The organism is Kutzneria sp. NPDC051319 (assembly GCF_040682195.1).
In the GTDB taxonomy this organism is placed as follows: Bacteria; Actinomycetota; Actinomycetes; order Mycobacteriales; family Pseudonocardiaceae; genus Kutzneria.
Genome location: NZ_JBFBAM010000008.1, coordinates 1 through 228,821 on the forward strand (window position 1 = coordinate 1; position 228,821 = coordinate 228,821).

209 protein-coding genes and 2 pseudogenes (1 of these 211 running past the window's edge) are annotated in these 228,821 nt (G+C 70.5%); 120 read left to right on the top strand and 91 right to left on the bottom strand.

Annotated elements, in window-relative coordinates; all coding sequences use genetic code 11:
• Positions 1-175 precede the first annotated feature (175 nt).
• From AB0M73_RS09755 to AB0M73_RS09790, 8 genes are all read right to left on the bottom strand, one after another.
• Entirely contained in the window at positions 176-592 is a 417-nt protein-coding gene (locus tag AB0M73_RS09755) for a hypothetical protein (RefSeq protein ID WP_363889171.1), read from the bottom strand.
• Between the two features lie 150 nt (positions 593-742).
• A complete protein-coding gene (gene menC / locus AB0M73_RS09760; RefSeq protein ID WP_363889173.1) occupies positions 743-1,855 on the bottom strand; it encodes an o-succinylbenzoate synthase in 1,113 nt (370 codons plus the stop codon).
• Positions 1,852-2,706 (bottom strand): GNAT family N-acetyltransferase, encoded by an 855-nt coding sequence (locus AB0M73_RS09765; protein ID WP_363889175.1) that lies wholly within the window; start codon positions 2,704-2,706, stop codon positions 1,852-1,854. The genes menC and AB0M73_RS09765 overlap by 4 nt, the downstream gene beginning before the upstream one ends.
• Positions 2,707-3,164: 458 nt before the next feature.
• Positions 3,165-3,365 (bottom strand): ferredoxin, encoded by a 201-nt coding sequence (locus AB0M73_RS09770; protein ID WP_363889734.1) that lies wholly within the window; start codon positions 3,363-3,365, stop codon positions 3,165-3,167.
• A 13-nt stretch (positions 3,366-3,378) separates the two neighbouring features.
• Complete coding sequence (locus AB0M73_RS09775) at positions 3,379-4,617, bottom strand: cytochrome P450 (RefSeq protein ID WP_363889177.1); 1,239 nt, start codon at positions 4,615-4,617, stop codon at positions 3,379-3,381.
• A gap of 192 nt (positions 4,618-4,809) precedes the next feature.
• Positions 4,810-5,190 (bottom strand): cold shock domain-containing protein, encoded by a 381-nt coding sequence (locus AB0M73_RS09780; RefSeq protein WP_363889179.1) that lies wholly within the window; start codon positions 5,188-5,190, stop codon positions 4,810-4,812.
• 40 nt (positions 5,191-5,230) lie between these two features.
• Complete coding sequence (locus tag AB0M73_RS09785) at positions 5,231-7,669, bottom strand: glycoside hydrolase family 3 C-terminal domain-containing protein (protein ID WP_363889182.1); 2,439 nt, start codon at positions 7,667-7,669, stop codon at positions 5,231-5,233.
• Complete coding sequence (locus tag AB0M73_RS09790) at positions 7,638-9,656, bottom strand: hypothetical protein (protein WP_363889184.1); 2,019 nt, start codon at positions 9,654-9,656, stop codon at positions 7,638-7,640. Before AB0M73_RS09790 ends, AB0M73_RS09785 begins: the two co-directional genes overlap by 32 nt.
• A 270-nt stretch (positions 9,657-9,926) precedes the next feature.
• On the opposite strand from AB0M73_RS09790, the gene AB0M73_RS09795 reads away from it, so the two are divergent.
• The 5 genes from AB0M73_RS09795 to AB0M73_RS09815 all read left to right on the top strand — a co-directional run bounded on the left by AB0M73_RS09795 (position 9,927) and on the right by AB0M73_RS09815 (position 20,257).
• Positions 9,927-10,109, top strand: a complete 183-nt coding sequence (locus AB0M73_RS09795; protein ID WP_363889186.1) for a DUF6229 family protein — start codon at positions 9,927-9,929, stop codon at positions 10,107-10,109.
• Between the two features lie 7 nt (positions 10,110-10,116).
• The gene (locus AB0M73_RS09800) at positions 10,117-12,756 is read left to right on the top strand and encodes a type 2 lanthipeptide synthetase LanM family protein (RefSeq protein ID WP_363889188.1); all 2,640 of its coding nucleotides are present in this window, start codon (positions 10,117-10,119) and stop codon (positions 12,754-12,756) included.
• Positions 12,749-14,602 (top strand): ABC transporter ATP-binding protein, encoded by a 1,854-nt coding sequence (locus AB0M73_RS09805; protein WP_363889190.1) that lies wholly within the window; start codon positions 12,749-12,751, stop codon positions 14,600-14,602. The genes AB0M73_RS09800 and AB0M73_RS09805 overlap by 8 nt, the downstream gene beginning before the upstream one ends.
• Before the next feature lie 547 nt (positions 14,603-15,149).
• Positions 15,150-18,950 carry a Pls/PosA family non-ribosomal peptide synthetase gene (locus AB0M73_RS09810; RefSeq protein ID WP_363889193.1) on the top strand — a complete coding sequence of 1,267 codons (3,801 nt, stop codon included), beginning with the start codon at positions 15,150-15,152 and terminating at the stop codon, positions 18,948-18,950.
• Positions 18,947-20,257, top strand: a complete 1,311-nt coding sequence (locus AB0M73_RS09815; RefSeq protein WP_363889196.1) for a M1 family metallopeptidase — start codon at positions 18,947-18,949, stop codon at positions 20,255-20,257. The genes AB0M73_RS09810 and AB0M73_RS09815 overlap by 4 nt, the downstream gene beginning before the upstream one ends.
• Before the next feature lie 130 nt (positions 20,258-20,387).
• Here AB0M73_RS09815 and AB0M73_RS09820 read toward each other — a convergent pair whose 3' ends face one another.
• On the bottom strand, positions 20,388-21,677 hold the full coding sequence (locus tag AB0M73_RS09820; protein WP_363889198.1) for an AMP-binding protein: 1,290 nt from the start codon (positions 21,675-21,677) through the stop codon (positions 20,388-20,390).
• Positions 21,678-21,793: 116 nt separating this feature from the next.
• Between AB0M73_RS09820 and AB0M73_RS09825 the strand changes: the two genes are divergently transcribed.
• The 4 genes from AB0M73_RS09825 (at position 21,794) to AB0M73_RS09840 (ending at position 25,449) form a co-directional block, all read left to right on the top strand.
• The gene (locus AB0M73_RS09825) at positions 21,794-22,282 is read left to right on the top strand and encodes a GNAT family N-acetyltransferase (RefSeq protein WP_363889201.1); all 489 of its coding nucleotides are present in this window, start codon (positions 21,794-21,796) and stop codon (positions 22,280-22,282) included.
• A 92-nt stretch (positions 22,283-22,374) separates the two neighbouring features.
• Positions 22,375-22,887 (top strand): molybdenum cofactor biosysynthesis protein, encoded by a 513-nt coding sequence (locus AB0M73_RS09830; RefSeq protein WP_198047652.1) that lies wholly within the window; start codon positions 22,375-22,377, stop codon positions 22,885-22,887.
• On the top strand, positions 22,884-23,951 hold the full coding sequence (locus AB0M73_RS09835) for an NADH:flavin oxidoreductase/NADH oxidase (RefSeq protein ID WP_363889204.1): 1,068 nt from the start codon (positions 22,884-22,886) through the stop codon (positions 23,949-23,951). The genes AB0M73_RS09830 and AB0M73_RS09835 overlap by 4 nt, the downstream gene beginning before the upstream one ends.
• Before the next feature lie 40 nt (positions 23,952-23,991).
• Entirely contained in the window at positions 23,992-25,449 is a 1,458-nt protein-coding gene (locus AB0M73_RS09840; protein ID WP_363889207.1) for a serine/threonine-protein kinase, read from the top strand.
• On the opposite strand, the gene AB0M73_RS09845 is transcribed toward AB0M73_RS09840, so the two are convergent.
• Positions 25,446-26,915, bottom strand: coding sequence for a helix-turn-helix domain-containing protein (locus AB0M73_RS09845; RefSeq protein ID WP_363889209.1), 1,470 nt, complete (start codon positions 26,913-26,915; stop codon positions 25,446-25,448). The two genes, AB0M73_RS09840 and AB0M73_RS09845, sit on opposite strands and share 4 nt — an antisense overlap.
• A gap of 108 nt (positions 26,916-27,023) precedes the next feature.
• On the opposite strand from AB0M73_RS09845, the gene AB0M73_RS09850 reads away from it, so the two are divergent.
• From AB0M73_RS09850 to AB0M73_RS09880, 7 genes are all read left to right on the top strand, one after another.
• Positions 27,024-27,881, top strand: a complete 858-nt coding sequence (locus AB0M73_RS09850) for an FAD binding domain-containing protein (RefSeq protein WP_363889212.1) — start codon at positions 27,024-27,026, stop codon at positions 27,879-27,881.
• Complete coding sequence (locus AB0M73_RS09855; protein ID WP_363889215.1) at positions 27,872-28,330, top strand: (2Fe-2S)-binding protein; 459 nt, start codon at positions 27,872-27,874, stop codon at positions 28,328-28,330. Before AB0M73_RS09850 ends, AB0M73_RS09855 begins: the two co-directional genes overlap by 10 nt.
• Entirely contained in the window at positions 28,327-29,673 is a 1,347-nt protein-coding gene (locus AB0M73_RS09860) for an 8-oxoguanine deaminase (protein ID WP_363889217.1), read from the top strand. The genes AB0M73_RS09855 and AB0M73_RS09860 overlap by 4 nt, the downstream gene beginning before the upstream one ends.
• Entirely contained in the window at positions 29,670-31,925 is a 2,256-nt protein-coding gene (gene pucD / locus AB0M73_RS09865) for a xanthine dehydrogenase subunit D (RefSeq protein WP_363889219.1), read from the top strand. The genes AB0M73_RS09860 and pucD overlap by 4 nt, the downstream gene beginning before the upstream one ends.
• The gene (locus AB0M73_RS09870) at positions 31,922-32,404 is read left to right on the top strand and encodes a nucleoside deaminase (RefSeq protein ID WP_363889222.1); all 483 of its coding nucleotides are present in this window, start codon (positions 31,922-31,924) and stop codon (positions 32,402-32,404) included. The genes pucD and AB0M73_RS09870 overlap by 4 nt, the downstream gene beginning before the upstream one ends.
• Before the next feature lie 111 nt (positions 32,405-32,515).
• A complete protein-coding gene (locus AB0M73_RS09875; protein WP_363889225.1) occupies positions 32,516-33,940 on the top strand; it encodes an NCS2 family permease in 1,425 nt (474 codons plus the stop codon).
• The gene (locus AB0M73_RS09880) at positions 33,937-35,031 is read left to right on the top strand and encodes an XdhC/CoxI family protein (protein WP_363889228.1); all 1,095 of its coding nucleotides are present in this window, start codon (positions 33,937-33,939) and stop codon (positions 35,029-35,031) included. The genes AB0M73_RS09875 and AB0M73_RS09880 overlap by 4 nt, the downstream gene beginning before the upstream one ends.
• Here the strand turns inward: AB0M73_RS09880 and AB0M73_RS09885 are convergent.
• Positions 35,006-36,112 carry a substrate-binding domain-containing protein gene (locus AB0M73_RS09885; protein WP_363889231.1) on the bottom strand — a complete coding sequence of 369 codons (1,107 nt, stop codon included), beginning with the start codon at positions 36,110-36,112 and terminating at the stop codon, positions 35,006-35,008. The genes AB0M73_RS09880 and AB0M73_RS09885 overlap by 26 nt on opposite strands.
• A gap of 62 nt (positions 36,113-36,174) precedes the next feature.
• Positions 36,175-37,530 (bottom strand): MFS transporter, encoded by a 1,356-nt coding sequence (locus tag AB0M73_RS09890; RefSeq protein ID WP_363889234.1) that lies wholly within the window; start codon positions 37,528-37,530, stop codon positions 36,175-36,177.
• A gap of 80 nt (positions 37,531-37,610) precedes the next feature.
• Between AB0M73_RS09890 and AB0M73_RS09895 the strand changes: the two genes are divergently transcribed.
• The 8 genes from AB0M73_RS09895 (at position 37,611) to AB0M73_RS09930 (ending at position 45,126) form a co-directional block, all read left to right on the top strand.
• The gene (locus tag AB0M73_RS09895; protein WP_363889236.1) at positions 37,611-38,084 is read left to right on the top strand and encodes a MarR family transcriptional regulator; all 474 of its coding nucleotides are present in this window, start codon (positions 37,611-37,613) and stop codon (positions 38,082-38,084) included.
• A gap of 68 nt (positions 38,085-38,152) precedes the next feature.
• Positions 38,153-39,436 carry a cyclopropane-fatty-acyl-phospholipid synthase family protein gene (locus AB0M73_RS09900; RefSeq protein ID WP_363889238.1) on the top strand — a complete coding sequence of 428 codons (1,284 nt, stop codon included), beginning with the start codon at positions 38,153-38,155 and terminating at the stop codon, positions 39,434-39,436.
• 56 nt (positions 39,437-39,492) lie between these two features.
• Positions 39,493-40,212, top strand: a complete 720-nt coding sequence (locus AB0M73_RS09905) for a DUF1295 domain-containing protein (RefSeq protein WP_363889735.1) — start codon at positions 39,493-39,495, stop codon at positions 40,210-40,212.
• Positions 40,209-40,658: a peroxiredoxin gene (locus AB0M73_RS09910; RefSeq protein ID WP_363889240.1), complete on the top strand. Its 450-nt coding sequence runs from the start codon at positions 40,209-40,211 to the stop codon at positions 40,656-40,658. Before AB0M73_RS09905 ends, AB0M73_RS09910 begins: the two co-directional genes overlap by 4 nt.
• A gap of 116 nt (positions 40,659-40,774) precedes the next feature.
• Positions 40,775-41,200 carry a hypothetical protein gene (locus tag AB0M73_RS09915; protein ID WP_363889249.1) on the top strand — a complete coding sequence of 142 codons (426 nt, stop codon included), beginning with the start codon at positions 40,775-40,777 and terminating at the stop codon, positions 41,198-41,200.
• A gap of 6 nt (positions 41,201-41,206) precedes the next feature.
• A complete protein-coding gene (locus AB0M73_RS09920; RefSeq protein ID WP_363889252.1) occupies positions 41,207-43,300 on the top strand; it encodes a (Fe-S)-binding protein in 2,094 nt (697 codons plus the stop codon).
• Positions 43,301-43,428: 128 nt separating this feature from the next.
• Positions 43,429-44,190, top strand: coding sequence for an NPP1 family protein (locus AB0M73_RS09925; RefSeq protein ID WP_363889255.1), 762 nt, complete (start codon positions 43,429-43,431; stop codon positions 44,188-44,190).
• A 354-nt stretch (positions 44,191-44,544) separates the two neighbouring features.
• Positions 44,545-45,126, top strand: a complete 582-nt coding sequence (locus AB0M73_RS09930) for a DUF1062 domain-containing protein (RefSeq protein ID WP_363889258.1) — start codon at positions 44,545-44,547, stop codon at positions 45,124-45,126.
• Positions 45,127-45,371: 245 nt separating this feature from the next.
• Here the strand turns inward: AB0M73_RS09930 and purN are convergent, their stop codons facing one another.
• The 4 genes from purN to AB0M73_RS09950 all read right to left on the bottom strand — a co-directional run bounded on the left by purN (position 45,372) and on the right by AB0M73_RS09950 (position 48,336).
• Entirely contained in the window at positions 45,372-45,959 is a 588-nt protein-coding gene (purN, locus tag AB0M73_RS09935) for a phosphoribosylglycinamide formyltransferase (protein WP_363889261.1), read from the bottom strand.
• A gap of 10 nt (positions 45,960-45,969) precedes the next feature.
• Positions 45,970-46,497, bottom strand: coding sequence for a D-alanyl-D-alanine carboxypeptidase family protein (locus AB0M73_RS09940; RefSeq protein ID WP_363889265.1), 528 nt, complete (start codon positions 46,495-46,497; stop codon positions 45,970-45,972).
• A 101-nt stretch (positions 46,498-46,598) separates the two neighbouring features.
• Positions 46,599-47,414 carry an RNA polymerase sigma factor gene (locus tag AB0M73_RS09945; protein WP_363889268.1) on the bottom strand — a complete coding sequence of 272 codons (816 nt, stop codon included), beginning with the start codon at positions 47,412-47,414 and terminating at the stop codon, positions 46,599-46,601.
• A gap of 73 nt (positions 47,415-47,487) precedes the next feature.
• Positions 47,488-48,336 (bottom strand): haloalkane dehalogenase, encoded by an 849-nt coding sequence (locus tag AB0M73_RS09950; protein ID WP_363889271.1) that lies wholly within the window; start codon positions 48,334-48,336, stop codon positions 47,488-47,490.
• A 110-nt stretch (positions 48,337-48,446) separates the two neighbouring features.
• Between AB0M73_RS09950 and AB0M73_RS09955 the strand changes: the two genes are divergently transcribed.
• Genes AB0M73_RS09955 through AB0M73_RS09975 form a run of 5 tightly spaced genes read left to right on the top strand, consistent with a single transcriptional unit; the run spans position 48,447 to position 52,067 of the window.
• Positions 48,447-49,040, top strand: a complete 594-nt coding sequence (locus AB0M73_RS09955) for a TetR/AcrR family transcriptional regulator (RefSeq protein ID WP_363889274.1) — start codon at positions 48,447-48,449, stop codon at positions 49,038-49,040.
• Between the two features lie 15 nt (positions 49,041-49,055).
• A complete protein-coding gene (locus tag AB0M73_RS09960; protein WP_363889277.1) occupies positions 49,056-49,802 on the top strand; it encodes an SDR family oxidoreductase in 747 nt (248 codons plus the stop codon).
• Complete coding sequence (locus AB0M73_RS09965) at positions 49,802-50,674, top strand: ABC transporter substrate-binding protein (RefSeq protein WP_363889280.1); 873 nt, start codon at positions 49,802-49,804, stop codon at positions 50,672-50,674. Before AB0M73_RS09960 ends, AB0M73_RS09965 begins: the two co-directional genes overlap by 1 nt.
• Positions 50,671-51,399, top strand: coding sequence for an NAD(P)H-binding protein (locus AB0M73_RS09970; protein ID WP_363889282.1), 729 nt, complete (start codon positions 50,671-50,673; stop codon positions 51,397-51,399). Before AB0M73_RS09965 ends, AB0M73_RS09970 begins: the two co-directional genes overlap by 4 nt.
• A gap of 2 nt (positions 51,400-51,401) precedes the next feature.
• Positions 51,402-52,067: a nitroreductase family protein gene (locus AB0M73_RS09975; protein WP_363889284.1), complete on the top strand. Its 666-nt coding sequence runs from the start codon at positions 51,402-51,404 to the stop codon at positions 52,065-52,067.
• Position 52,068: 1 nt separating this feature from the next.
• Here the strand turns inward: AB0M73_RS09975 and AB0M73_RS09980 are convergent, their stop codons facing one another.
• Positions 52,069-53,016, bottom strand: coding sequence for a helix-turn-helix domain-containing protein (locus AB0M73_RS09980; RefSeq protein WP_363889286.1), 948 nt, complete (start codon positions 53,014-53,016; stop codon positions 52,069-52,071).
• Positions 53,017-53,102: 86 nt separating this feature from the next.
• Between AB0M73_RS09980 and AB0M73_RS09985 the strand changes: the two genes are divergently transcribed.
• Positions 53,103-53,276: a hypothetical protein gene (locus AB0M73_RS09985; RefSeq protein WP_157495377.1), complete on the top strand. Its 174-nt coding sequence runs from the start codon at positions 53,103-53,105 to the stop codon at positions 53,274-53,276.
• On the opposite strand, the gene AB0M73_RS09990 is transcribed toward AB0M73_RS09985, so the two are convergent.
• Positions 53,236-54,291, bottom strand: coding sequence for an LLM class flavin-dependent oxidoreductase (locus tag AB0M73_RS09990; protein ID WP_363889289.1), 1,056 nt, complete (start codon positions 54,289-54,291; stop codon positions 53,236-53,238). The two genes, AB0M73_RS09985 and AB0M73_RS09990, sit on opposite strands and share 41 nt — an antisense overlap.
• Positions 54,292-54,450: 159 nt before the next feature.
• Between AB0M73_RS09990 and AB0M73_RS09995 the strand changes: the two genes are divergently transcribed.
• The 3 genes from AB0M73_RS09995 to AB0M73_RS10005 all read left to right on the top strand — a co-directional run bounded on the left by AB0M73_RS09995 (position 54,451) and on the right by AB0M73_RS10005 (position 59,663).
• Positions 54,451-55,566, top strand: a complete 1,116-nt coding sequence (locus tag AB0M73_RS09995) for a discoidin domain-containing protein (protein WP_363889292.1) — start codon at positions 54,451-54,453, stop codon at positions 55,564-55,566.
• Positions 55,567-55,663: 97 nt separating this feature from the next.
• On the top strand, positions 55,664-58,456 hold the full coding sequence (locus tag AB0M73_RS10000) for an AAA family ATPase (RefSeq protein WP_363889296.1): 2,793 nt from the start codon (positions 55,664-55,666) through the stop codon (positions 58,454-58,456).
• 76 nt (positions 58,457-58,532) lie between these two features.
• Positions 58,533-59,663, top strand: a complete 1,131-nt coding sequence (locus AB0M73_RS10005; protein WP_363889299.1) for a helix-turn-helix domain-containing protein — start codon at positions 58,533-58,535, stop codon at positions 59,661-59,663.
• On the opposite strand, the gene AB0M73_RS10010 is transcribed toward AB0M73_RS10005, so the two are convergent.
• From AB0M73_RS10010 to AB0M73_RS10035, 6 genes are all read right to left on the bottom strand, one after another.
• Positions 59,625-60,923 (bottom strand): MFS transporter, encoded by a 1,299-nt coding sequence (locus tag AB0M73_RS10010; RefSeq protein ID WP_363889301.1) that lies wholly within the window; start codon positions 60,921-60,923, stop codon positions 59,625-59,627. The two genes, AB0M73_RS10005 and AB0M73_RS10010, sit on opposite strands and share 39 nt — an antisense overlap.
• 125 nt (positions 60,924-61,048) lie before the next feature.
• On the bottom strand, positions 61,049-61,459 hold the full coding sequence (locus tag AB0M73_RS10015; protein ID WP_052396410.1) for a cupin domain-containing protein: 411 nt from the start codon (positions 61,457-61,459) through the stop codon (positions 61,049-61,051).
• 35 nt (positions 61,460-61,494) lie between these two features.
• A complete protein-coding gene (locus AB0M73_RS10020) occupies positions 61,495-63,198 on the bottom strand; it encodes an AMP-binding protein (protein ID WP_363889304.1) in 1,704 nt (567 codons plus the stop codon).
• Between the two features lie 13 nt (positions 63,199-63,211).
• Entirely contained in the window at positions 63,212-65,134 is a 1,923-nt protein-coding gene (locus AB0M73_RS10025) for an FAD/NAD(P)-binding protein (protein ID WP_363889307.1), read from the bottom strand.
• 351 nt (positions 65,135-65,485) lie between these two features.
• Positions 65,486-66,379 carry a LysR family transcriptional regulator gene (locus AB0M73_RS10030; RefSeq protein ID WP_363889310.1) on the bottom strand — a complete coding sequence of 298 codons (894 nt, stop codon included), beginning with the start codon at positions 66,377-66,379 and terminating at the stop codon, positions 65,486-65,488.
• A gap of 140 nt (positions 66,380-66,519) precedes the next feature.
• Positions 66,520-67,095, bottom strand: coding sequence for an ABATE domain-containing protein (locus AB0M73_RS10035; protein WP_363889312.1), 576 nt, complete (start codon positions 67,093-67,095; stop codon positions 66,520-66,522).
• Between the two features lie 212 nt (positions 67,096-67,307).
• Between AB0M73_RS10035 and AB0M73_RS10040 the strand changes: the two genes are divergently transcribed.
• The 3 genes from AB0M73_RS10040 to AB0M73_RS10050 all read left to right on the top strand — a co-directional run bounded on the left by AB0M73_RS10040 (position 67,308) and on the right by AB0M73_RS10050 (position 74,854).
• Positions 67,308-68,645, top strand: coding sequence for a glycosyl hydrolase family 79 C-terminal domain-containing protein (locus tag AB0M73_RS10040; RefSeq protein WP_363889315.1), 1,338 nt, complete (start codon positions 67,308-67,310; stop codon positions 68,643-68,645).
• Positions 68,646-69,015: 370 nt separating this feature from the next.
• The gene (locus tag AB0M73_RS10045) at positions 69,016-74,454 is read left to right on the top strand and encodes a carboxyl transferase domain-containing protein (protein ID WP_363889318.1); all 5,439 of its coding nucleotides are present in this window, start codon (positions 69,016-69,018) and stop codon (positions 74,452-74,454) included.
• Between the two features lie 133 nt (positions 74,455-74,587).
• Positions 74,588-74,854 (top strand): DUF6247 family protein, encoded by a 267-nt coding sequence (locus AB0M73_RS10050; RefSeq protein ID WP_363889321.1) that lies wholly within the window; start codon positions 74,588-74,590, stop codon positions 74,852-74,854.
• A 50-nt stretch (positions 74,855-74,904) separates the two neighbouring features.
• Here the strand turns inward: AB0M73_RS10050 and AB0M73_RS10055 are convergent, their stop codons facing one another.
• A complete protein-coding gene (locus AB0M73_RS10055; RefSeq protein WP_363889324.1) occupies positions 74,905-76,137 on the bottom strand; it encodes an ROK family transcriptional regulator in 1,233 nt (410 codons plus the stop codon).
• 89 nt (positions 76,138-76,226) lie between these two features.
• Here AB0M73_RS10055 and AB0M73_RS10060 point away from each other — a divergent pair, with 89 nt between their 5' ends.
• Positions 76,227-77,435, top strand: a complete 1,209-nt coding sequence (locus tag AB0M73_RS10060; protein ID WP_363889327.1) for an MFS transporter — start codon at positions 76,227-76,229, stop codon at positions 77,433-77,435.
• A 59-nt stretch (positions 77,436-77,494) separates the two neighbouring features.
• Here the strand turns inward: AB0M73_RS10060 and AB0M73_RS10065 are convergent, their stop codons facing one another.
• Entirely contained in the window at positions 77,495-78,331 is an 837-nt protein-coding gene (locus AB0M73_RS10065) for an SDR family oxidoreductase (RefSeq protein WP_363889330.1), read from the bottom strand.
• Between the two features lie 37 nt (positions 78,332-78,368).
• Between AB0M73_RS10065 and AB0M73_RS10070 the strand changes: the two genes are divergently transcribed.
• The 5 genes from AB0M73_RS10070 to AB0M73_RS10090 all read left to right on the top strand — a co-directional run bounded on the left by AB0M73_RS10070 (position 78,369) and on the right by AB0M73_RS10090 (position 81,670).
• The gene (locus tag AB0M73_RS10070) at positions 78,369-78,806 is read left to right on the top strand and encodes a MarR family transcriptional regulator (RefSeq protein WP_363889333.1); all 438 of its coding nucleotides are present in this window, start codon (positions 78,369-78,371) and stop codon (positions 78,804-78,806) included.
• A 120-nt stretch (positions 78,807-78,926) separates the two neighbouring features.
• Entirely contained in the window at positions 78,927-79,373 is a 447-nt protein-coding gene (locus AB0M73_RS10075; RefSeq protein ID WP_363889336.1) for a VOC family protein, read from the top strand.
• Positions 79,374-79,375: 2 nt separating this feature from the next.
• Positions 79,376-79,528, top strand: a complete 153-nt coding sequence (locus tag AB0M73_RS10080) for a hypothetical protein (protein WP_363889339.1) — start codon at positions 79,376-79,378, stop codon at positions 79,526-79,528.
• On the top strand, positions 79,525-80,877 hold the full coding sequence (locus AB0M73_RS10085) for an NAD(P)/FAD-dependent oxidoreductase (protein WP_363889342.1): 1,353 nt from the start codon (positions 79,525-79,527) through the stop codon (positions 80,875-80,877). Before AB0M73_RS10080 ends, AB0M73_RS10085 begins: the two co-directional genes overlap by 4 nt.
• Positions 80,878-80,920: 43 nt before the next feature.
• Positions 80,921-81,670: an SGNH/GDSL hydrolase family protein gene (locus tag AB0M73_RS10090; protein WP_363889345.1), complete on the top strand. Its 750-nt coding sequence runs from the start codon at positions 80,921-80,923 to the stop codon at positions 81,668-81,670.
• Positions 81,671-81,824: 154 nt separating this feature from the next.
• Here the strand turns inward: AB0M73_RS10090 and AB0M73_RS10095 are convergent, their stop codons facing one another.
• The gene (locus tag AB0M73_RS10095; protein WP_363889348.1) at positions 81,825-82,457 is read right to left on the bottom strand and encodes a DUF4360 domain-containing protein; all 633 of its coding nucleotides are present in this window, start codon (positions 82,455-82,457) and stop codon (positions 81,825-81,827) included.
• A gap of 409 nt (positions 82,458-82,866) precedes the next feature.
• Here AB0M73_RS10095 and AB0M73_RS10100 point away from each other — a divergent pair, with 409 nt between their 5' ends.
• The 3 genes from AB0M73_RS10100 to AB0M73_RS10110 all read left to right on the top strand — a co-directional run bounded on the left by AB0M73_RS10100 (position 82,867) and on the right by AB0M73_RS10110 (position 87,015).
• A complete protein-coding gene (locus tag AB0M73_RS10100) occupies positions 82,867-83,298 on the top strand; it encodes a transcriptional repressor (protein WP_363889351.1) in 432 nt (143 codons plus the stop codon).
• A gap of 30 nt (positions 83,299-83,328) precedes the next feature.
• Positions 83,329-85,533, top strand: a complete 2,205-nt coding sequence (gene katG / locus AB0M73_RS10105; protein ID WP_363889354.1) for a catalase/peroxidase HPI — start codon at positions 83,329-83,331, stop codon at positions 85,531-85,533.
• 81 nt (positions 85,534-85,614) lie between these two features.
• The gene (locus AB0M73_RS10110; RefSeq protein ID WP_363889357.1) at positions 85,615-87,015 is read left to right on the top strand and encodes an amidase; all 1,401 of its coding nucleotides are present in this window, start codon (positions 85,615-85,617) and stop codon (positions 87,013-87,015) included.
• A gap of 635 nt (positions 87,016-87,650) precedes the next feature.
• On the opposite strand, the gene AB0M73_RS10115 is transcribed toward AB0M73_RS10110, so the two are convergent.
• On the bottom strand, positions 87,651-88,439 hold the full coding sequence (locus tag AB0M73_RS10115) for a class I SAM-dependent methyltransferase (protein ID WP_363889359.1): 789 nt from the start codon (positions 88,437-88,439) through the stop codon (positions 87,651-87,653).
• Positions 88,440-88,771: 332 nt separating this feature from the next.
• Between AB0M73_RS10115 and AB0M73_RS10120 the strand changes: the two genes are divergently transcribed.
• Positions 88,772-89,761, top strand: coding sequence for a LacI family DNA-binding transcriptional regulator (locus AB0M73_RS10120; RefSeq protein WP_363889736.1), 990 nt, complete (start codon positions 88,772-88,774; stop codon positions 89,759-89,761).
• A 75-nt stretch (positions 89,762-89,836) separates the two neighbouring features.
• Positions 89,837-91,423 (top strand): Na+/H+ antiporter, encoded by a 1,587-nt coding sequence (locus tag AB0M73_RS10125; RefSeq protein ID WP_363889363.1) that lies wholly within the window; start codon positions 89,837-89,839, stop codon positions 91,421-91,423.
• A 97-nt stretch (positions 91,424-91,520) separates the two neighbouring features.
• Here AB0M73_RS10125 and AB0M73_RS10130 read toward each other — a convergent pair whose 3' ends face one another.
• Positions 91,521-91,727, bottom strand: coding sequence for a hypothetical protein (locus AB0M73_RS10130; protein WP_363889364.1), 207 nt, complete (start codon positions 91,725-91,727; stop codon positions 91,521-91,523).
• A 1,041-nt stretch (positions 91,728-92,768) separates the two neighbouring features.
• Between AB0M73_RS10130 and AB0M73_RS10135 the strand changes: the two genes are divergently transcribed.
• The gene (locus AB0M73_RS10135) at positions 92,769-93,842 is read left to right on the top strand and encodes a helix-turn-helix domain-containing protein (protein ID WP_363889367.1); all 1,074 of its coding nucleotides are present in this window, start codon (positions 92,769-92,771) and stop codon (positions 93,840-93,842) included.
• A gap of 72 nt (positions 93,843-93,914) precedes the next feature.
• Here the strand turns inward: AB0M73_RS10135 and AB0M73_RS10140 are convergent, their stop codons facing one another.
• Positions 93,915-94,721, bottom strand: coding sequence for an SAM-dependent methyltransferase (locus tag AB0M73_RS10140; RefSeq protein ID WP_363889369.1), 807 nt, complete (start codon positions 94,719-94,721; stop codon positions 93,915-93,917).
• A gap of 110 nt (positions 94,722-94,831) precedes the next feature.
• Here AB0M73_RS10140 and AB0M73_RS10145 point away from each other — a divergent pair, with 110 nt between their 5' ends.
• The 4 genes from AB0M73_RS10145 to AB0M73_RS10160 all read left to right on the top strand — a co-directional run bounded on the left by AB0M73_RS10145 (position 94,832) and on the right by AB0M73_RS10160 (position 99,491).
• Entirely contained in the window at positions 94,832-95,701 is an 870-nt protein-coding gene (locus AB0M73_RS10145) for a LysR family transcriptional regulator (RefSeq protein ID WP_363889371.1), read from the top strand.
• Positions 95,702-95,771: 70 nt separating this feature from the next.
• A complete protein-coding gene (locus AB0M73_RS10150) occupies positions 95,772-96,827 on the top strand; it encodes a tartrate dehydrogenase (RefSeq protein WP_363889373.1) in 1,056 nt (351 codons plus the stop codon).
• The gene (locus AB0M73_RS10155; RefSeq protein ID WP_363889375.1) at positions 96,824-97,708 is read left to right on the top strand and encodes an alpha/beta hydrolase; all 885 of its coding nucleotides are present in this window, start codon (positions 96,824-96,826) and stop codon (positions 97,706-97,708) included. The genes AB0M73_RS10150 and AB0M73_RS10155 overlap by 4 nt, the downstream gene beginning before the upstream one ends.
• Positions 97,709-98,354: 646 nt before the next feature.
• Complete coding sequence (locus AB0M73_RS10160; protein WP_363889376.1) at positions 98,355-99,491, top strand: GDSL-type esterase/lipase family protein; 1,137 nt, start codon at positions 98,355-98,357, stop codon at positions 99,489-99,491.
• Here AB0M73_RS10160 and AB0M73_RS10165 read toward each other — a convergent pair.
• Entirely contained in the window at positions 99,479-100,204 is a 726-nt protein-coding gene (locus AB0M73_RS10165; RefSeq protein WP_363889378.1) for a dienelactone hydrolase family protein, read from the bottom strand. The genes AB0M73_RS10160 and AB0M73_RS10165 overlap by 13 nt on opposite strands.
• 68 nt (positions 100,205-100,272) lie before the next feature.
• On the opposite strand from AB0M73_RS10165, the gene AB0M73_RS10170 reads away from it, so the two are divergent.
• A complete protein-coding gene (locus AB0M73_RS10170; protein WP_363889379.1) occupies positions 100,273-101,130 on the top strand; it encodes a helix-turn-helix transcriptional regulator in 858 nt (285 codons plus the stop codon).
• Positions 101,131-101,134: 4 nt separating this feature from the next.
• Positions 101,135-102,151, top strand: a complete 1,017-nt coding sequence (locus tag AB0M73_RS10175) for a division plane positioning ATPase MipZ (RefSeq protein WP_363889382.1) — start codon at positions 101,135-101,137, stop codon at positions 102,149-102,151.
• Here AB0M73_RS10175 and AB0M73_RS10180 read toward each other — a convergent pair.
• A complete protein-coding gene (locus tag AB0M73_RS10180) occupies positions 102,148-102,672 on the bottom strand; it encodes a prepilin peptidase (RefSeq protein ID WP_363889384.1) in 525 nt (174 codons plus the stop codon). The two genes, AB0M73_RS10175 and AB0M73_RS10180, sit on opposite strands and share 4 nt — an antisense overlap.
• A gap of 123 nt (positions 102,673-102,795) precedes the next feature.
• Here AB0M73_RS10180 and AB0M73_RS10185 point away from each other — a divergent pair, with 123 nt between their 5' ends.
• From AB0M73_RS10185 to AB0M73_RS10205, 5 genes are all read left to right on the top strand, one after another.
• Positions 102,796-103,431, top strand: coding sequence for a response regulator transcription factor (locus AB0M73_RS10185; protein ID WP_363889385.1), 636 nt, complete (start codon positions 102,796-102,798; stop codon positions 103,429-103,431).
• 285 nt (positions 103,432-103,716) lie between these two features.
• Positions 103,717-104,220 (top strand): hypothetical protein, encoded by a 504-nt coding sequence (locus tag AB0M73_RS10190; RefSeq protein ID WP_363889388.1) that lies wholly within the window; start codon positions 103,717-103,719, stop codon positions 104,218-104,220.
• 7 nt (positions 104,221-104,227) lie between these two features.
• Positions 104,228-104,773: a hypothetical protein gene (locus tag AB0M73_RS10195; protein ID WP_363889391.1), complete on the top strand. Its 546-nt coding sequence runs from the start codon at positions 104,228-104,230 to the stop codon at positions 104,771-104,773.
• Positions 104,770-105,849, top strand: a complete 1,080-nt coding sequence (locus tag AB0M73_RS10200) for an MAB_1171c family putative transporter (RefSeq protein WP_363889393.1) — start codon at positions 104,770-104,772, stop codon at positions 105,847-105,849. The genes AB0M73_RS10195 and AB0M73_RS10200 overlap by 4 nt, the downstream gene beginning before the upstream one ends.
• Positions 105,846-107,018, top strand: a complete 1,173-nt coding sequence (locus AB0M73_RS10205; RefSeq protein WP_363889395.1) for an FAD-dependent monooxygenase — start codon at positions 105,846-105,848, stop codon at positions 107,016-107,018. The genes AB0M73_RS10200 and AB0M73_RS10205 overlap by 4 nt, the downstream gene beginning before the upstream one ends.
• On the opposite strand, the gene AB0M73_RS10210 is transcribed toward AB0M73_RS10205, so the two are convergent.
• On the bottom strand, positions 107,008-107,814 hold the full coding sequence (locus tag AB0M73_RS10210) for an oxygenase MpaB family protein (RefSeq protein ID WP_363889399.1): 807 nt from the start codon (positions 107,812-107,814) through the stop codon (positions 107,008-107,010). The genes AB0M73_RS10205 and AB0M73_RS10210 overlap by 11 nt on opposite strands.
• Positions 107,815-108,127: 313 nt before the next feature.
• On the opposite strand from AB0M73_RS10210, the gene AB0M73_RS10215 reads away from it, so the two are divergent.
• Complete coding sequence (locus AB0M73_RS10215) at positions 108,128-109,300, top strand: LLM class flavin-dependent oxidoreductase (RefSeq protein WP_363889401.1); 1,173 nt, start codon at positions 108,128-108,130, stop codon at positions 109,298-109,300.
• Positions 109,301-109,336: 36 nt separating this feature from the next.
• Positions 109,337-110,152, top strand: a complete 816-nt coding sequence (locus AB0M73_RS10220; RefSeq protein WP_363889404.1) for an SAM-dependent methyltransferase — start codon at positions 109,337-109,339, stop codon at positions 110,150-110,152.
• Here the strand turns inward: AB0M73_RS10220 and AB0M73_RS10225 are convergent.
• Positions 110,125-111,156, bottom strand: coding sequence for an FAD-dependent monooxygenase (locus AB0M73_RS10225; protein WP_363889406.1), 1,032 nt, complete (start codon positions 111,154-111,156; stop codon positions 110,125-110,127). The two genes, AB0M73_RS10220 and AB0M73_RS10225, sit on opposite strands and share 28 nt — an antisense overlap.
• An 85-nt stretch (positions 111,157-111,241) precedes the next feature.
• Here AB0M73_RS10225 and AB0M73_RS10230 point away from each other — a divergent pair, with 85 nt between their 5' ends.
• On the top strand, positions 111,242-111,727 hold the full coding sequence (locus AB0M73_RS10230) for a helix-turn-helix domain-containing protein (RefSeq protein ID WP_363889408.1): 486 nt from the start codon (positions 111,242-111,244) through the stop codon (positions 111,725-111,727).
• On the opposite strand, the gene AB0M73_RS10235 is transcribed toward AB0M73_RS10230, so the two are convergent.
• The gene (locus AB0M73_RS10235; protein WP_363889410.1) at positions 111,717-112,550 is read right to left on the bottom strand and encodes an alpha/beta hydrolase; all 834 of its coding nucleotides are present in this window, start codon (positions 112,548-112,550) and stop codon (positions 111,717-111,719) included. The genes AB0M73_RS10230 and AB0M73_RS10235 overlap by 11 nt on opposite strands.
• Between AB0M73_RS10235 and AB0M73_RS10240 the strand changes: the two genes are divergently transcribed.
• On the top strand, positions 112,551-114,404 hold the full coding sequence (locus tag AB0M73_RS10240; RefSeq protein WP_363889411.1) for a BTAD domain-containing putative transcriptional regulator: 1,854 nt from the start codon (positions 112,551-112,553) through the stop codon (positions 114,402-114,404). It abuts the gene before it with no gap.
• A gap of 430 nt (positions 114,405-114,834) precedes the next feature.
• Here the strand turns inward: AB0M73_RS10240 and AB0M73_RS10245 are convergent, their stop codons facing one another.
• Entirely contained in the window at positions 114,835-115,182 is a 348-nt protein-coding gene (locus AB0M73_RS10245) for a hypothetical protein (RefSeq protein ID WP_363889414.1), read from the bottom strand.
• Between the two features lie 79 nt (positions 115,183-115,261).
• Here AB0M73_RS10245 and AB0M73_RS10250 point away from each other — a divergent pair, with 79 nt between their 5' ends.
• Positions 115,262-115,927, top strand: coding sequence for a helix-turn-helix domain-containing protein (locus AB0M73_RS10250; RefSeq protein ID WP_363889416.1), 666 nt, complete (start codon positions 115,262-115,264; stop codon positions 115,925-115,927).
• Here AB0M73_RS10250 and AB0M73_RS10255 read toward each other — a convergent pair.
• Positions 115,875-116,204, bottom strand: a complete 330-nt coding sequence (locus AB0M73_RS10255; RefSeq protein WP_363889418.1) for a GNAT family N-acetyltransferase — start codon at positions 116,202-116,204, stop codon at positions 115,875-115,877. The genes AB0M73_RS10250 and AB0M73_RS10255 overlap by 53 nt on opposite strands.
• An 89-nt stretch (positions 116,205-116,293) precedes the next feature.
• Between AB0M73_RS10255 and AB0M73_RS10260 the strand changes: the two genes are divergently transcribed.
• From AB0M73_RS10260 to AB0M73_RS10270, 3 genes and pseudogenes are all read left to right on the top strand, one after another.
• Positions 116,294-116,524 (top strand): hypothetical protein, encoded by a 231-nt coding sequence (locus AB0M73_RS10260; protein WP_363889420.1) that lies wholly within the window; start codon positions 116,294-116,296, stop codon positions 116,522-116,524.
• A 7-nt stretch (positions 116,525-116,531) separates the two neighbouring features.
• Positions 116,532-117,599 (top strand): Gfo/Idh/MocA family oxidoreductase, encoded by a 1,068-nt coding sequence (locus AB0M73_RS10265; RefSeq protein ID WP_363889423.1) that lies wholly within the window; start codon positions 116,532-116,534, stop codon positions 117,597-117,599.
• Between the two features lie 50 nt (positions 117,600-117,649).
• Positions 117,650-117,810 (top strand): annotated as a pseudogene (locus AB0M73_RS10270) (hypothetical protein); the annotation flags it as partial.
• On the opposite strand, the gene AB0M73_RS10275 reads toward AB0M73_RS10270, so the two are convergent.
• Entirely contained in the window at positions 117,799-118,992 is a 1,194-nt protein-coding gene (locus tag AB0M73_RS10275; RefSeq protein WP_363889424.1) for an alpha/beta hydrolase, read from the bottom strand. The pseudogene AB0M73_RS10270 and the gene AB0M73_RS10275 overlap by 12 nt on opposite strands.
• A gap of 98 nt (positions 118,993-119,090) precedes the next feature.
• Between AB0M73_RS10275 and AB0M73_RS10280 the strand changes: the two genes are divergently transcribed.
• Positions 119,091-119,663 carry a TetR/AcrR family transcriptional regulator gene (locus tag AB0M73_RS10280; RefSeq protein ID WP_363889426.1) on the top strand — a complete coding sequence of 191 codons (573 nt, stop codon included), beginning with the start codon at positions 119,091-119,093 and terminating at the stop codon, positions 119,661-119,663.
• Between the two features lie 285 nt (positions 119,664-119,948).
• Entirely contained in the window at positions 119,949-121,595 is a 1,647-nt protein-coding gene (locus tag AB0M73_RS10285) for a substrate-binding domain-containing protein (RefSeq protein ID WP_363889429.1), read from the top strand.
• Here AB0M73_RS10285 and ligD read toward each other — a convergent pair.
• The 3 genes from ligD to AB0M73_RS10300 are packed head-to-tail and all read right to left on the bottom strand — an operon-like array spanning position 121,581 to position 124,576.
• Positions 121,581-122,528 (bottom strand): non-homologous end-joining DNA ligase, encoded by a 948-nt coding sequence (gene ligD, locus AB0M73_RS10290; protein ID WP_363889432.1) that lies wholly within the window; start codon positions 122,526-122,528, stop codon positions 121,581-121,583. The genes AB0M73_RS10285 and ligD overlap by 15 nt on opposite strands.
• A 4-nt stretch (positions 122,529-122,532) precedes the next feature.
• Positions 122,533-123,909 (bottom strand): ATP-binding protein, encoded by a 1,377-nt coding sequence (locus AB0M73_RS10295; RefSeq protein ID WP_363889435.1) that lies wholly within the window; start codon positions 123,907-123,909, stop codon positions 122,533-122,535.
• On the bottom strand, positions 123,902-124,576 hold the full coding sequence (locus tag AB0M73_RS10300; protein ID WP_363889438.1) for a response regulator transcription factor: 675 nt from the start codon (positions 124,574-124,576) through the stop codon (positions 123,902-123,904). Before AB0M73_RS10300 ends, AB0M73_RS10295 begins: the two co-directional genes overlap by 8 nt.
• Before the next feature lie 123 nt (positions 124,577-124,699).
• On the opposite strand from AB0M73_RS10300, the gene AB0M73_RS10305 reads away from it, so the two are divergent.
• Positions 124,700-125,431 (top strand): ABC transporter ATP-binding protein, encoded by a 732-nt coding sequence (locus AB0M73_RS10305; protein WP_363889441.1) that lies wholly within the window; start codon positions 124,700-124,702, stop codon positions 125,429-125,431.
• On the top strand, positions 125,431-127,881 hold the full coding sequence (locus AB0M73_RS10310; protein WP_363889737.1) for an FtsX-like permease family protein: 2,451 nt from the start codon (positions 125,431-125,433) through the stop codon (positions 127,879-127,881). The genes AB0M73_RS10305 and AB0M73_RS10310 overlap by 1 nt, the downstream gene beginning before the upstream one ends.
• 206 nt (positions 127,882-128,087) lie before the next feature.
• Here AB0M73_RS10310 and AB0M73_RS10315 read toward each other — a convergent pair.
• Positions 128,088-128,967: pseudogene (locus tag AB0M73_RS10315) on the bottom strand (IS5 family transposase).
• A 510-nt stretch (positions 128,968-129,477) separates the two neighbouring features.
• A complete protein-coding gene (locus AB0M73_RS10320; RefSeq protein WP_363889444.1) occupies positions 129,478-130,311 on the bottom strand; it encodes an LLM class F420-dependent oxidoreductase in 834 nt (277 codons plus the stop codon).
• A 203-nt stretch (positions 130,312-130,514) separates the two neighbouring features.
• Between AB0M73_RS10320 and AB0M73_RS10325 the strand changes: the two genes are divergently transcribed.
• Both AB0M73_RS10325 and AB0M73_RS10330 read left to right on the top strand, forming a co-directional pair.
• Positions 130,515-131,330 carry a hypothetical protein gene (locus AB0M73_RS10325; protein ID WP_363889447.1) on the top strand — a complete coding sequence of 272 codons (816 nt, stop codon included), beginning with the start codon at positions 130,515-130,517 and terminating at the stop codon, positions 131,328-131,330.
• 71 nt (positions 131,331-131,401) lie between these two features.
• Entirely contained in the window at positions 131,402-132,343 is a 942-nt protein-coding gene (locus tag AB0M73_RS10330) for a methionyl-tRNA formyltransferase (protein WP_363889449.1), read from the top strand.
• On the opposite strand, the gene AB0M73_RS10335 is transcribed toward AB0M73_RS10330, so the two are convergent.
• Both AB0M73_RS10335 and AB0M73_RS10340 read right to left on the bottom strand, forming a co-directional pair.
• Positions 132,333-133,619: a M14 family zinc carboxypeptidase gene (locus AB0M73_RS10335; RefSeq protein ID WP_363889451.1), complete on the bottom strand. Its 1,287-nt coding sequence runs from the start codon at positions 133,617-133,619 to the stop codon at positions 132,333-132,335. The genes AB0M73_RS10330 and AB0M73_RS10335 overlap by 11 nt on opposite strands.
• A gap of 23 nt (positions 133,620-133,642) precedes the next feature.
• Complete coding sequence (locus AB0M73_RS10340) at positions 133,643-134,002, bottom strand: YciI family protein (protein ID WP_363889452.1); 360 nt, start codon at positions 134,000-134,002, stop codon at positions 133,643-133,645.
• Between the two features lie 267 nt (positions 134,003-134,269).
• On the opposite strand from AB0M73_RS10340, the gene AB0M73_RS10345 reads away from it, so the two are divergent.
• The gene (locus AB0M73_RS10345; RefSeq protein ID WP_363889455.1) at positions 134,270-134,683 is read left to right on the top strand and encodes a DUF6069 family protein; all 414 of its coding nucleotides are present in this window, start codon (positions 134,270-134,272) and stop codon (positions 134,681-134,683) included.
• Between the two features lie 43 nt (positions 134,684-134,726).
• On the opposite strand, the gene AB0M73_RS10350 is transcribed toward AB0M73_RS10345, so the two are convergent.
• Together AB0M73_RS10350 and AB0M73_RS10355 are read right to left on the bottom strand one after the other, a co-directional pair.
• The gene (locus AB0M73_RS10350) at positions 134,727-135,620 is read right to left on the bottom strand and encodes a helix-turn-helix transcriptional regulator (RefSeq protein ID WP_363889458.1); all 894 of its coding nucleotides are present in this window, start codon (positions 135,618-135,620) and stop codon (positions 134,727-134,729) included.
• Positions 135,621-135,799: 179 nt separating this feature from the next.
• Positions 135,800-136,690 (bottom strand): LysR family transcriptional regulator, encoded by an 891-nt coding sequence (locus tag AB0M73_RS10355; RefSeq protein ID WP_363889460.1) that lies wholly within the window; start codon positions 136,688-136,690, stop codon positions 135,800-135,802.
• A 69-nt stretch (positions 136,691-136,759) separates the two neighbouring features.
• On the opposite strand from AB0M73_RS10355, the gene AB0M73_RS10360 reads away from it, so the two are divergent.
• The 6 genes from AB0M73_RS10360 (at position 136,760) to AB0M73_RS10385 (ending at position 143,084) form a co-directional block, all read left to right on the top strand.
• A complete protein-coding gene (locus AB0M73_RS10360; RefSeq protein ID WP_363889463.1) occupies positions 136,760-138,046 on the top strand; it encodes an acyclic terpene utilization AtuA family protein in 1,287 nt (428 codons plus the stop codon).
• Position 138,047: 1 nt separating this feature from the next.
• A complete protein-coding gene (locus AB0M73_RS10365; RefSeq protein WP_363889465.1) occupies positions 138,048-139,829 on the top strand; it encodes a CocE/NonD family hydrolase in 1,782 nt (593 codons plus the stop codon).
• A 118-nt stretch (positions 139,830-139,947) separates the two neighbouring features.
• Positions 139,948-140,262, top strand: a complete 315-nt coding sequence (locus AB0M73_RS10370; protein ID WP_363889467.1) for a hypothetical protein — start codon at positions 139,948-139,950, stop codon at positions 140,260-140,262.
• 106 nt (positions 140,263-140,368) lie between these two features.
• Complete coding sequence (locus tag AB0M73_RS10375) at positions 140,369-141,214, top strand: NAD(P)-dependent oxidoreductase (protein WP_363889470.1); 846 nt, start codon at positions 140,369-140,371, stop codon at positions 141,212-141,214.
• A 682-nt stretch (positions 141,215-141,896) separates the two neighbouring features.
• Positions 141,897-142,286 carry a GNAT family N-acetyltransferase gene (locus AB0M73_RS10380; RefSeq protein WP_363889472.1) on the top strand — a complete coding sequence of 130 codons (390 nt, stop codon included), beginning with the start codon at positions 141,897-141,899 and terminating at the stop codon, positions 142,284-142,286.
• 108 nt (positions 142,287-142,394) lie between these two features.
• Positions 142,395-143,084, top strand: a complete 690-nt coding sequence (locus tag AB0M73_RS10385) for an SDR family oxidoreductase (RefSeq protein ID WP_363889474.1) — start codon at positions 142,395-142,397, stop codon at positions 143,082-143,084.
• Here AB0M73_RS10385 and AB0M73_RS10390 read toward each other — a convergent pair.
• The 4 genes from AB0M73_RS10390 to AB0M73_RS10405 are packed head-to-tail and all read right to left on the bottom strand — an operon-like array spanning position 143,073 to position 145,548.
• Entirely contained in the window at positions 143,073-144,188 is a 1,116-nt protein-coding gene (locus AB0M73_RS10390) for an NAD(P)/FAD-dependent oxidoreductase (RefSeq protein WP_363889476.1), read from the bottom strand. The genes AB0M73_RS10385 and AB0M73_RS10390 overlap by 12 nt on opposite strands.
• The gene (locus tag AB0M73_RS10395; protein ID WP_363889479.1) at positions 144,185-144,871 is read right to left on the bottom strand and encodes a TetR/AcrR family transcriptional regulator; all 687 of its coding nucleotides are present in this window, start codon (positions 144,869-144,871) and stop codon (positions 144,185-144,187) included. Before AB0M73_RS10395 ends, AB0M73_RS10390 begins: the two co-directional genes overlap by 4 nt.
• A gap of 41 nt (positions 144,872-144,912) precedes the next feature.
• Positions 144,913-145,407: an alpha/beta hydrolase gene (locus tag AB0M73_RS10400; RefSeq protein WP_363889481.1), complete on the bottom strand. Its 495-nt coding sequence runs from the start codon at positions 145,405-145,407 to the stop codon at positions 144,913-144,915.
• A 9-nt stretch (positions 145,408-145,416) separates the two neighbouring features.
• Entirely contained in the window at positions 145,417-145,548 is a 132-nt protein-coding gene (locus tag AB0M73_RS10405; RefSeq protein WP_363889483.1) for a hypothetical protein, read from the bottom strand.
• 196 nt (positions 145,549-145,744) lie between these two features.
• Here AB0M73_RS10405 and msrA point away from each other — a divergent pair, with 196 nt between their 5' ends.
• The 10 genes from msrA (at position 145,745) to AB0M73_RS10455 (ending at position 155,249) form a co-directional block, all read left to right on the top strand.
• Entirely contained in the window at positions 145,745-146,266 is a 522-nt protein-coding gene (gene msrA, locus AB0M73_RS10410) for a peptide-methionine (S)-S-oxide reductase MsrA (protein ID WP_043727039.1), read from the top strand.
• Between the two features lie 413 nt (positions 146,267-146,679).
• Entirely contained in the window at positions 146,680-147,396 is a 717-nt protein-coding gene (locus AB0M73_RS10415; RefSeq protein ID WP_363889485.1) for a tRNA-dependent cyclodipeptide synthase, read from the top strand.
• Positions 147,341-148,546, top strand: coding sequence for a cytochrome P450 (locus tag AB0M73_RS10420; protein ID WP_363889488.1), 1,206 nt, complete (start codon positions 147,341-147,343; stop codon positions 148,544-148,546). Before AB0M73_RS10415 ends, AB0M73_RS10420 begins: the two co-directional genes overlap by 56 nt.
• A gap of 8 nt (positions 148,547-148,554) precedes the next feature.
• Positions 148,555-149,286 carry a class I SAM-dependent methyltransferase gene (locus tag AB0M73_RS10425; protein ID WP_363889490.1) on the top strand — a complete coding sequence of 244 codons (732 nt, stop codon included), beginning with the start codon at positions 148,555-148,557 and terminating at the stop codon, positions 149,284-149,286.
• A gap of 66 nt (positions 149,287-149,352) precedes the next feature.
• Positions 149,353-150,171, top strand: a complete 819-nt coding sequence (locus tag AB0M73_RS10430; RefSeq protein ID WP_363889492.1) for an SAM-dependent methyltransferase — start codon at positions 149,353-149,355, stop codon at positions 150,169-150,171.
• Between the two features lie 13 nt (positions 150,172-150,184).
• The gene (locus AB0M73_RS10435; protein ID WP_363889495.1) at positions 150,185-151,003 is read left to right on the top strand and encodes a helix-turn-helix transcriptional regulator; all 819 of its coding nucleotides are present in this window, start codon (positions 150,185-150,187) and stop codon (positions 151,001-151,003) included.
• 62 nt (positions 151,004-151,065) lie between these two features.
• Positions 151,066-151,374 carry a hypothetical protein gene (locus AB0M73_RS10440; RefSeq protein WP_363889497.1) on the top strand — a complete coding sequence of 103 codons (309 nt, stop codon included), beginning with the start codon at positions 151,066-151,068 and terminating at the stop codon, positions 151,372-151,374.
• A 65-nt stretch (positions 151,375-151,439) separates the two neighbouring features.
• Positions 151,440-153,455: an acetate--CoA ligase family protein gene (locus tag AB0M73_RS10445; RefSeq protein ID WP_363889499.1), complete on the top strand. Its 2,016-nt coding sequence runs from the start codon at positions 151,440-151,442 to the stop codon at positions 153,453-153,455.
• On the top strand, positions 153,452-154,606 hold the full coding sequence (locus AB0M73_RS10450; protein ID WP_363889500.1) for an acyl-CoA dehydrogenase family protein: 1,155 nt from the start codon (positions 153,452-153,454) through the stop codon (positions 154,604-154,606). The genes AB0M73_RS10445 and AB0M73_RS10450 overlap by 4 nt, the downstream gene beginning before the upstream one ends.
• Positions 154,607-154,658: 52 nt before the next feature.
• Complete coding sequence (locus AB0M73_RS10455) at positions 154,659-155,249, top strand: TetR/AcrR family transcriptional regulator (RefSeq protein WP_363889502.1); 591 nt, start codon at positions 154,659-154,661, stop codon at positions 155,247-155,249.
• On the opposite strand, the gene AB0M73_RS10460 is transcribed toward AB0M73_RS10455, so the two are convergent.
• Positions 155,246-155,974: a helix-turn-helix domain-containing protein gene (locus AB0M73_RS10460; protein ID WP_363889505.1), complete on the bottom strand. Its 729-nt coding sequence runs from the start codon at positions 155,972-155,974 to the stop codon at positions 155,246-155,248. The two genes, AB0M73_RS10455 and AB0M73_RS10460, sit on opposite strands and share 4 nt — an antisense overlap.
• A gap of 64 nt (positions 155,975-156,038) precedes the next feature.
• Between AB0M73_RS10460 and AB0M73_RS10465 the strand changes: the two genes are divergently transcribed.
• Positions 156,039-156,608, top strand: a complete 570-nt coding sequence (locus tag AB0M73_RS10465) for a TIGR03086 family metal-binding protein (protein WP_363889507.1) — start codon at positions 156,039-156,041, stop codon at positions 156,606-156,608.
• Here AB0M73_RS10465 and AB0M73_RS10470 read toward each other — a convergent pair.
• Positions 156,601-157,155 (bottom strand): TetR family transcriptional regulator, encoded by a 555-nt coding sequence (locus AB0M73_RS10470; RefSeq protein WP_363889509.1) that lies wholly within the window; start codon positions 157,153-157,155, stop codon positions 156,601-156,603. The genes AB0M73_RS10465 and AB0M73_RS10470 overlap by 8 nt on opposite strands.
• An 80-nt stretch (positions 157,156-157,235) precedes the next feature.
• Here AB0M73_RS10470 and AB0M73_RS10475 point away from each other — a divergent pair, with 80 nt between their 5' ends.
• The 3 genes from AB0M73_RS10475 to AB0M73_RS10485 all read left to right on the top strand — a co-directional run bounded on the left by AB0M73_RS10475 (position 157,236) and on the right by AB0M73_RS10485 (position 160,772).
• Positions 157,236-158,144: an alpha/beta hydrolase gene (locus AB0M73_RS10475; RefSeq protein WP_363889512.1), complete on the top strand. Its 909-nt coding sequence runs from the start codon at positions 157,236-157,238 to the stop codon at positions 158,142-158,144.
• An 81-nt stretch (positions 158,145-158,225) separates the two neighbouring features.
• Complete coding sequence (locus AB0M73_RS10480) at positions 158,226-159,221, top strand: lysylphosphatidylglycerol synthase transmembrane domain-containing protein (protein WP_363889515.1); 996 nt, start codon at positions 158,226-158,228, stop codon at positions 159,219-159,221.
• Positions 159,222-159,281: 60 nt separating this feature from the next.
• Positions 159,282-160,772, top strand: a complete 1,491-nt coding sequence (locus AB0M73_RS10485) for a tachylectin-related carbohydrate-binding protein (protein ID WP_363889517.1) — start codon at positions 159,282-159,284, stop codon at positions 160,770-160,772.
• Positions 160,773-160,808: 36 nt separating this feature from the next.
• Here the strand turns inward: AB0M73_RS10485 and AB0M73_RS10490 are convergent, their stop codons facing one another.
• Positions 160,809-161,528 carry an enoyl-CoA hydratase-related protein gene (locus tag AB0M73_RS10490; RefSeq protein ID WP_363889520.1) on the bottom strand — a complete coding sequence of 240 codons (720 nt, stop codon included), beginning with the start codon at positions 161,526-161,528 and terminating at the stop codon, positions 160,809-160,811.
• A gap of 324 nt (positions 161,529-161,852) precedes the next feature.
• Here AB0M73_RS10490 and AB0M73_RS10495 point away from each other — a divergent pair, with 324 nt between their 5' ends.
• Positions 161,853-162,953 carry a DUF222 domain-containing protein gene (locus tag AB0M73_RS10495; RefSeq protein WP_363889523.1) on the top strand — a complete coding sequence of 367 codons (1,101 nt, stop codon included), beginning with the start codon at positions 161,853-161,855 and terminating at the stop codon, positions 162,951-162,953.
• Between the two features lie 545 nt (positions 162,954-163,498).
• On the top strand, positions 163,499-164,281 hold the full coding sequence (locus AB0M73_RS10500) for an alpha/beta hydrolase (RefSeq protein ID WP_363889525.1): 783 nt from the start codon (positions 163,499-163,501) through the stop codon (positions 164,279-164,281).
• On the opposite strand, the gene AB0M73_RS10505 is transcribed toward AB0M73_RS10500, so the two are convergent.
• Complete coding sequence (locus tag AB0M73_RS10505; RefSeq protein WP_363889526.1) at positions 164,272-165,282, bottom strand: cation diffusion facilitator family transporter; 1,011 nt, start codon at positions 165,280-165,282, stop codon at positions 164,272-164,274. The two genes, AB0M73_RS10500 and AB0M73_RS10505, sit on opposite strands and share 10 nt — an antisense overlap.
• Before the next feature lie 55 nt (positions 165,283-165,337).
• Between AB0M73_RS10505 and AB0M73_RS10510 the strand changes: the two genes are divergently transcribed.
• The gene (locus tag AB0M73_RS10510) at positions 165,338-165,679 is read left to right on the top strand and encodes a metalloregulator ArsR/SmtB family transcription factor (RefSeq protein WP_363889738.1); all 342 of its coding nucleotides are present in this window, start codon (positions 165,338-165,340) and stop codon (positions 165,677-165,679) included.
• On the opposite strand, the gene AB0M73_RS10515 is transcribed toward AB0M73_RS10510, so the two are convergent.
• Positions 165,676-167,580, bottom strand: a complete 1,905-nt coding sequence (locus tag AB0M73_RS10515) for a KUP/HAK/KT family potassium transporter (protein ID WP_363889529.1) — start codon at positions 167,578-167,580, stop codon at positions 165,676-165,678. The two genes, AB0M73_RS10510 and AB0M73_RS10515, sit on opposite strands and share 4 nt — an antisense overlap.
• Before the next feature lie 116 nt (positions 167,581-167,696).
• Between AB0M73_RS10515 and AB0M73_RS10520 the strand changes: the two genes are divergently transcribed.
• On the top strand, positions 167,697-168,290 hold the full coding sequence (locus tag AB0M73_RS10520; RefSeq protein ID WP_363889531.1) for a methyltransferase domain-containing protein: 594 nt from the start codon (positions 167,697-167,699) through the stop codon (positions 168,288-168,290).
• Here AB0M73_RS10520 and AB0M73_RS10525 read toward each other — a convergent pair.
• A complete protein-coding gene (locus AB0M73_RS10525; RefSeq protein ID WP_363889533.1) occupies positions 168,280-169,332 on the bottom strand; it encodes a zinc-binding alcohol dehydrogenase family protein in 1,053 nt (350 codons plus the stop codon). The genes AB0M73_RS10520 and AB0M73_RS10525 overlap by 11 nt on opposite strands.
• 102 nt (positions 169,333-169,434) lie before the next feature.
• Between AB0M73_RS10525 and AB0M73_RS10530 the strand changes: the two genes are divergently transcribed.
• Positions 169,435-170,205 carry a helix-turn-helix transcriptional regulator gene (locus AB0M73_RS10530; protein WP_363889536.1) on the top strand — a complete coding sequence of 257 codons (771 nt, stop codon included), beginning with the start codon at positions 169,435-169,437 and terminating at the stop codon, positions 170,203-170,205.
• 25 nt (positions 170,206-170,230) lie between these two features.
• On the opposite strand, the gene AB0M73_RS10535 is transcribed toward AB0M73_RS10530, so the two are convergent.
• From AB0M73_RS10535 to AB0M73_RS10580, 10 genes are all read right to left on the bottom strand, one after another.
• On the bottom strand, positions 170,231-171,940 hold the full coding sequence (locus AB0M73_RS10535; RefSeq protein WP_363889537.1) for a hypothetical protein: 1,710 nt from the start codon (positions 171,938-171,940) through the stop codon (positions 170,231-170,233).
• A 19-nt stretch (positions 171,941-171,959) separates the two neighbouring features.
• The gene (locus AB0M73_RS10540; protein WP_363889539.1) at positions 171,960-173,882 is read right to left on the bottom strand and encodes a TIM-barrel domain-containing protein; all 1,923 of its coding nucleotides are present in this window, start codon (positions 173,880-173,882) and stop codon (positions 171,960-171,962) included.
• A 10-nt stretch (positions 173,883-173,892) separates the two neighbouring features.
• Positions 173,893-174,690, bottom strand: a complete 798-nt coding sequence (locus AB0M73_RS10545; RefSeq protein WP_363889541.1) for a carbohydrate ABC transporter permease — start codon at positions 174,688-174,690, stop codon at positions 173,893-173,895.
• Entirely contained in the window at positions 174,687-175,577 is an 891-nt protein-coding gene (locus AB0M73_RS10550; RefSeq protein ID WP_363889542.1) for a sugar ABC transporter permease, read from the bottom strand. The genes AB0M73_RS10545 and AB0M73_RS10550 overlap by 4 nt, the downstream gene beginning before the upstream one ends.
• Positions 175,574-176,347 (bottom strand): extracellular solute-binding protein, encoded by a 774-nt coding sequence (locus tag AB0M73_RS10555; protein WP_363889741.1) that lies wholly within the window; start codon positions 176,345-176,347, stop codon positions 175,574-175,576. Before AB0M73_RS10555 ends, AB0M73_RS10550 begins: the two co-directional genes overlap by 4 nt.
• The gene (locus AB0M73_RS10560) at positions 176,260-176,751 is read right to left on the bottom strand and encodes an extracellular solute-binding protein (RefSeq protein ID WP_363889545.1); all 492 of its coding nucleotides are present in this window, start codon (positions 176,749-176,751) and stop codon (positions 176,260-176,262) included. The genes AB0M73_RS10555 and AB0M73_RS10560 overlap by 88 nt, the downstream gene beginning before the upstream one ends.
• A gap of 104 nt (positions 176,752-176,855) precedes the next feature.
• Complete coding sequence (locus AB0M73_RS10565) at positions 176,856-177,851, bottom strand: LacI family DNA-binding transcriptional regulator (RefSeq protein WP_363889546.1); 996 nt, start codon at positions 177,849-177,851, stop codon at positions 176,856-176,858.
• Positions 177,852-177,946: 95 nt separating this feature from the next.
• Positions 177,947-178,951, bottom strand: a complete 1,005-nt coding sequence (locus AB0M73_RS10570) for a LacI family DNA-binding transcriptional regulator (RefSeq protein ID WP_363889549.1) — start codon at positions 178,949-178,951, stop codon at positions 177,947-177,949.
• Between the two features lie 10 nt (positions 178,952-178,961).
• Entirely contained in the window at positions 178,962-179,717 is a 756-nt protein-coding gene (locus AB0M73_RS10575) for an alpha/beta fold hydrolase (protein ID WP_363889551.1), read from the bottom strand.
• 71 nt (positions 179,718-179,788) lie between these two features.
• Positions 179,789-180,553 carry an SDR family NAD(P)-dependent oxidoreductase gene (locus AB0M73_RS10580; RefSeq protein ID WP_363889553.1) on the bottom strand — a complete coding sequence of 255 codons (765 nt, stop codon included), beginning with the start codon at positions 180,551-180,553 and terminating at the stop codon, positions 179,789-179,791.
• Between the two features lie 101 nt (positions 180,554-180,654).
• On the opposite strand from AB0M73_RS10580, the gene AB0M73_RS10585 reads away from it, so the two are divergent.
• Positions 180,655-181,500, top strand: a complete 846-nt coding sequence (locus AB0M73_RS10585; protein WP_363889556.1) for a helix-turn-helix transcriptional regulator — start codon at positions 180,655-180,657, stop codon at positions 181,498-181,500.
• On the opposite strand, the gene AB0M73_RS10590 is transcribed toward AB0M73_RS10585, so the two are convergent.
• The 3 genes from AB0M73_RS10590 to AB0M73_RS10600 are packed head-to-tail and all read right to left on the bottom strand — an operon-like array spanning position 181,490 to position 184,086.
• Entirely contained in the window at positions 181,490-182,164 is a 675-nt protein-coding gene (locus AB0M73_RS10590) for an endonuclease/exonuclease/phosphatase family protein (RefSeq protein ID WP_363889559.1), read from the bottom strand. The genes AB0M73_RS10585 and AB0M73_RS10590 overlap by 11 nt on opposite strands.
• 57 nt (positions 182,165-182,221) lie before the next feature.
• On the bottom strand, positions 182,222-182,830 hold the full coding sequence (locus AB0M73_RS10595) for a hypothetical protein (RefSeq protein ID WP_363889561.1): 609 nt from the start codon (positions 182,828-182,830) through the stop codon (positions 182,222-182,224).
• Positions 182,827-184,086 carry an FAD-binding protein gene (locus AB0M73_RS10600; RefSeq protein WP_363889563.1) on the bottom strand — a complete coding sequence of 420 codons (1,260 nt, stop codon included), beginning with the start codon at positions 184,084-184,086 and terminating at the stop codon, positions 182,827-182,829. Before AB0M73_RS10600 ends, AB0M73_RS10595 begins: the two co-directional genes overlap by 4 nt.
• Positions 184,087-184,196: 110 nt before the next feature.
• Between AB0M73_RS10600 and AB0M73_RS10605 the strand changes: the two genes are divergently transcribed.
• The 3 genes from AB0M73_RS10605 to AB0M73_RS10615 all read left to right on the top strand — a co-directional run bounded on the left by AB0M73_RS10605 (position 184,197) and on the right by AB0M73_RS10615 (position 187,873).
• Entirely contained in the window at positions 184,197-184,835 is a 639-nt protein-coding gene (locus tag AB0M73_RS10605) for a helix-turn-helix domain-containing protein (RefSeq protein WP_363889566.1), read from the top strand.
• A gap of 55 nt (positions 184,836-184,890) precedes the next feature.
• Entirely contained in the window at positions 184,891-186,453 is a 1,563-nt protein-coding gene (locus AB0M73_RS10610; protein ID WP_363889569.1) for an NAD(P)/FAD-dependent oxidoreductase, read from the top strand.
• Between the two features lie 169 nt (positions 186,454-186,622).
• Complete coding sequence (locus tag AB0M73_RS10615) at positions 186,623-187,873, top strand: ferredoxin reductase family protein (protein WP_363889743.1); 1,251 nt, start codon at positions 186,623-186,625, stop codon at positions 187,871-187,873.
• Here AB0M73_RS10615 and AB0M73_RS10620 read toward each other — a convergent pair.
• Both AB0M73_RS10620 and AB0M73_RS10625 read right to left on the bottom strand, forming a co-directional pair.
• Complete coding sequence (locus AB0M73_RS10620; RefSeq protein WP_363889571.1) at positions 187,870-188,460, bottom strand: DJ-1/PfpI family protein; 591 nt, start codon at positions 188,458-188,460, stop codon at positions 187,870-187,872. The two genes, AB0M73_RS10615 and AB0M73_RS10620, sit on opposite strands and share 4 nt — an antisense overlap.
• Positions 188,461-188,551: 91 nt before the next feature.
• Positions 188,552-190,192, bottom strand: coding sequence for a glutamate--tRNA ligase family protein (locus AB0M73_RS10625; protein ID WP_363889573.1), 1,641 nt, complete (start codon positions 190,190-190,192; stop codon positions 188,552-188,554).
• An 88-nt stretch (positions 190,193-190,280) separates the two neighbouring features.
• Between AB0M73_RS10625 and AB0M73_RS10630 the strand changes: the two genes are divergently transcribed.
• The gene (locus AB0M73_RS10630) at positions 190,281-190,700 is read left to right on the top strand and encodes a protein-tyrosine phosphatase family protein (protein ID WP_363889576.1); all 420 of its coding nucleotides are present in this window, start codon (positions 190,281-190,283) and stop codon (positions 190,698-190,700) included.
• 4 nt (positions 190,701-190,704) lie between these two features.
• On the opposite strand, the gene AB0M73_RS10635 is transcribed toward AB0M73_RS10630, so the two are convergent.
• The 3 genes from AB0M73_RS10635 to AB0M73_RS10645 form a co-directional block, all read right to left on the bottom strand.
• Positions 190,705-191,817, bottom strand: a complete 1,113-nt coding sequence (locus tag AB0M73_RS10635; protein ID WP_363889578.1) for a histidine kinase — start codon at positions 191,815-191,817, stop codon at positions 190,705-190,707.
• A gap of 16 nt (positions 191,818-191,833) precedes the next feature.
• A complete protein-coding gene (locus tag AB0M73_RS10640; protein WP_363889581.1) occupies positions 191,834-192,370 on the bottom strand; it encodes a DUF1453 domain-containing protein in 537 nt (178 codons plus the stop codon).
• 85 nt (positions 192,371-192,455) lie between these two features.
• Positions 192,456-193,136: a response regulator transcription factor gene (locus AB0M73_RS10645; protein ID WP_363889584.1), complete on the bottom strand. Its 681-nt coding sequence runs from the start codon at positions 193,134-193,136 to the stop codon at positions 192,456-192,458.
• Between AB0M73_RS10645 and AB0M73_RS10650 the strand changes: the two genes are divergently transcribed.
• The 8 genes from AB0M73_RS10650 (at position 193,129) to AB0M73_RS10685 (ending at position 199,449) form a co-directional block, all read left to right on the top strand.
• Positions 193,129-194,076 (top strand): LysR substrate-binding domain-containing protein, encoded by a 948-nt coding sequence (locus tag AB0M73_RS10650; RefSeq protein WP_363889587.1) that lies wholly within the window; start codon positions 193,129-193,131, stop codon positions 194,074-194,076. The genes AB0M73_RS10645 and AB0M73_RS10650 overlap by 8 nt on opposite strands.
• Before the next feature lie 84 nt (positions 194,077-194,160).
• Positions 194,161-195,603 carry a 2-hydroxymuconic semialdehyde dehydrogenase gene (locus AB0M73_RS10655; RefSeq protein ID WP_363889589.1) on the top strand — a complete coding sequence of 481 codons (1,443 nt, stop codon included), beginning with the start codon at positions 194,161-194,163 and terminating at the stop codon, positions 195,601-195,603.
• An 8-nt stretch (positions 195,604-195,611) separates the two neighbouring features.
• The gene (locus tag AB0M73_RS10660) at positions 195,612-196,025 is read left to right on the top strand and encodes a RidA family protein (RefSeq protein WP_363889592.1); all 414 of its coding nucleotides are present in this window, start codon (positions 195,612-195,614) and stop codon (positions 196,023-196,025) included.
• Positions 196,026-196,028: 3 nt separating this feature from the next.
• Positions 196,029-196,559: a 3-hydroxyanthranilate 3,4-dioxygenase gene (locus AB0M73_RS10665; RefSeq protein WP_043726994.1), complete on the top strand. Its 531-nt coding sequence runs from the start codon at positions 196,029-196,031 to the stop codon at positions 196,557-196,559.
• Positions 196,556-197,554 carry an amidohydrolase family protein gene (locus tag AB0M73_RS10670; RefSeq protein ID WP_363889595.1) on the top strand — a complete coding sequence of 333 codons (999 nt, stop codon included), beginning with the start codon at positions 196,556-196,558 and terminating at the stop codon, positions 197,552-197,554. Before AB0M73_RS10665 ends, AB0M73_RS10670 begins: the two co-directional genes overlap by 4 nt.
• Entirely contained in the window at positions 197,551-198,327 is a 777-nt protein-coding gene (locus AB0M73_RS10675; RefSeq protein ID WP_363889598.1) for a tryptophan 2,3-dioxygenase family protein, read from the top strand. The genes AB0M73_RS10670 and AB0M73_RS10675 overlap by 4 nt, the downstream gene beginning before the upstream one ends.
• Positions 198,328-198,335: 8 nt before the next feature.
• The gene (locus AB0M73_RS10680; protein ID WP_363889600.1) at positions 198,336-198,905 is read left to right on the top strand and encodes an NADPH-dependent FMN reductase; all 570 of its coding nucleotides are present in this window, start codon (positions 198,336-198,338) and stop codon (positions 198,903-198,905) included.
• Positions 198,906-199,008: 103 nt separating this feature from the next.
• Positions 199,009-199,449, top strand: a complete 441-nt coding sequence (locus AB0M73_RS10685) for an uL11 family ribosomal protein (RefSeq protein WP_363889602.1) — start codon at positions 199,009-199,011, stop codon at positions 199,447-199,449.
• A 20-nt stretch (positions 199,450-199,469) separates the two neighbouring features.
• Here AB0M73_RS10685 and AB0M73_RS10690 read toward each other — a convergent pair whose 3' ends face one another.
• From AB0M73_RS10690 to AB0M73_RS10705, 4 genes are all read right to left on the bottom strand, one after another.
• Positions 199,470-201,782, bottom strand: a complete 2,313-nt coding sequence (locus AB0M73_RS10690; protein ID WP_363889604.1) for a molybdopterin-dependent oxidoreductase — start codon at positions 201,780-201,782, stop codon at positions 199,470-199,472.
• Positions 201,783-201,814: 32 nt separating this feature from the next.
• Positions 201,815-202,033 carry a hypothetical protein gene (locus AB0M73_RS10695; RefSeq protein WP_363889606.1) on the bottom strand — a complete coding sequence of 73 codons (219 nt, stop codon included), beginning with the start codon at positions 202,031-202,033 and terminating at the stop codon, positions 201,815-201,817.
• Between the two features lie 42 nt (positions 202,034-202,075).
• On the bottom strand, positions 202,076-202,213 hold the full coding sequence (locus AB0M73_RS10700) for a hypothetical protein (protein ID WP_363889608.1): 138 nt from the start codon (positions 202,211-202,213) through the stop codon (positions 202,076-202,078).
• Between the two features lie 447 nt (positions 202,214-202,660).
• Entirely contained in the window at positions 202,661-203,209 is a 549-nt protein-coding gene (locus AB0M73_RS10705; RefSeq protein WP_052396855.1) for a TetR/AcrR family transcriptional regulator, read from the bottom strand.
• 122 nt (positions 203,210-203,331) lie between these two features.
• Here AB0M73_RS10705 and AB0M73_RS10710 point away from each other — a divergent pair, with 122 nt between their 5' ends.
• Both AB0M73_RS10710 and AB0M73_RS10715 read left to right on the top strand, forming a co-directional pair.
• Entirely contained in the window at positions 203,332-204,015 is a 684-nt protein-coding gene (locus tag AB0M73_RS10710; protein WP_363889612.1) for an alpha/beta hydrolase, read from the top strand.
• Between the two features lie 230 nt (positions 204,016-204,245).
• Complete coding sequence (locus tag AB0M73_RS10715; RefSeq protein ID WP_363889614.1) at positions 204,246-206,525, top strand: M4 family metallopeptidase; 2,280 nt, start codon at positions 204,246-204,248, stop codon at positions 206,523-206,525.
• 51 nt (positions 206,526-206,576) lie between these two features.
• Here the strand turns inward: AB0M73_RS10715 and AB0M73_RS10720 are convergent, their stop codons facing one another.
• Genes AB0M73_RS10720 through AB0M73_RS10740 form a run of 5 tightly spaced genes read right to left on the bottom strand, consistent with a single transcriptional unit; the run spans position 206,577 to position 213,051 of the window.
• On the bottom strand, positions 206,577-206,753 hold the full coding sequence (locus tag AB0M73_RS10720) for a hypothetical protein (protein ID WP_363889616.1): 177 nt from the start codon (positions 206,751-206,753) through the stop codon (positions 206,577-206,579).
• A gap of 29 nt (positions 206,754-206,782) precedes the next feature.
• Complete coding sequence (locus AB0M73_RS10725; RefSeq protein ID WP_363889618.1) at positions 206,783-209,992, bottom strand: serine hydrolase; 3,210 nt, start codon at positions 209,990-209,992, stop codon at positions 206,783-206,785.
• Positions 209,993-210,028: 36 nt separating this feature from the next.
• Positions 210,029-211,111, bottom strand: a complete 1,083-nt coding sequence (locus AB0M73_RS10730; protein ID WP_363889621.1) for a M20 family metallopeptidase — start codon at positions 211,109-211,111, stop codon at positions 210,029-210,031.
• Positions 211,108-212,583 carry an amidohydrolase family protein gene (locus tag AB0M73_RS10735; protein ID WP_363889623.1) on the bottom strand — a complete coding sequence of 492 codons (1,476 nt, stop codon included), beginning with the start codon at positions 212,581-212,583 and terminating at the stop codon, positions 211,108-211,110. Before AB0M73_RS10735 ends, AB0M73_RS10730 begins: the two co-directional genes overlap by 4 nt.
• 18 nt (positions 212,584-212,601) lie before the next feature.
• A complete protein-coding gene (locus AB0M73_RS10740; protein WP_363889626.1) occupies positions 212,602-213,051 on the bottom strand; it encodes a MarR family transcriptional regulator in 450 nt (149 codons plus the stop codon).
• Positions 213,052-213,138: 87 nt separating this feature from the next.
• Between AB0M73_RS10740 and AB0M73_RS10745 the strand changes: the two genes are divergently transcribed.
• The 3 genes from AB0M73_RS10745 (at position 213,139) to AB0M73_RS10755 (ending at position 218,098) form a co-directional block, all read left to right on the top strand.
• The gene (locus AB0M73_RS10745) at positions 213,139-214,071 is read left to right on the top strand and encodes an NAD(P)-dependent oxidoreductase (protein ID WP_363889629.1); all 933 of its coding nucleotides are present in this window, start codon (positions 213,139-213,141) and stop codon (positions 214,069-214,071) included.
• A gap of 65 nt (positions 214,072-214,136) precedes the next feature.
• Entirely contained in the window at positions 214,137-215,204 is a 1,068-nt protein-coding gene (locus AB0M73_RS10750) for a hypothetical protein (RefSeq protein ID WP_363889632.1), read from the top strand.
• 77 nt (positions 215,205-215,281) lie between these two features.
• A complete protein-coding gene (locus tag AB0M73_RS10755) occupies positions 215,282-218,098 on the top strand; it encodes an NACHT and WD repeat domain-containing protein (RefSeq protein ID WP_363889635.1) in 2,817 nt (938 codons plus the stop codon).
• Between the two features lies 1 nt (position 218,099).
• Here AB0M73_RS10755 and AB0M73_RS10760 read toward each other — a convergent pair whose 3' ends face one another.
• Together AB0M73_RS10760 and AB0M73_RS10765 are read right to left on the bottom strand one after the other, a co-directional pair.
• Positions 218,100-218,999, bottom strand: a complete 900-nt coding sequence (locus tag AB0M73_RS10760) for a hypothetical protein (protein ID WP_363889637.1) — start codon at positions 218,997-218,999, stop codon at positions 218,100-218,102.
• Between the two features lie 51 nt (positions 219,000-219,050).
• Complete coding sequence (locus tag AB0M73_RS10765; RefSeq protein WP_363889639.1) at positions 219,051-219,914, bottom strand: hypothetical protein; 864 nt, start codon at positions 219,912-219,914, stop codon at positions 219,051-219,053.
• Between the two features lie 126 nt (positions 219,915-220,040).
• On the opposite strand from AB0M73_RS10765, the gene AB0M73_RS10770 reads away from it, so the two are divergent.
• Entirely contained in the window at positions 220,041-220,496 is a 456-nt protein-coding gene (locus AB0M73_RS10770; protein ID WP_363889641.1) for a DUF5709 domain-containing protein, read from the top strand.
• A 126-nt stretch (positions 220,497-220,622) separates the two neighbouring features.
• On the opposite strand, the gene AB0M73_RS10775 is transcribed toward AB0M73_RS10770, so the two are convergent.
• The 5 genes from AB0M73_RS10775 to AB0M73_RS10795 all read right to left on the bottom strand — a co-directional run bounded on the left by AB0M73_RS10775 (position 220,623) and on the right by AB0M73_RS10795 (position 225,161).
• Positions 220,623-221,582 (bottom strand): LLM class F420-dependent oxidoreductase, encoded by a 960-nt coding sequence (locus AB0M73_RS10775; RefSeq protein WP_363889745.1) that lies wholly within the window; start codon positions 221,580-221,582, stop codon positions 220,623-220,625.
• A gap of 125 nt (positions 221,583-221,707) precedes the next feature.
• Positions 221,708-222,481, bottom strand: coding sequence for an ABC transporter ATP-binding protein (locus AB0M73_RS10780; protein WP_363889643.1), 774 nt, complete (start codon positions 222,479-222,481; stop codon positions 221,708-221,710).
• The gene (locus tag AB0M73_RS10785; protein WP_363889645.1) at positions 222,465-223,286 is read right to left on the bottom strand and encodes an ABC transporter permease; all 822 of its coding nucleotides are present in this window, start codon (positions 223,284-223,286) and stop codon (positions 222,465-222,467) included. Before AB0M73_RS10785 ends, AB0M73_RS10780 begins: the two co-directional genes overlap by 17 nt.
• A complete protein-coding gene (locus tag AB0M73_RS10790) occupies positions 223,283-224,068 on the bottom strand; it encodes an ABC transporter permease subunit (RefSeq protein WP_363889648.1) in 786 nt (261 codons plus the stop codon). The genes AB0M73_RS10785 and AB0M73_RS10790 overlap by 4 nt, the downstream gene beginning before the upstream one ends.
• Positions 224,069-224,117: 49 nt before the next feature.
• Positions 224,118-225,161 (bottom strand): ABC transporter substrate-binding protein, encoded by a 1,044-nt coding sequence (locus AB0M73_RS10795; protein WP_084580769.1) that lies wholly within the window; start codon positions 225,159-225,161, stop codon positions 224,118-224,120.
• A 628-nt stretch (positions 225,162-225,789) separates the two neighbouring features.
• On the opposite strand from AB0M73_RS10795, the gene AB0M73_RS10800 reads away from it, so the two are divergent.
• Together AB0M73_RS10800 and AB0M73_RS10805 are read left to right on the top strand one after the other, a co-directional pair.
• On the top strand, positions 225,790-228,393 hold the full coding sequence (locus AB0M73_RS10800; RefSeq protein ID WP_363889652.1) for an ATP-binding protein: 2,604 nt from the start codon (positions 225,790-225,792) through the stop codon (positions 228,391-228,393).
• A 13-nt stretch (positions 228,394-228,406) separates the two neighbouring features.
• Positions 228,407-228,821 carry the 5' portion of a roadblock/LC7 domain-containing protein gene (locus AB0M73_RS10805; protein WP_363889655.1) on the top strand. The gene runs 5 nt beyond the window's last position, so 415 of the gene's 420 nt are visible here — the first part of the coding sequence; the start codon lies at positions 228,407-228,409; its stop codon lies off the right edge, out of view.

The following is a 228,821-nucleotide window of genomic DNA, read 5'->3' on the forward strand; positions in this document are numbered from 1 at the left end:
GGCGAGGCCGCGGGGCGTGTGCCCCGCGGCCTCGTGTCGTGCCACTGCTCGTCAACAATTGTTCACACCGAGCGCCCGGACAATGTAAATCGCCTGAACCAACTCGGGCGTCGAAAAAAGGGAAGAATGTCGGTGACCGGGCGGGCGCGGCGGCGGAGCGCCCGACCCGGTCATCTCACGCCACGGTGACGTTCGTCAGTGACAGTTCGGTCTGCTGACCGTTCCCGTTGAGCCAGACGATGTCGAAAATCCAGATGTTGCCCGGCCTGCTCGGCGTCACATTGGGCACCGTGAAGTCGACGGCTCCGGATTTCGGATCCACGCTCGTCTTGATGAGCGTGTTGGGCGCGTGGCCCATCCCCGTGGAGTGCGCGAGCCACAGTTGGACGGCGGTCACCTGTGGCGCGTACGCGGTGTTGAAGTGCCAGGTCGCGTGGACCTGCTGGCCCGGAACGAAGGTCGTGGCGGACAGGGTGGTGTCCGTGACGACGTCCGACAGCGACGGCGGGTTGGCCTGCGCTGCCCCGGCGGAGAGGGCGATGGCGACGGCGGCGGAAGCGGCGAGCACGCCGATCCGGCGAAGGTACTGCATTTTCTTGCCCCCAGAGACAAGGCGACGGTACCTCATTATCTGAGCAGATTCGATTCAGTGGCGCAAGGCGGAGAGACCCAGCACACACCGAGGTATACATTGATGAATCCGCCGGGTCACCGGAGGTCTAGAACAATTAAAACGATTCCTTCACCCGTTTGCCGGCAACCAACGGGTGTCGGTCGTCAGTTCGTGCAGAATCTCGGGTACGGGGGTGACGCCGATTCCCGGCCCGGTCGGCACGCGGACGTGCCCGTTCTCGAGTGTGAACGGCTCGGTGACGTCCCGGTGGTAGTAGCGGTCGGACGCCGAGGTGTCACCGGGCAGGGTGAACCCGGGCAGCGAGGCCAGCGCCAGGTTGGCCGCCCGCCCGATCCCGGTCTCCAGCATCCCGCCGCACCACACGGGCACGCCGTGGGCCTGACAGACGTCGTGCACGCGGCGGGACTCCAGATAGCCGCCGACCCGTCCCGGTTTGATGTTCACGATGGCGCATGCGCCGAGGCTGATGGCGTCGGCCGCGACCTTGGCCGAGGTGATGGACTCGTCCAGGCAGATGGGCGTGCGCACCAGCCGGGCCAGCTGGGCGTGCCCGAGCAGGTCGTCCTCGGGCAGCGGCTGCTCGATCAGCAGGAGGTCGAACGGGTCGAGCTTGGCCAGCTGCCGCGCGTCGCCGACGGTGTAGGCGGTGTTGGCGTCGACCTGGAGCGGCACCTCGTCGCCGAAGCGTTCCCGGACCGCGCGCACCGGCTCCACGTCCCAGCCGGGCTCGATCTTCAGCTTGATCCGCACGTAGCCCTGGTCGAGATAGCCGGCCACGGCGTCGAGCAGCTGCGGGATGGTGTCCATGATGCCGACCGAAACACCGGAGGCCACGCGGTCGACCGCGCCGCCGAGATAGCGGGCCAGCGACAGGTCAAGGGCGCGCAGCTCGGCGTCGAGGAAGGCCGTCTCCAGCGCGGCCTTGGCCATCTGGTGGCCGTGAAATCGTTGCATGGCACGGGAAACGGCGTGAACGTCCGGATCGGACAGTGCGGTGATCTCCGGGAACAGCACGTGCTCGATCACGTGTGCGGCGGCGTCCACGTATTCCGGCGAGTACACCGGCGCGGCCATGGCCACGCACTCCGACCAGCCCTCGCCCTGGTCGGTGACCAGCCGCAGCAGCAACAGGTCCCGGGTGCTCTCGCTGCCGAACGACGTCCGGAACGCGCCCACCAGCGGCAGCGTCGCCCAGCGCAGCTCAAGGCCCTCGATCTTCACGCGTCCTCCCCGCGGTCGAGCAGATATCCACCCTCACGGCTGAATCCGGTGATCACGGCACCGTCGGCCAGCAGACCGCCGAGCACGTCGCGCACCGCGAGGCGCCAGCGCAGCGCGGCCTCGGGCTGCGCCTTGCGCACGGCGTAGATGTCGGCCGGGATGCGGACTTCCACATGGCGGCCCTTGATCTCGCCCGGGACCGGCCGTTGCTCGCCGTCAATGTCCAACGCCACCAACGCATCCGCCGCCCGCTCGACCGGATGCCCGGCCAGTGCCCGTGTGACGACCGGGTCCGCGAGATCCCACTCCAGCAGGATGCGGTCGCTCTCGTCGCCGGCGTTGAGCTCATCGGGCATGTCGCCGTAGAAGGACTCCAGGTACACATGGCAGCGCGCGCCCAGCTTGGCCAGGTTGAAGTGCGCGTTGCGGGACACCAGCGGGTCGAAGGTCCAGCCGATCATGCGCAGCCCGTTGTCCAGCGCCCACACGCGCTGGTGCGTCTTCAGCGCGAACCCGACGCCGCGGACCTGCCCGTCCGGCAGCACGCCGGTGATGTGCGAGTGCAGGCTTCGGGTGTCCGGCGGGCCGAAGAACCCCATTGTCGCGCCGACCATCGTGTCGCCGCGGTACGCCGCCGCCACATAGCTGCCGAGGTGCGAGACGACTCGCAACAGTTCCAGCGTGGTCGGCGGGTTCGTCGGGTCCGGCCGCCACACCCGGTCGAGCAGCACACGAACCTGGTCCAGCTCCGGCAGTTCGTGCACCAGCCGCACCGTCACCCCGGCCTGCTCCGCCGCCGAGTCCGCCCGCGCCCGCGCCGCCTCGTGAACTTCCGTCCCCGCCTCGATCATCCGTCATGCCTAGCACACAAATCCCGGCCCCAGCAGGGGCTTGGCCCGTACCCATCGGGCCTGATCAGCGCAACCGGCGGCGGCGTCCGACGCGCCCGGGGGCGATGTCCGCTCCACCCGAAGCGGCCGGGATGGGAGACTGGAGGCATGGACAGACTGGTCCTGGAGGCCGCCTGGTGAGTGTATTAGGCATTCCCGATCCGGATGGCACCGTCGCCCCGTGCCCGGGCTGTGGCCACGCGACCGTGGTCGCGACCACCAGCACCGGCGCGGAGCGACTGCACTGCGGGACGTACGAGCCCGTGTGCCGCCCCACCCGGCCCACCACCAGGGTGGCCCGCATGTTCGGTCGTTTGACCAAGCTCGTCGGAGGTGACCCGCGTCACTAGTCGGTCGGAACCTCGGCCGATGGACAACCAGGGCGCCACCCGCGACCGCGGGTGGCGCCCTGTCCTGTCTCAGCCGCGCTCGGTCAGCCTGATGACCGCGTTGGGACACATGGTGGCCGCCTCACGCACGGCGACGGCCTGCTCCTCGGCCGGGTCGGCGTCCAGCAGCACCACCAGGCCGGTGTCCTCGTCCTGGTCGAACACCGCGGGTGCGGCCAGTGCGCACACACCCGAGGCGATGCAGAGGTCGGTGTCGGTCTCGATGTGGATCACGAGATGTCTCCTACTGCGCCTGCGCCGGCAGCACTTCGTCGAACAACACGGGCAGATGGGCGGGACCGGGCACGATGTTGTCCTCGCGCAGCGGCACCTCGGACACCGGCACCGCGCAGCGCAGCGACGGCACCCGCCGCAGCACCGTCTCCAGCGCCACCCGCAGTTCGAGCCGAGCCAGCTGCTGGCCGACGCAGGCGTGCGGGCCACGGCCGAAGTTGAGGTGCGAGTTGGGCGTGCGGGCCAGGTCGAGCTTCTCGGGGTCCGGGAAGACCTCCGCGTCGTGCGACCCGGCGCCGATGCCGGCCAGCACGTAGTCGCCCGCCTTGATCTGGACGCCGGCGATCTCGGTGTCGACGATGGCCTGGCGCAGGATGCCGACGTTGCCCGGCAGGTAGCGGACGAACTCGTCGACGGCGGTCGGCGCCAGCGACGGGTCCTCGACCAGCCGGGCCATCTCGTCCGGGAACTCGAACAGGGTCAGCATGATGAAGGTGAGCATGCCGGCCGTGACGTCGAAGCCGGCGGAGATCAGGGCGAACCCGATCGACTCCAGCTCGTCGTCGGTGAACGGCTTCTCGCCGGCCTCGCTGCGGGTGATGATGTGGCTGAGCGCGTCGTCGCCGGGGTTCTCGCGGCGGTCGACCAGCAGCTTGCGCACGTACGCCTTGAGCTTGTCGAACGCGGCGGTCGCCGTCTCCACGTCGATGTTGATGTCCAGGGCCGCGGACGCCGAGTCGTGGAACAGCTGGCGGTCCTCGTAGGGCACGTCCATCAGGTCCGCGATGACCGCGGTCGTCACCGGCTTGGAGAACAGCTCGTGCAGGTCGACGGGCTGCTCGGCGCCGGCGATGGCGTCCAGCCGCTCGTCGACGATGCGCTGCACCTCGGGCCGCAGTTTGTCGATCCGCTTGGCCGCGCCGAGTTCGATGCCGAAGGCACGCCGGAACCGCAGGTGCTCCGCGCCGTCCATGCGGTTGAAGTCGCCGGGCTCCATCGGCTGCGGCGGCCACATCCGGGGCAGCATGTGGTTGATCGAGCCGGCGCCCGAGCTGAACCGGGTGGCGTCGCTGAGCACGTCACGGACGTCGTCGTACCGGTTGACCATCCAGGCGTCGATGCCGGCGGGCGTGCGCACCCGCGCCACGGGCCCGTTCAGGTCGGTCTCCTCGTGCCCGGCCGCGGCGGCGAACGGGCACCCCCTCGTGCGGTCGACGGCACGCGCGGACAAATCGGTGCTGACTGACAAGGCCCACTCCCCTTGTGTGCGCATTCCCCAGTGGGCGTGACAGCGTTGTCACGCAACACTGCGAAGTTATCGGTGTTAACCCGATACCGGCAAGGGGAGTCCGGATTTTCCTGCCCCCATGATCCAGAAATGGCCGAGGGTCAGGACGAGCTGGTCGGGAAAACGGGCGGCCGTGGCCGCCGCCCGCTTCCGCTAGAGCGAGACGCCGCGGGACCGGGCCACATCGGCGACCGTCTGGCGGATCCGCACGATCTGCGCCCCGGTCAGGTCCGGCACCTCGACCAGCAACGCCTCCGTCAGCTCCGCGCCGAACGCCGACACGGAGCCACCACCTCCACCGCTGTAGCCCGAGCCCCGGCCGCCGCCGCGGCCGCCCGTGCGCCGCACGTCGACGGCCTTCAGGCCCCGGTCGCCCTCCTCGATCTCGAATTCGACCGTGGTGCCCGGCTTGAACACCGACTTGTCCTCGCTGAGGTCGTTCGCGTGCACAAAAACGTCCTCGCTACCGGAATCCGGCGCGATGAACCCGAAGCCCCGCACGTCGTCGAACCGCAGCACGCGCCCTGTGGCCACACCCACCAACTCTCACCTCGCACAACCACACAACCCACTGTCAACCGGCTACTGTACCGGCGCTCAGGTCAACGGTGAGTCGCCGGTCGGCCACCGAGCGTCCAACCTCCAGCCGGTGCCCGCCGACGGCGTCGCGCCAGCCGCCGTCCCGCCACACCTGCCGCGACCGGCGCGGGACCGTGATCACCGCGGTGGCCGTGCGGCCGGGCTCGGCGGTGACGGAGGCGAAACCGGCCAGCCAGCGGCGCGGCCGCTCGGAATCGGGTTCGGTCGGCGCCAGATAGGCCTGCACAACCTCGCGACCGGGCCGATTGCCGGCATTGCGGACAACGACCGTCGCCGTGCCGAGAATGTCGGGGTCCTCATCGGACGGTGCGAATTCCACCGATTCGTACGCCCAATCCGTGTAGCCGATTCCGTGGCCGAACCAGTAGGCCGGCTCGGTGTCGCCGCGCTGCCAGGCCCGGTAGCCGATGAACACGCCCTCCTCGTAGCGGAGCGTGCCGTCGGTCGGCGTCACGTTCAGCACCGGGGAATCCTCGGTGCGCTTCGGCCACGTCGTCGGCAGCCGGCCGCCGGGTTCGGTGGCGCCGTTGAGGACGTCGGCCAGCGCCGCACCGGCGGCCTGGCCCGGGAACCACGTGAGCAGCACCGCCGCCACGTCGTCGGCCCAGGGCATCTCCACCGGCGAACCGGCGTTCACCACCACGATCGTGCGGGGATTGGCCTCGGCGACCCGCCGTACCAACTCATCCTGTGGGCCCGGCAGCGCCAGCGTCGTGCGGTCGAAACCCTCGCTCTCGCTCTGGTCCGTCGTGCCGACCACGACCACCGCCACATCGGCGTGCTTCGCGACGGCGACCGCCTTCTCGATGCGCCGTTCCGGATCGGACTCGGGGCCGCTGTGGCCGACGGTCAGCGCGATCCACACGTACTTGTTGATGCCGCGCTCCAGGCCCAGCGGCGTGAGGCGGAAGCTCACCTCGACCGGTTGCCCCGCCGGCAGATCGACGTCGAAACGCTCTTCCCGCGGGTTCAGGATCGCCGTGAACGGGTCGTCGCCGCTCGGCATGGTCGACTGCTCGAACAGCACCGTGCCGCCGATCTCCAGCCGGGCCTGGCCGAGGCCGATGAAGCTGAAGGTCTGCCGGCCCGTCTCGAACGGCGTGAACGTGCCGGCGATCTCCACCGACCGCACGCGCTTCGGGTCCACGCCGGCCGGCGCCTCGCCGATCCACCGGATTTGGCCGTTCTCCAGCGGCCCCGTGGCGACTTCGCCGCCGTCCGCGTCCAGGGCCCGCCAGCGGAGGTCTGCGTTGTCCCCCAACGGAGGCAGCTGTGTGCGGGGGTCAGCGCCGAGCTCGTACGTCACGTCCGGGAAGGCCTGTCGGAGGCCGTCCAACGGCGAGATCACCTCTTCCGGGAACACCACCGCGCTGCCGCCACCGAGGATCCTCGCGTCGTTCGCCGCGCCGCCGAGCACCGCAAGCATTCCCGCCTTCGTTGCGTCCAGCGGTAGTAGATCCGCCTTGTTGTGCAGCAACACGAACGACCGCGCCGCCACCTCCCGCGCCAGCGCGCCGCCGTCGATCGGCTCCGGGACCGTCGTCACCGCCGGCTCCACGCCGTCCAGGATTCCCACCCTCGCCGCCAGCAGCAGCACCCGGCGGACCATCGCGTCCAGGACGTCCTCCGGCACCCGGCCGTCTCGGACCGCCGCCGCCAGGTCCGGCCCGAACGGCGTGATCGGGCCCGGCATCGCCACGTCCAGCCCGCCCTTCGCGGCCCGCTCCGTGTGTCTGGTCGCCGTCCAGTCCGAGACGATGAAGCCGTCGAACCCCCACTCCTCGCGCAGGATTCCGTTCTGCAGCGGGCCGTGCTCGGTCATCGTCGCCCCGTTGACCGAGTTGTAGGCCGCCATCACTCCCCACGGCTTCGCCTGCTTCACGATGATCTCGAACGGCGCGAGGTACAGCTCCCGCAACGTCCGCTCATCGGCTTGCACGTCCACCGTGTAACGCTGCGTCTCCGAGTCGTTGGCCACGAAGTGCTTCACCGTCGTCGCCACACCCCCGTCCTGGACGCCGCTCACGTACCCGGCCCCCACCAGCCCGGTCAGCAGCGGATCCTCCGAGTAGCACTCGAAATGCCGCCCACCAAGCGGCGTCCGGTGCAGGTTCACCGTCGGCGCCAGCAGCACGTGGACGCCCTTGCGCCTCGCCTCCTGCGCCAGCAGCCGCCCCACGGCGCGCGCCAGCTCCGGATCCCAGCACGCCGCCAGCGCCGTCGGGCTCGGCAGCGCCACCGACGGGTCGTCCGGCGTCTGCCTCGTCCCCCGCACGCCGATCGGCCCGTCCGACATCACCAGCGACGCCAGCCCGATCCGCGCCGCCGCCGGCAGCGACCACCGGTCCTGCCCCGCCACCAGCCCGGCCTTCGTGTCCAGATCAAGCCGCTTGACCAACTCGTCGAGATCCATGCCCCCACCCTGCCAGAACCGCCAACCAGGACCGCCCTTCCAATAACCCGAAGAGCCGGAACAGCCGGCGAATCCGACGTCGGTGCCGCGGATGGTGCTCGGTGAGCCGCCGGATCGCCAGCCGCCTGCTGCCCCCGTCCAGCACGAGATCGAACAGTTCGATCAGCCGCTCCCTCGCCTTGGGGTCGTAGTGGGCGGACAATGCCAACTCCAGCATCGACTGCAGCGCCCTCGCCCCGAACACCTCGTCGCGAAGCACATGCCAGAACAGCGCCGCCAGCAACCGCTGAACTGTCAGGCGATCCCGCCCGACCGCCGGCGGGAACCAGAAGTCGGGATCGGGGTCGATGCCGGCCAGCGCCCAGCCGACGGAAAGCGCGATCGTCCGCAGCCCCTCGGTCCGATCCGCCACATACACCCAGCGGCACATCGCCTGGAGCACGGTGATCTGATTGTCCGGCCGTCGGAACAGCTCTCGCACAGCCCACACGACCCAGTTCTGCTGCTGCGGACTCTCGGCGCGGCCGAGCCGTTCCAGCTGCTTCAGGGCCTCCCCCGGTTCCCTCGTGCCGTACGGTAGGCCGTACACCATCGCGGCGGTCGTCTTCCGCCACACGCCGGACCGCTGCTCGATCCACAGGTTCAACGTCTCGGCGACGAGTTCACGACGGTCATGCTCGAGCGCCAGCTGCGATAGCGTCGCCGCGGCGAACATACGCTTGTACGACCGAGGGGCGCCGGCGAAATCGCGCACGAAATGCAGCGGATCGCTCGCCGGTACGCCCAGCACGACCGTGCAGAGCGCCGTCACGCCTTTTCCGAACGACGTCCGCGCGAGCCAGTCGGCCAGGATCGGTTGCAATGCCGGGTACTGCGCCCAAGCATGACAAAGCAGGGCCGGTGCCCAGTCCTTGCGGGCGAATCGCACCGTCTCCTCAGTCAGCCCCGCGTAAAGCCGATGTTCCCGCCGCTCGACCTTCGCACCGACCGTGGCCAGCAACTCGTCGCGGGAGAACTGGAACACCCGCCGCGGCCTAGGCTTCTTGTCCTCCGGCAGCTCGGCAACCCGAATCGCCTGCTCGAGTTCTTCGGCCTCCTCGAACACCTGGTTCGACGTCAGATGCTCCAACACCGCGACTGCCACCATCACCACGTACTCGGTCAGCCGTCGACCGGTGTCGAACCACCTGCGCACCGCGCCGGCGAGCTCCTCATCGAACTGTTGAACCGCTTCTTCCGCCTCCACGTCGCCGGCGACGATCCGCCCTGCCAGTTCCGCCGCCCGTGCGGCCTTGCGCGGCGAGGCACCGAGCTGCAGCGACCGCCCGAAAGTCTCGGTGAGCACCCATAGCTGCTTGTCCTCATCCATGCTGTGTGTGGCGCGCACACACGCTTCCGCAACAGCCATCGAGTTCGGCGCCACCAGCGGCACGAGTTCGGCCCGCAACGCGTCTGGCATCTCGTCCTGGTGATGAACCAACACGACCAGGTACCCACCCGCGTCCCGCACGGCGTTGCGGACGGCCTCGAACTGGAATTCGTCGAGAGGCTCCCGCACCTGCCACACGTAGCCGAAGCCGGCCTTGAGGTGCCGGGCGCGTTCGCGGTTCAGGTGGCGGGGCGGATTCACGCCCTTGATGTCGGTCCTGCTGTGCTGACGCAGCAAGTGGATCGCAGCGATGTACCAACCGTTCCCGTTACCGCCGAGCAGCACCACGCGGTCCCGCGCCAGCCGTTGTCTCGCTTCCTCGAAGCGCCCGCCACGAGGCACGAAGAACTCGCCGGCAGCGGCCAGTTCGCGCGGGGTGGGCCCACCCGACACCAGGTCCTCGACCGGGCCGGCCACCGCGTGCAGGTGCACACCGCCCTCGATCTTGCTGGCCTGCACGCTGTTCTGGACGTCCGAGGCCTGATTGCTGGTCGTCGTCTCGGGGACCGCATTGGTCGGGATGAACTTCGCATCAAGCGGATCCGACTGTTCGTCCATATGCGCTCCCTTGCGGTTCGAACGATGGCGGTGAGTCTGCGGTCACGGCGGGTATCGGTCTCCCCGAAAATCGGGACTGCCCGGCACCGGATCGGCGCGAAAGGCAGCTGGGCCTGCCCACCCACTCCTTGTGGGTGTGGGCGGTTCCCGGGTCCGCCTCCGACCCTTCACCCCGAAGGCAGCGTGCCCCTCGCTCGCCCGGCTCTGTCACCAGCGAAAAGGTCGGGCCTACGTTGGATTCGTTCCGTACCCGACCGAAAGGGGAACCCGATGTCGCCAACAGACCTCGTGGCACAGTGGCGTGCGGACATCCAGGCGCCGGACAACCCGGCGGGCCCGCTCTACACCGGCGGCGAGCACACCGAGTCGGAACTGGCCAACCGCATCCCGCCGGACACCCTGCACGGCTGTGGGACGGCCTGCACCGGGTCGCGCACCCGGCTCTGCTGCTGAGCCCGCGATGACCGAGGCCGGCGATTTCGACGATTGTCTTGGCTGCCTGGTCGGGCCGGCACTGGACAACCTGGAAACCGGGCTGCGCGGTGTCGCCGGCCTCACCCCCGCCGAGGCAGGGGCGCTGCACGAGGGCGCGGCCGCGGCGCTGCTGGAAACGGTGCGGCGCAAGGTGACCCGCACGCTCGTGCTGGAGCTGAACGCCGCGCGGGTGACAGGCCGGTTGACGGGTGCGGACCCGGCACAGCGGTGGGCGGAGTTCCTTGCGCTGGCGGCACGGCGTGAGTTCTGGCACTCGTTGACCGAGCACTATCCGACGTTGCTGGCGCGGGTGGACGTGATCGTGGCCAACCGCTGCGCGGCGGCGCTGGAGCTCGCCACCCGGTTCGCGGCCGACCGCGACCCGGCGCTAGGTGAGCTGCTGACGGTGACCTTCGGGGCCGGCGACAGCCACCGTCACGGCCGCACGGTGGCGATCCTGCGCTGCACCAACGGAAACACCGTGTACAAGCCGCGTTCGGTGGCGGTCGATCGGGCCTTGTCGACGCTGCTGGCCGCGCTCAACGTCAAGATCAGGGTGCCCGACGTGCTGGTGCGGGACGGCTACGGGTGGGCTGAATTCGTGACCCATCGATACTGCGCGGACGACGAACTCGCGCGGTTCTATCGCGGCATCGGGCACTGGCTGGCGATCTCCCGTCTGGTCGGCGGCAGCGATCTGCACGCGGAGAACCTGATCGCCTGCGGTCCGGTCCCGGTCGTCGTGGACTGCGAGACGCTGTTCACCCCGCTGGAACCGATCGAGCCCTCGCTGGGCGGCATCGCCGTGGACCGGGCGCGGGCGCTGGTCAGCGGTTCGGTGCTGCGGACCGGTCTGCTGCCGGGGCGGGGCACAGCGCTGGGCTGGCGCGGCATCGACACGTCGGCCGTCGGCTCGCTGCCGGACCAGCAGCCACAGACGGAGCTGCCGGTGGTCCTCGGCCTCGGCACGGACACCGCACGCGTGGGCCTGGCGCCGGCGGAAATCCCGTCCGCCGCCAACCATCCCAGCCCGGAGCCGGCGCTGTCGAAGCACTGGCCGCAGGTGCTGGCCGGCTTCGACGAGCTGACCAGGCAACTGATCGCCCTGGACCGTGAGGGGCGGCTGGGGCCGCTGCTGGAGCCGTTCCACGCCTGCGAGGTGCGAATCGTCAAGCGCGCCACCGAGCAGTACGCGGAGGTCGGCCGCATGCTGTGGCATCCGGTCTCGTTGCACGACCAGCCGGCGGCGGTCGAGCGCGCCGCGAAGGTGCTGACGTCGACGGAGATCGAGGACCTGCTGGCCGGCGACATCCCTTTCTACACGGCCGTTCCCGAGGTCGCCGAGGCCCTGGACCGCTTCCGGCGCGGCGACGTCGAGGTGGAACGTGAGGTGATCAAGGCGGCCCTGGTCAGCGCCTACCTCAACGACGGCTGGCTGCCGGACGACAAGCCGATGCGGCCGACGGTCATCCGCACCGACGACCTGGATCGCCGCCGTCGCCGGCTCGCCGCGGAGCTGACGCAGCGGCTTGTACGAGCGGCGATCCGAGGCGAAGACGGTTCGGCGACGTGGATCGCGCCGGTGCTGGACGACACCGGCTGGACGGTGCGGCCGCTCAGCCCGGACGTGTACGGCGGCGCGGCCGGCGTCGCGATGGTGCTGGCCGGCTACCAGCACGAGGTGCGCGCCGATCGAGCCGATCCCGTGGCGGGCGTCGACTCGCTGCTGGAGGACACCGTGCGGTCGATCGACGGCGTAGCCGGGGAGATGGCGCAGTGGCGTCGAGACCACCCCGACCACCGGCCGCCGCAGGCCGGCGCCTATCTGGGCGTCGGCGGGCAGATCTGGTTCCACCGCCGCTGCGACGGCCTGGCCGCGGCAGTGGCGGCCGACCAGCAGTACGACGTGCTGATGGGCATGGCCGGCGCGGTCGTGCCGCTGCTCGACATCGGCGCGGTCGACAAGGCCAGGGACATCGGCGGCCGGCTGGTCGAGGCGGCACAGATCGTCGAAGGCCGGGCGCACTGGGCCTCGATCCGCTGGCCGGCCGGGCTCGGTGGCTTCGCCCACGGGTCGACGGGCATCGGCTGGGCGCTGGCCCGGTTGGCCCTGGCCACCGGCGACGACCGCTACGCGGCCGTCGCGGGGGCCGCCGAACGGTACGAGGAGGCCAACTACAAGATCGACCGCAACGGCTGGCTTGACAACCGCGAAGAAGACCGAATCGGCACCGCCTGGTGCCATGGAGCTGCGGGAATAGGGGTCGCGGCGGCCGACCTCTGGCGGCGCGCCGGGCACCCCCGACACCTCGACGTGCTGCGTCGGAGCGCCCGGTCGGTCTGGCCCGCTAGCTTCGGCTGGAACCACACGTTGTGTCACGGCGACCTGGGATGTTGGGAGGTGGTGCAGGAGGCGATTTCCGCCGGCGTCGGGCCGGCCGGGTTGGACAGACGCGAGTTGGACGCCCACGTGATCGGTGGGCTGGAGGAGTTCGGCGCGGTTTCCGGGTTGGCCCGGGACGCCTTCTCCCCCGGCCTGCTCCCGGGCCTGGGCGGAGTGGCGTACCAGCTGCTGCGGATGCATCCCGGCTGTGACCTGCCGACGGTGTTGCTGCCCCATGCTTGAGCAGGAGCTGGAGTCCCCGTACTGGCGGCTGGACGACGCCCGGGACGCCGAGCTGGGACTCTGGCGGCTGGTGCGGAGGCTGCCCGGGACCGTTCGGCCCGTGCTGGGCATCATCCGGGCCGCCGCGCCCGGGGCGGCGCTGACCGTGCTCGTGCTGCAACTGGCGTCCGGCGTGGCCGCGGCCACCGGGCTGCTGGAAACCAGCGCGACGCTCCAGCAACTGCTCAGCGGTGGGGTGGCCGCGGCGGTGGGCCCGGTGCTGCTGCTGGCGTCCGTCTACGCGCTCAAGGGCGCGCTGGACGCCGGCGTGGCCCTGGCCCACGCGCGGGTCGGCCCGGCAGTGCATCGGGTGGCCGAGTTAAGGCTGCTCGCCGCCGCGCTGGACGTGGAGCTGGTCGCCTTCGACGACGACCGGTTCTACGACCGGATGCACCGCGCCCGGGACCAGGGGCTGGACCATCTGGATCGGGCCGGCGACAACCTGGTCGAGCTGGTGGGCGCCGGTGTCGGCGTGGCGGCGGCCGCGGTCAGCCTGGCCGTCATGCATCCGGTGCTGCTGCCGGTCCTGATGCTGGGACTGCTGCCGCAGGCGTGGGCCGTGCTGCGGTCGGCGCGGTTGGGTTACCTGGGTTCCGCACGGACGGTGAGCCTGCTGCGTCGGCTGTGGATGGTCAACGGTCTCGCGACCGAGCGGGAGTCCGCCGCGGAGTTGCGGGCCTGCCAGGCCGCGCCGTTCGTGCTCGGCGAGTACCGCACGCTCGCCGAGGCGTACCGCGATCAGCGAACGCGGGTCGCCGTGGCACAGGCACGAATCGGCGCGGTCGGCCGGGCCCTGGCCGCGGTCGGAACGGCCGGCACGTACGCGGTGCTGTTGCTCATGCTGCACGCGGGCTGGTTGCCGCTGGCCGTGGCCGGTGCGGCGGTCGTCGCCATCCGGTCGGCGACCGCCGCGCTGACCCGGCTGGTGCTGGCCGCCAATCTAGTGTTCGAGCAGTCCCTGTACATCGCGGACTACCTCGCGTTCGTCGCCGACGCGGACGGTAGGCAGCGGCCGGCGGGCGAGCTGGAGGCGCCCGCCGCGCCCGCCGCGATCACCTTGCGCGGGGTGGGTTTCGCCTACCCCGGCGGGGAGCCGTGCCTGCACGGGGTCGACATGGTGATCCGGCACGGCCGCACGGTCGCCCTGGTGGGCGAGAACGGGTCCGGCAAGACCACGCTGGCCAAGGTGATCGCCGGCCTGTACCGGCCGGCTGCCGGCACGATCGAGTGGGACGGTGTGGATGTCGCCCACATCTCCCCCGATTCGCTGGCCGACCGGGTGGTGCTGGTGCCACAGGACGCCGTGCGGTGGCCGCACACGGCCCACACCAACGTCCGCATCGGCCGGCACGACCGGCCCGATCCCGGCGACCGCTCCCTGCGGTCCGCCGCCGCCCTCGCGCGCGCCGACGAGGTCGTCGACGACCTGCCACAGGGCTGGAACACCGTGCTGTCCAAGCACTTCCGGGGCGGCCGCGAGCTGTCGGGCGGCCAGTGGCAGCGCTTGGCCATCGCCCGCGGCATCTTCCGCGACGCACCCGTCCTGATCTGCGACGAGCCCACCGCCCCGCTCGACGCCAAGGCCGAGTTCGCCGTCTACGAGTCCCTGCGCGAGCTGGCCGGCGGCCGCACCGTGGTGCTGATCACCCACCGCCTGGCCAGCGTCCGCCACGCCGACTGGATTTACGTCCTGCACAAGGGAACGGTGGTGGAGCAGGGCACCCATGCCGTCCTGCTCAAGGCCGCCGGCCGCTACGCGGAGCTGTATTCCTTGCAGGCCCGCGCCTATGCCGGTGACGGTCAGTAGGAGCATGCCGATTGCACCGCTCGGCGGCACGCGGCGGTTCGCGGAGCGGGTGGCATGTCGTCGCTCAGCCGCCAGCAAGGGTGAACGGGTCATCCGGTGTCTGCCTTCTCCCTGAGCGCCGCGGATCCGCGCCTCGACACGCCGGGCGCGGCCCGGGCGACAACTACCAGTTCTTGGCGCCGACTACCGGCCTCTTTCCTTGCCAGCGCGGGGAAATCGGCACTTGCGGGGCCACCGGGCGGCCACGGCGACCCAATCCGGCTCAGGCCGGGCGGCAGCGGCCGCACTTGCTTTGCCACAAGGGAAAAGTGACGGAGCGTGGGAGGTATTCCCCGCCCGTCAACGGATCGTGTGACGACCCCGACAGCGACATGCGGCTGAACAGCGGGTAAAGTACGTCGTCGGCCCGCGACGGTGAAGGTGATCGCTGACAGTCCAGTGTGGACTCCAGCGCCCGTGCGCCGGGCTACCCGGCTCGGAGAGGCGTGCATTGACAGCGGTTGCATGGACTGCGGTTCAGGATCTGAGCGTTTCGGCCCGGAACGCGGTGTTCACCACACGCGGTGCGGCGAAGGCGCGCACGCTGCTGGACGTTCTGGCGGAGACGACGCTGCGGCACCCGGCCGCGGCGGCGGTGGACGACGGCGAGACGACGCTGAGCTACCGCGCGCTGGCGACCGAGGTCGACCGGCTGCGCGAGGTGCTCGCGGGGCACGGCATCGGCGTGGGCGACCGGGTGGGTGTGCGGGCGCCGTCGGGCACGGTGGACCTGTACGTGGCCATCCTGGCGGTGCTGGCGGCCGGCGCGGCGTACGTGCCGGTGGACTTCGAGGACCCGCAGGAGCGCGCCGACCTGGTCTTCGGCGAGGCCGACGTGTGCGCGGTCATCGGCGCGGAGCGCCAGATCACCGTCACGGGGACGCCGCTGGGCGTGCTGGGCACGCCGGGGCTGGACGACGACGCGTGGATCATCTTCACCTCGGGCTCGACGGGCAAGCCGAAGGGCGTCGCGGTCTCGCACCGCGCGGCGGCGGCGTTCGTGGACGCGGAGGCCGAGCTGTTCCTGGTCGACGAGCCGATCGCCCCGGGTGACCGTGTGCTGGCCGGCCTGTCGGTGGCCTTCGACGCCTCCTGTGAGGAGATGTGGCTGGCCTGGCGCTTCGGCGCGTGCCTGGTGCCCGCCCCGCGGGCGCTGGTCCGCACGGGCATCGACCTGGGCCCCTGGCTGGTGGAGCGGGAGATCACCGTGGTCTCCACGGTGCCGACCCTGGCCGCGCTGTGGCCGGCGGAGGCCCTGGACGAGGTGCGCCTGCTCATCTTCGGCGGCGAGGCGTGCCCGCCGGAGCTGGCGGAGCGGGTGGCGGTCGAGGGCCGCGAGGTGTGGAACACCTACGGCCCGACCGAGGCCACGGTCGTGGCGTGCGCCGCGCAGCTGACGGGCGAGGGCCCGGTGCGCATCGGGCTGCCGCTGGACGGCTGGGAGCTGGCGGTCGTGGACCAGCGGGGCGACCTGGTGCCGATGGGCGAGCAGGGCGAGCTGGTCATCGGCGGCGTGGGCCTGGCCCGCTACCTGGACCGCGCCAAGGACGCCGAGAAGTACGCGCCGCTGCCGTCGATGGGCTGGGACCGCGCCTACCGCAGCGGCGACCTGGTCCGTGCGGAGCCAGAGGGCCTGCTGTTCGTCGGACGGGCGGACGAGCAGGTCAAGCTGGGCGGCCGCCGGATCGAGCTGGGCGAGGTCGACGCGGCCCTGCAGGCGCTGCCCGGTGTCGCCGGCGCGGCGGCCGCGGTCCGCAACGGCACGCTGCTCGTGGGCTACGTGGTGCCGACCGCCGACTTCGACCGGGACACGGCCCTTGACCGGCTGCGCTCGGCGCTGCCGGCGGCCCTGGTGCCGCTGCTGGCCGAGGTGGAGACGCTGCCGACCCGCACGTCGGGCAAGGTGGACCGCAACGCCCTGCCGTGGCCGCTTCCCCACAAGGCCGGCAGCCCGAACACCGACGGCAGCCAGCTGGCCGGCACCGAGGCCTGGCTGGCCGAGCAGTGGGCCGTGGTGCTGGGCTTGGCCCCGGCGCGGAACGACGCCGACTTCTTCGCCAGTGGCGGCAGCAGCCTGGCCGCGGCCCGGCTGGTCGGCCTGATCCGGGCCAAGTACCCGAGCGGCTCGGTCAGCGACATCTACCAGTTTCCGACGCTGCGGGCGATGGCCGCGCGCCTGGACGAGTTCGACGCGAAGTCCCTCAAGGCCCGCACGGTCGCCCCGACCCCGCGCAAGGCCCAGGTCAAGCAGCTGCTGGCCATGGTCCCGCTGACCACGCTGGTCGGCCTGCGCTGGACGGTCGCGGCGGCGGCCGGCAGCACCCTGCTCAACCTCATGGGCGCGGCCTGGGCCCCGACGCTGCCGTGGTGGGCCATCGCGCTGGCCTGGCTGGTGCTGTTCCACCCGGCCGGCCGGGTCGCGGTGGCGGCCGGCGGTGCGCGGCTGCTGCTGCGCAAGGTGAAGCCGGGCCGCTATCCCCGGGGCGGAAAGACGCACCTGCGCCTGTGGGCGGCCGAGCAGCTGGCCGGCGCGGTGGGCGCCACCAACCTGACCGGCGCCTGGCTGACCCGCTACGCCCGCGCCCTCGGCGTGAAGATCGCCGACGGCGTGGACCTGCACTCGCTGCCGCCGATCACCGGCCTGCTCAAGCTGGGCAAGGGCTGCGCGATCGAGCCCGAGGTCGACCTGTCCGGCCACTGGCTGGACGGCGACGTCCTGCACATCGGCAAGATCCGCATCGGCGCCGGCGCGTCGATCGGCGCCCGCAGCACCCTGTTCCCGGGGGCCCGCATCGGCAAGCGCGCGGAGATCGCCCCCGGTTCCGGCGTCACCGGCTCGGTCCCGGCCGGCCAGCGCTGGTCGGGCGTGCCGGCCGTGCGTGACGGCAAGGCCGAGCACCGCTGGCCGAACAGCCGCCCGCCGCGCCGTCGCGTGTGGGGCTTCGCCTACAGCGCCGTCACTCTCGCGCTGGGTCTGCTGCCCGTCGCCGCGGCCCTGCCCGGTCTGGCGATCATCGCGCTGTTCCTGCACGACGCGCCCACGCTGGGCTCGGCGCTGGTGGCCGTGCCGGCCGCGACCGTGGCCTCGCTGGTCACGTACGCGCTGCTGGTGCTGGTCGGCGTCCGCCTGTGCTCGATCGGCCTGCGCGCCGGCTACCACCCGGTGTTCGGGCGGGTCGCCTGGCAGGCGTGGACCACCGAGCGGCTGATGAACATGGCCCGCACCACGCTGTTCCCCTTGTACGCCAGTCTGTTCACGCCGGTGTGGCTGCGGGCGCTGGGCATGAAGGTGGGCCGCCGGGTCGAGGCGTCCACGGTGCTGGCGCTGCCGTCCATGACCACGGTCGGCGACGGCGCGTTCCTGGCCGACGACACCATGGTCGGCAGCTACGAGCTGGGCGGCGGCTGGCTGCGCATCGCCAACGCCCGCATCGGCAAGCGAGCCTTCCTGGGCAACTCGGGCATGACCGCGCCGGGCCGGGCGGTGCCGAAGCGTGGCCTGGTCGGCGTGCTCTCGTCCACGCCGAAGGGCGCCAAGGCCGGCAGCTCGTACCTGGGCATGCCGCCGATCAAGCTGCCGCGGGCCGTCGAGGACGGCGACCAGAGCCGCACCTTCGACCCGCCGACCAAGCTGGTCGTGGCCCGTGGCCTGGTGGAGATCTGCCGCGTGATCCCGGTGATGGCCGCCGTGGCCCTGGCCGTGCTGGCCCTGTTCGCCATCGCCGGCGTCGCCAGCGTCGCCGGGTTCGGGGTCGCCGCGCTGCTGAGCGGCCTGGTTCTGGCCGCCTGCGGCGTGGTCGCCGCGAGTGTCGCCGCCGCCGCGAAGTGGCTGCTGGTGGGCCGGTTCAAGGCGGTGGAGCACCCGCTGTGGAGCTCCTTCGTCTGGCGCAACGAGCTCGCCGACACGTTCGTCGAGGTGCTGGCCGTGCCGTGGCTGGCCGGCTCGGTGTCCGGCACGCCGGTGATGAACCTCTGGCTGCGCGCGCTCGGGGCCCGGATCGGCCGCGGCGCCTGGGTCGAGACATACTGGTTGCCGGAGGCCGACCTGGTGAGCGTCGGCGTGGGTGCGACCGTGAACCGGGGGTGCGTGGTGCAGACCCACCTGTTCCATGATCGAATCATGCGCATGGACGAGGTGACGTTGGCCGAGGGCTCGACCCTCGGTCCGCACGGAATCGTGCTGCCGGGCGCCACCATCGGCGCCGGCGCCACTGTCGGCCCGGCCTCGCTGGTGATGGCGGGCGAGAGCGTGCCGGCCAACTCGCGCTGGCTGGGCAACCCGATCTCCGCGTGGAGCAAGCGCGGGTGAGGGGCACGATCGGCGCGGACCGCTCCGCCGACTCGTACCTGCCCCAGCACGGCAACGGGGGTTACCGGGTCACGCACTACGACCTGGAGCTGGACTACAAGCCGGGACCTGGCCGCCTCGCCGGCCGGGCCCGGCTGTCCGGCCAGGCCCGTGCCGACCTGGCCGGGTTCAGCCTCGACCTGCACGGCCTGCGGGTGGAGCGGGTGCTGGTCAACGGCAAGTCCGCCAGGTACAGCCATCGCGGCGACAAGCTGCGGATCACGCCGGCCCGGCCACTCATGGTCGGGGCGGCGTTCTCCGTCGAGGTGCGCTACGTCGGCACGCCGAGGCCGGTGCGCAGCCTGCACTGGGGCGAGATCGGCTGGGAGCAGCTGGAGGACGGCGCGCTGGTGGCCAGCCAACCGATCGGGGCCCCGTCCTGGTTCCCGTGCAACGACCAGCCCGGCGAGAAGGCCACCTACCGGATCGCCGTGACGACCCCGTCGCCCTACACCGTGGTGGCCAACGGCTCGCTGGTGTCGCGGCGGGTCGGCGGCAGCAGCACGACCTGGGAGTTCGAGCAGCTCGCGCCGATGGCGACCTATCTGGCCACCGTGCAGATCGGGCTCTACACCGAGGTCGAGGTGTCGGCCGGCCAACGGGCCGCCGTGCCGCCGCGGCTTGTCGGCGTGTTCGGCCACGACTTCGGCCGGCAGCCGCAGATCATGGCCGCCTTCGTGAACCTGTTCGGCGCGTATCCGTTCACCGAGTACCACGTCGTGGTGGCCGACGAGGCCCTGGACGTGCCGGTCGAGGCCCAGGGCCTGTCGATCTTCGGGGCCAACCACGTCGACGGGCACCGCGGCTCCGAGCACCTGGTCGCCCACGAGCTGGCCCACCAGTGGTTCGGCAACAGCCTGACCATCGCCGACTGGCGGCACATCTGGCTCAACGAGGGCTTCGCCACCTACAGCGAGTGGCTGTGGTCGGAGGCTTCGGGCGGCCTGTCCGCGGCCGTGCTGGCCGCGCGCTCGCACGCCGAGATCGCCCGCCAGCGCCAGGACATCCGCATCGGGGACCCGGGCGTGCGGCGCATGTTCGACGACCGGGTGTACCAGCGCGGGGCGCTGACCCTGCACGCGCTGCGGGTGCGGATCGGCGACGACGCGTTCTTCGCCGTGTTACGGGAGTGGGCCGAGAAGCACCGGCACTCGACCGTGACCACGGACAAGTTCATCGCCGTGGCCCAGGAGCACTCGGTCAAGCCGCTGGACCGCTTCTTCCGGTCCTGGCTGCAGGACACCGCCCTGCCACGCGGGTTCGACTAGCGGAGGAACCGGGGCGAGCCTGGGCCCGCCCCGGTCTCGCCTCAGCTGGCCTCCCCCTGCGCGTCGGCCGAGTCGATCTCGTCGATCATCTTGCTCCAGTCCTCGATGGACATCCGTCCCCTCCTTTCTGTCACGGGTTCTCCAGCAGGCTCACGAAGTTCAGGTGCTTGCCGGCACGGGACTCCGTGAACTCCCCGGCCCCGGCGCGGCGAAGCCGCACCGGCAGCCGGTGGTGCAGGGCGGCATTGGCGGCCTCGGTGGCCCGCCGCAGGTCTTCGTCGGTGCAGCTCGCCGCCGGGTCGACCAGCACGGTCAGCTCGGTGGTGTCGGCCTGCACGACCTGCAGCCGCTCCACCGGGAATCGTTCGATCAGCTTGACCAGCCGCAGCACGTCGGTCCGGGTGCCGTCGGGCAACGTGATGGCGCCGTGCTGGCGGCCGGCGATGAGCCGCAGCAACTTCTGCTCCCGCCCGCACAGACACCGTTCATCGGACAGGGCGCCGACGTCGCCGGTGCGGTAGCGGACGAACGGCATCACGGTGTTGAACAGGTTGGTGACGACGATGTCGCCCTCTACGCCGTCGGGCAGCGGAGCGCCGTCGGCGTCGACGATCTCCACCCACACCCGCTCTCCTTCGATGTGGTACGAACCGAATTCCGGGCACTGGGCGGCGATGGTGCTGGCCTCGTTGGTCCCGTAGCAGTCGCGCACCGGGGCCTGGAAGTGCTCCTCGATCGCCGCGCGGCCGGCGTCCGTGAGCTGTTCTCCGAACGTCTGCACGATCCGCGGCCGCAGGCCGGGAACCATGTCGCGCAGCGCCAACGCTCGCGACGGATGCGTGAACACGACATCGGGCGCGAACTCATGGCAGCGGCGGGCGATCGCGGCCTCGTCGCGCACGAACCCGAATTCGGCGAAGCGTAGGAAACCGGCCGACGGCACGGTGTACTCGAACCACTCGTCGGCCTCGGACTTGAAGGGGCGCAGCACCTTCCGGTCCAGCGGCAACCCGTAGTCGAAGGCCCGCCGCAGGGCAAGGGCATTCACGTGGACGAAGTGCTCGGAGTTGTGCACGATCTTCAGCGGCACGCCGGTCGTGCCGGAGGTGACCACCGAGGCGCAGTCGGCCGGGTCGATGTCCTCGGCGAAGTGCCCGCGGTAGTCGCCGCGAATCTGCTGTTTGGTCACGGTCGGCAGTCGCGCCAGCGTCTCGAACGGATCCTCGGCCAACTCCAGGCCATGGGCCCGCAGCGCCGGAACCGTCAGCAGCACGCGGCCCAGCAACGCCGACAACCGCTCACATTGCCACTCGCGCAGCGACCCGTTCCGCTCGCGGTAGTCCAGAAATGCCTGGTAGGTGCGCCCGAACAGCCGGCCCTGCCGCACGGCGTCGGCCGCCACACCCTCACGTCGCCCCATGCAACGGCCCCCTCCGTCGCTTCCGACCCTAATCGATCAGCGAGCATCCCCCGGGAAGAGTCACGCCCACGAAATTCCCGTTGCCAGCGCGGCAGATCACCGACACCCTGGGCCGCATGTCGACCATCCATGTGCCACTCGGCGTTCGCGACCTCACGCCGGCCGACGTGCCGACCTGCACGTGGTCGGGCAGTCGCCGGCACGTGGAGAAGCTGCACCTCCAGCTGGCCCGGGCCCGCGACGGCGTCGTCGACTACCTCGCGGTCTGCCCGCCGTCGGACATCCCGGTGGCCATCGGCGGCGTGGACTATGAAGCCCGGCCTGGTGCGGGCGTGATCTGGCAGCTCGCGGTGATGCCGGCGCTACAGTCCTGCGGGATCGGCTCGGTGCTCATTCGCGCCGCCGAGGACCGCATCCGCCGGCGCGACCTGTCGACGGCGGAGCTGAGCGTGGAGGAGGACAACCCGCGAGCCCGTGCGCTGTACGAACGACTCGGTTACCACGCCTACGGCTCCGGGAAGGACGGCTGGGACACCGAAGGCCCGGATGGCACGACCGTCTGGCACGAAACCATGTGCACGTTGATGCGTAGGGAGTTGCGCTAGCGTCGCGCCGATGGCGTGGCGCTCGACACACCGCGCCGACCGCTCCCGCTCCAGCCCGTTCCGCGCGCGGCTTTTCCCCTAGAATTGCGGGCGTGAGCCGGCACGAGGTGGAGATCATCGCTCTGCACGTCTCGCCCACGCACGCCCTCGAAGGCCGCCCGCAGGATGGGCCGAGGCCGGATCCCGTTGCGGTGCAGCGTGATCACGTGGAGGTGCGAGCGGGCCTCGGGCTCGTCGGCGACCGGTACTTCAACCACAAGGCCCATCGCAACGCGGCCGTGACGATCTTCGCGGCGGAGTCGTTGGAGGCGCTGCACCTCGACCCCGCACCGGACCCGCATGCGGTACGCCGCAACATCGTGCTGCGTGGCTTTCCCGTGGACTCGCTGGTGAGACAGCAGTTCACCCTGGACGGAATCCGCTTCCAGGGCCATCGGGCGGCCAATCCGTGCGCGTGGATGGACGTTGTGGTCGCGCCTGGCGCGTTTCGCGGCCTGCGCGGGCACGGCGGTGTCCGTTGTGTGCCGTTGGACGACGGCATTCTCCGGCTCGGCCCGGCGGTGTTGGAGACATCGCCGGCGGACCAGGTGTTGGCCGAGGCATGAGCACGCTCCTCTCGCCGTACACGGTGCGCGGCATGACCGCCCGCAACCGCATCTGGGTGTCGCCGATGTGCCAGTACTCCGCCACCGACGGCGTGCCCAACGACTGGCATTTCGTGCATCTCGGCCAGTTCGCGGCCGGCGGCGCGGGCCTGGTGATGACGGAGGCGGCCGCGGTGTCGCCGGAGGGCCGGATCAGCCCGCGCGACGCCGGCATCTGGAACGACGAGCAGGTGCGGGCGTGGCGGCGGATCGTCGACTTCATCCACGGCCAGGGCGCCCGGGCCGCCATGCAGCTGGGCCACGCCGGCCGCAAGGCCTCCACGCAGCCGCCGTGGGAGGGCCGGGCCACGGTGCCGGCGTCCGAGGGCGGCTGGCAGTCCGTGGCCCCGAGCGCGGTGGCGTTCGGCGACTACGCCATGCCCCGTGAACTCACCGAAACGGAAATCCGGGGGGTGGTGGCCGATTTCGCCGCCGCGGCCCGACGGGCGCTCGACGCGGGCGTGGACGCCATCGAGACCCACGCCGCCCACGGCTACCTGATCCACGAGTTCTACTCGCCGCTGTCCAATCTCCGCGCCGACGGCTACGGCGGCGATTTCGACGGCCGCGTCCGGCTCATGCTGGAGGTGGCCACGGCCGTGCGGGCCGAGATCGGCGACGAGGTGCCGCTGTTCACCCGCCTGTCGGCCACCGACTGGGCCGACGGCGGCTGGACCGGCGACGACACCGTGCGCCTGTCCCGGCTGCTGGCCGACCAGGGCGTGGACCTCATCGACGTCTCCTCGGCCGGCCTCACCACCGCGCAGCGCATCCCGCTCGGGCCCGGCTACCAGGTGCCGTTCGCGCAGCGGATCCGGACCGAGGCCAAGGTGCCGACCGGCGCCGTCGGGCTGATCACCGAGCCCCGGCAGGCCGAGCAGATCGTGGCCACCGGCGCCGCCGATGTCGTCTTCCTGGCCCGGGCCCTGCTGCGCGATCCGCACTGGCCGCTCAACGCCGCCCGCGTGCTCGGCGGCGACATCCAGTGGCCGATCCAGTACGTCCGGGCGCGGCTGGAAGGATAGACCCGCAGGACGACGTCTGATGAATAGTGGAGGAATGGCCGTGGCCACCGAGGGTGACCTCATCGCCGAGCGCTACAAGCTGGTCAGGAAGGTCGGCAGTGGCGCGATGGGCACCGTCTGGCAGGCCCGTGACCAGCTGCTGCGCCGGGACGTCGCGGTCAAGGAGCTGCTGGTCCGCACCGGCATGACCGAGCTGCAGACCGACGAGGCCCGCAACCGGGCCATGCGCGAGGCACGGCTGGCGGCCCGGCTGCACCACCCCAACGTCATCTCCATCTACGACGTCGTGGAGTACGAGGGCCGGCCGTGCCTGATCATGGAGTACCTGCCGTCGCAGAGCCTGGCCGACCTCATCGCCCAGCACGGCGTGCTGCCGGTCGGCATCGTCGCCCGCATCGGCACCCAGATCGCCTCCGCGCTGGCCGCCGCCCACACCGCCGGCATCGTGCACCGTGACGTCAAGCCGGCCAACGTGCTGCTCAACGGCGACAACGTGGCCAAGCTGACCGACTTCGGCATCTCACGGGCCGACGGCGACGCCACCGTCACCGCCGCCGGCCTGCTGGCCGGCACCCCCGCCTACCTGCCGCCCGAGGTGGCGCAGGGTGAGGACTCCGTTTTCGCCAGCGACGTCTACTCCCTCGGCGCCATGCTCTACGCCGCCGTCGAGGGCCATCCGCCCTTCGGCACCGACGGCAACGCGGTGGCCCTGCTGCACCGCATCGCCACCGAGGAGGTGCCGCCGCCCGAGCACGCCGTGCCGCTGACCGCGACGCTCGTGTGGATGCTGCGCCGGGATCCCAAGCACCGTCCCGAGGCCAAGGAGGTCCAGGACGCCCTCGGCGCCCTGGCCGAGGCCATGCCGGCGGAGATGCCCGCCCCCGCGCCGCTGCCGGCAGAAGAGCCCCCGCCCGTCGCCGCCGTCGCCGAAGGACGGGACCGGCGCAAGGTCGTGGCCATCGTGCTGATGGTCGGCGCGCTCGTCGTGGCCATCGCGGTCGTCGTCTACGCCCTCAACCAGCCGCAGCCCTCGGTCACCGCCGGCGGTCCGTCCAGCACCGGCAAGTCCACCACCGCCGCCAGCACCACGAGCACCACCGCGACGACGGCCGCCAGCACCACCACCGGCGTGCCGACCACGACCACCGTCACCACCACGACGACCACCGCCGCGCCGCCGCCGGTCGACGCCGCCACCCAGCTGGCCAACGCGATCTCCGACTACTACAACCTGGTGCCGAACGATCTCAATGACGCCTGGAACCGCATGACCGACGACTACCGGCAGAACAAGGCCGGTGGCAAGGCGGGTTACCAGAGCTTCTGGGGCGGCGTCGCGAGCGTCGAGGCCACCGGCGTGACGGCGACGCCGCCGGGCACCGTGGTCGCGACCATCACCTACCACAAGAAGGACGGCAGCACGCAGGTCGAGCGGACCACGTTCGGCATGGTCCAGCAGGACGGCATCTGGAAGATCGCGTCCTCGTCGGTCGGCTAGCGGGACAGCTCCAGGGCCAGGAAGAGGTCGACGCGGTCGGCGAAGCGGGAGAGGTCGCGGCCGGTGAGGTCCTCGACGCGGCCGATGCGGTAGCGCAGGGTGTTGACGTGCAGGTGGAGGCGGGCGGCGGCCTGGGACCAGGAGCCGGAGCAGTCGAGGAACACGCGCAGGGATTCCAGGAGCTCGGAGTGGTGCTCCTGGTCGTAGGCGCGGACGGGGCCGAGTAGGCGGCGGCAGAAGGACTGGCGGAGCTCGTCGGGCAGGGCGCCGAACAGGAGCTGGTGGGAGGCGAGCTCGGAGCCGGCGACCACGGCGGCGTGAGAACCGTTGTGGACGGCCACTCCGCGGGCGTAGCGGGCCTCGTCGACGGAGGCCCGGAGGCGGGATGCGGGACCGGGGCTGCTGATGCCCAAGGCCAGCCGGCACGAGCCGAGACCGGGTTCGAGGGCACGGACACCGGAGCGCAGGGAGTCGAGCAAGTCGTTGCCGGCCAAGGTGATCGCTACGGCCTCACCGTCCACATCGGTCACGAGGCCCTCGACGAGGGAGTCGAGGACGTCGAGGGCGAGACCGGCCTCGCCGGTGATGGTCATGGACACGACGCACAGGCTGTCCTCGGGGCCGAAGCCGGCGGCGGTGAGGCGGGCGCTGATGTCGGCGGCGGGGGTGGACTCGTCGGCCAGCAGCGAGAGCAATTGGGTGGCGGAGCGGCGCTCGCCGACGCGGCCGGCGGCCAGGGCAGAGCGTTCCAGGCCGATGAGGGTGGCCAGTTCGACCGCGATCTCGTGCCGGTCGGAAGTTCGGTCGGCGACGACGAGGGCCCAGCAGGCCAGACGATGCCCGGTGCCGATGGGCAGCACGCTGTAAGAGCCGACCTGGCGTTTGCCGGTGACAAAGCCGGCGGCTACCGCCGAGCTGTCGGGGAGGTCGGTTACGCCGGCCACCACGCGACCGGTCGGGGTGATGACCCAGCACGGCGCGCCCAGCTCGACGGACCCGGCGGCGACGAGGCCGTCCAGACCGGCGCCGGAGCCCAGCACGGCGACGAGACGGCGGTGGTGCTCCAGCACGGCGCTGGACCGGCGGACGTGCTCGGCGGCCAGTGCGGAGACGACCCGCTGGGTGATGGACGTGAAGGAGACGTCGAGGGGCACGGTGAACAGGCGGACCGAGTGCCGACGGCAGGCGTCGGCGACGACGTCGAAGGTGACGGGCCCGATCTCGGCGGTGCCGACGCCCAGCGCGACCACGCCCATCTCGGCGATGGCGGACACGAAGGCCTCGGCGTCGCCGGGATCGTGGTACCAGAGCATGCCGGTCAGCACGACCTCGCCGCCGCCGAGATAGCGGCGCGGGTCGCGCAGGTCGGTGACGTAGATCCAGCGGAACTCCGGATCGGGCTCGATCGCCCCGACCAGCAGCCGGAGCCCGAGCCCGGAATCGGCCAACAGCTCACCCAGGCGCACGTCAGGCAGGGTACTTGGAGGATCCTCCAAAAGACCCGCCCGATCGGGTCGGCGTTTCGTGGTGTTCGCCGCTAGCACCGCCCGCGGCCGGACTGTGTACTACGTCACGTGGAATTCCTACGACCGACCTCACTGGCCGAGGCCCTCGACGCCAAGTCGGCTCAGCCGGACGCGGTGCCGATCGCGGGCGGCACCGACGTGATGGTGGAGCTGAACTTCGACCACCGCAGGCCGGCCGCGCTGCTCGACCTGACCCGGGTCGGCGAGCTGGCCGAGTGGACGGTCACGCCGAGCGGCACCCGCCTGGGCGCGGGAGTGCCGTACGCGCGGATCATCGCCGAGTTGGGCGACCGCCTGCCGGGGCTGGCCATGGCGTCCCGCACGGTGGGCTCGCCGCAGATCCGCAACCGCGGCACGGTCGGCGGCAACCTCGGCGCCTCCTCCCCCGCCGGCGACACGCATCCGGTGCTGCTGGCCACCGACGCGACCGTGGAGGTCGCCTCCGTGCGCGGCACGAGGGAGATTTCGATCGGGGAGTTCTACCGAGGCGTGAAGCGCAATGCGCTGGAGCCGGATGAGCTGATCACCGCGATCCACCTGCCGGCGGGCACCGGGCCGCAGCAGTTCAGCAAGGTCGGCACGCGCAACGCGATGGTGATCGCGGTCTGCTCCTTCGGCTTGGCCTTGCATCCCGAGGGCAACCGCGTCGGCGCGGGCATCGGGTCGGCGGGGCCGACGCCGATCCGGGCGGTCGAGGCCGAGCGGTTCGCCGCCGAGGAGCTTTCGTGGGAATCGCCGAAGCCGCTGACCGACTCCGTGGCACGGCGCTTCGGCGAGCTCGTCGCCGCCGCGGCCACGCCGATCGACGACGTGCGCGGCACCGCCGCCTACCGCCGGCACGCGCTGTCCGTGCTGGCCCGCCGCACGCTCACCTGGGCATGGAAGGACTACGCGCGATGCGCCTGAACGTCACGGTCAACGGGGAGGCCAGGCAGGCCGACGACGTGTGGGAGGGCGAGAGCCTGCTCTACGTGCTGCGCGAGCGCCTGGGCCTGCCGGGCTCGAAGAACGCCTGCGAGCAGGGCGAATGCGGTTCCTGCACGGTGTACATGGACGGCACGCCGGTGTGCTCGTGCCTGGTTGCGGCCGGGCAGGCGGAGGGCCGCGAGGTCGCCACGGTCGAGGGCCTGGCCGACGGGGACACCCTGGACCGGGTGCAGCAGTCCTTTGTGGACGCCGGTGCGGTGCAGTGTGGTTTCTGCACGCCGGGTCTGGTCGTCGCTGCCCACGATCTGCTCAATCGCGTGCCGCAGCCGTCGGATCCGGAGATCCGGGAGGCATTGGCCGGCAACCTGTGCCGCTGCACCGGGTACGAGAAGATCCTCGACGCGGTGCGGCTGGCGGCGACCCGATGAGCGTCGTAGTCGTCGACAACGCGGCGATCGCGACCGTCGACGCCGACAACACCGAGCACGCCAGCGGCCACATCGTCATCCGTGACGGCCTGATCGAGCGGGTCGGCCCCGGCCAGGCCCAGCGGCCGGCCGAGGATCACGACTACATCGACGCTCAAGGCCGCCTGGTCACGCCGGGCCTGGTCAACACCCACCACCACCTGTACCAGTGGGCCACCCGCGGCTACGCCAAGGACGCCGAGCTGTTCGAGTGGCTGACCACGCTGTACCCGGTGTGGGGCCGCCTGACCGAGGAGGTCACGCGGGCGGCCGGCGCGGCCGGCATGGCCAAGCTCGCCCTGACCGGCTGCACGACCATCGCCGACCACCACTACGTCTTCCCCGACAACGGCGGCGACCAGATCGGCGCGCTGGTCGGTGAGGCGCGACGGCTCGGCGTCCGCCTGCACGCGGTGCGCGGTTCCATGGACCGAGGGCAGTCGCAGGGCGGCCTGCCGCCGGACAACATCGTCGAGGATCTCGAAGCGGCGCTGCTGGGCACGGAAAAGGCCATCAACGACTACCACGACCCGGACCCGCTCGGCCTGATCCGAATCGCCGTCGGCCCCTGCTCCCCCTTCTCCGTGAGCCGCGAGCTCATGGAGCAGGCGGCGGAACTGGCCCGGCGGCACGGAGTTCGGTTGCACACGCACCTGGCCGAGACCGTCGACGAGGAAGAGCAGTGCCTCGCCGAGAACGGCTGCACACCGGCCCAGTACGCCGAACAACTGGGTTGGCTGGGCGACGACGTGTGGCTGGCCCACACCATCCACCTGTCCGACGAGGCGATCAAGCGTTTCGGGCAGACCGGCACCGGCTGCGCGCACTGCCCCAGTTCCAACGGCCGCATCGCCGCCGGCATGGCCCCCGTGCGGCAACTGCTGGACGCCGGGGCGCCGGTCGGGCTGGGCGTCGACGGGGCCGCGTCCAACGAGTCCGGCGGGCTCGGCGAAGAGCTCCGGCAGGCGCTGCTGGTGGCCCGGTTCCGGGGCGGCGCAACGGCTTTGACCATCCGTGAGGCGCTGTGGATGGGCACCATGGGCGGCGCCCGCTGCCTGGGCCGCGACCACGAGATCGGCTCCATCGAGCCGGGCAAGGTCGCCGACCTGGCCGTGTGGCGGATGGACGACCTGGAGCACGCCGGCATCACCGACCCGGTGGCCGCGCTGGTGCTGGGCTCCGCCCCTGCTGTGGACCGGCTGCTGGTCGGCGGCCGCAGCGTCATCGCCGGCGGCGAGCTGCGCACCGCCGACCTCGAATCCATCACCCGTGATCTCGCGAATGCCGCGGAGGTGCTGCGATGACCTCCCCCACCAGGGAATCCACCAAGGGAGGCGTGGGCGAGAGCCCGCTGCGCCCGGACGGTGCACTGAAGGTGCGCGGCGAGTTCGCGTACTCGTCCGACCTGTGGCACGAGGACATGCTGTGGGGCGCGACCCTGCGCAGCCCGCATCCGCACGCCCGGATCCGATCCATCGACATCGCCGAGGCGTTGAAGGTGCCCGGCGTGTACGCGGTGCTCACCCACGACGACGTCCCCGGCACGAATCTGTACGGCCTTGAGCATCCCGACCAGCCGGTGCTGGCCGTGGATGTCGTGCGCTACCACGGGGAATCGGTCGCGCTGGTCGCCGCCGACCACCCGGAGACGGCCCGGCGGGCGATCAAGAAGATCAAGGTCGAGTACGACGTGCTGGCGCCGATCGTGGACGCCGAGGAGGCGGTCAAGCCGGAGGCGCCGCTGCTGCACCACGGCGGCAACACCGTGCGCAAGGTGCACATCGAGCGTGGCGACCAGCGGGCGACGGCCGATGTCGTGGTCACCGGTGTGTACGAGGTGGGCATGCAGGACCAGGCCTTCCTCGGCCCCGAGTCCGGCCTGGCCATTCCGGCCGAGGACGGCGGCGTGGACCTTTTCGTGGCCACGCAATGGCTTCACGTCGACCAGAAGCAGATCTGCTTCGCGCTGGACCTGCCGACGGACAAGGTGCGGCTGACGCTGGCCGGTGTCGGCGGCGCGTTCGGCGGCCGCGAGGACCTGTCCATCCAGGTGCACGCATGCCTGCTGGCCCTGCACACGGGCAAGCCGGTGAAGATGGTCTACAACCGCGAGGAGTCCTTCTACGGCCACGTGCACCGGCACCCGGCCAAGCTGTACTACGAGCACGGGGCCGACCGTGACGGAAAGCTTTCCTATGTCCGGTGCCGCATCTACCTCGACGGCGGCGCCTACGCGTCCAGCACGCCGGCCGTGGTGGCCAACGCCGCCACGCTCGGTATCGGACCGTACAATGTGGATAACGTCACCATCGACTGCTGGGGCGCCTACACCAACAACCCGCCCTGTGGCGCCATGCGCGGATTCGGCGCTGTGCAGGCCGGTTTCGCCTATGAGTCGCAAATGGACAAACTCGCCGAGGCGCTGGGCATGGACCCCGTCGACGTGCGGGTGCGCAACGCCATGAGCGAGGGCAGCGTCATGCCGACCGGCCAGGTCGTCGATTCCGCCGCTCCGGTCGAGGAACTGCTCAGGCTCATCAAGCAACGCCCGCTGCCGGCAGTCCACGATGGACCGTTGGACCTGACGGCGATGCCCGGCGGCGTCTCCAACACCACCCACGGCGAGGGCGTGGTCCGCGGCGTCGGCTACGCCGTCGGCATCAAGAACATCTGCTTCTCCGAGGGCTACGACGACTACTCCACGGCCCGCCTGCGGGTGCAGGTGATCAACGGCGAGCCGGCGGCCGTGATCCACACCGCTGCGGCCGAGGTCGGCCAGGGCCTGGTCACCATCCAGCAGCAGATCGTCCGCACCGAGCTCGGCATCGACCAGGTCACCGTGCACCCGGCCGACACCACCGTGGGCAACGGCGGCTCCACCTCGGCCTCCCGCCAGACCTACGTCACCGGCGGCGCGGTCAAGGCGGTCTGCGAGGCGGTGCGGGAGAAGCTGCTCAAGCTGGCCGTGTCCCGCTTCGGAGAACCCCGCTCGGAGCTCACCGCCCAGGATATCGTCGCCGTGCTCGGGGATGACGTGATCGAGGAGACGGTGGAGTGGCGGCACCGGCCGACCACCGCGCTGGATCCCGACACGGGCCAAGGCTTCGCGCACGTGCAGTACGGCTTCGCCGCGCACCGGGCGGTCGTCGACGTGGACGTCGACCTCGGCCTGGTCAAGGTGGTGGAGCTGGCCTGCGCGCAGGACGTGGGCAAGGCGATGAACCCGCAGGCCGTCCTGGGCCAGATCCACGGCGGCAGCACGCAGGGCCTCGGCCTGGCCGTGATGGAGGAAATCCAGGTCTCGAACGGGAAAGTCCGCAATCCCTCGTTCACCGACTACCTGATCCCGACCGTGCTCGACACCCCGCCGATGCCGGTGGACGTGCTCGAACTGGCCGACCCGCACGCCCCGTACGGCCTGCGCGGGGTGGGCGAGCCGCCCACGATCTCGTCGACGCCGGCCGTGGTCGCGGCCATCCGCGCCGCCACCGGCCTGGCGCTCAACCGAGTTCCGGTGCGGCCGGAACACCTGACGACACGGGAGATTCCGCGATGACCACCGCAGCGACCACCGACCAGGCGTGGCTCGACGAGGCCGTTCGGCTGGCTTCCGCCAACGTCGCCACCGGCGGCGGCCCGTTCGGCGCTGTCATCGTGCGCGGTGACGAACTGATCTCCACCGGCGTGAACCGGGTCGTGCCCACGCTCGATCCGACCGCCCACGCCGAGGTGGTGGCGATTCGCGAGGCCTGCCAACGGGTCGGCGACTTCCGGCTCACCGGCTGCGTGCTGTTCTCCTCGTGCGAGCCGTGCCCGCTGTGCCTGGCCGCTTCCCTGTGGGCCCGCGTGGACCGGGTGGTCTTCGCCGCCGACCGCAACGACGCCGCCGACGCCGGCTTCAACGACCGCGACTTCTACGACCTGTTCGAACAGCCCAAGCAGACGTGGCCGATCCCCGTGCTGCACGTCAGGACCGCGGACCACAACACCCCGTTCTCCGCGTGGCTTTCCCGCACCGACCGCGTCGAGTACTGATCCTCGTCACGCGCGTGCTGACCGGAGCACCATCGCTCAAACGTTCGCGGAGTCAGGCCGTCTCCCCCATGGCGGCCTGGTTCCGCGCGCCCACCGGCATGGGAGTAGTTCATGACCCAGTTGCGCGACCGCCGCCCCACGACTGCCCTGATCGAACGACGTTTCCGGCTCAAGGAACGCGGCACGACGCTGGCCCGCGAGGTTCGCGGCGGCGTCACCACGTTCGTCGCGATGGCCTACATCGTGTTGCTCAATCCCTTGATATTGGGCGCTTCCGCCGACATCACCGGCGCGCGCCTGACCATCACCGAGGTCACCACCGCCACCGCCCTCGCCGCCGGCGTCATGACCGTCCTCATGGGACTGGTCGGCAACGCTCCCCTGGCCCTGGCCGCCGGTCTCGGCGTGAACGGCATCGTGGCCTTCCAGCTCGCCCCGACCATGACCTGGGCCCAGGCCTTCGGACTTGTCGTGCTGGAAGGGGTCTGCATCGTCGTGCTGGCCGCATCGGGCATCCGGCAGCGCATCATGGACGCCATTCCGGCCGCGCTGAAGACCGCCATCTCGGTCGGCATCGGCCTCTACATCGCCCTGGTGGGCCTGGTGTCGGCCGGATTCGTCACCAGGACACCGGATTCCGCCCACTCCACCGTGCCGGTGCGGATGGGCGAGGGCGGGCACCTGGTCGGCTGGCCGATGGTGGTGTTCGCGATCGGCCTGCTGCTGATGATCGTGCTCATGGCCCGGGCCGTGCCCGGGGCGGTGCTGATCAGCATCGTCGTCGCCACGGTCATCGCCGTGATCGCCAACGCGCTGTGGCCCGGCGCGGACTGGGGCCTGGTCACCCCGAAGCTGCCCTCGAACCTGGTCGCCGCGCCCGACTTCGCCCTGTTCGGCCACGTCGACCTGTTCGGCGGCTTCGCCTCGGCCGGCGCCATCACCGCGACGGTGTTCCTGTTCACCCTGGTGCTGTCCGGGTTCTTCGACGCGATGGGCACGATCACCAGCGTCTGCCACGAGGCCGGCATGACCACCGAGGACGGCAAGGTCGCCGGCATGGGCAGGATCCTGCTGGTGGACGGCATCGGCGCGATCGTCGGCGGTGGCACCGGTTCCGCGCCCAACACCGTGTTCCTGGAGTCGGCGGCCGGCGTCGGTGAGGGCGCCCGCACGGGCCTGGCCAGCGTGGTCACCGGGGCCCTGCTGGGCGCCACGATGCTCGTCACGCCGATCGCCGGCATCGTGCCGGCCCAGGCCGCCGCCCCGGCGCTGGTGGTCATCGGCGGCATCATGATGGCCCAGTGCCGGCGTATCCCGTTCCAGGACAGCGATTTCACCATCCCGGTGTTCCTGACCATGGCCATCGTGCCGTTCACGTACTCGATCACCAACGGCGTCGGCGCCGGCGTCGTGAGCTACGTGGTGGTCAAGCTGGGCAAGGGCCAGTGGCGCGAGGTGCACTGGCTGGTGGGGGTCATCGCGGCGATTTTTGTCGCCTACTTCGGCATTGCCGGAATCGAGGCGGTGGCGGGATGAGGGAACTCGCCGGGGCGCTGTCCGGACGGGACTTCGCCGTCGCCAGCGTGATCGACGTCAGCGGGAGCGCGCCGCGCGGGCTCGGCTCGGCGCTCGCGGTCACCGCGGACGGCGAGGCGTTCGGCAGCGTCTCCGGCGGGTGCGTCGAAGGGGCTGTGTACGAACTGGCTCAGGAAGCTTTGGAGACAGGATTGCCGCAGCGGCACCGTTTCGGTTACTCCGACGACGACGCCTTCGCGGTCGGCCTCACGTGCGGCGGCTCGCTGGAGGTGTTCGTCCAGCCCTCCACCCCGGCCATCACCGCCGCACTGGCCGCAGATCCGGAGCCGGTGGTGCTGGCCCGGGTGGTCGGCGGCCCGGAGTCGTTGCGGGGCAAAGGCATGGCCGTGTTCGCCGATCGTGTTGTCGGCGACGAGATCGTGAACCCCGACCTGGTGCGGCACGCCACCGCGACCGGCCGGCAGTGGTTCGACGGCCTGGAGCTGTTCGTGGAATCCTGGTCGCCGCCGCCCCGCCTGCTCGTCTTCGGGGCCATCGACTACGCCGCGGCCCTGGTGCGCATGGGCAAGTTCCTCGGCTATCACGTGACGGTCTGCGACGCGCGGCCCGTGTTCGCCACCACGGCCCGTTTCCCGGACGCCGACCAGGTCGTCGTCGACTGGCCGCACCGGTACCTGGCCCACACCCGCACCGACGCCCGCACGGCGGTCTGCGTGCTCACCCACGACGAGAAGTTCGACATCCCGCTGCTGGCCGACGCCCTGAGGCGACCGCTGGCCTTCGTCGGCGCCCTCGGCTCCCGCCGCACCAACGCACAACGCCTCTCGCGCCTACGTGAGGTCGGGCTGACCGACCGCGAGCTGGCCTCGCTTCGCGCCCCGATCGGGCTCGACCTGGGGGCCGGCACGCCCGAGGAGACCGCGGTGTCCATCGCCGCCGAGATCGTCGCGCTCGGCCGGGGCGGCAGCGGATTGGCGCTCACAGGAGGTTCCGGACCCATTCACGCGAGCGGCCCGCCCGGCTCCCGAGGCCGGACGGGCCACCTGACTGGTCCTGAAGGTGTCGCTACTGGACGGGAATGCCCGCGCTAGTGCAGAAGCCGACCATGTCGCCCGCGCACAGCTCCTTGGTCTTCACCACGCCCTTGGCGACGAGGCCCTGCACGTCCTGCTTGCTGATGGACTGTGGTCCGAGCAGCACGGACTTCACGTCGCGGTTGCCCTTCGGGTCCTTGGTGTTGCCCGTGGCCAGGTCGTCGGCGTCGCCCTGCCGGCCGGTGGCGAGCGCGATGGCCAGCCGCGAGGCGGCCTCCGCCTCGATGTCGATCGGCTTGTAGACGGTCATGCACTGGGTGCCGCGCAGCACGGCCTGCAGGCCGCCGAGCGTGGCGTCCTGGCCGGTGACCGGCACGTTGCTGAGGTTGCGCTGCTTGAGCACCGCTTCGATGCTCGCCGCCATGCCGTCGTTGGCCGCCAGCACGCCGTCGACGTGCCCGCCGTTGGCGTCCAACAGGGAGGTGAACGTGGTGGCGGCGATGTCCGGCGACCACTTGTCGATCGCCTTGCTGCCGACCAGGTGCAGGTTGCCGGAGTCGTAGCGCTGCTTGAGCACCTGCTCGTGGCCGTCGTGGAACTGGGTGGCGTTGTTGTCGGTGGACGCGCCCTCGATCTCGATGACCGACGCGTTCTGCTTGGTGCCGAGGCACTGGACCAGGCCTTCGGCCTGGAGCAGGCCGACCGCCAGGTTGTTGAAGGAGACGTAGTACTCGGCCGTGCCGCCGAGGCTGATCCGGTCGTAGTCGATGACCGGAATTCCGGCCGCCTTCGCCTTCTTCTCCACGGCCGCGCCGCCGTCGGTGGACAGCGGCGTGATCATCAGGACGTTCACCTTCTCCGCGATCATCTTGTCCGCCAGCGAGGCGAAGCGCTTCTCGTCGCCCTGCGCGTTCTGGATGTCCGGCTGGATGCCGGCGAAGCTGAGCTGGGACGTCAGCAGTGGCTTGTCCGAGTCCTCCCAACGGGCTGACGTGGTCGTGTCCGGGAGGATCACGCCCACCTTGGGCTTGGGGGTGTTTGTCGCGGGTCCGGTGGCAGCGCTGTTGGAACCGGTGCTGCCGCAGGCGGAGGCGACAAGCACGAGTGCACAACCGGCTACGGCGACGACGGTGCGCATCCGTTATGCCTCCACTACGTTTGGCTGAGATGCGGTAGTTCACTCCCTCAGCCTTACGCCCGTCAAGCTGGGTGTCGCCGGGAAACAAGCACCAGACACAGTGCGGCGACAACTAACACGATCATGGCTGCCCGCGGGCCGGTGCCGTGCAGCGCCAGCGTCACCGAGGCGACACCGAGAGTGGTCCCCAGGCCGCGAGCCATGTTCACCAGCCCGCCGCCGACGCCCGAGCAGGCGGCCGGGATCGCCGCCATCACCGCGGCGTTGTTCGCGGGGGTGAACAGGCCGAGGCCGATCCCCAGCGCGGCCAAGGAGATCGCCAGCACCGGATCCGTCAAAGGCAGCAGACACAACGGGATCAGCGCGGCGACGCAGACCAGGCCCCCGACCAGGGCCCTGGTCCGATCCGGCCAGCGGCTGCCGCCGAACGTCGCAGCCAGTGCGAACCCGACGGGCAGGCTGGTCAGCACGAGACCGGCCCGGACCACGGAACCGCCGAGTGCCGGCACGACCACAAGCGGCCCGAACAGGACCAGATATCCGAGCATCGCCGCCACCAGACCACTGGCGATCACGCCGTCCCGCAACAAATTCAGATCGACCAACGGGTCGGCCGCGAGCCGCTGCCGGACCACGAAGCCGACACCGGCCACAACCCCGGCCACGAAAAGGGTTACTACGGCCCAGACCGGGGCGTCCAAACCGGACAGAGCGGAGAGTCCGAGCAGCAGCGCGGTCGAGCAGCTGCCCAAAAGGGCGACTCCGAGCCAGTCGACCGAGCGCATCGCGGTCCGCTGTCTCGTGCGCGGCAACAAATAGCGGCCGGCGGCGATCGCCAGCAGTCCGATGGGGACGTTCACCCAGAACACCCACCGCCAGCCGACGCCGTCGACCAGCACGCCGCCCAGCGTCGGCCCCAGCGCCAGCCCGACCGCCTGGGCCGCGGCCTGCACGCCGAGCGCCGCGCGCATCGACCGCCGGGGCGAACTCGTCGTCACGAGGGCGACGCTGTTGGCCTGGAGCATGGCCGCGCCGACGGCCTGGACCACCCGCAGGCCGACCAGCAGCGGCAGCGAGTCCGCGAACCCGCACGCCGCCGACGCGACCGTGAAGACGGCGAAGCCGTAGAGGTAGAGCAGCTTGCGGCCGGCGGCGTCGGCCAGCCGCCCGACCGGCAGCAACAGCGCCACCAGCGTCAGCAGGTAGCTCAGCGACACCCACTGCACACCGGCCAGCGAGGCGCCGAATTCCCTGCTCAGGGCCGGGAAGGTGAGCGTGACGATGCTGGCGTCGAGCTGGCCCATGAAAGCGCCGAGGCAGACAGCGGCGACGGCCAGCCAGTGCGCGTGCGGCCAGCGGGCCACGGCGCGCGGGCGGGCCGGTTCGACGCCGAGGCGGCGGAGCAGCTCGGTGTCCATACGTCAATTTTATCTCGGTGACCGACATATTTTTGGGACGGAGAGCTATGGTCCGCGTCACCGCTCGATACGCTTGGCGGATGTCGCAGGTCACGCCCGAGCACGAGGCCCCTTCGAGCACGAACGACGCTCGCACCCTGACCGAGGTGGTCACGAGACTGCGCCGCGCCCTGCGCACCAGCATCCGGACCGAGTACCCGTGGGAAGCGCTGCCGATGGCGCAGGTCGAGCTGCTGATGGTGCTGGCCGACCACGCCCCGGCCAAGATCGGCCAGCTGGCCTCGCTCCAGCGGCTGGCCCCCAACACCGTCAGCGGCCTGGTCCAGCAGCTGGTCGAGGGCGGCATGGCCGTCCGCGACAGCGACCCGACCGACCGCCGGGTGGCCCGGGTGTCGCTCACCGACGCCGGCCGCAAGCAGCTGGCCGAGTGGCAGCAGGCTCACGAGCGGCGCATCTCGGCCGCGCTGGACCAGCTCCCGCCGCAGGCCCGGGCGGCCGTCGCCGACGCGCTGCCGGCGCTGAACCTGCTGGTCGACCATCTCGTCACGCCCTGACCCGAACCGGCGACCGGGGCCGGCGCGAACGCATGGGCGTGACGGTAGTCGTGCAGAAGGGGTCCCCAGTGACAGTCGCCCTGACCCTCGCCGGGCTGGTGCGCCGGTTCCTCGGCGTTGAGCTGCCGGTGCGGCTGCGGGCATGGGACGGCAGCGTGGCCGGCCCCGCCGACGCCCCGACGGTGGTCATCCGCTCCCGGACGGCGCTGCGGCGGCTGCTCTGGGATCCCAACGAGCTGGGCCTGGCCCGGGCCTACGTGTCCGGCGAGATCGACGTCGAGGGCGACCTGAGGGAAGGCCTGTCCCGGTTCTGGGGTCTGGCCCGCCGCGAGGGCGTGGGCAAGGTGAAACTTTCACCAGGCGACCGGCTGACCGCCGTGGGCCAGGCGCTGCGGCTGGGCGTGATCGGCATGCGGCCGGCGCCGCCGCCGGAGGAGGCACGGCTGTCCGGGGCCGAGCACACCAAGACCCGGGACCGGGCCGCCATCGCCCACCACTACGACCTGTCCAACGAGTTCTACCGGACGCTGCTCGACCCGAACATGGCCTATTCCTGCGGCTACTGGACGTCCGACGCAGCGGACTACACCGTCGAGGACGCGCAGCGGGACAAGCTGGACCTCATCTGCCGGAAGCTGGGCCTCAAGCCGGGCATGCGGCTGCTGGACGTCGGGTGCGGCTGGGGCTCGCTGATCCTGCACGCCGCCACGCACTACGGCGTGCACGCCACCGGGGTGACGCTGGCGGCGCAGCAGCGCCAGTTCATCGAGGCCCGGATCGCCGAGCGGGGGCTGGAGGGCCGGGTCGAGGTGCGGCTCCAGGACTACCGGGACATTCCCGACGGCGATTTCGACGCCATCGGGACCATCGAGATGGGCGAGCACGTCGGCCTCGGCAACTACCCGACGTACGCGGCGCAGCTGTTCCGCCTGCTCAGGCCCGAGGGGCGGTTGCTGCTCCAGCAGATGTCACGGGTGGCGAGCGCGCCCAAGGCGCCCGGCGGCGGCTCCTTCATCGAGCGCTACGTGGCCCCCGACATGCACATGCGGCCGGTCGGCGAGACCATCGCCATGCTGGAGCGGGCCGGCCTCGAGGTGCGGGACGTCGAGGCGATGCGTGAGCACTACGTCTGGACCGTGGACGCCTGGGCGCGGACCCTGGAGGAACGGGCCGCCGAGCTGACCGCGTTGGTCGGCGAGGGACAACTGCGGGTGTGGCGCCTGTACCTCGCCGGTGGCGCGCTGGCGTTCCAGGAGAACCGGATGGGCGTGGACCAGATCCTCGCCGTCCGGCCCACGACGTCCGGCGGGAGCGGCATGCCGAGGACCCGCCTTGGGGAGGTTGTCGCGTGAACCTGGCCGGACTGCTGGCCAATCTGGGCATCACCGCCGGCGCCGTGCTGGTGGTGATGCTGATCGCCCTCGGTGTGGCCGTCGCCCGCGGCCGGCACGACGGTGTGGACACGGTGTGGGGCCTGGGCTTCGCGGTGATCGCCGTGGTCGGGCTGATCGTCTCCGGCTCGGGCTGGCTGGTGACCGCCCTGACCGTCATCTGGGGTCTGCGGCTGGCCACCTACATCCAGCTCCGCAACGGCCGTCGTCCCGAGGATCCGCGGTACGTGGCGCTGATGAAGCGGGCCACCGGCAATCCGCACTGGTACGCGTTCCGCAAGATCTACCTGGTCCAGGGCGTGATCATGTGGTTCGTGTCGTGGCCGGTGCAGGCCGCCCAGCACGAGAGCTCGCTGGGCCTGCTGACCTGGATCGGGGCGGCGGTGTGGCTGGTCGGCATCGGGTTCGAGTCGGTCGGCGACTGGCAGCTGTCCCGGTTCAAGGCCGACCCGGCGCACCAGGGCGTGATCATGGACCGCGGCCTGTGGCGCTACACCCGCCACCCCAACTACTTCGGCGACGCGACCGTCTGGTGGGGCCTCTACCTGATGGCCTGCCAGCACTGGATCGGCGCGCTGACCGTGCTGTCACCGCTGGTCATGACCTTCTTCCTGACCAAGGGCACCGGCAAGGCGCTGACCGAGCGGGCCATGGGTTCCCGGCCCGGCTACGCCGAGTACGTTCGCCGCACCAGCGGTTTCTTCCCGCTGCCGCCGAAACCGGAGGGATCCCGATGAACAACGGCGACCTGGTCGCGGACTTCGAGCTGCTCGACGACCACGGTGAGCCCCGGCGACTGTCCGAGTTCCTGGCCAAGGGCCCGGTCGTGCTGTTCTTCTACCCGGCGGCGATGACCGGCGGCTGCACGGCCGAGAACTGCCACTTCCGCGACCTGGGCGCGGAGTTCGAGGCGGCCGGGGCGCAGCGGCTGGGCATCTCCCCCGACGCCGTCGGCAAGCAGCGGGAGTTCTCGGCCATGAACTCGTTCGACTATCCGCTGCTGTCCGACCCGGACGGCGTGGTGGCCACCCAGTTCGGGGTGCGGCGCAAGTTCGGGCCGGTGCTGACCCGCCGCCAGACCTTCGTCATCGGGTCCGACAGCCGGGTGATCGCGTCCATCAAGAGCGAACTGCGCATGGCCGTGCACGCGGACAAGGCGCTGGAGGCGCTGCGAGCGGTCTGAGCAGCGGTTTTACTCCTTTCGATGTAGTCGGGGCGGCCATTCGGCCGCCCCGATCTCGATCATCCGCATACGGATGGGAGTAGCGCGCCTCCCAACTCACCAGTAACCTCCGGTCTGTGGCCTTGATCACAACGGCGTCCTCGGTCAAGCGGGGCTTTCGGCACCCGTGCGTCTACTGTGGACTGCCCGTGCTCGTCGACCATGTCGGCGAGTTCCATCCGGGCCACGTCGTCGTCGACTATCTCGACAACAGCCCGTCCGGCCGCGGTTTGCCCGACTTGGTGCTGTTGCACCGTTTCTGCAACGAGCACCTCCTGCCCAACTGCGGCGTCTCCTTACGCCGGGCGCACCTGGGCTGGGCCACCGAGCAGTTCGAGGTCGACACCGGCTCGTCACTGCGGCACTACGACCAGCTCGGACTGCACAGCGCCCCCTGGCGCGGCTTCGAGCTGTACCAGCGGCACTGGCGGGTCCGGAAGATGCGCTACGCGTGCAAGGCATGCCGGTACTATGCCGGCTGGTTTCGACCGGAGTGGAGCTGAGCCCCGTTGATCGTTCGTCTCATCCTCGGCCTGCTGATCACCGTCGTCGGCCTGGCGCTCGCCGGCCGTCGGGTGCTCTGGCTGGCCGCCCTGATCCGGTCCGGGCAGCCCGCGTCGGGCCGCACCGACCGGCTCGGCGCGCGGGCCGCCGCCCAGCTGCGTGAGGTGTTCGGCCAGCGCAAGCTGCTGAAGTGGTCGGTGCCCGGTATGGCCCACTTCTTCACCTTCTGGGGCTTCGTCATCCTGCTGTTCACCATCGTCGAGGCGTGGGGCGCCCTGTTCGACGAGGACTTCGCGTTCCCGTGGATCGGCCGGCAGCCCTGGCTCGGCTTCCTGGAGGACTTCTTCACCGTCGCCGTGCTGGCGGCGCTGGCCACCTTCGCGGTGATCCGCGTGCGCAACGCGCCGGAACGCAAGGAGCGCGCCTCCCGGTTCTACGGCTCGCACACCGGGCCGGCCTGGCTGGTGCTGGCCATGATCGCCGGCGTGATGGTGACGCTGCTGCTGTACCGGGCCGGGCAGTACAACACCGGGCACTTCCCGTTCGGCGACAGCGGCTGGCCGTTCGCCACCTGGCTCGTCGCGCATGCGCTGGCCCCGCTGGGAACGACCGTGAACGCCGTGATCGAGACGGTGTTCCTGCTCGGCAACATCGCCGTGATCATGGGCTTCCTCGTGCTGGTGGTGCATTCCAAGCACCTGCACATCTTCCTGGCCCCGCTCAACGTGTCGGCCAAGCGCCTGCCCGACGCCCTCGGCCCGCTGCTGCCCGTGGAGTCGGGCGGCAAGCCCGTCGACTTCACCGATCCCGGCGACGACGACATCTTCGGCCGCGGCAAGATCGAGGACTTCACGTGGAAGGGCATGCTCGACTTCGCCACGTGCACCGAGTGCGGCCGCTGCCAGTCCCAGTGCCCGGCCTGGAACACCGGGAAACCGTTGTCCCCCAAGATGGTCATCATGGACCTGCGGGACCACCTGTTCGACCGCGCGCCGTACGTCATGGGGCAGAAGGAAGGCGAGCCCGTTCCGCTGGTCGCCACGGGCGGCATCATCGACCCGGACGTGCTGTGGTCGTGCACCACCTGCGGCGCCTGCGTCGAGCAGTGCCCGGTAGACATCGAGCACGTGGACCACATCGTCGACATGCGCCGCTACCAGGTGATGATCGAGTCGGAGTTCCCGACCGAGCTGGGCGCGCTGTTCCGCGGCCTGGAGAACAAGGGAAATCCCTGGGGGCAGAACAACAACGCCCGTCTGGACTGGGCCAAGGACCTCGACTTCGAGGTGCCGGTGATCACCGGCGAGCTGCCCGACGACGCCGAGTACCTGTTCTGGGTCGGCTGCGCGGGCGCGTTCGACGACAAGGCCCGGGCCACCGTGCAGGCCACCGCCGAGCTGCTGCACATCGCCGGCGTGAACTACGGCGTGCTGGGCAACCGCGAGCGCTGCACCGGCGACCCGGCCCGCCGCTCCGGCAACGAGTTCCTGTTCCAGATGCTGGCCCAGGAGACCGCCGGCCTGCTCAACGAAACCTTCGGCGAGCGTGAACCCGGCCGTCGCAAGATCGTCACCACCTGTCCACACTGCATGAACACACTCGGCCGCGAATACCCTCAGCTGGAGGGCAACTACGAGGTCGTGCACCACACCCAGCTGCTGAACCGGTTGGTGCGCGAGAAAAAGCTCACGCCCATCCAGCCGGCCGGCGGTGCGGCGCAGCAGATCACCTATCACGACCCGTGTTATCTGGGACGGCACAACAAGGTCTACGAGCCGCCGCGTGAGCTCGCGGCCGCGGCCGGCACCTCGCTCACCGAGATGCCCCGCCATGCCGACCGCGCCTTGTGTTGCGGCGCCGGCGGTGCGCGGATGTGGATGGAAGAGCGGATCGGCAAGCGCATCAACCTGGAGCGGGTCGACGAGGCCCTGGCCACCGGGGCCGAGACCATCGCGACGGCATGCCCGTTCTGTCGCGTGATGGTCAGCGACGGCCTCGTGCAGCGCCAGAGCGAGGATATCGGGACGAGTGTGTCCGTTCGGGACGTGTCCCAGCTGCTGTTGGAGGCCGTGCATCGGTCACGGGACGCCATCGGCTGACGGCTGACCGGGGTGTCGGCGGCGTGAACTCCCTTGGAACACAAGGGAGTCACCGAATTGTGCCTTGATCGGCCGGGCCGATCTGGGCATAGTTCTTTTACGCCGCCAAGAAACACCTAGGAGTGGATGTGCGCAAACTGTCCGCGCTCGCGGCTGCCTTGGGCGTCGCGGTGCTGACCTTGTCCCTGCCAAGCCCTGCCGGTGCCGCCATCCTCCACGCGTTGCCGCAGAACGCCGACGGGTGGGAGCAGTCCTTCTCGCCCGCCTACGACTACGACGGCGACGGCTGCTACGCCACCGCCGCCATCGGGTCCGACGGCACCCTCAACCCCGGGCTCAAGCTCGGCGGCGACGTCAACGGGCACTGCCACGACCCGGCCCAGCTGCAGAACTCGAACACGTACTCGCGCGAGAAGTGCAACGGCGACTACTGCGCGGTCATGTACGCGAGCTACTTCGAGAAGGACCAGGCCACCCTCGGTCCGCTGGCCATCGGCCACACCCATGACTGGGAGCACGTGGTCGTGTGGATCAACGTGGCGGCCAACCGGGTCGACTACGTGTCCACCTCGCAGCACAGCGGCTGGAAGTGGTACTCCGCCTCGGACGCCCGCTTCGACGGCACGCACGTGAAGGTCGTATACCACAAGGACGGCGCCAGCACGCACTTCATCCGGCTGGCTAACTCCAATGACGACCCGCCGGAGAACTACACCCACGGCTGGTTCTACCCCCCGCTCGTCGGCTGGAACGGCTACCCGGACGGCCTGCGCGACAAGCTGATGTCGGCCAACTTCGGCGACGCCACCATCAAGATCAACGACGGCAACTTCAACTACGGGCTGGAGCACTCGATGCCTCCCGGCATCAACTTCAACCCCAACGCCTGACCGCTTTCCCTCGACGGCCCGCCTCCGCTTCGGAGGCGGGCCGTTCGTTCACCCGCGAGTCCCGCTCTCGGGCAACCATGACACCGGTCGGCGTTAAATCGGTTGTCCGCAGGTCTGCGGTTCGATGACCATGGCCGACATGTTCGTGTGATCAGTGGCTGTATCCCCGTTGAAGTCCGCCCTGTGCGGGCTTTCCCTCACGCGGCGTCGCATCCGACGTCGTGCCCGGCCGGTGTGGCCGCCTCACTGCGCGGCGCCGGCCGTCTGCCACTGATCCCCTCAGGGGCGCGTTCGGCGTGCCCCCGTGCTTTTTTGGAGTTCGGCCACCTCATGAGTCACTTTCGCGATACCCCCGTGCCTTCTGACGTCGACCGCAAGGCCCTGTGGGTCGTCCGGGAGCTCGGCCTGCCCGCCATCGTGAGGGGCTGCCCGTCGTGCCGCACCCAGCGGCACCACCCCACCGGCAAGGTCCGGGTCAACGCCAGCGGCAAGCTCCTCGACGTCTGGCTGCTCATCGGCTGCGACCACTGCGGCCGCACCTCCAAGGTCCCCGTGCACGAGCGCATCCACGTCTCCGCCTTGAACCACGACCGCCTCGTCCGGTTCGAGAACAACGATCCCGCCATCGTGCGCGAGCTGGCCATGGACGTCTCCCTCGCCCGCCGCACTCCCTACCTGCTCGACTGGGCCGGCACCTGGGCGCTCGACACCGACCTGCCCTTCTACGACCTGGAAAGCCCCGACGCCACTCCCCTGGAGGTCGTCGTCCGCCTCGAACTGCCGGCCCCCATCCGCGTCGTGAAGCTCCTCATGGCCGGCTTCCACCTCAGCCGCTCCGCCGTCCGCCGCCTCGTCCTCGCCGACCGCATCCAGCTGCCGGTGTCCCCGGACGCCCGCATCCACACCGACTTCACCTTCCTCGTCCACCCCCTCTGACAACGCGAGTCCCGCCCTCGGGCGCACGAGGTCGGGACTCGCGGGGCCCCCACCCACCCCCGCGAGTCCCGCCCTCGGGCAACTATGTGTCGAGTTCTTTCCGCTACAGGAAGATCCCGCGAACGACACAGGACCGGGAAGTCAGGCGTGGGGTGGGCAAAGAGTGCCTACCGACGCCCGCGAAAGGGCGGGCGGGAGGCGGTTCTGAGGTCTTGTTCACCAAGCATCCGGCTCACATGGGCCACTCACGCCTGAGTCGCGAACCGCTGCACAACCTCCGGCAGCAACTGGTGCTCGGCGACCAACACCCGCGCCGCCAATGTCTCGGCGGTATCCGAGGGCAGCACAGGGACTTCCCGCTGGGCGATGACTTCCCCGGCGTCGTAGTCGGCGGTGACGTAATGCACCGACGGACCGCTGACGGTGTCGCCGGAGGCGAGGACGGCTTGGTGGACGGCGAGGCCGTACATGCCGGGACCACCGTGCCGAGGGAGCAGGGACGGGTGGATGTTGATGATCCGCCCGGCGTAGCGAGCCAAGGTGAGGGGTCCGAGCTTCTTCATGTAGCCGGCGGTGACAACCAGATCCGCACCGCAGGCCACCAGCGAATCCACCAGGGCCGCATCAAGCGCAGCCGCCGCCGGATGGGTACGACCTGAGAGGTGGAGGGCCGGGATGTTCTGCTCGCGGGCGTACGCGAGACCACCGGAGAGACTGTTGTTGCTGACGGCCAAACACACGGCGAACCGGGCCCCCACAACCGAAGAAGCCCAGTGGAGGGCCCGGAAGTTGGAGCCGCCATGGGAGACCAACACCGCAACCTGCATAGCCATGCCGGGAAAACTACAGCCGGTGGGCCGGAGTGCGGGGGTCGGGGCGCAGGGCCGGGCGGGAGTCGGTGCCGATGAACTGGGGCCAGTGTTCGAAGTGCCACCACTCGTTGGCGTAGGTGCGGTAGAGGCCGTAGCGGTGCCCATGGGCTTCGAGCCAACGGGCGCCTTCGCGGGGGCGGACGTCCAACGCCCGGCCCTGGACGTGGAGGGACTCGGTGGGAGGCAGAACCCATTGGCGGGCGGCGGATTCGCTGCCGTGCTGGGCGACGGCCTCGTCGAACAGGAGTTGCTGCTCGGCCACGGAGCGGGCGCCGGAGGTGAGGCCGATGGTGAGCCCGTGGTTCCACAGGGCGTCGGCGCGGGCGGCGGCGAAGGCCACCCGGGCGCCGACGTCGAGGCCGGACAGGTCCTCGCGGGGGAAGCGAAGGCCCAGGGCCCATTCGCTGGCCCGCTCCTCCGGACGCCAGCGCCCGGCGAGCCGGTCGAGTGGGCGCCGCATGCCCGCGAGGCCGAGTGTGGCCAGTCGGTAGACGTCCATGGTTCCCTCCTCCGGGTATACACCCGAAGAATAGGAACGCGGGACCTGCGCTGACGTCATACCGGCAGCTGATCCGGAATCATCCCTGGGTAGCGCAACCCCTAGTCGAGCAGCGGGAAGGAGCCGGAGCGCAGCAGGCCGACGATGGCGTCGGTGCGGTCACGCGGCGCCGCGTAGTCGGGGTGGGCCCGCAGCACGGCGGCGGCGTCGTGCAGCCGGTGCAGCTGCGCGGCGGCCTCGCGGACACCACGGCCGTTGACGGCATGGCCGACCAGAAGCGGCGCTGTGGGATCGATGCGTCCGACGGAGACGGCCTGCTCAACCCGGCGGGCGCAGCGGCAGAACCCGGCGGCGGTCACGACCCCGCAGGTCGAGCCCATGAACGCCCGCAGCCGCTCCCGGGCCCGCTCCAGCCGCTTCCGATACGCGGCAGCCGAGATGTCCAGCACCCAGGCCGCCTCGGTGGAGGTGAGCTCGAAGACGTCGCCGAGCACGTAGGCGACCCGCTCGGACCGCTCCAGGCATTGCAACACGGCCTGGGTGCACGACAGCCGCACCTCGTGCCCCAGCAGCTCGGCGTCGGGACCGCCGTAGTCCTCGGCCGCCAGGCCCTCGGCCAGGTTGGCGCCGAACTCGTCCAGGCTGAGCTCCCGCGCCTCCTGCGGCGTCTTGCGGCGCAGGTTGAGCAGGTAGTTCACGCCGATCCGGTACGCCCAGGTCAGCAGCTTGGCCTCGCCCCGGAACGACGACAGCCGGGTGATCACCTGGATGAGGATCTCCTGGGTGGCGTCCTCGGCGTCGTCGGGCCGCCACACCATGCGCAGCGCCAACCGGTACAGGGGATCGCGCAGCTCCCGCACGATCTCCCCCAACGCGTCCTGATCCCCGTCGACGGCACGGGCGACGACGTCACTCACTGCGGCACCTCGCTAGCCCTCGGTGTCCGCATTCACGGACGCACTGCGTTGAATGATTCGCTCGTAAGCTCGCTCATGCCCACAGCCAAGTGGCGATCGCCCGGCCGATGGTCTCGGGCTGGTCCTCGGGCGCGTGGTGGCCGGCCGGTCCGAGCGACACCACCGTCGTCGCGGCGAAGGTCTCCTTGGCCCAGGTCGCCGTCTCCGCCGAGCCCATGCCGATCCCGTCCTCGACCGTCATCACGAGCTTCGACACCTCCGGGGTCTCGGCCATCCACCGCCCGTAGGCGACGACGCGATCATGCACGTCGGCCGGCTCGCCGTCGAACGGGATCTCCCGGGGCCAGGCCAGCAGCGGCCGCCGGGACCGCTCGTCCGGGTAGGGCCGCCGGTATTCGTCGTGGTCGGCCGCAGCGAGCCCCGACGCCACCCCGAACGGCAGGTTGAACTCGATGAACTGGTTGTCCCGCAACACCATCTGCTCCCCCTCGGCCGACCGCATGCGCCGGAACAGGTCCTGCCCCAGCGGCGGCATCTCGGCCCAGCTCAGCGGCCGCAGGAACGTCTCCACCAGCGCCAGGCCCCGCACCCGGTCCGGGTGCCGGCGGGCCCAGTCCATGCCCAGCGCCCCGCCCCAGTCCTGGCCGACGATCACCATGTCGTCCAGACCCAGCGCGTCGAACCACGCGTCCAGGTAGCGCACGTGGTCCACGAACCGGTAGCCGATGTCCGGCTTGCCCGAGTCGCCCATGCCGATCAGGTCCGGCGCCAGGCACCGGGCCCGGTCGGACAGCACCGGAATGACGTTGCGCCAGAGATACGACGACGTCGGGTTCCCGTGCAGGAGCACGATCGTCGTGTCCCCCGCGCCGGCCTCCCGGTACGCCATGAACGAGTCCTCGACCTCGATGGTCTTCATCACGCTGTCCTCCCTGGTCGAACTGCCTTCACCTGGTTGGACACGTCGCCCGACCGGGTTGTGACATCGGGGCCGCCTTGACACCGTGACTCCTGCGGAGCAGGCTGGAAACTATGGAAACCGAAATAGTTTCCGACGTTTCCGAGCGGACCGAGGCGATCCTCGCGGCGGCGCGGCGGATGTTCCTGGGGCCCGGCCGGGTGAGCATGGACGACCTGGCCCGCGACCTGGGGATGAGCAAGAAGACGATCTACCGGCACTTCCCGGACAAGCAGGGCCTGATGACGGCCGTGCTGGACCGGCAGTTCGGCGTGATCGAGCGGCTCATCGCCGACGCGGCCCGCGAGGCGGAAGGCCGGCCGTTCGGGGAGCGGTTGCGGACGTTCCTGGTCGCCGCGTGCGACGGACTGTCCGACATCGGGGCGGCCCAGCTGGCCACCGGCCGCGGGGACGCGGTGCTGCGCCGGCACGTGGAGCACCGCATCGACGCCGTGGTCTACCAACCGCTGGAGGAACTGTTCCGAGAGGGACAACGGCAGGGAGTGCTGACGGCCCCGCCGGAGCTGCTGGGTGAGATCACCCGCGGCGCGGTGGAGCGGCTGCTGAACTCGCGGCTGCCGAGCCAACTCAACCGCACGGCCGCCGATCTGTTCCGCACGACGGTGGACACCGTGCTGTACGGGGCGATCCGGGAGGACCACCCGTAGTCGAGGGAGAACAGGATGACTGGGGAGAAAGTCGCGTTGATCACCGGTGCCAGCAGCGGCATCGGGGCGGCCACCGCCCGGCTGCTGGCCGAGCGCGGAATGCGGGTGGTGGTCAACTACCTGCACAGCAAGGACGCCGCCGAAGAAGTGGTGGCGGACATAGAAAAGGCCGGCGGCCAGGCGATGGCCGTGCAGGCCGATGTGCGTGAGGCCGACGCGGTCCGGGCGATGATCGACAGCGTCGACGCGGCCTGGGGCGGCGTGGATGTGCTGGTGCACAACGCGCTCACGCCGTACGCGATCAAGCCGTTCCGGGACATGACCTGGACGGAGCTGGGTGGCAAGCTGGACGACGAGCTCAAGGCGGCCTTCGTGGTCACCAAGGCGGTCCTGCCGCACATGACCGGTCACGGCGGCCGGATCATCTATCTGGGCACCGGCCTGAGCCGACGCCCCCGCGAGGGCATGATCGCGCTCGGCACGGCCAAGGCGGCGCTGACGCAGTTCGCCCGATACCTGGCCCAGGAGCTCGGTCCGCAGGGCATCACGGTCAACGTCGTCGAGCCCGGCCCGGTGGCGGAGACCAGGATCTCCAGCGTCATCGACGAGGAGCAGAACCACCGGCTGGTGGCGGCCACTCCCCTCGGCCGCCTGGCCCGGCCGGCCGACGTGGCCCGCGCCGTCGCCTTCTACGCCGGCGAGGACAGCGCCTTCATGACCGGCACCACGGCCGCGGTCAACGGCGGAACGGCGATGTACTGATGGACACCGTCGATCTCGCCTACGTCGGCCGGGGCATGCACGAGGAACTGGTCGCCCACATCGCGGACCAGGAAGGCTTCTACGAGGCGGAAGACGTGCGCGTCGCGCTGCACGACGGCGTCGCCTGGAGCGAGGACCGCCTGCGCCGTGGCGCCACCATCGGCCTCGGCCGGGCGCTGCTTTCGCGCCTGACCAACGGAATCCCGTGGGTGGCGCTCACCGTCAACACCCACAGCCCGCTGTTCTGGTTCCTGGCCCGCCCCGGCCTGGAGACGCTGAAAGACCTGGCCGGCCGACGACTTGCCGTGCACGCGCCGCACACCGCCCCCGGCGTGTTCGCCCGGATCGTGCTGCGCCAGGCCGGCCTCGACCCCGACCGTGACGTCGACTCCGTCGTCCGCGCGCCCGGCGACTACGGCCTCGACCTCCGTCATCTCGCCGACGGCACGATCGACGCCGCCTACGTCGGCAGCACCATGAACCCCGAAGCCGTTGCCGCCGAACATGGTTGGCGAGTGCTGGCCTGGGTCGGCGACTACTTCCGGATCCCCACCGTCGGCGTCGCCGTCGACCCGACCCACCTCAGCCCCGACGACCCTGGCGTGCAGGCCGTCGTCCGCGCCCAGCGCCGGGCCCTCCACGTGCTGCACAACGACCCCGACACCACGGTCAAGCACCTGGAGACGTTCCTCGGCCGGCACACGCGCGAGGAGATCCGGGCCTACTACGACAAGTTCGTGGCCCCGCACTACACCACCGACGGCCAGGTCGACGAAGTTGTCGCCGCGCGGGCGATTAATGTCGTGGCGGCCGAGCTCGGCGTCCCAGACACGTTGTCAGCAGCCGACTTCTACCGGAAGGACCTCCCGTGAAGATCGCAGTCATCGGCACCGGACTCATCGGCAACCAGGTGGTCGCGGACCTCGTCACCGCCGGTCACGAGGCGACCGGTCACTCCCGCTCCACCGGCGTCGACCTTCTCACCGGCCAAGGACTGGACGACGCCGTGCGCGACGCCGACGTCGTGGTGGACGTGACCAACTCGCCGACCTTCGACGACGCCTCCCTCGACTTCTTCCGCACGTCGGTGACGAACCTGTTGGCAGCGGCGGAGAAGGCCGGCGTCGGGCACATCGTCACGCTGTCCATCGTCGGCGTCGACCGGGTGCCGGAGATGGCCTACTACCGGGCCAAGACCCTCCAGGAGGACTTGGTCAAGGCCGGCTCGATCCCGTACTCGATCGTGCGGGCCACGCAGTTCATGGAGTTCGTCGAACCGACGATGTCGTGGACCACCGACGGCGATGTGGTGCGGCTGCCGGCGACCCCCATCCAGCCCATCACCTCGGCCGAGGTCGCCGCCGCGGTGGCCGACGCCGCCGCGAACGCGCCTCTCAACGGCACGCGCAACATCGCCGGCCCCGACGTCTTCACGCTCGACGAGCTCGGCCGCATCACGGTGGAGGGCACCGACCGCCAGGTCGTCACCGACGACACGGCCGGCCTGTTCGCCGTCATCAACGGCGACGCGCTGCTCGCCCCGGCCGACGCCCAACTGACCAGCACCCACTACCGCGACTGGGTGCGGTCGAAGTGACCATGGACGTCTACGAAGCGGTCAAAACCCGCCACGCGGTAAGGAAGTTCGTCGACCAGCCCATAGAGCCGGAGGCGCTCAGGCGGGTGCTGTCCGCCGCGGTCTGGGCGCCGTCCGGCTCGAACCTCCAGCCGTGGCACGCGTTCGTCGTCACCGGAGCACCGTTGGCGGAGCTGAAGAAGCGCATCGCGGAACGCATCGCCGCGGGTGAGGCGTGGGACGAGCCGCAGTACACGATGTACCCGGACGGCCTGAAGTCCCCGTACCAGGAACGTCGCGCCGATTTCGGCCGGCAGCGCTACGGCTCGCTCGGCATCTCCCGCGCCGACGTCGAGGCCTGGCAACGGGCCGCGACCGACAACTGGGCCGCATTCGGCGCCCCGGCAGCGCTGTTCTGCTATATCGACCGTGAGATGGGGCGGCCGCAGTGGTCGGACGCCGGCATGTTCCTCCAGACGGTCATGCTCCTGCTCCGCGCCGAGGGCCTGCACAGCTGCGCGCAGATGGCGTGGGCCAAGTTCCACCGGTCCGTCGCGGAGGTCGTGTCGCCGCCGGACGACCTGATTCTGTTCTGCGGCATGTCGATCGGCTACGAGGACACCACCGTGGACCTCGGCCGGGTCGGCCGGGCGCCGCTCAACGAAACAGTGACGTTCGTCGACGGCTAGCTCATGCGGAGAAGGACCGGCGGTAGTCGGTGGGGGTGACGCCGATGACGCGCTGGAAGTGGTGGCGCAGCAGGGCGGGCGTGCCGAAGCCGGCCATCCGGGAGATCTCCTCGACGCCGTAGGAGCTCTGCTCCAGCAGCGAACGGGCGTGCAGCACGCGCTGGGTGGTCAGCCAGCGGTGCGGGGTGGTGCCGGTCTCGGCGACGAAGCGGCGGGCGAAGGTGCGCTCGGACATGGCGGCACGGGAGGCGAGCTCGGCGACCGAGTGCTCCTCGGTCAGGGTTTCCAGCATCCACAGCAGGACGGGCTGAAGGCTGTCGGCGGTGCACTCGGGCACCGGCATCTCGACGAACTGCCGCTGGCCGCCCTCCCGCTGCGGGGCGACGACCATGCGCCGCGCGATCAGGGCGGCGACGCGGGAGCCGAGTTCGCGGCGGACGATGTGGAGGCAGGCGTCGATGCCGGCGGCGGTGCCGGCGCTGGTGACGAGATTGCCGTCGTCGACGTAGAGCACGTCGGCGTCGACGCGGGCCTTGGCGAACCGGCGCCGGAACTCGTCGGCGTAGCGCCAGTGCACGGTGCAGGCGCGCTCGTCCAGCAACCCGGCGGCGCCGAGCACGAAGCCGCCGCTGCACACGGACAGCACGGTCGCTCCCCTGGCCACCGCTTCACGCAGCGCGTCCAGCACGGCCGGCGGGTAGTCGACCCGAACCGTGCACGCCGGCACGGCGACCAGGTCGGCGGACACCAGGTCGGCCAGCGGGCGGTCCGGCGTCAGCTGGATGCCGACGCTGGTCCGCACGGGCTCGCCGGGCCGCTCGGCGCACACCCGGAAGTCGAAGGGCGGCACACCGTCGTCGGTCCGGTCGATGCCGAACACCTCACACACCACGCCGAACTCGAACGGGGCGACCCCGTCCACGACCAGCGCGGCAACCGATCTCAGCACGCCACCAGCGTACATGGCAGGATTTTGCGCACCAGCGTCTCTCCTGCCACTGTTGGCAGGATTTACCCCAGAGCACACTTGGTGCCATGACGACGAACCACTTCACCCAGCGCCTGCGCAACGCCTTCCGCCGCGGCCCCGCGATGCCGCACCCCCGCCTCTACGGCAGCAGCGACATCGAGGACCGCGACCTCGTCCGGGTCCTGGCGGAGCTGCGGGTCACTCCCCAGCGGCCAGCAACTCGCGAACGAGAGGGATGACCTTCGTGCCGTAGAGCTCCAGGTTCCGCCGGGCGTCCTCGTGCGGGATGGTCCCGTTCGAGTACTTCAGGTCGAACCGCTGCACGCCCAGCGTCTTCACGGTCCGGGCGATCTTGCGGGCCACCGTCTCCGGCGAGCCGATGTACTGCGAGCCGTTGGCGATCTCGCCGTCGTACTGGGCCCGGGTCATGGGCGGCCAGCCGCGCTCGCGCCCGATCCGGTCGTGCATCTTCCTGGTGTGCGGCCACACGAGGTCGGCCGCCTCCTGGTCGCTGTCGGCGACGAAGCCGGGCGAGTGCACGGCCACCGGCAGCCGGTCCAGGCCGACCTGGTCCAGCGCCCGGTAGTACAGGTCCACGTACGGCTCGAATCGCGCCGGGTCGCCGCCGATGATGGCCAGCGTCAGCGGCATGCCGTAGCTGGCCGCGCGCACCACCGACTCCGGGCTGCCGCCCACGCCCACCCACGTCTTGATACGGCCGCCCTCCGTCTTGGGGAAGACGTTGGCGTTGGTCAGGGGCGGCCGGACCGTGCCCTCCCAGGTGACGGGCTGCTCGGTCAGCAGGTGGGCCATCAGGTCGATCTTCTCGCTGAACAGCACCTCGTAGTCGCCGAGGTCGAAGCCGAACAGCGGGAACGACTCGGTGAACGAGCCGCGGCCGAGGGTGATCTCGGCCCGCCCGTTGGACACCGCGTCGAGCGTGGCGAAGCGCTCGAACACGCGGACCGGGTCGTCTGAGCTCAGCACAGTCACCGCGGTGCCGAGCTTGATGCGTGAGGTGCGGCCGGCGATCGCGGCCAGCACCACCTCGGGCGCGGAGACGGCGAAGTCGTCCCGGTGGTGCTCGCCGACGCCGAAGTAGTCGATGCCGACCTGGTCGGCCAGCACCGCCTCGTCGACGACGTCGCGCAGCACCTGTGCGTACGACTTGCGGTTGCCCTCGGCGTCCACGGTGACGTCGCCGAAGGTGTCGACCCCGAACTCCACGGGCCCGAACTCCACTGGTGCGGTCATGCCCTTCCCTTCTCCCGAACTCTCGTCCATCAAGCAGTTGAACGTTGAACCATCATCATCGCATTCCCGTCTTTTTCACTCGTTACTGAAGTCACAGTGCTTCAGAACATAGATCAAAGCGCCTCCGACCAGCGGCGCACGCCCCTACGATCGCCAACCATGCACATCACGCGGCCGGCCGCGCTGCTCGTGGTCGCGGCTCTGGCCGCCGGCTGCGCCCAGAGCAAGGTGCCGACCGACGCCAAGGTGACGCTGACCGGCAAGGTCGCCCGCCAGGACGGCTCGCCGGCCGGCAACCTGCGGCTGGCCCTGACCCGCATCCCGGACGTCGGCGAGCTGGCCTTCCAGGGCATCCCGGTCGCCGCCACACTGGGCACCGCGTGCCTGGCCGACGACCCGCCGCCGCTGTGCAAGCTGTTGCAGCGCACGGAGACCGACGCCGGCGGCACGTACACCGTCCACATGAGCGGGTCGGACGTGCGGGGAACCTTCAACACCGCGACCAACTTCGACCTGACGGCCCAGCTCCCCCGCACCGGCTCCGATGTGGACGGTCCGAGCGTGCGGGCCTCCTTCGAGATCCAGCGGCCGGATCTGACCGTGTCGCCGCTGCGGTTCTGGGAGCCCGATCACGTCACGGCCAGGGGCGACGCGAAAAACGTCGTGCTCGACTGGACGCCTTTCAAGAATATGAACGAATACACCGCGCATTTCGCGGTCAACGGCCAGGAAATCTGGTCGGGCCCGGCCGAACCGGCGGTCACAATGGACGCTCGCGACTTCGAGGACGCGAACGGCGTGCTGCACATCTCGGCCGCCGCGAGCGCGCCCGGCCCGGACACCACCTTCCAACTCCGGTACACGAGCCAGGGCATCGGTTTCCGCGGCACCGCCGGCGCGCCGGAATCCCGCGGCAAGCCCTGTGTGGCCGAAGGACGGCCGGCCCCGTGCGCCCTCACCGACGGCTCCTTCGACCATCCGCTGGCCGACCCGTCCTGTGCCGGCGCACAGTGCGCCGCCAACGGCTGGGTGTACGTCGACCTGGGCAAACCCGAGCCGGTCGGCACGGTCTTCGTCCGCGCGAATCCGGCTGGGGCGCTCACGGTGGACACCAGCGACGACGCCGTGAGCTGGACGACCAGGGCCGCCGCCGAAGGCTCGGACCGCTTCGTGAAAATCGGCTTGCCGTCAACGGTCACGGCCCGCTATGTGCGGGTGCGGGCCGCGGCGGGGTCCCGGCTGACCGGCCTGACCCAAGTGTCGGTCTGGCCCTGACTTCGTTCGGCCGCCGATCCATCCCACCATTTGTTCTCGACTACTTCCGTCGACCCCGGGTGCGTATTGTTTGCCGAACTGCACTGAGGGGACATGAGTGACTGCGACCAGCCGCCCGATCGTCGGACGGGAACGCGAACTGACGCTGCTCAACGCGCCGGGTCCGGCCCGCCTGATCGAGATCGTCGGCGATCCGGGCATCGGCAAGACCAGCCTGCTCGGCGAGTTCGCCCGCGCCCGTGGCGGCGCGTTCGCCGGCCGGGCCACCGAGTTCGAGCAGCACGTGCCGTTCGCGATGTTCCTGGACGCGCTGGCCGACCGGGTCGCCCGCCTCGACGACGAGGAGCGCAAGCTGATCGGTGAGCCGGCGGTGGAGCTGCTCGCCTCGGTCTTCCACGGCGCCGACCCCAGCCAGGCCGATCTGCACGGCGTCGGCCGGCACCGGCTCTACCGGGCCGTTCGCACGCTGCTGGAGGTCGTCACGCCCGAGACGGGTGGCCTCCTGCTGCTCGACGACGTGCACTGGGCCGACGAGGGATCCGTTGGCCTGCTTGAGTTCCTGGTCCGTCACCCACCGGCCGGCCGGTTCCAGCTCGGCGTCAGCTACCGGCCGCGGCAGGCCTCGGAGCGGCTGTTCGCCGCGCTGTCGCACGCCGCCGGCGCGGAGCGGCTGCGCCTGGAGCTGAAACCGTTGACGCTGCAACAAGTCTGCCAGCTGCTGCCGGGTGTGGACGCGGCGCGGGCCCGGCAGCTGCACGACTCCAGCGGCGGCAACCCGTTCTATCTGGACGCGCTGACCCGTGTCGCGGCCGACGGCGATCCGGAGGTGGTGCTGTCGGCCGAATTCGCCGCGCTGACACCGAGAATGCTGCTGGTGGCCCAGTCGGCGGCGCTGGCTGGCGACCCGTTCGACCCGGAGTTGGTGGCCGAGGTCGCGGAGCTGCCCGAGGCCGACACCCTGGCCGATCTGGACGAGCTGGTGGCCCGGGACCTGATCCGCGCCGAGAACAGCGCCCGCCGATTCCGCTACCGGCATCCGCTGGTGCGCAGCGCCGCGTACCGGACGGGCCGCGCGGCCTGGCGGCTGGACGCGCACGCGCGGGCCGCCGCGGGGCTGGAACGCCGTGGCGCGCCGGCAACTTCACGTGCCCACCACGTCGAGCGGGCCGCCCGAGCCGGTGACGACAAGGCCATCGCCGTGCTGGTGGAGGCGGCCGAGTCCGTGCTGGCCAGCATTCCCGCGCTGGCCGTCGACTGGCTGCGCACGGCCATCGACCTGCTCCCCCGCACGCCCGATCACCGGACCCGGCTGTGCGGCCTGATGTTGTTACGGGCCAGGGCATTGCTCGTGATCGGGCGGCTGCAGGAATGCCGTGGCATTCTTCAGGAGGTCCTGAATCTGCTGCCCGAGGAGCCGTGCGACCAGCGCAGCGCCGCGGTCTCCATGTGCGCCACGGTCGAGCGCCTCCTCGGCCGTTACGACGAGGCGCAGGCGTTGCTGGTCGGTGAGCTCACCCGGCGGCCGGACCGGCACGACCGGCCGGCGCTGGGCATGCGCATCGACATCGCCGCCGGCCTGTTGCAGTGCGCGAAGTTCGAGGACGCCCGCGCCTGGGTCATGCAGGCCATGGATTCGCCGGCCCGGCACCAGATGCGGCCGCTGACCATGACCATCGGCCTGAGCATCCTGGCCACCGCCGACGCCTACACCGGCCGCTTCGAGTCGGCGGTCGGTCACGTGCGCCGGGCCGCCGCGATGCTGGACGGCCTGTCCGACGGCGAACTGTCCGAACGCCTCTACCTGACACTGGAGCTGGCCTGGGCCGAGCTGGTGCTGGAGCGCTACTACGACGCGCAGCGCCACGTCCGCCGCTGCGCCGCGCTGGCCGAGCGCACTGGCCACAGCCACCTCCAGCCGGACATCCAGCTGACGTTCACCCACGTCTACGCCTGGCTCGGGGATCTGACGCAGGCCGCCGAGCACGCCGAGGCGACGCTGGAGACCGCGCTGCTGACCGGGCGGACCGAGCTGCTGGAGTTCATCCACGTCCGGCAGTCGGAGATCGCGCTCTGGCGGGGCGATCTCAAGTCCGCCCTCCAGTACGCGGAACAGGCCGTGGACAAGACGCAGCCCGGCGCCTACTGGTGGTCCGGCGAGGGCACGGCCGCGCTGGCGGCGGCCCGGCTGGCCAACGGCGATCCGCAGGGCTGCCTCCAGGAGTTGCTGCGCGGCGGCGATCCGACGGAGGTCGGCTACGCCCCCTCCCTGCGACGGCTGTGGTTCGACGAGCTCGTCCGCGCCGAGATCGCGCTCGGCCACATCGAGTCGGCGCTGGACTGGGCGCGCAAGGCCGAGGAGTCGGTGGCCGGCGGCGACCTGCCGGGCCGCACCGGCCAGGCCATGCTGGCCTCGGCCCGCGCCCACATCGCCGCCAAGGACCCGACGACCGGGGCCGAACGCGCCGCGAAAGCCGCCGACAATTTTGCGCAGGTGCACCTTCCTGTCTTCGAAGGGCAGGCCCGGCACCTGCTGGGCGCCGCGCTGGCCGACCTCGGCAAGCGCGAGGAGGCGCAGCAGCAGCTCGGCCGGGCCAAGGAGCTGTTCGCCAACTGCGGGGCCGCCGGCATGCACGCCGCCGTCGTGCAGCAGCAGCGGCTGCTCGGGGCCAGGTCAACTCGGGTCCGCAAGGACGGCGGGCCGCTGACCCAGCGCGAGCTGGAGATCGCCGAGCTGGTCGCGCACGGCTACACCAACCGGCAGATCGCCACCCAGCTGTTCATGAGCCCCAAGACCGTCGAGGCCCACCTGTCCCGCATCTTCACCAAGCTGGGTGTGGCCTCGCGCACAGCGGTTGCCAGCCATCTCGCGCGTCACGCCAGGGAAATGTAGGGAGTCTCCCGATGCTCCGGTGATCCCCTCGATGGCAGCGTTGACGCGGGGGGAACCACTGGGGGACCACGAGGGGATGAACACCAGGGTGGACAACACCTACAAGCCCGCGGCCGCGTTCGGCCGCATCCTGCGCGCCTACCGGCGTGAAGGCGGCTTCACGCAGCAGCAGCTGGCCGATCGCGCCACGCTGAGCGTGCGGGCGGTTCGGGATCTGGAGCTGGGCAACGCCAGACAGCCGCGCGTCGTCACGGTCCGGCTACTCGCCGACAGCCTCGCGCTCAAGGGCCACCGGCGATCGACGTTCGAGGCGGCCGCCGGCCGTGCCGTCGAACACCTTGTGCCCGAACAGCGCCCGCCCGCGCCGCTGCACGGACTGGTCGGCCGCCGCACAGAGGTGCGCGCGCTGGCCTCGCTGCTGGTCGCCGGCGACCAGCGGCTGGTCACCGTCACCGGCGTCGGGGGCGTGGGCAAGTCCCGCCTAGCCGCCGAGGTCGCCACCACGCTGCACGCGGAGCACGGCTGGCCGGTCCTGTGGCCCGACCGCCCGGACAGCGAGCTGGCCGTGGTGGCCGCCGCCCAGCCGACCCTGCTGGTGCTGGACGGCGAGTGGCGGGATCGGCCGGTCATGCACCTGTTGCATCGGTTTCCGGCGCTGCGGGTGCTGGTCACGTCCCGGGCCCCGACCGGCGTCGACGGCGAGCGGGTCTTCCCGCTCGGGCCGTTGGCCGTGCCGGGGCCCGGTGACGTCGATGTCGAACGGGTGGAGTCGGTGCGGCTGCTGCTCCAGCACATCCGGCTGCTGCAACCGGCCTTCCGGGCGACGCCGGCGGTGACCGAGGTGTGCCGGCTGCTGGACGGCCTGCCGGGGGCGTTGGAGCAGGCGGCCCGCCGGTTCCTGCTGTTGCCGCCGGGACGGCTGATCGTGCTGCTGGCCCGGGATCCGCAGATCCTGGCGCCGATCCGGGAGAGCATCGACCGCCTCCGGCCGTCCGAGCGCTTCCTGCTGGGGCGGCTGGCCGACCGGGACGTCAGCTGGCCGGTGGACGAGTCCGGCCCGATCACCGCCGAGCTCGTGCACACCCTGCTCTCGCACGGCCTGCTGCACCTGGACGGGCACGGGGGCGAGCCGCGCTTCCGCGTGCTCACCCCCGTCCGCCTGGTGTTGTCAGGCAACCGGGTTCTCGCGCGGGATCATCAGGGCTGACACCACCGCGGGCACCGCGCCGACCAGCACCATGACCACCGGCCATGTGGTGAACGAGAGCAGGCCGGAGATCAGCAGCGGCGTCACGAACGCGCCGCCGAAGACCATGGTGTTCTCCAGGCCGAGCGCGGTGCCCGAGCGTTCCGCGCCGGCCATGGTGGCGATCTCGGCGTAGTGCACGCCGTGCCAGCCGCAGGCCAGGACGCCGGCCACCACCACCATGCCGGCGATCACCCAGACCGGGGCCGAGGCGTAGAAGGCGATGCCGACGAAGGCGGCCGCGATCAGCCAGCTGTAGGTCTTGACGATCGAGCGGCGGTAGCGGCCGCCGTGCTTGTCGGTCCAGCGGCCGCCCCACACCCGGGACACGCCGCCGCCGACCTGCACCAGCACCAGCAGCACGGCGATGGCGCCGATGGACAGGTGCTCCTCGGACAGCAGGAACACCGAGCCGAAGGTCAGCACCGTGAACTGGGGCAGGTCGAGCAGGAACGCGGTGATGGCGAAGCGCCAGATGTCCCAGCGGCGCAGCGGGCTCTCGATCGCGGTGGCGGCGACGCCGCCCGCGGCCTTGGTCTTGGCCAGCGGCGGCTCGTCCAGCCACAGGATCACCGCGACGGTGGCCAGCAGCGCGAACACGGTGAGGAAGCCGAACACCAGCCGGAACCCGCCGGCCAGGGCCAGCGGCGGCAGGATGGCCGCGCCGATCGCGCCGCCGGCCGGCACCGCGGCCACCCGCAGGCTGATGGCGAATCCCCGCTTGCTGACCGGGAACCAGCCCATCACCGCGCGGCCGGACGCGCCGTTGACCGAGCCGCCCATCGCGCCGGACAGGAACAGCACGATGGCCAGCGCCACGTAGGAGGGAGTCGCGTCGGCCGTCGGCACCAGGAAGGCCGTGACCAGGCCCAGCGTGACCGTGGTGCCGGTCAGGCCGGTGATCAGGACCTTCCGCTCGCCGATGCGGTCGGACAGGATGCCCCAGAACACGTCGGTGATGAAGATGCCGCAGGTGATCGCGGCCAGCACCACGCCGAGCTGGCCGACGGACAGGTGGTAGGCCGCCTGGAGGATGGAGCCGGAGGTCGGCACGCCCTGGAAGGCGGCGCTGAACGCGGCCTGGGCGATGATGCCGATACCCAGCACGCCCCACTTGTAGCGGGCGGTGTGCACCTTCCCGGACCGCCCGGTGCGCGACGAGACGGGTTCGACCTGGGGGGCAGGCGCGGCTGTCAGCACGTCCTGCGTCTGCTCGAGCATGGCTGTTTCTCCTGGTCGTACGGGCCGTGGAGGCCGCGCCCGGGTCTGTAATGGGTTTAAGCCATTACAGACTGACAGGCGCGGCCTCCCTGGGCAAGTCCGTGTTTGCTGCCGCGCGGAGCTGGTCAGGCGTTGGTCAGTTCGGCCGCGTCGGCCTGCTCGACGACGATGGGCGTGGTGCCCTTCTCGCGGATGACGATCACGACGCAGCCGTCCGGGCTGGACACCTGGTGCACGCTCTCCGGCAACTCGACGATCAGCGTGCCGGGCGGGTAGACGTCCCCGTTGTCGTTGTGCAGCTCGCCCTCCAGCACGATCAGCAGCTCGAAGCCGTTGTGCTCGTGCAGGTCGCCGTGGGCGCCGGGGCCGAAGCGGGCCACGTAGGCCTCGGCGCCGTCGGGGCCGGTCTGCTCGCCGGTGTACAGCCACTCCACGTCGACCGAGGCGCGACCCGGCTGCACGTAGGGGATCCAGGTGAACTGGCCGTTGGTCAGTCCGGCGCCGAGAATGTCCTTGTAGATCTTCACGTCGCGCATGACGGTAACTCTCTCCTTGGTGTGGAAGGGAACTCTCAGGACATGCCGGGAGCGGCGGGCGCCGACTCCGCGGTCTGGAAGACGTCCTCGAACAGGTGCTCGTGCTCGTTGCGGCCGATCCGCCGCTGCTCGGCCGTGCGCAGCTCGACGCGGCGGATCTTGCCGGAGGTGGTCTTGGGCAGCGGCCCGAACTCCAGCCGGCGGATCCACTGGTGCGGCGCGAGGTTCTCCCGGATGTGGGTCAGGATCGACCGCGCCGCAACGGCATCCGGCTCGACACCGGCCGTGAGCGTGACGAAGGCCTTGGGCACCACCAGACCCACCGGGTCGGGCGTCGGCACGACCGCCGCCTCCACCACGGCCTCGTGCTCCAGCAGCACGCTCTCCAGCTCGAACGGGGAGATGCGGTGGTCGTACGATTTGAACACGTCGTCGGCCCGCCCGACATACGTGATGTAGCCGTCGCCATCACGGATTCCGATGTCGCCCGTGTGGTAGTAGCCGCCGGCGAAGGTGGCCGCGTTGCGCTCCGGGTTGCCGAGGTAGCCGGGCATCACGCCGACCGGCCGGTCGGCCAGGTCGATGCAGATCTCGCCCTCGTCGGCCCGCTCCCCCGTCTTCGGGTCGATCAGCACGATGTCGTAGCCGGGCAACGGTTTGCCCATGGAGCCGGGCTTGAGCGGCAGCGAGCGGGTGTTGCCGATCTGCGCGGTGGTCTCGGTCTGCCCGAAGCCGTCCCGCACGGTCACGTGCCAGGTCTCCCGGACGTAGTCGATCACCTCGGGATTGAGCGGCTCGCCGACGCTGCCGGCCTCGCGCAGCCGCACCGGCCACTGCCTCAGGTCCTGCTGGATCAGCATCCGCCACACCGTCGGGGGCGCGCAGAACGACGTGACCTCGTGCTCCACCAAGGCATCCAGCAGATGCGTCTTGGAGCCGGCCGGCGCGTTCACGGTCAGCAGCGTCGCGCCGGCGTTGAACGGCACGAAGAAGCTGCTCCACGCGTGCTTGGCCCAGCCCGGCGCGGAGACGTTGAGGTGCACGTCCCCGGGCTGCAACCCGTTCCAGTACATGCCGGACAGGTGGCCGACCGGGTAGCTGGCGTGGGTGTGCTGGGCGATCTTCGGCTTGGACGTGGTGCCGGACGTGAAGTACATGAACAGCAGGTCGTCGGCGTTGGTCGGGCCGTCGGGGACGAACTCGGCCGGCTGCTCGTCAGCGTCCTCATAGGACAGCCAGCCCTCGGCCCGGCCGACGCAGAAGCGGGTCAGTTCCGCTGGGGCGTCGGCAAAGGCCTGCACGTTGGTGGTGAGGATGTGATCGACGCCACCGCGGTCGAGCCGGTCGGCCAGGTCCGCGCCGGTGACGGTGGTGTAGGTCGGCAGCACGACGGCACCGAGCTTGATGCCGGCCAGCACCGACTCCCACACCTCGACCCGGTTGTCCAGCATCAGCAACAGGTGGTCGCCGCGCCGAACCCCGTTGGCGCGTAACCAGTTCGCCACCTGGCTGGAGCGCCGGGACAGCTCCTCGTAGGTCACCGCCACGGTTGTGTCGCCGTCGACGACGCGTAAGGCGTCGGACCTGTTGCCTCTGGCCATTTCGTCGAACCAGTCCAGCGCCCAGTTGAACTGCTCGAACCGCGGCCAGCGGAACTCGGCGCAGGCCCGGTCGTGATCGTCACGGAGGTCGAGCAGGAGGTCCCGCGCCGCCTTGAACCGCTCGTAGTTCGTTGTCACGTCAAGCTCCCGGTCAGATGGTGGAGTAGGCGGGGACCCGCAGCGCGGCCAGCACGTCGGCGGCGATGGCGTCGGCGTCGGTGTGGAAGCCGGTCAGCGGGCCGGGGCGGCCGTTGCCGATCTGGGTGAACCAGCGGTGGTTCTCGGTCGGGATGCCCAGCGCGTAGAGGTCCGGGTCCGGCTGGCCGTCGCCGTCGATCACGTGGAACGGGGCCCGGCTGACGGCGAGGCCGCCGCTGGCGAACCACTCGCCGGTCACCGGGTCGGCGTTGACGTGCTCGGAGATCAGCCCGTCGGCCAGCAGCCGGCCGGTCAGCGGCGAGGCGTCGGCGTGCAGGTCCGGCCGCGGGATCCGGGCGTCGATCAGCGTCGGAACGGTCCGGCCCGAGCCGCGGACGTGCGGCGAGGACAGTGAGAAGCCCTGCTCCTCGCAGCTGACCTGCAACGCCGGACCGACCACCACCAGCACGCCGGCCTCGATCAGGGCGCACGTCTGCTCGACCCGGAACGCGGGCGGCCCGGCCGACAGCATGGTGTTGACGGGGTTGAACGCGCCCAGGAAGTCGTCCCGGTGCGACTCGCCGCGCAGGCCGCCGAACTCGACCGCCGCCCGCACCGAGCCGCGCAGGTCCCGCAGGATGTCCAGGGCGGACTTGAGCGGCCCGTCGAGGTTGCCCTGCAAGGCCTCGGCGACGTCCAGCCGCAGCACGTCCAGCACCACCCGGTGGAAGTCGGCCGGGCTGTCGAACTCCACGCCGGCGAACGGCCGGGCCATCCGGTCCATGTCGATGCGCTTGGCGTCGGAGATGCCGAACTCGGCCAGCATTCTGTCGACCAGCGCCGGGTCGTCGGCCACGGCGAGGTGTCGCTCGGCGAACTGGTCGGCCACCGCCTGGTCCTGGCGGCGACGCACCAGGGTCCGGTAGTACGTGTGCTCGACTTCCTTCTGCAACAAGGGAAGCACGTCACGACGAAAGTCCAGCTGCGCCGTGCCGTGCTCGGCCTGCGCCCGTCGCCGCGCGGCCTGCAATGCCGCGTCGGTGGCGAAGCGGGCCTTGTAGCGGTAGGTCGGCGCCTTCTGGTTGCGGCCGCGAGCCAGCATCGGCAGGCCGCTGCGGGAGCCGGCGATGATGCGCGGCTCCTTGCCGCTGGGCCGGTAGCGCAGCACGCCGTTGTCGTCGGTGGTGAACACGCCGCCGCGGCCGGCGGTCAGCGCCGCCACCACGTCGAAGAAGGTCAGGCCCAGGCCGATGATGCCGACCTCGCTGCCCGGCGCGATGGCGTCCAGCGGCATCTCCGCCGCCGAGTCGCCCATCACGTACCGGAGCGCGGGGTTGGCGTCGGCGTGCGCGAGGAACTGCCGGTTGGTGTCGTCCGGGACGTTGCGCGGGTGCCCGGTCGTGAGGATCACCTTGTCCACGGCCAGTTCGAAGCGCCCGTTGTACGCGGTGAGCACCGTCTGGCCGTCCACTCTCTCGACGCGGTCCATCCGCGCCGACACCGGTAGCACGTGCACGTTGGCCGGCGCGTTGGCCACGACAGCGCGGTAGGCGGCGGTCAGGTACTCGCCGTAGACCGGGCGCGGCGCGTAGTCGCTCTGTCCCAGCGCCGACCAGCGCGGATCCGGGTGCGCGGCCAGCCACTCGTACAGCGACGGCCCCGCCCCGGCGCGGTGCGGACCGCCGTCCGGGCCGCCGGAGTAGATGCTGACCTCACCGGCCGCCGTGTTCATGGCGAACCAGTGCGGCTGGCTGGTGCGCCAGATGCGGCCCGCGCCCTGCTCGCCCGGCTCGAACGTCCAGATCCGGACCGTGGCGTCGACGGGCGTCTCGGTCAGCCGGGCCAGCAGCCGTTCGAGCACGGAAAGGCCGCGGGGACCCATCCCGACGATCGCCACGTCCATGTCGACGTGGCCGTCCGACGTGTATTCAGACACACTAATGCCCTTCTCCCCAAGTAGGACGTGATTCGGGCGCGTTTCAGCCGGCATTGTGCACGCGGTATGTGAATACCGTTGCCGCGCCATTGACGCCCGGCCCCTCACAGTACGACCGTGATCGGCCGCCACCAACGGACGAAGCCCTTTTCCGTAGGTTGACGACACGATCAGCCATCGCCATATGCGCGTTCCGGTCAGTCGTGACCGTTACCGGCGACGGATTGCATCGGTGTCGGACAAACTCGTTTCCGTTGTGTTCTCGACACCGACACTAGCGATTCGCCAGCGCCGGGAGAAGTGGTCGGAGCGGGCGTTCGTCGATAACGCCATCAGCGGCCGCTATGAGGCCTAGCTCACAAGGCGGAGGTCTTCCCGGGAGGTGCGGGACATCAGCGTGACCAGTGCGTCCAGTTCGCGGCTTCCTTCGTGTTTGCCGGTCCAGACGGCATACAGGCGCGCCGGCACGGCCGCCCGCCACGGGAGGATCACGGCCTCGCCGGCGGCGACCAGGTCGGCGACGGCGATCCTGGGCAGCAGGGCGGCACCGAGGCCCGCCGCGACCGCCTTCTTCACGCCTTCGACCGTGCCGAACTGGAGGGCCGCCTCGGCCGCGCCGCCGATCTCCGCAGCCAGGATCCGGGCGTACAGGCAGTCCGGCTGGGCGATGACGAACCGGCATCCGGCCAGGTCGGCGGCGGTGATCAGGGTGTGCCGGCCCAGGGGGTGGTCCGGGGCCGCGACCAGCACGACCTCGTCGTCACCGAGGTCCTTGCGGTGGAAGTCGCCGGCCGGCTCGTCCACCGCCGAGAGCAGGCAGACGTCGACCTCGTCGCGCTCCAGCGCACTCAGGGCCCGGCCGTCGCGGAAGATCCGCAGCGACAGCCGGACGTCCGGGTACCGGTGATGAAACGCCTCCACCAGGGCGGGGAGTCGATAGGTGGTGACCGACTCGCCGGCGCCAACAATGAGGGTGCCCCCGAGCGCCCCATTGTTGTGCAATGCGCCGCGGGCCTCGTCGGCCAATGTCAGCAAACGCTGCGCGTACGGCAGGAATCGCTCACCGAACGCCGTGAGCCGCACGCCGTCGCGTCTGCGCTCGAACAGCGCCACTCTGAGCGCCGATTCCAGGCTTTTCACCTGCGACGTCACCGCCGACTGCGAATAGCCCAACTCCGCCGCCGCCCTGGTGATACTCCGGGTGCGGCACACGGTCGTGAACGTGTTCAGTTGTCTGTGGTCCACAGATTTCCCCCAGCGAAATCCGGCAGGTTCCGACCCCGTCAGCCTAGGACAGGGTCGAGCCGGTCACGGGGGCAGATGACCGGCACTTTCCGCCGGCGGAAGTTCCTCCCTTGGTCGATACGAGTGTCGATTCCGCCGCTTCAGGCCGACACGTGCCGATCCCGGTGCGCCGCGACGCGGGCCCGGTTGCCGCACTTGTCGGACGAGCACCACCGGCGCCGGCCGCCTCGCGACGTGTCCAGAAAGACCGTGCCGCAATGGTTCCCGTCGCACTGGTGCAGCCGGGCGGCCTCCGGCGCGGCCAGCAGGTCGATGGCGTCGCGGGCCACCACGGTCAGCACCTGCCGGGGCGTCGGCAGCGCGGTGTTCGACACCAGGCCCTGCTCCCCCACCCGCAACTGCGGCACCGGCGCCGGCCCACGGGCCCAGGCGTTCACCAGCGCCACATCCGCGTTCCGCTGCTCGACATCGGCCACGTCCCCGGTCGCTGCGGAGGTCACCAGCCGGTAGATCGCCTCGCGCACGTCCAGGTAGTGCTCGACATCCCCGTCCGCCGGGCGCTCCCCCGTCTCGGCCCCGATCGCCGCCAGCCACTCGGCCACGCGTGCGCCGTCCAACAGGTCGTCGTTGGGCGCCCCGCTCAGCCGGCCGTGCACCGTCGCCACCAGTTCCAGGCACAGCCTTCCGGTCGCCAACCGCCGCCGCGACTCCGCCATTCCCGCCTCCCAGTAATGCCCTAATGCCATTAGAGCACACGACCCGCCCGCCCGCGCCACCCCGGGCCGGCCGACCCACGCTCACCGACGCCGACTGATCGGATCTCTCGATGCCCGAAGGCCCGTTACAAAGCTTTACGGCCCCGATACATCGGATCTATAGTCGCCGACGGCATCCGTGCCGCCCGGTTGCCCCGACCAAGGGAGACCCGATGGCACTCGCCCACATCCTGGCGGCCACGCTCGCCTCGCTCACGGTTCTGGTGGCCAGCCCGGCGCCGCCGACGCCGGTGACGGTGGAGATCGCGAAGACGTCCAGCGGCAGCGTCGAGCGAGGCTTCGCCGGCTTCAGCTACGAGAAGGACCGCGTCGGCGCGGGCCTGTTCGACGCCAAGGACGCCGACCTGGTGAAGCTGTTCCGCCGGCTGGGGCCGAGCGTGCTGCGGCTGGGCGGGAACCTGGGCGACCAGGTGAACTGGAACCCCGCAGGCGCCGGCGGCTCGGACAAGGAGGTGGCGCCGGCGGACGTCGCCAGGCTGGCCGGGTTCGTCAAGGCCACCGGCTGGCAGGTGATCTACGGGATCAACCTGAAGACCAACACGCCGGCCAACGCCGCCGACGAGGCCGAGTTCGCGGCGCATGCCTTGGGCGCCAACGTGATCGCGTTCGAGATCGGCAACGAGCCGAACGTCTACACGACCGAGGCGGCCTACGAGGCGTCGTTCGAGGCCTACACGGCGGCGATCCAGGCCAAGGTCCCCAACGCGGTGTTCGACGGCCCGGGTCAGGCCGACTCGACGGCGTGGGCGAGCACCTTTGCCGCGCATGAGAAGGACAAGGGCCTGCGGCTGCTGTCCACGCACCTCTACATCGGCAACAACACCACGGCCTCCATCCCGGCGCTGCTGGCGTCCAACACGAGCGGCCGACTGCCCAACAACGAGGCGGCGATGCAGAACGTGGCCGTCGCCAACGGCCTGCCGGGGTGGCGCATCACCGAGTCCAACTCGTACTTCCACGGCGGCGCGAAGGGAGTCAGCGACGTGCAGGCGGCGGCGCTGTGGTCGCTGGACTACATGCACGGCATCGCCGCCAACCACGGCGACGGCGTGAACTTCCACGGCGGCACCTCCTCGCAGTTCCCGCTGACGTACTCGCCGATCGTGTTCGACGGCCTGACCCCGACCGGCGTGCAGGGCGTCTACTACGGACAGCTGCTGTGGAAGTTGGCCGGCACCGGCAGCCTGCACGCGGCGACCGTCACCGGCGCGCCGAACGTGACGGCCTGGGGCATCGGCCGCAACGTCGTCGTCAACAACACGGGCACCACGGCCATCCACGTGACGGTCAAGCTGTCCACGACCGCCCACAAAGCGGCGGAGTACCTGCTCACGGCCCCGAGCCTCGACTCGGCGGCCATCTCCCTGGCCGGCGCGACCGTGGGCAAGGGCGGTCAGTTCGCGCCGAGGCCCAAGCACGTGACCGTGCGCGGTGGGACGGTCACGGTCGACCTCCCGGCCGGCAGCGCCGCGCTGGTGGCCACAAGCTGACATCAGGCGGGGGCTGGTTTTTCGCCAGCCCCCAGTCATATTTGTGCGAACTGCGAGTTCCCCTAAAGGCTCGTGGGGGAGACTGCACGCCGGGCGCGCGAGCGCCCGGCAGTGCCAACGACCACCGGCCGAAGAGGACGCCATGCGCGCGAGGAACCGCGACAACCCCGGTTGTCCAGCGCGACACGCCGCCGTGGCCGGGCGGCCGGCCGGCGCCCCTGTGACTGGCGTCATCTTTTGTGGGGTCTCTACAACTTCCGGTGCCGTGCACCGTCACTTGCAGCATTTCGCCACTGGCGGATACACGAGAGTGTTCAGGGTGGGAGTGGGGTCCGTCGGCCCCGCACGTGTCTAGTAGGAGGCTCGGTCGGTGTTCAGTCGTGTCGCCATCGTCAACCGCGGAGAGGCCGCGATGCGGCTGATCCACGCCGTCCGGGATCTCTCCGCGGAGACCGGGACGCGCATCGAGACCGTCGCGTTCTACACCGACGCCGACCGCAACGCCACGTTCGTGCGCGAGGCCGACCTCGGCTACGACCTGGGCCCGGCCTCGGCCCGCCCGTACCTCGACTACGCCAAGCTGGAGCAGGCGCTGGTCGAGAGCGGCGCGGACGCGGCGTGGGTGGGCTGGGGCTTCGTCGCCGAGGACCCGAACTTCGCCGAGGTGTGCGAGAAGGTCGGGGTCACCTTCGTCGGCCCGAGCCCGGACGCGATGCGCCAGCTCGGCGACAAGATCGGCGCCAAGCTCATGGCCGAGGAGGTCGGCGTCCCGGTCGCGCCGTGGAGCCGCGGCGAGGTCGCCACCCTGGAGGGCGCGCTGAGCGCCGCCGAGAACATCGGCTACCCGCTGATGCTCAAGGCCACCGCCGGCGGCGGCGGGCGCGGCATCCGCAAGGTCGCCTCGGCCGACGAGCTGGCCGACGCCTACGAGCGCACCAGCCAGGAGGCGCTGCGCGCCTTCGGCTCCGGCGTCGTGTTCCTGGAGCGCCTGGTCACCGGCGCGCGCCACGTCGAAGTCCAGGTCATCTCCGACGGCGAGACGGCGTGGGCGCTGGGCGTTCGCGACTGCTCGGTGCAGCGACGCAACCAGAAGATCATCGAGGAGTCGGCCTCGCCGGTCCTCGCCCCGGAGCAGACCGCCGAGGTGAAGCGCTCGGCCGAGCGGCTGGCCGTGAAGGTCGGCTACCGCGGCGCGTGCACCGTGGAGTTCCTGTACCACCCGGGCGAGAAGCTGTTCGCCTTCCTGGAGGTCAACACCCGCCTCCAGGTCGAGCACCCGATCACCGAGATCACCACCGGCACCGACCTGGTGCGCCTGCAGCTGCACGTGGCGGCCGGCGGCAAGCTGACCGGCCCGCAGCCGGCCGAGCTGGGTCACGCCGTGGAGGCCCGGCTCAACGCCGAGGACCCCGACCGCGACTTCGCGCCGTCCCCGGGCCGCATCGCCCGGCTGGACCTGCCGGCCGGCCCGGGCATCCGGGTCGACACCGGCGTCAGCGAGGGCGACACCATCCCGGCCGACTTCGACTCGATGATCGCCAAGATCATCGCCTACGGCCGCGACCGCGACGAGGCGCTGGGCCGGCTGCGCCGGGCCATGTCCGAGACCCGGGTCATCATCGAGGGCGGCGCCACCAACAAGAGCTTCGTGCTGGACCTGCTCGACCAGCCCGAGGTCATCGACGCCAGCGCCGACACCGGCTGGATCGACCGCGTCCGCGCCGAGGGCCGCCTGGTCTCGCACCGCCACTCCTCCGTCGCTCTGGCCGCCGCCGCCATCGAGGCGTACGAGGAAGAGGAGCGGGTCGAGCGCCAGCGCCTGCTGTCCACCGCGTTCGGCGGCCGTCCCCAGGTGCAGCACGAGAGCGGCCGCCCACTGGACCTCAAGCTGCGTGGTGTCGGCTACCGCGTGCGCGTGGCCCGCGTCGGCGCGACCCGGTTCCGCGTGGCCATCGAGGCCGGCGAGGACGTCCGCACCGCCGACGTCGTGCTGGACCGCTTCGACCACCACAGCGGCCAGATCCGGGTCAACGGCTCCCGCCACTCCCTGCTGACCGGCACCCACGGCCCGATCCACATGGTCGAGGTCGACGGCGTGGCCCACCGCGTCAGCCGCGACGAGGGCGGCGTGGTCCGCTCCCCCGCGCCGGCGCTGGTCGTCTCCACCCCGGTCGAGGTCGGCGACGAGGTCGAGGCCGGCGCGCCGATCATCGTGCTGGAGAGCATGAAGATGGAGACGGTGCTGCGGGCGCCGTTCAAGGCCCGCCTCAAGGAGCGCCCGGTGTCGGTGGGCAGCCAGGTGCCGACCGGCGCCCCGCTGCTGCGGCTGGAGCCCATCGCCGACGACGAAGCCGAGCAGGCCACCGAGGTCCAGGCGGTCGAGCTGGACCTGCCCGCGGCCGCCATGACCGTGCCGGCGCTGGACCGCCTCGCCCGTGGCCAGGAGGACCTCCGCAACCTGCTGCTGGGCTTCGACGTCGACCCGCTCGACGAGCGCCGCGTGCTGGCCGACTACATGGCCGCGCGCACCGAGGCCACCGAAGACGGCCACCGCCCGCTGGCCGACGAGCTGGCGCTGCTGGACGTCTTCGCCGACCTGGCCGAGCTGACCCGCAACCGCCCCACCGGCGAAGCTGACGGTCACTCCTACAGCGCCCGCGAGTACTTCCACACCTATCTCCAGAGCCTGGACGTGGAGCGCGCTGGCCTGCCGGAAGCGTTCCAGGCCAAGCTGTCCAAGGTGCTGGCCCACTACGGCGTCACCGAGCTGGACCGCACGCCGGAGCTGGAGACGGCGGTCTTCCGCATCTTCCTGGCCCAGCAGCGCGCCTCCTCCGACGCAGGCGTCGTCACGACGCTGCTGCGCTCGTGGCTGCGGGAGCTGCCGCCGGACGAGGCGCTGCGTGAGCCCACCGGCCTGGCCCTGGAGCGGCTCGTCGCCGCCACCCAGGTCCGCTTCCCGGCGGTCTCCGACCTGGCCCGCGGCGTCGTGTTCGCGTGGTTCGGCCAGCCGCTGCTGCGCCGCAACCGGGCCCGCGTGTACGCCGCCGTGCGCAACCACCTGCGGCACCTCGACGCCCACCCGGACTCGCCGGACCGCGCCGAGCGCGTGGCCGAGATGGTCGCCAGCACCGAGCCGCTGGTCCGGCTGCTCGGGCAGCGCCTGATCCGCGCCGATCTCGACAACGCCACCATGCTCGAAGTGCTGATCCGCCGCTACTACGGCAACAAGGGCACCACCGACGTGCGCCGCAGCGAGGTCGCCGGCTGCACGTTCGTGGTCGCTTCCCGTGCCGGGGCGCGGATCGCGTCGGCCGCGGTCAGCTTCGACGCCCTCGGCGGGGCGCTGCGGGGCCTGGCCGAGCTGGCCGCCGGCGACGAGGCCGTCGACGCCGACATCTACCTGGCGTGGGAGAAGCAGCCCGAGGACCACGACGCCATGGCCGCGGAGCTGCTGGAGGTCATCAGCGCCCACCCGCTGCCCACGCAGGTCCGCCGGGTCACCGCGACCGTGGCCGGCCGCGGCGGCGCCGTGATGCACCACCACTTCACGTTCCGGCCGTCCACCGCGGGCCTGACCGAGGAGCGGCTGATCCGCGGCCTGCACCCGTACATCGCGCAGCGCATGCAGCTGGAGCGGCTGCGCAAGTTCGAGCTGACCCGCCTGCCGTCCTCCGACGAGGAGGTGTACCTGTTCCAGGCCGTCGCCCGGGAGAACCCGGCCGACGACCGGCTGGTCGCCTTCGCGCAGGTGCGGGACCTCACCGAGCTGCGTGAGCACGACGGCCGCCTGGTCGCCCTGCCCACCGCCGAGGACGCGGTCGCCACCTGCCTCGACTCGATCCGCCGCGCGCAGTCCCGCCGCCCGTCGAAGAACCGGTTCACCACCAACCGGATCGTCATCTACGTGTGGCCGGCCAGCGAGATGACCCGGGCCGAGCTGGAGATGATCGCCGGGCGCGTGCTGCCGACCACGGCCGGCGCGGGCCTGGAGGAGATCCTGCTCATCGCCCGGCGGCGCGACCGGGAGACCGGCGCGCTGACCAAGATCGCGGTGCGGATCGCCTTCGACGCCACCGGCGGCACCACGCTGGACGTCGTCGAGCCGCCCGTCGACGTGGTCGAGCCGCTGGACGACTACCGCCTGAAGGTGATGCGGGCCAGCAGCCGCAACACCGTCTACCCGTACGAGCTGACCGGCCTGCTGGGCGAGTTCACCGAGCACGACCTCAACGCCGACAACGCGTTGGTCCCGGTGGACCGGCCCAAGGGCCAGAACAAGGCGGCCATGGTCGCCGGTGTGGTGAGCACGCCGACCGAGCGCTACCCCGAGGGCGTCAAGCGCGTGGTGCTGCTCGGCGACCCCACCAAGTCGCTGGGCGCGCTGTCCGAGCCGGAGTGCCGCCGCGTGATCGCCGCGCTGGACCTGGCCGAGCAGATGCGGGTGCCGGTGGAGTGGTTCGCGCTGTCCTCGGGCGCGCGGATCTCGATGGACTCCGGCACCGAGAACATGGACTGGGTGGCGGCCGCGCTCAAGCGGATCGTCGAGTTCACCCAGGACGGCGGCGAGATCAACATCGTGGTCACCGGCATCAACGTCGGCGCGCAGCCGTACTGGAACGCCGAGGCGACGATGCTCATGCACACCAAGGGCATTCTCGTCATGACGCCGGACTCGGCGATGGTGCTGACCGGCAAGCAGGCGCTGGACTTCTCCGGCGGCGTGTCGGCCGAGGACAACTTCGGCATCGGCGGCTACGACCGGGTCATGGGCCCCAACGGGCAGGCGCAGTACTGGGCCCCGAGCCTGAGCGGCGCCCGTGACGTGCTGATGGCCCACTACGAGCACACCTACGTCGCGCCGGGCGAGGCCACCCCGCGTGCGGCCGGCAGCACCGACCCGGTGGACCGGGACATCTCGTCGTTCCCGCACACCTTCGGCACCGACTTCGCCACCGTCGGCGAGATCTTCTCGGCGGCGGCCAACCCAGACCGCAAGAAGCCGTTCGACATCCGCACGGTGATGCGGGCCGTGGCCGACCAGGACCACGCCGTGCTGGAGCGCTGGGCCGGCATGGCCGACGCCGACACCGCCGTGGTGCAGGACGTGCACCTGGGCGGGCAGCCGGTGTGTCTGCTCGGGATCGAGTCGAAGTCCGTGCAGCGGCGCGGTTTCCCTCCCACCGACGGCCCCGACACCTACACCGCCGGCACGCTGTTCCCGCAGTCGTCGCGCAAGGCGGCCCGGGCCATCAACTCGGCCAGCGGGAACCGGCCGCTGGTGGTGCTGGCCAACCTGTCCGGCTTCGACGGCTCCCCGGAGTCGATGCGCAAGCTCCAGCTGGAGTACGGCGCCGAGATCGGCCGCGCGATCGTCAACTTCCAGGGCCCGATCGTGTTCAGCGTGATCTCCCGCTACCACGGCGGCGCGTTCGTGGTGTTCTCCAAGGCGTTGAACCCCAACATGACCGTGCTGGCCGTGGAGGGCTCCTTCGCCTCGGTCATCGGCGGCGCGCCGGCCGCGGCCGTGGTGTTCACCGCTGACGTCAACCGTCGCACCTCCACCGACACCCGGGTGGCCGACCTGGAGGCCCGCGTCGCCGAGACCTCCGGCGCCGAGCGGGCCGAGCTCAGCGCCAAGCTGGCCGAGGTCCGGTCGTCGGTGCGGACCGAGAAGCTGGGCGAGGTCGCCACCGAGTTCGACCGGGTGCACAGCGTGCACCGGGCCGTCGAGGTCGGCTCCGTCGACGCCGTCGTGAGCGCCGCCGAGCTGCGGCCGCGCATCATCGAGGCCATCCGCAAGGGCTAGAGTCCGTTTCGGTCGAAAGGCCCGGGAGGCTCCGCCTCCCGGGCCTTTCCCGTCCGACCGTCCGTGCCCTTTCCGTTGCCTCCCGACACCGGTCAGCTAGCGCCACTTTTCCTTGCCCGTTACCGTCCTTGGCATGCTTCCGTCCACCGTGGACATGACCGGTGCCGAGCTCTCGGCCGAGCTGTCCGCCCTCGGTCCCGCCCTGCCGCCTCTGCTCCGCCCCGAGTTCGAGAACGAGCTCTCGGTCGTCCGCCGCGAGGCCGCCCGCTCCGGCGACCTCACCAGCACCCGCGTCCTGCTGGCGAAGTGGCGCGGCGTCGCCGCCGCCGAGCAGAAGGACCCCGGCATCTCCCACCGGGTGTTGGCCGAGGCCGCCCAGCTCCTGAACCGCGAGTCCTAGAGCGGCTTCACCCTGCCGCTGTCTCCCCGCCGCGTTCCCCTAGGCCGACTTCATCCGTACCGCCGGTCCCTCACCATCGCCAGCGCGCCCAGCACTTCCGCCCTTTCCGCCAATTCCCCACACATCACCCGTACCGCCCCCGCGGCGTGTGGGGCGCTGTGCCGGGCGATGGACTCCCGCACCGCCGCCGCCACGATCTCCCCCGCGCCGCCGAGCGAACCGTCCACAATGATCGCCGCCGGGTTGAGCAGCGTGCAGAAGTCGGCCAGTGCGCGGCCAAGGGTCAGGCCCAGGTCGTCCAGGATGCGCCGTGGCCCCGGTTCGCCGGCCTCGGCCAGCGCCAGCACATCCTGGAACGTGATGTCCCGCTGGTAGGCCGGTCTCACCGCGTCGACCAGCGCCTGGCCCAGCAGCCCTCGCAGGCACCCTCGACCGCCGCAGTAGCAGAGCGGGCCTTGCGGGTTGACCTGCACATGAGCCAGCTCGCCGGCGAAACCGTTGGCACCACGGTGAATCCGCCCGCCCAGCACGATGCCCATGCCGATGGTGTTCGGCGTGACCTTCACGTACACCACGCTGTCCAGTCCTCGCCCCGCCCCCGCAGTCGCCTCGCCCAGGGCCGCGAGGTTGGCGTCGTTCTCCGCGATCACGTGGATACCGAGGCGTTCTTTGAGCGCCGGCACCGGATCCGTGGCCAGCCAGCCCGCGTGCGCCCACATCGGCGACTCCTCCGGCTTCGCCGCCCACGCCGACGGCCCCGGCGCCGGAATCCCCACGCCGGGTTGGAACGGCGCCGGCACCGCCAGCACCACGCCGAGCGTGTATCCGGCCTCCCTGCCCGCTTCCCGGTGCAGCCCGGTCAGTTCCGCCTCGACGTCGGCCACCAGTTCCGCCTGGTCCATGTCCACGGGCACTTCGTCGGACCGCGCCGCCAGCGTGCCGCCCGCGAAGTCCGCCAGCGTCGACCACAGGTGATGCCCGCTCCACCTGAGCACCGCGAACGCCCGATCCGGCCCGGTCAGCCGCACCACCGTCCCCGGCCGCCCCACACCGCCAGCGCTTTTGCGCGGTACCGCGATCGCCCCGCCCGCCTCCACCGGCCGCGCGATGCTCCCGGTTCCGCCGGCGCTCTGCTCCGCTTCCGTCACCACGCCGCGTGCGAGCAGGTCGCCGACCAGGCCCGAGACGGTCGCCTTGGACAGACCGAGCTCGCGGGCAAGCTGAGCCCGGGTCAGGCCGACCGAACGCCCGAGCAAGTCCAACAGCCGTTCCTCCGCATCCATTCGTTCAGCATAAACTATTGGAACCGGCTGATAGCCTCACTTTAGTTCAAAGCGAGGGGGAACTCGTGGGTCTACCGACGTTGTCGCGAATGTTCGGCGCATTGGCCAGGTCGGAGTTCCGGTGGTGGTTCGGCAGCCAGGTGCTGTCGGCGTCGGGCACGACCACTCAGGCGGTGGCGGTGACATGGCTGGTGCTGCGGCTGGATTCCAACGCGCTGTTCCTGGCGTTGGTCACGGTGTGCACGATGGCCCCGCTGATCCCGCTCGGCCCCTGGGCGGGCACGCTGGTCGACCACGTGGACCGCCGGCGGCTGCTGATGGCGACGCAGTCCCTGCTGGCCACGTTCTCCCTGCTGCTGGGCGTCCTGGTCGCGACGGACGCGGTCCAGCTGTGGATGGTGTTCGCGATCTCCCTGGCCACCGGGACGGTCAGCGCGGTGGACAGCCCGGCGCGGCAGGTGTTCGTCCGCGACCTGGTCGGCGGCGAGGGCGTGGCCAGCGCGGTGAGCCTGAACGAGGTCGTGGTCAACGCGTCGCGGGTGCTCGGGCCCTCGCTCGGCGGGGTGCTGCTGACCACTGCGGACATCACGTGGTGCTTCGTCGTCAACTCGCTGTCGTACGTGGGTTCGTTGATCGTGCTGGTACGCACGAAGACCCGCTCGGAGCGCATCGACCGCCCGGCACGGGAACCCGGGCGGATCTGGGCCGGACTCAGGTACGTCAGGGGGCAGCCGGCGATCCTGGCCTGCATCGTGCTGGCCGCCGCCGCCGGCATGTTGTTCAACATGGGCGTCGCCCTGCCGCTGCTGGCCACCGAGGTGTGGCAGCTCGGCGGCGCGGGCTTCGGGACGCTGATGGCCGCCTTCGGCATCGGGGCGCTGCCCGGGGCCGCCCTGGCCGCGGCGACACCGTGGCCGACCGGACGCCGGGTCCGGATCCTCGCCGTCGCGACCGGGATGGCGGCGCTGCTGATCGGTTACGCCCCGAACCCGGCCATCGCCTACGCCGGCATGGCCGCCGCCGGCTTCGCCTCCATCTGGTTCATCGCCGTGGCCAACACGCTCGTCCAACTGGAGACCGACCCGGCGATGCGAGGCCGGGTCATGAGCGTGTGGACGATGGCTCTGCCCGGGATGTTGCCAATTACGAGCCTGCTCGCCGCCGGTGTCACGGAGTGGCTCGGACCGCGCGCCGGCTTCGCGGCATCCGGCGTAGCCGTCCTGCTCACGGTGGCCGCCGGGTGGCGCTCCCTCGGCCGGCACCGCCGCCGCGAGGCATCCTCAACCTTGACGGCATAAGGGCCCTTTACGAACAGATGACTTCCGCCGCCGCAGCAGGCACGCCCTCCCCGCGACACTCAGGACACCCAGGCAGCCGTCATGTTCTGGACGGCGGAGCCGTCGAGGTCGGAGAGCTTGGTGGCGCTGAAGGTCCGGGCGTGATCCGAGGTCTGGACGCGGAAGGGGGGCTTGTCGGCGGTGAGGGTGGAGACGATGGAAGCGGCGGCGTCGTCGGAGGACTGGGCGGCGGCGAAGGCGCCGCCGATGTGGTCGAGGACGTTGCGGAGCTGGGGGGCGTACGGGCCGAAGGACTCCAGCTGCGCGGGGTCGAAGGCGACGTTGGTGACGAACTCGCTGGCGACTGCGCCGGGCTCGACGACGGTGACGCGGACGCCGTGGGCGCCGACGGTGGGGGCGAGGGACTCCATGTAGCCCTCGACGGCGAACTTGGCGGCGCAGTAGGACTCGCTGAAGGGCTGCCCGACGACACCGCCGACGCTGGTGACGGTGAGCAGGCGCCCGGCGGAGGCACGCAGGTGGGGCAGGGCGGGCTTGGTCACGTTGAGCACGCCGAAGAAGTTGACCTCGAACACGGTGCGGACGTCGTCGATGGTCTCCTGCTCCAACGTGCCGAGGTGGCCGACGCCGGCATTGTTGATCACGGCGTCGAGACGGCCGTGGTCGCGGACGATGCCCTCGACACAAGCCTCGGCGGCCTCGGCGTCGACGACGTCCAAGGGACGGATGTCGATCAGGTCGCCGACGCCGGCCGAGGAGGCGGCGGCGCGCAGGGCCTCGGCCTTGCCTGTGTCGCGCATGGTGGCGACGACCCGCCAGCCGGCCTTGGCGGCGGCGATCGCGGTGGTCAGCCCGATGCCGGAGGATGTGCCGGTGATGAGAACGGTGTCGGTCATGTCGCCCTACTCTCGCTAGTTATCTACCATAACCATTATGCTTCATAACGACCTGGAGGGAGACGTGGCCCTGGACACAACCGCCGAAGTGGTCGGCCTCATCGCCGCCATCACCCGCCGCTACACGGTGGAAGCCCAGGCCGCGGCCGCCCGGCACGGGCTGACCCCGATGCAGGCCAAGGCCCTGCTGGCGGCCCGCACGCCGGTGCCGATGCGCCGCATCGCCGAGGTCCTGCACGCCGAGCCGTCCAACGTCACGCCGATCGTGGACAAGCTGGCCGAGTCCGGGCTGCTGGAGCGCCGCCCCAACCCCGAGGACCGCCGCGGCAGGCTCGTGGCGGCCACGGACGAGGGCGTGGCGGTCATCGCCGACCTCGACGACAACATGCCGTTCGCCCGCGATCCCCTGGCCACCCTGCCCGCCGACCAGCGGCGGGAGCTGCGCGACCTGCTCAAGCGCGTGCTCGACGACTAGGGCCCAGGGACCCTGGGGCCCCCGGGACCAGGGTGTTACACGGGTGCGAGGGCCCGCGCCGGGGGCGCAGCCTTGGGCCAGCGGTCATCACGGGATGGCCCCGAAACAGGGAGTCCGACCATGGACATGAAGCTCGAGGTCGTGGTTCTGCCCGTCTCCGACGTCGACCGGGCCAAGGCCTTCTACACCCGGCTGGGCTGGCGCGAGGACGCCGACTTCCCCGGCAAGGACGGCTTCCGCGTGATCCAGCTGACGCCGCCCGGGTCGAAGGCCTCGGTGATCTTCGGGGCCAAGATCAGCGGCGCGCGGCCGGGCTCGGCCCAGGGCCTGCACCTGATCGTGGACGACATCGAGAAGGCCCACGCCGAGCTGACCGGACGGGGCGTCGAGGTCAGCGAGGTGTTCCACGACGCCGACGGCGTCTTCCACCACGCCAACGGGGAGAAGGACGTCGCCGGCCCGGACCCGGAGCGCCGCAGCTACTCCTCGTTCGCCCGCTTCAGCGACCCCGACGGCAACGAGTGGGTCCTGCAGGAGATCACCAGCCGCCTGCCCGGACGGGAGTGACGATGAGCGCGACGTACGAGAACTCGACGGAGCTGGCCGAGGCGCTGCGGCGGGCCGCCGCGGCGCACGGCGAGCACGAGAAGCAACTCGGTCATGAGGACGCCGACTGGCCGTCGTGGTATGCCCAGTACATGGTTCAGGAGCAGCAGAAGTGAACGCCGGCAACCGATTCGACGCGATCGTCCTCGGGGGCGGTGCGCCCGGAGAGCACTGCGCGGCCGCCATCGCCGAGGGCGGCCTGCGGGTCGCCATCGTGGAGCGGGAGCTGCTCGGCGGCGAATGCTCGTACTGGGCCTGCATCCCGTCCAAGACACTGCTGCGTCCCGGCGAGGCCGTCGCCGGGACGCGGCATGTGCCGGGCGCACGCGAGGCGGTGACCGGCCCCGTCGACGCGGCCGCCGTGTTGGCGTGGCGGGACTTCATGGTCTCCTCCTACGACGATGCCGGCCAGCAGAAGTGGGCCGAGGGCGCCGGCATCGAGGTGTTGCGCGGCACGGGCCGGCTGGCCGGCCCGCACACGGTGGCGGTCGGCGACCGCACGTTCACGGCCGAACATATCGTCATCGCCACCGGCTCGGACCCCGTGATCCCGCCCGTTCCCGGGCTTCGTGAACTGCACGGAGTCTGGACCAACCGCGAGGCCACGGGAGCCAAGGAGATCCCGCGCCGTCTGCTGGTGCTGGGCGGTGGCCCGACCGGCGTGGAGCTGGCCCAGGCGTTCCACCGCCTGGGTTCCCAGGTGACGTTGGTCGACGGGGCCGACCGGGTGCTCCCCCGCGAGCCCAAGGCGCTGGGCGAGGCCCTGGCCGAGGCGTTGATCGCCGACGGTGTGGAGCTGGTGCTGGGCCAGCACGCCAGCGGGGCCCGCATGGAGGGCGACGAGTACGTGCTGGACCTGCCCGACGACACCCAGCTCCGCGCGGACAAGCTGCTGGTCGCCACCGGCCGCAAGCCGCGGGTCGCGGGCATCGGCCTGGAAACCGTTGGCGTGGAAGCGAATCCGCACGGCATCCCGGTCGACGACCGGATGTCGGCCGGCGACGGGCTGTGGGCCATCGGCGACGTCACCGGGCAGTGGAACCTCACGCACGTCGGCGAGTACCACGGGCGGATCGTGGCCTCGAACATCCACGGCCGCCCGCGGACGATCAACTACGACGCCGTGCCGCGCGTGGTGTTCACCGACCCGCAGGCCGCCGCCGTCGGCGCCGCCGAGGGGACGTTCACGTCGACCATCCAGCTCTCGGGTGTGCCACGAACCTCCACCTACACGCGGGCCTACGACACGACTCCCGGGTTCCTCACGCTGATCTCCGACGGTTCGGTGCTCACCGGCGCCTACGCCCTCGGCCCGGAGGCCGGGGAATGGCTCCAGCAGGCCACCGTGGCCATCCGGGCCAAGGTGCCGCTGGAGGCCATGCTCGACGTGATCCAGCCCTTCCCGACGTTCTCGGAGGTGTTCCTGCACGCGCTGCGCGACCTCGATCGGCAGCTGCGGGCCTGAGATTCACCGGTCCGGGTGACATGGTGTGTGGTACTCACATTCCATGCCTGGACTCACGGCGTTGCTGATCGGATCGTTGATCGTGGGCGGCCCGCACGGGTCGTTCGCGCCGGAGTACGTGGCGCTGGGCGACTCCTACGCGGCCGGGGTGGGCACCTCCGGCTCCACCGGCCAGTGTGGACGGAGCCCGGAGGCCTACCCCAGCCTGTACGCGGCGCGGCAGCACCTGGTCAATGCCCACCTCGCGGCGTGCGGCGGGGCCGGCACCGCCGACGTCGTCAACGACCAGCTCGGTGATCTGACCCCGGCCACGTCGCTGGTGAGCATCACCGTCGGCGGCACCGACGTCGGGTTCTCGGACGTGATGACGACGTGCGTGCTCAGCGGCGACGAGGCCTGCGTCGCCAAGGTGCGGCAGGCCGAGGAGGTCACCGACGGGCCGCTCGGCGACAGCCTGTCGTCGACGTTCCAGGCAATTCACACCAAGGCCCCCAATGCCCGGCTGGTGGTGTTGGGATACCCGCACGTCGTAGAGGACAACGGCCCGTGTTCGCTGAGCACGGACAAGCGACGGGCGTTGAACGAGGGCGCCGATCGGCTCGCGGACGTGATGCGGGACCGGGCCGTGAAAGCCGGGGCCGTTTTTGTCGACGCGCGGCCGGCCTTTGCCGGGCACGGCTATTGCGGCCGCGAGGCGTGGATCAACGGCGTGCTGTTCCCGGACGTCTCGGGGTCGTTCCACCCCAACGCGGCCGGGCAGCGCGACGGGTATCTACCGCTATTGGCCGGCTGACGCGCGGGCGGTGCGCCTGGCCCGCGGCAGGGTCTCGGCGGTCGGCACGAGCGTGATCAGCAACACCGCGGCGGCAGTTCGTCGGCGAACAGCTCCGGATGCAACTGGGGCGGATCCCCGCCGGGAATCCGCCCCCGAGACGTGCGGTTCCGCCTCAGCACTCCTTCCAGGCGAACTGGTAGACGGTGCTGACGCTGGCGTGCGAGGTGTCCATCTCGATGAAGCTGCCGGCACTGCGGTCCGAGGTGCCCACTCCGGCGCGCAACTCGGCGTTGATGTTCAGATTCCGGTCGACGCCACAGGGGGCGTAGACGAGGGCGGCCACATCGGTGGCGTCCTTGGTCTGCCACTGGCCGTCGAACGGGCCGGTCAGCGTGTGCGGAACCCGGGCCGTCGCGGCGGTGCCGGTGAAGTAGTAGTTGGCCTGTTCCAGCGCCGTCGCGCCGGCGGCGAGATGGGCGAATCCGGAGTAGTCGGCCTCCGCGATCGCATAGGTGAAGCCCTGCGGAACGTGGACGAGCACGTTGATCTGGCAATTCTTGCGTTGGTCGATCGCCGAGGCGCCGCCACCCGTGCGGGCGACGAAGTTGTTGTAGGTGACGGTGAACGACGTGTTGTCGGACGAGACCACGGCGGCGGCGTCCGCGGTGCCGGCCGGGCAACCGGAACCGTTGATGGTCTTGATATCGAGCGTGATCTTTCCGGGCGGCGGCGACGAAGTCTGCGAATCGGTCACGGGTGTGAACAACGACAGGACGAGGCCGGCGATGGCCAACGCACCACGCATAATTCCCTCCGAAATGCGCGACAATTCGGTCGCACTGCGGAGATGAGGCTATATCATTGCCGGAGAATCCGAGCCGACTGAACGGAGTAAAAGGTCGGCGTGCGGCCGCGAAGGGCTCATCGGATGACGGGAGGATGGGCAGTGCCGGCTTATTGATGGTGGCCCGTCGGGACGAATTAACCGCATTCGGCGAGATCGAATTCCCGATCGAGCCGACACCCCGCGGCGGCCGCTGCCGGCCGCTGCGCTAGGTTCAAGATCCACTGGACGGGGTCAACCCCACCCTCGGACACGATGGCCGTCCGATGCGGACGCACTACCCCGTCCGGCCCACTGGCGACACGCCTGTTCACCTATTGGATGCCCACAAAAACTTGATTGATTCCAGAAAGTGGGCCAGACTGCCGCCGTGCCCACCTCCTCGGACTACGAGCGGATGCTGCGCCTGGCCGCGCTGCGGGTGACGCGGCCCCGGGTGGCGGCGCTGGCTGTGGTGCACGCCCATTCCCACGCCGACACCGACACGATTCTCGGCGCCGTGCGCACGGATGCGGGCGAGATGTCCCACCAGGCCCTCTACGACGTGCTCAAGGTCCTCACGACCGCTCGGCCGATCCGGCGCATCCAGCCGGCCGGCCACGTGGCCCGCTACGAGTCCCAGGTCGGGGACAACCACCACCATGTCGTGGGCCGGACCTGCGGAGTCATCGCCGACGCGGACTGCGCCGTCGGCTCCGCACCCGGCCTGACCGCCTCCGACGAGCACGGTTTCGTGATCGACGAGGCCGAAGTCATCCACTGGGGCCAGTGCTCCGACCGCGCCGCGGCGCCCATCTCGTAACGCCGTACCTCAAGTTCCGGAAGGATTCCCTTGTCTGACAAGCCCGACGCCGTTGTTGGAGAGATGAACGACCCCAGCGCTGGTGGGTGCCCGGTCACCGGGCGCTTCAAGCACCCCACCGAGGGCGGCGTGAACAGCGACTGGTGGCCCAACCAGCTCAACCTGAAGATCCTGCGCAAGCACCCCGCGGTCGCCAACCCGCTGGGCGAGCAGTTCGACTACGCGGCCGCGTTCGCCTCCGTCGACCTGGACGAGCTGGCCCGCGACGTGGACGCGGTCATCACCACCTCGCAGGACTGGTGGCCGGCGGACTTCGGCCACTACGGCGGCCTGATGGTCCGCATGGCCTGGCACAGCGCCGGCACGTACCGGACGCACGACGGCCGCGGCGGCGCGGGCGCCGGCATGCAGCGCTTCGCCCCGCTCAACAGCTGGCCGGACAACGCCAACCTGGACAAGGCCCGCCGCCTGCTGTGGCCGGTCAAGCGGAAGTACGGCCAGTCGATCTCGTGGGCCGACCTGATGGTCTTCGCCGGCAACCGCGCGCTGGAGACCATGGGCTTCAAGACCTTCGGCTTCGCCGGCGGCCGCGCCGACGTGTGGGAGCCGGACGAGGATGTGTACTGGGGCCCGGAGACCACCTGGCTGGGCGACGACCGCTACACCGGCGACCGCGACCTGGAGGCGCCGCTCGCCGCCGTGCAGATGGGCCTGATCTACGTCAACCCCGAGGGCCCCAACGGCAACCCGGACCCGCTGGCCTCGGCCCGCGACATCCGGGAGACGTTCGGCCGGATGGCCATGAACGACGAGGAGACCGTCGCGCTGATCGCCGGCGGCCACACCTTCGGCAAGACGCACGGCGCGGCCGACGCCGACGCCAACGTCGGCCCCGAGCCGGAGGGCGCGTCACTGGAGGAGCAGGGCCTGGGCTGGCGCAACGCCTTCGGCTCCGGCAAGGGCCGCGACACCATCACCTCCGGCCTGGAGGTCACCTGGACCGCCACGCCGGCCCAGTGGGACAACGGCTTCTTCGACAACCTCTTCGGCTACGAGTGGGAGCTGACCAAGTCCCCCGCCGGCGCCAACCAGTGGAAGCCGAAGGACGGCGCGGGCGCGAACACCTTCCCCGACCCGGAGACCGGTGAGCTCACCCGCACGCCCACGATGCTCACCACCGACCTGGCGCTGCGCTTCGACCCGATCTACGAGCCCATCTCGCGCCGGTTCCACGAGAACCCCGACCAGTTCGCGGACGCGTTCGCCCGCGCCTGGTTCAAGCTGACCCACCGCGACATGGGCCCGATCCAGCGCTACCTCGGCCCGCTGGTGCCGCAGGAGGAGCTGATCTGGCAGGACCGCGTGCCGGCCGCCGACGGCGAGCTGATCAACGACGCCGACATCGCCGCCCTCAAGGCGCAGATCCTCGGCACCGGCCTGTCGGTGTCGCAGCTGGTGTCCGTGGCGTGGGCGTCGGCGTCCACGTTCCGCGGCAGCGACAAGCGCGGCGGCGCCAACGGCGCCCGCATCCGCCTTGAGCCGCAGCGCAGCTGGGACGTCAACGAGCCCGACAACCTGGCGCGGGTCCTGCGGGCGCTGGAGGGCGTGCAGTCGTCCTTCGGCAAGAAGGTCTCGCTGGCCGACCTGATCGTGCTCGGTGGCGTCGCCGCCGTCGAGGCCGCGGCCAAGGCCGCCGGTCACGAGGTCACGGTGCCGTTCACGCCCGGCCGCACGGACGCGACGCCCGAGCAGACCGACGCCGAGTCGTTCGCCGCCCTGGAGCCCACCGCCGACGGTTTCCGCAACTACCGCGGCAAGGGCAACCGGCTGCCGTCCGAGTACCTGCTGGTCGACCGGGCCAACCTGCTCACCCTGAGCGCGCCCGAGATGACCGTGCTGGTGGGTGGCCTGCGGGTGCTGGGCGCCAACTTCCAGCAGTCCCCGCTGGGCGTGTTCACGTCGAACGTCGGATCGCTGACCAACGACTTCTTCGTGAACCTGCTCGACATGGGCGTGCAGTGGCGCAAGGGCTCCGACGAGGAGACCTACGAGGGTGTCGACGCCACCGGCGACGTCAAGTGGACCGGCAGCCGCGTGGACCTGCTGTTCGGCTCCAACTCCGAGCTGCGGGCCGTCGCCGAGGTGTACGCCGGCGACGACGCGAAGGCCAAGTTCGTGGCCGACTTCGTGCGGGCGTGGGCCAAGGTCATGGACCTGGACCGCTTCGACGTCTGAGTGTGACGGTTTTTCGTTCCGGGCCGGCCGCCGCTGCGGCCGGCCCGGACCGCTTTGCACGGGATTCCCTAGGCTGAGCCCGTGAATCTCGACGGGGCGACGATCCCAGACCTTCAGGCTCGGATGGCCGACGGGGCCTTGACCTCGGTGCGGCTGACGGAGGCGTATCTGGAGCGCATCCGGGAGCTGGAGCCGAAGGTGAGCTCCATCGTCTTCCTGGACCCGACCGCGCCGGCCCAGGCCGAGGCCAGCGACGAGCGGCGGCGCACCGGCCGCGTGCTGGGGCCGCTGGACGGGATTCCCTTGCTGCTCAAGGACAACATCGACACCCACGACATGCCGACGACCGCCGGGTCACGGGCGCTGCTCGGCGTGAATCCTCAGCAGGATGCGCCGTTGGCGCGGCGGCTGCGGGACGCGGGGGCGGTGATCCTGGGCAAGGCGAACCTGTCGGAGTGGGCCAACTTCCGCTCCACGAAGTCGACGTCCGGGTGGTCGGCGGTGGGCGGCCAGACGAACAATCCGTATGTGCTGGACCGGAATCCGAGCGGTTCCTCGTCGGGGTCGGCGGTCGCGGTGGCGGCGGCGCTGGCCCAGGTGTCGATCGGCACGGAGACCGACGGCTCCATCGTGTCCCCGGCCGGCGCCAACGGGATCGTCGGCATCAAGCCGAGCCTGGGCGTGGTCAACGCGGAGGGCATCGTGCCCGTCTCGCACGAGCAGGACACCGCCGGACCGTTCGCCCGGCACGTCGTCGATGCCGCCATCACGCTGTCGGTGCTGGCCGGCCGCGACTACATGCCGGCATCCATGTCGTTGCGGGGCAAGCGGATCGGCGTGTGGACCATCGCCGGCGTCGAAGAGGTTTGGCAGCACACCGTGGACACCCTTCGCGCCGCCGGGGCGGTTCTCGTCGACGTGGCGATGCCCGACCTGGACGAGCTCGGCGGCCTCGAATGGTCGGCGCTGGTCGCGGAGTTCAAGCATGACCTCAACGCCTATCTGGCGACGCGGCCGGGCGGACCGCAGACCCTCGACGAGCTGATTGCGTTCAACGAGGACGACCCGGTCGAGCTGTCCGAGTTCGGGCAGGAGCTGTTCTACCAGGCGCAGACCGCCCCGCCGCTCACCGACGCCACGTACCGCCGACAGCGGGCCACCGCCACCGATCTGGCGCGGCACCTCATCGACGATCTGGTCGCCGACCACCAACTGGACGCGATCATCGCGCCGACCAACAGCCCCGCCTGGCCCACCGACCACGTTCGCGGCGACGGGTACGAGATCAGCTCCTCCACGCCCGCCGCCGTCGCCGGCTACCCGAGCATCACCGTGCCGGCCGGTTTCGACGGCCCGCTGCCTGTCGGCGTGTCATTCATGGCCGGCAAGGACAAGGACGCGGAGGTCATCGCCCTCGCCGCCGCGTTCGAACGGCTCGCCGACGCGAGGCGGGCGCCGCGGTTCCTGCCCACTCACCAATGATCGGCGCAGCACACGACATGCAGTAGTTCCGGCGCGTTTCGACGCTCGACCGACGAGCCGCTGCCGGACCATATGCCGACGCCGATCTCCGCGCAGGTGTGGAAATCCGGGGTCACGTTGAGCAACTCCGACATCCGGTGGCCTTCGAGTTCGTACGCGTGCCGGCTGCCGGTCAGGAACAGCGTGTCGGCGGCGACCTTGTGGTGTAGGTGGTCGCGGAACTCGCGGTGGTGGATGCGCAGGTAGTCGGGGCGGCCGAAGGCGGGGAACGGCTTCTTCGGCAGCCGTGACCTTCTGCAGGCCCGTCGGCGTGAGACGGGCCCGGACGTCCTTCCAGCGGGCGGCCCGGAAACCGAGGCTGTGGTGCATCAGCACCAGGTCCAGCTTCCGCTCCAGGTAGTCGGGGGCAACCTGGCAGCCGCTGGACCGCAGGGGCAGGTACACCAGCGTCCGCGGCGAGCGAGCGGCCAGCCACCAGGCCACCGCGAGGTCGACGGCGCCGGCCCGACTCACCAGCATCTCCGTGCCCGACCAGGTTTCGTACAGCGGGCCATGGGCGATCGGTTTCGCCGGGTGCATCACTCGGAACGTGTCGGGGCCGAGGCGGACCTCGTTGACGTAGTACTGCCGGTGTCTCACGGCCGCCACACGTCGAGCGCGATGTCGCCGAACCGCTCGTGGAACGGCTGTGGGCCAAGGAGTTCACGCAGCGCCGCCTCGAACTCCTGTGCCCGCTCGCCGAACAGGTGCGGGGCCGAGCTGGACGTCGAGAAGACGGCCGCCACGATGTCGTCGGCGTCGCGCGTGACGACCGGGCCCGGGAGCTCGATGCGGTGCGGCCCTTGGAATCCCGCCGCCCGGTAGAAGTCGCTCTCGCCGCCTGGGGTGCCGTTCGGCAGCACTCCCTGGCCCGCACGCCGCACCGGCCCGAGGAAGCTTCGCACCAGCTCACCGATCTCGTCATACGGCACACCACCGTCGATGCCACGATGCGTCGTGGCGTGGACGTGCACCAGGGCCCCGTCCGCGGTCAGCATGCCGTGGGCCGCGGCGGCGACGGGGGCGCGATCCATCCAGTGGAACGACTGGGCGAAGGTGATCAGCCGGAACTCCCCCAGCCCGGCCGGCAGCTCCTCGGCCCGCATCAGCCGCCACTCCACGTTCGTGACGCCGGAACGGGAGGCCTCCTCGATCATCTCCCGGTCGGCGTCGATCCCCACCGCCCGCTCGAACCGGTCGGCCAGGTGCGGCGTGAGCGTTCCCGGCCCGCAGCCGACATCCAACCACCGGCCCGTTCCGTCCAGACCGAGGTCGTCGGCCAGCGCGGTGCCGAGCGCCGTCGGGTAGGGCGTTCTTCCGCGCGCGTAGTAGGCGGCGCTGCCCGCGAACAGCGTCGCGTCCCACTTCCAGCTCGTGTCGACCACCCGATCAGCCTAGGAACGACCGCCACCGAATTTCGGCCGACCGGGCGTGCCGCGACTCGGCTGAACCGGTTCGAACGCCGACGGCGGCGACTGCGAATTGAATGGAGCGGGTAACACAGGGCAATTGTGCAGACCTGGGCCGACAAACGCGCATCTCAGTATCGATTCAGATGACCTCGACATGCTCGTTCGACGGATTCGACAACCGTTTGCAGTGGCCGTTCATCGAATGTTTCGAACGTGTCGAATTGCTTCTTGCACAGGCGGGATCGCGTGTTCTAGCGTGAATAAGAACGTCGATGCGCTCCAACCTGTGCGAGGGGACCAATTCCGTGGTGACCATCATCGATGTCGCACGGGCGGCGGGCGTCGCGCCGAGCACGGTGTCCTACGTGCTCAGCGGCAAGCGGTCGATCTCCCCGCAGACCCGCCGAGTGGTGGAGCAGAGCATCCGCAAGCTGGGCTACCACCCGCACGCCGGCGCGAGATCCCTGGCCACCAGTCGCACGAACGTGCTGGCGCTGGTCGCGCCCCTGCGCGAGGACCTGACCGTAATGGACTTCGTGGCCGCGGTGGCCACGTCCGCCCGCGACCACGACCAGGACCTGTTGCTGCTGACCAAGGACGAGGGCCCGGCCGCGCTGCGCCGGGTGATCTCCTCGGCCATCGCGGACGCCATGATCGTGCTGGACGTGGAGTCCGCCGACCCGCGCCTGCCGACTCTGCTGTCGCTGGCCCGTCCGGTGGTGCTGATCGGCGCCCCGGACCAGACCGCCGGGTTGACCTGCGTGGACCTGGACTACGAGACCGCCGGCGCCCGTTGTGTCGAGCACCTCGCCGACCTCGGGCACCGGTCGATCGCGCTGGTGGGCCCGTCTCCCGCGGCCTACCAGCGCGGCGCCAGCTCCGCCGGCCGGTTCCTGCGAGGCATCACCAACGCCGCCAACAGCCACGGCACGCACCTGCGGGCTCGGCCGTGTGCGCCCAACTACGACGCCGTCCGCGACTGCCTGGACACCTTGCTCGCCGGCGAGCCGACCGCGCTCGTCGTGCACAACGAGGCCGTGCTGCCGATCGCGATGGCCGAGCTGCACCGGCGGTGGCTGCGCGTGCCGGACGACCTCTCGGTGGTGGCGGTGTGTTCGGACACCGCGGCCATCAGCGGCGCCGTGCCGCTCACGACCGTCCCCGTCCCGGCGGCGGAGCTGGGCGGGATGGCGGTGGAGATGGTCCTCCGCCAGGTGGCCGGCCACACGCAGCCGGAGATCCGACTGCTGCCGCCGCGGCTGACGCCCCGCGCGAGCACCGGTCCGCGCCTCTGAACCTCCCCGTAACCCTCCACAGTGCACCGAGGGCGTCGACAGGCGGCATGATTGCCGCGGTCGAAGGAGGTCGACGTGCTCGGTCTTGAACTCGTGGTCGCGCTGGGCGTGGCGGTGCTGGTGTCCGGTGTGGTGGCGCAGCGCTTCCGGGTCGCGCCGCCGGTGGTGTTGCTGGCCTGCGGTGTGCTGCTGGGGTTCGTGCCGGACGTGCTGAGCGTGCAACTGCCGTCCGAAGTGGTGCTGCTGCTGTTCCTGCCGGCGTTGCTGTACTGGGAAAGCCTGTCCGCCTCGCTCCGCGAGATCCGCAACAATCTGCGCGGCATCGTGCTCGTCAGCACGGTGCTGGTGGTCGTGACGGCCGGGGCAGTGGCCGCGGCCGCGCACTGGCTGGGCATGGAGTGGGGGCCGGCGTGGGTGCTCGGCGCGGCGGTCGCGCCGACCGACGCCACCGCCGTGGGCGTGCTGGCCCGAATGCTGCCGCGCCGGTTGATCACCACGTTGCGGGCCGAGAGCCTGGTCAACGACGGCACCGCTTTGGTGATCTTCGGGCTGGCCGTGGGCATCACCGTCGGCCAGGAGGAGTTCACCGTCCCGCACGTGGGCGGTCTGTTCGTGCTGGCCTACGTCGGCGGCATCGCGGCCGGTGTCGTCACGGCGGCGGTGACGATCCCGATCCGCCGGCGGATCGAGGACCCGCTGCTGGGCAACGTGGCGATGATCCTCACCCCGTTCCTGGCCTTCCTGCTGGCCGAGCCCATCCACGCGTCCGGGGTGCTGGCCGTGGTCACCGTCGGGCTGATCATGAGCCAGGTCATGCCGCGCATCGGCCGGGCCGAGACGCGCCAGCTGTCACAGGGTTTCTGGGGCCTGTCCACGTTCCTGCTCAACGGGGCGCTGTTCGTGCTGGTCGGACTGCAGTCGCACGCCGCCGTGCGCGGGCTGGCCAGCGGCAGCCTGCTGCGCGGCCTGCTCACCGTGGCCGTGGTGTGCGTGGTGTTGGTGGCCGTGCGGATCGTGTTCCTGTTCGTCAGCGTCTACATCATCCGGGCCGTCGACCGACGGCCGTCGCAGCGGCTGCGCCGGGTCAGCCATCGCAGCCGGATCGTCAGTGGCCTGTCCGGGTTCCGTGGGGCGGTGTCGCTGGCGGCCGCCCTGGCCGTGCCGGACGCCGTCGTGTCCGGGGCGCCCTTCCCCGGCCGGGACATGATCGTGTTCGTCACAGCCGGCGTCATCATCGTGACGCTGGTCGGGCAGGGACTGGTGCTGCCCGGTGTCGTGCGCTGGGCCCACCTGCCCGACGACCACGCCGTGGCCGAGGAACGCCGGCTGGCCCAACGGATCGCCACCGAGGAGGCGCTGGCCGCCATGCCGATGGTGGCCGACGAGCTCGGCACCGACCCGGACGTCGTCGATCGGCTGAACCGCGAGTTCGAGAAGCATCTTCACGTGCTGCACGACGGCGACGAGGACGAGGCCGACGCCCCCGCGCTGCGTCATGACCAGCACTACACCGCCCTGAGGCTGGCGCTGCTGGCCCGCAAGCGCGCCACCGTCGTGCGGCTGCGGGACGAGAGCCGCATCGACGACACCGTGCTCCGCCAGCTCCAGGCCCGCCTCGACATCGAGGAGGTCCGCCTCTCACAGCGTGAGCTGGTGGACTAATTCCGGCGCGGTTGGTGGTTTGAGCCGCCCGGGAGGGGCTATCCTGGTCCTGCGGTCCCTGGCCTCCCTCCCCCCTGAGGTCAGGGACCGCCCTGTGTCAGCCGGCGGAGCCGAGGGTCAGCGAACAGACCTCGTACTTGCCCGCTTCGTTGCTGTAGACGTACAGCCGCAGCTTCTCGCCCTCCTTGTAGCTGAGGCCATTCTTGTCGATGCCGTCGATGATGGTGCCGCCGCCGCGCTCACAGCTGTCGCAGGGCGGGCGCTCCTCCGAGGTCTCGGTGAGGCCGAGCCGGGGATCGCGCACAGCCCGGACAGGGGGTCGTCGGGGTCGCCGAGCGGGGCCTTCCGCACGCAGGAGTCGGCGGCCGGCCCGTCGTCGCCGCCCGTCGGGGGCGGTGAGTACGATGGATGCCGCGAGCGTCGCGACGATGCGTCTGGTGGACACACCGGCTCCTACGCAGAGTCTAATGTGGACAGCGCGACCCGCCCGGAGCGTTGGCACATCCCCTTTTGCGCCGTGGCTCGCTGCTGATCTGACCATCGGCCACATCGGACACCGACTCAAGCCGGTGCACCTGTACGTGAGAGCGACACGCTTTCGGCCACGCCGCCGCTGCGCCGAACGGGTCGCACCTTCTGGCGTGCCAGCGATGCCGGCCGCGTGTCGAGACCGATGACCGAGAACACGCCGGCGCAGCCCTCGCACGCTTGGCGGGACCTGCGGGTGTACACAGTGGACACTCACGACCTTCTTCGGGTGTCGCCCGAGGGCATGAACCGTTGGGAGACCGGGTGGTCCCGGTTCGGACGCCGTCGTGGCCGCCACCTGGGGTTGCCCGTCGGGCATCAGGGACGACTACAAGCTGCCGCAACAGTCGATGCTCGGCGACGAGGTGTTGGCCGCGGCCAGCCCTACGCCACATGCCCAGTTAGCCGGCCCACCGCACGGGCGATCCCACACATCCGGCCAGATCACGCGTCGACGCCACGAAGAAGGCGGGATTCGCTCTGGCCGGACGCTTATCCCGCCTTTATGCTACGAGAAGTTGAAATGCGAACGTTCTCCTTCACGGCAACCTCACAACGCCGGGCGGAACGGCATTCAACACGGGGTGTTCGATCGCCCAGCGTGCGCCACATGCGCCACGGACGCCGCCAATTCGCCGGATGACGTAATGGCCTACCTACACATCCACGGTCGGATGACTGATGCTCATTCCCCGCCCGGATGGGTAGGTTCTCGACAACCCCCGCAAACCCCGTAGGAGCGTGCGCCGATGCGCGACGGTGCGAGAGCGGCCGACGCCGTGCGAGCCTGCGGCGACACCTCGAAAGGACGGCGACCATGGCGACGCCGATGCAGGTGTATCCGGCCTACACCACCTTCGCGACCAGTCACGGCAAGGTATGGCGGGCCAGTCCGCACGGGCAGCAGGCCGTCGTGATGCGTGCCGACGCCGGCCGGCCGGCGCTGTCCCGCGGCCGCTACCGGCACGTCATCGCGCTCGTGGCGCCGAACGACGCGGTTTCGCTCGATATCGATGTCGTGCGCCAGGTATTCGGCCCGAGAGCCAACGCCGAGTCCGATGTCGCCGGGCAGTACGAAGTCGTGCTGTGCGGCGAGCAGAACGGCGCGGGCGAGTTGGCCCCGCTGGAGACATTGGTTACCGCCGACACCGTCATCGTGCCCGGCGTCGAGAATCCGCTCACGCCGCGCAGCCCGGCGCTCATCGATGCTTTGCGGGCCGCCTATGCGGCCGGCGCGCGGATGGTCGGCTTCGGCACCGGCGCATTCCTGCTCGGCCAGGCGAGAGTGCTCGACGGCCGCCGGGCAACCACACATTGGAAGTATGCGCGCGAATTCCACGACCTCTTCCCTTCCGTTCACCTCGATGGCGACCACTCGTACGTCGACGACGAGCGGGTGCACACCGGCGGCGGCATGCTCTCCGGCATCGACCTCGCCCTGCACCTGCTGGCCATGGACGTCGGACGGCCCCGGGCCGAGGCGGTGGGCCGGGCGGTCATCGCCGCCCCCTGGCGCGGCGACGCCCGCTCGCGCCGCGACGAGGACCGGGAACCCATGGCCACGGTCATGGCCTGGCTGCGTGAGCACCTGCACGAGCCGCTGTCCCTGGCCAAGGTGGCCGAGCAGTCCTACATCAGCGAGCGCAGCCTGGTCCGCAAGTTCCGCGCCGCCACCGGGACCACCATCTTCGACTGGGTCAACCGCGAGCGCATCGACCGGGCCAAGCTGCTGCTGGAGACCACCGACCACCCGGTGGCCGAGATCGCCGCCATGGTCGGCTTCGGATCGCCGGAGACGCTGCGCCGCAACTTCCAGCGCCACGTCGGCACCACCGCCCGCTCCTACCGGCACAAGTTCCGCCACGCCGCCGCACGGGCCGACCGCGACTGACCACGGTGCTGCGTCGACGCCCCGCCGGCGCAGCACTCCAAGGCTGGTGTATTCAGCCGACGCCCCGCCGGCCTAGGGCTTGCGGCCGACCCCGACGAAGGCGCCGCTGCGGTCGGGCCGCTCGCCGATGTCCTCGGGCGACTCCGGGTGCCACAGCGGCGTGAACACAATGCCCGGGTCGACCACGTCGAAACCCTCGAACAGACCGGTGATCTCATCCTTGCTGCGCGGCGTGATCGGGTTCTGCGACTGGGCGTAGAGCCGCATGATCTGGTCCACCTGGTCGCTGCCGACGTCACGGGTGAGGTGCGACAGCGCGAAGTAGCTGCCGGCCGGCAGGGCCCGGCGGTACTCGGCCAGCACCGCGTTGGGGTCGACGCCGGTCGGCAGGAAATGCAGCACGGCCACGGCCAGCAGGCCGATCGGGCGGCTGAAGTCCAGCAGCCCCCGGGTCTTCTCGTGGCCGAGGACCGTGGCGTGGTCCTGCAGCTCGGCCTCGATGGCCACCGCGTTGGGGTTGTCCTCCAGGATCAGGTCCGCGTGCGCGACCGCCACCGGCTCGTTGTCCACGTAGACGACGCGGGCGTCCGGATTGGCGTTCTGGGCGATCTCGTGCACGTTGCCCGCGGTCGGAATGCCCGAGCCGAGGTCGAGGAACTGGTCGATGCCCTGCGCCAGCATGTAGCGCACGGCCCGCCGCAGGTAGGCGCGGTTGAGGAAGGCGAACTCCGGCACGCCCGGCGCCGCCTGCTCGATCTGACGCCCGAGCGCCCGATCGACCTCGAAGTTGTAGCTGCCGCCCAGGAAGTAGTCGTACAGCCGCGCGGCGCTGGCCTTCTCGATGTCGACGTCCTTGGGGGCCCAGTCCGGTCGCTCCACCCGTTGCCACCTCTTCCTCGAAGTCGCCGACCAGCCTAGTGATCACCGCTGGTGCGCCGACATACCCCGGAACGGGTGATAGGTCACGCTCAGGTGAAATACTGGCCACTGTGGACGCTCGGCAGCTGGAGTACTTCCTGGCAGTGGTCGACCACGGCGGCGTCGGCCGGGCCGCGGCGGCGCTCCACGTGGCGCAGCCGTCGCTGTCGCAAGCGCTGAGGACACTGGAGAAGGACCTGGGGCAGCCGCTGTTCCACCGGATCGGCCGAAGGCTGGTGCTCAACGACGCCGGCCGGGCGCTGGTGGAGCCGGCGCGGCAGGTGGTCCGGGGGCTGGCGGCGGCGCGGGCCAGCGTGGAATCGGTGTCGGGGCTGGCGGTGGGCCGGGTGGAGATGGCGGCGACGCCGTCACAGGCGGTGGAGCCGCTGCCCAGCCTGATCGGGGCGTTCACGGCGAAGCATCCCGGCATGTCGGTCGCGGTGCGGGCGGCCTTCACGGCGTCTTCGGTCATCGACATGGTGCGGGCCGGCGCGGTGGAGGTGGGCCTGCTGGCCTCGACGGAGGAGCCGACGGCGGCCGGCGTGCACTTCACGTCGCTGGGGCGCCAGCGGTTCGTGCTGGTCACACCGCCGGACGGCCCGTTCCCGGCCGGGCACGTCGTTCGGCACGAGGAGCTGGCCGGCCACCGGCTGATCGTGGGCCAGGTCGGCAGCGGCATGCGGCGGCTGGTGGACCGGATCCGGGACAGCGGCGTCGACCTCACGGCCGTGGTGGACACCGAGCACCGGGAGGCGATCCTGCCGCTGGTGCTCAACGGCACCGGCATGGCCGTGCTGTCGGACGCCTGGGCCGGGCTGGCCCTGCGCAGCGGGGCGCGGGTGCACGACCTGGAGCCCGAGGCGTACCTGCACATCTCGCTGGCCACGAGGCCGGCCGAGCTGAGCCCGGCGGCCGCGGCGTTCATGGCCATGCTCTCATAGGCAACGCCTATCACGCGGGCTGAGATCCGGTCTTGGACCGCGGGTCGGCAGTGGTGCTGTGATCGGACGTATGGTCACCCATCGGATCGCGCTCATCCCCGGCGACGGCATCGGCCACGAGGTCACGCCGGCGGCCCGGCACGTGCTGGACACCGTCGGCGCGCGGCACGGCGTCACCTTCGCCTACGACGAGTTCGACTGGTCCTGCGCCCGCTATCACGAGACCGGCGCCATGATGCCGGCCGACGGCCTGGACCAGATCCGTCACCATGACGCCGTTTTCCTCGGCGCGGTGGGCGATCCGTCGGTGCCGGACCACGTTTCCCTGTGGGGGCTGCTGATCCCGATCCGCCGCGGCTTCCGCCAGTACGTGAACCTGCGGCCGGTCAAGGTGTTCGAGGGCCTGCCGAGCCCGGTCCGCACGGCGCTGCCGGGCCAGGTCGACCTGGTGGTGGTGCGCGAGAACGTCGAGGGCGAGTACGGCGAGATCGGCGGCCGGCTGCACCGGGGCTTCCCGGAGGAGATGGCGGTGCAGGAGGCGGTGTTCACGCGGGCCGGCATCTCTCGGGTCGCCGAGTACGCGTTCACGCTGGCCGACAACCGCCGCGGGGTGCTGACCTCGGCCACCAAGTCGAACGGGATCGTGCACACCATGCCGTTCTGGGACGAGGTGGTGGCCGAGGTCGCCGCCAGCCACCCCGACGTGTCGTGGCGGGCCGAGCACGTGGACGCGTTGGCGGCCAAGCTGGTGCTGGACCCGACCCGGTTCGACGTGATCGTCGGCTCCAACCTGTTCGGTGACATCCTCAGCGACCTGACGGCCGCGGTGGCCGGCGGCATCGGCATCGCGCCGGCGGCCAACCTCAACCCGGAGCGGGACTTCCCGTCGATGTTCGAGCCGGTGCACGGTTCCGCGCCGGACATCGCCGGCCGCGGCATCGCGAATCCGTTGGGGGCCATCTGGACCGCCGCGCTGCTGCTCGACCACCTCGGTCACGCGGAGGCGGCGGCCCAGGTCGAGAACGCCATCGCCGCCTGCCTGGCCACGTCGCCGGTGCGCACGCCGGATCTCGGCGGGACCGCGTCGACCGTGGAGTTCACCAAGACGGTGTTGGAGTTCGCGTGAGCCTGTTGCCGGGTTCCTTCACGTACCAGGACATCGACACCGGTGACGCCCGGATCCACTGCACGGTCGGAGGCGACGGCCCGCCGCTGCTTCTGCTGCACGGGTATCCGCAGACGCACCTGATCTGGCACCGCGTGGCGCCTTTGCTGGCCGCCGATCACACCGTGGTTCTCGCCGATCTACGCGGTTACGGCGACAGCGACAAGCCCGCGCCGACCGAGGGCGACCCCGAGTACACCAAGCGGGCCATGGCCGCCGACCAGCTTTCCCTGATGCGCCAACTGGGTTTCGACCGTTTTGGCGTGGTCGGGCACGACCGGGGCGGGCGGGTCGGGCACCGCATGGCCCTGGACGCGCCCGATGCCGTGGAACGCCTGGCTTTGCTGGACATCGTGCCGACCCGACACACGTTCGAGCATGTTGACGCGGCGGTAGGGCTGGGCTACTTCCACTGGTTCTTCCTGGCCGCCGGCCACGGGATTCCCGAGCGGCTGCTGGGCGCCGAGCCCGAGTTCTGGATCCGGTCGCGGATGAACTCCCGCCACAGCGGCGGCACCGCCTTCGACCCGGCCGCCGTCGACGAGTACGTGCGCTGCTTCTCCGATCCGGCGTCGATCGCCGCTTCCTGCGCCGACTACCGGGCGGCCGCCGGCGCGGATCTGGTGCACGACAACGCCGACGTCGACCGGCGGATCGAGTGCCCGCTGCTGGTGCTGTGGGGAGAGCACAGCTTCGTCGGCGCCACCTACGACGTGCTCGATGTCTGGCGGGGCTACGGCGTCGACGTGACGGGTCGGGCGCTGCCCAGCGACCACTACCTGCCGGAGGAGCAGCCGGAGCTGGTCGCGGCGGCGGTGCGGGAGTTCTTCAAGCCGACGTGATCCCCCCGCTCGGGGGTGACAGGGGGACCACGCGGCACCGGGTGGAGACTTGGGAATCCCGGCACGAGGCTAATTCGCGGCGGCGACGCTGATCGTTAGCCTTTCGGGCACCACTTCTGCCCAACGGCTCCTTTCCGCCGCTCAGCGGCGGCCCGACGGCGGCAAGTGGTCGCTTTTGTCCCACGTGAGTGGCTCATTTGCGCTGTTCGCGCACTTGAGCCACTCACGTGGACCCTTGCGGCAAATGAGCCACTCAGGTGGGGTCAGGGGTGGCCGCAGGCGGTGTGGCTGTGGCCGGGGAAGGTTCGGGCACCGGTCGCGCCGGGGGCGTTGCGAGCCGCGAAGGCCGCTGGTGCGGCTGGGGCCGAGCCGTCGTGCGCGATCTCGCCGCCGACCATCGTCAGCTGAGACTTCGTCTCACGGATGTCGGCGACCGGCCTTGTCCAATGTGGACACCAGTCCGGTGATCAGGGGCCGGCGAGCACTGCGCGTCGAGAGGCTTCCGCCGACGACACCCCACTGATTTCGTCGTTGAAATGATAAGCGGTTTCGTTTATCGCACGCGTTAGGACACCTGACAAGCAATTCCGTCGACACCGGCCGATATGGGTCCACTGTTCCCGCGGCTTTGTGACAGGGTGGTGTCATGAACGACTGGATCACCACGCCGATCACCGCCGAGCTGGTGCGGGGCGCGCTGGCCCTGGAGCCGACCGAGCAAGGCGTGCAGCCGCATCGGCTGCTGGCCCGCGCACGCGTGCAGATCCCCGACGGGCAGTTGATGATGGCCGAGGCACAGACTTCGGGCATCCGCCTGGTGTTCCGCACCTCCGCGACGGCTGTGGAGCTGGACACGCTACGCACCAAGAACGTCTACGTCGGCGCGCCTGCGCGTCCGGACGCCCTGTACGACCTGCTGGTCGACGGAAAGCTGGTCGGCCAGGCCAGCACGACGGGCGGCAACGAGCTCCGCATCGACATGTCCACCGGCGGCGCCGAGACCGTGTCCGGCCCGGTCGGCACCGTCCGCTTCGATCTCCCGCCGGGGTCGAAGGAGGTGGCGATCTGGTTGCCGTACAACGAGATCACCGAACTCATCGCCCTGCGCACGGATGCGCCGGTCGAGGCCGTGACGACCGAGCGCCGGGTCTGGCTGCACCACGGCAGCTCGATCAGCCACGGCTCGAACGCCGCCAGCGGCAGCCAGACCTGGCCCGCCCTCGCCGCCGCTGCGGCCGGCGTGGAGCTGATCAACCTCGGCTTCGGCGGCAGCGCGATGCTCGATCCCTTCACCGCGCGGGCGATCCGGGACACCGCCGCCGACGTGATCAGCCTCAAGCTGGGCATCAACCTCGTCAACGGCGACGTGATGCGGCTGCGCGTCTTCGGCCCCTCGGTGCACGGCTTCCTCGACACCATCCGCGAGGGCCATCCGGACACGCCGCTGCTCGTGGTCTCGCCGATCTTCTGCGCCATCCACGAGCAGACCCCCGGCCCGGCCATGCCCGTCATGGACGGCGGCCAGGTCCGCTTCCGCGCCACCGGCGAGCCGGCTCCCGGCAAACTCACGCTGTCGGTCATCCGCGAGGAGCTGGCCCGCATCGTCAAGCAACGCTCGGAGGACGACCCCAATCTGCACTACCTGGACGGCCGCGAGCTCTACGCCGAGGGCGACCCCGAGCTGCCCGACAACCTCCACCCCGACGCCGAGACCCATCGCCTCATGGGCGCCCGCTTCGCCAAGGCGGCAGCAGATTTCCTGGCCGGCGATCAGCCCAGGTGATCGGCCAGCATCGACGTGACGCGGTTGAAGGCATCCGCGGCCTCCGCGGGCCGGTAGGAGTCGCGTTCGTCGCAGAAGAAGCCGTGCGGGGTGTCGGGGTAGACGACGAAGTCGTGGTCGATGCCGTCGTCACGGAGGCGCGCGGCGATCTCGTCACGTTGGGCCGGGGTGAAGAGGTTGTCGCCGTCGCCGACGAGGAAGAGCAGGCGGCCCTTGATGCCGGGCGTGAGGGCGAGGGTGGGCGTGGGGCGGCCGAGCGGGATGGTGGCGTCGGTGAGCCAACCGGGATAGAACGTGGCCACGGCGGCGAAGGGGAACCGGGCGGCGGCGTAGTACGCGATGTGGCCGCCGACGCTGAGGCCGACCATGGCGTGCGGGCCGGGCAGCTGGTCGAGCAGGGCCTCGATGTCGCGATCGACGCCGTCCCGGGTGACCTGCGACAGCAGCTCGAAGCCCCGTGTTCGGCCGTCGGCGGTGGCAGGCAGCGCGATGCGGCGGCCGGAGCGGTGGTAGAAATCCGGCACGACGGCGGTGTAGCCGAGGGCCGCGATGCGGTCGGCGACGGCGCACACGTAGTCGGTCACGCCGAACAGCTCGAAGCCCACCAGCACCGTCGCGCGCGGACCGGGCTCGGTGGGCTGGGCGAGGTAGGCGGACATGGGCTCGGGCTCGCCCGCCACGGGCACGTCGAGCCAGCGGTTCTCGATCTTCACACGGCGACGCTATCCGGCGGCTAGGCTGCCAACCAGCTGCTGTTCTTGCTAGTAAGACGGGTACCAGGATGAGTGAGCTGGCCGATCTGCTGCGCACCCGGCGGGAGGCGCTCCAGCCGGCTGAGGTGGGTCTGCCGCCGGCCGGCCGGCGCCGCACGCCGGGCCTGCGGCGCGAGGAAGTGGCCCAGTTGGCCGGGATCTCGACGACGTACTACACGTTCCTGGAGCAGGGTCGGGACGTCAGCCCGTCGCCGCAGATCCTCGACGCCCTGGCCCGCGCGCTGCGGCTCACGCCAGCGGAACGCGACCACATGCGGGCCCTTGTGCACGGCACGCAGGAGGACCGTCCGCCGGAGGTTCTCGTGGCGGGAGCGGCGGATCTGGTCGACAGCCTCGACCCGCATCCGGCCTACGTCAGCGGCCGGCACTGGGATGTGTTGCACGCCAACAAGTCCGCGTGTGCACTGTGGACGGACTGGCCGGCGCTGCCGGTGGCGGACCGCAACATCCTGTGGTGGACCTTCGCCGATCCCCGGGCGCGGACCGTGCTCGTCGAGTGGGACGCGGAGGCGCGGGCGCAGCTGGCCCGGTTCCGGGCGGCGGCCGCCCGGCATCCCGAGGACCCGGCGTACGAGGCGTTGCTGGATCGGCTTCGCCTGTGCAGCAAGGAAGTCCGCGACTGGTGGCGTGACCACGACGTCGCACCGCTCAGCTCCGGCCGGAAGGTCCTGCACCACCCGACACTGGGCCGGCTCGACCTGGCGCTGCTGGTGCTTCAGGTCGCCGACGACCCCGAGCAGAAGGTCGTCACCTTCCGCGCCGATCCCACCGACGCCGCGCGGATCGGCGCATTGCTGTCGGCCGTTCGGACGACACCTGTCGGGCGTTCACCCTCTGTGACGATCACCGGGGAACGCTCACGCTGAGCGCATGACGCTCCTCTACGAACCCAACGCCGTGCTCGCGGTCCGCCTGCTCACGGTCATCCCGGACCCGCGCATCGCCACCCGACGCGAGGCGGCGACCGGGGCGCTGGCCAAGGGCCTGGAGTCGGTGGTGGTCATCGGGCCGAGTCTGCCGATGAGCCTGGCGCTGGAGTACGCGGCAGAGGCCCGGCTGGCTCGCCCCGGCGTGGGCATCGTGTTGCTGCGCAGCGTGATCGACGACGACGTGCTGGCACGGTCGGTCCGCGGCGGCGTGCTGGTCGTCGTGGACGCGAACGACCGGACGGCCGTGGCCAATGCCTGCCAGCGGGCCCATCCGTCCGAGGTGTCGTACCGGCCGGGGCAGATCACTGTGGTGCTGGGCTCGACCGGCGGCTGCGGCAAGACCACCGTGGCCATCAACCTCGCTTCCGTGCTGCGGGCGACCGGGGCGCAGGTGTGCCTGGTCGACCTGAGCCTCGACACCAGCGGGCTCGCGGCGCAGCTGAGGCTGGACACCGTGTCGCCGCTGGTGACGCCGTACGAGCCGGGCCTGGACTGCGCGCTGACGCAGGCCAAGCCGGGCGAGCTGTTCTCCCCCACCTTCGTCGCCGAGCTGCTGGTGGCGCTGGAGGGCGAGTACGACCACGTCGTGGTGGACACGCCGACCCGCTTCACCGAGCAGGTCTTGACGGCGCTGGACTCCGCCCGCCACCACATCGTCGTCGGCACCGCCGAACGCCCGTCGCTGAAGGCGATGCGGCTGGCCCTGGACATGCTCGACCTGCTGACCTACGACCCGCGCGGGCGCCGAATCGTGCTCAACCGGGTGGTTCCCGAGGTCCGGCTCAGCCCGCGCGAGGTCGACGCCCTCGTGCACAACCGCGTGGACGGCGAACTGCCGGCGACCAAGGCCGTTCCCGCCTCGATCAACCAGGGCGTGCCGTTGGCCGCCGCGATCCCGGACCATCCCTTCGCCAAGGCCCTGCGCCGGTTCACCGACACGTCCATCGACCACGTTTAGAGCAGAACCCCGAGCAGCGCGCCGGCGATGAGGAACGGCCCGTACGGCAGCGACGCGTCCCGACCCCGCCCCCGGGCGGCCAGCACCAGGGCGGCGATGCCGCCCAGCAGGATCCCCGCGAAGGCCCCGACCAGCAGCGCCGTCCACGACAGGTAGCCGAGGACAATCCCGATGAGACCGGCCAGTTTGACGTCGCCGAGGCCGATGCCGGCCGGCTGCGCGGTGGCCAGCACCAGGAAGAACACGATCAGCAGCGCCCCGCCGATGCCGGCCCGGGCCAGCGGCCAGTACTCGCCGCGCCACAGCGAAGACCCGGCCAGCAGCGCCGCGATCACGGCATACGACGGCAGCACGATGAGGTTGGGCAGCCGCCGCCGCTCGATGTCGATCACCGCGAGCAGCACGGCCACGGCCGTGAAGTACAGGTAGGCCGGCAGCGACGGCATCGGGATCCGCAGCACGGTGGCGACCAGCAGCAGCACCCCGACCGGCGCCGCGATCCAGCGCAGACGAACGCTCATGTCGGGCTTGGGCAGCGAGCCGAGACCATGTCCAGCACCCCCAGTTCACCATCCGGTGTAGCACAAAACGACCGTCCGCGATGACATAGGCAGCAGGCACCACCCGACAGGACGGCACGGCCCATGGCGATCGCAGTGGCAGTCATCGAGGAACACACACTGACCCGCTACGGGCTCGCCCGTCTCGTCGACGAACAACCGGACATGGCCTTCGCCGGCGAGGCCTGCTCGGGCGCCGAGGCGCTCAGGCTCGTGGCGACGCGGCGGCCGACCGTCGTCACGCTGGCCGTCACCCTGCCCGACATCGACGGCATCCGGCTGGCCCGCGAGCTGCGGGACCGCTACCCGGGCCTGGGCATCGTGGTGTTGACCTCCCGCGGCTTGGACGACGTGCTGTTCCGGGCGATGGAGACCGGGGCCTCGGCCTTCGTGCCGAAGACCGCGCCCACCGCCGAGGTGCTCGGCGCCATCCGGCACGCCGCCGTGGCCGCTTCCTCTTTCACCGCAACGGGTTTGGCCAGCGCCTTCGCCCGTCGACAGGAAGCCGGGACGCGCGTCGGGCTCAGCCCCCGCGAACGGGAGACGCTCCAGCTGCTCAGCCGCGGGCTGTCCGTGCCGGCCATCGCGGAGCTCATGCACGTCACCCAGTCCACGGCCAAGACGTACGTGACGCGGCTGTACGACAAGCTCGGCGTCAGCAACCGGGCCCAGGCGCTGATGACCGCCGTGCATCACGGCCTCATTCAGAGTGTTGCCTAGCCGGAGTGCGTGGGGCGGCCCCGCGCGCCTCCCTCCCCACCGAGTCGGCCAGCGGCTACCCCCCGGAGCAACCGGCCTGGTGCGCGCGGGACCGTCGGCGGGTCTACCCCAGCCAACCCGCGCGCCGCCGGTGAAACCGGCCGGCCCCAACGCCGATCACGCTACATTATAATTAACGGGAGTCACGTGATCCGGCCCGAATCACCCTCTCGGCGCAACGGCCTGTACCCGGTGGCGCAGTTCCGGTTAACATCGGTGCGTTCCACGCAACAAGGGAGGGCTGCCGTGGACGCCAGCAGCGCGGGGGCTGCCGCGGCCGAGCATGTTTTGGCGCGCCGGCTCAACCACCTGTTCAACACCACCGTGAAGGCCGTGGACAAGCGCGGCCGGCCGGTCCGGTTCTCGACCCCGGAGGTCGCGACCGCGATCACCGAGGATCCCTCGCATGCGATCTCGATCTCCCGCGTGACGCTGTGGAAGGTCCGTGAGGGCAAGGCGAATCCGACCATGGAGAAGGTCCGGGCTATCGCCAAGTTCTTCGACGACCACCGTCCCGAGGGCGCGCCGCGGGTGACCGCCGCCTGGCTGCTGGCCGAGGGCGACGACGTGCCGGAGCCGCGCCAGGAGGCCCTGCCGGTTCAGGGGGCCTTGCCGGAGCGGGCCGAGCAGGTGCGGGCGATCGCCATGCGGGCCGGCCGGATGAGCCCGGAGCGGCTGCGCATGCTGCTGGAGATGATCGAAGTGATCGACCCGGGCGGCGGCCACGCGCTGCCGGGCGCCGGGAGCTGAGCCGCGGATGCGATTCGCCCGCCGCGACGCCGGGACCAGCGAGCGCGCGCTGCGCAGGCGCTGCCGGGGCCTGCTGCGCGACCTGGACGTGCAGCCGCCCTTGGACGTGCACGAGTTCTGCGCCCGCCTGGCCATGGTGCGCGGCCGGCCGATCCGGCTGGTGCCCTACCCGCTGTGGGCCGACGGGCCGTTCGGGCTGTGGTTCAAGGGCCGCAGCACCGACTTCATCGTCTACCAGGAACACACCACCAAGCCGCACCAGCGGCACATCATCCTGCACGAGGTCGGTCACATCCTGGCCGACCACCCGTCCGACGAGGGCGCCGAGGGCCTGTGCGACCTGCTGGCCGGTCCGGCCGGCGAGCTGCCCGAGCCGCCGGAGAGCCTGCGCTGCCGCACCGCCTACGAGGAACGCGAGGAGCGCGAGGCCGAGACCGTGGCCACGATCATCCTGGAGTGGGCGTCCATTTTGGACGCCATGCGGCTGCCGCAGAGCGACGACGCCGCCGAGGGTGTGGACGCGGCGCTGAGTGACCGGCTGGGGTGGCTGTGACTCTTCAGGTGTTGGCGGCGATCGGCATCGGCATCTGGAAGGCGTCCCAGTTGGCGCGGACGCCGAAACGGATCTCGCTGTGGTGGGTCGTGGCCTGCTTCGCGTTGTCGGCGGCGGCGTTCGGCGTGGCCCCGTCGGCCGGCGCCGGCGTGGAGGGCGGTGTCTCTGGGGCCGGCCCGATCTGGCTGATGTGGCTGGCCGAGGCGCTGCTGCTGACCATGTTGTACGCGCTGATCTGCGTCTTCGTGTTCTCGGCCGGACAGGGACGACCGGCCTGGCGGCAGGCGGTGCGCGAGGCTGTGCGACTGGCGATCACGTTGCTGGTGCTGGGAATGCTCGCCGCAACGGTGCCGCAGCGGCTGACGCCGACCGAGTACCCACGGGCCACCCTGGACGCGTTTCGCTTCGTCGCCAACGCCTACACCGTCTACGGCGTGATCACGTGCATCGTCTGGATGCGCCGGCACTCGAAGATCACCCAGCGCTGGCTGGCCCGCGGCCTGGCCATCGCCTCCGCCGGGCTGGCCCTGATCGGCCTCGGCTCGGCGCTGATCGCCGTGTCGATGGTGATCCGCCTGGCCAACCCGGACACGGCGATGGCCCTGGAGCTGCCGATGCCCGTGGTGATGACGGCGAACCTGCTGGTGCTGGTCGGCTTCATCATGCCGGGCGCCCGCGTGCGGTGGGCGGCCGGCCGGGTGTGGTGGCGGCACCTGCGCGACTACCACCGCCTGCGTCCATTGTGGACGATGCTGCACGAGGCGTTCCCCGAGGACGCGCTCAGCCGGGCCCCGGCCAGCGTCTGGCAGGACACATTGAGCCTGCGCGCGGTCAATCGCCGCTTCTACCGCCGGGTCATCGAGTGCCGCGACGGCCTCGTGCGGGCCAGCGGCCGACTGCCGGCCGACTGCCCGGAAGACTCGGCGGCCATCGCGCTGTGGCTGCGCGGGACACTGCGGACCACACCGCACGAGAACGATGTCGTTGCGGCACAACCGGTGGCCGTGCCGGCCGACGGCGGGCTCGATGCCGATGTCCGGGAACTGGTGGCGCTGTCGCGGGAACTGCGCGTATGAGCCGGGTGCTGGTCGTCGGCGGCGGCATCGCCGGCCTGACGACGGCGATAGCGCTGCGCCACGCGGGCCTGGAGGCCACCGTGTCGGAGGCGCACCCGATCGGCGCCGACGGCAAGGGCGCGTTCCTGACGATCATGGCCAACGGGCTGGACGCGTTGCGCGCCATCGAGGCCGAGCATCTGGTGCTGGACCGGTCGTTCACCTCCAACGAGGTGCGCATGCGCAACGGCCACGACCGACGGCTCGGGGTGCTCAGCATTCCCAGCCCCGACCCGGAACACGGCCCGCGGACCATGCGCCGCGCCGATCTGTACCGGGTTCTGGTCGAGGAAGCGCGGCGGCGGGGCGTGGAGATCCAGCACGGCAAGCGACTCGTCGGAACCCGTTACCACGGCGGCGTTACAGCGTTCTTCGGCGACGGCACGCGCATCGGCGGCAACCTGCTGATCGGCGCGGACGGCGTGCGCTCCACGACCCGCACGCTGATCGACCCGAACGCCCCGCAGCCGGCCTACACGGGCTGGAACATCGCGATGGGCGCCGTCCGCGACGCGCTGCCGGACAACCACCGGGACTGCTACTACATGTACTTCGGCCGCCGGGCCACCTGCGGGCACATCACGTCACCGGACGGCGAGACCTGGTGGTTCGTCAATGTGCCCTGCGGCGAACGGGATCTGGCCGACGCGTCGCCGGCGCAACTCAGGCAGCGCCTCGGCGACCTGTTCGCCGGCGACCGGATCGGGACCGTGCAGGCGATCCGTGCCACCGCCGACGAGGACCTCACCGCGACCGCCTGCTACCAGCTGCCGACCGTGCCGACATGGTCCCGCGCCGGCATGACCCTCGTCGGCGACGCGCTGCACGTGGCGTCGCCGTCCACCACGCAGGGCGCGTCCATGGCCATCGAGGACGCCGTCACCCTGGCGCAGTGCCTGCGTGACGTGCCGGACACCACTGCGGCGCTTCAACTGTACGAGCTGCTGCGCCGGGAACGGGTGGAACGTGTTGTGCGCTCAGGGTTCCGCAAGCTCGGGCCGCGCGTGCCCGGGCTGGTGCAGCGGTTGCTGCGGGACCGGGCCGTCACCCGCCGAACGCGTCATCCCGACATCGACTGGCTGCACCTGCACCACATCGACTGGGACAGCGACCTGAGCGCTACCGGCTGAGCAGCGCCAGCGGCAGCAGGTCGTCCTCGGTCACCGTCGCGAGGTCGATGCGCGGGAACTCCACCGCCGCCGACCGGTCGATGCCGAAAACCTCCGCCACCTCCGGGTCGAGCAGGCCTGCGGTCGCCGCCACCAGGTCCTCCATCGCCACGTCCTTGACGCGCAGGGACCGGTTCTCCTGGAACACCGCCACCGCCTCGGCGTTGGCGGTCAGCTCCTTGGCGATGATGCCTTCGTACTCTGTGGACAGTTCGGCGAAGGTGGCCGGCAGCGCCGGAGTGGTGCCGAAGACGTGGCCGACCGTCAGCACCGCGTCCGCGCAGTAGGAGTCCCGATCGGACTCATCCAGCTGGCCGATCATCTTCTCCTGCGCGGCAAGCAGGTGCCACATCAGCACGGTGTAGACCCGGGTGGTCAGGTCCGGGTCGTTGGCCGTCCACTCGCGACCGGTGGCGTCGACGCCGCGCAGCCGGGCGTGCGCCTCGTACGCGCCCTTGCGTTGCGCCTCAACCTGTTCGGTGTCACCGAAGATGGCGATCAGCATGCCGCGGGTGAGCTGGCGGAACTCGTTGAAGTGGGGGCGGCGTGTCATGGCCATCGTTATCGACTGTCTCATGTGGTCGACCAGCACCAGCGTGGTGAACGCCGACCAGCCGCCGAGCACCATCGGCAGCCAGGGCGCGCAGTACCGGCGCAGCACCGAATCGTCTCCCACGAGCCCCTCGTCGGCGCGGGCACGCGGCGTGTCGAAGCCGTCACGCAGCGGACGCAGGGAATCCGCCGTCACTCTGGACATGGCGGTAGGCAGGTTGACCGGCGACAACGTTGGGCTCCTTATGGTGGGACCTCGACCGGCGCACGGTGATGCGCGGGCCGACACGACGATCTCCGGACACCCCTGTCCGCTAGTCGTTCCCCCAGTAGCCCGAGCTTCGCAAGTCGGCGGGGAAGACCGTACCTTCGCCACCCGCGCGGAGTCGAGTCATTCCCAGGCAACTCTGCGGGAGCGTTCCCGGATGTACCCGCAGGTGAGACGGCTGTGTGTAACGACCACGCTCGGTCGGCAGACATCAGCGTGCAGTGACCGTCGCGACGAAGGGGCGTCCGCCGTGAAGATCGATCTGTTCAACGAGATCCAGAATCCCCGTCCGTGGCCGGCCGGTCACGAACAGCAACGCTTCCGGCGGGCCATCGAGCAGGCGAAGCTGGCCGACGAACTGGGTTACGGCTGCTGGTGGCAGGTCGAGCACCACGGGGCGGGCGAGTTCAGCCTGTCCTCGGCGCCGGAGCTGATGCTGGCGGCGATCGCCCAGCACACCGAGCGAATCCGGATCGGCCACTCGGCCGTGCTCGCGCCGGGACGCTTCAACCACCCGATCCGCGTGGCCGAGCGGGCGGCGACGCTGGACCACCTCAGCGGCGGACGCGTCGAGCTGGGCCTGACCAGGTCGACCATCCCGGAGTGGCGGCTGTTCGACATCTCCCCGGAGCAGGCCCGGGCGCAGACGCAGGAAGCGTTCGACATGATCCCGCGGATGTGGACCACGGACGAGTTCTCGCACGACAGCGAGAACTACCAGATCCCCACCATCTCCATCGGCCCCAAGCCGTTGCAGCAGCCGCATCCGCCGCTGTGGCAGGCCGCGGCCAGCCCGACCTCGTTCGAGGACGCCGGACGGCGCGGTGTGGGCGTGCTGGGCACGACGATGTGGGAGTCGCTGGAGCGGGTCGGCCGGATGATCAAGCTGTACCGGGCGGCGGCCGAGTCCTGCACCGATCCGGTGGGCTCGTTCGTGAACAACCAGGTCGGCTACTTCACGTTCGTGCACTGCGCGGAGACCGACGAGCAGGCCATGCGCAACGGCGCCGCCGCGGCCGCGGCCTGGTACACCGTGACGGCGCTGCGGTTCTTCGAGGCCGCCACCGAATTCGCCGCCACCATGCAGCGCCACCAGGATCTGCTGGACGCCCCCGACGGCGGCGGGCTCACCGGCGAGTTCCTGCGCGGCGAGATCGACAACGCGCCGACCGACGCCCAGCTGCTGATCGGCCGGGTGCTGCAGGGCGAGGACATACCCGAGGAGGAGGTGTTCACGGTGCTCAGCGCCCAGCAGTCGCTGATCGTCGGCAGTCCGGAGACGTGCCGCGAGAAGCTGCGCGCCTACGCCGATCTGGGCATCGACCGGCTGATGTGCCTGCACCAGATCGGCAGCATCCCCGACGAGGCGGTGACCACCAGCATCCGCCTGATCGGCGAGCTCATCCCGGAGTTCGATCGTTAGCTCGGGAACGTCCGGCGGTGTTCTAGGGTGACGGGCATGGAACGACCCGCCTGGGCGCCGCCGGACGTGGACATCGACCAGCCGAGCATCAGCCGGATCTGGGACTGGTTCCTGGACGGCTCGCACAACTTCGCGGTGGACCGCGAGGTGGCCAAGCAGATGCTCAAGCTGATGCCGGAGGGGCCGCGGATGGCCCAGGCCAGCCGCGCCTTCCTGCGCCGCGCGGTGCGGATGTGCGCCGACGCCGGGGTCACCCAGTTCCTGGACATCGGCTCCGGCATCCCGACCGTGGGCAACGTGCACGAGATCGCCCGCGCCGCCGACCCGCAGTCGCGCGTGGTCTACGTGGACACCGATCCGGTGGCCGTGAGCCACACGCGGCAGATGCTGGGCGGGGATCCGACCACCACCGTGCTGCGGGGCGACCTGCGGGACCCGCAGGCGATCCTGGACAGTCCCGAGGTGCGCGGGACGCTGGACCTGGACAGTCCCGTGGCGGTCATGCTGATCATGATCCTGCATTTCATCCACGACGAGGACGACCCGGCCGCCGTGCTGGCCCGCTTCCGGGAGGCGCTGCCGTCGGGCAGCATGCTGGTCGTCGCGCACGGCAGCCAGAACACCGAGAACATGCCGGACGAGCACCTGCACGGGGCCCGCAAGATGTACGAGAAGTCGGTGGCCCAGGTGCGGCTGCGGACCCGGACCGAGGTCCAGGCCCTGTTCGGCGGCTGGAAGCTCGTGCCGCCGGGCGTGGTGTGGATTCCCGACTGGCGGCCGGATCCGGCCGACGCGGTGCCGGCCTTCGACATCCCCAACGCCGGCTACGCCGGTGTCGCCGTCAAGCTCTGAGCCGCCTGCCGGCCCTTCTCCTGGTTCTCGGTGACATAGGGGCGAAGTTCGGCCTCGTACGCCCGGAACGCCGCCTCGTGATCGTCGGTGGCGATCAGGTGCCGGGCCAGCGACCGCGCCGCGGTGAGCGCCTGCGAGGTGCCCATGCCGCTGGTCGGGGCCGCGCAGTAGCCGGCGTCGCCGAGCAGCGCCACCCGACCCCGCGACCAGCGGTCGAGCCGGATCTGGCAGGTGGAGCCGAAGTAGTAGTCCTCGGCGGCGCTCATCGCGTCCAGCAGCCCCGGGATTTCCCAGCTGTGGCCGGCAAACGCCGCCCGGACCGCCTGTTCCTGCTCGTCACGGGGGCAGCGGTCGAGCTCGGGTGATTCGGTGGCGAACGACATGCTCACGGTCATGCGCCTCGGGTCACCGGAGCTGTACAGGTAGATCGCCGCGCCGCCGTGCTGCCAGAGCATGCCCTTGTGGTCGAGGCCGAGGTGGTTGGCCAGGCTGAAGCCGACGCCGGACAGGCCGAGGTGGGTCAGGCCCTGCTCGTCGAAGGCCAGCCGGCGCACGGTGGACCACACCCCGTCGGCCCCGATCACCACGTCGTACTCGGCCTTGTCGCGACGTTCGAACTCCACGTGACGACCGTCGATGGCGGTGATCGACTCGTCGAACACGTAGTGCGCGCGGTCCTTGGTGATGTCGTGCAGGAGGCGGGTCAGGTCGGCCTTGGGCACCTCCAGCTCGCCCGAGAAGACCTCGGCCGGCAGCTCGGCGACCATCGCGCCGGTCTCGTCGACCAACGTGGTGCCGCGCATCTTCGTGTCGAGGGCGCGGACCCGCTCCTCGATGCCCAGCTCGGCCAGCACGTCGAAGGCCGCGCCGCGGAAGTCGACGTTGTAGCCGCCGCCGCGCGGCTCGGGCGCCCGCTCCACGACGGTGACCTCGCAGTGGTCGGACAGGAAGTACGCGAGGGCGGGGCCGGCCACGCCCGCTCCGGAGATCAGCACCTTGGTCATGACACTGACTGTAGATCCGTCTTATCCATATGGTCAATCCAATTGGATAAACCGCTTGGTTAATTCCTGCGCTAGGCTCGTGACCATGGGCAACCGTGAGGATCTGCTGGCCGGGGCCAAGCAGTGCCTGATCGAGCGCGGCTGGGCGCGCACCACCGTCCGCGACATCGCGGCGGCGGCCGGCGTGAACCACGCGGCCATCGGCTACCACTTCGGCTCCCGCGAGGCGCTGCTCACGCAGGCCGTGATGGCGGCGATGGACGAGCTCGGCGACGAGATGGCGGCCCGGCTGGCCGGCGTCGACCCGGAGCACCGGTGGCAGGTGCTGATCGACACCTTCACCACGCACCGCACGCTGTGGGTGGCCCAGCTGGAGGCGATCGTGCAGGCCAAGCACAACGAGGAGATCCGCGAGCACCTGGCCGCCGGGCAGCGCGAGGCCCGGGAGGGACTCGGCGGCTCCGTGCCCAACGCCATCCTGACCGGCCTGATGCTCCAGTGGCTGGTCGATCCGGCGACCGCGCCGTCGGGGGCCGAGGTCGTCGCCGAGATCCGCGACCTCAAGCCCTGAGCACGTCCGCGATCAGCTTCGGGTCCTCCTCGGCCATGAAGTGCCCGCAGTCGACGGTGCGATGGTCGAGCTTCGGGGCCCAGGCCCGCCACCGCTCCTCGCCGCCGAAACCCCAGTCCTGCTGCAACACGGTGACCGGCATCTGGAACTGCCTGCCCCGGTCCGCGGTGTCGTGCTCGACGTCGATCGTGGCCGAGGCCCGGTAGTCGGCGACGATCGAGGACACCGCGTTTCTGCTGGAGTCCAGGTAGTGGGAGCGGATGTCCGGCGGGATGGCCTTAGGGTCGCGGGTCCAGGCGTCGAGGAAGTGGCCGAAGAACACGTCGGGGTCGGCGGCGATCATCCGCTCCGGCAGCCCGGGCGGCTGGGCCATCAGGTACAGGTGGAAGCCGACCGCGGCGGTCGTGCCGTGCATGACGTCCCACATGTCCAGCGTGGGCAGCACATCCAGGCAGGTCAGGCGGGTCACCTTGTCGGGGTGGTCGAGGCCGGCCCGGAAGGCGACCAGGGCCCCGCGATCGTGGCCGGCCAGCTCGAACTCCTCGTGGCCGAGATGCCGGGCGACGGCGACGATGTCGGCGGCCATCGTGCGCTTGTCGTAGCCGTGGTCGGGCTTGTCGCTGGCCCCGTAGCCGCGTAGGTCGGGGCAGATCACCGTGTGGTCGGCGGCCAGGTCCGCGGCGACGTGCCGCCACATCAGGTGGGTCTGCGGGAATCCGTGCAGCAGCACGATCGGCCGGCCGGCGCCGCCCGTCGCGACATGCAGGGCCACGCCGTCGGCGACGGGGATGCGGTGCGTCTCGAAGCCGGGAATAGTGGTCATGTGCACGAGCCTGCCGGCGGCGAATCAGCAACGGATCAGCAAGTCCGGTTCTCGGTCCTCGGCCCCGTCGCCGCCCATCTCGCTGGCTCTGGTCTGCCGCTGAAGGGTCCTCGCCACCGCGCCGTACTGGCCCGCCTGCTCATCGCGCGCCGCCGTGTGGTGCCAGTCTCGCGGCTCGTGTCCGACCTGTGGGACTCGCCGCCGGCCGGGGCGGTCGGCGCTGTCCAGACGTTCGTCGCCGACCTGCGCCGTGCGCTCGAACCCTCGCGCCCACCTCGCACTCCTCCACGCCTGCTCGTCACCCGCGGTCCCGGCTACGCACTGCTGGCCACGTCGGTCGACGCCTGGGAGTTCGAATCCCTTGTGCCCGAACGGATTCCCGAGGCGTTGGCAATGTGGCACGGTCCCGCCTACGCCGAGTTCGCCGAGGCGTCCTGGGCTCGCGCCGAACGCTCACGACTGGCCGAGCTCCGCTTGCAGGCCGTCGAACTCCTTGCCGCCCAACGGCTCTCCGGTGGTTCCGCCGCAGCCGCCGTGCCCGATCTCGACGCCCACGTCACGGCCCATCCCTGGCGCGAGGAGGGATGGCGGCTGCTGGCGCTGGCCCTCTACCGATCCGGCCGCCAGTCCGACGCCTTGGCCGTCCTCCGCCGGGCCCGGGCGATGTTGGCCGACCAGTTGGGCTTGGATCCCGGCCCTCGGCTGCGCTTGCTGGAAGCCGACGTGCTGGCCCAGGATCCCCGGCTCGACCCATCCGGGCTGTGGACGCGGGCGGCCGAGGTGTACGACCGGACCGTCGCAGTTGGTTCTCGCGCGCGGCTGGAGTCGACGGTCGGCCTGCTCCGCACCCTGGCCGTCACCGGCGGCCTTCGGGCCGCGCAGGAACACCGCCTCTCGGCCATCACCGCCGCCGAGGAGTTCGGCGATCCCGCCCTGACGGCCCGGGTCATCGGCGCCTACGACGTGCCGGCGATCTGGACCCGTAGCGACGATCCCGTGCAGGCGCAGCAGATTGTCGCCGCCGCCTCCAGGACCTTGGCCGCCCTGCCCGACCTTCCCGCATCGCGGTGCCGCCTGCTGGCCACCATCGCGATGGAGATGCGTGGCAGCCGATCGCCTAGCGGGCCTCAGGCCGCTGGCGAGGCCGAGGAGATCGCCCGCTCACTAGGGGATCCCGCGCTGTTGGCGTTCGCCCTCAATGGACGGTTCATGCAGTCCTGCACCCGCGCCGGCCTGTCTCCTCAGCGTGACGCCATCGGCGCGGAGCTGATCTCCCTCGGCGCCCGCCACGACTTGCCCACCTTCACCGTGCTGGGCCACCTCATCCGCGTCCAGGCCCTCGGCGCCGTTGGCGACTTCGCCGCCGCCTCCTCCCATGCCGACGCCGCCGACCTCCTTGCCACCCAACACGAACTGCCCCTGGTCGGCGTCTTCACGACCTGGTACCGAGCCATGCTTTCCCGCTCCGCAACAGCCTACCGCGAGGCTTCTCTGGTGCTTGCCGGCGCCGGAATGCCCGGTGTGGAACAGGGTTTGCTGCCTCTCGCCCTGTTCTCCCTTGACCACCAGGCCGATCCCGCCGCCGACTGGGGTCCGTACCGGCCGTGGATCGAGCCGTTCCTGCTGCTGGACGATCGCTCCGCCGCCCGCGACGCCCTGCACACCGCCCCCGAGCCGCCGGCCGACCTGATGTACGAGTTCCTGACCTGCCTCCAGATCACCGCCGCCCGCCACCTCGACGACCAGGGCCTGCTCCCTGCACTCCGCGCCCGGATCTCCCCCGCCGCCAAGGAATTCGCCGGGGCCGGCAGCGGTCTCGTACACCTGGGGCCGGTGGCCGACTACCTCAGCTGATCCCGCTGTCCGACCATCCGGGCGATCTCGACCCGCGACAGCGCGCCGAGTTTGACCGCTTCGGCAGCGCCGTGTCGATGGGCGCCGGCGCGACCACCGTCGCCGCGGTCGAGGCGTTCCAGAACGCCGGCAAACCGGTGCCGCCCATCGACGGTAAGGACCAGCAGGCTTCCTGGAGCTGTGGCAGCGGCAGAACTTGACCGCGATCGCCCCCGCGTATCCGGTCTACGAATGGCGGACCGCGGTCATCGCCGCCATCGACATCCTGTCCGGCAAGCAGGTGCCGAAGGAATGGATCCTGCCCCGGCCGGTGATCACCGAGGACACGCTGTCCCAGTTCATCACGCCGGGCATGCCGCCGTTGTTCTATTCCAGCTGCGGCTGCCAGAAAATGCCCGGCTTCCCGCAGAACCGGGGCGGGAAACAACCGTCACAGCGCAACGGTGACGTTGACGCGGTTCTTCCCGACCCGCTTCGCGACGGCCTGCCCGGTCACCGGCCCGCCGGGCAGGTCCAGCGTGAGCGGGCCGCCGTCGCCGGTGAAGTTCCGCCACCAGTTCTTGGCGTCGGCCACCATCACCTTGATCGTCACCACGTCGCCGGTCCGCCTGTACCCGACCGGGGTGCTGAAGGTGCGCCCGGAACGGCGGCCGGTGTAGCTGACAACGGTGATGTACCGGCCGATGAGCGGGCCGAACAGCCGAGAGCCGCGCATTCGATCCATCGACCGGTTGACCACGCCGACATAACGTCCAAATGCTGTGTCCTGAAAACTCATCGGTCCTCCAGATCGGCGATTACCGAAACTCTATCACCGGAAGTGGAGCACCTAGTCCACTTGCGTTAAAGTGAGAGTCATGAGCACCGAGACGTCTCACCTGCGCTCGGACGCCGCCGAGAACCGCGACCGCATCCTCGCCGCCGCCCGCGAGCTGTTCGCCGAGCGCGGTCTCGACGTGCAGATGGCCAGCGTCGCCCGCCGGGCCGGGGTCGGCGTGGCCACCCTCTACCGCCGTTTCCCCACCAAGGAGTCGCTGGTCTCAGCCGTGTTCGCCGGTCAGTTCCGCGCGTGCGTGGCCAACATGGACGAGGCCATAACCGATCCGGACCCGTGGCGTGGGCTGACGCGCGTGATCGAGGGCATCTGCGCCATGCAGGCTCACGACCGGGGCTTCAGCGCCGCGTTCCTGGAAGCCTTCCCCACCGGCGCCGAGGACGACCGCGCCCGTGCCGTGCACGACATCACCGTGCTGATCGAGCGGGCCAAGCAGTCCGGGCAGCTACGCGCCGACTTCGAGCCCACCGATCTGACGCTCGTGCTGATGGCCAACAACGGCATCGTCGCCGACACCCCCGAGGCCGCCGAGGCCGCGTCCCGGCGGCTGGTCGCCTACCTGCTCGACTCGTTCCGCGCCGAGCACGCCCGCCCGCTCCCGCCGCCCGCCTCGGTCGACCTGTTGGCAGCGCTGGCTAGCCCTTCTTCGCGAACTTTTCCTCAAGCCAGTCCATGGTCTCGTCCGTGACCGGATCCGTCATGTCGGCGAACCCGCCGTGCTTGCCCAGAAACGCCGTCACCGCCGGACAGACCGCCACGATCCGCCTGTCCTGCGCCTTGGTGTCGGCCAGCGCCTGCTCGATGAGCACCGTGGACAGTCCCTGGCCCCGGTAGGCGTTGTTGACCTCCGTGTGGTGGAAGACCCGCTGCTCGCCCCGGTCGAGGAAGGCGGCCAGCCCCGCGAGCTTGCCGTCGATCCGCAGCTCGTAGCGATTGTCCTTGCGTAGCACCTCGGTGTCGGTCACGCCCATGATCCTATGTCCGCCACGGGCCGTTCGGGTGATCCGGTGGCAATGCCGGTCACGCCCGGCTGCGGCGGGGCGACGATGGACCGATGGCACAGCACGTGAACAAGGGCATCCAGGTGTTCGGCGGCTCCATCAACGCCGACAACATCGCGGTCGGCGACAACGCGCAGGCCGGCACCACGACCGGCGAGCCGGACCGCACCGACAACACCTTCGACGGGGACGCGCACACAGTGGTTCAGGCCGGGCGGATCGATTCGGTCACCTTCGCCGGCCCCGAACAGCAGGCTGGCGGCGAGCCCCACGGCGACGCATAGTGTTCGAGTGACATCGAACAATGCGATCGGGGTCGGGATCGTCGGGCTCAGCGCCCACGGCGGTTGGGCGGCCGGGGCGCACGTGCCGGCGCTCAGGGGCATCGAGGGTTACGAGCTGAGGGCGCTCAGCGCCAGTTCACCCGAGTCCGGAAAGGCGGCGGGCGAGGCCCACGGCGTGCCGCTGGTCTTCGACACCGCCGAGGAGCTCGCCCAGCACCCTGACGTGGACCTCGTCGTCGTGACGGTCAAGGTGCCCTACCACGACGAACTCATCAAACCGGCGCTACAGGCCGGAAAGATGGTGCTCAGCGAGTGGCCGCTGGCGGCCGACCGGCAACGCGCCGAGGCGCTGACCGCCGCCGCGCGGGGCGTCCGCACGGCCATCGGCCTCCAGGCCCGGTCCGCGCCGGCCGTCCGCTACCTCCACGACCTGATCGCCGACGGCTACCTCGGCACCGTGCTGTCGACCACGATGGTCGGATCCGGCGGCGGCTGGGGCGCCACCTACGAGACGGACAGCAAGTACCTCATCGATGCCACCAACGGCGCCACCCTGCTGTCCATCCCCACCGGCCACAGCCTCGACGCCCTGACCGCGGTACTGGGCGACGTCATGGACATATCCGGTCACACCGTCACCCGGCGCCCCGAGGTGCATCACGCCGTCACCGGCGAAGCGGCCACGATGACCTCCCCCGACCAGGTCGCGCTCACGGCGATCCTGCAGTCCGGCGCGGTCGCGGTCGTGCACGTGCGGGGCGGCATGTCGCGGGCGACGAACTTCCGTTGGGAGATCAACGGAAGCGACGGCGACCTCGTGATCACGGCCCCGCCCGGGCTGTGGTGGATGAACGCCGTCACCATCTGCGGCGCTCACGGAGCGGAGACCGAGCTCGCAGAGCTGACCGTCCCCGCGCGCTACGAACGTGTGCTGCCCGGCCGGGCCGCCGAGCCCGCGTACAACGTGGCCCACCTCTACGCGGACCTCCGCGACGACATCATCGCCGGCACGAACCTCGTCCCGGGCTTTGCCCACGCCACCCGACTGCACGAGCTACTCGAGGGAATCCGCTAGCACGAAGTCCGGATCCCTGCGCGGCAAGACTCTCCCCGGCCCACGCCGGCGTCCGCGGCGACCTTGAGCGTCGTTTCTGCGTGATGCTGGTCTTCTTGAACTGCCACCTGGTCGCAGCGTTCCGACTGTCCGCGGTGGACGGTGATCGTTGCCGGCCTTCGCGTCGCGGCGTGGGCATTTGCTGAACCAGAGCCCGGAACTACGCGACTGTAGACTCCAGCCAGTCGAAGATCACCTGGTGGGCGCGGGACATCGCGCCCATGTGGCAGTGCTCGCCGGCGCCCTCGGCTTCCCGCAGGGTGACCAGCGTGGTCGGCGCGTTCACCAGCGCCGCCGCCACCTTTTCCGGCTGTCCCTTGAGGAACTGGTCGTTCTCCGCGTCCAGGACGAGCGTCGCCGACGTGATCCGGTCGGCGACGCCATCGAGGGTGTAGCGGCGGAACTCCCGCGCCAGTTCGGCGTCGTTGTCGACGCCCATCGCCCACACCCCGTTGCGCATGGCCCACCGCACCTGGGTGTTGAAGGCCCGCAGCATCGCCAGCACGGGAATCGCGGCGTCGTCGCGGCTCTCCTCGATCCAGCGGGTCAGGAACGGCGGCAGCGAGTTCGTCATGGCGGCGTAGAAGTCGAAGATGCCGTCGTCGAGGACGATCGCGGCCGGCCGCTGGTCGAACGCGGCCGCACGGGCCACGAGGTAGCCGCCGAGGCTGTAGCCGAACAGGGCGATGCGGTCGGGCGCGACCTCCGGCCTGGTCAGCGCGAAGTCGATCACCGGCGTGACCACGGCCTCCCAGTCGGGCCGGAACACCAGCCCCTGCTTGCGCAGCGCCGCGCCCTGGCCGGGGCCGTCGAACGCCAGCACGTTGTGACCACGGGCCAGCGCGGCGCCGGCGACCGCGAAGTACGACTCCTCCAGGGTGGAGTCGTAGCCGGAGTTGTAGATCACGGTCGGCCGCGGCTTGTCGTCGACGGTGTACAGGTAGCCGGGCAGAGTCGTGTCCTCGTAGGGAATCTCGATCTGCTCGAAGCCGAAGTCGAACAGTCCGGCGGCGGTGACGAAGGTGTCGCGGGAACGCTCCGACAGCTCGGCCACCTCGGGGTCGTTCTTCGGGTCGTCGCGGCGGTAGAACTCGGCGGTGCGGAAGTAGTTGGACGCCCGCAGCAACGCCTCCCGGGCGCTGACCTCGCGGCCGGCGGCCAGCGACGCCCGGCCCAGCGCCTCCACCCGCGTGGCCGTCGCCTTCCACTCGCGGTGCCAGGCGGCCTCGTCGCCCTCGGGAATGGCCCGCACGGTCGTGAGGATCTCGCCCAGGTCGGCGCCGCCGTAGTTGGCGAAGCCGGCGGCCCGCAGCGCCTCGAAGGAGAACGACTCGTCTTCGAACAGGAACATCATGACCTGCGCCTTTCACCGGAACGGATCGGTATCGTTCCATCAAGGTAGCTCCGTCTCTAGCGAGACGCAACCGTTCCGTTCCGTGTTAGGCTCGCGGCATGACGGTGGGCAAGGCGCTACACGACGACGTCACGGACGCGATCAGCACGGCCTTCTTCGAGGAGCTGGCCGCGACCGGCTACGGCCGACTGTCTGTGGACGCCGTGGCCAAGCGGGCCGGCGTGGGCAAGGCCGCGATCTACCGCCGCTGGCCGTCCAAGCAGCGCATGGCGGTGGAGCTGACGTCATCCGTCGCCGTGTCGGCCATCGACGCCCCCGACACCGGCAGCCTCCGTGGCGACGTGCGCCAGTTCCTGGCCAACGCGCGGGCCGCGTTGTCACATCCGCTGGCGCTGGCGATCATCCCCGACCTGCTGGCCGAGGCCCGGCGCAACGTCGAGCTGGCCGAGGCGCTGCTCAGCAGCGTTCGGGATCCGCGACGGGCCAGCTCCAGCGACATGGTGGCACGGGCGATCGAGCGCGGCGAACTGCCGGCCGACACGGATGTCGAGCTGTGCCTGGACTTCCTGGCCGGCCCCCTCTACTGGCGGCTGACCGCGATCAACTCCGAGCCGACCCCCGACTACCTCGACCGCCTCACCGACAAGATCGTGGCGGCATTCCGCGCCTGAGTGGCCTGGGACGCGGCTGAGCAGGCCGCGCAGTGGTCCGGGCGACATCTGCCCGCAACGACCGCGAGATGCCGCGATCACGGCGCTGCACGCGATGGTCCACCCCATGCCCGTCGAACTCGGCGAACCGGTGACCTATGACCGTGATGTCAAGGATCCACGATGGACCGTCGCCGTTGACGCGGCGGCAAAGGCCCTGGCCACGCTGACCGCCTGAACCGACTGCGTCTTCCCCGCGTAGTAGAGCGTGGAGATCCACGTCCACGCACTCGCGAGGAGAGGCACATGGCGGCCCGTCACCACTCTCGCACCCCGCAGCATCCGCTGCGGCCCTTCCTGCTTCCCCTGCTCGTCGGCGCGCTGGCGGTCTCGGGCCTGGTCGTCGCGAACGCCGCCGCCGCGTCGCACTGCCACGGCTCGGACACCCCGCTGCGCATCGCCGTCACGCCGGCGATGCTCGCCCCGGTTCACGCCATCGCCGACGCCTTCAACCACGACGCCGCCGACAACGACGGCCAGTGCGCCACTGTGGACGTCACCGCCGAGCCGGCCGCGCAGGTCGTGCAGGATCTGCCGGTCAACCCCGTCGACCCGCCCGCGCTGTGGATCCCCGACTCGGCGCTCTGGGTCCCGACAGCGCAGCAGCTCGAAGGTCGCGTCACCGGGCCGACGCCCCGGTTGGCCGAGCATCCCTCGATCGCCTCGTCGCCGCTGGTGATCGCCGCGTCGCCGCAGCAGGCCGGCAAGTTGACGTCCTGGCAACAGCTGGTCACCGGCAACGCCATGATCGCCGACCCCCTCAGCAACACGGAGGGCATCGCGACCCTGGCCCTCGCGCAACGCCTCTCCCCCGCGCCCACCGCCGCGCCGCCGCCGGAGCTCATCGCCGTGCTGCTGAAGCTCCGTAACGCCACTGTGGACAGCACGGCGGCGGCTTTCCACGCGCAGCAACAACACTCAGATGCGGTGTTCACCACCACCGAGCAGTCCGTCGTCGCCCACAACGCCAATGGCGGCGCCAAGGCCGTGGCCGTCTACCCCACCGAGGGCAGCGTCCTGTTCGATTATCCCGTCGTGCGCGTCACCACCTCCACCGAGCCGGCCGGAACCGACGCCGCGGCAACGGCCTTCGAGGCCGAGCTCCACTCGGCCCGGTCCATGGGCATTCTCAGCGCCGCCGGCTTCCGCGACCCGCGCGCCGTGGCCTCGTCGTCGTGGGGCGGCAAGGACGGCGTGCGCTCCCAGACGCCGAAGCTCATCCCCGCCCCGACCGCCGACCAGGTCGCCACCGTGATGCGGGCGTGGAGCGTCGTGCACCTCGACGGCCGCACCCTGGCCGTGATCGACACCTCCGGCTCCATGAAGGATCCGATGCCCGACGGGCAGTCCCGCATCCAGGTCGCGCGCGACGGGGCGCTGGCCGGGCTGTCGCTCATGCCGGACAGCACGTCCGTCGGCCTGTGGACGTTCTCGCTCACCACCTCCGAACTCGTGCCGCTGGGACCGCTGGGCGGCCTGGACAACCGCGTGCCGCAGCGGCTCGCCCTGCAACAGGCCGGCGCGACCCTGCCCGGCCGCGTCGGCGGCAGCACCGCTCTCTACGACACTGCCCTGGCCGGCTACGAGGCGTTGAAGGACGGCTTCGACCCGACCAAGGTCAACGCCGAGGTGCTCATCACCGACGGCCGCAACGAGCGGGCCGGCGGCCTCGACCTCAACGGCCTGCTGGCCCGGTTGCGCGCGGAGGCCGACCCCAGCCGCCCCATCGAGATCATCGGCATCGGGCTGGGCCCGGACGCCGACATGGGCGTGCTCAACCAGATCGCCGCCGTCACCGGCGGCAAGGCCTATCAGGCCCTGGACGGCGCCGCTTTCCGTGCCGTGTTCTTCGACGCGCTGAGCCGCCGCCCGTGCACCTCAAGCGTCTGCTGACTCGTCCTGCGCCTCGACGCCGTCCCGGTCGGCCCACTCCAGCAGCGGCTCCAGTCCGTGTGCGACGTCGTCGATACCTTCGTGGAGGTCCCCGAGCTCGGCGAACCGGGCCGGCACGGTGGCGATGGTGAAGTCGCCCGGCTCGACGTCGGGCAGCTCGTCCCAGCGGATCGGCGTCGACACCGTCGCCTCGGGATTGCCGCGCACCGAGTAGGCGCTGGCGATGGTGTGGTCCCGGGCGTTCTGGTTGTAGTCGACGAACAACGTGCGGGGGTCCCGGTCCCGCCGCCACCATGTGGTGGTCACGACGTCCGGCGCACGCCGCTCCACCTCGCGGGCGAAGGCCAGCGCGGCCCTGCGCACCTCGCCGAACTCCCAGTCCGGCCGGATGCGCACGTACACGTGCAGGCCGCTGCCGCCGGAGGTCTTCGGATAGCCGGTGATCTTCAGCTCGTCCAGCAGCTCGTGCACCACGCCGGCCACCCGGCGCACGGTGTCGAAGCCGCATTCCGGCATCGGGTCGAGGTCGATGCGCCACTCGTCGGGCCGCTCGGTGTCGGCCCGGCGCGAGTTCCACGGGTGGAACTCCACGGTCGACATCTGCACCGACCAGATCACGTCGGCCAACTTGGTCACGCACAGCTCGTCGGCGTACCGCTTGTAGCGCGGGAAGTGCACCCGCACGGTCTCCAGCCACGGCGGCGCACCGGCCGGCACCCGCTTCTGGTGCACCTTCTCGCCGCTGGTCCCGGTCGGGAACCGGTGCATCATGCATGGCCGCTCCCGCAGCGCCCGCACGATGCCGGGACCGACGGCCAGGTAGTAGTTGGCCAGGTCCAGCTTGGTCTCACCGCGGGCGGCGAAGTAGACCCGGTCCGGGTTGGAGATCCGCACCGGGAGGCCGTCGACGTCCAGCTCGACCGCGCTCGCCACCCGCTCACGGTAGCTCCCCGACGCCGGACGCACCCGGCAAGCGCAGCACGAACCGCGCGCCAACGGCGCTGTCCTCGATGGTGAGCGTGCCGCCGTGCCGGACCGCGATGTCCCGGGCCAGGGCCAGCCCCAGCCCGGAGCCGCCCCCGTCGCGGGCCCGTGCGTCGTCCAGCCGCACGAACCGGTCGAACACACGTTCACGCTCGTGCACGGGGATGCCGGGGCCGTCGTCGAGCACCTCGACCTTGACCACGTCCGGGTCGCGGGCGTCCATCCGCACCCGCACGATCGAGTCGGCGTGCCGGACGGCGTTGTCGATCAGATTGCGCAGCAGCCGCTCCAACTGCCCGAGCTCGCCGCGCACCATCGCCGGAATCTCCACACTGGCCAGCACCCTCGGCCCGACGCCCAGCGAGGAGTGCACGGCGGCCTCCTCCGCCACCACGTCGGAGAGGTCCACCAGCTCCGTCGACAGCGGCCTGTCCCCGGTGAGCTGGAGCAGGTCACTGGTGATCCGCTGGAGCCGGTCCACGTCCAGCAGCGACCGTCGGGCCACCGACTTCCAGTCGGCCCGGCCGGGGTGGGCCAGCGCCACCTCCAGCCCGGTGCGCAGGCTGGCCAGCGGGCTGCGCAGCTCATGGCTGGCGTCGGCGACGAACCGCTCCTGCTGCTCATGGGACCGCTCCAACCGGTCCAGCGTCTCGTTGGTGGTCGAGGCCAGCTTGGCGATCTCGTCGCGGGACCGCGGCACCGGCACCCGGCGGTCCAGCCGGCTGCCGCTGACCACCGACAGCTCCTCGCGGATCGCCTCCACCGACCGCAGCGCCCGTCTCAGCGCGAACCACGCCGCCAATGCGGCGATCACCGTCGCCAGCGGCACGAAGAAGGCCATGGTGTCGTCGAACAGCTTCAGCGTGCCCTGCGTGTCCCAGGGCAGCACGAACAGATACGCGGTGTACGGGCCGGCGACCCGCCCCAACGCGGTGTAGGTGCGGAACTCCCGCCACTGCGGATGCTCCACCGACCGTAGCGTCACATCCACCTCGGTGTTCCAGTCGGCCGGCGCGCCGACCGGCGCCGGGCCCGGCGGCGTCCACTGTGGACGCAGACGAGTGATCTCGTCGCTGACCTTGGCGACCCGGCCGGACCGGTCCAGCAGGACGTACATCTCGTCGCCGCTGAGCTGCGGGTCCCGGTCGCTGGCGACGGCGTCGACCAGCCGGGTCAGCTTGCTGCCGGCTAACCCCTCGGCCTGAATGGACAGCCGGGTGTCGACGAACGCTCGGATACCGATCCAGCCGAGCGTGAACAGGCTGCCGCAGACCAGGAAGGTCGCCATCACCATGCCGGTCCGGATCGAGGCCGGCCACCACCTAGTCATCGTCGGCCAACCGGTAGCCCGTGCCACGCACAGTGGCGATGGTGTGCCGCCCGAACGGGGTGTCCAGCTTGCGGCGCAACGCGCTCACGTACACCTCCACGATGTTCGGGTCGCCCTGGTAGGCCATGTCCCACACCTCGTCGAGGATGTCCTGCTTGGTCACCACCGCGCCGTCGTGCCGCATCAGGCATTCCAGCACCGCGAACTCCTTGGACGTCAACGTCACCACCTGCCCGGCCCGGCGGACCTTGTGCTTGGCCGGATCCAGCACGAGGTCGCCGAACTCCAGCATGGTCACGGCGGCCACCCGCCCGCGACGGGTCAGGGCGCGCAGCCGGGCCGTCAGAACGACGTAGGAGAAGGGTTTGCTGAGGAAGTCGTCGGCGCCGGTGTCCAGCGCCTCGGCCTCGTCGTACTCGCCGTTCTTGGCCGTGAGCATGAGGATCGGGGTCGTGTTGCCGAGCGCCCGCAGGCGCTCGCACACCTTGTACCCGTTCAGCCCGGGCAGCATGATGTCCAGCACGATCACCTGATAGGGGTGCTCCTGCGCGCGATGCAGGCCCTCGATCCCGTCGTGCGCGAGGTCGACGGCGTAGCCCTCCGACTCCAGTCCCCACTGGAGCGACTCGGCCAACCGTTTCTCATCCTCGACGACGAGCACTCGCATGCCTCGATCCTCCCAGATCCCGCCGACAGATCCTGAAGGGAACTTCAGGTCGCTTCAGGAGGCGTTCAGGTGCCGCCCGCCATCATCGCCGGGTCAGTCGTGGAGCGAACGCGGGAGAGCACAGTGGACAGTCCGACAGCGGCCGAAGTGGTCGACGTGGTGAAGGTGTACGGCCGCGGGGACACGGCGGTGCGGGCGCTCGACCACGTGTCCGTGAACTTCCCGGCCCGCCGGTTCACCGCGATCATGGGGCCGTCGGGCTCCGGCAAGTCGACGCTGATGCACTGCCTGGCCGGGCTGGACACGGTGGACTCGGGGCGGGTCCGCATCGGGCGGCACGAGGTGACCGGCCTGTCCGACGCCGCGCTGACCCGGCTGCGTCGGGACCATGTCGGCTTCGTGTTCCAGTCCTTCAATCTGCTGCCCACGCTGACCGCCGAGGACAACATCCTGCTGGGATCGCGGCTGTCGGGCCGTCCGGTGGACCGGCGGTGGTTCGACACCGTGATCGACGTGTTGGGCCTGCGGGCGAGGCTCGGGCACAAGCCGGGCGAGCTCTCCGGCGGCCAGCAGCAACGCGTGGCCTGCGCGCGGGCGTTGGTGGGCCGGCCGGACGTGGTGTTCGCCGACGAGCCCACGGGCAACCTCGACTCTCGTTCCGGCGCGGAGGTGTTGGGTTTCCTGCGCGCGTCCGTGCACGAGATGGGGCAGACCGTCGTCATGGTGACGCACGATCCGGTCGCCGCCTCCTACACCGACCACGGCGTGCTGCTGGCCGACGGGCGCATCGCCGCGCACCTCCAGCGGCCGACCACCGACACCGTGGTGTCCGCGCTGGCGAATCTGGGGGCGTGATGCTGCGTACGGTCATCGCCGGGCTCAAGGCCCGGCCCAAGCGGCTGCTGCTGTCGGCGGTCGCCATCGCGCTCGGCGTGGCGTTCGTGTCCGGCTCGTTGATCCTGGCCGACTCCCTGCACGCGGGGGTGCGCGCCGCCGTCGCGTATCAGCTGCGTGGGGTGGACGTCGATGTCACGGTGAAGCGTGGCGGCGATCTGGACGACGCCACCCTGAACAAGCTGCGCCAGGTGCCGGGCGTCGCCGCGGCGGAGGGACGAACCACCGTCGGCGCGCCCATGCTCGTCGACGGTCACGCCAAGGACGCCGGCGCGATGGTGCTGCCGGCCGACGAGCGACTGCGGCCGTTCGACCTCGCTGACGGGCGGCTGCCGGCCAAGGCGGACGAGGTCGCGACCGCCACGGAGACCGGGTATTCGCCGGGGCAACACGTGACGGTGTTCGACCCGAACGGCCAGCAGCACCAGTACACGGTGGTCGGCACGTTCAGTCGCCCGACCGACGCCGGCATCGGCGCGCCGCAGATGGTGCTCACTGTGGAGGGCGCGCGTCCGTTGACCGCCGGCGGCGGCTACCACGAGATCGCCGTGCGCGCCGCGCCCGGGGTCAGCGACACGGAGCTCGTGGACCGTGTCGCGCGGGCCGTGCCCGGTTTCGATGTCGTCACGGGCGAGCAGGCGGCGGCGCAGCTGCTCAGCAACGCCGCCCCGGACTCGGCCGGCCTGACCAAGTTCTTCACGGCCTTCGCGGTGTTGGCGATGGTGGTGGCGGCGCTGGTGATCGTCAACTCGTTCACCATTCTCGTCACGCAGCGGACCCGTGAGCTGGCCCTGCTGCGCTGTGTCGGCGCCGGTCGGGCGCAGGTGTTCGCCAGCGTGCTGATCGAGGCCGTTGTCGTGGGCACGGTGGCGTCGGTGGTGGGCCTGTTCAGCGGGCTGGGCATCGCCGCCCTGTTGCAGCTCGGCAACCCCGCCGGCGTGCATGTGCCGCTCAGTGCGCGGACTGCCGTCGAGTCGCTGGCCATCGGTGTGCTGGTGACCGCGCTCGCCGCCGCCCTCCCGGCCCGTGCGGCCACCCGGGTCGCGCCCGTGGAGGCCCTGCGGACACCGCTCGAAGGCAAGGCCGCCCGCGCCGGCAAGCTGCGCACCGTCGGCGCCGTGCTGGCGCTGGTGGTGGGTGTCGGGGCCGGTGCCGTGTCGCTCGGCGCCGATCAGGACACCGGGGCGGCGTTGGTTGTCGTGGCGATGGTGGCGTTGCTCGTGGCCGCCCTGGCCGTCGGTCCTCTGCTGGTGGGTCCCGTGGTGCGGGTGATGAGCGCCGTCTTCGCACCTGCCTTGGGACAGCCCGCGAAGCTCGCCGCCCTGAACGCCGACCGCAACCCCAAGCGCACCGCCGCCACCGCCGCCGCGCTGACCATCGGGCTGGCTGTGGTGTCGCTCGTGACCACCGTGACCGCCGGTCTCGAGGCCGGTCAGAGCCGTGGCGTCGACCAGCAGGTGTTGGCCGACTTCACCATCACCAACGCCATCGGCAAGCGCCTGCCCGACAATCTCGCCGCCACGCTCGGGCACATCCCCGGCGTCGAGGTGACCGCACGGCGGGCGTCGTTCACCGGCGAGCTCGGTTCGTACGGCGGCTTCGGCATGACCGCCATCCAGGGCGACGCCCTCGGCCTCGTGCTGCGTCCCGTCGTCCTCTCCGGCTCGCTCGACCGCCTCGGCCCCGGCGAGCTGGCCATCAGCAAGCAACTCGCCACGGAGACCGGTCTCAAGGTCGGCGACACCGTTCAGGCCAAGGTTCCCCTCCGCATCGTCGCCGTCTACGACAGCCAGCGCGCCCCCGGCGCCGACCTGGAGCTCGCGCTCGTCGACTTCGCCCAGCAGCCCGCCATCACCCCCGATGGCGGCACCACCTACGACGAGAGCCTTCTGGTGAAGACTCAGTCCACTGTGGACTCTTCTCGGCTGGAGCAGGCTCTTGCCGCCGACCCCCTGTTCGAGGTCAACAGCCACTCCGACATCAAGGCCCAGCTCACCAAGCCTTTGCAGGGCACCCTCAACCTCTTGTGGGCTCTCACCGCCCTTGCCGTGCTCATCGCCTTCGCCGGCATCGCCAACACCCTGTCCCTTTCCGTCTTGGAACGCACCCGCGAATCCGCCCTCCTCCGCGCCCTCGGTCTCACCCGTGGCGGCCTCCGTGCCACCGTCATGACCGAGTCCGTCTTCGTCGCCCTGCTCGGCGCCGTCTGCGGCCTCTCCGTCGGCATCGTCTCCGCCTGGCTCCTCGCCCGCGTCGCCTCCACCGACGCCGAACCCGTCCTGTTCTCCCTCCCTTGGCCCCGCCTAGCCATTCTCTTGGCCGCCGCCGTCCTGGCCGCTCCCCTCGCCGCCCTAATCCCCGCCCGCCGCGCCGCCCGGCAGTCCCTCACCGCCTCCATGACCGAGCAGTAGCCTTCCCACGCCGCCGCAGGATCACCGCCGCCACGGCCGGTCCGGTCTCCCATCCCTGACCGGACCGGCCCTTCCGGCCGCCCGGATACCTTGCACACCAACCCCTTCGCCGCCACTGCCCGCACACACACCCCATCCGGCAGCCGTACTTCCTCTGCGCCTAGGGAGCCCATCCGCCAGCCCCGTCAAGCTGCTAGAGCCTGTCTTCAAAGCCAGATCAGCAGCACCGCCAGATCAACCATGCCCTGATACGACACCGCGGTCTTGTCATAACGCGTCGCGATCGCCCGATACTGCTTGAGCCGCGCGAAACACCGCTCCACCACGTTGCGCCGCTTGTAGGCCTGCGCGTCGAACACCGGCGGGCGGCCCCCGCCACGACCGCGCCGCGCCCTGTTGTCCCGCTGGTCACGACGCTCCGGGATCGTGGCCTTGATCCCCCGCCGACGCAGATACGCCCGGATCGCCCGACTGGAATAGGCCTTGTCCGCCAGCACCCGGTCCGGGCGGGTCCGCGGCCGGCCCCGACCCGCGTACGGAAACCGGACCGCGTCCACGACCTGCGTGAACATCGTGCAGTCGTTGACGTTGCCCGCGGTCAGCAGCACCGACAGCGGGCGGCCGTGTCCGTCACAGGCGAGATGGATCTTGGTGGTAGGACCGCCACGAGACCGACCGATAGCATGATCATCTGGTTCGCTATGCCCACCACGCGACCCGTCAGCCCCCTGTGTGCGACGTGCTGGCACCACGGGCGCCAGCAGCGTGCTGATGGGCACGCACGATGCTGGAATCGACCGACACCTCACGGTCCAACTCGTCAACCGCCTCGGCGATCACCCGCACCCGGGCGACCAACACGCTCAACGTGCCGTCGCGGGCCCACCGCCAGAACCGGGTGTAGACCGTCTTCCACGGCCCGTACCGCTCGGGCAGATCCCGCCAGGCGACCCCGGTCCTGGCCTTGAACAACATTCCGTTGATCACCCGACGGTCATCGACCCGGGGACGACCTTTCACACCGGACGCCGGCAACAGCGCTTGGATGGCCTGCCACTGCTGGTCAGTCAGTTCATGCCTACGCACCACAACTGGAGATCAAACCAGATCGGCCACAACCCCTTTGAAGACAGGCTCTAGCCCCTTGGGCCCAGCCCTTCCCTTCTCGCCCTGCCCATGCCCATGACGCGCCCTGTCCATGTCCCTGCCCTCACCACCGCCCCACCCCAGCCACCGCCATGGCTTGCCACGCCACTGCCACTGCCCCATGCCTCGCCCGCGCTCAGCCCTACCCGCGCCGCGTCTCACACACGCCTCCCTCCGCGCCATGCCCGCGCTCACCCTCGGGCGCTGCTCACGTTTGTCCCTCGGCGCCCTACCCTCAACCGCGACCGCATCGACCCGGTCGCCTTATAGCCATGGCCTCGTCTGCACGTCCGCCTCGTCTCAACCTGCCCGCGCCCCAACCACTCCCCTCTCTCGCCGTGCCCAGCTCGCGCCCTGGCCGCGACCAGCGTCGCGTCACCTGCTTCCCAGTCCGAGCGCGCCAGGATTCGGAGCCAGCGGGGCACGCACGTGACGACCGAACTGGGGGCTTCAGTCGAATGACCGGCCGGCCGACTGCGGGCCGGTCAACTCCGCCCACCGGTCGAGTTCGTCGAGGTCACCCGGGCCGGACTGGAGCGTGAACAGGCAGCGGTCGACGCCGGCCTCGGCGAAGGCGCCCAGCATCGACGGGATCGCGCCGAACAGCGTGACCGGAACACGCTTTCCGGCACGGTGACGAAGGCTCGCGATCCGGTCGGTCAGCTCCCGCACGGACGCGAGGTGTCCGCACTGCGGCAGCCAGCCGTCGCCGAAGGCCAGCACGCGGTCCTCGACACCGGGACCGTTCCCGCCGACCAGGACCGGCGGATGGGGGCGCTGGACCGGCTTCGGCCAGGACCAGAGCGGCTCGAAGTCGGCGTGCGGACCGTGGTGCTCGGCCTCCTCGGACGTCCAGATCGCCCGCATCGCCTGGACGCGATCGGCCAGCACGGCCATGCGCCGGCGCGGGTCCGTGCCGTGGTTCGCGAGTTCTGCACGGTTCCAGCCGGCGCCGACGCCGAACTCGAAGCGGCCGCCGGACATGCGGTCCAGGCTGGCGACCTCCTTGGCCGTGATGATCGGATCCCGCTGCGGCACCAGGCACACCGCCGTGCCCAGCCGCAGCGTCGTCGTCACGGCCGCCGCGGCGGCGAGCGCGAGGAAAGGGTCGTAACTGGAGGCGTAGTCACGAGGCGGGCGATCGTCGTCGCGCCGGCTGGCCACCGGGATGTGCGTGTGCTCGGCGTAGAAGAGCGACTCGAAGCCGCGTTCCTCGACCGCGCGGCCGAACTCGGCCGGCGTCAGACCCTCGACCCCCGCGAACACCGCGATCCCCAGCTGCATGCGCGGCACGCTATCCCGGGGACTTTCCGCTGCCCACAGAGTTATCAGTGCTCGGATGAAAAGCTTTCCATTGACAGCCTGGTTCCGGTAGTCCTATGGTCGCTGACGCAAGACATCGGATGTTCTGGCCCACCGCAGGGCCGTTCTCCCGCCGCCCGATGTGTACCCCTGTCGTTCGCCGCCAGGAAGGACACACGGAAACAATGTCGGAATCCCTGCCGCAACCGTCCCGTCGAACCGTGCTGCGCACGCTGGCCGTGACCGCGCTCGCCGCGCCGCTCGCGCTGCGACCGCTGACCGCCCTCGCCGTGCCCGCGGCGACCACGCTCTGGCATCCCAATCCCGCCACCGACGGACTCAAGGCGTTCGAGGGCATCGAGGCCGACCGGGGCAACAAGCACCCGGGCCGCAAGTACGTCGTCGTCGAGGACGACCACTACCGCTTCAACATCTGGGCCGACGACCGGGACACGACCGGCGGCGGCGACCGCCAGCGCACCGAGTCGAAGGGCATGGTGCAGAACGGCACGGCGCTCAAGATGCACAACGGCGAGACCTGGACCATCAACTACGACATGTACATGCCGTCATCCCTGCATGGCACCAGCAAGTTCACCCACATCTTCCAGACCAAGACGCCGTCGACCAACGGCGGCCCGTGGGTGACGATCGACCTCAGCCGCGACGGCAGCACAGAGATCATCCAGGCTCGCGCGTACGCCAACTCGGGCTCGCCGGCGATCGCCAAGACGAACCTGGCGCCGCTGCGGGACAAGTGGATCAATATCACGCTGACGCTGACGCCCGGCTCCAAGGGCAAGGCCGCGGCGATCATCCGCAGCGGCGCCGGCACGAGCGCGCCGATCGCCGCGCAGGGTCAGCTGTCCAATGTGAACATTCCCGACGAGGGCGACTACGTGCGGCCCAAGTGGGGCATCTACCGGTCGGTGCAGAGCGCCAAGTCCGACATCCTCGACACCTACCTGCTGTTCAAGAACTACACGGCGTCGAAGGCCTAGCCGAGTGACAGAGGTCAGCCTAGCCTAAGTTAGGCGAGGCTGACCTACTCGACCACGGAAGGCACCTGCGCATGCGCGTCGCGATGTTCGGCTACCAGACCTGGGGTCACCGCACCCTGCGCGCCCTGATCGACGCCGGCCACGAGGTCGCCCTGGTGGTCACCCACCCGGTCAGCGACCACGCGTACGAGCGGATCTGGGCCGACTCGGTGGCCGACCTGGCGGCGGAGCACGGCATCCGGGTGCTGCTGCGGGAACGCCCCGACGACGCCGCGCTGCTGGCCGAGCTGCGCGCCGCCGACCTGGACCTGATCGTGGCCAACAACTGGCGGACCTGGCTGCCGCCGGAGGTGTTCGCCCTGCCCCGGCACGGCACGCTCAACATCCACGACTCGCTGCTGCCGGCCTACGCGGGCTTCTCCCCCATCATCTGGGCGCTGCTCAACGACGAGCCCGAGGTCGGCGTCACCGCGCACATGATGGACGGCGAGCTCGACGCCGGCGGCATCGTGCGCCAGCAGTCGGTCGAGGTGGGTCCGAAGGACACCGCCACCGACCTGTTCCACCGCACCGTCGACCTGATCGCGCCGATCACCGCCGAGGCGATCAAGCTGATCGAGCAGGGCTTCGAGCCCCAGCCGCAGGACCGGTCCAAGGCCAGCTTCTTCCACAAGCGGGCCAAGCGGGACAGCCTGATCGACTGGAACTGGACGCCCGAGTACATCGAGCGCATGGTGCGAGCCCAGTCCGACCCGTACCCCAACGCCTTCACGTACCACCGCGGTCAGGAGTTGCGCATCGTCAAGGCGTCCGTGTCGACCGGCCACTACGGCGGCACCCCGGGACGCATCTTCTACCGCGAGGGCGACGGTGTGGTCATCGTCGCCGGCCCGGACTCCCGGCGTGGCACCTTCCCGGGCCTGGTGGTCGAGCGCGTGCGCACGGCCGACGGCGCCGAGCACGCCGCCACCGACTACTTCACGACCATGGGCGGCTACCTCGCTAACAGCTGACCTGCTTCGTTTCGCCGCGGGCCAGCGTGACCTGAACGGTTCGGCCGGGGCATTGGAGGGTCCAGCTCTCCTCGATGCTCCGGCCGTCCGGGCCGGGCCGGATCGACGGGTTGACGTCCCAGGTGAACGGGCCGTCGGCGGTCATCGCGGTGCGCAGGCCGGGTTTGGACAGCTCCAGCTTCGTGCCGGTGGGGACGTTGCCGGTGATCCTGCTGTGGTACTTGGGGTTTGCTGCCCCTTCGGCGTCGCGGAGCAACGCCTCCCGTTCCCCGGCGTACTGGCTCAGGACGCTGCTCGCGAATGGCCCGTGGTTGCCGTCGCCGTTGAGTTCGGTCTCGAAACCGAGGCCGCCCGTGGTGAAGTACGACCATTCCTCGGCGGTGCCGCTGGTCTCGTACAGCTCGCGGCTCAGGCGGCTCGGGTAGCCGTTGGCCTCGGCCATCTCGTTGCCCAGTTCCGCGTAGACGGCTTCGTCCGGCGTGAGTGGGCTGGCGTTCCGGCCGGGCGGGCGCAGGTTCATGTCGCCGTAGGTATGCAGACCGACCAGGACCGTGACCTGGTGTCCGGTGACGAGGTCGCGGATGTTCTGCGTCTCCGGCTCGGAGAACGCCTTCGGGCCGCGGTAGTCACCGCCGGTCCTGTCGCCGCTGGAGCCCGGGCCGCCCCAGTTCACGCCGAAGTTGCGGTTCAGGTCGACGCCCGCGTCGTCGGCGCCGGTGTCCGGGTCCACCTTCGTGCCGCAGGTGGGGTCGCAGTTCTTGCGTTTGTCCGGGATCCGGCCGCTACGGGAGGCCTCGAAGCCGTCCGGGTTCACCACCGGCACGACGATCACCCTGGCGTGGTCGAGCAGGGCCGTGATCCGCGGGTCGCGGCCGTCCTGTTCGGCGAGGTCCATGGCGAACTCGGTGGCGACTTCCACGCCCGGCCACTCGTTGGCGTGGATGCCGCCCATCAGCAGGAACACTGGTCGGCCGTCGTCGGTCTGGACGTGGTGGGCGATCTCCAGCGCCGGCACCGCCTTGCCCTGCACCGACTTGTGCGGCAGGTCCATCATCCGTACGACGTCAGGCCGCGCCTTCGCCGTCTGCTCCAGGTCGGCCCGCACATCGGCCGGCTCCCGGTAGTCGTTGCGGCCGCTGGGTAGCGTTGAGGCCCCGGTCGGATGGCGTGCGTCGGCCAGCACCTTGCCGTCGTACGTCTTCGGGGTTGTGGTGGTCGGCGGTGTCGCGGCGGGCGTGCTGCACGCCGCGAGCGCAGCGGTGACGACAACCGCCACCGCCGCCGCTCTCGTGGCTCGGGTCAACTCTGGGGCGCCTCGTGCGGCACCGGCCACAGCTCCACCGGGTCCTGGTCGGCGCTCGGCATGTCCGCCGCGATCTCTAGGGCCCTCGCCTCGTCGGGCACATCCAGCAGGTAGAAGCTGGCCATGTACTCCTTGGTCTCCAGGTACGGGCCGTCGGTCACCGCAGCCTGGCCGTTGACCCGGCGGACCAGCTTCGCCTCGTCTGCGTCGCCGAGGCCGTAGGCGCCGAGCAGCTCCCCGCTCTCGCGGTAGCGCGTGTTGAACGCGTCCTGCTTGGCGATCACCTCCTGCAACTCCTCCGGCGGCAGCGACGACCACTTCTCCTTGTTGCCGTAGATCATCAGCAGGTACTTCATCGTGCTGCTCCCTCGTCCGTGGGGCCCGGTCTCCGTGGGCCCCTGTCCTCCGTGAGCCTGTCGCTGCCTAGTCGGAGCCTCCGCCGCCACCCTCTACATTTCGCCGACGCCACTTCCCATATTCGCACCAGCAAATGCCACATGTGGCCCACACTCCGCTCCCAGCGCCGCCTGCGGACCACATGTGGCAAAAAAGTGCGGGGCCTTCGTGTAGAGATGTCCGGCGAGGCTCCGACCCCTCGGTGCAACCCGAGGGAAGGAACCGAAATGGACACTACCGTCACCGCCCGCCGCACCCTGCCGGTGTGGGCCGTCAGCGTGTTGGCCCTGCTCGTCGCCGCCGTCGTCACCGAGATCTACGGCCTGCTGCTGCCCGTCGTCGGCATCCCCATGATCGTCGGCAACGCCTTCGACACCGCCCCCAGCGCCATCACCGTCGGCATGTTCGCCATGGGCTGCGCCGTCAGCGGCTTCTGGGGCACCATCTTGGCCATCCTGATCGCCCGCTTCGCCCGCAGGCCCGCAGGCACTTATGTCGTCACCACATCAGTCCTAGTGGCCGTCTCCCTGATCGCTCCCATGGCCGGCGTCGGCCCCCTGTCCACGCGCATCGCGCTGGCCGTCGCCCACCTCATCGCCGCCGCCATCGTGATTCCGGCCGTCGCCCGCCGGCTGAGCTGATCCGGCGAGTGGCTGTCGTCGACGCGGCAGCCACTCGCCGGCCTCACTCCGGCGGCGCGTCGTCTGCGCTGATCCGTTCACGGTCGCGGAAGGCGCCTGGGCTGGCGCCCGTCTCGCGCTGGAAGAACTTGCCGAAGTTGGTGGGTTCGGTGAAACCGAGGCGGCTGGCGATGGCGGACGCGGGGAGGTCGGTGTGCACCAGGAGGCGCTTGGCCTCCAGGGCGACGCGGGCGTCGATCAACGCCTTGGCGGAGCGGCCGGTGGCGGCCTGGCAGGCACGGTTGAGGCTGCGCAGGGAGTAACCGACCCGGGCGGCGTAGTCGTTGGCGTTGCGGGTCGTGGCGAAGTCCCGCTCGAGGTCGTGCTGGAACTTCGCGTAGGTGTCCTCGTGCGCGGCGGGTGGGCCGTCGGACGGCAGGCGCGCGATGCGAAGGAGCAGCGCGCCGAGAAGTTGGCGCAGCAGAGCGATGGTCACCGGCTCGTCCACGGCCCGGTGGTACTCGGCCATCAGCTCCCTGACGGCCCCGGTGAGCGCCGGCCGTTCCTCGGGCGGGACCGTCCAGGCCACCTGGCTGAACGGGCTGAGCAGTGGTCGGACGGCCGCCAGGCGCTGCGGGAACGTGTCGGTGAACAGCACCATCAGCGCTTCCAGCGGACCATCGGTGGCGCGGGGCAGCCGCAGCACCCGCCCCGGGCACACTGACACCAGCGTGCCCGGCTCGCAGACGTGGTCGACAAAATCGACCATCAGCGAACCCCGGCCACCGGTGATCAGGAACAGCTGGTGGAAGTCGGTGCGGTGCACAGTGGACAACGTCGATGCCGGCAGCCGCCCGGCAAGCCGGGCCAGGTCGACAACCTCCAGGCCCAGCCGTGGCCGGTCCGGGTTGCTGAACCCGAACTCCACCACCGACGACCGCTGTCCGCTTTCCACCATAGCCGGGGCTACCTTACCGCCGTCTCCGTTTTGCCACATGCGCTTCCCACTTGCGTCCTGGCGCCATGTAGGAAGCGCATGTGACAACCCGGCGAAGCTCGGAGGGCAGCAGTGCCACGTGCGCTTCCCACTTGCGTTCCGGTGCCACATAGGAAGCGCATGTGGCAAAAGAGGCGGGGTTACTGGAGGCGGCTGGATAGGATCCGGTCGACGAGGCGGAGGACGGCGAGGGGGCAGGGGTCGTCGGGGCGGCGGTGCACGGCGATCTTGCGCGTGATGGAGGGCTCGACCAGAGGCCGCGTGGCTACGGGCGTGGCGGCCAGCAGGGGAAGCACGAGCTCGGGCATGGCGCTGACGCCGAGGCCGGCGGCGATCATGCCGCCGGCGGTGGCGACGGAGCGGGTTTCCAGGTGCCGCAAAGGATGCACGCCGGCCTGAGCGAGGCCGAGGTCGGCGAGGCGGCGGACGCTGCTGTCGGGGCTGAAGGCGATGAAGGACTCGGCGGCGAGGTCGGTCCACGTCAGGGAAGGTCGATCGGCCAACGCGTGCCCGGGCGGCAGGACGGCGACGAAAGGGTCGTCGAGGAAGGGCTCGACGACGAGGTCGGCGGAGGCGGGCCCGACCTCGGTGAGGGCGAGGTCGACGGAGCCGTCACGGAGCAGGGCGAGGATCTCGGCGTTGGTGCCGTCGGCCAGTCGCACCTGCACGCCGGGATGCGCGGCAAGATACCCGCTCAACACGGGCGGCAGCACGACGGCGGCGATCGAGGGCAGCACGCCGACGGTGATGAGCCGCCGCTCCCCGGCCTGGTAGTCGGCGAACCGGTCGAGCCCGCGCCGGTAGCTCTCCAACACGTGGGTGACGACGCCGAGGAACTCGACACCGGCTTCGGTGAGGTCGACCGAGCGGGTGGTCCGCACGAACAGCGGCGCCCGCAGCTTCCGTTCCAGCTCGCCGATGGTCCGGCTGACCACGGGCTGACTGAGCACCAGCTCGGCGGCGGCCCGGGTGAACGAGCGGGTCCGGGCGACGGCCGCGAAGATCTCCATCTGGTGCAACGTGAGATCCATAGCGCCAGAGCATAACCGCATGTGAAAGCGGAAGTGGCGGGCCGTTCGAGGACTGTCCAGGATGGACGTGTGCGGACGATCAGGATCGGTGCGGGCGCCGGCTTCGCGGACGACCGGGTGGAGCCGGCGGTCGAGCTGGCCGAGCGGGGCGACCTCGACTATCTGGTGTTCGAGTGCCTCGCAGAGCGCACGATCGCGTTGGCCCAGCTGGAACGGCTGCGGGATCCGACACGGGGCTTCACCGAGTGGCTGCCGGAGCGGATGGCGGCGGTGCTGCCGGCCTGCGTGCGAAACGGCACGAAGATCGTCACGAACATGGGCGCCGCGAACCCTCTCGCCGCGGCGCAGGTGGTCGCGGAGGTGGCTCGCGAGGCCGGGCTGACCGGGCTGAAGATCGCCGCGGTAACGGGGGACGACGTGCTCGGGCTGGTGGACACGGACGAGAACACGGTGTCCGCCAACGCCTATCTCGGCTGCGAGCCGGTGGTCGAGGCGCTGGCCCGGGGCGCCGACGTCGTCGTGACGGGACGGATCGCCGATCCGTCGCTGTTCCTCGCCCCGCTGGTGCACGAGTTCGGTTGGGCCCTGGACGACTGGCCCCGGCTCGGCCAGGGCCTCTGCCTCGGGCACCTGCTGGAGTGCGCCGGCCAGGTCACCGGCGGGTACTTCGCCGACCCCGGCTTCAAGGACGTCCCCGACCTGGCGCGACTCGGGTTCCCGCTGGCCGAGGCGTCGGAGGACGGCACGTTCGTGGTGACGAAGGTGGCCGGCACTGGCGGTGCGGTCACCGTCCGGACCTGCACCGAACAGCTGTTGTACGAGGTGCACGATCCGTCCGCCTACGTCTCGGCCGACGTCACGGGCGACTTCTCCGGAGTCGACCTCACCCCGGTCGGCCCCGATCGCGTCCTGGTCACCGGGGCGACGGGGCGTCCACGGCCGGACCGGCTCAAGGTGTTGGTCGGCTACCTCGACGGCTATCTCGGCGAGGGCCAGATCTCCTATGCCGGCCCCAATGCCGTGGCCCGAGGCCGCCTCGCGCTGGACATCGTCCGCGAACGGCTGGCGCCCTCCGAGGCGACCGAGCTCCGGTTCGACCTGATCGGAGTCGACGCCGTTCACCGCGGGCCGGCGACGAAAGCCGACGATCCGCAAGAGGTCCGGGTCCGCGTCGCCGGACGTGCCCCGACGCTGGCCGCCGCCCGCGGGATCGGCCACGAGGTCACGTCGTTGTGGCTCAACGGACCGGCCGGCGGTGGCGGCGCGGCGCGCAGGACCGAGCAGGTCGTGGCCGTCGACTCACTCTTCCTTGACCGCAACGACGTCCGTGCCGAACTGTCCTTTGTGGAGGCCTGAGATGCGACTGCACGAGATCGCGCACGCCCGGGCCGGCGACAAGGACACGACCTCGGACATCACGGTCATCGCCTACCGCGCCGAGGACTTCGAGCTGCTGCGCCGCGAGGTCACGGCCGAGCGCGTCCGGGAGCACTTCGCCGACATCGTGCGCGGCGAGGTGCAACGGTTCGAGCTACCGCGGCTGCATGCCCTCAAGTTCGTGCTGCACAACACTCTCGGCGGGGTGACCCGCTCGCTCGACCTCGACATCCACGGCAAAAGCCTTTCCTCCTCACTGTTGGAGCTGGACGTGCCCGAAACCTCGCAGCAGATGGCCGCGATGATGCAGCAGTTCGCCGACGCCGGCGGCATCCGACCGACCGGGCCGACCATGACCGTCGACGACCCGTTCTTCCGCTACGACCGCCCGGCCGAGTTCGGCGTGCACAGCGAGACGATCCGGGTGCCCATGCGCGATGGCAGCTATCTCCTGTGCGATCTGCTACGCCCGGCCGGTGCGAACGAGCCGGTGGAAGGCGCTTTCCCCGGCCTCATCTACGACTTCAACGCCTACAGCGCACGAATGGTCTTCGCCGGCGGGGCCGCGCCTTATGTCGAACGCGGCTATGTGGCGCTCGTCCCCTCGGTTCGCGGCGCCGGCGATTCCCCCGGCCACGTCGAGCCGTTCGGCGTCCAGGAGCAGGAGGACGGCTACGACCTGGTGGAATGGCTGGCCGCGCAACCATTCTGCACCGGCCGTGTCGGTATGCAGGGCATCAGCTACGGCGGCCACAGCACCATCCTCACCGCCGTGAATCGGCCGCCGCACCTCGTGGCGATCATTCCCGTGCAGGCGCTCAGCGACTGGTACGAGAACACCATCTACCACGGCGGCATCTACAACGCCCGGATCCGCGACTGGCAGCAGGCCACCGCGCCCGACACGCTCGAAAGCTATGCGCGGCACCCGCTCCACGACGACTTCTGGCGCGAGCGCAGCGTCAAGCACCGCTACGACCGGCTCACCCTGCCGATGCTGGACATCGGCGGCTGGCTGGACCAGTACCGGCAGGCCATGGTCGAGAACTTCCAGGCGTGTGAGGCGAACACGTGGATGGTCGCCGGGCCGTGGGAGCACGGCATGGTGCCGGGGCAGCCGGAGGACATCGGCTTCGCCGGCTACCTCGCGTGGTGGGACCACTGGCTGGCCGACCGCCCGTCCCCGCTGCCCGGGTCCAAGGTCACCTCGTACGAGATGCCCGGCCACGGCTGGCGGCAGTTCGACACCTGGCCACCGGCCGACTCCGTTATCACGCAATGGTTTCCCGCCGCCGACGGCAACCTGGGCCGCGAGGCCGGCCAGGCCGGGATCGCCGAGTTCGAGCAGGACGGCGGCAAGCTCGCGTTCAGCACCGTGGCCACCGACGATGTGGTGATCACCGGCGGTCTGGAGGCTGCATTGCGCGTCGGCGTCACCGGCGCCGACGGCAACATCGCAGTCGTGCTCGACGATGTCGACGAGGGTGGCACGGCCGTCAGGGTCAGCCAGGGCTGGCTCAAGCTCAGCCACCGCGACGGCCACGACCGGATCGCCGCAGCCGAGCCGGGTGCGCTCTACGACATCACGATCCCGATCTGGCCTACGCACCACCGAATCGTCGTCGGCCACACGCTGCGGCTCACGGTGTCCAGCGAAGATCACCCACAGATCGACACCGAGCGCCTGCCCGGGCGCATCCGTGTGGAACTCGGCGTGGCCACTACGATCCGGGCACGCACGCTTCCGGACAACACTGTCTAGAACATTCCGGTGTGGACGGAGTCAACGGTCACTGTGCGCCGACGATCACAAACCTTTGACCGGTAGGGCAAACACTGGCGATCATCGGAGGACCGCCGCCCCGCACCGAGGAGAAACCGTGCGCATAGTCGCCACTTTCGCCGCCGCACTGGGCCTGGTCGCCGCGGTCGCCGGCACCGCGTCCGCCGACGAGCCGACCGGGATCACGTTCTGGCAGGCCGACTTCAGCGGTCAGAGCGTGAACTACACCCCGACCACCGACGCCTGCGTGGCGCTGCCGTTCGCCGTGCACTCGGAGCTGAACGCCAGTTCGAACGCCTTCCTGCTCTACACCACGCCGGACTGCAGCGGCTACGCCATCACCATCCCGGCGACCGACCTGCACAGCTTTGTCAACCACGACGTGCGGAGCTTCGCCCTGACCCGGGACTGAGCAACACCGGCGCCGAGGGGCCGTGGCCCGCCCCTTGGCGCTGGTACCGGAATCCGGCCGCGAGCTGGTCCACACCGGCGGCGGCCACCGCGGATAGCGTGTGTCCATGGCACGTGTTTTCCTCGCCGGCGCGACCGGGGCGCTCGGCCGCCGACTCGTCCCGCTGCTGCTCAACCACGGTCACCACGTCACCGGCCTGGCCCGATCAGCCGCCAGCGCCGAGCGGATCCGCCGGCTCGGCGCCGAGTCCGTCGACGGTGACGCCCTCGACGCGGACAGCGTTCGGGCGGCGGTGCTGACCGCCCGTCCGGACGTCGTCATGCACCAGCTCACCGATCTCGCGGCCGGCGACCGCGCCGCCAACTCGACCGTCCGCATGATCGGCACCCGTAATCTCGTCGACGCCGCGCTGGCCGCCGACGTGCGGCGATTTGTCGTGCAGAGCATCGCTTTCGCCTACGAGCCGGGCGACACCCCGGCCCGCGAAGACACTCCTCTCGACCTCAACGCCGACGAGCCCCGGCGGACGACCGTGTGCGCCGTCGCCGAGCTGGAAGGCCAGGCCACCCGCGTTCCCGCCCACGTGGTTCTGCGCTACGGCACCTTCTACGGCCCCGGGACCTGGTACTCCCCCGGCGGTCTGATGGCCACGACTCCGCCGCCCGCCAACCGTGACGTCACGAGCTTCGTACACATCGACGACGCCGCCACCGCCGCGTTGCAGTCCCTGGACTGGGGAAACGGCGCCGTCAACATCTGCGACGACGAACCCGCGGCCGGCGTCGACTGGGTGCCGGAGTTCTGCGTCGCCGTCGGGGTCGAGCCGCCCACGCCGTCGGATCAGCGCGCCGGCTTCGCCCGTGGGGCCGACAACTGCTTTGCCCGCAACAGTTTGGGCTGGCAGCCGGCGTGGCCGTCCTGGCGTGGGGGGTTCAAGGCGATGTCGGCGTAGGGGCCGTATGCGTGGCAAGTGCGGGTGCGCCGAGTCGCCGCGGAAATCTCAGTCGAAATCCCGGTGGGCCTCGAATAGCGTCACCCGGATCCCAACCCCCGCGAGTCACGCCCTCCGACCCACCGAATGTAGGTTTCCGGCCCATGCGTTTTCGCAGCATCACCGACAAGTCCGAGGTCGAGACGCTGGTTTCGCTCGGCGTCAAGCGCGAACCCCTCTCGTATTGGGTGACGACCGCGCTGGCCAACGGCGAGTCGCGGCCGGAGTGGTGCCGCATGGCCAGGTCGGACGAGGGTGAGCTGCTGGCCGCGCACGTCTTCGACTCCTGGTCAGGCCAGGGCGATCCCGGCGACGTGCCGACCTTCGTGCAGCTGCTCGGCCATGTCGACGCCACAGCCGCCACAGCCCTGCTCACGCATGACCTGGCGGCCTTCGACGCCTCGGCCGTCGAGGCGCGGGTGGTCATCGACACCGACGCCTCCCCCGAGCTGCGGGCCCAGCGGGAGCAGCAGCCCTCGATCCTGACGGCCGCCGGATTCCGGCTGGACGTCGACCGCGTGCGACTCCTGTGGCCCGACGGCGCTCCCACTCCCCGCCCCAGTGGTGTATTGACCTTCCGACCTGCCGCCGAGTTCTCCGACGACGACCTGCTGCGGATCTTCGCCGCGGTCGGCGACGGCTCGTGGACAACAGCCAAGTGTCCATTCGCGCGGCGGAAGGTCGCGAGGGCGAGGCGGCCGGGCGGCTCCGGCTGGCTCGGCACCGCGACCATCCTGAGCGCTGGTTCGTCGTCGGCGTGGACCCGGCCGGCGATGCCGTCGGCTATGTCCAGGCCGCTCGCGTGCACGGGGACCGGGCCATCATGGCGGAGCTCGGTGTGGTCCAGGCGCAGCGCGGCCGTGGTTACGCGGGGCAGCTGCTGGCCTACGGCACGGCCGCCGTGCTCGACGACGGCGTCACTCAGATCACCACTGACACCGATGAGGCCAATCGCCCCATGCGCGCGGCCTTCGCCCGTTGCGGTTACGTGGAATTCGCCACCCGGCACGACTTCAGCTGGGGCAGGCCCTGAACCAAGAGGGACACGCCCTCGACGAGGCGGCGGAAGCCGAGGACCGAGTCGCTGCCCTTTCGGTCAGTGCCGGCCAGTGCCGAAGAAACCCCGTGCCAGGATGTTCAAATGGGAACAACAGTGGTGGTCGGGGGTAGCCACGGCATCGGCCGGCTGGTGGCGGAGCGGGCGGCCGGGCGCGGGGACACCGTGGTGATCACCAGCCGGGACAAGGGCCGCGCCGAGACGGTGGCGACGGAGATCGGCGGCGACGCCAAGGGAATCGCCCTGGATCTGGCCGCGCCGACGACGATCGAGGCGGCGCTGGCCGAGGTCGGCGAGGTCGACCACCTGGTGATCACGGCCATCGAGCAGACGGTGCAGAGCATCGGCACGTTCGACGTGGCCGACGCGATCAAGTCGGTGACGATCAAGCTGGTGGGCTACGCGGAGACGGTCCGGGTGCTGACCGCGAGGTTCCGGCCGGGGGCGTCGGTGGTGCTGTTCGGCGGCCTGGCCAAGGAACGCCCCTATCCGGGCTCGACGATGGTGACGACGATCAACGCCGGCGTCACCGGCCTGACCCGCACGCTGGCCAAGGAGCTGGCACCGTTGCGGGTCAACGCGCTGCACTCGGGCGTGGTCGGCGACAGTCCTAAGTGGAGCGCCGTGAAGGACACGCACCCGGCCGTGGCCCGCACGCCACTGGGCCGGCTGGTGACGATGGACGAGGTGGCCGACGCCACGGAGTTCCTGCTGCGCAACGGGGGCATGAACGGCCATGACCTCAACGTCGACGGCGGCTGGCTACTGACCTGAGTACTCGGCGAACATCCGGCCGATCCGCTCGGCGCCGTCGGGCTCGAAGAACGCGACGAGGTTGGACGCCGACTCCGCGGCGGCCGCCTCGGCGCGCGGGAACATCGCGGTCTCGTAGGTCTTCAGCGCCGATTCCAGGTCGGAGTGCGAAGCCAGCGCCAACGCCAGCTCGGCGGCGTCGAGCATGGCCAGATTCGCGCCCTCGCCGGCGAAGGGCGACATCAGGTGCGCGGCGTCACCGAGCAGCGTGACGCCGGGCACCCGCTCCCAGCTGTGACCGACGGGCAGGGCGTGGATCGGTCGCGGCACGAAGACGTCGTCGCCATCGGCGATCAGGCCACGCAGCGGCTCGGCGAACTCGTCGAAGATCTCCAGCAGCCGCAACCGGGTCTGCGTCGGGTCGGCGTCGACGACATCGGCGCCGACCCAGTTCTCGTCCTCGTTGCGGATGGCGGCGTAGACGCGGATCCGGCCGTCGCCGTTGCGCTGGGCGATGATGCCCTTGCCGTCGCCGAGGCCGTACAGCGTGCCGTGGCCGACGAACGCCGCCAGCTCGGGGTGCCGTGCGTCCACATCGGACAAATGCGTCTCCACGAAGGACAGCCCGGAGTAGACGGGCATGGCGTCCGACAGCAGCGGCCGCACCTTCGACCACGCCCCGTCCGCGCCGACGACCAGGTCGGCCGCGACGGTTTCGCCGTCGCTCAAGGTGATCGACGACGGGGTGACCGCCGTGACCTTGGCTCCCCACCGCACGGTTCCGGCCGGCAGCGACTCGACGAGGATGCGCTTGAGGGCGCTGCGGTCGATCTCCGGGCGGCCGCCCGGCTCGCCCGGGATCTCGTCGATGTGCACAACCCCGTTGGCGTCGACCAACCGCATCGCCTCGCCCTCATCACGGGCCAGCGCACGGAATTCGTCGAACAGCCGGGCCTCGCGCAGCGCCCGCTGCGCCGTGTCCTCACGCAGGTCCAGGGTTCCGCCCTGATCACGGGAGGTCGGCGTTTCGTCGAGTTCGTACACAGTGGACTCGATGCCGTTGACGTGCAGGACGCGGGCGAGAGTCAGGCCGCCGAGGCCGCCGCCGACAATGACGATCTTCATGGCAGATCTCCTTCTCCGGGTGTGGGTGTGCCGAAGGCACCGGACAGCAACACGTCGAACATCCAGCGGGACCGCGAGGCGGCGGGGCCGCCGATCAGCTCCACCGCGTGGGCGGCGATGTTGGGGTAGGTCTCCGCCGAGGCGCCGAGCAGGGCGCCGACCATCAGGTCGTGATCGGCCGCCGCGCCGCTGGCCCTGCGGGTGCCCTGTTCCACGGCGCTGGCCGTGGACACCAGCATCAGCAGGTCGACCGTCCAGCCGGCCTGCGCCCGCGGCATGCCGCCCTCGGCCAGCCGGGCCAGCACCGCCTCGATCACGGCCAGATAGTTCGGACCGCTGAGCCGGGCGACCAGGGCGACCCGGGCCAGGCCGGGGTGGTCGAAGAGGACCTGTCGGTAGGACGTCATCACCCGCCACAGCCGGGCCCGCCAGTCGCCGTCCGGGCCGGGGTCGAGCTCCACCCCGCCGAGCAGCTCGTCGAGCATCGCGGCGTGCAGTTCCTCGGTGTCCTTCACGTACACGTAGAGCGAGGCCGGGCCCGTGTCGAGCTCCTTGGCCAGCCGCCGCATGGTCACCTTCTCCATGCCCTCGGACCGCATCACGGCCAGTGCTGTCGCCACGATGCCGTCCCGGCTCAGCGCCGGCTTGGCCGGACGCTCCCGCCGGTTGTAGGTGTCCGCCATACGGCCGAGCCTAACGGACGTGTTCGTGGCGAACATGTTCGTCAGGCCCGCAGAAAATCGGCGACGAGGTCCAGCGTGCGCTCCGGCGCCTCCATCAGCGGGGCGTGGCCGATCCCGGGCAGCACAACGAACTCCGCCTTCGGAAACCGGGCGGCGTAGACGCGGCCGTAGTCCAGGCTGACGATGCGGTCGTCCCCGCCCCAGATGAACAGCGTCGGCACGGCGGTCCGCTGGACGCGATGCGGCAGCCGCGGATCGCCCTGCGGGTGGCGCGCGGTGTAGTGGAACACGTTGGCGAAGTTGGCGCGCATCTGCGCCGGCAGCCGCGCGTCGTCCACCGACGGCATGCCTACGGGGTGGCCCGGGATCTGGGGGCCGATCACGTCGATCAGCACCAGCCCGGAGATGCGCCGCCCGCGGTCGCGGACCGCCATCTCGGCGGCGATCCACCCGCCGAACGAGCTGGCGATCACCACCACGTCGTCGTGGCCGCCGTCCTCCAGCAGGTCGAGGTACTCGATGGCGAGGTCGTCCACGCCCTCGTACTAGTCGGGCCGAGGCGTGCCGTCCCAGCCGGCGTGGGTCGGCGCGAGCACCGTGTCGCCGAAGCGGTCCACGACCGGCTGGACCGAGCGGCGTCCGGGGCCACCGTGCAGAGCGAGCAGTGTCTTGGTCATAAACCGATACTAACGAACATGTTCGTTCCGAACAAGTTCGTTGTGGGCTGGCGGCCCTTCTGACCGACTTCTTGGCCAACGCCGCCTGAGACCTCTTACGCACTGCTTACGCTGGACCGGACGCAGGTCACACCCGGGACCAAAACCGGCCGGGCCCGCGTTGTACGGGCCGGGGGGAAGGACCAGAGAGGGAGCGATGAGCAACACGACCGAGACCGCGGTGCTGGCCGGTGGCTGCTTCTGGGGCATGCAGGACCTGATCCGGCGGCAGCCCGGCGTGCTGTCCACCCGGGTCGGCTACTCCGGCGGCGACACGCCCAACGCCACCTACCGCAACCACGGCACCCACGCCGAGGCCGTGGAGATCGTCTTCGACCCGAGCGCGACCAGCTATCGGGACCTGCTGGAGTTCTTCTTCCAGGTGCACGACCCGAGCACGAAGAACCGGCAGGGCAACGACATCGGGCTGAGCTACCGGTCGGCGATCTACTACACCAGCGACGAGCAGAAGCGCGTCGCCGAGGACACCATCGCCGACGTCGACGCCTCGGGCCTGTGGCCGGGCAAGGTCGTCACCGAGGTCGAGCCGGCGGGCGACTTCTGGGAGGCCGAGCCGGAGCACCAGGACTACCTGCTGCGCTACCCGAACGGCTACACCTGCCACTTCGTGCGCCCGGGCTGGAAGCTGCCCCGGCGGGCCGAGTCCACGCAGAGTTGATCACCTGACGGTTGCCGCCCCGGTGTGGGGCGGCAGCTGCGTCGCGGCGCGGGTCTTCCGACCCGCGCCCTTTTTGCTGTTGATCGTCTGTGCACGGCGCAGAAGTCACCCGACAGTGGCGAGAATCCGGTGTATGACCAGGTGGCAGGCCCGCGCGGGAGGGCCGCAGACACACCGGGCGTCTCAGCGGGGCCGGGACGGGGGGTCGCCCACCCGAGGGACGGTTAACTCGGGCGAGTGATGGTCAAGTGCGGCGCGTGATTGCTCTTTCACACGAACTAGCTCTGTCCGCCACCGGTGAACCCGACCTAGACTTGTGCCGAAATTTGCAGATGTAGCTATGCAAATGCGCAGTTGTCCGTCTCGAACGATCCGTAGACACCATGTCGCACGGGCGAGGGAGGGGCTCCATCGTGTTCACTCTCGACTGGTTAGCAGAGACAGCCAGGCATCGCGACCACGTTCTGGTCGGACTGAGTCCGCAGAACGGACGATACAAGCCGGAATACATCCGGAACCTGATTTTCTGGCTGCAGCCCCGATTCAGATCCATCGACGTGGTCATTCCCGGATTCGAGGCGGCGTACACGCTGGTGGCGGCCGGCCACCCGCCGGCGCAGGCGGTGCACCGGGCCCGCCGGGCCTACCGCCAGCTGCGCAATCCGGCCGTGCGAGCCCTGGCCGACCTGGGCGTCCCCGATCCATCGCGACACGTGACGAGCTGGACCCGGCTGCACGCCGACGCCGCATACCGGGCTTCGCTGATCCGCTCACGCAAGGCATATCTGACTGATCCGCGCATTCGACGGGCCTGCCGTGAGATGACGGCCGAGGTGGTCGGCAACGCGGCGAACGGCCAACCGGTCACACAGTGCGATATCGACATCGCGGTTCGCTACGTCATTGCTGAAATTCCGCTGCTCACGGACGGCCCGGACGTCTTCGGCGCCGACAGGAGCGTTTTCGTGTACCACCGTGCCACTCCACTGGTGGCGGCGATCGCGGACAGCGGCTCCATTCTCACCGCGGCGCCCGGCCAGACGTGGGCGATCGTCAGCCAGGAGGAGGAAAATCGTGACGGATACGATCGAACCGGAACTCCCGCTGCAATACCCGTTTCCGCTCGGTGACACCGGCGCGCTCCCCCCGCTGACCGCCTGGGCCCAACGCGCCAAACCGGTCTGCCCGGTCCGGCTGCCCAGCGGCGTCACGGCCTGGATGCTGACGCGCAGAGACGACGTGGCCCAGATGCTGGCCGACAACCGGTTCAGCCGGAACCTGGCCGAGCCCGGCTCGCCCCGCATGGTCGGCGAGGACCTCACCTCGGTGCACGACGCGATCTTCAACCTCGACCCGCCCGCGCACGGTCGGGTGCGGCAGGTGCTCAGCGGCTGGTTCACCCGCCGCGCGGTGCAGCGCCACCGGCCGCTGTTCGCCCGCCACGCCCATCGGCTGCTGGATCAGCTGTCGACCGGCCCCAACCCGGCCGACCTGGTGGAGGCCTACTCGGCGCCGCTGCCGCTGGACGCCATGGGCGAGCTGATGGGCGTGCCGCCGGAGCTGGCGGCGGAGTGCCGGCAGGTCTACCCGATGAGCCTGGACCTGTCCTCGACGCCGGAGGCCGTGGAGAAGGAGACCGACGCCGCCAAGCAGTTCATCGCCCGGCTGATCGCCGCCCGCCGCGCGGATCCGGCGCCCGACACGCCCGTGCACACGCTGCTCGAAGCCCGCCGCGAGGGCGTGATCAGCGAGTCGGAGATGTTCGGCACGCTGTTCCTGATCTTCGTCACCTCGTTCGACCCGCTGGTGGCCCCGCTGACCACCGGCCCGATGATCCTCATGTTGCACCGCAGGCAACTCGCCGAGTGCGTGGCCGACCCCTCGTTGTGGCCCAAGGCGGTCGAGGAGGTGCTGCGCTACTTCCACAACGGCGGCCTGGGTTTCCCGCGCATCGCCCGCGAGGACGTGGAGCTGAGCGGCACCATGATCCGGCAGGGCGACGCCGTGGTGGTGCCGATGCAGGCGGTCACGTGGGACCCGCGGCACTACCGCAACCCCGAGCGGTTCAACATCCACCGGGCCACCGACGGCTCCGCCACGTTCGGCGCCGGGCCGCACTACTGCCTCGGCTCGCAGCTGGCCCGTGTCGTGCTCCAGGAGGCGTTTTCCGCGCTGTTCCAACGGTTTCCCACACTGGACCTGGCGGTCAGCGAACGTGAGCTGCCGTGGGACCCGAACCGCATGTTCACCCGCCCGATGCAGTTGCCGGTGACCTGGTGAGGAGTGCCGTGACCACAAGCCAGTTCGACGAGTTGGCCTACCTGTACGAGCGCAGCTTCGACGTGTGGCCGTACCGGCGGGACGTGGAGCAGCACTCGGTGCTGACGGCGCTGGGCGACGTGACCGGGTTGGCGGCGCTGGATCTCGGCTGCGGCGCCGGCTCGTACACCCGGCTGCTGGCCGAGCGCGGGGCGCGGCCGGTGGTCGGCATCGACGGCGCCGCCGGCATGATCGAGCACGCCTGGCGGCGCGAGGCCGAGGACCCGACCGGGGCGAGCTTCGTGCTGCAGGACGCGTCGGAGCCGATCGCCGGCGCGTTCGACGTCGTGCTCGCGGTGCACCTGCTGCCGTACGCGGACACCTACGACGCCCTGGCCGCGATGTGCGCCTCGGCCCGATCGGCGCTGGCCGGCCCGGGAAAGCGATTCGTGACGGTGACCATCAATCCCGGTTTCGCCCGCGAGCCGGGTTACTACCTGCGGTACGGATTCGACTTGATAGCCCCTTCGGCTGAACTTTCCGACGGCGATCCGATTCGGCTGCGCAGCGAGTTCCTCGGCGGCACGATCGACGTCACCCCGCACCACTGGTCGCGGGCGAGCCAGGAACAGGCCCTGCTCGGGGCCGGCTTCCGTCAGGTCACGTGGTGGGATCCGGTCTGCTCCCCTACCGCCGATGTGGTCCACTTCGGTGATTATCTGCGCCGACCGCCGACCCTCGTTGTCACCGCGACCGCATGAGGCTGTACTAGTGTTCCGCGGCGAATCAAGGGCGTCCGCCGAACGTGGAAGTGAAAACGGGAGGTCATGCTCGTGCACGAATCCGCGTGGATGCCGACGGGGCTGGATCCGGAAGTGCCCAGCGCCGCCCGGGTGTACGACTATTTCCTCGGCGGCTACCACAACCTGGCCATCGACCGGGAGTTCGCGCACCGGGCCCAGGAGACGATGCCGGACCTGCCACTGATCCTGCGCACCTCGCGCCGGTTCCTGCGGCGGGCCGTGCACTACCTGCTCGACCAGGGCATCACCCAGTTCCTCGACCTGGGCTCCGGCATTCCCACCGCCGGCAACGTGCACGAGATAGCGCAGGAGGTCGCCCCGCACGCGCGGGTCGTGTACGTGGACCGGGACTCCGTGGCCATCGCGCACTCGGCGCTGATGCTGGAGAAGAACGAGAACGCCGCCGCGCTGCGGGCCGACCTGCGGGTGCCGCGGGACGTGCTGCGCAGCGAGGTCGTGCTGAACATGCTCGACCTGTCCCAGCCGGTGGCGGTGCTGATGTCGGCGGTGCTGCACTTCGTCGAGGACGACGCCGAGGCGCAGACCATCGTGGCGGCCTATCGCAACGCCCTGGCCGCCGACAGCTACGTGGTGATCTCCCAGGGCACCCAGGACTCGGCCGGGGAGCAGGGCGAGCAGGTGATCCGCCTGTACGACGAGACCGACAGCCCCTTCACGGCCCGCGACCGCGACCAGTTCACGCGGCTGTTCAAGGGGCTGGAGCTGATCGAGCCCGGCGTGGTCTACGTGCCGCAGTGGCGGCCGGAGACGCCGGAGGACGTGGACGAGCACCCCGAGCGCAGCTGCGCCTACGGTGCCATCGGGCGCAAGCCGCTGTACTGAGTAGCATTTGCCCATGGTGAGCCGCGACAACCAACTGGGTGAGTTCCTGCGGGCCGGTCGCGCCCGGCTGGAGCCCTCGGAGGCGGGTCTGCCCGGCGACACGACCACGCGTCGGGTCGCCGGGCTGCGCCGCGAGGAGGTGGCGGTGCTGTCCGGGGTCAGCGCCGACTACTACACACGGTTGGAGCAAGGGCGGGAGCGGAATCCGTCCGCCCAGGTCGTGACGGCGTTGGCCCGGGCCCTGCAGTTGGGCCCGGACGCCCGTGATCACCTGCACCGGCTGGCCGGGCTGCACCCGGGCGTGCCGGGTGTGCCGCCGACAAGGGTGGATCCGTCGCTGGTGCAGCTGTTGGACGCCTTCCCGCGGGCGGCCGCCTACGTGCTGGGGCCGGCCTTCGACGTCCTGGCCGCCAACCGGGTCGCCGAGGCGCTGCTGTCGCCCTTCGGCGGCGAGCGGAACATGCCGCGGATCCTGTTCACGCACTCGGCGGCCCGGGCGGTGTTCGTCGAGTGGCCGCTGGTGGCCGGCGCCACCGTGCACGCCTTGCGGCTCAACGCCGGGCTCTTCCCGTCCGATCCGGGGATCTCCGCGCTGGTGGCCGAGCTGTCGGCCGGGTCGGCCGAGTTCCGTGAGCTGTGGGCCGACCACACCGTCGCCGGGCTCACGCGGGCGTACAAGGTCTTCGTCCATCCCCGGGTGGGGCGAGTGGAACTCACGTACCAGACCTTCGACGTGAAGGACGCGCCCGGGCAGCAGCTGCTGGTCGGCACGGCGGAGAGCCTGGCCGCCCAGGACGCCATCGACCAGCTGGCGGTCCCGGCGCACGCCTAGGTGCAGCGCACCCAGGAAGCCACGTCCTTCCTGGACGCCGTCGCCCGGTGAACGCTGTTCTCGTGGCAGAGATTCTCGAGGTGACGGTGCTCCGGCCGGCGGCCGGGCTGACGGCGGACGACTTCGTCGCGGCGAACGACGACATCAACGACTACCTGCGCCGGCAGCCGGGGTTTCGGTGGCGGCGGATCGCGGTCGCCGAGGACGGCACGGTGGTCGACATCGTGGCCTACGACAGCATGGCGCAGGCCGAGGCCGGCGCGGCCGGCATCACCGGGGAGATGGCCGGCTCCCCCGTGCACGACACCATCGACCACGGCTCGGTGCAGTGGCGCCTGACGAAGGTGACGCAGCACATCGACCGCGGTTGACATCCCCTGCCGGCCCCACGCACGATAACTGACTGGCGAGCCAGTTATCTCACTCTGGGGCGACGATGCGGCGACTGGGCGTGTTCCGTGATCCTGCGTCGGTGGCGGTGGTCGGCGCCTCGGACAACCGGTCCAAATGGGGCTACTGGCTGGCCTCCGGGGCGCTGACCGGCGCTCATCGTCGCCGGGTGGACCTGGTCAATCGGCGCGGCGGCGTGGTTTGCGGCCGGCCGTGCGCCACCAACCTCGCCGAGCTCGACGCCGTGCCGGAGCTGGTGGTGCTGTGCGTGCCGGCGGACCACGTGCCTGATGTCGTGGCCGAAGGGCTTTCCTTGGGGGTCAAGGGGTTCCTCGGCATCACGGCCGGCGTGGCCGACGAACCGAAGCTGGCGCAACGGATTCGGGCCGGCGGGGCGCGGCTGGTGGGCGCGAACAGCCTGGGCATCGTCGACACGGCAACGGATCTGCGCCTGGCGTGGGGCAGCTTCACCCCTGGCCCGCTGGCCATTGTGTCGCAGAGCGGGCAGGTCGGCTCGGAGCTGGCGCTGCTGGGCGCCCGGCAAGGGCTGGGGATCTCCCGGTTCGTCTCGCTCGGCAACGCCAGCGATGTCACGGCGACGGAGCTGCTGGCCGACCTCGCCGACCACGAGTCGACCCGGGTCGTGGCGGTGTATCTGGAGAACTTCGCCAACGGCATGGCGCTGGTCGAGGCGCTGCGGGCGATCGACAAGCCGAAGCTGCTGCTGACCGTCGGCGGCAGCGCCGCGAGCACCCGCCTGGCCCGCTCCCACACCGGGTCCCTGACCTCGCCGCTGGACGTGGTGGACGCCGCCTGCCGGGCCGCCGGAGTCGCGCGGGTGCGCACGCCGGCCGAGCTGATCGACGTCGCCCGGGCCGTGCTGGCCACAAGACCGCCACGCGGCAACCGGGTGGCGATCATCGGCGACAGCGGCGGCCAGTGCGGGATCGCGGCAGATGTGGCTCATGCCCACGACCTGCATGTTCCCCAGTTCTCCCAGGATATCGGCGTCGACCTGCCGGCCCAGGCCGCGCAGCACAATCCCGTGGACCTGGCCGGGGCGGGCGAACAGGATCTGGCCAACTACGCCCTGGTCACCGAGGCGGTGCTGCGGTCCGAGGACGTGGACGCGGCCGTGCTCACCGGCTACTTCGGACGGTACGGGCTGGACATCCCGGTCATCGCCGACCGGGAAATCGCCGTGGCGCAACGGATCGGCGAGATCGCGGCGACCACCGGCAAGCCGGTGCTGGTGCACTCCATGGGCCCGAACAGCGCCACCGCCCACGCCCTGTGGGCCGCCGGCGTGCCGACGTACGACCGCATCGAGCCGGCCGTCACCGCCCTGACCGGCCTGGCCGCCCTCGGCCGCCCCGCCGAGCTGCCGCTCCCCTACCAGGCCCGGCCGATCGGCGTCCTGCCCGACGGCTACTGGGAGACACGCCAGGTCCTCGTCGACGTCGGCTTTCCCCGCGGCCTGGTCGTCCGCCGCCGTGAGGACCTCGACCACGCCCGCCGGCTGACCTCCCCGTACGTGCTCAAGGCGGGGTGGTTGGAGCACAAGAGCGAAGCCGGCGGCGTCCGCACGGGACTGTCGACCCTGGAGCGGCTGGCCGAGGCCTTCGACGAGATGGCGGCCCGGCTCGGCCCCGGCGAGTACGTCGTCGAGGAGCAGGACACCCGCCCGGACACCGTGGAGATCCTGGTCGGGGCCCGCCGCGACCCCGACTTCGGCCCGCTGGTCGTGGTCGGCGCCGGCGGCACGGAGACCGAGCTGCACCACGACATCGCCACCGAGCTGGCTCCGGTTTCTCCGGCGACGGCACGGGAAATGCTGGGTCGGCTGCGCTGTGCGAAGCTACTGCACGGCTGGCGCGGCCGACCGCCGGTCGACCTCGACGGGCTCGCCGACCTGGTGCACCGGGTGTCGCTGCTGGTCGCGGCCTCGCCGCTGGTCGGCGAGCTGGAGCTGAACCCCGTCCGGGTCGGGCCGGACGGGCCGGTCGCCGTGGACGCGCTGATCATCGGGACCAGACCGCACAAGGAGGCACGCCGCGCATGACCATCCACTTCCCGGCCTGGCCGCTCACCGACGAGCAACGGCAGATCGTCCAGCTGTGCCACGACTTCGCGGCCAAGGAGATCCGGCCGCGGGCGCGTGAGGTGGACGAGGCGGACGTGGTGACCCCGGTCGACCTGTTCGCCCGGGCGGCCGAGGTCGGCATCACCAACTTCATGCTGCCCGAGCAGTACGGGGGCGGCGGCTTCACCGACGTGTTCACCCAGTGCCTGGTCCAGGAGGAGCTGTGCTGGGGCGACCCGGGCATCGGCAATCTGCTGTGCTCCAACGGTTTTTTCGCCGACCCGATCCTCGTGCTGGGCACCGATGCGCAGAAGGAGACGTGGCTGCGGCCCCTGACCGGCCCGGACTCCCCGATGACGGCGCTGGCCACCACCGAGCCCAACGCCGGCTCCGACGCGGCGGCGATGATCACCACGGCCCGGCGGGTCGAGGGCGGCTACGAGCTGACCGGCCAGAAGGCGTGGATCTCCAACGCCGGCGCGGCCCGCTACTACGTGGTGTTCGCCAAGACCGACCGCAGCAAGCGATCCTCCGGAGTGACGGCGTTCCTGCTCGAACGGGACGCGCCGGGGCTGCGGTTCGGCGAGCCGATGCGCAAGATGGGCCAGCGGGCCATCGTGTGCCGGGAAGTCTTCTTCGACAACGTCTTCGTGCCGGCACGTGACCGGCTGGGCGACGAGGGGCGCGGCTTTCACGGCCTGATGGGCACTTTCGACATCTCGCGGGTGATACTCGGCTCCGCCGCGGTCGGGGCCGCCCGGGCGGCGTACGAGTTCGCGCTGGACTATGCCCGTAACCGCAAGCAGTTCGGGGTGTCGATCATCGAGCACCAGGCCGTGGCCTTCCGGCTGGCCGACATGGCCACCCGGATCGAGTCGGCCCGGCTGCTGGTGCACCACGCGGCCCGGCAGATCGACGCCGGCCAGCGGGTCACCGGCCTGGCCGCGATGGCCAAGCTGACCGCCTCGGAGACGGCCATGTTCGTCACCTGGGCGGCCGTGCAGACGCTGGGCGGCTGGGGCTACTCGCGGGAGTTCCCGGTGGAGCAGTGGATGCGGGACGTGAAGCTGGAGGAGATCGAGGAGGGCACGTCGGACATCATGCGCCTGGTGATCTCCCGCCATCTCTGACCGGCGGGCCAGTTATCTATACTCGCGGTCACACCCATCGGAAGGAGTGACCGTGCCGCGTCCGAGCGTCGAGGCCGAGCGCAGGGCGCAGATCCTGGGCGCCACCTGCGAGGTCATCGCCGAGTCCGGCATACAGGAGCTGCGGCTGACCGACGTCGCGACGCGAGCGGGCGTCAGTTCCGGCACGATCCACTACTACTTCGACAGCAAGCAGGCCCTGCTGCACGCCGCCTTCGAGCACAACTACCGGCACTCGCTGGAGCGCCGGGCGGCCGTGCTGGCCGCCGGCGGCGATCCGCTGGAGCTGCTGACCCGCCTCGTCGAGTCGTACGCGCCGCTGGACGCGGAGAGCGTCTCGGCGTGGCGAGTGTGGGCCGAGCTGTGGGTGCACGGGCTGCGCGCGCCGGAGTTGCAGGAGCTCAACGAGAACATCTACGGCGACTGGCGGCGCACCGTGGTCGGCCTGCTGCGTGACGCCCAGGACCAGGGGCTGATCGGCGAAGGGGATCCCGTGCTGATGGCCAACACCGTGGTCGGGATGATCGACGGGCTGGCCATCCAGGTGCTGCTCGGGTCGCACAACATGACCGTGGACCGCATGCGCGCCACCTGCCGGGCCTACCTGAGCGGGCTGGCGGTCTAGTACCGCTGCGCGTAGTGCGTCGGGGACTCCCCGAACATCTTGGTGAAGTCCCGGACGAAGTGGGCCTGGTCGGCGTAGCCGAGCTCGGCCGCCAGCCCGGCCCAGTCGATCGTCGCGCCCTTGGCCAGCCGCTCGGTCACCTCGTGCAGGCGATAGCGCCGGATCACCCACTTCGGGTTGATGCCCACGTATTCGGCGAACAGCCGCTGCAACTGCCGCACGGGCCGGCCGAGCTCGTCGACGCGGGTGATCTCCGGCTTGGCGGCGATCGTGGCGACGAGGTCCGCCGCCTCTTCCGCCCGCGGATCGGGCTCCGGCCGGTGCCGGCGCAGCATCGCCTCGACGGCTTCGACCGTCGGCTCGGTGGGAATGCCGTCGAAGATCTCGGCCGCTGGCAGCTGGTGGTCGGTGATCGTGGCGACCGGCCGTCCCAGGAACGGGCGGAAGCCGCCGGGCCGGAAGGCCACACCGACAACGGTGCGATCTCCCTCCAGCACACGGGTTCCGTGCTTGCTGCCGACCCCGGTGACCACCGCTGTGCCGTCGTCGGCGACGGTCAGGTTGACGCGGGGATAGGGCACGATCTTCTGGCGGTACGGCTGCGCGTACGACCAGCTGACGAGCCAGTAGTGGTCGACGAAGGCGGCCAGATCCGGCGACGGCTGCGGGAAGTCGTGCCGCTGGAACCGGCGCCACGCGCCGCCCAACTCCCGTTCGTCCCTCACCGACCCGATTCTAGTGTCGCGTTTGTTCAATACAGGGCCGCCGGCTTTGGCTTGACTGCCGTCCATGCTGATCGAACGGGCCGCCGCGCCACTGCTCGCCCTCATCCCCGCGCTGGAGCCACACCTGGACGCCCAGACGCCCTGTACCGACTACACGGTCCGCGGGCTGATCAATCACCTGTTGTTCTGGGCGCCGTCGCTCGCCGGCGGCGCGACCAAGGAGGCCATCGCGCCGCCGGCCGCGTCGGAGGCGGACCTCGACCTCACCGGTGGCGACTGCCTGGCCAGCCTGACGGCGGCGGTCACCACGGTTGTGAAGGCCTGGAGCGACCCGGCGGCCTGGCAGGGTGTGACGCACATGGGCAGTCCGATGGAGCTGCCGGCGGAGCTGGTGGGCTCCATGATCGCCGGCGAGTTCGTGGTGCACGGCTGGGACCTCGCCCGCGCCGCCGGCCGGGATCTGGACGTGGACCCGGACATCGAGGCGGAGGTGGAGTCCGGGCTGGCCCAGAACGCCGAGCTGGGCCGGCAGATGGGGATTTTCGGGCCGGAGGTCGCGGTGCCGGACCACGCCCCGGCGATGCACCGGATCCTCGGCCTGACCGGCCGCGATCCACAGTGGACTGTCAGCTGACGAAGTCCCGCACCGCCGCGAAGCCTTCGCGCATCGCCTCGGCCAGCGGCACCGGCCGGTCGGCCTCGATCCACCGGTGGAAGGCCATCCGGCCGGTCGCGATGGCCACCTCGGCCACCAGGCAGGCCTCGGCGACGCCTCGTTCCCGTAGCGCCGAGGCCAGGGCCGAGGTCCAGGCGGCGAACTTGGCCAGCTCCCGTTCCCGCAGCTCGGCGTTCTGCTCGATGATCCGCTCGCGGCGGAGCAGCCGGTCCCGGCGGGCGTGGGCCGACTCCGACAGCGCCGCGAAGCCCACCAGCACGGCCTCCATGGGCGAGGCCTCCGGCGGCGCGGCGCGGACCCCGTCGGCGATGGTCTCGGCCAGCTGGGTCTCGTCGCCGAACAGGACCTCCTTCTTGTCGGCGAAGTGCCGGAAGAAGGTCCGCTCGGTGAGCCCGGCGCGCGCGGCCACCTCGGCCGCCGTCACCTCGGCGAAGCCCCGCTCGCCGTAGAGCTCCAGCGCCGCGTCCTGAAGCCGGCGGCGTCCGTCCGGCTGCCAACGAGCCATGGATCACACCCTACCCGTGATGACAGCACCTGACATCACGACCTACTCTGATGACAGTCGCTGACATCAGGGAGGTAGCCATGATCAGGCCCGACGTGCAGGCGTTGCTGGACCAGATCCCGCCGGAGAGCGGCACGCCGACGGCGGAGGCCGTCCGCGAGTCCATGCGCATGCTGGCCACGGTGGTCGACCTGCCGGAGCCGCCGCTGGCCACGGCCCGCATGCTGGAGACGGCCCCGCTGCCGACGCTGTTGCTGGACCGCCGCGAGCACCGCGGCGCCGGCCCGGTGCTGCTGTGGTTCCACGGCGGCGGCTTCGTCTTCGGCGGCATCGACACGCACCGGTCGCTCGCGGCGGACATGGCCCAGCGCCTGGACCTGCCGGTGCTGCTCGTCGACTACCGCCTCGCGCCGGAGGCGCCGTATCCGGCGGCCGTCGACGACGCCGAGGACGTCGCCCGCTGGCTGGCCACGAGCCCGTCCGAACTGGACCGCGAGGTCACCGGCCTGGTCCTCGGCGGAGACAGCGCCGGCGGCACCCTGACCATCGTCACGGCAATGGCGCTGCGCGACCGGCCGGCGGAGGTCCCGGTGGTGGCCCAGATGCTGATGTGGCCGGCCACGGATCTGGTGGGCAAGTACCCGTCGCAGCGGGAGTTCGCCAACGGCTACCTGCTCACCGACGAGAGCCGGGCCTTCTACCAGGACGCCTACCAGCCGGTGATCACCGATGTCCGGGCGTCGCCGATGCAGGGCGTCTTCACCGACCTGCCGCCCGCCGTCGTGCTGACCGCAGGCCTCGACCCGCTGCGTGACGAGGGCCGCGCCTACGCCGCCGCGTTGATCACCGCCGGCGTGCCGACCTCGTACTTCGAGGCGATCGGCAACATCCACGCGCTCGGCCTGCTGCGCAAGGCGATCCCCTCGTCGGTGACCGACATCGCCCAGGCCCTGAACGCGCTGAAAGCGCAGATCGGCGGTCTGGCCTGAGAGACGCCGACCACATCGCCGCCATGTCGGAAATTCGATCCCAGACGAGGCGGTTGACCTTGATGGACAAGGGAGGCGGCGATGGCGGCTATCGGGTGGGCCGAGGAACACAAGCCGTTCCCATGGCGCGCGATCCTGCACTGGGCGGTCGTCGGAGCCGCCCTCGGCTGGGTCGTCTGGCGCATCCCGGACATGGTTTCCCAGTTCACGGCCACGGGTTTGCACCTGGACACCGTGCACTGGGGTTGGCTGCTGGTGGCGGCGCTGAGCGGCGCGGGCGCGCTCGCGGTGTACGGCGAACTGCACCGGCAGCTGTTGGTCGTGGGCGGTGCCGAGCTGCCGGCCGGCACCGTCCAGGGCATCAACTTCGCGCAGAACGCCGTCTCGACGACCGTGCCGGTGGTCGGCGGGGCCGGGTCGTTGGGCTACGGCATCACACAGCTGCGTAAGCGGGGCGTGGCCGGGCCCGTGGCCGCCTGGTCGGTGCTGATGGCCGGCTTGGTCGCCACCGTGACGCTGATCGTCATCGGGGCGCTGGCGCTGGCCGTCACCGGTCAGTTGCCGGCGCTCGTGGCCGTGCCGATCGCTTTGGTCATCGGCTTCGGCACCTTCGGCGCGTGGCAGCTGCTCTCCCACCCTGCACTGCTGCGACGCCTCGCTCCTGGCCGTTGGGCCGCCAAGGCCGACGCCTTGTCGGACAACGTGGCGTCGCTGCGCCCCAGCGGCCGCCGTTGGTTGGCGCTGGTCGGCGTGGCCGTGCTGAGCTGGGTTCTCGACTTCGTGACGCTGGTGGCCAGTGTGCTCAGCGTCGACGTCGAGGTGCCGTGGGCCGCGCTGGTCGTCGGTTTCCTCGTCGTGCAGGGCAGCATCGCGTTGCAGATCCTCCCCGGCGGCGCCGGTCTGGCCGAGACCGGCCTGCTGGGCGTGCTGCTCGGCGCCGGCATCGCCGCCGCCCCGGCCGGCGTGATCGTCCTGTTCTACCGGGCCATCACATGGCTGGGCCTGGCCGTGGCGGGGTGGGTCGTCTACGCGGTCATGCCGCGGCTGCGCACCGCCCGCCTTGAGCCCGCCTTCTAGGTGAGCCAGGTCACACTCATATCCGGGACATATGGTGTGATACCGACAGATACTTCGCCCGTGCCGAGAAGATTATCCGTCGTCGCCGCAGTCGCCGCGGCCATGGTGACCGTGACCATCGCGCCCGCGCTCGCCGTCTCCGGCGGCGCCGGCAGCTATGGCTTCGCCGCCAAGCTCACCGCCGACGGCCGTGCGTGCAGCGGCGCGCTCGTCGCCCCGGCCTGGGTGATCACCGCGGCCAGCTGCTTCCCCGAGAACGCCGACGGCGGTTCGCCGGTCAAGGACACCACCGTCGTGGTCGGGCGATCGGATCTGTCCACAACGAACGGTGTCGTCGCCCACGTGTCGACGCTGGTGCCCGACGCCGGCCACACCGTGATGCTGGCCAAGCTGGACAAGGCCGCCACCGGCATCGCCCCGGTGACGCTGACCAGCGCCGCGCCTGTCGCCGGCACCACGGTTCGGCTCGCCGGCTTCGGCCGCACCGCCACCGAGTGGCTGCCGAACCTGTTGCACACCAACACGTTCACCGTCGGCACGGTCGACGCCGCGCAGTTGGTGTTGCAGAGCCCCGACTCCGACGCGTGCAAGGGCGACGCCGGCGCGCCGGCCTTCCAGGAGGTCGACGGCAAGTCCGTGCTGGTCGGCGTGACGACTTCCTCTTTGCAGCACGGATGCATGGGCGTCGAGCAGCCGCAGCAGGGCACCACCGAGGTCCGCGCCGACACGCTGGCGGCGTGGATCGGGCAGCAGACCGCGCCGCAGCAGATCTCGTGCACGCCGGCCACGGTGTGGTCGCAGCGCGATGACGGCCTGCTGTGGAAGTACGTGCACAACGGCCCCGGCGACGGCTCGATCAGCTGGGTCACGCCGACCGCCTCCGTCGGCAGCGGCTGGCTCGGGCACCTGCTCGCCGGGCCCGACGGCGTGGTGTACGACATCCACAAGAACACCGGCACTGCCGATCCCAACCCGGACGGCACCCTCAAGCGCTGGGTGTGGACCGGCACCAAGTGGACCGGCGGCGGCAAGGTCGGCAGCAGCTGGCAGCGTTACTTCACCCCCGAGTACGTCAACCGCATCACCGTCGACTCGCAGGGCCGGATCTTCGCCATCGACACCACCGGCGCGCTGCGCACGTACGCCTGGAACAACACCACCGGCACCTTCGACAACCCTGGCGGCGAGGTGCTCGGCACCGGCTGGGCCCAGTACAACTCGATCACCGCCGCCGGCGACGGCGTGCTGTACGCCCGCAACCCCGCCGGCAACCTCTACCGGTACCAGTACTCCGCCGCCACCAAGACCTGGCTGCAGCGGGCCGAGCTGGTCGGCAGCGGCTGGCAGAAGTTCAGCGAGATCTTCTCGCCGGGCGGGGACGTGCTGTACGGCCGGTTCTTCCCGACCACGGCCAACGCCAAGCTGCTGTGGTTCCGGCGGGACGATCGGACCGACACGTGGATCGAGGCCACCGGCAAGGTCGTCGGCTCCGGCTGGAACACGCAGCTGCACGTGGCCGCCGATCCTTCGGCCTGCGCTCCGTCGAACTGATGTTTCGCTGACCGGCGGCCCTCTTCGTGCCGTCGGTCAGCGGCGCATCGCCTGGATCCGGGCCTTGGTGTCCGGGTCGTCGAGCAGCTCGCCGAACACCTGCGACTCCCGCACCATCTGGTCGTGCGCGTGGATCGTGTCGTGCACCAGTTTCCGGGTCTGCTCCAGCGACCTCTCCGGCTTGGCCAGCAGCGCCGCCACCCGGTCCTTGAGCCGGGCTTCGAGGGCTTCGGCGTCGTCGAGGACTTCGTTCACCAGCCCCAGTTCTTGCGCCTTCCCGGCCGGCACGCGGTCGCCGAACAGCAGCAGTTCGGCGGCCCGGTGGCGGCCGATTCGCTGCGTCAGCAGCAGGCTGCTGCCGAACTCCGGCACCAGGCCGATGTTGACGAAGGGGAACTGGAGGTAGCTGCGCTCCGTCGCGTAGACGAGGTCGCAGTGCAGCAGGACCGTCGCCCCGATGCCGACCGCCGGGCCGTCGACCGCCGCGACCAGGACCGCCTTCGTGTCCAGGACCGCCTCCTGGAACTCCCGCACGGCGTCGTTCGCCTTGAAATCGTCGAGGAAATCACCCAGGTCGTTGCCCGCGCTGAACGCCCCGCCCGCGCCGGCGAGCACCACCACCCTGGCCGCTTCGGCCTGCCGGAGCACCGTCCCCAGCTCGCGGTACATCGCCGTGGTCAGCGCGTTGCGCTTGGCCGGACGGTTGATCGTGACCGTCAGCGTCTGCACGTCCACCGCCGTGGTGATCTCGTCCATGGCCAGCACAGTACCATTTTGAAACCTAGCCGGTCTGCCATCTGCCCCGTCACACCTTCGAAGCCTTCCCAGCTACGTCTGCCGCTCCCACACCGAGACGACCGCCCCGCTCCGGCGTCGTCTCCATCCTCCCCGAGGGCCTGCGCCGCCACTTCGAGCGTCAGCAGCTCATTCGAGGCCACCCCAGACCGTTGTCACACAAGACCTTCTACGCTCTCTCGCCTCGCTCTACGACCAGCCCTAGCCACTACTTCCGTTACACCCCAACGCTTTTCACCCATTAGTGATTCGAGTCGATCTTCGCGTGCGCGTAAACTCGCAGTTATGAACCCCGAAGTCGCTCGCATGATCGAATGCGAACGAGAGATCCGCCGCCTGCAAGCCGAGCAACTCCGCCTCATCGCCACCCTCGACGTCGACGAATGGACCGCCCACGACATCGGCCCCGCCCTGCAACTGTCTCCGTCCAACGCCTCCGACCGTGTCAAGTGGGCCCGCACCCTGCATGACGTGCACCCCACCGTCTTAGACGCCCTGCACGCCGGTGTCATCTCCGAGCGCTCCGCCCACGCCCTGGTCGACCCCACCGAGTACTACCCACCCGAACTAGCCCACCGCGCCATCGCCAAAACCCTCGAAACGGCAGCAGGCCGCTCCCCGCAGCAACTCCGCCGTTCCTGCCAGGCCCGGTTGCAGCGCGCCGACCCCGCCATCCACCTGCAACGCCGCGACGCCGCCCGCCGCAGCCGTAAAGTCGTCCTGTTCGACGCCCAAGACGGCCTCGGCATCGTCTCCTGCTCCCAACCCATCGAGATCGCCCACGCCATCTACGCCAAGATCGACCGCCTCGCCGCCCACGAACCGAAAAACGGCCGCAACCTCGACGAGATCCGCGCCGACGTCATGGCCGGTCTCATCCTCGAAGACCCCAAGACCGCCGGCCTCAAGCCCCTGATCCAGGTCACCGTCCCCCTCACCGCCCTGCTCGGCGTCGACGAACGCCCCGGCACACTCGCCACCGGCCAACTCATCCCCGCCCCGGTCGTCCGGGAGTTGATGTCCCACCCCGGCACCCTGTTCCACCGCCTGCTCACGGATCCGGCCGGGCACCTCGTGGAGTACACCCCGAAGCTCTACCGCCCCAAGGTCGGCGTCGACCGCTTCCTCCGCGCCCGCCACCAAACCTGCGTCATGCCCTGCTGCTCACACCCGTCGCGGAGCTGCGACATCGACCACGCCACCCCCTGGCCGGTGGGTGAGTCCACCGGCACCAACATGGCCCCCTTGGACCGGCGGCACCACCGCTACAAGCACGCCACCAACGCCGACGTCAGCATCGCCAAGGACGGCACCACGACGGTGACAACCCGGTGGGGTCTGACCTACGTGACCAAGCCCGAACCGCTGGACGAGCCCCCGTTCTAAAGGCAGGCTGGGGACTGTCCGCTGACCGGCCAACCACCGCCGGAAGCATCAACGCCGGAGGGGCCGCTGCCGCGACCACGACGGCAAGCTCTGGTGTTGACGGATTTCTGTGCCGTCGCGGCCTTGCCACCCGAACCCGTGGTCCCGCCAGCCGCACCTCACGTCCAGCGCTTGCGACCGCCGGTCCACTCACGTCACACCGTTGGTCACCTTGCCGCGCGCCATCACCCGCCTCCACCTGCTGCACCCCTTGCCGCCCTCACCCCGCCACCCGCACCACAAACCACCCCCACACCGCCACTTCTCCACTCCATGCCCGCCAACCACGGATGCTTTTCTCCTTCCGCGCCCTCCCAAGCCTTCTGTAAACCCACGCACCCCCCGCCACCCGGCCTCACCCGCGCACCCACCCACCTCGCGCCCCCGCCGACACCCCAGTCGCATGCCGGAAAACCGCCCCCTTCCTCAAGACCTGCTCAAGCCACGGAACCCCACCGCGCCCATCCCCGTTCCACAACCACGGACACCACAGCCAGGGGGCCGGCATGCACGGAGAGCGACTCAACAACGGACTGACGGCGATCGCCGTGGGGGACGGGGCGGCGCTGGTCACGCTGCCGGGGCTGGGCAACGGGGCGGATCTGGCGGTGAAGGTGCCGAGGATGGTGGCGCTGTCGGCGAAGACGCTGGCGAAGGGGTTTCGCAGGCGGGTGCATCACATCCAGAGGCCGACGGCGATGCCCCGAGGAACGACGATCGAGGAGCTGGCGGGGTGGCACGCGGAGGCGCTGAGGGAGAGGTTTGACGGCCCCGTGGACGTGATGGGGACGTCGGCGGGAGGGATCACGGCGCTGCAACTGGCGATGGATCACCCGGACGTGGTGCGAAGGCTGGTCCTGTGCACAGCGGCGAGCAAGCCGAGTGAAGAAGGCAAGAGGGTGCTGCTGCGGCTGATGAGGGATGAGCGGCGAGGGAAGAACGACCCCTGGACGGCGAGTGGGCTGATCACCCGGGGACCCCTACGGCTCCTGACCACAGCGGTGTACGCGGTGGCATCGCTGACGAACGGCAAGAGGGCGCCGGGCGAAGCGGAGATGGTGGAAGCGGCGCAGGGATGGGACGTCACGGAAAGGCTGGGCGACGTCCGGGCGCCGACGCTGGTCATCGCGGGAACACGGGATGCGCTGGTGCCGGTCGAGTATGCCCGGGCGACGGCGGAAGGGATCCCGAACGCGAGGCTGCTGCTGATCGAGGGCGGGGATCACCTGACGACGATGTTCAACGGGCGGGTGTCGCCGACGATCCGAGGGTTCCTGGACTACCGGTGATGGGCCAAGGCCTGGTGGGCCTCGGCGGCGCTGGTGGCGGGTTCGGTGTGCACGGTGGCGGCGGCGAGCCGGGGCACGGCATGCACCAGGCGGTGCTCGACGTCATGGGCGATGCGGTGAGCCTGCTCGACGGTGAGCGCGGCGTCGACGGTGACGGCGAGCTCGGCGCGAAGGGTGTGGCCGATCCAACGCATGCGAACCTGGCCGGCGGCAAGGACATCGGGGACGGCGGAGGCGGTTCGTTCCACCAGGTCGACCACGACCGGGTCGACGGCGTCCATGAGGCGGCGGAACACCTCGCGGGCGGCGTCACGGAGCACGAACAAGATCGCGACGGTGATGCCGAGGCCGATAATCGGGTCGGCCACAGGAAAACCGAGGGCCACGCCGCCGGCGCCGAGCACGACGGCCAGTGAGGTGAAGCCGTCGGTACGTGCATGCAGGCCATCGGCGACCAGCGCGGCGGAGCCGATGCGACGGCCGACGACGATGCGGTAGCGGGCGACGATCTCGTTGCCCAGGAAGCCGATCACGCCCGCGGCCGCGACAACCCACAGGTGATTCACGGGCTGTGGGTGGAGAAGGCGGTCGACGGCCTCCCAACCGGCGATCACGGCGGAACCGGCGATGATCAGCACCACGGCCACACCGGCCAAGTCCTCGGCGCGGCCGAGACCATAAGTGTAGCGGCGGGTGGCCGCGCGGCGCCCCAACAGGAAAGCGACCCCGAGCGGCACCGCGGTCAACGCGTCGGCGAAGTTATGGATGGTGTCGCCGAGCAGCGCGACGGAACCGCTGACCAACACCACCGCCAACTGCGCGACCGCCGTCACGAACAGGACCGCGAACGACCAGCCCAAGGTCCGCATCCCCTGCCGACTCGCCTCCAGCGCCGTGTCCACCCGGTCGGCACTGTCATGGCTGTGCGGCTTGAGCACGTGCCGAAGCCGGCCCCAGCGAGAGTGCCGGTGGCCGTGCCCATGTCCGTGGTGAGGCGTCACGTTGCCAGAATGACCTGCTCAAGGGCATTATGCAACCATGTGCGCGCACAAGAACATGGCAACTGCCAGTGGTTCGCACCAGCAAGTGGACGGCGAGCGGCTCACCATCGCCGCCGATGTGCTGCGCCACCTCGCCGATCCCACCCGCCTGCACCTGCTGCACCTGATCCGCGACGGCGAGCAGGACGTGTCCACCCTCACGACGCAGGTCGCGGCCTCCCGGTCATCGGTCTCCCAACACCTGGGCCGGCTCCGCCTGGCCGGCCTCGTCCAGGCACGCCGCGACGGCCGCCGGATGCTCTACCGCATCACCAGCGACCACCTGGCGGCCCTGGTCGACGAGGCCCTGGGCTTCGCCGACCACTCGGTGCGGGGCATCCCCCACCACCACGGCTAGAGATCGACGCGCGTGCCCATGATGACGGTGCGCTCGACCGGCAACCGGAAATACACCGCCGGACTGGCGGCATTGTGCGCGAGACCGACAAAAAGCAGCTTCTGCCAGCGAGGCAGGCCCTTTTCCTTCTCGCGGCCGACCTCGATGCTCACCCGCGACAGGTAGTAGAAGGCGGCATCGGGATCGATCTCCAGCTCCGAGGTGAGCATGAAGGCGTCGCGAAGGGCCGAAGGAATGTCCTGGTCGTCCTGGAAACCGAAGCGAACCGTCAGATGGACGATGCCGTCATCGGTGCGATGCAGGGAATCGACGTTCAGGCGCTCGTTCCGCGGCACGTGGGGGACGTTTTCCGGGATCACCGTCACAATGACGACGTGCTCGTGGACCACGCCGTTGAACTCGAAGTTGGCCCGCAACGCCAGCGGCACGGTCTCCTTGGACGGATGCGGGAAGACGGCGATGCCGGGCACTCGGACGCCCTCGCCGGCGCGGATCTCGTCGACGAATTCGGCCATGGAGCCCTCGATCTCGGCCCGCCGGGCGGTGACGACACGGCGACCACGCTGCCAGGTCAGCATCACGGCGACGACCAGGGCGCCGAGCAGCAGCGGGAGCCAACCGCCGTGCACGATCTTGGTCAGGTTCCCGGCGAGGAACACCAGCTCCAGGCCGCCAAAGACGACACCGACCAGGGCGAGCTGCCACCACTTCCAGTGCCAGGCGGCGCCGGCCAGCACGAGGAACAGGGAGGTCGTCAGCAGCAGCGTGCCGGTGACGGCAAGGCCGTAGGCCGTGGCCAGCGACTGGGAGGAACCGAAGGTCACGGTCAGGATGATGACGCCGGCCAACAGGATCCAGTTGATGCCGGGCACGTAGATCTGGCCGCTTTCCTCCTTGGACGTGTGCCGCACGGTCAGAATCGGCAGCAACCCGAGCTGAACGGCCTGCCGGGCCATGGAGAAGGCCCCGGAGATCACCGACTGCGAAGCGATGACCGTGGCGACGGTGGCCAGCACCACCAGCGGGATCTGCGCCCACCCCGGCGCCAGGATGAAGAACGGGTTCGACACGGCCTCGGGCCGGCTGAGAATCAACGCGCCCTGGCCGAGGTAATTCAGCGTGAGCGCGGGGAACACCACGAAGAACCAGGCCCGGCTGATCGCCGGACGGCCGAAATGGCCCATGTCGGCGTAGAGCGCCTCGGCGCCGGTGATGGCCAGCACGACCGCACCCATGGCGACGAAGGCCAACACCGGGCGGTCGAGGAAAAAGGCGATGGCCGACGTCGGCGAGAGGGCCAGCAGAATGCCGGGCTTGGCCACCACCCACGGCAGCCCGAGCAGGCCGATCACCACGAACCACAGCAGCATGATCGGCCCGAAGAACCGCCCCACCCGGTGCGTGCCGAGGCGCTGCGCCAGGAACAGCAGCACCAGGATGGTCACGCCGACCGGCAGGATGATCTCCTTGATCTCCGGCGACACGACCTCGATGCCCTCGATCGCCGACAGCACGGAGATGGCCGGCGTGATCACGCTGTCGCCGAAGAACAACGCGGCGCCGATCACACCGAACAGCACCGCCGTCGACACCATCTTGGTCCGGCCGGGCACGCTGCGGCGGATCAGCGCGGCCAGCGCCATGATGCCGCCCTCGCCGTCGTTGCCGGCGCGCATCACGAACACGACGTACTTGATCGACACGATCAGCAGCACGGCCCAGAAGACCAGGGAGATGACGCCGTACACGTCCAGGGCCACCGGGCGGATCGCGCCGCCGTCGATGGCGAACACGGTCTGGAGCGAATAGAGCGGGCTGGTGCCGATGTCGCCGAACACGACGCCGAGCGCGCCGACCGCGAGCGCCGCCATGCCGGTGCGCTGGTGTCCTTCGTTACTCACGGGCCCAGTCTGCCCGGCCCGAGTGGATCACGCCCCCAACGACACACACGACTATTTCGCGGCCGACACGCTGGCCTGGAGGTGCGCCGAGGCGGCGTCCGTGGTGCCCTTGAGGTATGACGTTGCTCATGCGTGCCCTGGACGCCGCGTTCGGTCACCCGCGCGGCGTCGCCGGCCGGCTGGGTGGCTCGATCATGGCCCTGGGCAACCGTGAGCAGGAACGCGCGGCCATCGCCGACGCGGAGCTGAGCTCCGGCGAGATCGCCCTGGTCGTCGGCCACGGGCCGGGGGTGGGCGTGGCGTTGGCGGTGACGGCGGTGTCGCCCGGCGGCCACGTGATCGGGGTGGATCCGTCCGCGGTCATGCGGACGATGGCCGCCGAGCGCTGCGCCGGCGCGATCGAGACCGGGGATGTCGAGCTGCGGGCCGGCTCCGCGGAGAACACCGGCTGCGCCGACGGGTCCGTGGATGCGGCGATCTCCGTCAACAACGTGATGCTGTGGAACCGATGCGCAGGGTTCGCCGAGCTGCACCGGGTGTTGCAGGCCGGCGGGCGGCTGGTCGTCACCGTTCACCGGCACGTCCTGGGCGTCGAGCCGGCGACGCTGCGGGACGAGGCCGAGGCGGCCGGGTTCGTGGACGTCCAGCTGACGCTGAGGGAGCGGCGCGGCAACAGCCCGGCGGTGAAGCTGATCGCCTTCAGGGCGTGATCACGGTCGCCGTGAACCGACCACTGGTGGCGGCGTGCTTCACGGCATCGGCGATGTCGTCGAGTGCGAACTCCGTGACGTCGAACTGATTGAGGTCGAACAGACCGGAGCGGACCAGCTCGACGAAGCGCCGATTGGCCCAGCGCGGGAACATCCACTGACCCCGCACGGTGATCCCGTTGCGCATCAGCCATCGGTACGGCAGCGACAGGTCGTCCTGCACGCCACCCATCAGCACCACGCGGCCGTACTCCCGCACGGTCATCGCCGCCGCTCGCACGGGCTCGCTCCCGGCCGTCGGCGGCAGCAGATCGAGCACGACGTCGATCGGCCCCGGGGCGGCGGCGAGCATCTCCTCCGTACTGCCGTGCCGGACCGTCCTCACGCGGCTGCCGAAGCGGTTCTCCAGCTCTGCCAACATCTTCTCGTCACGGCCGGGCGCCACCACGCAGCCGGCGCCCATGGCCAGCGCCACGGCGACGGCGGCGCTGCCGAAGTTGCCGGTGGCGCCGCTGATCAGCACCGTCTCCCCCGCCGCCAACTCGGCCGCCAGCAGTCCCCCGTAGGGCACCAGGCCCACGGTCGTGGCCGCGACCCAGCGGCCCGCGTCGGCCGGGTCGATCGGGCCCAGCGGGGTCACGTTCTCCGTGGGGACAAGGAGTTGCTCGGCGAAGGACCCGTTGCCGCAGTGGTCCTGAAGGCGCAGGCCGCCGTCGCCACGGGCGCTCCAACCCTGCAACATGATGTCCGGCGTCACAGCGTCGTCGCGGGCGCGGAGCGTCGGGTCGCACAGGACCCAGTCCCCCGGCTTGAGCCGCGTGGCGTCGGGGCCGACGGCCCGAACCTGGCCGACCGCGCCGATGCCGAGCGTGATCGGCAGCGTGAGCAGCTGCCCGCGGTCGCCGGCGATCACCTCGTCGGTGTACGGCAGCACCGGCGCGGCTTTGACCTCCACCAGCACTTCCCCCTTGCCGGGCAAGGGATCGGGCACGGTTCGCACGGTGAGCGGGGCGCCGAACTGGGTGAGCACTGCGGCCTTCATCGGTGATGTCCTCCGGGTCGTTCGTCCTGGCACGACCCATCGTGCGACGATCCGGCCGGCGGATCCAGACCTGGTATTATCCTAGGATTGAGGAGGCCCACCATGTCGACCGGACTCGGCGAGTTCCTGCGCTCCCGCCGCGAACGCCTGACGCCCGAGGCCGTCGGCCTGCCCTTGGGTCGCCGCCGACGCACGCCGGGGCTGCGTCGGGAGGAGATCGCCGAGCTCGCCGGCATCGGGGTCGACTGGTACATCCGCCTGGAGCAGGGCCGGGCCGTCCGCCCCTCCGTCGCCACGATCGACGCGCTGGCCGCCGCGCTGCGGCTGGACGACACCGAGCGGGCGCACCTCGCCGCGCTGGCCCACCAGACCGCGCGGCCGCCGTTCGTCCGCGAAACCGTGCCGCCGGCGGTGAAACGGCTCATCGAGGGCCTCGACCGGCCCGCATACGCCACGGGCCGCCGCTGGGACGTCCTGGCCTGGAACGACGCCGCGTGCGAGCTGTTCACCGACTTCGGCGCGTGCGCCGCCGAGGACCGCAACATCCTCGTCTACCTGCTGCTCGATCCGGCCACGCGCCGCCTGTTCGGCCGGGGCTGGGCGGTCATGGCCCGCCGCACCGTCGCCCAGTTCCGTGCCGCCCACGACGTCTTCGCCGGCGACCCCGCCTTCACCGGCCTGGCCGCCCGCCTCGCCGCCCACTCCCCCGAGTTCACCGCCTGGTGGGAGGACCACGACATCTCCGTCGGCCGCGGCTCCGGCCAGAAGACGCTGCACCACCCGACCCGCGGCGTCGTGACCTACGACTTCGCCAACTTCCAGGCCAATGACGACGATGCCGTCCGCCTCACCCTCTTCGCGCCGACGGGGTGAGGCGGCACCGGCCATGCGCGGAGGCTCAGCTGATGTCGGCCCGGTCGATGGCGATGTTCCGGCCGGTGCTGGCCGGATTCCGGCCGCTGCCAACGGTGATCGTCAGCGTGTGCGGGCCGTTGGCGAGCCTGGGGCTCGTCCAGACGATGCCGGCGGCGTCGCGGCTCGGGGCGTAGTCGTCGATGGTGACGGCCGAGCCGCCGTCCATGGACAGCAGCATCTGACCCTGGTCGACGTCCTTCACGGCATGCAGGGCGACCTGGCCGCCGGTGAAGTGGAGCTGGGCCACGGAACCGGGGACGTAGCTCCAGTTGGCGGTGCCGTCGTACATGTCGGAGACGCCATCGGTACGACCCCAGTTGGCGGCGTACTGGAAATAGTTGACACCGGAGGTCACCGTGCCGTCGACGATCTGGGTGACCGGGCCGTCGGCCGGCGAGAGGGTGACGAAGTAGGCGTCGGTGCCGGACGTCCAGGAGATCGGCACGCCGGCGTTGCCCGTGATGACGGTGGTGCCGACGGTGACCGGCTGGGCCAGTGGATTCTGATCGGGTATGCGCTGCACCGCCACCTGCACGCCGGAGCTGCCGGCCAGCCAGGACGGAAGGTTCTTCAGCGACAGGGTGACCGTGCCGGTGTTGTTGCCGGAGTCTCCCAACAGGACAGTCGCGCGATGCAGGGCCTGGTCCTTCGCGGCGACGGCATCGGTGGTGGCGCCGCCGTTGTCGACCGAGACGAGCTGACCGGTGATGTTGCCGTACGCCTGGTACACCCACCACTGGCCGGTCGGCTGCCCGCCGACCAGGGTCGAATCGAGGCTGCCGGTGACGCAGCAGTCCGACCAGATGGCGTGATCGGCCAGGCTGATCCCCGACCTGGCCAGCTCTGCCAGGTACCACGCCTGGTAGCCGGCATGTTGTTCACCGGAGAACAGGTACTCGTTGTCGGCCAGCTTGACGCCACTGATTCCCCGGGCCGACAACAGGGATCGGGCCGTGGCGGCGTCCTCCACCGGGTGCGGGCTGAAGTGCCAGTTCAGATAGGTCGGCACGGTGCCGGCGGACTTGGCGTGGTCGAGGAACGTGCCCAGGGTCGTGGGATTCCAGCCGGACTGGCTCGGCCCCATGACCGAAGCGTCGGGGACGAGCCGGCGGATCTCTCTCACCGCTGTGTCCCACATCTGGAAGTACTGCGGAGAATTCAGGCCGGCAGGCCAGAACGCGGTGCCGTCGGGCTCGTTCCACACGTCGTAGTTCACGGCGAGCCCGGATGCCTTCACGTCAGTGACCACCTGGTCGACGAACGACGTCCAATTGGCGCAGTCACCGTTGGTGCACGGGTAAACCGTCGAGGACGGCTGCGTGGTGTCGGCCCCGAACAAGTCGCTGACCAGCAGGTCGTAGCTCGCCCCATAGGCGCCGAGCCGACGGGCCTGGTCGAGGGCGGAGTTGATGCGGACGCGGTAGCCGGCGCCGGCGGTCATGCCGTCGCCGATCCAGCCGTGGCCGTCGATCCGGGCCCCGCCGCCGCGCCCGGACTTGACGTTGAGCGGCCGGAGGAGGTTGTCGGCCGGTGCGTTGCCGTCCTGGCTCAGGCCGTAGAGGAAGCCCGAGCCGACGCCGGTCGGTGCGCCCAGCGCGGCGCCGAGATCGACGGTGACGGTGTGGTCGGCCTGTGGTGCGGGAATCGCCGCGGCGAGCAGCAGGGTGGCCGCCGCGACAAGGGAGGTGGTCATCGTTGACCCTTCGTCGTTCCTACAGGGTTGGCACGACGCGCCGGAAGACGGAGATGCGCGCCAGCGGGGCCTGGGCCTCGACGGTGCTGCCGCCGGCGTGTTGCTCGCCGGTGTGCGTGTCGATCCAGGCGGTGCCAGCCGGCAGGTAGACCGGCCGCGACCGTACGCCGAGTTCGGTGACCGGCGCGACAAGGAGATCGGGACCGAACAGGAACTGGTCTTCGACCGTCCACACGGGAGGGTCATCGGGAAAGTCCACGAACAGGGGTCGTTGCAGCGGACTTCCGGCCCGAAGGTGCTGGTGGATGTAGTCGCGCAGGGTTTCCCGGAGACGCAGCTGGTCGGCGATGATCTCGTACGCCTGCTCGCCGTACGACCACACCTCGTTGGGGCCGCCGGAATGTCCCGCGCCGAAGCCGATCCGCGGCTCGCGGTGGCCGTGCAGGCGGAACAGCGGGCAGAACACCCCGTACTGGAACCAGCGGACCATGAGCTCGCGGTAGGCGGGCTCCTCGGGATCGCCGCCGTGGAAACCGCCGATGTCCGTGGTCCACCAGGGAATTCCGCTGACGGCGACGTTCAGGCCGGCGCGGATCTGGGTGCGCAGCGAGGCGAAGGTGGCCGGAATGTCCCCCGACCACAGCGCCGCCCCGAACCGCTGGCTGCCGGCCCAGGCCGATCGGACCAGGCACACGACCTCGTCCTCCCCTTCGGCGGTCAGGTGCTCGTGCAGGCCGCGAACGTGGTCGCGGGGATAGAGATTCGCCACCTCGCGGCCCGGCCCGGCGGCGAAGCGGAGGTTGCCGAACTGCTCCGGGAAGATCTCCGGCTCACACGCGTCCAGCCACCACACCCGGACGCCGTGCTCGTAGTAGCCGGCTTTCAGCTTCTCCCAGACGAAGTCGCGCGCCGCCGGATCCGTGGCGTCGTAGAAGGCGACGCCGTGGCGGTTCCCGTCGAAGCCCCTGTCCGGGAAGATCTGGTGCAGCGGCAGGCCCTGCTCGGTGCCGATCAGGAAACCGTTGTCCCGCATGTGCTCGTAGTTCTCGCTGAGCGGATTCACCGACGGCCACACCGAGACCATGAGCTTGACGCCCAGGCCGGCCAGCTCCTTCACCATCGCCGCCGGGTCCGGCCACTGCGCCGGATCGAACCGCCAGTCGCCCAGGTGCGTCCAGTGGTAGTAGTCGGCGACGATCACCGCCAGCGGCAGGCCACGGTCCCGGTGTTCGCGGGCGACGGACAGGAGTTCCTCCTGGCTCTCGTACCGGAGTTTGGACTGCCAGAATCCCGTTGCCCAGCGGGGCAGGGCCGGCGCGTGGCCGGTGGCGTCGGCGTAGTGCCCCAGGATCTCGGCCGGCCCGTCGCCCGTGGTCACCCAGTAGTCGATCTGCCGGGCCGAGTCGGCGACCCACCGCGTGCCGTTGGCCGCGAACTCGACCCGGCCGATCGCCGGCAGGTTCCACAGCAGGCCGTAGCCCCTGGACGACAGCGCGAACGGAATCGTCACCTCCGCGTTGCGCTGCACCAGATCCAGCACCATGCCCTTCTGGTCGAGGCGGCCGTGCTGGTGCTGACCGAGTCCGAAGATCTTCTCGTCGTCGTAGGCACGGAACCGTTGTTCCAGCCGGTGATAGCCGTCGCCGTTGGGCGCGAACAGCCTCGGCCCCGGCCAGGCGAAGTGTGCCGGCTGTTCGGCGAGGAGCTCCTCACCGTCCCGGGAGAACGTCAGCCGCCCCTCGTCGGAGATGTCCAAGCGCAGCCGGCCGACCGTCAGCGAGGTGTCCGTCAACACGGCCGACACGTCCGCCGGCGTGATCTCCAGCGCGCCCGGGATGTCCGACACGATCGCCTTGCGGCCGACGCGGACCCGGATGCTGTCGGCGCCCCACGGCTGCGCGCACAGCACGTGATCGGCGCTGCGGAACCACAGTTCTGACACGGCAGTCCCCTCAGTCCTTGACCGCGCCGGCGGACAGGCCCGCCGACACGTGTCGTTGTGCCACCACGAGCAGCACCGCCACCGGCAGCGAGGCCAGGACTCCGGTCGCCATCACCGAGTTCCAGCTGGTGGTGTTGGTGCCGGCGCCGACGAAGTCGTACAGGCCGACGGTGATCGGCGTCCAGTCCGGACTGCCGAGGTTCAGGGTGGAGGCGAACATGAAGTCCCCCCAGGAGAACAGGAACGCGAACAGCGCGGCCGTCACGACGCCGTTGCGGCTGACCGGCAGCACGATCCGCGTGAAGGTGCGCACCGCCCCGGCGCCATCGAGGTTGGCCGCCTCGATCAGCTCCTTCGGCACCGACAGCATGAACGCCCGCATGATCAGCACCGCGAACGGCACCGCCAGCGTCGAGTCGGCCAGCACCAACGCCTCCGGCGAGTTGAGCAGGCCCAGCGTCGAGAACACGCGGTACAGCGCGTTGGCCATCACGATGCCCGGGATCAGCTGCACGATCAGCAACGAGAACAACACCGGCCGCGAGCCTCTCCTCGACAACCCGTAGGCCGCCGGGGCTGCGATCAGCAGCGTGAGCACGACCGTGCCCAGGGCCACGATCAGCGACACCACCAGATGTCCACCCTGCTGGCCCAGCGCGTGCCGGTATCCGTCCAGGGTCGCGTCCAGCGGCAGCCAGTGCGGCTCCCGGTCGGCGATCTGCGCGTTCGTCTGGAAGGAGGCGTCGACCATCCAGTACAGCGTGAACAGCATCACCGCCAGGATCACCAGTGCGGCAACGGTTTTCATCGCGCCGACACCTCCGACCTCATGGACCGCAGGTAGAACACCGCGAACACCAGCGCCACGACGATCAGCATGTTGCTCGCCGCCGCCCCCAGCCCGAACTGCGACAGGCCGCCGAACGACAGCTGGTAGCCGTAGGTCGTCACCGTCTGCGTCGAGTCGGCCGGGCCGCCCTTGGTCATCACCCAGATCACGTCGAACACCTTGATCGTGTAGATCAGCCCCAGGGTCAGCACCACGACCACCACCGGCCGCAGCATCGGCATCGTGATGTGCCGGAACCGCTGCCAGCCCGACGCCCCGTCCAGCGCCGCCGCCTCGTGCAGGTCCTTCGGGATCGACTGCAGGCCGCCGTAAAGGATCACCATGTTGAACGGGATGCCGATCCACACGTTGCACAGCAGCACTCCCGCCATCGCCGTGCCCACGCTGTTGAGCCACGGCACCGGAGTCTGAACCACGTGCAGCGCCAGCAGCACGTGGTTGAGCACCCCGTTGCTCGTGTCCAGGATCCAGCGGAACACGGTCCCCGTCACCACCAGCGGCAGCAGCCACGGAATCAGCAGCAGCGTCCTCAGCACCGCGCTCAACCGGAATGCGCTGGTGAAGAACACGGCCAGCGCCAGGCCGATGGTGAACTGAGCGGCCAGGGACCCCACCACGAACACCGCGGTGTTGACCACTGCCTCCTCGAACACCGGGTCCCGCAACAGGTTCACATAGTTGTCGAACCCGGTGAACGGCGCTGTTCCGCTGTAGAGGGACTGGATGCCGAAGTCCTGGAACGACAGGATCACGTTGCCGACGAGCGGGTAGGCGAAGAAGACCGCTAGATACACCACCACCGGGACGATGAATCCGATGACCGGCCACCGCTGCCCGGCTGTCACCGGGCGGTCGCCTGCTTCTGGGCCGCGTCGAGCGCGGCCGCCGGAGTGGCCCGCCCGGCCAGCGCGGACTGGACGGCGGTCCACAGGGCCTCGGAGTACTTCGGATATTTCACGCCGAGGGCAGCGGTCCGCCCCTTCGCGCCGCCGATCTCGTCCACGAAGGACTTGAACAGCGGAGCGCCCGCCGCCAGCTGCTGGGCCGCTTGTTCGTTGCTGGGCACGTAGTTGGTGAGCTTGGCCCACACGAGGCTGTTGGCCTGCGAGGTCATGCACTTGATCACCGCGGCGGCCTTGGCCGACTTGGGACCGTTGCCGGCGGCCCACACCTCTCCGCCGAGGGGGCTGGACGGCGTGCCGCCGACCGGGACGGGGATGGGCGTGACGGCGAAGTCAGTCATGCCGGTCTTGGCGAGCTGCGGTAGCTGCCACGGCCCGTTGACCATCATGGCCAGGCTGCCGTTGGCGAACTGCTCCTCGACGTTGGCCTGGGTCCAGGTGAGGACGTCCTTGGGTGCGGCCCCGCTGCTCTCGAGATCCGCGAGCAGTTGCAGCGCGGCCACGGACTGCGGCGAGTTCAGGGTGGTGAGCGAGCCGCCCGCGCTGAGGAAGAAGGCCTCGAACTGGAAGCTGCCCTCCTCGGTCGCCGGGACCGCGAACCCGATGCCGTGCTGGGCGCCGTCGGTCAGCCGAGCGGCCGCGGCCTTGAGCTCGTCCCAGGTCCTGGGCGCCTGGAGACCGGCCGCCGTGAAGAGCTTGGTGTTGTAGTACAGCGCGAGGGCATGACGCCCGGGGCGACGCCGTAGAGCTTGCCCTGGTACCGGCCGGCTTCGACGACGTTCGGATACAGGCCGTCGGTGGGCAGGTCGAGCGGGGCCAGCGCGCCGGTGGCCGCGATCTGTTGCAGGTCGGGGTTGTCCAGCAGCACCAGATCGGGCACCTGGTGGCTGCCGACCAGTTGCAGGACCTTGGTCCGCAGGTCCGGCACCACCTGCCGCTTGATCGTGACGCCGGCCTGCTGTCCGCATGTGTCCAGCAGCTGCGGCAGCGCGGTGAGCGCCGGATCCGTGTTGTAGTAGTCCATCTCGGTCAGGGTCGACTCGTCGACCGCGGACTGGCCACCACACCCGGCGGCGGCCAGCAGGACGGCAGCGGCGACAAGAGCGAGTTTCCTCATGGCGAAGACTCCCTTCGCACCCAAAGCGAACGACGCCCGGCGCGGTCCGGGCAGGGATGACCGCGAGCGACCGCCGCGAACCAGGCGGCGTCGGGAAAGCCGAGTCAGTGGCGGGGCGGGGCGGTGCTGCCGCGGTCGATGAACGGCGGCGCGAGCAGGACGTTGGGGGCGGTGCTGGAGCGGATGCGGCGCAGCAGCGCGTCGACGGCGGCCTCGCCCATCTCGGCGGCGGGCACGTCGGCGGCGCTGATCTGGGGACGCGCGGCGGTGGCGTTGCGGACCGAAGTGACCGCCAGCAGCGAGACGTCGGTCGGGATCTCCTTGCCGCGATGGGAAAGCGCGGTCACGAGACCGACAAGGGAGCGTTCGTTCACGGTGAGGACGGCCGTGATCTCGGGGACGTCGGCGAGGATGTGGTCGAGACAGTCGGCGGCGGCATCGGTGTTGTCCTCGCAACAGCGGGCGACGCCGGCGATCTCCAGCTCGACGACGATCTTCTCGAACGCGTCGGCGGCGCGGAACGCGGGGCCGTACTCGTGGTCGAGCAGTTCCTGCGGGCGGTTGACCAGGGCGATCGCCTTGTGCCCCAGGGCATGCAGCCGCCGCACGCCCTCGGTCACCAGGCCGGCGTAGTCGAGGTCGACCCAGCTGTGCGCGTCGTCGGCGCCGGTCCGGCCGATGGTGACGAACGGGAAGCCCTCGTCGATCAGCCTCGTCACGCGAGGGTCGCGCAGCACCGTCTCCATCAGGATGACGCCGTCCACGCGCTTCTCGGTGATCATGCGCTCGAACGACTGCTGCCGCTCCGGCGAGAGCAGCACGTCGAAGTCCCGGTCCACCGCCGCCTCGGCGACCGCGCCGACGAAGTGCAGCTGATCCACGCTCAGCCGCGGACCGGCCGGCGGAATCACCAGGCCGATGGTGCGGGTCGAGCCTTCCGCCAGCGCCCGCGCCGTCGCGTTGGGCCGGTACCCGGCCTCCTCGATCACGCGGGCGACGCGCTCGTGCAGCTCCGGGCTGACCTGCCGCTTCCCGCTCAGCACGTACGACACCGTGCTGCGCGACACGCCGGCCAGCTTCGCGATCTCGCCGATGTTCACCCGCGGCCTCCTCGGCTTGCGAACCGGTTCGCGAACCGGTTCGCCAGACTGTAGGCACTCCCGGAGCCCACGTCAACCGGTCCGAATGTTTCGGGTCAGGTGCCGAAAGGGGCGGTGCTGTGGCGGATCACCAACGAGGTGGCGAGGTCGACCCGGGTGGTGTCGGGGCGCTCGCCTCGGCCCAGCGAGAGGGCGAGGCGGGCGGCGGTCTCGGCCATGGCGACCAGGGGCTGGCGAATGGTGGTCAGCGGCGGCCCGACCCAGCGGGCCATCGGGAGGTCGTCGAAGCCGACGACGCTGAGGTCGTCGGGGATGCGCAGACCGAGCTCCCGGGCGGCCTCGTAGAGCCCGAGGGCCTGCAGGTCGTTGCCGGCGAAGACGGCAGAAGGCGGCTGCGCCAGGGAAAGCAGGTCGCGGCCGGCGGAATAGCCGGCTTCGAAGTGGAAGTCGCCCTCGCGCACGAGCCGGGGGTCGTAACGCAGGTCGGCGGTTTCGAGGGCGGCGCGATAGCCGTCGAGACGAGCGCGGCTGCACAGCATGCGGGACGGGCCGCCGATCAGGCCGATGCGGCGGTGCCCCAGGTCGATGAGGTGGCGGGTGGCGGCGACGCCGCCGCGCCAGTTGTTGGTGCCGACGGCGGGCACGCCTTCGGCCGGGTCGCCGGCGGGATCGAGGACCACAAAAGGGATGTCGCGGCTGGCCAGCTGGGCCCGTTGCGCCGCGTCGATGTCGCTGAGCACGAGCACCACACCGCATGGCCGCCGCGCGAGCACACCGTCCACCCAGGACTGGCCGGGCGAGAGCCGGCCGGCCGACTCGGACAGCACGACGTTCAGCTTCTCCTGGCGCGCAACGTTTTCCACGCCACGGATGACCTCCATGGCCCAGGCGCTCTCCAGCTCGTGGAAGACGAGGTCGAACAGCCGCGCGGGCGGGCCGCCGGCCCGGCGGCGGTAGCCGTGCCGCTGGAGCAGCTCCTCGACCCGGGCCCGCGTGCCGGGCGCGACGTCGGAACGTCCGTTGAGCACCTTGGACACGGTCGGCGTCGACACGCCCGCCTCCCGAGCGATCTCCGCCAGCGTCGGCGTGTCACCACGCATGACGGGAATGCTACCGGGCGTCGAAAGGTTTCGAGAGCCACTCCAGGATCACAGCGCCGAAGTCGGGGCCGGTGAATGTCGTCCAATGATCGCCCGGCACGCGCACGTAGTGGGAGGACGGCAGGGCGGCGGCGAGGTCGACGGCCGAGGAGTGACCATCGTCGCCGTCTCCGACAACAACCATTGTGGGCACGTCGATCTGACCCACGGCCGAGCGCGGCGTCGCCACGTGCGTGTCCAGGACATGCAGCAACGCGTACGGATCGGCGTCGAGCTGGGTGAGCCACGAGGCCAGCTGCTGGGCGCCTGGATCCAGCTCCTCCAGCTGGACGATGGCGGTCAGATTCCGGCGCAGGGAGCCGGTGCGGGAGGTGGCCCCGTCGAGGGCATCCAGGCCCTGACCGGCGATGACGGCCCGGCGGGGCCGGGCTCCGCGAACGAGCATCCGCAGGGTCACCCGGCCGCCGAGGGAGTACCCGCCGAGGTCGTAGTCGTCGAGCCCGAGTTCGGCGACGAGGGCCAGGATGTCGTCGGCCAGGGCGTCCGGCGGGTAGAGGTCAGGGTGGTGCGGACGATCGCTGGCGCCGTGTCCACGAAGATCCGGGAGGATCACGCGAAAGCCGTGCGAGGCCAGCAAGCCGGCGTGGCCCGAGGTGATCCACTGGGAGCCGAGGCCCATAAAACCGTGCAGCAGCACGACGGGACGGCCCTCCCCCAGCTCCTGGTAGGCGATCCGGGCGCGGTCGAAGCTGGCGATGGCGGGCACTCAGCGGATTCTGGCACGGCGGTTACCGGCGACGCGACGGAAAATCCGGACGTCGCCGGTGGGCGCCGGGTCTACTTGCCGTGCGGGTCGGTCCCGTTGACGGTGGCGACGACCTGGTCGTAGTCGCCGCGGGCCTCGCCGTAGCGGAGGAACTTCACCCGCTCGACCTGGATCTCCCGGGCGTCGGGCTGGGTCTGCACCAACGTCATGACCTCGGCGATGAACTCGTCGAGCGGCATGGCGTGCTCGTTGTCCTCCTGGCCCGGCATCAGAGGGGTCCGCACCGACGGCGGCTCCAGCTCCAGCACCTTGACGGTGGTGTCGGACAGCTGCAGGCGCAGCGACTCGCTCAGCATGTGGATGGCGGCCTTGGAGGCGTTGTAGCTGGGCGTGACCTTGAGCGGGGTGAAGGCCAGGCCCGAGGAGACGGTGACGATGGTGGCGTCGGGGCGGGTCTGGAGGTGCTCGACGAACGCGGCGACCAGGCGGATCGGACCGAGCACGTTGGTGGTGACGACCCGTTCGGCCGAGGCCAGGAAGCCCTCCGGCTTGTGCCAGTCCTCGACCTGCATGATGCCGGCCATCGCGATCAGCACGTTGAGCGACGGATGCGCGGCCAGCACCTCCTTGGCCGCGGCCTCGATACTGGCGGCGTCGGCGGTGTCGATCCGCACGGTGGAGATCTCCGGGTGCTCGACGGCCAGCTGTTCCAGCAGCGCGACCCGCCGGCCGCCGATGATGACCTTGTTGCCCCGCTCGTTGAGGGCCAGCGCCAGGGCGAGGCCGATGCCGCTGGTGGCGCCGGGAATGAAGATGGTGTTTCCGGTGATGTCCATGGCGCTGAGCCTGGCCGGATCCGCGAACCGCGTGCAGAGAGCGCATATCGGGGGATCGGCGATCCCTGGCTGGGAATCCGGTGGCGGCCGATACTGAGGGCATGGATCGAGCTGCACTGGCCGCATTCCTGCGCACCCGGCGGGAGGCGCTGCAACCGGAGGACATCGGGCTGCCGACGGGCGCCCGCCGGCGCACCCGGGGGCTGCGCCGCGAGGAGGTGGCGTCGCTGGCGGCGATGTCCACCGACTACTACACGCGGCTGGAACAGGAGCGGGGCCCGCAGCCGAGCGAGCAGATGCTGGCCGCGATGGCCCGGGCGCTGCGCCTGTCCACGCAGGAACGGGACTACCTGTTCCAGGTCGCGGGCCGCAACGCGCCGTCGCCGACCACCACCGCCGCCCACGTCGCGCCGGCGTTGATGCGGGTGCTGGACCGCCTCGACGACACGCCCGCGCTGATCCTGTCCAACCTGGGCGAGGTGCTGGTGCAGAACCGCATGTCCCGGGCGTTGATGGGCGAGCTGACCGTCTACACCGGACACGCCCGCAGCGAGATCTACCGCTGGTTCACCGATCCCGCTCAGCGCCGGTTCTATCCCGAGCACGACCACGAGCGACAGAGCCGGGCCATGGTGGCCAACCTGCGCGCCGCCTACGGGCAGATGGGCCCGAAGTCCCGAGCCGGCGAGCTGGCCGCCGTGCTGTGCAAGGAAAGCGCCGAGTTCGCCGAGCTGTGGGAACGGCAGGAGGTGGCCAAGCGGTTCGTCGACCACAAGGTGCTGATACACCCCGAGCTCGGGCCGATCGAGGTCGACTGCCAGGCCCTGTTCACGGAGGACCAGTCGCAGGCGCTGCTCGTGCTGACCGCCGCGCCCCGCACCGAGGCCTTCGAGAAGCTCCAACTGCTCGGCGTGCTCGGCAATGAACGTTTCCCGGTCAGTAGCTGATCGACGCCCGCACCGGGCTGTGGTCCGACAGACCGTCGGCGGCGAGCACCTCGGCCTCCGACGCGGTGGCGCCGCGCACGATGACGTGGTCGATGACCTGCTGGCCGCGGGTCTTCACGCCGGCCGGCAGCTCGGCCGCCCGAAAACTTTCGCCCAGGGTGGCGAGCACGGTCGGGGCGTCGGCGTTGAAGTCGCCGAGCAGGACGGCCGGCGCGGGGGCCAGCGCAGCCACCCGCCGGAGCTGGCCGGCCCGCTTGTTTCCCCAGCTCACGTGCGTGGCGACGACGGTGAGGCCCTGCACGTCAACGGCCAGCGCACCCTTGCCGCCGTCGTCGGGGAACGCCTCGGCGCCCAGCTCGCGGCTGGGGCCGTTGACCAGGATGACCAGGTACTCGGTGTTGTCGGCCAGCGGGGACGCCATCACGCGCGGGCGGGGCATCCGCGGATACCGCATGGCGTGCACGGTCCGCCCGGTCTCGCGCAGGGCTGCGAGCTGGTCGCCGCTGACCTCCTGCATGGCCACGACGTCCTCGTCCAGCTCCCCGACCCGCTGGGCGACGGCGGCGATCCGCTTCGCCTCGTCGGGCCAGTTGACCGCCACCTCCTCGCCCCAGTTGTCGGCATGGATCCGGTGCAGCACGTTCCAGGTCACCACGGAGATCACCCACCGATGCTAATTGCCGCGACCGGCCGTCGGCCGACAGCCTCCGCGCTACCGAGGTCAAGCGCCTGCGCGGGCCGACGGATCGATCTGCACCGGATAGCCCGACCGCAGCACGGTGATCGTCGACGGCGGCGTGATCACGGTGGCGGTACCGGCCGTTGGCCGGCGCTTGCGGCCGAGGTAGCCGGCCCGCGTCCACAGCGCCAGCGAGCCGTCGACGATCAACGCCGGCTGGTCGTCGACCAGCACGAACGTTCCGTCGGGCAGCCCGGCCCACGACAGCTCGTGGAGCCGACGGGTGTGGGTGCCGCGGAAGATCCGCTCCCGGTGCAGCTGCCGGTTCATGTCGGTCGCCGACGGCCGCCCGGCCCAGGCATCGCGGTAGGCGACGTAGCTGGCCCGCCGGCACATCCCGCACGGCCGGTGCCCGGCGGCGAAGGACACGGCCTCGTCGTGGAAGTACAGGTGCGTCCACCGGTTGGGCAGCCACTGCTCCCGCCACCACCCCTTGAACTGCAGCGCGCACGTGATCCACAGGTCGCTGGCGTGGAAACGGACGATGTCGTGGTCGCGGTGGATCACGCCACGGTTGCCGGTCCACGCCCCGCGCAGGGGAAAGGCCTCGATGTCCCCCAACGGCGTGACTCGATTCCGTTGCGGGCTCACGAGAAGATCCCCTGCCCACGGTTGAGCAGCCCGGCCGGGTCGTGCACCGACTTGGCGGCCCGGAGGAACTCCCACTCCGGACCCCAGTGCGCCTGCCAGCCGGCCTGGTCGAGCGGCACGCAGCCGTAGGGGTACAGGGCGCCGCCGGCCGCGAGGGCGAGGCCGTACAGGGCGCGGTTGGCGGCGAGCATCGCGTCGGTGTCCTCGTCGGCGTAACGGAAGACACTGAACTGGAACGGCATGGGGTCGTCGGGCACACGCAGCAACGGCGTCCTCAACACGGATCGCGGGATGGGATAGACGAGGAACATGCCGGTGGCGCCGACCTCGTCGAGGGGCCGGGCCAGCGAGGCGTCGACCACGGAGTCGATGGCGTTGTGCGGCAGGAAGACCGTGCACCACGGCCGGGGCTGGACGCGACGGCCGAGTGCGGCCAGGAACTCGTCCTCGGTGCCGAGCCGGTTGAGAAAGTCGAAGTACGGCAGGGATTCCGTCTCGATGATCTCGCCCGGGCCGGGCGGGGCGAAGTCCTCGGCCGAGACGGTCTCCAGCACGTGCGACCAGCCGCCGTCCTGGACGATGAGCCCCTCCACGTAGTCGCACTGTCCACTGAGGACCAGATCCCGCTGCGCCGCGTTCAACGACGCGGTGTCGGGGTATCGGACCTTGCGGTGCAGGACCGTGGACGGCGCCGGGATGAGCTTGATCCTGGCCCGGGCGATGATGCCGCACTGCCCCAGCCCGCCGAGCACGGCCCGGAACAGGTCGGATCCGGGCCGGCAGGTGACCACCGCGCCGGTGCCGGTGACCACTTCCAGCTCCAGCACGTTGTCGGCCTGCGAGCCGTGACGATGGCTGGTGCCGCCGATGCCGCCGAGCGACAGCGTGCCGCCGACGGACAGGTCGAGGAAGTCGGTGAGCACGGGCGGCGTCAACCCACGCGGCAGCGTCGCCTCCAGCACGGTTCGCCACGACGCGCCGCCGTCGACCACGACGTGGCCGGGCTCCACGCGATGCACAGCGCCCAAACCGGTCATGTCGACCAGGACCCCGCTGTCCACAAGCGACTGTCCGTGCGTCGAATGCCCCCGCCCACGCGCGGTCACGAGTCCGCCACCGCGGATCACCTCGGCGATGTCGGCGGCGGTGCGGGGCACCAGCACCGCGTCGGGTCGCCGTCGGATCATCCCACCGAAGTCCGTCGACACCCGCGTCAGCGTCGCGCTGTCCCTGAGCAGAGCCACCTCGTCACCCACAGCTCAACCCTAGCAACGGCTCGTGACGGCCCGTGGACATTCGGACAGTGCTGGCGGGAATCCGCGACATCCCTGGCCGTCAGGACGAATCCGCACGCCATGCTGGTCGCATGGAGGCGGGTAGAGGGGTGTTGGAGGCGGCGTTCGCGGTGCTGGACCAGGTCCGCGAGCAGGAGCCGGCGCGGTTGTTGGATCTCGCCGCGGCGACGGGCATTCCGCGGCCGACCGTGCATCGTCTGCTCGGCCAACTGCTCGCAGTCGGCGCGGTCCGGCGAGATGGCACCAAGTATCGGCTCGGCGCGAGTCTGCTGACCGGCGGCGGCCAGATCGAGCGACGGGTGCGGGCCGTCGCGGCGCGCCCGGTCGCGGAGCTTGCCGCGCACACCGGGGCCGGCGTGACGCTGAGCATCAATGTCGGCGGTCGCAGCGTTTTCCTGCAGATGATTGACGCTCACGAGCCACTCGGCGTGACAGCGGAACCGGGCGAGCCGGTGCCGGAAGGCACGGCGGGGGCCGACGCGCTCAGGGCGGTCGAGCCGCGGCCGTACATCGACGCCGGAACGGTCGCCAAGGGGCTGACCTGTGTGGCCGTGCCGATTCCGTTGCCCGGCAAGGCAACGGCGGTGATCACCACGATGGCGCACGGCGCGCAGCCGTCACCCAAGCTGCTCAACGCCACCTGTGCGACCGCGGCGCGGGTGGCCGATCGCCTGGCGCTGCCCGAACAGTCCCTGTCACTGCCCCGATAGTCCGCTGGCCGGACTTCGCCTGGCCGCGTCGGTCGACCGGCCATAGCCTGCGGACATGCCGTCTTACGATGTGATCTTCGTCGGCGCCGGGCACAATGCCCTGGTCGCCGCCGCGTACCTGGCCAAGGCCGGCCGAAGTGTGTGCCTGCTGGACCAGTCCGATCGGCCCGGCGGCGCGGTGCGCAGCGAGGAACTCACGCTGCCCGGCTTCGTGCACGACACCTATTCCGCCCTGCACCCCATCTTCGTCGGCGGGCCGGCCTTCGCCGAGCTGGGCGAGGACCTCGGCCGTCACGGACTTCGTTATGTGCAGGGCGGTGTCAGCACGGGATCGTCCCTTCCGGACGGTCGGTCGGCAGTCATCCCGACCGACCCGGCGGCGCTGGGCGCGGAGCTGGAGCGGCTGGGCGAGCAGGCCGGCTGGGCGGGGCTGATGGCCGACGTGGCGCCGCACCTCGAGTCGCTGATGCCGCTGCTGGGCATGGACCTGACCACGCCACAGGCGGCCGAGCTGATCCAGAAGCTGGACCGCGACCGCACGGCGGCGCTGCCGTTCGCCACGCTGCTGGCCGGCAACGGCCACGACCTGGCCACCGAACGGTTTCGCAGCGAAGAGCTGCGGACAGCGCTGCTGCCGTGGCTGCTGCACGTCGGCATCGGCCCGCACGACGCCATCGGCGCGCTGTGGATTGCGCTGTTCGGCCTGATCCTGCCCGGCGGCAACCCACAGCCGGTCGGCGGCAGCGGCCGGCTGGCCGAGGCGCTCAGCGGCCTGGTCACCGAGCACGGGGCCGAGATCGTCACCAACGTCCGGGTCGACGCCGTGCTGACGGAGAACGGCCGGGCGGTCGGCGTCCGCACCGCCGACGGCGAGGTCCTGACCGCGACAACAGTTGTTGCCAGCACCACGCCCGACCAGCTCTACGGCCACCTGCTGCGCGACGCCTCGATCGGCGACTCGATCCGCGCCCAGGCCTCCCGGTACAGCTACCGCCGCGGCTGCTTCCAGCTCAACCTCGCGCTGTCGGCCCGCCCCTCCTTCGCCGATCCGCGCCTCGACCAGGGCGGCGGCCTCAACCTCGGGCGTGGCGTCGACGAGCTGGTCCGCTCCGTGCGGCAGGCCGAGGCCGGCTATCTGCCCGAGCACCCCACGCTGTCCTGGCACGAGGCCACCGCCGTCGACCCGAGCCGCGCGCCGGAGGGCTGCGCCGTGGTGCGGATCCAGGTCCTGGACGTGCCGCTGCGACCGGTCGGCGACGCCGCCGGGGAGATCGCCGCCGACGGCACGTGGACAACATCTGTTGTCGAGAGCTTCGCCGACCGGGTGGTGGCCGAGGCCGCCGAGCACCTCAAAGGTCTCGACGAGCTGGTGCTGGCCCGGCACATGCTCTCCCCCGCCGACCTGGCCCGGCGCATCCCCAGCATGGGCCCCGGCGACCACTGCGCCGGCCACAACGGACTGGAGCAGGGCTTCACACAGCGGCCGGTGCCGGCGCACGGCGGCGGCTACGCCACGGTCGTGCCGGGCCTGCACCTGATCGGCGGCTCCACCTGGCCGGGGCCGGGCATCAGCGGCACCTCCGGCCGTACGATCGCGCAGACCCTGCTCGGCCAGTAGGAAAGATCTTGGTCCTCGGGTGAACCCCGGGCGGCGTCGGTCCGTGTCAGCTGGCATACCGACGCCACCCGGCCAGATCGCCTCATCGGAGGACCCCGTGACCACCACCCAGAACCACCCGGTGCAAGCGCCGGCACGGCCGGACCGCCGCCGGACGGCCCGCGTGGCGCTGCTCGCGGCCCTGGTCGTGAACGTGCTGATCGTCGCCGCCCTGGTGGTGGCGACCGGGGCGTCGCCCAACATCCTGATCACGCTGGGCCGGATCTTCGGACTGGTGGCCGGCCTGCTGATGGCCGGCCAGTTCCTGCTGATCGCCCGCCTGCCGTGGCTGGACCAGCGGCTGGGCATGGACCGGCTCACGACCTACCACCGCTGGAACGGCATCGGTCTGATGTGGACGCTGCTGGGCCACGTGGTGCTGATCGTGTCCGGCTACGCCCAGCACGACGCCCACGACGTGATCTCCGAGGTTGTCGTCCTCTCCGACACGTTCACCGGCGTCCTGCTGGCGATCATCGCCTTCCTGCTGGTGGTCGTGGTGGGCGCGACCTCGGCCCGCATCGCCCGCAGGCGGCTGCCCTACGAGACCTGGCACGCCATCCACCTGCTGACCTATGCGATCGTGGCGCTGGCCTTCACCCACCAGTTCATCTCCGGCACGACCATCGCCTCCACCGGCGGCCGCATCTACTGGATCCTGTTGTGGGCCACCGCGATCGGCACGCTGCTGACCGGCCGCGTGATCCGCCCGCTGCTGCGCAACCACCGCTACCAGCTCCGCGTCGCCGGCATCGTGCACGAGTCGCCCAACGTCGTCTCCGTGTACGTCAGCGGCCGCAACCTGCACGAGCTGCCGGCGCGGGCGGGCCAGTTCTTCGTGTGGCGCTTCCTGGCCAAGGGCATGTGGCACCGCGCCAACCCGTTCTCCCTGTCCGCCGCGCCGGACGGCCGCTACCTGCGGCTCACCGTCAAGGCCGTCGGCACGGCCAGCGCCGCCCTGCGCGACCTCAAGGTCGGCACGCGCGTCTACGCCGAAGGCCCGTACGGCGCCTTCACCACCGCCAACCAGGTTCACCAGCACGCCCTGCTGATCGCCGGCGGCGTCGGCGTCACGCCGATCCGCGCGCTGCTGGAAGAGATCAAGGGCCACGTCGTGGTGCTGTACCGGGTCCGGGACGAGCGGGATGCCGTGCTGCTGGACGAGCTCCGCGCCCTGGCCCCGGTGGTCCGTGTCCTCAGTGGACCGTCGGCCGGCCAGTTCAACCCGGAGAGCCTGCGTTACCTGGTGCCGGACATCTGGGCCCGCGACGTCTTCGTCTGCGGGCCGGCCGCGATGACCAACGCGGTGCTGGCCAGCACCCGAGCGCTGCAGGTGCCGGACCGCCAGGTGCACGCCGAGAAGTTCAGCCTGGCCGGCTAGGCGCGCCAGACGGTGCCGCGACGCTCGTGGGCGATCATCCTCTCCACGGCGATCGCGGCGTCGACGCCCAGTTCCCGCTCCAGGAGATACAGGCCGAGATCGATACCGGAGGTCACCGAAGAGGCGGTCACGAGATCACCGTCGTCGACGACCCGGGCGTCGACGACGGTGACTCCGTTGGCCCCCAAGGCTTCCAGCCCCAGGTGATGTGTGGTGGCGTTACGGCCCTTGATCAGGCCGGCCATCGCCAGGAGCAGCGATCCCCCGCACACGGTCGCGACCAGCACCTCCGGCCGGGCCACGGCCTCGGCCAGCAGGCCCGGCAACGGCGTGCCGAGCGTGCGGCCGAGGATCTCGGGGATCCCGTCCGGCAGCGAGCCCAAAGCCCCTGGCACCACGACGATGTCGGCGCGCGAAGGGTCCAAACGGGACTCCGCCCGCAAGGACAGCAGACCGTTGCCGCTCTCCACTTCGCGCGGCCCTTCGGCCGACACGAGCTCGGCCGTCATGGCGCCGCCGAGAATCTCGTACGGGGCAACAACATCCAGCGGGTCGAACCCGTCGAACAACACAACCTGCGCCAGCATGGTCACCCTTCCGCGGAAACGACGACGGGGCGAACGCTACGAGCGTCCGCCCCGTCGAGGAAGGAGCCGCCTTGCCAACCTCCGCCGGGTTTCAGCCAGCCACGGCGCGGATCCGGCGCAGCACCTCGTCCGCGCCGAGCGTGGTGGCCACGGCGTGCAGGTCGGGGCTGCGGGTGGAGCCGGTCAGCGCCACCCGGACGATCTGCGAGGCCTCGCGGATGGAACCCGGGTAGGCGTCCGGGTTCTTCTTGTACTCCTTGGCGTTCTTCGCGTAACCGTGCTTGGCGGCCAGCTCGCGGATCTGCCCGAACCACTCCTGGCCGTCGGCCAGGTGCTCGTAGCTGTCGGCGAAGTCGGCGGCGAAGGCCCGGGCCAGCTCCGGCGTCACGCCCTCGATGCGCTCGTCGTCCGCGGTCACCGGCGTGAACAGCTCGGGGAAGAAGAAGCCGTACGCGGTGCGGAAGTCCGACCACTTGCGCAGGTCCTTGCGCGGGTTCTCGACGCCCTCGCGCTCCACCGCCAGCGCGGCCAGCGCGAGCTCCGGGTTGGCGTCCAGCACCGGCACCAGGTCGGCGTCGTGGGTCAGCGCCCACTCCCGCACGGCGGCCAGGATCTCGGCGCCGGTCAGGGTGGCGATGTGGTCGGCGCTGATGTCGTCCAGCTTGGCCATGTCGATCAGCGGCCCGGCCAGGCCCATCTCGTCCAGCTTGATCGGCGCGTCCAGGGCCTCGGCCAGCGGCAGCTCGGCGATGCGGCCGTTGGTCAGGCCCTTGAGGTAGTACAGCACCGCCTTGGCCGGGTAGCCCTCGGCGATGTAGAAGTCGACCGAGGCCTCCGGGTCCTTGCGCTTGGACAGCTTGCGCTTGCCCCCGGTGATCTGCTTCATCAGCGGCGCGATGTGGGCGTAGGTCGGCTGCTCGAAGCCGAGCGCCGCGAACAGCTGGAGGTGGGTGGGCACCGAGGAGATCCACTCGTCGGCCCGGATCACCAGGTTGACCCGCATCAGGTGGTCGTCGACCGCGTGCGCGAAGTGGTACGTGGGCAGCCGCACGGCGTTGGCCGAGGACTTGAGGATCACCACGTCGTTGCGGTTGTCCTCGTGCTCCAGCCGGCCGCGGATGGCGTCGGTGAACACCGCGCGGCCGTCGACCTCGCCCGGCGAGCGGAACCGCACCACGTACGGCGCGCCCTCGTCCAGCTTGGCCTGCACGTCCTCGTCGGACCGGTCGCGCCAGATGGCCCAGCCGCCGTAGTAGCCGGGCGGGATCTTGCTGGCCTCCTGGCGGCGGCGGATGTCGGCCAGCTCCTCCTCGGTGGCGAAGCACAGGTACGCCTTGCCCTCGCGCAGCAGCTCCCGCGCGTAGGTCAGGTACTGCTGCTCGCGCTGCGACTGGAAGTACGGGCCGTAGTCGCCATGGCCCTCGGCCTCGTCGGCCGGCAGCCCGAAGTAGTCGAACGCGCGGGTGAACTGCTCGACCGCGCCCTCCACCTCGCGGGCCTGGTCGGTGTCCTCGATGCGCAGCAGGTAGCGGCCGCCGGTGCGGTGCGCGATGTCCCGGTTGATCGCGCCCACGTACAGCGCGCCGATGTGCAGCCAGCCCGTCGGGGACGGGCCGACGCGGGTGACCATCGCGCCGTCCGGGAGCTGCCGCTGCGGGTAGCGCTGCTCCCAGTGCGCCGGCTCCGGCAGGTCAGCGGGGAACAACGCGTCGATCACGGCACGGTCAGGCATCGGGTCACGGTCTCCAACACGCAGGTCTACGGGTGTTGTCCAAGGTTATCAGCGGCCCGGTGACGGGCTCTGGCCTAGGCTCGGGCGGATGACGTGGGAACCGGACACGCCCGGCCTGGTGCGGTTGCCGTCGGGGAGGTCGGTCCGCGGACGTGGCCTTCGTTATCCGCTGCCGCCGGGGCCGACGCCGGCGTTCGGGCTCTACCTTCGCGGCTCGGACCCGGGTGCGATGGCGTGGGACAGCCGGTGGATCCGTTGGCCGGACTTCTGGCTGCCGACGGACCGTCCGGCCTTCGCCGAGGCTCTGAAGGACCTGCTGGAGCGGGCGTCGCAGGAACGGGTGGAGATCGCGTGCGGCGGCGGATTCGGCCGCACGGGAACGGCATTGGCCTGCCTCGCGGTGCTGGACGGCGTGCCGAACGACAAGGCGGTCGGCTATGTCCGTGAGCACTACTCCAAGCGGGCCGTGGAAACGCCGTGGCAGCGCCGGTTCGTGACCCGATTCTGAGCGGTCAGGGCAACCGCAACCGAACGATCCAGCCGTCGTCGACCGGGCCAGCGTCAAGGGTGCCGCCGAGGGCGGCGGCCCGGTCGCGCATGCCGGTCAATCCCAGACCAGTGCCGCCGCCGATGCCTACCGGCACGGGTGCCCTGGACCGTCCATTTGCGACTTCCAGCTCCACGGAATCCGGTGAGAAAACCAGCTTCACGGACACTGCGGCGCCGGGGGCGTGCTTGGCGGCGTTGGTGAGGGCTTCTTGGGTGGCGCGGAGGATGGCGTAGGCGGCGTCGACGGAGAGGGTTCGCTCCGCCCCCTGCGCGGCGAAGGCGGCGCCGGCGTTGTCGGCCACGGCCCGCAGGGTTCGGCTGAGCGGAACGGTGTCCTCGCGCAGGGCATGGACGGCCTCCCGCATGTCGCCGATGCTGGTCACGGCCAACTGCCGGGCATTGCGCATCGCGGCGGTGGCCTCGTCGCGGCGGTTGTTCTCGTTGAGGGCGTCGGCCATGTCGAGTTGGAGGGCGATGCCCGTCAGCGAATGGCCGAGCACGTCGTGCAGTTCACGGGCGATCCGACCGCGCTCCACCAGCGTCGCCTCCCGGGCCTCCGACTCCCCCGCCCGCCGGGCCTCGGCGGCAGCACGCTCCGCATTGGACAGTGCGGCGGCCCGATCGGCACGGGCAATCCCGATGTACGAAGGCAATCCGGTGGCCAGTGCCTCCCACCACGGCCACTGCGTCGGCGTCGGCCAGATCCCGTTGACCACCAGCACGGCGACAGCGGACGCCACCGATGTGAGCACCGCGATGGCCAAGGCGGCCTTGCGGGACGGCAACCGGCCGCCGGCCCCGGCGGAGGCCAGGAACGCGAAGATCGGCGCGAGAGTGGTCTGCGCCAACGGCAACAACGCCGCCGCGGTGATGGCGTAGGCGACCCACAACACCAACGAGGACCGCCACGGGATCAGCGTCGCCAGGGACAGCACGGCCACGACGGCGAACAGCCCCATGGCGAACGGCCGGGCGATGATCGCGTGGTCGGGAAATTCCAGCGCCGTCACGAGAATCGCCGCGACCGCCAGCACGGGGCGGGCGACCTTCTCGACGATCCGGTCGAGGGGCACCATGCCCGGCAACATAGCGTCAGCGACGGCCACGGGCCTGGAGGTCGTCGATGAACCTCGACGTCCGGTGCGGTGCGCCGTCCTTGCCCTGCTGCCAGATCACCTGGCCACCGGTGCGCATGGCCTTGGCCAGCACGACCGCGCCCTCCATCAGCAGGCCGGCGCCGAGCGTGAGCATCAGCGTGTTGCCGCCGTCGGCGTGCGGGTCGATCGTGGACAGCAGGAAATTGCCACCGAGCTTGACCGCGATGTTCACCACCCAGAGCACAATGGTCATTCCGGTGTACCGCATGTTCACGATTCCGTCCCGCACGAAAATGCGAATGCTCAGGCCACGCAAGGCGCCGATGCCGATACCGACCAGCGTGGTCACGACCAGGAAGCCGAGTTGCACCGGGTCGTGCAGCACGTCCTTGGCGCCGGACAGGCCGATCACCGTCAGCACCGCCGGCAGCACCAGCATCCGCTTGGCCTGCGCGGGCTCGCCCAGCAGGCGGCGGATCAGCATGTAGCCGACGAGGGCGACAACCAACAGGATTTCGATCGGCGTGCTCACCGTGTTTCCTCCTCATCAGGTCCGACCCGACCAAGATTAGGAAGAATCACCGATGAGGTCTTGAGACCACCGCCGTATTCGTGAACTACAGCGGCGGGTGGAGAGGCGTCTCCACCCGATTGTTCAGCACATAGCGCACGGCGTCGGTCCGCGTGTGGAAACCGGCCTTGGCGAACAGGTTGTTGATGTGCGTCTTCACGGTGGCCTCGCTGATCACCAGTCGCTTGGCGATCTCCGTGTTGCGCAGGCCCTCCCCGATCAGCCCGAGGATCTCCAGCTCACGCGCGGTCAGGTTGAACGGCGTGCTCGACACCGGCCGGGCCGTGGCCAGCTCCAGCAGCCGCCGCTGCACGCGCGGATCCAGCACCGACTGCCCCAGGCTGGCGCTTCGCACGGCCTGCAACAACGTCGCTCGGTCCGCCTCCTTGGTCAGGTAGCCGGAAGCCCCGGCCCGCAGCGCGGCCAGGATCGACTCGTCGTCCTCGAACGTCGTGAGCACGACAACCCGCACGTCGGGGGCCGTTTCCTGGATGCGGGCGGTCGCCTCGACGCCGGTCATCTCCGGCATGTGCAGGTCCATCAGCACCACGTCCGGGTGATACTCGGCAATGACGGAGACGGCCTCGGCGCCGTTGGTGGCGGTCGCGACGACGTCCACGTCCTCGGCCAACCCGAGCATCACCGCCAGCGCCTCCCGCACGGAGGTCTGGTCGTCGACGACGACAAGCTTGATCGCCACTCGCTTAGCGTAACCACCCATGGACATCAACCGGCTGCTGGACGGGCGCCTGAAGGTGCGGCACCTGGTGCTCGTGGTCACGGTGGCGGAGCAGGGCAGCGTTGTCGGGGCGGCGGAGCGGCTGCGAGTGACGCAGCCGGTGGTCACGCGTGGCCTGCGTGAACTGGAGCAGATCCTCGGGGTGGAGCTGTTCGACCGGGGGCCGCGCGGGGTGGCGCCGAACGCGTACGGCCGGGCCTTCGTCGACGACGCGCAGGCGATCATCGCGCAGATCCGGCAGGCCGGGAAGCACGTGGCCGAGCTGAGCACCGGCATGGTCGGCACGGTGGTCGTCGGCAACCACCTGAGCGGGGCCAACGTCCTGCTGCCGACGGCGATCGCCCGGCTCAAACGGCAGTTCCCGTACGTCACGGTGATCGTCCGCGAGGCGACGCCGGACCGGTTGACCGAGGACCTGCTGACCGGCGACATCGACCTGGTGGTGGGCCGGCTGACCCCGCAGGGCGAGGACCAGCGGACCACCCGGGTACGGCTCTACCACGAGCCGATCCGACTCGTGGTCCGCGCGGGGCACCCGGCGACGGCGATGGACCAGCCGGAGCTGGCCGACCTCATCGACTACCCGTGGGTGCTGCCCGTGACGCAGACGGCGCTGCGCACCGAGGTCGAGCAGGCCTTCTTCCGACAGGGCCTCGGCGTGCCCACCAATCGGGTGGAATGCACCTCGCTGCCGACACTGCGGTCCCTGCTGATCGACGCCGACATGATCGCGACACTGCCGGCGCTGCTGGCTCGGGACGACGCGCTGACGGTGCTGCCGATCGAGCTGCCGAACGTGCACCGGCTGGTCGGGCTCACCCTGGCCGCGGGGCGGAGCCAGAGCCCAAGCCTGAAGGCGTTCATGAAGCATCTGGAAGAGGTCGGCGCGGAGATCCGCGAGACCCTCGATATGCCCGCCGAGGCATAGCAGCGAGCGATTCAGGTATTTGTCGGACATAGCTACCCAGGCGACGATCGAGTCACCGAGAAACCGAGGCCGGGGAGCGAGTCCATGAGCCGTGTGCTGCAGAACTTCGTCGGCGGGCAGTACGTCGACGGCGGCGACCTGTTCGACGACGTCAACCCGGTCGACGGCTCGCTCGTCGCTCGCGTCCAGGAGGCCGACCGCGACGTGGTGGACGGCGCGGTCCGGGCCGCCCGCCGAGCGCTGGAAGGCGAATGGGGCCGGTTCACGGCCACTGAGCGGGTCGCGCTGCTGCGGCGCATCGCCGACGGCATCGAGGCCCGCTTCGACGACCTGCTGGCCGCCGAGATCGCCGACACCGGCAAACCGGTCGCGCTGGCCACCGAGCTGGACGTCACCCGCGCCGCGGCCAACTTCCGCGCCGCCGCCGACCTGGTCGCCGGCCTTGGCGTCGACTCCTTCCTCACTGAGAAGGCCCTCAACTACGCAATCCGCCGCCCGCTGGGTGTGGTCGGCGTGATCGTGCCGTGGAACCTGCCGCTGCTCCTTCTGACGTGGAAGGTCGCGCCGGCGCTGGCCACCGGCAATGCCGTGGTGGTCAAGCCGTCCGAGGAGACGCCGGCCAGCGCCACCTTGCTGGCCGAGATCATCACCGAGGCCGGTGCCCCGGCCGGCGCGTACAACGTCGTCCACGGCTTCGGCCCCGGCGCCGCCGGCGAGTACCTGACCACCCACCCGGACATCGACGGCATCACCTTCACCGGCGAGTCCCGCACCGGCTCCGCGATCATGCAGGCAGTCGCCCCACGCGTGCTGCCGGTGTCGTTCGAGCTGGGCGGCAAGAACCCCGCGGTGGTGTTCGACGACGCCGACCTCGAACGCACCATCGACGGCCTGGCCCGCTCGGTGTTCACCAACACCGGCCAGGTCTGCCTGTGCACCGAACGGGTCTACGTCCAGCGGGGCGTGTTCGACGAGGTCGCCGACGGGCTGGTCAAGCGGGCCCAGGAGCTGCGTTTCGGCAGTCCCTACGACCCGTCGACCACCACCGGTCCGTTGATCTCCCAGGCCCACCGCAAGAAGGTGCTGTCCTACTACGCGATCGCCGAGCAGGAGGGCGCGCAGCTGTTGGCCGGCGGCGGAATTCCGGCCGTCGGGGAAGACTTGAGCGGCGGTTCGTGGATCGAGCCCGCGCTGTGGACCGGCGTCGGCAACTCGGCGCGGATCATGCAGGAGGAGATCTTCGGCCCGGTCGCCACGCTGATGCCGTTCGACACCGAGGAGGAGGCGGTCCGCCTGGCCAACGACACCCCGTACGGCCTGGCCGCGGCCGTCTGGACCTCGAACCTGGAGCGCGGGCACCGAGTGGCGGCCGCGATGCGGGTCGGCATGTCCTGGCTCAACACCTGGTACCTGCGCGACCTGCGCTCCCCGTTCGGCGGCTCGGGCCTGTCCGGCATCGGCCGCGAGGGCGGCGTGCACTCCCTGCACTTCTACACCGAGCCCACCAACGTCTGCGTCGCGCTGTGAGGACGGACATGAGCAACGCCAAGACCCTGCCGGACAAGGCAACCCCGCGCGGCCGCTTCCCGCATGTGCGCGTGGCAGGAGGCTTCGCCTTCGTCTCCGGCACGAGCAGCCGCCGTCCGGACAACACCATCGCCGGCGCCACCGTGGACTCCTTCGGCGGCACGGACCTGGACATCAGGGTCCAGACCGCCGCGGTGATCCAGAACATCCGGGACATCCTGGCCTCGGTCGGCGCCGATCTGTCCGACGTCGTGCAGATCACCAGCTACCTGGTCACCATGAACGACTTCCGCGGCTACAACGAGGTCTACGCCCAGCACTTCGACGAGAACGGGCCCGCCCGCACGACCGTCGCCGTGCACCAGCTGCCCCACCCGCACCTGCTCATCGAGATCCAGGCCGTCGCCGTCCTGAAAGGCTGAACCATGACCGCGCTGAACCCGGCGTTCAACTTCGTCAAGTGGGTCGACGAGAACCAGCACCTGCTCAGGCCGCCGGTCAACAACAAGCAGATGTGGCAGGCCCAGGGCGACTTCATCGTGCAGGTGGTCGGCGCCCCCAACGAGCGCACCGACTTCCACGTCGACCCGTACGAGGAGTGGTTCTACCAGTTCCGCGGCGACATGCACGTCAATCTCCAGACCGACGAGGGCATCGTCACCCAGCACGTCCGCGAGGGGGAAATGTGGCTGCTGCCCCGCAACACGCCGCACTCCCCGCAGCGCCCCGATCCCGGCTCCGTCGGCGTGGTGATCGAGCGCATCCGCGAGGAGGGCGTGTTGGAGAAGTTCCAGTGGTACTGCCTGAACTGCAACCACCTGGTGCACGAGGCCGAGCTCCAGGTGCGCGACATCGTCGTCGACCTGCCGCCGGTGTTCGAGCGGTTCTACGCTGACGAGAACCTCCGCAAGTGCGGCAACTGCGGCACTGTCCACCCGGGAAGGTCGGCCCGATGACCGTCATCGACATCCACACCCACTCCGTGCCCGCGAAGTGGCCCGCCCTGGGCTGGGACGACGCGCCCTGGCTGCGGGTCGACAGCGCCCGCGAGGCCACGATCATGGTGGGGTCCAAGGAGTTCCGGACGGTCCAGTCCAACTCCTGGGACCAGGCCGAGCGCCTGGCCCACATGGGCGAGGACGGCGTGGACGCCCAGGTGGTCTCCCCCACGCCCGTGTTCTTCTCCTACGACCGGTCGCCTCGTGAGGCGCTGCGGATCGCCCAGGTGTTCAACGACGCGGCGCTGGAGCTGACCGGGCCGTCGAACGGGCGGTTGATCCCGTTCTGCCAGGTTCCGTTGCAGGATCCCGATCTGGCCTGCCAGGAGCTGGACCGCTGCCTGGACAACGGGCACCGCGGCGTGGAGATCGGCAACCACGTGGGCGACCGCGACCTCGACGACGTCGGCATTGTCCAGTTCCTGCAACACTGTGCCGATCGTAGTGCGCCGGTTTTCGTGCACCCGTGGGACATGCCGGCCTCGCCCCGATTGAACCGCTGGATGGCCCGGTGGATCACCGGCATGCCGGCCGAGACGCACCTGTCGCTGGTGGCCATGGTGCTGGGCGGCGTGTTCGACCGGGTGTCGGACAACCTGCGCATCTGCTTCGCCCACGGCGGCGGCTCGTTCGCGTTCTGGCTGGGGCGCTTCGAGAACGCCTGGCACCAGCGGCATGATCTGCTGGGCACGTCCGAGAAGCCGCCGTCGGCTTATGTCGGACGGTTCAGTGTGGACAGTGTGGTGTTCGAGCCGGCGGCGCTGCGGCTGCTGGTGGACACCCTCGGCGTCGACAACGTCATGACCGGCAGCGACTACCCCTACCCGCTCGGGGAACGCCCGGTGGGCAACGTGGTGCGGCGGTCGGACTTCCTCAGCCAGCAAGACAAGGACAAGATCCTGGGCGGCAACGCGGAGAAGTTCCTGTCGTTGAAGGTCGGCGCGGCTCGGTGACCGCGTACAACGACTATCTCCGCGCGGAGGAGCTGCATTCGTTGCAGCATCCGGTGTCCGGCACCGAGGGCGAGCTGTCGTTCCTGGTGGTGTGCCAGGTCCAGGAGCTGTACTTCGCGCTGATCGGCCAGGAGGTGAAGTTCGCCATCGGCCACCTGCGCGGCGGCGACGTCGGCCGGGCCAACGCCACGCTGTGCCGCGCCGGCGCCCACTTCGTCGGGCTCAACGCGTCATGGCAGTCCCTGGGCTGGATGAAGGTGGGCGACTTCATCCCCATCAAGAACGGCATGACCAGCATCCACGGCAAGTCCTCCTCCTTGCAGTCGTGGAAGTTCCGCGAGCTGTCGTACTTGCTGGGCCTGAAGTCGGCTTCCCTGGCCGAACCGGTGGCTTCCATGCCGGAGCAGCACCAGGGGCTCCTCGACGCGCTGGCCGGGCCCTGTCTGTACGACGGTGTGCTCGACGTCCTGCGGGACCATGGTTTCGGCATTCCCCAAATCCACGGCCCGCACGCCAGCGATCCCGAGATCGAGCTGGCCTGGGGCCGCGTGTACGCCGGCGAGCACCAGGACCTGGTAGCCCTCGGCGACGCGCTGCTGGTGATCGCCGAGGGCTACGCCGAGTACCGCCACCTGCACCTGCTCGCCACCCGCCGCGCCTTCGGCAACCGCCCCGGCTACTACGGCAGTTCGGGCGCGGACTGGCTTGCGGCCTCGCTGCACGAGCTGCCGTTTCCCGAGCTGTGGTCCGTCCGCACCGAAGAATCCGTCTAGGAGAGGTCATGTCCGACGTCCGCATCCTCACCATCTCCGGCAGCCTGCGACGCGACTCGCACAACACCAGGCTGCTGCGCGAGGCCGAGCGGCTGGACCCGGGTGGCGTGATGTTCGACCACTTCTCCGGTCTGGGCAAGCTGCCGCTGTTCAACGAGGACGAAGAGCACCCCGCTCCTCCGGCCGTAGTCGACCTGAGGGACCGTGTCCGTCGGGCCGACGCCGTGTTGATCGCGACGCCCGAGTACAACAGCGGCATCCCGGGTGGGTTGAAGAACGCCCTCGACTGGTTGTCCCGTGGCGAGATGCCGTTGGCGCACAAGCCGACCGCCATCATCGGGGCCTCGCCGGGGGCGTTCGGGACCGTGCGGGCACAGACCTCGCTGCGGCGGGTCCTGCACAAGATGAACGTGAACGTGTTGCGGCATCCCGAGTTCCTGCTCGGTCACGCCCACACGCACTTCGACGCCAACGGTTGCCTGCCGGCCGACTCGCCGACCGTGCAGCTGTTGACCACCGTGCTCGACGGGCTGGTCGACCTCGTCGAGGAGCACCGGGCCAAGCTCGCCGCCGCGTGATCGCCAGCCGTCCGGGCCGCCGGCGTGACTCCCGACGCTACGGAGTCGAGGCGGGTTAATCACGTTGAGTCTGACGTAACGGCAGACCATAACGTCCTCCGACATGGCACGCGCGAAGAAGCAGACACACCGGGTCACGCTGCACCTGGAGGGCGGCAACGCCGCCATGGCCGACCTCGGCAAGATGCTCGGCCAGACCGGCGTGAACCTGGTCGAGGTCAAGCGAGGCTACGACCGGGCGACCGCCGACCAGCGCGGCGACGTCGTGCCGGTCGTCGTCACCGTGGCCGACGACCGGTCGTTCGAGCTGCGCCTCAAGACGCCGCCGACATCCCACCTGATCCGCAAGGCCTTGGGCGGCAAGGGATCCGCCCGGCCTGGGCATCGAGAGGCCGGCCGGCTGACCGCCGAGCAGCTGCGGGCGGTCGCGGTGCGCAAGCTGCCCGATCTGAACACGACCGACGTCGAGGTGGCGATGCGCATCGTGGCCGGTACGGCCCGATCCATGGGCGTGGCAGTGGAACTCAGGAGCCAGCAGACGTGAGGGCCGCCCGGCAGTGGAACTCAGGAGCCGGCGGAGATGAGGGCGCGGACCAGTTCGGCGTCGCGCTCGGCCGCCTCGGACTCCTGTGCGGTGGCGAGCTCCAGTCGTACCGGCATGTCCTTGTGGTGAGGGGTGCCGGCGATCGGGTCGCGGTCGTGGGCGTCGGTGAGGATGTTGATGCGCGGGCCGTTCACGACCCGGCCACCGCGGCCGTCCGGCACGGCCATGCCGAAGCCGTGCGGCAGCGCCAACTGGCCCTTGCGTAGGGAGTCGTCGATCTCGGCCTTGACGACGATGCGGCCGGTGCGGCTCACCACTGCCACCCAGTCGCCTTCCCTGGCCTGTATGGCCTTCAGGTCGTCGGTGCGGACGTGCAGCGCGCCGTCGGGGTCGGTGCGGCGCCAGCTCGGCGGACGGAGGATCTGGTTGGCGTTGTGCCGGCGGCGCTGGCCGTTGATCAGGGACAGCGGATACTCGGGGTCCGGACGGTCCTGGGCCGGGTCGAGGCTTTCCAGCCAGGACAGGAGTTCCGGCACTTCGAGCTGGACGCGGTCGTGCCGCATGAGCTGCCAGACCTCGTCGTGCTCGTGGGTGCTGAAGGCCGTTCCGCTGGGGCTGTCGAGGATCCGGTCGAACAGCTCCGATGCGAGCGCCGGGCCTTGCTTGTCCGAGTGCAGCGCTCGTTGCACAGCAACGGGCATGCGCTTGGCCAGCGCCAGGCAGCCGGGCCAGAGGACCGCTACCGAGGCGGCGTTGCCGGGCAGCGAGGGCCCGAGCGTCCGGTAGAGCAGGATCGGGGCGATGGCCGGATTCCCTTGCAGGATCGGGCCTGCGGCCTTGAGGAGCTCCGTACGGCTCTTGCCCGCTAGTTCGTCCAGTGTGGACTGATCGGGCAGGAGGCCGAGCGCCTCGAACAGGCGGGCGTAGATCTCGGCTTCGACGAGGGTGCCCGGCAGCGGGTCGAACAGCGGTGGCCGCAGGTGGAAGTAGTTGGTCGGGAACTCGAAGTCGAAGAACGTGTACTCCCACTTCTCGTGCTGGGAGGCCGCCGGCAGCACGTAGTCCGCGAGTGCCGCCGTCTCCGTGAAGGCGACGTCGATCACCACCGACAGCTCGGCGGCGCCGATCGCCCGCTCGACGCTCGCGGTGTCGGCGGCCGTGTTGGCGGGGTTGGAGGACTCCACCCACAGCACGCGCACCCGGTTCGGGTGGTCGGCCAGGATCTCCTCGGCCAGCGTGTTCAGCGGCAGCATGCCGCCGATGTACTCGAAGCCGGTGATCTCCGAGCGTTCGCCACGGGACTCTGACCATAGCGGCATGAGCCAGGTGTGCAGGGCGTTCGTGCCGGGGCGGCCGAAGTTGCCGGTGATGAGGTAGAGCAGCTTCTCCAGGTAGCTGTTGAGCGTGGAGTTGCGGCCCTGCTGGATGCCCAGCTCGACGCGGACCGTCATGGCCTCGGCGGCGAGGATCAGGTCCACGGCCCTGTCGACCTCGGTCCTCTCGACCTCGGCGTGCGCGATCCACTCGTCGACGGGGATCTTGCCGAGGGTCGCCGCGACCGCGTTGAAGCCGTCGGTGTGCTTGGCCAGGAAGTCCGTGTCCGCGCCGCCGCGCTCGATGATCAGGGCGAGGATCGCGCCGAGCAGGTAGGCGTCCGTGCCGGGCCTCAGCGGCAGGTGCACGTCGGCGACGTCGGCCGTCTCCGTTCGGCGCGGGTCGACGACGATCATCTTGCGGCCCGGATCGTTCTTGATGTCGTTGACCGCGCTTCGGGCCCGGTTGAAACCGTTGGCCAGCCAGGGATTGCAGCCTATGACCAGGAGCAGGTCGCACTCCTCGACGCCCTCGGCCGTGTGGTTGGTCTGGCCGCCGAACATCTTGCCGTTGACCCAGAAGTCGCCCGTCTTCTCCTGCGACAGCGCGCCGAAGAACCGGGTGGAGTTCATCCACCGGCGCAGGGCGAAGCCGTATCCCCCGCCCGAGTGATTGCCCTGCCCGCCGCCGCCCACGTACGCCATCGACCCCGGCCGGCTCGCCGCCGCGTCCTCGTCCCGCACCGCCTTGAGCCTCGCCGCGATCTCCTTGATCGCCGTTTCCCAGCTCACCGGCTCGTGCGTGCCGTCCTCGCGGCGGCGCAGCGGCGTGGTCAGGCGGTCGTTGTGATTGCCGTACCAGGTCAGCCGCTGCGCCTTCTGGCACAGGTACCCCTGCGAGCGTGGGTTGTCCCGGTCCCCCCGCACCCGCGTGATCGCCCGGCCCTCCGTCAGCACCTCGATGCCGCAGTTGACGTAGCAGAGGCTGCACGCGGTCTTGTGCCAGGCGGAGTCGGTCACCCCGGCAGAGTTGCATAGTGAGACCTAGGAGGTCAAGAGACCCCCGGGATCAGCGGCTCGGGTGCGGACTCGGGCTCCGGCGGGATCTCGCGCGGCACCACGGGATCGGGCTGGGGAGCCGCCGGCCCGGGGCCGGGCTGCATCGGACCGGGCTGCATCGGATCGGGGTTCGGCGCCACCGGTTCCGGGTCGGGCAGCACCGGCTCGTCGGGATCACCCGGTAGTGGACGCTCAGGCGCGGGCACGGTCATGGTCACCACCTCCGACTGATCGACTACCCACCTCCGCGGTTCTCAACCGGCGCGGCCGAGGGCCTGCAGGACGCGGGCGGCGGTGCGGATGCCGGCATGGAAGCGGCGGAGCTCGAAGTTCTCGTTGGGGGCGTGGTTGCGCTCGTCGACGTTGGCCAGCTGTATGCCGTAGCAGGGCACGCCGAGACGTCGGTGAGGCCGGCGATGGGAGATTACGCCGAGAGCCGGCTTCGAAAAGGGTGCCGCCCGCAAGCTCGCGACTCGAATGCCACCGACGAGATTGCGCCGAGAACCGGGTTCGCAAGGGTGCCGCCCGCAAGCTCGCGACTCGAATGCCACCGACGAGATTGCGCCGAGGGCCGGGTTCCAAGGGACGCCGGAATGCTCGTGGCTGGGATGCCACCGAGGGCATTGCACCGCCGCTCCGGGTTCGTCCCGGAGCGGCGGTGTCCACCGAAGCGTCGCGGCCCCACTGGGCGAACCGAACAGAGCAATCCTCGTTTCCCCGCCCGATCGCCAGCGCTGAGGCAAGGTGGGTGCCGTCGGCGACCGCCGCGAAGGCCGTCGCCGACCGCCCCCACAGGGAGGATGGAAGCGGTCTCGCACACACGACGATCGAAGGTTGACTCAGCCGGAGATCACACCGCCGACCGTGTGCAGCAGGGTCTCCCGCACGGTGGCCGGGTCGTCCAGCTCGGCGGCGGACATGGCCCCATCACGTAGCAAGACCAGCGCCCCGGCAGCCTGATCCGGCTGCGGGTGACCAGTTTGCCCTAGCAGGGACCGAAAAGTCTCACGCAGCCAGGCCCGATGGGCGGCGATCAGGCGCCGCGGCGGGCTGTTCCGGTCGGCGTGCTCGGCGGCGGCGTTGAGGAAGTTGCAGCCGCGGAAGTCCTCGCTGGCGGCGAAGTCGGCGTAGAACTCGAAGATCCCGACCAGTGCCTCGACCGGCGGCCGCTCGGCCACGATCGTCTCGACCGCGTCCCGGATGAGTCGGTCGACCGAGTCGAGGTAGGCCAGCACGAGGTCGTCCTTGCCTGCGAAGTGGCGGTAGCAGGTGGACCGGGTGACGTTGGCCTCCGCGACCAGGCGGTCCATGCCGACGGCCCGGATCCCTTCGGCGTAGAACAACCGGGCCGCGGTGGTCAGCAGGCGGTCGCGTGGGGCCTCGTTCATGGACGTCAGACTACAGAACGACCGTTCTTTCTGCCGAACCCTTGACGTCCGGGAGCCGCCACCCCTAGCGTGCACCACAGGCAGAACGAACGTTCTTTCTTTCGCCAAACTCGGAGGATCTGATGACTCCCACCGTGGTGCTCGTGCACGGCGCCTTCACCGACACGGGCAGCTGGGCCGGCGTGATCCAACGGCTCCAGGCCGCCGGCATCACGGCCACGGCCGTCGCCACTCCCCTGCGTGGCCTCGCCCACGACGCGGCCTTCGTCGCCGGCACGGTCGCGGCAATCGACGGCCCGGTCGTGCTGGTCGGCAATTCCTACGCAGGCGCGGTGATCGGGGCGGCCGCGCCACAAACGTCAAATGTGAATGCGCTCGTGCACATTGCCGCGTTCGTGCCCGACGAAGGCGAGAGCGTGCTGGAGATGGCCGCGAACTTCCCCGATTCCGAACTGGGCCCGAACCTCCGCGCGATCGGCGACGACTTCTACCTGAGCACGGATGGATTTCGCCGGGTGCTCGCCGAAGACCTGCCCGAGGACGTGACTTCGCTGCTCGCGGTGAGCCAGCGGCCGATCGCCGCGGTCGCGCTGGGCGAGAAGTCAGGGCCGGTCGGGTGGAGGACCCTGCCGTCCTGGCACGCGGTGGCGAGCGCCGACAAGGCGATTCATCCGACCGTCCAACGTTTCGGGGCCCAGCGGGCGGGCTCCACGGTTGTCGAGATCGACGGCTCGCACCTGCTCGCATTGTCCCAGGCGGACACCGTGACCGACCTGATCCTCGAAGCGGCGGCCAAAACCTCGTAGGACGACCCTTTCTTTGCTAGATCAACAAAACCAGGTCACGTCGCCTGAGCGGCCCACACCCCTACGACGCAATAAGGCCGTTCAGGCGATTCATGCGAAGTTCACTACCTTCGTCGGTTGTTCCCGGTTCCCCCAGCGCCGATCCTGGTCCGCGGTCGACACCTTCCACCTCTGCCGAACGCGGCCCGAGACCCGGGTCGTGATAGCCCCTGCTCGGAGGAGAACTGCCGATGTTCCTGAGACGCTCCACCGTTGTCGTCGCGACCGGCCTTCTGGTCGCCGCGGTCACCACCAGCACGGCCGCACAGGCGCAGCCATCCGCGCCCGCGGCGAACCCGCTCACCGCCGACGCGATGGCCGTCAACGCGGCCCAGAGCCTCGTCGCCTCCCGGCCCGCCGCGCTGCACGCCAGCTCGGACGACGCCTTCACGCAGCAGAGCACCATCTCCTCCACCAACGGGCTGAAGTACGTGCCGTACCAGCGGACGTACAAGGGTCTGCCGGTGGTCGGCGGCGACTTCGTGGTCGCCACCAACTCCACCGGCCAGGTCCTGGGCACCTCCGTGGCCCAGGACGCGACCATCAATCTCGCCTCCACCACGCCGAAACTGACCTCGGCGCAGGCGCAGAACGTCGCCCGCGGCCAGCTGTCGAAGGTGGACAGCGTCGGCGCCGCGCAGCTGGTGACCTTCGCGCTCGGCACGCCCACGTTGGCGTGGCAGAGCACCGTCACCGGCACCCGGGACAACGAGCCCAGCAAGCTGGACGTCGTGGTCGACGCGGCCACCGGCAAGGTGCTGCACACCCAGGAACACGTGCTGTTCGGCGACGGAACGTCCGCTTGGAACGGTCCGAACCCGGTACACCTGGACACCACGCACTCCGGCAGCAACTTCTCGCTCAAGGACCCGGTGCTGACCAACGTCAGCTGCCAGGACGCCGCGAACAACACGACGTTCACCAAGACCTCCGACAGCTGGGGCACGGGTAACGCCACCAGCAAGGAGACGGGCTGCGTCGACGCGCTGTTCGGCGTGCAGACCGAGAACAAGATGCTGTCGCAGTGGTTGGGCCGCAACAGCTTCGACGGCAACGGAGGCGGCTGGCCGATCCGCGTCGGCCTGGCCGACGAGAACGCCTACTACGACGGCAGCCAGGTGCAGATCGGCCACAACAGCCAGAACCAGTGGATCGGTTCGATCGACGTGGTGGCCCACGAGCACGGCCACGGCATCGACGACCACACCCCGGGCGGCATCTCCGGCAACGGCACCCAGGAGTTCGTGGCCGACGTGTTCGGCGCGTCCACCGAGTGGTTCGCCAACGAGCCGGCGCCCTACGACGTGCCCGACTTCCTGGTCGGCGAGCAGATCAACCTGGTCGGCTCCGGCCCGATCCGCAACATGTACAACCCGTCCGCCCTGGGCGACAAGAACTGCTACGACAGCAGCGTCCCCGGCGGCGAGGTGCACGCCTCGGCCGGACCCGGCAACCACTGGTTCTACCTGCTGGCCGAGGGCACGAACCCGAACAACGGGCAGCCGACCAGCACCACCTGCAACAGCAGCAGCGTCACCGGCCTCGGCGTGCAGAACGCGCTGAAGATCTTCTACAACGCCATGCTGCTCAAGACGACCGGCAGCTCCTACCTGAAGTACCGGACCTGGACGCTGACCGCGGCCAAGAACATGTTCCCGGGCAGCTGCACCGAGTTCAACACCGTCAAGGCGGCGTGGGACGCGATCTCCGTGCCGGCGCAGGCCGGCGACCCGACCTGCTCGGCCACCGGCACGGTCACGGTGTCCAACCCGGGCAACCAGTCCACCACCACCGGCGCGGCCGTGAGCCTGCCGCTGTCGGCCAGCGGCGGCACCGCGCCGTACAGCTGGACCGCGACCGGCCTGCCGGCCGGCCTGTCCATCAACGCCTCCACCGGCACGATCTCCGGCACCGCGACCACCGCCGGCACCAGCAACGTGACGGTGACCGCCACGGACAGCGCCAGCCACAGCGGCTCGGCCTCGTTCAGCTGGACGGTCGGCACGGTGAGCGGCAACTGCACCGGCCAGAAGCTCGGCAACCCCGGCTTCGAGTCCGGCGCGACGGTGTGGTCCTCCACCTCTGGCGTGATCGGCCAGAACGGCACGCAGCAGCCGGCCCACGGCGGCACCTGGAACGCCTGGATGGACGGCTACGGCACGACCCACACCGACACGCTGTCGCAGTCGGTGGCCATCCCGGCCGGCTGCCACGCCAGCCTCACGTTCTACCTGCACATCGACTCGGCCGAGACCACCACGACGACCCAGTTCGACAAGCTGGCCGTGACCGGCGGCACCACCTCGCTGGCCACGTTCTCCAACCTCAACAAGGCCAGTGGCTACGTGCTCAAGACGATCGACGTCTCGTCCTTCGCCGGCAGCACCCTCGCGCTGAAGTTCAGCGCGGCGGAGGACAGCTCGCTGCAGACCTCGTTCGTCGTCGACGACGCGGCTGTGACCCTGAGCTAGTCTGAGCCAGCAGGATTGAGCGGGGAGGACGGCAGGCGACGTCCTCCCCGCTCACTCTGTGCCCGGCTGCTCGTTCGGCATGGCCCCCAGCACCGATTCGGTCTCCGGCAAGGGTTCCTGCTGCTCGGGTTGCGCCGGAATCGGCGTTGTCGGCGGAGCGGGCGGGATCGGCGCGGCGGGAATCGGCGTGGTGGGCGGCGCGGGGTCGTAGGTGGTCTGCTGTTTCATGCGCCCCCGGGTACCCACGATCGCGCGGGTTATCCCACCTTCGGGTAGGTCCGCACGCCGACCTGAACATAGGGCTCGCCGGTCGGCAGGCTGAAGAACACGATCGGCGTCCACCACTGCCGGCCTTCGGCCCGCGACACGAACAGTGTGTCGCTGACGGGCAACAGATCGTGCTCGGTGACGGGTTCGGGCACGATCTCGGCCAGCGCGCCGGTCGCGATGGACCGCACCCGCAACCCGTTGTCACCGGCGAAGATCTCGATGCGGCTGCCGGCTCGCTCGTACGCTCCGAGGTAGCGTGGGCCATCGACCGTCGGCAGCTGTGCCGGCGGCGAGACGGGCTCGGGCAGGGTGATGCCGGCGATTTCCGCGAACAGGTCCCGGAACAGCTCCTGGTAGAGGTCGATCGCGTTGCCGCCGTTGGTGAGCAGCGTGACGGCCAGTCCGAGTTCGGGCACGACGCGCAGGAAGGCGAACTGCCCGCGGGTGCCGCCGTCGTGTCCGATGACCTGGTGACCGTCCCAGTCGAACCGCATCCAGCTGAGGCCCCACGAATCGCCGAAGACGTACTTGTTGGGCACATCGGCGTGGTGCTCGGTCATGGTCACCGCGGACGCCTCGCTGAGCAGGCGGTCGCCGTCGGGACCGAGACCACGGGTCAGGTGCAGTCGGGCGAAAGCCAGGACATCGGCGGTGGAGGCGGTGATCAGTCCGGCCGGGCCCATCGAGCGCGGCAGCAGAAACGTTGACACGGGAAGAGGTTCCTGACCGCCCGGGGCTTCGTGGCCGACGGCGGCGCTGAGCAGGATGGCTTCCTCGGGCAGGGTCACGGTGTGCTTGAGGCCGAGTGGACCGATCAGCCGCTCCCGCAGCGCGGCGTCCCAGGTCTGGCCGGTGATCTTCTCGATCACACGGCCGGCGAGCGCGAATCCCGAGTTGCAGTAGGAGAAGGTGACGCCGAGCGGATGCACCTGGGCTGCTTCGCCGAGCCGGTCGACGTACTTGGCCACGCAGTCGTCGCCGCGGCCAGTGTCGGTGAACACGTCGCCGTCGATGCCGCTGGTGTGGGTCAGCAGGTGCCGCATCGTCACCTGCTTGGTCACGTCCGGATCGGACAGTCGCAGATCGGGCAGCACGTCGGCGATCGGCGCGTCCAGGTAAAGGAGCCCCTCGTCGACCAGCTGCATCGCCAGGGTGGCGGTCCAGGTCTTCGTGATGGACCCGATCTGGAACACCGAATCGTCGGTCACGGACGTGCCGGTCGCCTTGTTGAGCACGCCCGCGCTGACCTGGACGAGCTCGTCGCCGCGCAGGATGCCCAGCGCCGCGCCGGGAACGTGGTGCTTGCGGGCCAGCTCGGCCAGTCGTCGCCGCCAGTGGTCGGCGCGGATCGGCGTCCGCCGCTCAAGCCAGTCGACGACCCGGCGGTTGTAGTCGACACGGTGCGAGGGAAGTCCATTGTGGATGAACATGTGCGACGCGCCCGGGTAGAGCACCAGTTGTGTTGGCACGCCCTGGGTTCGCAGCGCGGTGAACCACTGTTCGGCCTGGCCGACCGGGCAGCGGTCGTCGGCCGCGCCGTGCAGGATCAGGGTGGGCGTGCGGACCTGGTCGACGCGGCTCAGGGGCGAGCAGTCCCCGTCGCCGAACTCGATCGTCTTGAGGTAGTGCCCGCCGTCGGAGGTGCCGGCCATGCTGGTGGTGTCGGCGACGATGCCGCCCGCCACCGCCGCCGCAAAACGGTTGTCCCGGCTGGTGAGGTAGCAGGTCATGTAGCCGCCGTAGCTGTAGCCGACCACGGCCAGCCGGTCGGCGTCGGCCACGCCCTCGGCCACCAGTTGGTCCAGCGGCTCAAGGAAGTCCTTCGCGTCGGCCTCGCCCCACGCGCCGACGGCCGCGGAGATGAACGCCTCGCCGTAGCCATCGCTGGCTCGTGGGTTGAGCAGCAGCACCGCCCAGCCGCGTGCCGCCAGCTCGTGGCGGTAGGTCCGCGTGGAGTCGGCGGCGCCATTCCAGGCGTTGTGCGGGCCGCCGTGGATGTCCAGGACCAGCGGCAGCGGGCCCTTGCGAGCGGGATCGCGCATCAGCCAGCCGTGCACGACGGTGCCGTCGGAGATGGCGAATTCCCTTTCCTCACAGGGGAAGGGCGTGATGTTGGCATTGCCGTGGGCGGTGCGGACGTCGATATCGCCGCTGCGCAGGTCAACCACCACGATCTCGCCGTAGGACGTCGGCGTGACCAGTACAGCCGCCGCGTGGCCGTCAACGACGTCCACATCGGACACAACGTTTCCATCGCCGCCGAGAACAAGCCTGATGCCGCCGTCCTCGACCGCATACAGATGGGTGCAGCCCCGGTCACGGACGGCGAAGTAGACGGTGTCGCCGACCGCCTGCGGCACGACCCCGGGGTAGCCGGCCTCGCCGGCCATCACATTGCGGTCCAACGACTCGGCCAGGTCGACGGTCTCGCCGCCATCCACTGGGACCCGCAGCAGCCGGGCGTTGCCGACCTTCAGGGTCCGTGTGCCGACGACCAGCAGCGCGGTCCCGTCGGCCGTCCAAGCGACCCGCTGGCAGACACCGTCGGAGGTACCGACCAGCCGGGGTTCGCCACCGATCTCGACTACGTGGGCAGCGGAACGGAAAGTCAGGTCGGCGTCGTCGTCCCGGGCCGCGCTGAAGGCCAGGAGCGTGCCGTCGGGCGACCATGCCGGATCGCCGGCGTCCCAGTCGCCGAAGGTGACCTGCTGGACCTCGCCGGTCGCGACGTCGAGGACGTGCAGGTGCCCCCGCTTCGCCCCGATCATGCCGACGCCGTCCGCCTTGTAGGCCAGACGGTCGATCACGATCGGCGCTGTCGGCTGGTCGGGGCCGACCAGGGCGGTGAACGCGATCTTGGTGCCGTCCGGGCTCCACCTCGGGGCGCCGGCACCCGACGGCAGCGTGGTCAGCTGCCGGGGCTCGCCGGTTTCCAGCAGCCACACCTGTTCCTCGCGCAGAAACGCCAGCGCCGAGCCGTCCGGCGACCAAGCCGGCGCGGAGTCGTTGGAACCACGGGTGATCTGCCGTGCCGCTCCCCCGCTCGTGTCGACTTCCCATAGCTGGGTGACGTTCTGATCCGCCGCCCGATCGGCCGTGCGCAGCACGTACACGATCCGGCGGCCGTCCGGCGACAGCGCGGGCTGCGCCGGGACGGCCAGGTCGTACAGGTCCTCGATCCGCATGCGTCGAGTCATGCCACTCCCCCCTTTGTACTGTGTCGAGAACTGCCGTCAGGCGAGTACGGCCTTGACCAGTCCGGTGAGCAGCGCCGTGCGGCGAGGGATCTCCTCGACAATCACGTGCTCATGGTCGGCATGGGCACCGTCGCCCACCGCGCCGAGGCCGTCGAGCGTCGGAACGCCCACGCCGGCGGTGAAGTTGCCGTCCGAAGCCCCGCCGACGGCCGTCTCGGCCAACTGGCCGAGTCCGAGCTCACCGGCCACTGTGGACGCCAACGCGAACAGCCCGGCCGAGGACTCGGCATCCAGCGGCGGTCGGTTGATGCCGCCCTCGATACGGATCTGAGCACCGGGCAGCACGGGCGTCAGGCGGCGGATGGCCTCGTCGACCCGAACCTGCTCGTCGCGGTCCCATGCCCGCACGTCCACCGACACAGCGGCATTGGCCGGCACGGTGTTTGACGTGGTGCCGGCGTTGAGCACCGTTGGCACGACAGAGGTTCCGCGCGAAGGATCGTCCAATGCGGACACCGCGAGGATCTGGTGCGCGATCTCGACGGCGGCGTTGACGCCCTTCTCGGGCTCCAGCCCGGCGTGGGATGCCTTGCCCTGCACCACGACCCGGTAGATGGACGTGCCCTTGCGGCGGGTCTTCAACGCGCCGCCGGGGCCGGCCGCCTCCAGAACGAACGCGGCCTCACAGCCCCGCGCCTCGTCCTCGATCAGCGCCCGGGACCGTGGCGAGCCCAGCTCCTCGTCGCCGGTGATCAGGATCGTCACGCCGGAGCGGTCCTCCAGCGCCGCGACGGCGTGCAGGATCATCACGACGCCGGTCTTCATGTCGAAGCAGCCCGGCCCGCGCATGACGCCGTCGACCACGGAGAACGGGTGGGTCTCAAGGGATCCGTGCGGCCACACGGTGTCGTGGTGCCCGAGCAGCAAGACCTTCGGCACGTCGCCGAACCGCCAGCGCAGGTGCGTGCACCCGTCGGTCACGATCCGTTCGGGCTCGGCGCCGAGCAGCCGCCGGCCGAGCTCCGTCACCACATCGGCGCTGCGCGCCACCGCGTCATGATCCGACGACGGCGACTCGCACCGCACCAGTTCTTCGATGTCCGCCAACAGATCCGTCATCGTGCCTCCCCGCGCAGCGCCCGTCCTGGCAGCGCATTCGTCTGCAATTCCCCTTGCCGCACAACAGCCGTCCCGCCCACGAACAGGTGCCGCACGCCGATCGACGGCCGCAGCGGGTCACGGTAGGTCGCGGCGTCGCTGATCCGCTCCGGGTCCAGCACCACGACGTCCGCGTCGGCCCCGACCCCGAGATGTCCCTTGGCCCGCGCCCCCGGCGCGCAGTCGTCGAGCAGCCGCGCCGGCAGGTACGAACACCGCCGGAACGCCTCCAGCCAGGTCCAGACCCCGGTTTCCCGCACCATCAGGCGCAGCGTCTTCGAGAACGTGCCGGCCGCGCGCGGATGGGTCGAGCCGCCCGGCGGCAGCGGCCACTCGGTGCTCTCGAAACTGCCGTCCGGCCAGAACAGCGGCATCGCGTCGCTGCCGACGATCGAGTCCGGGAAGGCCAGCGTGCGGCGCAGCATCTCGAGGTCGGCCTCCCGGCTCTCGTCCAGGAACTCCATCAGGCAGGGCGCGCTGGGATCTTCCTGGCGCAGCTGGAGCAGCCGCTTCTCGTCGGCGACACGCTCGCCGGTCTCCACCACGATGATGTTGGACGGGCCAAGGCCCTTCATCCGCAACCGCTCCGGGGCGATGAAGGCGGCGCCGATCGCCGTGCTCCCCGCGCCGTACGGGTAGGCCTCCACGGTCACGCGCGACCCGAGCCGCTGCGCGCGGTCCAGGGTCCCCAGCACACGGTCGACGTGCCGGCCCGACGTGCTGTTGACGTGGCAGTGGTGCATGGCCGCGCCGGTCTCCCCGGCGGCTCGGGCGATCTCCTCCGACCCGTCGACCGGGGTCGAGGGGTCCACCTCCGCCAGCTCGCGGACGTGCGTGTACGTGGGAACGCCGGCCTTCGCGGCCAGCTGCGCGACGGCGAGGAACTCTCCCGGGTCGGTCATCGGCGCGTAGCCCAGCAGCACGCCGATGCCCAGCGCGCCGGCGGCGATCTCGCTCTCCAGCAGCGACAGCCAGGCCGTCAGCTCGGCCGGCGAGGACGACCGACGCCAGGCCTCGTTGCCCAGCATCGCCAGGCTGCTGCCGACGTTGGCGTCGGGCTTGGCGCCGAGCAGCACCTGCGCCCGCGCGCCGCCCCAGGAGGCGGAGAAGCCGTAGTTCAGCGGTCGCCCGGCCTTGGCTGCGTCGGCGTAGCCCTTCTCGATCGGCATCACGCCCGCCTCCAGGTCGAGGGCGGTCGTCACGCCGTCCATCGCCTGCATGCGGTGCCCGGCGATGGAGTGCACGTGGCTGTGCACGTCCACGAACCCGGGCCCCACAACGAGCCCGGTGACGTCCACGATCTCGGCGCCCGGCGGCGTCTCCAGGCCCGGACCGACCGCCGCGATCCTGCCGTCGGAGATCAGCACATCAGACAGTCCGTCGAGGCCGGCGCCCGGATCGATCACCCGGCCGCCCCGCAGCAGTGTGTGCATCCCTCGACCCTAGAGGTCCTACGGCCGGACCTGTCCAGAACTGTCCGGTCGGGCAACGACCGCCTGCAGCGACTCCCGCAGCTGCTGGCCGGCCGCCTCGGTCAGCGGGCGCAGGAAGACCTGCTCCGCCTCCGCGGCGGCCGAACCGGCCCAGCGGACGATGTTCTGGCCCTTCTCGGTCAGCTCGACCACGTTGCGCCGGCGGTCCTCGGCGTCGGGGTGGCGGGACACCAGGCCCTTGTCCTCCAACGTGTCCAGCAGCGCGACCATGGTGGTGCGGTCGATGCCCAGCCGCTGCGCCGCGTGCTGCTGCGAGCCCGGTTCGCGCCCGTTGAGCACGTTGAGCACGCCCAGCTCCCGCCCGCTGATGTTGTAGGGCAGCAGCGCCTTCTCGGTCAGCTCGGAGATCCGCAGGTTGGCGTGCTTGAGCAGGTACGCGAGCCGGGGGCTCGCCTGGTCGCTGGACACCCGGCGATCCTATCGCTACGCTGATTGTCAGCTCCACTGATGATTTGTCAGCCTGACGTTCAGTACAGCGAACCATAAGGAGAACTGATGATCCTGGTCACCGGCGGTCTCGGCTTCATCGGCACCCACACCGCCCGCGCCCTGCTCGACCTGGGCCGGCCCTGCGTCCTCGCCCAGCGCCGCCCAGCCTCGGACCCGCCCGTGCCGGCGGAAATCGTGCAGGCCGACATCGCCGACCTCGACTCGTTACGGGCGATCGGCCGGCGTCACAAGATCACCGGGATCCTGCACCTGGCCGGGTCGATGCCCTGGCCGCCCGCCCCCGAGCAATCCGGCCCCGACCAGCAGCCGATCGAGGCGGCCCGCACCGCGCTCGGCAGCCTGTTCAACGTGCTGCAGGTGGCGCAGGAATGGGGTGTGAGCAGGGTCGGCGTGGCCAGCACCATCGGCGTGTACGGCGGCGTGAGCGCCGACTCGTACACCGAGGACCTGCCGCTGCCGATGACCTCCGCCCACGTCATCCCGGCGTTCAAGAAGATCGGCGAGCTGCTGGTCGACCACCTCGCCGACGCCGCCGGCCTGGACATCGTGAACTACCGCATCGGCGCCATCTGGGGGCCGCGCGGCCATTTCGTCGATCGTTTCTTCGCCGCGTCGCAACTCGTGCACGCCGCCGCCCGCGGCACCAGGCCCGAGACCAACGCGCGGTCCGGCGACGCCATCGACCTCTGCTACGCCAAGGACTGCGGCCGCGCCCTCGCCCTGCTCCAGACCGCCGACCGCCTCGACCACCGCACCTACAACGTCAGCTCCGGCCGTGCCACCACCAACGCCGAGATCATCGCCGCGATCAAGAAGGTCGTGCCCGACGCCGCGGTCGACCTCCCCGACGGCGGCGAGGTGTTCCCCCCGCTCGACATCACCCGTTTGCGGAAGGACACCGGCTACCAGCCCGAGTTCGACACCGAGCGGGCCGTCGCCGACTACCTGTCCTGGCTCCGTGCCGGCAACCAGCGTTAAACGCGGTTGCCAGGGGCTGCGATCATGGGCCGCATGATCGAGAGAATCGAGTCTTCCCTCCGCGGATGAGCGCGGCCCAGCACGACAACACGCTGTACGACCACGCCCTGCGCCTGCACGAGCTCACTCCCGACGAGCCGCTCCCGCGCGACGGCCAACCGTTCCCGGACGAGCAGCGCCACGGCGGACGCCGATGGCGCGGCGAGGACCCGCGGTTCATCGGAGCCGATGTGGCCGTCCTGCTAGATCGCCACTTCGCCGATGCCGCGGCACCGCCGAGCGCCCTGGCCGAGGCGTTTCACGACGTCCACGTGCCGATCCATCCCAACGAGCACATCGAAGCCGCCGCGCTTCGCGCCGATCGGCAGCGGGTGTGGGAAACCGGCCGGTGGCTGGTGCGGCACGCTGCCGACCGGTGCGCGGTCACGGTCGGTCTGGCCTTGCTCGCCGCCGACTGGCACGAGGAGGACATCCCCCTCATCCGGACAATCGGCCTGCTGTCCAACCACTTCGGCCCGCTGGCCGCCAGGGCGCTCGACCGACGCGAAGGCGCCGCCGAGACACTGTTGTGGCTGGCCCAGCGGGTCGCCGGGTGGGGACGCGTCTACGTCGTGCGATCGCTCGCCCGACACTGGACGGCCCCCCAAGCGCGCCGCTGGCTGCTGCGCCATTCCTGCGACGGCGACTATCTCAACGGCTATTTCGCCGGACAGGTCGCCACTGTCGCCCAGCTCCATCACGCCATCACCACCGGCGAAACCGACGACGAACTCATCGAGCACACCGGCCGTTTGTTGGTAATAATGGCCGACTGCGAGGGAATGGGCACGACTCTCCAACACTATCCGCCGGCCTTCGCCGTGCTCACCGCGCACGCCACCCATTTCGCCCGACTCGAACCGTCCACACGGCGTTATATCGACGCCGCCGTCATCGCCGACCGCCTGGCCGCCGATCCCGAGAAGCGCGGATGCACGGCCGCGCAGGCCGACGACCTGGTTCGGCGCTACCTGGACGTGCTCAACCGGCCGGAGTGGTGCGCGGCGGGAGCCGCGATGGACGGCGAGTACGCCACCTGGTTCGCCGACCACGAAGCGGTCCGCCTGCGGCTGCGGGCCTTCGGGGATTATTAGGTGTCGGTGATTGGTTGCCAGATAACTGTGACCGGGGCAAACATCGCTGTCGACACCTGATCTGGGGGTAGGTAGGGATGGCGCGACCGGAGCGCCCGCTCGACGCGGGCGACACTCCACTGCTGAGATTCGCCGCAGATCTGCGCACGCTGCGTTGGCGGGCCGGCAATCCGACGTACCGGGAGCTCAGCAAGCTGGCGAACTACTCGACGGCCGTGCTGTGCGAGGCGGCGGGCGGGCGCAAGTTCCCGAGCAAGGCGGTCACGCTGGCCTTTGTGACCGCCTGCGAGGGCGACACCGACGAATGGGCGACGCGCTGGCGCAAGGTGGCCGATCACCTCGCGCCATCGCGCCTCGAACCGGATACGGAACGGTCCCCGTATCCCGGGCTGGCGGCATTCCAGATTTCCGACGCCGACCGGTTCTTCGGGCGGGAAAACCTGCGGAAAGAACTGCTCGACCGCCTCCGCGAGCACCGATTCATCGGTGTTTTCGGCGCGTCCGGTTCGGGCAAGTCGTCGCTGCTGCGGGCCGGTCTGGCGGCGGCCGTGACCGGCCCCGTGGTAGTGCTGACGCCAGGCCCCGATCCGCTCCACGAGTGCGCGGCCCGGCTGTCCGACCTGGTCGGCGAGTCCCCGGCCGTCCTGCGCGCCGAGTTCGCCGCCGACCGCGCGGGCCTGCACCGGCGGATCAGCCAGGCGCTGGCCGACCGGCGCGAAGACCTGCTGCTGGTGGTCGACCAGTTCGAAGAGGTCTTCACCCTCGGTGCCGACCAGGCTCCCTTCATCGACGCCCTCGTGCACGCCACGAACGCGGAAGGCAGCCGGGTGCGGGTCGTGCTCGGCGTGCGGGCCGACTTCTTCGGGCACTGCGGATCCGTTCCCGCGCTGCGCGAGGCGCTTCGTGACCGCACGGTCCTGGTCGGCGCCATGACCCCCGAGGAGCTGCGGGAGGCCGTCGCCCGGCCGGCCACCGACGCCGGCCTCACCATCGAAACCGCGCTGGTGAACCGGATTCTCGCCGACGCCGGCAAGGAGGCCGGCGCCCTGCCGCTCGTGTCGCATGCCCTACGCGAGACGTGGCAACGGCGGCAAGGCATCGCGCTGACGCTGGCCGCCTACGAGGCCGCCGGCGGCATTCAGCACGCCATCGCCCGCACCGCCGAGGCCGTGTTCACCCGCCTCGACGCCGAGCAGCAGGCCGTGGCGCGGCAGGTGTTCCTCCGGCTGGTCGCGTTGGGCGACGAGGACACCAAACGCCGGCTCAACCGTGCGGAACTGGACGCTGGCAGCGAGGCCGTGCTGGCCGCGCTCACCGCCAGCCGCCTCATCACCGTCGACCAAGACCACGTCGAAATCACGCACGAGGCGCTGATCAGTCACTGGCCCCGGCTGCGGGACTGGCTGGGCGAGGACCGCGAGGGCTTACGCACCCACCGCCTGCTGACCGAGGCCACGGCCGAGTGGAAGGCGCTCAACCGCGACGCCGGCGCCCTGTACCGGGGCGCCCGGCTCGCGCTCACCCAGGACTGGCTGCAACGGACACGGACCCGGCTCAGCATCGACGAGCGGGCGTTCCTCGACGCCAGCGCCGCGACCAGCCGCCGCCAGTCCCGCCGCCTCGTCCGTCTGGTCGTCCTGCTGGTGGTGCTGCTCGTCGCGGTGTCCGGCACGACGGCGTACTCGCTGCGTGAGCAGGGCCGCACCGCCGACGCCCTGCACCGGGAAACGTTGCAGCAGGTGGAATCCGCCGTCCTGAGCGAGTCGCCGATGAACCCGACGGACGTCGCCGCGCTGGCGGTCGCCGACTACCAGTCCGATCCGACACCGCAGCACCGTGGGCAGCTGTTCCGCTGGTGGTACCAGGGCTGGACGACGCCGCCGCGAACCCCGCGGACCATGGCGGTGCTCGATCCAACGGGCTCCTTCTCGGCGTCGGTCACCGACACGGCGACGATCGCACTGGCCCCCGAGCCTGCGGACTGGCCACGCAAGGAGATTCCCGCGCACGGCGCGACCGTCGAGTCGATTGCCGTTGCGTCGGACGGAAAACACGTCGCAGTGTCCTATCAGGACGATGTCACCGACCTCTGGAACACCGCCGGGGACCCGGTTCTCCAGCGCACGTGGACCGGCCGGCGGACCTATCTGTCGTTCAGCCCCGACGGTCGGACACTGGCCATCGGCGAGACGACGGCGAACTGGCGCCAGGACGTCTCCCGCTATCCCCAGCTCGAACTGTGGAATGTCAACGACCTCACCGTGCCCGTGCGAACCTTCGCCAATTCCTGGGGCCAGGCCGCGTTCGCCGCCGACGCGCCCCGGGTCGCGGTGCGGTCGATGGAGCGCGGGGACGGAATTCGGGTCTATGCCACGGATTCCGCCCCGACCCAACTGCCGTTGGCGACCCGGTCCGACATGCTCGCACCCCCGATGGCCCTGTCGCCGGACGGCGGCACCGTCGTGATGGGGGCGTTCGATCCGCACGTTCCGATCAGCATGTACACGGTCCAGCCAGACGGCGACGTCAAGGAGGTCGAGGAGCCGGTGCCCGCCGGCGGCGGCACTCTCCAGCCCGTGTTCAGCCGAGACGGCACATACGTCATCCTGCCCGACGATGCGAACGGCATTGCCGTGTGGGACATCCGCGATCCGCACCACCCGCACGAGTACGCCGCGCTGTCCGGCTGGAAGGGCCAGGTGCTGGCCGCCGCCGTCTCGCCGGACCGGCGGCTGACGATCATCACCACCGAGACGCAGCTGGCGGTGACGCTCGACGTCGGCTCGGCGATCGCCGGAATCTGCGGTCACCTCAAGGAGAACGAGCCGCACGTGGCCGAGATGTGGCCGTCGTTCGCGGCCAACGACGTGCTGCCGATGCCATGTCAGCAGTGAGTCAGCGGCAGGACCACGTCGTGGGCACACCGCCGGCCGCGCCCAGCGCCGTGCCGTCGTCGGCGACGGAGCCGAGCTCGCTGCCGGCCCCGAGCTCCTGGACGGAGTTGTCCGGGGTCACCACGGCGACCTGGTCGTCGTAGCGGCCGGCCACCATTCCCGAGCGGTTGACCGAGACGGCGTCGAAGCCGGCCGGGAGCAGGCGCGGGGCGCCGCTCGGGTCCCACACCACGGACTGCCCACCGACCTTGCCGATGATCCAGCTGCCGGCGACGGCCGTGGACGAGGAATCCGTGGCACCGGCGGGCAGGGCCAGCAGCGTCGCGCCACCGGCGAGGAAGGTGGCGGCGCGGGTGTGGCCGTCGGTGGTGGCCCAGTCGATGAGCAGGCGACGATCGTCGGCGATGCCGGACAGGGCCCGGAACTGGTCCGCGTGCACGAGGACCTCGGTCGGGCCGGTCGAACCGTTGGCCCACACCAGATAGCGCCGCTGCTGCGGGCCCGGCCCGGTGGCGACGCCGGCCACATCGCCGCGCTGGTTCATGCCCTTGGCCTCGCCGTTGCTCGCGCCGGCGGGCAGGGAGAACTCGGTGATCTTGCCGTCCCGGACGGTGATCGCGTGGCTCGGGGAGTTGATCGTGCCGGCCGTCCGGCCGGCGCTGTCGGCGCCGCGCAGCTGGAGCTGGGTGGCTCCGTCGGGCAGGGCGGTGGAGGTGACGGCGCCGTTGCTCCAGCGCAGCAGATGGCCGTCGCCGAAGCCCAGGATGTCGCCGGCCGCCTGGACCTGGGCGATGGCGTCGCCGTCGTGCGGCAGGGCCGTGCCGGTCCAGGCGCATTCGCCCGCGCTGGCCGTGCCGGTGATCATCGTCGAAGCCAGCGCACCGGCTGTGAGCGCCGTCATCCACGCGTGCTTACGCATGCTGTCCCCCCAGAGATCGCCTGGCCCAGGACCCTAGCGACTCGCAGCGGTCTGGTGAAGCCGGCTCCCCCGGTCGAGGCCGGCCAGGGTCGCCACACCGGCCCCGACCAGCAGGGCCGCCCCGGCCGCCGCGACGACGGTGCCGAGAACGGGGGCGCTCGCCGGGTCGAAGCCGTCGAAACCGAGGAACGCCTCCAACACGATCGTGCCGGCACAGACCAGGTAGCCGGCGCAGCCCAGGGCCGTGACGCGGGTGCGGACGGCCTCCGGCCAGGACGTGAAACCGGTCAGCCAGGCCAGGATCGGCAACACCAGGATGCCCTGCATCGCCGCCGCGTGGGCCGGCACGAGCACCACCGCGGCGTCGTAGGCGGCGTCGAGGGAGACCGTGCGGGCCTCGGCGGTGCCGATGGCGATCATCACCGCGCCGATGACCAGGCCCACCAGCAGGCTGCCGAAGCCCACCTGCGCCGCCAGCCGCTGCCCGCGCGTGGCGTCCGACGGCCGGAAAGCCGCCCTGAGCAGGGCCAATGTCGTCACGATGATCACCGCGCCGCCGCCGGCCGCGCTGAACGCGAAGGCGGCGTTCAGCGGCGTCGTGGCGTTGAAGTGCGACGGCACGCCCCGCCAGGCCTGCACCGAGATCGCCACCACCTCGACGACCGAGGCCGCCGCGAAGCCGGTGAGCACCGCGCGGCGGGGCCGGACGTCGATCCACGTGCTCGCCCAGGTCACCGCGAAGAGCGTGAGCCCGAACGCCATGCCGAAGTCCGCCGGCTTGCGCCAGGACACCGGGCCGTCCCACGGGCCGCCCAGCATCGCCTGCACGCCCAGGTGCGCCAGGCCGCTGGCGAACAGGACGGCCGCCACCAGGTAACACGCGCGTTCGATCCTCATGGCGTCGACGGTAGGGCCGTGACCGGCCGGCAGACATCGCACGCAGGACGTACCTGCGGACTACGCGTTCCGGCGTACGCGACTATCCTGGCTCGCGCCACACCGAGTACGACGGGAGCCGCCCTCATGGACCGCGACGAGTTCGACGACGACGCGTTCGAGCAGCTCGATGCCTCGGACACCCTCGACGGCGGGCCGGGCGACCCCTTGGACGAGGGTTTCTCCCCCGCCGAGAAGCCTTGGGTGCTCGACGACTGGGGCACCACCCCGCGCGAGCAGCACGACGGCCAGTCCCTGGACGACCGGCTCGCCCGCGAGGTCCCCGAGTTCGGCGCCGGCGACTCCGACGATGACGACGGTCTCGGCGACGTCTCGGACTCCGACGGCGAGCTCCGCGACTACGACGAGGTCGGCGACGCCCGCGCCGGCCGCCTGGTCAGCGAGTCCTATGTGGCCTCCGACGCCGCCAGTGTCGGCGGCGGCGAGTGGGACGCCGACCTGCTCGGTGTCGACGTCGGCATCGACGGCGCCGGCGCCTCCGCCGAGGAAGCCGCCGTCCACATCATCCGCGACGAGGACTGAACCCCCGCGAGTCCCGCTCACCGTCACACCGAACGCGTGAAACGGATTCGTGCTTTCGGTGTGACGGTAGGCGGGACTCGCGGGGGTGCGTGAACCGGTGGTTGTGCTGCTCCGCAACCATGCCGGTCAGGCCCGCAGCGCCGGCAGCAGCTCCTCCCGGGCGAAGTCGAGGAACTCGCGCTGGTGGTCGCCGCCGATCTGGACCAGCGCCACGTCGGTGAAGCCGGCGTCCTGGAACTTCGCCACCGCCTCGACGATCGGCTTCACCTCCGGCCCACACGGGATCGACGCGGCGACGTCCTCCGGCCGCACGAACTGCGTCGCCCCGGCGAAGGCCGGCGGTCCCGGCAGCTCGGAGTTGACCTTCCAACCGCCGCCGAACCACCGGAACTGCTCGTGGGCCCGGACGACCGCGGCCAGTTCGTCACGGTCGAAGCACACCGGCAGCTGCCCGATGATCCGGTCCGCGTCCGGGGCCGCCTTCCGCCACTGCCGGCACAGGTCGGCGTCCGGCTCGACGGCGATCATGGCGTCCGCGCTGGGCGCGAACAGCTCGACCGACTGCGGCCCGGACACCGCGACCCCGACCGGCACGCGCTGCTCCGGCAGATCCCACAACTTGGCCGAGTCAACCCGGAAATGCCGGCCCACGAAGTCCACGTGGCCGCCGTTGAACAGCCGGGAGATGATCTCCAGCGCCTCGCCCAGCATCTCGTGGCGGACATTCACCGGCGGCCAGCCCTGGCCGACCACATGCTCGTTGAGGTTCTCCCCCGCGCCCAGTCCCAGCGTGAACCTGTTGTCCGACAACAGCTGCACCGTTGCCGCCTGCTGCGCGACGACCGTGGGGTGGTAACGCATGGTTGGACACGTCACGTACGTCATCAGCCGTACCCGCTCCGTGGCCTGGGCGATCGCCCCCAACACCGCCCAGGCGTTCGGCGCGTGCCCCTGCTCGACCAGCCACGGCGAGTAGTGGTCACTGATCACCTCGAAGTCGAACCCGGCCCGCTCCGCATGCACGGCGTGCTCCACCAGCGCCCGCGGCCCGGCCTGCTCGGTCATCAGCGTGTACCCGATCATCAGCGTGCCTCCTCGTGCTCGTCACGCTGCGGGTACCCGCTGTCCGGCGGCCGAACCAGGCGCGCCGTCCCGGCCGGCCGGGGCGATTTCCCGGCCGGACCGGGCAGGTTCCCGGTCCGGGCGGGAAATCAGAAGGCCACGGGGATCGGGGTGCCCCGCAGCAGGCGTGCGACCTCGGAGCGGAGTTCGACGAACGGCTCGGACTCGCGGGTGGTGATCTGGTCCCGGGTGCGGGGCAGGTCGACGGTGAGGTCGGCCAGCACGCGGGCGGGTGATCCGGACAGGACGAGGACCCGGTCGCCGAGGTAGACGCTCTCGTCGATGTCATGGGTGACGAGCAGCATGGTGGTGCCCTGCTCGGCGTGCACGCGAAGCAGCAGATCCTCCAGCTCGAACCGGGTCTGGGCGTCGACGGAGGCGAAGGGCTCGTCCAGGAGCAGCAGTGAAGGTCGGTAGGCCAGGGCACGGGCGAGGGCCACGCGCTGCTGCATGCCGCCGGACAGCTGCTGCGGATGCTTGTGCGCGGCGCCGGCCAGTCCCACCTGAGCCAGGGCGAACCGGGCCCGGTCCTGACGCTCGGTGCGCCCGACCCGCCCCCGCAGGGGGAACTCCACATTGGACTGGACGGTGAGCCACGGGAACAGCGATCGGCTGTAGTCCTGGAACACGACCGCCAGGTCGTCGGGCACGCCGCGAACGGGCCTGCCGTGCAAAAAGACGGAACCGCTGGTGGGGGCCAGCAACCCGGCGATGGCCCGCAGCAGGGTGGACTTGCCGCAGCCGGAGGGGCCGACGATGCAGGCCAGCTCACCGGTGTCCACGGTGAACGACAGCTCGGCGATCGCGGCGTGATCGCCGCCGTAGACATGGCTCAGCCGAGCCAACTCAAGCATGGTCGACAAGGTGTCCTCCTGCTCTGGCCGGCGGGCGACGACCGCCCGCGGCGGGATGCCAGCCCAACGCGTGCCGCTCCACCGCGAGCAGCAGCGTGTTGAGGGTGTAGCCGAGCACGCCGATCATGGCGACCGCCGCCCACATCTGGGCGAAGTCGAACTGGTCCTGCGCGTCGCGGAGTTCGCCGCCGAGGCCGCCGTTGGCGGCGAACAGCTCGGCGACCACCATCAGCGTCACCGACTGCGAGAGGCTCACCCGCAGCCCGGCGAAGATCTTCGGCAGGGCCGCCGGCAGCACGATGCCCAGCAGCCGCCGTGTGGCCGGCACGCGGAACGCCCGCGCGGTCTCCATCTGCACCCGGTCGACCGTCCGCACACCGTCCACTGTGTTCAGCAGGACGGCCCACACCGCTCCGAAGAGGATCACGGCCACCACCATCTGCGTCCCGAGCCGGCACAGCAGCACGAACACCGGCACCAATGCCGGCAGTGGCAGTGAACGGAAGAAGGCGAACACCGGGCCCGTGTACTCGAGGAATCGCCGTGACAGCCCCAAAGCCGTGCCCACGACCACACCGACCAGCACCGCCAGCAACCAGCCGCCCACGAGCCGACCGACGCTGGGCACCAGGGCGTCGACGGCGTCCGGGCTGAGGAACAGCGTCGCGGCCGTGCCGGACAACCACATCTGCCGGGCCGCGTCCAGAATCTCCAGCGGCGTCGGGAAGTACGGATAATCGGCAAGCGTCGTCAGGACCTGCCAACAGGCCACCACGGCCAGGAAAACGCCCCAGCGCACCAGGAATCGACTCATGACTGCCACCCGAAGTACCGCCGGTGCACACGTTCCAGGACGGCGTTGATCACATAGCCGAGCACCCCGGCCACCACCACGCCGGCCAGGACCCGGTCCATCCTCGTCGCCCCGCTGGCGGCGGCCAGGATGAACTGGCCGATGCCGCCGCCGGCCCCGGTCAGCATCTCGGCCGAGATCACCACCGCCAGCCCGATCGCCGCCGACAGCCGCACTCCGGTCAGCACGAACGGCGCCACGCTGGGCAGCGCGACCCGGGTCAGCACCCGGAGCCGCCCCGCGCCGAACACCTTCGCGGTGTCCACTTGCAACGGTTCGATCTCCGCGAAGGCATAGATGGTGTTGAACAGGATGGGCCACAGCCCGGCGAACACCGCCAGCGCGATCTTGGTCGTCGGCCCGCCGCCGATGGACACCACCAGCAGCGGCACCAGCGCCACCGCCGGAATCGGCCGCAGGAACTCGACCACCGTCCCGCTGGCCACCCGCAGCCAGTGCACGCTGGCCAGTGCCAGACCCGCCGGCACCGCGATCCCGATGGCCAGCGCCAGCGCTATCGCCCACGACAGCACCGTGGCCACCACCGCCAGCAGGAAGGCGGGATCCACCAGCATGTCCACCAGTTGCGGGAAGACGACCGAGGGCGGCGGGAGGTAGTCGGCCGGGACCGCGCCGGCCCGCACCGCCACCTCCCACCCCAGCAACAGGATCAGAACGCCGGCCAGTCCCCGCAGCGCGGCGCGCGGCCGCCACCGTTCTCGGTCCGCCCCCCAGGGGCGCACCGATCGGTGCCGGCGCGTTGCCGTGTGGTCCAACGCTTTTCTCCGTCCCTCAGCTCAGCTGCGGCAGGATCATCGGCTTGATGTCGAACTTCTGGTTGATCAGCCCGAACTGCTGCATCAGGTCCGGCACCCGCTGCAACCGGGTCGGGTCGGCCGAGATCGGGTAGGACGGCAGGTGGATGACGGGCGCGATGTCGGGCTGCACGTTGGCGTTGTCCACCATGGTCTGTTTGACCTCGGTGTCACCCTGCTGCGTGGCGGCCTCGGTCTGCGCCTTGCGGATCGCCCGCTGGAACGCCGCGACGGTCTTCGGCATCTCCTGCGTCGTCTTCTCCGTCGCCATGTAGCCACTGAGCGGAATCCCGTCCAGCGCGCCGGTCAGCGGCTGGAACACCGTGGTGACACCGGCCTGGGCCTGAGCGATGGTCACGTACGGCTCGGCGAAGAAGGCGGCGTCGATCTCGCCGCTCTCCAGCTTCGGCAGCATGTCGGCGAAGCCGATCTGCTTCCAGTCCACGGTGGACCAGTCCACTTTGGCCGCCCGCAGGCCGGCCATCACGGCCAGGTCGGCCATGGTGCCGCGGGCGGTGACGGCGATCCGCTTGCCCTTGAGGTCTTCGGCCCGGCTCAGCGCGGATCCCTTCTTCACCACGACGGCCGTGGTGTCGGGCTTGGCCGCGGAGGCGTCGGCCACCACCCGGAGGTTCTGCTTGCCGTTGGTCTTGAGTTGGGCCTGCACCAGCACCGGGTAGGTGGCGAAGCCGAAGTCGGCGTCGCCGCCGAACACGCTGCTGATCACGCCGGGGCCGTTGGGCTTGTTGACCAGGGTGACGTCGAGGCCCTCGGCGGCGAAGTAGCCGTTCTTCTTGGCCAGCCACAGTGGACCGACGTCGGTGCAGGGGATCAGCGAGACGTTGATCTTGGATTTCTCCAGGGTCTCGTTGCCGGCCGCCTTGACGTCGGTGTTCGGTGAGCCGCCCAGCAGGCTGCAGCCGGAGTCCACCGCGGCCACCGCGGCCGCCGCCGTCACCGACAGGAACAGCCGCCGCGACCAGGGCCTGCCCACCGTCGCACCGGCGCGTGGATCAGTCATGTCGATCTTTCTCCTGACCACTCGTGGATCGAATTCACAATTGACGTGATGCGGATCACGCCTTGACGGACGAGACTCTAGCGACATCCGCAATACCGTCATCCACGCGGCACATACGTCCACAGAGCGGAAATCCTGCGGTCACAGCCCCGGACCGGGTCCGTTTCGGCGCACGGTTTACGCCGAAACGCCGAGTCATCGTGCCAGTAACCGATTCGCTCTAGCAGACGCCATGGCGTCCATGCGGGTGAATTCACTCGACGTGATCAAGCCGAAAACCGGCGGCACGGCGTTCGAAAACGGCCTTCGTGGTGCCGAAACGCCGTTCTGCTTGCGGCGACAACCGTTGGAGCGGCCAGCCGCCATTGGTGGGACGTCACCCCGACGCGCGTCACAACGGGGTCCCCAGCTGTGTTAAGAAGCTCCGGTGCAATTGCATCCGGCCGGTCCGAAACCTTTCGGGTGCAGATCGTCAACTGTCGACAAAAGGGCCGCGACATCCACCCTCGAACTCCGATTCGCCTGACGGGTCCTTGTTCGGATGACCAGGGGAGCGTGTGAGCAAGTGTCCGAGCGTCGGGTGTCCCACGACGAGTCGAGCGATCACCTCCACCAGCCCCGTGGGCCGGTGAGGGGGCGACGACCAGGGCCCGGCGGCTCGGCCGGCGGACGATGGCGGCTGCGCAACTGGCGGCTGCGGACCAAGGTCGGCGCGGTGCTGCTGGTGCCGACGCTGGCCGCCCTGCTGCTCGGCGGCCTGCGGGTGCAGTCGGAGATCGACAACGCCAACAACTTCCACCGCACGGTGGCCCAGGTCGACGTGGCCCGGCAGATCACCGAGGTCGTCCACCAGCTCCAGAAGGAGCGGGTGCTCATGGTCACCGGCGCGGCCGCGACCAGCTCGGCAGCCGGCAGCCCCCTGGCCACCCAGCTCGACCGCACCAACGGCGCGATCGCCGAACTGCGTGGCGCCGTGGCCAAGCTGAACCTGCCCGACGCCGGGGCCATGGACCGGTACAACCGGGCCGTCGACGGCCTGACCACGCTGACCACCCTCCGCGTGCTCGCCCAGCGCGGCGTCTATCCGGACAACGCCCTGTTCACCGAGTACACGTCCGTGATCGACACGTTGGTGCAGGTCGGCCGCGAGGTCACCGCGGCCGCCGGAACCCAGGAGCTGTCCCGGGTCAGCACCGCAGCCCAGACGCTCGACTCGGCCAAGGAGCAGATCGCCCAGCTCGACGCGCTGCTGCAGATCGCCGCCGCGCACAACTCGTTCCAGTCCTCGCTCAACCAGGACCGGGCCCGCTCCTCGAACGCCGCGTTCACGGCGTCGGTCACCGACTTCACGGCGGTCGCGAACAGCCAGGAGCGGCAGGCCTTCAGCGACGGCTACAGCGGCTCCGACGTCGACGCCGACCACCTGATCGAGCAGTCCGCGCTGCTCACGGCCAGCCCGACAGCCCCGCTCAACATCGACATCCACGCGTTCACCACCGCCAGCACCATCGCCAACGACAAGTTCCACCAGGTCGAGCTGGGCCTGATCGGACAGCTGCGGGCTCAGGCCTCCGCCCTGGCCGGCGACGCGGCGGCGGCCGCGGGCCGTGACATCGCGGCCCTGCTCGGCACGCTGATGATCGCCCTGGGGCTCATGCTCGTCATCGCGTGGTCGCTGCTCACGCCACTGCGCCGGCTCCGGCTGGAAGCCCTGGACATGGCCAACGTCCGCCTGCCGCAGACCCTCAAACGCATCCTCGCCGACGAGGACCCGGTGGAGGCGGCGAAGAACGCCGTCGACCCGGTGTCGGTGTTCAGCCGCGAGGAGATCGGGCAGCTGGCCCGCTCCTTCGACCTGGTGCACGACCAGGCCGTGCGGATGGCCGTCGACCAGGCGGTGCTGCGCGACAACGTGAACGCGATCTTCGTCAACCTGTCGCGGCGCAGCCAGGTCCTGGTCGAGCGGCAGCTCTCGGAGCTGGACCGGCTGGAGCAGAACGAGCAGGACCCCGACCAGCTGGCCCGCTTCTTCGTGCTGGACCACCTGGCCACGCGGATGCGCCGCAACAGCGAGAACCTGATCATCCTGTCCGGCACCGGGCTGACCAAGGCCCTGGTCCGGCCGCTGCCGCTGGCCGAGCTGGTCGGCGCGGCGATCTCCGAGGTCGAGCACTACGCCCGGGTCAAAGCCACCGGCCTGCCGACGGCGCTGGTGCACGGCCGCGCGGTCAAGGACCTGATCCACCTGATCGCCGAGCTGCTGGACAACGCGACCACGTACTCGGAGGCCTCGACCACGGTCACGATCGCGGCCCGGCAGCTGCGCGGCGGGCAGCTGGCCATGCAGATCTCCGACTCCGGCATGGGCATGACCACCGACGAGCTCGACGCCGCCAACCACAAGCTGGCCGACCCGCCCGACTTCGACGTCACGGTCGCGCGCCGGATGGGCCTCTACGTGGTCGGACGGCTGGCCCAGCGGCACAACATCAAGGTCCGGCTGCGCAGCGGCGACTTCATCGAGGGCGGCACCAAGGCCGTCATCACCGTGCCGGCCGACCTGCTCGCCCCGCCGCGCGAGGAAGACGCGCGGGTCGACACGCCGCTGGTCCGCCGGCCGACCCGACTGGAGGAGACCCAGCCCGACCTGGCCGCTCACGTGCCGGTCCCGGCCCAGAACGGCAGCAGCCTGTTCCGGCCGCCGCCCGAGCCGAAGCCGGTGAAGGAGCCCGAGCCCGAGCCGACCACCCGGCTGCCCATCTACGAAGAAGTCCTCTCCCGCTGGTTCCAGCCGGTCGTGATGGACGAGTGGCCGGTCGACGAGCCCGACGCCCCGCCGCTGCCCGCGCTGCCGATCGCCGAGCTCGACCCCGTCGAGACCAGCCTGCCGCCGATGAAGCCGCCGCCCGCGCCGGTCAACCGGCACGAGTCGTGGATCTCGCCGGCCGACGAGGCCTGGCTGACCGTGCGGACCAAGCTCAACGGACCGGCGGCCGAGCAGATCACGGCGGTCGGCCTGCCCAAACGCGTGCCCAACAAGCACCTGGTGCCCGGCTCCGCCGCGCCACGCAGCGCCGCGCCCGAGGTGCAGGAGACGCGGCCGCCGCAGTTCCCGGAGCGCAGCCCGGAGACGACCCGCAGCCGGCTGTCCGGTTTCCAGCGTGGCCTCGGCCGGGCCCGCCGGCACGCGCTGGACAGCACGGGCGACGACCTGGCCGAGACCCGCGGCTGAGAGTGGAGCGAGCATGACCAACCAGGAACCCGGCGACTTCGCGTGGTTCATCAGCGACTTCGTGCGCCGCGTGCCGGAGGTGGCGCACGCCGTCGTGGTGTCGGCCGACGGGCTGCTGCTCGCCGGCTCCCACGCGCTGCCGTCCGACCGGGCCGAGCAGGTCTCCAGCGTGGCCTGCGGCCTGGTCAGCCTGGCCAAGGGCGCCGCGCGGTGCTTCGACTACGGCGACGTGGTGCAGACGATCGTGGAGATGAAGCAGGGCTACCTGTTCCTGATGTCGATCAGCGACGGGTCCTGCCTGGCCGTGCTGGCCGCGCCCAACTGCCAGATGGACGTCGTCGCGTACGAGATGTCCATGCTGGTGGAGCGCATGGCCAGCCGGCTGACGCCCGAGCTGCGGGCCCAGCTGATCGCGGCCGCCGTCCAGA

Excerpts from the sequence above, each read along its gene's own strand:
- AB0M73_RS10475 (WP_363889512.1), top strand. The coding sequence starts at position 157,236 with ATGATCAGGCCCGACGTGCAGGCGTTGCTGGACCAGATCCCGCCGGAG.
- AB0M73_RS10430 (WP_363889492.1), top strand. The coding sequence starts at position 149,353 with ATGCTCGTGCACGAATCCGCGTGGATGCCGACGGGGCTGGATCCGGAA.
- AB0M73_RS09875 (WP_363889225.1), top strand. The coding sequence starts at position 32,516 with ATGACCCAGTTGCGCGACCGCCGCCCCACGACTGCCCTGATCGAACGA.
- AB0M73_RS10525 (WP_363889533.1), bottom strand. The coding sequence starts at position 169,332 with ATGAAGGCCGCAGTGCTCACCCAGTTCGGCGCCCCGCTCACCGTGCGA.
- AB0M73_RS10230 (WP_363889408.1), top strand. The coding sequence starts at position 111,242 with ATGGGCAACCGTGAGGATCTGCTGGCCGGGGCCAAGCAGTGCCTGATC.
- AB0M73_RS10345 (WP_363889455.1), top strand. The coding sequence starts at position 134,270 with ATGGACACTACCGTCACCGCCCGCCGCACCCTGCCGGTGTGGGCCGTC.
- AB0M73_RS10160 (WP_363889376.1), top strand. The coding sequence starts at position 98,355 with ATGAACGACTGGATCACCACGCCGATCACCGCCGAGCTGGTGCGGGGC.
- AB0M73_RS10620 (WP_363889571.1), bottom strand. The coding sequence starts at position 188,460 with ATGCTGGCGCAGGTTGTGTTGTTCGACGGGTTCGACCCGCTGGATGTT.
- AB0M73_RS10405 (WP_363889483.1), bottom strand. The coding sequence starts at position 145,548 with ATGACCAAGACACTGCTCGCTCTGCACGGTGGCCCCGGACGCCGCTCG.
- AB0M73_RS09755 (WP_363889171.1), bottom strand. The coding sequence starts at position 592 with ATGCAGTACCTTCGCCGGATCGGCGTGCTCGCCGCTTCCGCCGCCGTC.
- AB0M73_RS09790 (WP_363889184.1), bottom strand. The coding sequence starts at position 9,656 with ATGGACGAACAGTCGGATCCGCTTGATGCGAAGTTCATCCCGACCAAT.
- AB0M73_RS10725 (WP_363889618.1), bottom strand. The coding sequence starts at position 209,992 with ATGACTCGACGCATGCGGATCGAGGACCTGTACGACCTGGCCGTCCCG.
- AB0M73_RS10785 (WP_363889645.1), bottom strand. The coding sequence starts at position 223,286 with ATGAGTCGATTCCTGGTGCGCTGGGGCGTTTTCCTGGCCGTGGTGGCC.
- AB0M73_RS09940 (WP_363889265.1), bottom strand. The coding sequence starts at position 46,497 with ATGGACGTCTACCGACTGGCCACACTCGGCCTCGCGGGCATGCGGCGC.
- AB0M73_RS10275 (WP_363889424.1), bottom strand. The coding sequence starts at position 118,992 with ATGATGTTCCTGTTCGAAGACGAGTCGTTCTCCTTCGAGGCGCTGCGG.
- AB0M73_RS10695 (WP_363889606.1), bottom strand. The coding sequence starts at position 202,033 with ATGACCGTGCCCGCGCCTGAGCGTCCACTACCGGGTGATCCCGACGAG.
- AB0M73_RS10295 (WP_363889435.1), bottom strand. The coding sequence starts at position 123,909 with ATGACTAGGTGGTGGCCGGCCTCGATCCGGACCGGCATGGTGATGGCG.
- AB0M73_RS09965 (WP_363889280.1), top strand. The coding sequence starts at position 49,802 with ATGGACACCGTCGATCTCGCCTACGTCGGCCGGGGCATGCACGAGGAA.
- AB0M73_RS10685 (WP_363889602.1), top strand. The coding sequence starts at position 199,009 with ATGGCACGCGCGAAGAAGCAGACACACCGGGTCACGCTGCACCTGGAG.
- AB0M73_RS10535 (WP_363889537.1), bottom strand. The coding sequence starts at position 171,940 with ATGACCACCTCCCTTGTCGCGGCGGCCACCCTGCTGCTCGCCGCGGCG.
- AB0M73_RS10760 (WP_363889637.1), bottom strand. The coding sequence starts at position 218,999 with ATGACGGCGCTCACAGCCGGTGCGCTGGCTTCGACGATGATCACCGGC.
- AB0M73_RS09905 (WP_363889735.1), top strand. The coding sequence starts at position 39,493 with ATGCTGATCGCCCTCGGTGTGGCCGTCGCCCGCGGCCGGCACGACGGT.
- msrA (WP_043727039.1), top strand. The coding sequence starts at position 145,745 with ATGAGCAACACGACCGAGACCGCGGTGCTGGCCGGTGGCTGCTTCTGG.
- AB0M73_RS10035 (WP_363889312.1), bottom strand. The coding sequence starts at position 67,095 with ATGGCGGAGTCGCGGCGGCGGTTGGCGACCGGAAGGCTGTGCCTGGAA.
- AB0M73_RS09870 (WP_363889222.1), top strand. The coding sequence starts at position 31,922 with ATGACCACCGCAGCGACCACCGACCAGGCGTGGCTCGACGAGGCCGTT.
- AB0M73_RS10445 (WP_363889499.1), top strand. The coding sequence starts at position 151,440 with ATGCGGCGACTGGGCGTGTTCCGTGATCCTGCGTCGGTGGCGGTGGTC.
- purN (WP_363889261.1), bottom strand. The coding sequence starts at position 45,959 with ATGGCTATGCAGGTTGCGGTGTTGGTCTCCCATGGCGGCTCCAACTTC.
- AB0M73_RS09990 (WP_363889289.1), bottom strand. The coding sequence starts at position 54,291 with ATGACCGCACCAGTGGAGTTCGGGCCCGTGGAGTTCGGGGTCGACACC.
- AB0M73_RS10090 (WP_363889345.1), top strand. The coding sequence starts at position 80,921 with ATGCCTGGACTCACGGCGTTGCTGATCGGATCGTTGATCGTGGGCGGC.
- AB0M73_RS10280 (WP_363889426.1), top strand. The coding sequence starts at position 119,091 with ATGACGGTGGGCAAGGCGCTACACGACGACGTCACGGACGCGATCAGC.
- AB0M73_RS10730 (WP_363889621.1), bottom strand. The coding sequence starts at position 211,111 with ATGACGGATCTGTTGGCGGACATCGAAGAACTGGTGCGGTGCGAGTCG.
- AB0M73_RS10750 (WP_363889632.1), top strand. The coding sequence starts at position 214,137 with ATGAGCGCGGCCCAGCACGACAACACGCTGTACGACCACGCCCTGCGC.
- AB0M73_RS10055 (WP_363889324.1), bottom strand. The coding sequence starts at position 76,137 with ATGGATGCGGAGGAACGGCTGTTGGACTTGCTCGGGCGTTCGGTCGGC.
- AB0M73_RS10570 (WP_363889549.1), bottom strand. The coding sequence starts at position 178,951 with ATGCGTGGTGACACGCCGACGCTGGCGGAGATCGCTCGGGAGGCGGGC.
- AB0M73_RS09805 (WP_363889190.1), top strand. The coding sequence starts at position 12,749 with ATGCTTGAGCAGGAGCTGGAGTCCCCGTACTGGCGGCTGGACGACGCC.
- AB0M73_RS09890 (WP_363889234.1), bottom strand. The coding sequence starts at position 37,530 with ATGGACACCGAGCTGCTCCGCCGCCTCGGCGTCGAACCGGCCCGCCCG.
- AB0M73_RS10560 (WP_363889545.1), bottom strand. The coding sequence starts at position 176,751 with ATGAGGAAACTCGCTCTTGTCGCCGCTGCCGTCCTGCTGGCCGCCGCC.
- AB0M73_RS10235 (WP_363889410.1), bottom strand. The coding sequence starts at position 112,550 with ATGACCACTATTCCCGGCTTCGAGACGCACCGCATCCCCGTCGCCGAC.
- AB0M73_RS10330 (WP_363889449.1), top strand. The coding sequence starts at position 131,402 with ATGCGCGTCGCGATGTTCGGCTACCAGACCTGGGGTCACCGCACCCTG.
- AB0M73_RS09885 (WP_363889231.1), bottom strand. The coding sequence starts at position 36,112 with ATGCGCACCGTCGTCGCCGTAGCCGGTTGTGCACTCGTGCTTGTCGCC.
- AB0M73_RS10470 (WP_363889509.1), bottom strand. The coding sequence starts at position 157,155 with ATGGCTCGTTGGCAGCCGGACGGACGCCGCCGGCTTCAGGACGCGGCG.
- AB0M73_RS10340 (WP_363889452.1), bottom strand. The coding sequence starts at position 134,002 with ATGAAGTACCTGCTGATGATCTACGGCAACAAGGAGAAGTGGTCGTCG.
- AB0M73_RS10135 (WP_363889367.1), top strand. The coding sequence starts at position 92,769 with ATGGCGACGCCGATGCAGGTGTATCCGGCCTACACCACCTTCGCGACC.
- AB0M73_RS10040 (WP_363889315.1), top strand. The coding sequence starts at position 67,308 with ATGGCACTCGCCCACATCCTGGCGGCCACGCTCGCCTCGCTCACGGTT.
- AB0M73_RS10625 (WP_363889573.1), bottom strand. The coding sequence starts at position 190,192 with ATGCCTGACCGTGCCGTGATCGACGCGTTGTTCCCCGCTGACCTGCCG.
- AB0M73_RS10660 (WP_363889592.1), top strand. The coding sequence starts at position 195,612 with ATGAGCAACGCCAAGACCCTGCCGGACAAGGCAACCCCGCGCGGCCGC.
- AB0M73_RS10150 (WP_363889373.1), top strand. The coding sequence starts at position 95,772 with ATGGTCACCCATCGGATCGCGCTCATCCCCGGCGACGGCATCGGCCAC.
- AB0M73_RS10520 (WP_363889531.1), top strand. The coding sequence starts at position 167,697 with ATGACGTTGCTCATGCGTGCCCTGGACGCCGCGTTCGGTCACCCGCGC.
- AB0M73_RS10490 (WP_363889520.1), bottom strand. The coding sequence starts at position 161,528 with ATGGACGAGATCACCACGGCGGTGGACGTGCAGACGCTGACGGTCACG.
- AB0M73_RS10585 (WP_363889556.1), top strand. The coding sequence starts at position 180,655 with ATGGATCGAGCTGCACTGGCCGCATTCCTGCGCACCCGGCGGGAGGCG.
- AB0M73_RS10310 (WP_363889737.1), top strand. The coding sequence starts at position 125,431 with ATGCTGCGTACGGTCATCGCCGGGCTCAAGGCCCGGCCCAAGCGGCTG.
- AB0M73_RS10350 (WP_363889458.1), bottom strand. The coding sequence starts at position 135,620 with ATGGTGGAAAGCGGACAGCGGTCGTCGGTGGTGGAGTTCGGGTTCAGC.
- AB0M73_RS09795 (WP_363889186.1), top strand. The coding sequence starts at position 9,927 with ATGTCGCCAACAGACCTCGTGGCACAGTGGCGTGCGGACATCCAGGCG.
- AB0M73_RS10195 (WP_363889391.1), top strand. The coding sequence starts at position 104,228 with ATGCGATTCGCCCGCCGCGACGCCGGGACCAGCGAGCGCGCGCTGCGC.
- AB0M73_RS10510 (WP_363889738.1), top strand. The coding sequence starts at position 165,338 with ATGGCAACTGCCAGTGGTTCGCACCAGCAAGTGGACGGCGAGCGGCTC.
- AB0M73_RS10745 (WP_363889629.1), top strand. The coding sequence starts at position 213,139 with ATGATCCTGGTCACCGGCGGTCTCGGCTTCATCGGCACCCACACCGCC.
- AB0M73_RS10250 (WP_363889416.1), top strand. The coding sequence starts at position 115,262 with ATGAGCACCGAGACGTCTCACCTGCGCTCGGACGCCGCCGAGAACCGC.
- AB0M73_RS10580 (WP_363889553.1), bottom strand. The coding sequence starts at position 180,553 with ATGGACATCACCGGAAACACCATCTTCATTCCCGGCGCCACCAGCGGC.
- AB0M73_RS10480 (WP_363889515.1), top strand. The coding sequence starts at position 158,226 with ATGGCGGCTATCGGGTGGGCCGAGGAACACAAGCCGTTCCCATGGCGC.
- AB0M73_RS10325 (WP_363889447.1), top strand. The coding sequence starts at position 130,515 with ATGTCGGAATCCCTGCCGCAACCGTCCCGTCGAACCGTGCTGCGCACG.
- AB0M73_RS10610 (WP_363889569.1), top strand. The coding sequence starts at position 184,891 with ATGCCGTCTTACGATGTGATCTTCGTCGGCGCCGGGCACAATGCCCTG.
- AB0M73_RS10365 (WP_363889465.1), top strand. The coding sequence starts at position 138,048 with ATGCGACTGCACGAGATCGCGCACGCCCGGGCCGGCGACAAGGACACG.
- AB0M73_RS10320 (WP_363889444.1), bottom strand. The coding sequence starts at position 130,311 with ATGCAGCTGGGGATCGCGGTGTTCGCGGGGGTCGAGGGTCTGACGCCG.
- AB0M73_RS09910 (WP_363889240.1), top strand. The coding sequence starts at position 40,209 with ATGAACAACGGCGACCTGGTCGCGGACTTCGAGCTGCTCGACGACCAC.
- AB0M73_RS10705 (WP_052396855.1), bottom strand. The coding sequence starts at position 203,209 with ATGAACGAGGCCCCACGCGACCGCCTGCTGACCACCGCGGCCCGGTTG.
- AB0M73_RS10545 (WP_363889541.1), bottom strand. The coding sequence starts at position 174,690 with ATGAAAACCGTTGCCGCACTGGTGATCCTGGCGGTGATGCTGTTCACG.
- AB0M73_RS09895 (WP_363889236.1), top strand. The coding sequence starts at position 37,611 with ATGTCGCAGGTCACGCCCGAGCACGAGGCCCCTTCGAGCACGAACGAC.
- AB0M73_RS10720 (WP_363889616.1), bottom strand. The coding sequence starts at position 206,753 with ATGAAACAGCAGACCACCTACGACCCCGCGCCGCCCACCACGCCGATT.
- AB0M73_RS10710 (WP_363889612.1), top strand. The coding sequence starts at position 203,332 with ATGACTCCCACCGTGGTGCTCGTGCACGGCGCCTTCACCGACACGGGC.
- AB0M73_RS10300 (WP_363889438.1), bottom strand. The coding sequence starts at position 124,576 with ATGCGAGTGCTCGTCGTCGAGGATGAGAAACGGTTGGCCGAGTCGCTC.
- AB0M73_RS10645 (WP_363889584.1), bottom strand. The coding sequence starts at position 193,136 with ATGTCCATGGGTGGTTACGCTAAGCGAGTGGCGATCAAGCTTGTCGTC.
- AB0M73_RS10060 (WP_363889327.1), top strand. The coding sequence starts at position 76,227 with ATGTTCGGCGCATTGGCCAGGTCGGAGTTCCGGTGGTGGTTCGGCAGC.
- AB0M73_RS09785 (WP_363889182.1), bottom strand. The coding sequence starts at position 7,669 with ATGGATCTCGACGAGTTGGTCAAGCGGCTTGATCTGGACACGAAGGCC.
- AB0M73_RS10385 (WP_363889474.1), top strand. The coding sequence starts at position 142,395 with ATGGGAACAACAGTGGTGGTCGGGGGTAGCCACGGCATCGGCCGGCTG.
- AB0M73_RS10205 (WP_363889395.1), top strand. The coding sequence starts at position 105,846 with ATGAGCCGGGTGCTGGTCGTCGGCGGCGGCATCGCCGGCCTGACGACG.
- AB0M73_RS09955 (WP_363889274.1), top strand. The coding sequence starts at position 48,447 with ATGGAAACCGAAATAGTTTCCGACGTTTCCGAGCGGACCGAGGCGATC.
- AB0M73_RS10395 (WP_363889479.1), bottom strand. The coding sequence starts at position 144,871 with ATGGCGGACACCTACAACCGGCGGGAGCGTCCGGCCAAGCCGGCGCTG.
- AB0M73_RS10765 (WP_363889639.1), bottom strand. The coding sequence starts at position 219,914 with ATGAGGATCGAACGCGCGTGTTACCTGGTGGCGGCCGTCCTGTTCGCC.
- AB0M73_RS10065 (WP_363889330.1), bottom strand. The coding sequence starts at position 78,331 with ATGACCGACACCGTTCTCATCACCGGCACATCCTCCGGCATCGGGCTG.
- AB0M73_RS09765 (WP_363889175.1), bottom strand. The coding sequence starts at position 2,706 with ATGATCGAGGCGGGGACGGAAGTTCACGAGGCGGCGCGGGCGCGGGCG.
- AB0M73_RS10680 (WP_363889600.1), top strand. The coding sequence starts at position 198,336 with ATGTCCGACGTCCGCATCCTCACCATCTCCGGCAGCCTGCGACGCGAC.
- AB0M73_RS10285 (WP_363889429.1), top strand. The coding sequence starts at position 119,949 with ATGGCGGCCCGTCACCACTCTCGCACCCCGCAGCATCCGCTGCGGCCC.
- AB0M73_RS10655 (WP_363889589.1), top strand. The coding sequence starts at position 194,161 with ATGAGCCGTGTGCTGCAGAACTTCGTCGGCGGGCAGTACGTCGACGGC.
- AB0M73_RS10495 (WP_363889523.1), top strand. The coding sequence starts at position 161,853 with ATGAACCCCGAAGTCGCTCGCATGATCGAATGCGAACGAGAGATCCGC.
- AB0M73_RS10225 (WP_363889406.1), bottom strand. The coding sequence starts at position 111,156 with ATGACCAAGGTGCTGATCTCCGGAGCGGGCGTGGCCGGCCCCGCCCTC.
- AB0M73_RS09995 (WP_363889292.1), top strand. The coding sequence starts at position 54,451 with ATGCACATCACGCGGCCGGCCGCGCTGCTCGTGGTCGCGGCTCTGGCC.
- AB0M73_RS10170 (WP_363889379.1), top strand. The coding sequence starts at position 100,273 with ATGAGTGAGCTGGCCGATCTGCTGCGCACCCGGCGGGAGGCGCTCCAG.
- AB0M73_RS10670 (WP_363889595.1), top strand. The coding sequence starts at position 196,556 with ATGACCGTCATCGACATCCACACCCACTCCGTGCCCGCGAAGTGGCCC.
- AB0M73_RS10500 (WP_363889525.1), top strand. The coding sequence starts at position 163,499 with ATGCACGGAGAGCGACTCAACAACGGACTGACGGCGATCGCCGTGGGG.
- AB0M73_RS10770 (WP_363889641.1), top strand. The coding sequence starts at position 220,041 with ATGGACCGCGACGAGTTCGACGACGACGCGTTCGAGCAGCTCGATGCC.
- AB0M73_RS10530 (WP_363889536.1), top strand. The coding sequence starts at position 169,435 with ATGTCGACCGGACTCGGCGAGTTCCTGCGCTCCCGCCGCGAACGCCTG.
- AB0M73_RS09820 (WP_363889198.1), bottom strand. The coding sequence starts at position 21,677 with ATGGGGCGACGTGAGGGTGTGGCGGCCGACGCCGTGCGGCAGGGCCGG.
- AB0M73_RS09835 (WP_363889204.1), top strand. The coding sequence starts at position 22,884 with ATGAGCACGCTCCTCTCGCCGTACACGGTGCGCGGCATGACCGCCCGC.
- AB0M73_RS10075 (WP_363889336.1), top strand. The coding sequence starts at position 78,927 with ATGGACATGAAGCTCGAGGTCGTGGTTCTGCCCGTCTCCGACGTCGAC.
- AB0M73_RS10735 (WP_363889623.1), bottom strand. The coding sequence starts at position 212,583 with ATGCACACACTGCTGCGGGGCGGCCGGGTGATCGATCCGGGCGCCGGC.
- AB0M73_RS09855 (WP_363889215.1), top strand. The coding sequence starts at position 27,872 with ATGCGCCTGAACGTCACGGTCAACGGGGAGGCCAGGCAGGCCGACGAC.
- AB0M73_RS10375 (WP_363889470.1), top strand. The coding sequence starts at position 140,369 with ATGGCACGTGTTTTCCTCGCCGGCGCGACCGGGGCGCTCGGCCGCCGA.
- AB0M73_RS09800 (WP_363889188.1), top strand. The coding sequence starts at position 10,117 with ATGACCGAGGCCGGCGATTTCGACGATTGTCTTGGCTGCCTGGTCGGG.
- AB0M73_RS10095 (WP_363889348.1), bottom strand. The coding sequence starts at position 82,457 with ATGCGTGGTGCGTTGGCCATCGCCGGCCTCGTCCTGTCGTTGTTCACA.
- AB0M73_RS10260 (WP_363889420.1), top strand. The coding sequence starts at position 116,294 with ATGGCACAGCACGTGAACAAGGGCATCCAGGTGTTCGGCGGCTCCATC.
- AB0M73_RS09860 (WP_363889217.1), top strand. The coding sequence starts at position 28,327 with ATGAGCGTCGTAGTCGTCGACAACGCGGCGATCGCGACCGTCGACGCC.
- AB0M73_RS10080 (WP_363889339.1), top strand. The coding sequence starts at position 79,376 with ATGAGCGCGACGTACGAGAACTCGACGGAGCTGGCCGAGGCGCTGCGG.
- AB0M73_RS10050 (WP_363889321.1), top strand. The coding sequence starts at position 74,588 with ATGCTTCCGTCCACCGTGGACATGACCGGTGCCGAGCTCTCGGCCGAG.
- AB0M73_RS10630 (WP_363889576.1), top strand. The coding sequence starts at position 190,281 with ATGACGTGGGAACCGGACACGCCCGGCCTGGTGCGGTTGCCGTCGGGG.
- AB0M73_RS10010 (WP_363889301.1), bottom strand. The coding sequence starts at position 60,923 with ATGCTCGAGCAGACGCAGGACGTGCTGACAGCCGCGCCTGCCCCCCAG.
- AB0M73_RS09975 (WP_363889284.1), top strand. The coding sequence starts at position 51,402 with ATGGACGTCTACGAAGCGGTCAAAACCCGCCACGCGGTAAGGAAGTTC.
- AB0M73_RS10245 (WP_363889414.1), bottom strand. The coding sequence starts at position 115,182 with ATGAGTTTTCAGGACACAGCATTTGGACGTTATGTCGGCGTGGTCAAC.
- AB0M73_RS10390 (WP_363889476.1), bottom strand. The coding sequence starts at position 144,188 with ATGAAGATCGTCATTGTCGGCGGCGGCCTCGGCGGCCTGACTCTCGCC.
- AB0M73_RS09985 (WP_157495377.1), top strand. The coding sequence starts at position 53,103 with ATGACGACGAACCACTTCACCCAGCGCCTGCGCAACGCCTTCCGCCGC.
- AB0M73_RS10175 (WP_363889382.1), top strand. The coding sequence starts at position 101,135 with ATGACGCTCCTCTACGAACCCAACGCCGTGCTCGCGGTCCGCCTGCTC.
- AB0M73_RS10180 (WP_363889384.1), bottom strand. The coding sequence starts at position 102,672 with ATGAGCGTTCGTCTGCGCTGGATCGCGGCGCCGGTCGGGGTGCTGCTG.
- AB0M73_RS09825 (WP_363889201.1), top strand. The coding sequence starts at position 21,794 with ATGTCGACCATCCATGTGCCACTCGGCGTTCGCGACCTCACGCCGGCC.
- AB0M73_RS10435 (WP_363889495.1), top strand. The coding sequence starts at position 150,185 with ATGGTGAGCCGCGACAACCAACTGGGTGAGTTCCTGCGGGCCGGTCGC.
- AB0M73_RS10665 (WP_043726994.1), top strand. The coding sequence starts at position 196,029 with ATGACCGCGCTGAACCCGGCGTTCAACTTCGTCAAGTGGGTCGACGAG.
- AB0M73_RS10220 (WP_363889404.1), top strand. The coding sequence starts at position 109,337 with ATGGAACGACCCGCCTGGGCGCCGCCGGACGTGGACATCGACCAGCCG.
- AB0M73_RS10185 (WP_363889385.1), top strand. The coding sequence starts at position 102,796 with ATGGCGATCGCAGTGGCAGTCATCGAGGAACACACACTGACCCGCTAC.
- AB0M73_RS10605 (WP_363889566.1), top strand. The coding sequence starts at position 184,197 with ATGGAGGCGGGTAGAGGGGTGTTGGAGGCGGCGTTCGCGGTGCTGGAC.
- AB0M73_RS10465 (WP_363889507.1), top strand. The coding sequence starts at position 156,039 with ATGCTGATCGAACGGGCCGCCGCGCCACTGCTCGCCCTCATCCCCGCG.
- AB0M73_RS10070 (WP_363889333.1), top strand. The coding sequence starts at position 78,369 with ATGCTTCATAACGACCTGGAGGGAGACGTGGCCCTGGACACAACCGCC.
- AB0M73_RS10650 (WP_363889587.1), top strand. The coding sequence starts at position 193,129 with ATGGACATCAACCGGCTGCTGGACGGGCGCCTGAAGGTGCGGCACCTG.
- AB0M73_RS10450 (WP_363889500.1), top strand. The coding sequence starts at position 153,452 with ATGACCATCCACTTCCCGGCCTGGCCGCTCACCGACGAGCAACGGCAG.
- AB0M73_RS10210 (WP_363889399.1), bottom strand. The coding sequence starts at position 107,814 with ATGTCCAGAGTGACGGCGGATTCCCTGCGTCCGCTGCGTGACGGCTTC.
- AB0M73_RS09880 (WP_363889228.1), top strand. The coding sequence starts at position 33,937 with ATGAGGGAACTCGCCGGGGCGCTGTCCGGACGGGACTTCGCCGTCGCC.
- AB0M73_RS10635 (WP_363889578.1), bottom strand. The coding sequence starts at position 191,817 with ATGGTGCCCCTCGACCGGATCGTCGAGAAGGTCGCCCGCCCCGTGCTG.
- AB0M73_RS10005 (WP_363889299.1), top strand. The coding sequence starts at position 58,533 with ATGAACACCAGGGTGGACAACACCTACAAGCCCGCGGCCGCGTTCGGC.
- pucD (WP_363889219.1), top strand. The coding sequence starts at position 29,670 with ATGACCTCCCCCACCAGGGAATCCACCAAGGGAGGCGTGGGCGAGAGC.
- AB0M73_RS10715 (WP_363889614.1), top strand. The coding sequence starts at position 204,246 with ATGTTCCTGAGACGCTCCACCGTTGTCGTCGCGACCGGCCTTCTGGTC.
- AB0M73_RS10015 (WP_052396410.1), bottom strand. The coding sequence starts at position 61,459 with ATGCGCGACGTGAAGATCTACAAGGACATTCTCGGCGCCGGACTGACC.
- AB0M73_RS10355 (WP_363889460.1), bottom strand. The coding sequence starts at position 136,690 with ATGGATCTCACGTTGCACCAGATGGAGATCTTCGCGGCCGTCGCCCGG.
- AB0M73_RS10795 (WP_084580769.1), bottom strand. The coding sequence starts at position 225,161 with ATGACTGATCCACGCGCCGGTGCGACGGTGGGCAGGCCCTGGTCGCGG.
- AB0M73_RS09960 (WP_363889277.1), top strand. The coding sequence starts at position 49,056 with ATGACTGGGGAGAAAGTCGCGTTGATCACCGGTGCCAGCAGCGGCATC.
- AB0M73_RS10755 (WP_363889635.1), top strand. The coding sequence starts at position 215,282 with ATGGCGCGACCGGAGCGCCCGCTCGACGCGGGCGACACTCCACTGCTG.